The sequence below is a fragment of the Halomonas sp. SS10-MC5 genome, assembly GCF_015992245.1.
Taxonomy (GTDB): domain Bacteria; phylum Pseudomonadota; class Gammaproteobacteria; order Pseudomonadales; family Halomonadaceae; genus Halomonas; species Halomonas sulfidoxydans.
On record NZ_CP065435.1, the window covers coordinates 1,352,315 to 1,575,910 of the forward strand.

General features: G+C 65.0%; 213 protein-coding genes, 8 tRNA genes and 4 pseudogenes (1 of these 225 running past the window's edge). 121 read left to right on the forward strand and 104 right to left on the reverse strand.

Going from position 1 to position 223,596, the window contains the following annotated elements:
• From I4484_RS06355 to I4484_RS06370, 4 genes are all read left to right on the forward strand, one after another.
• Window positions 1-1,186, forward strand: the 3' portion of a protein-coding gene (locus I4484_RS06355; protein WP_197450144.1) for an acyl-CoA dehydrogenase. The gene continues 596 nt to the left of window position 1, outside the view; only the last 1,186 of its 1,782 coding nucleotides appear in the window; its start codon lies off the left edge, out of view; the stop codon is at window positions 1,184-1,186.
• An 86-nt stretch (window positions 1,187-1,272) separates the two neighbouring features.
• Entirely contained in the window at window positions 1,273-2,904 is a 1,632-nt protein-coding gene (locus I4484_RS06360) for an acyl-CoA synthetase (RefSeq protein WP_197450145.1), read from the forward strand.
• A gap of 13 nt (window positions 2,905-2,917) precedes the next feature.
• A complete protein-coding gene (locus tag I4484_RS06365) occupies window positions 2,918-3,766 on the forward strand; it encodes a 3-hydroxybutyryl-CoA dehydrogenase (RefSeq protein WP_197450146.1) in 849 nt (282 codons plus the stop codon).
• 71 nt (window positions 3,767-3,837) lie between these two features.
• Window positions 3,838-4,611, forward strand: coding sequence for an enoyl-CoA hydratase-related protein (locus I4484_RS06370; protein WP_197450147.1), 774 nt, complete (start codon window positions 3,838-3,840; stop codon window positions 4,609-4,611).
• Between the two features lie 75 nt (window positions 4,612-4,686).
• Here the strand turns inward: I4484_RS06370 and I4484_RS06375 are convergent, their stop codons facing one another.
• The 3 genes from I4484_RS06375 to I4484_RS06385 form a co-directional block, all read right to left on the reverse strand.
• Window positions 4,687-5,271, reverse strand: a complete 585-nt coding sequence (locus tag I4484_RS06375) for a hypothetical protein (protein ID WP_197450148.1) — start codon at window positions 5,269-5,271, stop codon at window positions 4,687-4,689.
• 179 nt (window positions 5,272-5,450) lie between these two features.
• The gene (locus I4484_RS06380) at window positions 5,451-6,332 is read right to left on the reverse strand and encodes a DMT family transporter (protein WP_197450149.1); all 882 of its coding nucleotides are present in this window, start codon (window positions 6,330-6,332) and stop codon (window positions 5,451-5,453) included.
• A 115-nt stretch (window positions 6,333-6,447) separates the two neighbouring features.
• Window positions 6,448-6,828, reverse strand: coding sequence for a Rieske 2Fe-2S domain-containing protein (locus I4484_RS06385; RefSeq protein WP_197450150.1), 381 nt, complete (start codon window positions 6,826-6,828; stop codon window positions 6,448-6,450).
• Window positions 6,829-6,966: 138 nt separating this feature from the next.
• On the opposite strand from I4484_RS06385, the gene I4484_RS06390 reads away from it, so the two are divergent.
• The 8 genes from I4484_RS06390 to I4484_RS06430 all read left to right on the forward strand — a co-directional run bounded on the left by I4484_RS06390 (window position 6,967) and on the right by I4484_RS06430 (window position 14,701).
• Complete coding sequence (locus tag I4484_RS06390; protein ID WP_197450151.1) at window positions 6,967-7,821, forward strand: MOSC domain-containing protein; 855 nt, start codon at window positions 6,967-6,969, stop codon at window positions 7,819-7,821.
• Window positions 7,822-7,908: 87 nt separating this feature from the next.
• Window positions 7,909-8,808, forward strand: a complete 900-nt coding sequence (locus tag I4484_RS06395) for an MBL fold metallo-hydrolase (protein ID WP_197450152.1) — start codon at window positions 7,909-7,911, stop codon at window positions 8,806-8,808.
• 33 nt (window positions 8,809-8,841) lie between these two features.
• A complete protein-coding gene (locus tag I4484_RS06400; protein WP_197450153.1) occupies window positions 8,842-9,264 on the forward strand; it encodes a TIGR01244 family sulfur transferase in 423 nt (140 codons plus the stop codon).
• Window positions 9,265-9,313: 49 nt separating this feature from the next.
• Window positions 9,314-9,772: a hypothetical protein gene (locus I4484_RS06405; protein WP_197450154.1), complete on the forward strand. Its 459-nt coding sequence runs from the start codon at window positions 9,314-9,316 to the stop codon at window positions 9,770-9,772.
• Between the two features lie 271 nt (window positions 9,773-10,043).
• The gene (locus I4484_RS06410; RefSeq protein ID WP_197450155.1) at window positions 10,044-10,397 is read left to right on the forward strand and encodes a DUF488 domain-containing protein; all 354 of its coding nucleotides are present in this window, start codon (window positions 10,044-10,046) and stop codon (window positions 10,395-10,397) included.
• Between the two features lie 94 nt (window positions 10,398-10,491).
• On the forward strand, window positions 10,492-11,994 hold the full coding sequence (gene trkI / locus I4484_RS06415) for a Trk system potassium transporter TrkI (RefSeq protein WP_197450156.1): 1,503 nt from the start codon (window positions 10,492-10,494) through the stop codon (window positions 11,992-11,994).
• Between the two features lie 15 nt (window positions 11,995-12,009).
• Window positions 12,010-13,998, forward strand: a complete 1,989-nt coding sequence (locus I4484_RS20870) for an ATP-binding protein (protein ID WP_234283538.1) — start codon at window positions 12,010-12,012, stop codon at window positions 13,996-13,998.
• Entirely contained in the window at window positions 13,988-14,701 is a 714-nt protein-coding gene (locus I4484_RS06430) for a response regulator (protein WP_197450157.1), read from the forward strand. The genes I4484_RS20870 and I4484_RS06430 overlap by 11 nt, the downstream gene beginning before the upstream one ends.
• Before the next feature lie 69 nt (window positions 14,702-14,770).
• On the opposite strand, the gene I4484_RS06435 is transcribed toward I4484_RS06430, so the two are convergent.
• The 8 genes from I4484_RS06435 to I4484_RS06470 all read right to left on the reverse strand — a co-directional run bounded on the left by I4484_RS06435 (window position 14,771) and on the right by I4484_RS06470 (window position 20,799).
• Window positions 14,771-15,214, reverse strand: coding sequence for a DUF411 domain-containing protein (locus I4484_RS06435; RefSeq protein WP_197450158.1), 444 nt, complete (start codon window positions 15,212-15,214; stop codon window positions 14,771-14,773).
• Window positions 15,211-15,363, reverse strand: coding sequence for a hypothetical protein (locus tag I4484_RS06440; RefSeq protein WP_197450159.1), 153 nt, complete (start codon window positions 15,361-15,363; stop codon window positions 15,211-15,213). The genes I4484_RS06435 and I4484_RS06440 overlap by 4 nt, the downstream gene beginning before the upstream one ends.
• A 72-nt stretch (window positions 15,364-15,435) precedes the next feature.
• On the reverse strand, window positions 15,436-15,756 hold the full coding sequence (locus I4484_RS06445; protein ID WP_197450160.1) for a hypothetical protein: 321 nt from the start codon (window positions 15,754-15,756) through the stop codon (window positions 15,436-15,438).
• 78 nt (window positions 15,757-15,834) lie between these two features.
• Window positions 15,835-16,098 (reverse strand): DUF2933 domain-containing protein, encoded by a 264-nt coding sequence (locus I4484_RS06450; protein ID WP_197450161.1) that lies wholly within the window; start codon window positions 16,096-16,098, stop codon window positions 15,835-15,837.
• Entirely contained in the window at window positions 16,095-18,596 is a 2,502-nt protein-coding gene (locus I4484_RS06455) for a heavy metal translocating P-type ATPase (protein WP_197450162.1), read from the reverse strand. The genes I4484_RS06450 and I4484_RS06455 overlap by 4 nt, the downstream gene beginning before the upstream one ends.
• A 71-nt stretch (window positions 18,597-18,667) precedes the next feature.
• The gene (locus tag I4484_RS06460; RefSeq protein WP_197450163.1) at window positions 18,668-19,264 is read right to left on the reverse strand and encodes a Spy/CpxP family protein refolding chaperone; all 597 of its coding nucleotides are present in this window, start codon (window positions 19,262-19,264) and stop codon (window positions 18,668-18,670) included.
• A gap of 110 nt (window positions 19,265-19,374) precedes the next feature.
• Entirely contained in the window at window positions 19,375-19,767 is a 393-nt protein-coding gene (locus I4484_RS06465; RefSeq protein WP_197450164.1) for a hypothetical protein, read from the reverse strand.
• Between the two features lie 195 nt (window positions 19,768-19,962).
• Entirely contained in the window at window positions 19,963-20,799 is an 837-nt protein-coding gene (locus tag I4484_RS06470; RefSeq protein ID WP_197450165.1) for a Spy/CpxP family protein refolding chaperone, read from the reverse strand.
• A 358-nt stretch (window positions 20,800-21,157) separates the two neighbouring features.
• On the opposite strand from I4484_RS06470, the gene I4484_RS06475 reads away from it, so the two are divergent.
• The 10 genes from I4484_RS06475 (at window position 21,158) to I4484_RS06520 (ending at window position 29,421) form a co-directional block, all read left to right on the forward strand.
• Window positions 21,158-22,135 (forward strand): L,D-transpeptidase family protein, encoded by a 978-nt coding sequence (locus I4484_RS06475; protein ID WP_234283553.1) that lies wholly within the window; start codon window positions 21,158-21,160, stop codon window positions 22,133-22,135.
• 79 nt (window positions 22,136-22,214) lie between these two features.
• The gene (locus I4484_RS06480) at window positions 22,215-22,709 is read left to right on the forward strand and encodes a plastocyanin/azurin family copper-binding protein (RefSeq protein ID WP_197450167.1); all 495 of its coding nucleotides are present in this window, start codon (window positions 22,215-22,217) and stop codon (window positions 22,707-22,709) included.
• A 6-nt stretch (window positions 22,710-22,715) separates the two neighbouring features.
• Entirely contained in the window at window positions 22,716-23,381 is a 666-nt protein-coding gene (locus tag I4484_RS06485; protein WP_197450168.1) for a response regulator transcription factor, read from the forward strand.
• On the forward strand, window positions 23,362-24,690 hold the full coding sequence (locus tag I4484_RS06490) for a sensor histidine kinase (protein ID WP_197450169.1): 1,329 nt from the start codon (window positions 23,362-23,364) through the stop codon (window positions 24,688-24,690). The genes I4484_RS06485 and I4484_RS06490 overlap by 20 nt, the downstream gene beginning before the upstream one ends.
• Window positions 24,691-24,758: 68 nt before the next feature.
• On the forward strand, window positions 24,759-26,666 hold the full coding sequence (locus tag I4484_RS06495; protein WP_197450170.1) for a copper resistance system multicopper oxidase: 1,908 nt from the start codon (window positions 24,759-24,761) through the stop codon (window positions 26,664-26,666).
• A gap of 9 nt (window positions 26,667-26,675) precedes the next feature.
• Window positions 26,676-27,446 (forward strand): copper resistance protein B, encoded by a 771-nt coding sequence (locus I4484_RS06500; protein WP_197450171.1) that lies wholly within the window; start codon window positions 26,676-26,678, stop codon window positions 27,444-27,446.
• Window positions 27,447-27,624: 178 nt separating this feature from the next.
• A complete protein-coding gene (locus tag I4484_RS06505; protein WP_197450172.1) occupies window positions 27,625-28,008 on the forward strand; it encodes a hypothetical protein in 384 nt (127 codons plus the stop codon).
• A 92-nt stretch (window positions 28,009-28,100) separates the two neighbouring features.
• Window positions 28,101-28,325, forward strand: coding sequence for a DUF2933 domain-containing protein (locus tag I4484_RS06510; RefSeq protein ID WP_234283536.1), 225 nt, complete (start codon window positions 28,101-28,103; stop codon window positions 28,323-28,325).
• Window positions 28,322-28,984: an isoprenylcysteine carboxylmethyltransferase family protein gene (locus I4484_RS06515; RefSeq protein WP_197450173.1), complete on the forward strand. Its 663-nt coding sequence runs from the start codon at window positions 28,322-28,324 to the stop codon at window positions 28,982-28,984. Before I4484_RS06510 ends, I4484_RS06515 begins: the two co-directional genes overlap by 4 nt.
• 68 nt (window positions 28,985-29,052) lie before the next feature.
• Window positions 29,053-29,421, forward strand: coding sequence for a cation transporter (locus I4484_RS06520; RefSeq protein ID WP_197450174.1), 369 nt, complete (start codon window positions 29,053-29,055; stop codon window positions 29,419-29,421).
• A 268-nt stretch (window positions 29,422-29,689) separates the two neighbouring features.
• Here I4484_RS06520 and I4484_RS06525 read toward each other — a convergent pair whose 3' ends face one another.
• From I4484_RS06525 to I4484_RS06545, 5 genes are all read right to left on the reverse strand, one after another.
• Window positions 29,690-30,787: an ABC transporter permease gene (locus I4484_RS06525; protein WP_197450175.1), complete on the reverse strand. Its 1,098-nt coding sequence runs from the start codon at window positions 30,785-30,787 to the stop codon at window positions 29,690-29,692.
• Window positions 30,787-31,884: an ABC transporter permease gene (locus I4484_RS06530; protein ID WP_197450176.1), complete on the reverse strand. Its 1,098-nt coding sequence runs from the start codon at window positions 31,882-31,884 to the stop codon at window positions 30,787-30,789. Before I4484_RS06530 ends, I4484_RS06525 begins: the two co-directional genes overlap by 1 nt.
• Window positions 31,881-33,611 carry an ATP-binding cassette domain-containing protein gene (locus I4484_RS06535; protein WP_197450177.1) on the reverse strand — a complete coding sequence of 577 codons (1,731 nt, stop codon included), beginning with the start codon at window positions 33,609-33,611 and terminating at the stop codon, window positions 31,881-31,883. The genes I4484_RS06530 and I4484_RS06535 overlap by 4 nt, the downstream gene beginning before the upstream one ends.
• Entirely contained in the window at window positions 33,581-34,537 is a 957-nt protein-coding gene (locus I4484_RS06540; RefSeq protein ID WP_197450178.1) for an HlyD family secretion protein, read from the reverse strand. Before I4484_RS06540 ends, I4484_RS06535 begins: the two co-directional genes overlap by 31 nt.
• 117 nt (window positions 34,538-34,654) lie before the next feature.
• Complete coding sequence (locus tag I4484_RS06545) at window positions 34,655-35,113, reverse strand: ATPase (RefSeq protein ID WP_197450179.1); 459 nt, start codon at window positions 35,111-35,113, stop codon at window positions 34,655-34,657.
• Window positions 35,114-35,675: 562 nt separating this feature from the next.
• Here I4484_RS06545 and I4484_RS06550 point away from each other — a divergent pair.
• The gene (locus tag I4484_RS06550) at window positions 35,676-36,242 is read left to right on the forward strand and encodes a DUF305 domain-containing protein (protein ID WP_234283535.1); all 567 of its coding nucleotides are present in this window, start codon (window positions 35,676-35,678) and stop codon (window positions 36,240-36,242) included.
• A gap of 21 nt (window positions 36,243-36,263) precedes the next feature.
• Here I4484_RS06550 and I4484_RS06555 read toward each other — a convergent pair whose 3' ends face one another.
• The gene (locus I4484_RS06555; RefSeq protein WP_197450180.1) at window positions 36,264-37,667 is read right to left on the reverse strand and encodes a heavy metal sensor histidine kinase; all 1,404 of its coding nucleotides are present in this window, start codon (window positions 37,665-37,667) and stop codon (window positions 36,264-36,266) included.
• Window positions 37,664-38,344, reverse strand: coding sequence for a heavy metal response regulator transcription factor (locus tag I4484_RS06560; protein WP_197450181.1), 681 nt, complete (start codon window positions 38,342-38,344; stop codon window positions 37,664-37,666). The genes I4484_RS06555 and I4484_RS06560 overlap by 4 nt, the downstream gene beginning before the upstream one ends.
• A 212-nt stretch (window positions 38,345-38,556) precedes the next feature.
• On the opposite strand from I4484_RS06560, the gene I4484_RS06565 reads away from it, so the two are divergent.
• The 5 genes from I4484_RS06565 to I4484_RS06585 all read left to right on the forward strand — a co-directional run bounded on the left by I4484_RS06565 (window position 38,557) and on the right by I4484_RS06585 (window position 45,335).
• Complete coding sequence (locus tag I4484_RS06565; protein ID WP_197450182.1) at window positions 38,557-38,967, forward strand: hypothetical protein; 411 nt, start codon at window positions 38,557-38,559, stop codon at window positions 38,965-38,967.
• A gap of 180 nt (window positions 38,968-39,147) precedes the next feature.
• Window positions 39,148-40,356 carry a TolC family protein gene (locus I4484_RS06570; RefSeq protein WP_234283552.1) on the forward strand — a complete coding sequence of 403 codons (1,209 nt, stop codon included), beginning with the start codon at window positions 39,148-39,150 and terminating at the stop codon, window positions 40,354-40,356.
• Window positions 40,353-41,813, forward strand: coding sequence for an efflux RND transporter periplasmic adaptor subunit (locus I4484_RS06575; protein ID WP_197450184.1), 1,461 nt, complete (start codon window positions 40,353-40,355; stop codon window positions 41,811-41,813). Before I4484_RS06570 ends, I4484_RS06575 begins: the two co-directional genes overlap by 4 nt.
• A gap of 11 nt (window positions 41,814-41,824) precedes the next feature.
• Window positions 41,825-44,992, forward strand: coding sequence for an efflux RND transporter permease subunit (locus tag I4484_RS06580; RefSeq protein WP_197450185.1), 3,168 nt, complete (start codon window positions 41,825-41,827; stop codon window positions 44,990-44,992).
• Window positions 44,985-45,335: a copper-binding protein gene (locus I4484_RS06585; protein WP_197450186.1), complete on the forward strand. Its 351-nt coding sequence runs from the start codon at window positions 44,985-44,987 to the stop codon at window positions 45,333-45,335. The genes I4484_RS06580 and I4484_RS06585 overlap by 8 nt, the downstream gene beginning before the upstream one ends.
• Before the next feature lie 65 nt (window positions 45,336-45,400).
• Here the strand turns inward: I4484_RS06585 and I4484_RS06590 are convergent, their stop codons facing one another.
• The 4 genes from I4484_RS06590 to I4484_RS06605 are packed head-to-tail and all read right to left on the reverse strand — an operon-like array spanning window position 45,401 to window position 48,943.
• A complete protein-coding gene (locus I4484_RS06590) occupies window positions 45,401-46,033 on the reverse strand; it encodes a response regulator transcription factor (RefSeq protein WP_197450187.1) in 633 nt (210 codons plus the stop codon).
• Window positions 46,030-47,610, reverse strand: coding sequence for an ATP-binding protein (locus tag I4484_RS06595; protein ID WP_197450188.1), 1,581 nt, complete (start codon window positions 47,608-47,610; stop codon window positions 46,030-46,032). Before I4484_RS06595 ends, I4484_RS06590 begins: the two co-directional genes overlap by 4 nt.
• On the reverse strand, window positions 47,610-48,269 hold the full coding sequence (locus I4484_RS06600) for a 2OG-Fe(II) oxygenase (protein WP_197450189.1): 660 nt from the start codon (window positions 48,267-48,269) through the stop codon (window positions 47,610-47,612). Before I4484_RS06600 ends, I4484_RS06595 begins: the two co-directional genes overlap by 1 nt.
• 29 nt (window positions 48,270-48,298) lie before the next feature.
• Complete coding sequence (locus I4484_RS06605) at window positions 48,299-48,943, reverse strand: CoA pyrophosphatase (RefSeq protein ID WP_197450190.1); 645 nt, start codon at window positions 48,941-48,943, stop codon at window positions 48,299-48,301.
• Between the two features lie 70 nt (window positions 48,944-49,013).
• On the opposite strand from I4484_RS06605, the gene I4484_RS06610 reads away from it, so the two are divergent.
• From I4484_RS06610 to I4484_RS06680, 15 genes are all read left to right on the forward strand, one after another.
• Window positions 49,014-49,571 carry an NUDIX hydrolase gene (locus I4484_RS06610; protein WP_197450191.1) on the forward strand — a complete coding sequence of 186 codons (558 nt, stop codon included), beginning with the start codon at window positions 49,014-49,016 and terminating at the stop codon, window positions 49,569-49,571.
• A 55-nt stretch (window positions 49,572-49,626) separates the two neighbouring features.
• Entirely contained in the window at window positions 49,627-50,580 is a 954-nt protein-coding gene (locus I4484_RS06615; RefSeq protein WP_197450192.1) for a sugar-binding transcriptional regulator, read from the forward strand.
• Window positions 50,581-50,745: 165 nt separating this feature from the next.
• Entirely contained in the window at window positions 50,746-52,044 is a 1,299-nt protein-coding gene (locus I4484_RS06620) for a sugar ABC transporter substrate-binding protein (RefSeq protein WP_197450193.1), read from the forward strand.
• Between the two features lie 67 nt (window positions 52,045-52,111).
• Complete coding sequence (locus tag I4484_RS06625; protein WP_197450194.1) at window positions 52,112-53,002, forward strand: carbohydrate ABC transporter permease; 891 nt, start codon at window positions 52,112-52,114, stop codon at window positions 53,000-53,002.
• Window positions 53,003-53,017: 15 nt separating this feature from the next.
• On the forward strand, window positions 53,018-53,929 hold the full coding sequence (locus tag I4484_RS06630; protein ID WP_234283534.1) for a carbohydrate ABC transporter permease: 912 nt from the start codon (window positions 53,018-53,020) through the stop codon (window positions 53,927-53,929).
• An 11-nt stretch (window positions 53,930-53,940) separates the two neighbouring features.
• Window positions 53,941-55,083, forward strand: a complete 1,143-nt coding sequence (locus tag I4484_RS06635; RefSeq protein ID WP_197450195.1) for an ABC transporter ATP-binding protein — start codon at window positions 53,941-53,943, stop codon at window positions 55,081-55,083.
• An 11-nt stretch (window positions 55,084-55,094) separates the two neighbouring features.
• Window positions 55,095-55,814, forward strand: a complete 720-nt coding sequence (locus I4484_RS06640) for an HAD family phosphatase (protein WP_197450196.1) — start codon at window positions 55,095-55,097, stop codon at window positions 55,812-55,814.
• Window positions 55,811-56,593 carry an L-iditol 2-dehydrogenase gene (locus tag I4484_RS06645; RefSeq protein ID WP_197450197.1) on the forward strand — a complete coding sequence of 261 codons (783 nt, stop codon included), beginning with the start codon at window positions 55,811-55,813 and terminating at the stop codon, window positions 56,591-56,593. The genes I4484_RS06640 and I4484_RS06645 overlap by 4 nt, the downstream gene beginning before the upstream one ends.
• Window positions 56,594-56,597: 4 nt before the next feature.
• Window positions 56,598-57,221, forward strand: a complete 624-nt coding sequence (locus tag I4484_RS06650) for a nucleoside triphosphate hydrolase (RefSeq protein WP_197450198.1) — start codon at window positions 56,598-56,600, stop codon at window positions 57,219-57,221.
• 65 nt (window positions 57,222-57,286) lie between these two features.
• Window positions 57,287-58,762 (forward strand): mannitol dehydrogenase family protein, encoded by a 1,476-nt coding sequence (locus I4484_RS06655; protein WP_197450199.1) that lies wholly within the window; start codon window positions 57,287-57,289, stop codon window positions 58,760-58,762.
• 11 nt (window positions 58,763-58,773) lie between these two features.
• Window positions 58,774-60,258 carry a xylulokinase gene (xylB, locus tag I4484_RS06660; protein ID WP_197450200.1) on the forward strand — a complete coding sequence of 495 codons (1,485 nt, stop codon included), beginning with the start codon at window positions 58,774-58,776 and terminating at the stop codon, window positions 60,256-60,258.
• Between the two features lie 33 nt (window positions 60,259-60,291).
• The gene (gene tal / locus I4484_RS06665) at window positions 60,292-61,242 is read left to right on the forward strand and encodes a transaldolase (protein ID WP_197450201.1); all 951 of its coding nucleotides are present in this window, start codon (window positions 60,292-60,294) and stop codon (window positions 61,240-61,242) included.
• A gap of 310 nt (window positions 61,243-61,552) precedes the next feature.
• Window positions 61,553-62,563, forward strand: a complete 1,011-nt coding sequence (gene dctP, locus I4484_RS06670; protein ID WP_197450202.1) for a TRAP transporter substrate-binding protein DctP — start codon at window positions 61,553-61,555, stop codon at window positions 62,561-62,563.
• Window positions 62,564-62,631: 68 nt separating this feature from the next.
• Complete coding sequence (locus I4484_RS06675) at window positions 62,632-63,159, forward strand: TRAP transporter small permease (protein WP_197450203.1); 528 nt, start codon at window positions 62,632-62,634, stop codon at window positions 63,157-63,159.
• A complete protein-coding gene (locus I4484_RS06680) occupies window positions 63,159-64,454 on the forward strand; it encodes a TRAP transporter large permease (RefSeq protein ID WP_197450204.1) in 1,296 nt (431 codons plus the stop codon). Before I4484_RS06675 ends, I4484_RS06680 begins: the two co-directional genes overlap by 1 nt.
• A 52-nt stretch (window positions 64,455-64,506) precedes the next feature.
• Here I4484_RS06680 and I4484_RS06685 read toward each other — a convergent pair whose 3' ends face one another.
• Complete coding sequence (locus I4484_RS06685; protein ID WP_197450205.1) at window positions 64,507-64,818, reverse strand: NGG1p interacting factor NIF3; 312 nt, start codon at window positions 64,816-64,818, stop codon at window positions 64,507-64,509.
• A gap of 178 nt (window positions 64,819-64,996) precedes the next feature.
• On the opposite strand from I4484_RS06685, the gene I4484_RS06690 reads away from it, so the two are divergent.
• The 6 genes from I4484_RS06690 to I4484_RS06715 all read left to right on the forward strand — a co-directional run bounded on the left by I4484_RS06690 (window position 64,997) and on the right by I4484_RS06715 (window position 72,297).
• Window positions 64,997-65,503, forward strand: coding sequence for a fasciclin domain-containing protein (locus tag I4484_RS06690; RefSeq protein ID WP_197450206.1), 507 nt, complete (start codon window positions 64,997-64,999; stop codon window positions 65,501-65,503).
• A 121-nt stretch (window positions 65,504-65,624) separates the two neighbouring features.
• Complete coding sequence (locus I4484_RS06695) at window positions 65,625-66,470, forward strand: fructosamine kinase family protein (protein ID WP_197450207.1); 846 nt, start codon at window positions 65,625-65,627, stop codon at window positions 66,468-66,470.
• A 65-nt stretch (window positions 66,471-66,535) separates the two neighbouring features.
• Window positions 66,536-66,934, forward strand: a complete 399-nt coding sequence (locus I4484_RS06700; RefSeq protein WP_197450208.1) for a hypothetical protein — start codon at window positions 66,536-66,538, stop codon at window positions 66,932-66,934.
• Window positions 66,935-67,013: 79 nt separating this feature from the next.
• Window positions 67,014-68,297 carry an efflux RND transporter periplasmic adaptor subunit gene (locus tag I4484_RS06705; RefSeq protein WP_197450209.1) on the forward strand — a complete coding sequence of 428 codons (1,284 nt, stop codon included), beginning with the start codon at window positions 67,014-67,016 and terminating at the stop codon, window positions 68,295-68,297.
• Entirely contained in the window at window positions 68,294-71,461 is a 3,168-nt protein-coding gene (locus tag I4484_RS06710; protein ID WP_197450210.1) for an efflux RND transporter permease subunit, read from the forward strand. The genes I4484_RS06705 and I4484_RS06710 overlap by 4 nt, the downstream gene beginning before the upstream one ends.
• A 143-nt stretch (window positions 71,462-71,604) precedes the next feature.
• On the forward strand, window positions 71,605-72,297 hold the full coding sequence (locus I4484_RS06715; protein WP_197450211.1) for a hypothetical protein: 693 nt from the start codon (window positions 71,605-71,607) through the stop codon (window positions 72,295-72,297).
• 8 nt (window positions 72,298-72,305) lie between these two features.
• Here the strand turns inward: I4484_RS06715 and I4484_RS06720 are convergent, their stop codons facing one another.
• Window positions 72,306-72,923 carry a TetR family transcriptional regulator gene (locus tag I4484_RS06720; RefSeq protein WP_197450212.1) on the reverse strand — a complete coding sequence of 206 codons (618 nt, stop codon included), beginning with the start codon at window positions 72,921-72,923 and terminating at the stop codon, window positions 72,306-72,308.
• 179 nt (window positions 72,924-73,102) lie between these two features.
• On the opposite strand from I4484_RS06720, the gene I4484_RS06725 reads away from it, so the two are divergent.
• Window positions 73,103-74,134 (forward strand): succinylglutamate desuccinylase/aspartoacylase family protein, encoded by a 1,032-nt coding sequence (locus tag I4484_RS06725; protein ID WP_197450213.1) that lies wholly within the window; start codon window positions 73,103-73,105, stop codon window positions 74,132-74,134.
• Here I4484_RS06725 and dusA read toward each other — a convergent pair whose 3' ends face one another.
• Window positions 74,135-75,196, reverse strand: a complete 1,062-nt coding sequence (gene dusA, locus I4484_RS06730) for a tRNA dihydrouridine(20/20a) synthase DusA (protein ID WP_197450214.1) — start codon at window positions 75,194-75,196, stop codon at window positions 74,135-74,137.
• A gap of 100 nt (window positions 75,197-75,296) precedes the next feature.
• Between dusA and I4484_RS06735 the strand changes: the two genes are divergently transcribed.
• A complete protein-coding gene (locus I4484_RS06735) occupies window positions 75,297-76,352 on the forward strand; it encodes a site-specific integrase (protein ID WP_197450215.1) in 1,056 nt (351 codons plus the stop codon).
• 1 nt (window position 76,353) lies between these two features.
• On the opposite strand, the gene I4484_RS06740 is transcribed toward I4484_RS06735, so the two are convergent.
• The 13 genes from I4484_RS06740 to I4484_RS06800 form a co-directional block, all read right to left on the reverse strand.
• Window positions 76,354-77,181: an HNH endonuclease signature motif containing protein gene (locus tag I4484_RS06740; protein WP_197450216.1), complete on the reverse strand. Its 828-nt coding sequence runs from the start codon at window positions 77,179-77,181 to the stop codon at window positions 76,354-76,356.
• Window positions 77,168-77,554, reverse strand: coding sequence for a (deoxy)nucleoside triphosphate pyrophosphohydrolase (locus tag I4484_RS06745; protein WP_197450217.1), 387 nt, complete (start codon window positions 77,552-77,554; stop codon window positions 77,168-77,170). The genes I4484_RS06740 and I4484_RS06745 overlap by 14 nt, the downstream gene beginning before the upstream one ends.
• A gap of 63 nt (window positions 77,555-77,617) precedes the next feature.
• The gene (locus I4484_RS06750) at window positions 77,618-77,875 is read right to left on the reverse strand and encodes a pyocin activator PrtN family protein (protein ID WP_197450218.1); all 258 of its coding nucleotides are present in this window, start codon (window positions 77,873-77,875) and stop codon (window positions 77,618-77,620) included.
• Window positions 77,872-78,159, reverse strand: coding sequence for a hypothetical protein (locus I4484_RS06755; protein WP_197450219.1), 288 nt, complete (start codon window positions 78,157-78,159; stop codon window positions 77,872-77,874). The genes I4484_RS06750 and I4484_RS06755 overlap by 4 nt, the downstream gene beginning before the upstream one ends.
• Window positions 78,146-78,364, reverse strand: coding sequence for a TraR/DksA C4-type zinc finger protein (locus I4484_RS06760; protein WP_197450220.1), 219 nt, complete (start codon window positions 78,362-78,364; stop codon window positions 78,146-78,148). The genes I4484_RS06755 and I4484_RS06760 overlap by 14 nt, the downstream gene beginning before the upstream one ends.
• Window positions 78,357-78,572: a hypothetical protein gene (locus I4484_RS06765; protein WP_197450221.1), complete on the reverse strand. Its 216-nt coding sequence runs from the start codon at window positions 78,570-78,572 to the stop codon at window positions 78,357-78,359. Before I4484_RS06765 ends, I4484_RS06760 begins: the two co-directional genes overlap by 8 nt.
• A 10-nt stretch (window positions 78,573-78,582) precedes the next feature.
• Entirely contained in the window at window positions 78,583-78,912 is a 330-nt protein-coding gene (locus I4484_RS06770; RefSeq protein WP_197450222.1) for a phage antirepressor KilAC domain-containing protein, read from the reverse strand.
• A gap of 20 nt (window positions 78,913-78,932) precedes the next feature.
• Complete coding sequence (locus tag I4484_RS06775; protein WP_197450223.1) at window positions 78,933-81,581, reverse strand: toprim domain-containing protein; 2,649 nt, start codon at window positions 81,579-81,581, stop codon at window positions 78,933-78,935.
• A gap of 22 nt (window positions 81,582-81,603) precedes the next feature.
• A complete protein-coding gene (locus I4484_RS06780; RefSeq protein ID WP_197450224.1) occupies window positions 81,604-81,939 on the reverse strand; it encodes a hypothetical protein in 336 nt (111 codons plus the stop codon).
• 42 nt (window positions 81,940-81,981) lie between these two features.
• On the reverse strand, window positions 81,982-82,245 hold the full coding sequence (locus I4484_RS06785; RefSeq protein WP_187774700.1) for an ogr/Delta-like zinc finger family protein: 264 nt from the start codon (window positions 82,243-82,245) through the stop codon (window positions 81,982-81,984).
• A 2-nt stretch (window positions 82,246-82,247) separates the two neighbouring features.
• Complete coding sequence (locus I4484_RS06790) at window positions 82,248-82,448, reverse strand: hypothetical protein (RefSeq protein ID WP_197450225.1); 201 nt, start codon at window positions 82,446-82,448, stop codon at window positions 82,248-82,250.
• A 42-nt stretch (window positions 82,449-82,490) separates the two neighbouring features.
• Window positions 82,491-82,688, reverse strand: coding sequence for a hypothetical protein (locus tag I4484_RS06795; protein WP_086511099.1), 198 nt, complete (start codon window positions 82,686-82,688; stop codon window positions 82,491-82,493).
• A 32-nt stretch (window positions 82,689-82,720) separates the two neighbouring features.
• A complete protein-coding gene (locus tag I4484_RS06800; protein ID WP_197450226.1) occupies window positions 82,721-82,927 on the reverse strand; it encodes a hypothetical protein in 207 nt (68 codons plus the stop codon).
• Window positions 82,928-82,988: 61 nt separating this feature from the next.
• Here I4484_RS06800 and I4484_RS06805 point away from each other — a divergent pair, with 61 nt between their 5' ends.
• From I4484_RS06805 to I4484_RS06815, 3 genes are read left to right on the forward strand one after another with little or no spacing between them, the layout of a single operon-like run.
• On the forward strand, window positions 82,989-83,693 hold the full coding sequence (locus tag I4484_RS06805; protein ID WP_197450227.1) for a S24 family peptidase: 705 nt from the start codon (window positions 82,989-82,991) through the stop codon (window positions 83,691-83,693).
• A 13-nt stretch (window positions 83,694-83,706) separates the two neighbouring features.
• A complete protein-coding gene (locus I4484_RS06810) occupies window positions 83,707-84,225 on the forward strand; it encodes a DarT ssDNA thymidine ADP-ribosyltransferase family protein (RefSeq protein ID WP_197450228.1) in 519 nt (172 codons plus the stop codon).
• Between the two features lies 1 nt (window position 84,226).
• Complete coding sequence (locus I4484_RS06815; protein WP_197450229.1) at window positions 84,227-84,913, forward strand: hypothetical protein; 687 nt, start codon at window positions 84,227-84,229, stop codon at window positions 84,911-84,913.
• Window positions 84,914-84,943: 30 nt separating this feature from the next.
• Here I4484_RS06815 and I4484_RS06820 read toward each other — a convergent pair whose 3' ends face one another.
• The 3 genes from I4484_RS06820 to I4484_RS06830 all read right to left on the reverse strand — a co-directional run bounded on the left by I4484_RS06820 (window position 84,944) and on the right by I4484_RS06830 (window position 88,108).
• The gene (locus I4484_RS06820) at window positions 84,944-85,816 is read right to left on the reverse strand and encodes a hypothetical protein (RefSeq protein ID WP_197450230.1); all 873 of its coding nucleotides are present in this window, start codon (window positions 85,814-85,816) and stop codon (window positions 84,944-84,946) included.
• A gap of 574 nt (window positions 85,817-86,390) precedes the next feature.
• Window positions 86,391-87,671: a Y-family DNA polymerase gene (locus I4484_RS06825; protein WP_234283533.1), complete on the reverse strand. Its 1,281-nt coding sequence runs from the start codon at window positions 87,669-87,671 to the stop codon at window positions 86,391-86,393.
• Window positions 87,668-88,108: a LexA family transcriptional regulator gene (locus I4484_RS06830; protein ID WP_197450231.1), complete on the reverse strand. Its 441-nt coding sequence runs from the start codon at window positions 88,106-88,108 to the stop codon at window positions 87,668-87,670. The genes I4484_RS06825 and I4484_RS06830 overlap by 4 nt, the downstream gene beginning before the upstream one ends.
• 137 nt (window positions 88,109-88,245) lie before the next feature.
• Here I4484_RS06830 and I4484_RS06835 point away from each other — a divergent pair, with 137 nt between their 5' ends.
• Window positions 88,246-88,590 (forward strand): hypothetical protein, encoded by a 345-nt coding sequence (locus I4484_RS06835; protein WP_197450232.1) that lies wholly within the window; start codon window positions 88,246-88,248, stop codon window positions 88,588-88,590.
• 38 nt (window positions 88,591-88,628) lie between these two features.
• Entirely contained in the window at window positions 88,629-89,498 is an 870-nt protein-coding gene (locus tag I4484_RS06840; protein ID WP_197450233.1) for a hypothetical protein, read from the forward strand.
• Between the two features lie 39 nt (window positions 89,499-89,537).
• On the opposite strand, the gene I4484_RS06845 is transcribed toward I4484_RS06840, so the two are convergent.
• The 7 genes from I4484_RS06845 to I4484_RS06875 all read right to left on the reverse strand — a co-directional run bounded on the left by I4484_RS06845 (window position 89,538) and on the right by I4484_RS06875 (window position 96,261).
• On the reverse strand, window positions 89,538-90,557 hold the full coding sequence (locus I4484_RS06845; protein WP_197450234.1) for a phage late control D family protein: 1,020 nt from the start codon (window positions 90,555-90,557) through the stop codon (window positions 89,538-89,540).
• 7 nt (window positions 90,558-90,564) lie between these two features.
• Entirely contained in the window at window positions 90,565-90,990 is a 426-nt protein-coding gene (locus tag I4484_RS06850) for a phage tail protein (protein ID WP_234283532.1), read from the reverse strand.
• Between the two features lie 453 nt (window positions 90,991-91,443).
• Window positions 91,444-94,041: a phage tail tape measure protein gene (locus I4484_RS06855; RefSeq protein ID WP_197450236.1), complete on the reverse strand. Its 2,598-nt coding sequence runs from the start codon at window positions 94,039-94,041 to the stop codon at window positions 91,444-91,446.
• Window positions 94,042-94,066: 25 nt separating this feature from the next.
• Window positions 94,067-94,186 (reverse strand): GpE family phage tail protein, encoded by a 120-nt coding sequence (locus tag I4484_RS06860; RefSeq protein ID WP_197450951.1) that lies wholly within the window; start codon window positions 94,184-94,186, stop codon window positions 94,067-94,069.
• A 26-nt stretch (window positions 94,187-94,212) separates the two neighbouring features.
• Window positions 94,213-94,509 (reverse strand): phage tail assembly protein, encoded by a 297-nt coding sequence (locus tag I4484_RS06865; protein WP_197450237.1) that lies wholly within the window; start codon window positions 94,507-94,509, stop codon window positions 94,213-94,215.
• Between the two features lie 38 nt (window positions 94,510-94,547).
• Window positions 94,548-95,057, reverse strand: a complete 510-nt coding sequence (locus tag I4484_RS06870; RefSeq protein WP_103970421.1) for a phage major tail tube protein — start codon at window positions 95,055-95,057, stop codon at window positions 94,548-94,550.
• A 34-nt stretch (window positions 95,058-95,091) separates the two neighbouring features.
• On the reverse strand, window positions 95,092-96,261 hold the full coding sequence (locus I4484_RS06875; protein WP_197450238.1) for a phage tail sheath protein: 1,170 nt from the start codon (window positions 96,259-96,261) through the stop codon (window positions 95,092-95,094).
• 226 nt (window positions 96,262-96,487) lie between these two features.
• Between I4484_RS06875 and I4484_RS06880 the strand changes: the two genes are divergently transcribed.
• Window positions 96,488-96,694, forward strand: coding sequence for a hypothetical protein (locus I4484_RS06880; protein ID WP_197450239.1), 207 nt, complete (start codon window positions 96,488-96,490; stop codon window positions 96,692-96,694).
• An 843-nt stretch (window positions 96,695-97,537) separates the two neighbouring features.
• Entirely contained in the window at window positions 97,538-99,430 is a 1,893-nt protein-coding gene (locus I4484_RS06885; protein WP_197450240.1) for an acyltransferase family protein, read from the forward strand.
• An 86-nt stretch (window positions 99,431-99,516) separates the two neighbouring features.
• Here I4484_RS06885 and I4484_RS06890 read toward each other — a convergent pair whose 3' ends face one another.
• The 17 genes from I4484_RS06890 to I4484_RS06970 all read right to left on the reverse strand — a co-directional run bounded on the left by I4484_RS06890 (window position 99,517) and on the right by I4484_RS06970 (window position 109,753).
• Window positions 99,517-100,182, reverse strand: coding sequence for a DUF4376 domain-containing protein (locus I4484_RS06890; RefSeq protein WP_197450241.1), 666 nt, complete (start codon window positions 100,180-100,182; stop codon window positions 99,517-99,519).
• Window positions 100,183-100,193: 11 nt separating this feature from the next.
• Window positions 100,194-101,375, reverse strand: a complete 1,182-nt coding sequence (locus I4484_RS06895) for a phage tail protein (protein ID WP_197450242.1) — start codon at window positions 101,373-101,375, stop codon at window positions 100,194-100,196.
• The gene (locus I4484_RS06900; RefSeq protein ID WP_197450243.1) at window positions 101,368-101,994 is read right to left on the reverse strand and encodes a phage tail protein I; all 627 of its coding nucleotides are present in this window, start codon (window positions 101,992-101,994) and stop codon (window positions 101,368-101,370) included. The genes I4484_RS06895 and I4484_RS06900 overlap by 8 nt, the downstream gene beginning before the upstream one ends.
• Window positions 101,987-102,904, reverse strand: coding sequence for a baseplate J/gp47 family protein (locus I4484_RS06905; protein ID WP_197450244.1), 918 nt, complete (start codon window positions 102,902-102,904; stop codon window positions 101,987-101,989). The genes I4484_RS06900 and I4484_RS06905 overlap by 8 nt, the downstream gene beginning before the upstream one ends.
• The gene (locus I4484_RS06910) at window positions 102,901-103,263 is read right to left on the reverse strand and encodes a GPW/gp25 family protein (RefSeq protein WP_197450245.1); all 363 of its coding nucleotides are present in this window, start codon (window positions 103,261-103,263) and stop codon (window positions 102,901-102,903) included. Before I4484_RS06910 ends, I4484_RS06905 begins: the two co-directional genes overlap by 4 nt.
• Window positions 103,260-103,844, reverse strand: coding sequence for a phage baseplate assembly protein V (locus tag I4484_RS06915; protein WP_197450246.1), 585 nt, complete (start codon window positions 103,842-103,844; stop codon window positions 103,260-103,262). Before I4484_RS06915 ends, I4484_RS06910 begins: the two co-directional genes overlap by 4 nt.
• Before the next feature lie 61 nt (window positions 103,845-103,905).
• Window positions 103,906-104,364, reverse strand: a complete 459-nt coding sequence (locus I4484_RS06920; protein WP_197450247.1) for a phage virion morphogenesis protein — start codon at window positions 104,362-104,364, stop codon at window positions 103,906-103,908.
• Entirely contained in the window at window positions 104,357-104,845 is a 489-nt protein-coding gene (locus tag I4484_RS06925) for a phage tail protein (RefSeq protein ID WP_197450248.1), read from the reverse strand. Before I4484_RS06925 ends, I4484_RS06920 begins: the two co-directional genes overlap by 8 nt.
• Window positions 104,846-104,950: 105 nt before the next feature.
• The gene (locus tag I4484_RS06930; RefSeq protein WP_197450249.1) at window positions 104,951-105,322 is read right to left on the reverse strand and encodes a hypothetical protein; all 372 of its coding nucleotides are present in this window, start codon (window positions 105,320-105,322) and stop codon (window positions 104,951-104,953) included.
• On the reverse strand, window positions 105,319-105,768 hold the full coding sequence (locus tag I4484_RS06935; protein WP_197450250.1) for a D-Ala-D-Ala carboxypeptidase family metallohydrolase: 450 nt from the start codon (window positions 105,766-105,768) through the stop codon (window positions 105,319-105,321). Before I4484_RS06935 ends, I4484_RS06930 begins: the two co-directional genes overlap by 4 nt.
• Window positions 105,768-106,043: a phage holin family protein gene (locus I4484_RS06940; RefSeq protein WP_160113422.1), complete on the reverse strand. Its 276-nt coding sequence runs from the start codon at window positions 106,041-106,043 to the stop codon at window positions 105,768-105,770. Before I4484_RS06940 ends, I4484_RS06935 begins: the two co-directional genes overlap by 1 nt.
• Entirely contained in the window at window positions 106,040-106,426 is a 387-nt protein-coding gene (locus tag I4484_RS06945; RefSeq protein ID WP_103970403.1) for a putative holin, read from the reverse strand. The genes I4484_RS06940 and I4484_RS06945 overlap by 4 nt, the downstream gene beginning before the upstream one ends.
• Before the next feature lie 4 nt (window positions 106,427-106,430).
• Window positions 106,431-106,643: a tail protein X gene (locus I4484_RS06950; protein ID WP_103970402.1), complete on the reverse strand. Its 213-nt coding sequence runs from the start codon at window positions 106,641-106,643 to the stop codon at window positions 106,431-106,433.
• Window positions 106,643-107,113 (reverse strand): head completion/stabilization protein, encoded by a 471-nt coding sequence (locus tag I4484_RS06955; protein ID WP_197450251.1) that lies wholly within the window; start codon window positions 107,111-107,113, stop codon window positions 106,643-106,645. The genes I4484_RS06950 and I4484_RS06955 overlap by 1 nt, the downstream gene beginning before the upstream one ends.
• Before the next feature lie 12 nt (window positions 107,114-107,125).
• On the reverse strand, window positions 107,126-107,890 hold the full coding sequence (gpM, locus tag I4484_RS06960) for a phage terminase small subunit (protein WP_197450252.1): 765 nt from the start codon (window positions 107,888-107,890) through the stop codon (window positions 107,126-107,128).
• Window positions 107,891-107,899: 9 nt separating this feature from the next.
• Window positions 107,900-108,922 (reverse strand): phage major capsid protein, P2 family, encoded by a 1,023-nt coding sequence (locus I4484_RS06965; RefSeq protein ID WP_197450253.1) that lies wholly within the window; start codon window positions 108,920-108,922, stop codon window positions 107,900-107,902.
• 15 nt (window positions 108,923-108,937) lie between these two features.
• Entirely contained in the window at window positions 108,938-109,753 is an 816-nt protein-coding gene (locus tag I4484_RS06970) for a GPO family capsid scaffolding protein (RefSeq protein WP_197450254.1), read from the reverse strand.
• Between the two features lie 154 nt (window positions 109,754-109,907).
• Between I4484_RS06970 and I4484_RS06975 the strand changes: the two are divergent.
• From I4484_RS06975 to I4484_RS20875, 6 genes and pseudogenes are all read left to right on the forward strand, one after another.
• Window positions 109,908-111,690 (forward strand): annotated as a pseudogene (locus tag I4484_RS06975) (terminase family protein).
• The gene (locus I4484_RS06980) at window positions 111,687-111,938 is read left to right on the forward strand and encodes a hypothetical protein (RefSeq protein ID WP_197450255.1); all 252 of its coding nucleotides are present in this window, start codon (window positions 111,687-111,689) and stop codon (window positions 111,936-111,938) included. Before I4484_RS06975 ends, I4484_RS06980 begins: the two are co-directional and overlap by 4 nt.
• A gap of 242 nt (window positions 111,939-112,180) precedes the next feature.
• Window positions 112,181-112,498 (forward strand): hypothetical protein, encoded by a 318-nt coding sequence (locus I4484_RS06985; RefSeq protein ID WP_197450256.1) that lies wholly within the window; start codon window positions 112,181-112,183, stop codon window positions 112,496-112,498.
• Window positions 112,499-112,565: 67 nt separating this feature from the next.
• On the forward strand, window positions 112,566-112,778 hold the full coding sequence (locus tag I4484_RS06990) for a hypothetical protein (protein ID WP_197450257.1): 213 nt from the start codon (window positions 112,566-112,568) through the stop codon (window positions 112,776-112,778).
• Window positions 112,779-113,204: 426 nt separating this feature from the next.
• A pseudogene (locus I4484_RS21050) lies at window positions 113,205-113,390 on the forward strand (DNA adenine methylase); the annotation flags it as partial.
• 70 nt (window positions 113,391-113,460) lie between these two features.
• The gene (locus tag I4484_RS20875) at window positions 113,461-113,631 is read left to right on the forward strand and encodes a hypothetical protein (RefSeq protein WP_254799127.1); all 171 of its coding nucleotides are present in this window, start codon (window positions 113,461-113,463) and stop codon (window positions 113,629-113,631) included.
• 1,086 nt (window positions 113,632-114,717) lie between these two features.
• Here I4484_RS20875 and I4484_RS20880 read toward each other — a convergent pair.
• Window positions 114,718-114,885: pseudogene (locus I4484_RS20880) on the reverse strand (YqaE/Pmp3 family membrane protein); the annotation flags it as partial.
• A gap of 2,175 nt (window positions 114,886-117,060) precedes the next feature.
• On the opposite strand from I4484_RS20880, the gene I4484_RS07005 reads away from it, so the two are divergent.
• The 3 genes from I4484_RS07005 to I4484_RS07015 all read left to right on the forward strand — a co-directional run bounded on the left by I4484_RS07005 (window position 117,061) and on the right by I4484_RS07015 (window position 118,801).
• The gene (locus I4484_RS07005; RefSeq protein ID WP_197450259.1) at window positions 117,061-117,663 is read left to right on the forward strand and encodes a hypothetical protein; all 603 of its coding nucleotides are present in this window, start codon (window positions 117,061-117,063) and stop codon (window positions 117,661-117,663) included.
• A gap of 155 nt (window positions 117,664-117,818) precedes the next feature.
• Window positions 117,819-118,151 (forward strand): TraR/DksA family transcriptional regulator, encoded by a 333-nt coding sequence (locus I4484_RS07010; RefSeq protein ID WP_197450260.1) that lies wholly within the window; start codon window positions 117,819-117,821, stop codon window positions 118,149-118,151.
• 71 nt (window positions 118,152-118,222) lie between these two features.
• Window positions 118,223-118,801 (forward strand): lipoprotein, encoded by a 579-nt coding sequence (locus tag I4484_RS07015; RefSeq protein ID WP_197450261.1) that lies wholly within the window; start codon window positions 118,223-118,225, stop codon window positions 118,799-118,801.
• Between the two features lie 12 nt (window positions 118,802-118,813).
• Here I4484_RS07015 and I4484_RS20885 read toward each other — a convergent pair whose 3' ends face one another.
• Complete coding sequence (locus I4484_RS20885) at window positions 118,814-119,410, reverse strand: helix-turn-helix domain-containing protein (RefSeq protein WP_234283525.1); 597 nt, start codon at window positions 119,408-119,410, stop codon at window positions 118,814-118,816.
• 243 nt (window positions 119,411-119,653) lie between these two features.
• Here I4484_RS20885 and gltX point away from each other — a divergent pair, with 243 nt between their 5' ends.
• The 3 genes from gltX to I4484_RS07035 all read left to right on the forward strand — a co-directional run bounded on the left by gltX (window position 119,654) and on the right by I4484_RS07035 (window position 121,438).
• On the forward strand, window positions 119,654-121,132 hold the full coding sequence (gene gltX / locus I4484_RS07025; RefSeq protein WP_197450262.1) for a glutamate--tRNA ligase: 1,479 nt from the start codon (window positions 119,654-119,656) through the stop codon (window positions 121,130-121,132).
• Window positions 121,133-121,255: 123 nt separating this feature from the next.
• Window positions 121,256-121,331: transfer RNA gene (locus I4484_RS07030), tRNA-Ala, on the forward strand.
• A 31-nt stretch (window positions 121,332-121,362) separates the two neighbouring features.
• Window positions 121,363-121,438: transfer RNA gene (locus tag I4484_RS07035), tRNA-Glu, on the forward strand.
• Between the two features lie 496 nt (window positions 121,439-121,934).
• Here the strand turns inward: I4484_RS07035 and I4484_RS07040 are convergent.
• Together I4484_RS07040 and gltA are read right to left on the reverse strand one after the other, a co-directional pair.
• Window positions 121,935-122,897, reverse strand: a pseudogene (locus I4484_RS07040) (NAD(P)-dependent oxidoreductase); the annotation flags it as partial.
• Window positions 122,898-122,963: 66 nt separating this feature from the next.
• Window positions 122,964-124,247 (reverse strand): citrate synthase, encoded by a 1,284-nt coding sequence (gene gltA / locus I4484_RS07045; RefSeq protein WP_197450264.1) that lies wholly within the window; start codon window positions 124,245-124,247, stop codon window positions 122,964-122,966.
• A 462-nt stretch (window positions 124,248-124,709) separates the two neighbouring features.
• Between gltA and sdhC the strand changes: the two genes are divergently transcribed.
• The 9 genes from sdhC to sucD all read left to right on the forward strand — a co-directional run bounded on the left by sdhC (window position 124,710) and on the right by sucD (window position 136,298).
• Window positions 124,710-125,087, forward strand: coding sequence for a succinate dehydrogenase, cytochrome b556 subunit (gene sdhC / locus I4484_RS07050; RefSeq protein WP_197450265.1), 378 nt, complete (start codon window positions 124,710-124,712; stop codon window positions 125,085-125,087).
• On the forward strand, window positions 125,081-125,428 hold the full coding sequence (gene sdhD / locus I4484_RS07055; RefSeq protein WP_197450266.1) for a succinate dehydrogenase, hydrophobic membrane anchor protein: 348 nt from the start codon (window positions 125,081-125,083) through the stop codon (window positions 125,426-125,428). Before sdhC ends, sdhD begins: the two co-directional genes overlap by 7 nt.
• 3 nt (window positions 125,429-125,431) lie before the next feature.
• A complete protein-coding gene (sdhA, locus tag I4484_RS07060; protein ID WP_197450267.1) occupies window positions 125,432-127,204 on the forward strand; it encodes a succinate dehydrogenase flavoprotein subunit in 1,773 nt (590 codons plus the stop codon).
• A gap of 14 nt (window positions 127,205-127,218) precedes the next feature.
• Window positions 127,219-127,923, forward strand: a complete 705-nt coding sequence (locus tag I4484_RS07065) for a succinate dehydrogenase iron-sulfur subunit (protein ID WP_010627754.1) — start codon at window positions 127,219-127,221, stop codon at window positions 127,921-127,923.
• A gap of 254 nt (window positions 127,924-128,177) precedes the next feature.
• The gene (locus tag I4484_RS07070) at window positions 128,178-131,006 is read left to right on the forward strand and encodes a 2-oxoglutarate dehydrogenase E1 component (RefSeq protein WP_197450268.1); all 2,829 of its coding nucleotides are present in this window, start codon (window positions 128,178-128,180) and stop codon (window positions 131,004-131,006) included.
• A gap of 42 nt (window positions 131,007-131,048) precedes the next feature.
• Window positions 131,049-132,614: a 2-oxoglutarate dehydrogenase complex dihydrolipoyllysine-residue succinyltransferase gene (gene odhB / locus I4484_RS07075; RefSeq protein ID WP_197450269.1), complete on the forward strand. Its 1,566-nt coding sequence runs from the start codon at window positions 131,049-131,051 to the stop codon at window positions 132,612-132,614.
• Window positions 132,615-132,665: 51 nt separating this feature from the next.
• Window positions 132,666-134,105 (forward strand): dihydrolipoyl dehydrogenase, encoded by a 1,440-nt coding sequence (gene lpdA / locus I4484_RS07080; RefSeq protein WP_197450270.1) that lies wholly within the window; start codon window positions 132,666-132,668, stop codon window positions 134,103-134,105.
• Between the two features lie 154 nt (window positions 134,106-134,259).
• The gene (sucC, locus tag I4484_RS07085; protein WP_197450271.1) at window positions 134,260-135,426 is read left to right on the forward strand and encodes an ADP-forming succinate--CoA ligase subunit beta; all 1,167 of its coding nucleotides are present in this window, start codon (window positions 134,260-134,262) and stop codon (window positions 135,424-135,426) included.
• Window positions 135,426-136,298, forward strand: coding sequence for a succinate--CoA ligase subunit alpha (gene sucD / locus I4484_RS07090; RefSeq protein WP_197450272.1), 873 nt, complete (start codon window positions 135,426-135,428; stop codon window positions 136,296-136,298). Before sucC ends, sucD begins: the two co-directional genes overlap by 1 nt.
• Before the next feature lie 72 nt (window positions 136,299-136,370).
• On the opposite strand, the gene I4484_RS07095 is transcribed toward sucD, so the two are convergent.
• Window positions 136,371-138,230 (reverse strand): cellulose binding domain-containing protein, encoded by a 1,860-nt coding sequence (locus I4484_RS07095; protein ID WP_197450273.1) that lies wholly within the window; start codon window positions 138,228-138,230, stop codon window positions 136,371-136,373.
• Between the two features lie 392 nt (window positions 138,231-138,622).
• Between I4484_RS07095 and I4484_RS07100 the strand changes: the two genes are divergently transcribed.
• The 3 genes from I4484_RS07100 (at window position 138,623) to I4484_RS07110 (ending at window position 142,666) form a co-directional block, all read left to right on the forward strand.
• Window positions 138,623-140,380, forward strand: a complete 1,758-nt coding sequence (locus tag I4484_RS07100) for a type I secretion system permease/ATPase (protein ID WP_197450274.1) — start codon at window positions 138,623-138,625, stop codon at window positions 140,378-140,380.
• On the forward strand, window positions 140,377-141,690 hold the full coding sequence (locus tag I4484_RS07105) for an HlyD family type I secretion periplasmic adaptor subunit (RefSeq protein ID WP_197450275.1): 1,314 nt from the start codon (window positions 140,377-140,379) through the stop codon (window positions 141,688-141,690). Before I4484_RS07100 ends, I4484_RS07105 begins: the two co-directional genes overlap by 4 nt.
• 88 nt (window positions 141,691-141,778) lie before the next feature.
• A complete protein-coding gene (locus tag I4484_RS07110) occupies window positions 141,779-142,666 on the forward strand; it encodes a DUF1989 domain-containing protein (RefSeq protein ID WP_197450276.1) in 888 nt (295 codons plus the stop codon).
• Between the two features lie 46 nt (window positions 142,667-142,712).
• Here I4484_RS07110 and I4484_RS07115 read toward each other — a convergent pair whose 3' ends face one another.
• The gene (locus I4484_RS07115; protein WP_197450953.1) at window positions 142,713-144,653 is read right to left on the reverse strand and encodes an exoribonuclease II; all 1,941 of its coding nucleotides are present in this window, start codon (window positions 144,651-144,653) and stop codon (window positions 142,713-142,715) included.
• Between the two features lie 194 nt (window positions 144,654-144,847).
• On the opposite strand from I4484_RS07115, the gene I4484_RS07120 reads away from it, so the two are divergent.
• The 7 genes from I4484_RS07120 (at window position 144,848) to I4484_RS07150 (ending at window position 152,419) form a co-directional block, all read left to right on the forward strand.
• The gene (locus I4484_RS07120) at window positions 144,848-145,645 is read left to right on the forward strand and encodes a Cof-type HAD-IIB family hydrolase (RefSeq protein ID WP_197450277.1); all 798 of its coding nucleotides are present in this window, start codon (window positions 144,848-144,850) and stop codon (window positions 145,643-145,645) included.
• A gap of 153 nt (window positions 145,646-145,798) precedes the next feature.
• Window positions 145,799-146,521, forward strand: coding sequence for a response regulator (locus I4484_RS07125; protein ID WP_197450278.1), 723 nt, complete (start codon window positions 145,799-145,801; stop codon window positions 146,519-146,521).
• 80 nt (window positions 146,522-146,601) lie between these two features.
• Window positions 146,602-148,005 (forward strand): ATP-binding protein, encoded by a 1,404-nt coding sequence (locus I4484_RS07130; protein ID WP_234283551.1) that lies wholly within the window; start codon window positions 146,602-146,604, stop codon window positions 148,003-148,005.
• Window positions 148,006-148,115: 110 nt separating this feature from the next.
• Entirely contained in the window at window positions 148,116-149,387 is a 1,272-nt protein-coding gene (locus I4484_RS07135) for an ABC transporter substrate-binding protein (RefSeq protein WP_197450280.1), read from the forward strand.
• 78 nt (window positions 149,388-149,465) lie between these two features.
• On the forward strand, window positions 149,466-150,398 hold the full coding sequence (locus I4484_RS07140) for a carbohydrate ABC transporter permease (RefSeq protein WP_197450281.1): 933 nt from the start codon (window positions 149,466-149,468) through the stop codon (window positions 150,396-150,398).
• Window positions 150,391-151,269: a carbohydrate ABC transporter permease gene (locus I4484_RS07145; protein WP_197450282.1), complete on the forward strand. Its 879-nt coding sequence runs from the start codon at window positions 150,391-150,393 to the stop codon at window positions 151,267-151,269. Before I4484_RS07140 ends, I4484_RS07145 begins: the two co-directional genes overlap by 8 nt.
• 28 nt (window positions 151,270-151,297) lie before the next feature.
• Window positions 151,298-152,419 carry an ABC transporter ATP-binding protein gene (locus tag I4484_RS07150; RefSeq protein WP_197450283.1) on the forward strand — a complete coding sequence of 374 codons (1,122 nt, stop codon included), beginning with the start codon at window positions 151,298-151,300 and terminating at the stop codon, window positions 152,417-152,419.
• A 54-nt stretch (window positions 152,420-152,473) separates the two neighbouring features.
• On the opposite strand, the gene I4484_RS07155 is transcribed toward I4484_RS07150, so the two are convergent.
• The 7 genes from I4484_RS07155 to I4484_RS07185 form a co-directional block, all read right to left on the reverse strand.
• Entirely contained in the window at window positions 152,474-152,914 is a 441-nt protein-coding gene (locus I4484_RS07155; protein WP_197450284.1) for a universal stress protein, read from the reverse strand.
• Between the two features lie 255 nt (window positions 152,915-153,169).
• Window positions 153,170-153,628 carry a universal stress protein gene (locus I4484_RS07160; RefSeq protein ID WP_197450285.1) on the reverse strand — a complete coding sequence of 153 codons (459 nt, stop codon included), beginning with the start codon at window positions 153,626-153,628 and terminating at the stop codon, window positions 153,170-153,172.
• 102 nt (window positions 153,629-153,730) lie between these two features.
• Window positions 153,731-154,777, reverse strand: a complete 1,047-nt coding sequence (locus I4484_RS07165) for a YcjF family protein (protein WP_197450286.1) — start codon at window positions 154,775-154,777, stop codon at window positions 153,731-153,733.
• Window positions 154,774-156,165 (reverse strand): YcjX family protein, encoded by a 1,392-nt coding sequence (locus I4484_RS07170; protein WP_197450287.1) that lies wholly within the window; start codon window positions 156,163-156,165, stop codon window positions 154,774-154,776. Before I4484_RS07170 ends, I4484_RS07165 begins: the two co-directional genes overlap by 4 nt.
• 26 nt (window positions 156,166-156,191) lie before the next feature.
• Window positions 156,192-157,370: an MFS transporter gene (locus I4484_RS07175; protein WP_197450288.1), complete on the reverse strand. Its 1,179-nt coding sequence runs from the start codon at window positions 157,368-157,370 to the stop codon at window positions 156,192-156,194.
• A gap of 25 nt (window positions 157,371-157,395) precedes the next feature.
• Entirely contained in the window at window positions 157,396-158,391 is a 996-nt protein-coding gene (locus I4484_RS07180; protein ID WP_197450289.1) for a GlxA family transcriptional regulator, read from the reverse strand.
• A 95-nt stretch (window positions 158,392-158,486) separates the two neighbouring features.
• Window positions 158,487-158,666: a hypothetical protein gene (locus I4484_RS07185; protein ID WP_197450290.1), complete on the reverse strand. Its 180-nt coding sequence runs from the start codon at window positions 158,664-158,666 to the stop codon at window positions 158,487-158,489.
• Window positions 158,667-158,748: 82 nt separating this feature from the next.
• On the opposite strand from I4484_RS07185, the gene I4484_RS07190 reads away from it, so the two are divergent.
• Together I4484_RS07190 and I4484_RS07195 are read left to right on the forward strand one after the other, a co-directional pair.
• Window positions 158,749-159,303 (forward strand): DUF924 family protein, encoded by a 555-nt coding sequence (locus I4484_RS07190; RefSeq protein ID WP_197450291.1) that lies wholly within the window; start codon window positions 158,749-158,751, stop codon window positions 159,301-159,303.
• An 85-nt stretch (window positions 159,304-159,388) separates the two neighbouring features.
• Complete coding sequence (locus I4484_RS07195; RefSeq protein WP_197450292.1) at window positions 159,389-159,631, forward strand: GlsB/YeaQ/YmgE family stress response membrane protein; 243 nt, start codon at window positions 159,389-159,391, stop codon at window positions 159,629-159,631.
• A 68-nt stretch (window positions 159,632-159,699) separates the two neighbouring features.
• Here I4484_RS07195 and I4484_RS07200 read toward each other — a convergent pair whose 3' ends face one another.
• Window positions 159,700-160,380 carry a hypothetical protein gene (locus tag I4484_RS07200; protein ID WP_234283523.1) on the reverse strand — a complete coding sequence of 227 codons (681 nt, stop codon included), beginning with the start codon at window positions 160,378-160,380 and terminating at the stop codon, window positions 159,700-159,702.
• Window positions 160,381-160,597: 217 nt separating this feature from the next.
• Between I4484_RS07200 and katE the strand changes: the two genes are divergently transcribed.
• Complete coding sequence (gene katE, locus I4484_RS07205; protein ID WP_197450293.1) at window positions 160,598-162,748, forward strand: catalase HPII; 2,151 nt, start codon at window positions 160,598-160,600, stop codon at window positions 162,746-162,748.
• Window positions 162,749-162,830: 82 nt separating this feature from the next.
• Here the strand turns inward: katE and gabT are convergent, their stop codons facing one another.
• Together gabT and I4484_RS07215 are read right to left on the reverse strand one after the other, a co-directional pair.
• The gene (gene gabT, locus I4484_RS07210; protein ID WP_197450294.1) at window positions 162,831-164,123 is read right to left on the reverse strand and encodes a 4-aminobutyrate--2-oxoglutarate transaminase; all 1,293 of its coding nucleotides are present in this window, start codon (window positions 164,121-164,123) and stop codon (window positions 162,831-162,833) included.
• A 33-nt stretch (window positions 164,124-164,156) separates the two neighbouring features.
• Window positions 164,157-165,602 (reverse strand): NAD-dependent succinate-semialdehyde dehydrogenase, encoded by a 1,446-nt coding sequence (locus I4484_RS07215; RefSeq protein WP_197450295.1) that lies wholly within the window; start codon window positions 165,600-165,602, stop codon window positions 164,157-164,159.
• 203 nt (window positions 165,603-165,805) lie between these two features.
• On the opposite strand from I4484_RS07215, the gene I4484_RS07220 reads away from it, so the two are divergent.
• Both I4484_RS07220 and I4484_RS07225 read left to right on the forward strand, forming a co-directional pair.
• Window positions 165,806-168,271 (forward strand): DUF1266 domain-containing protein, encoded by a 2,466-nt coding sequence (locus tag I4484_RS07220; protein ID WP_197450296.1) that lies wholly within the window; start codon window positions 165,806-165,808, stop codon window positions 168,269-168,271.
• A gap of 271 nt (window positions 168,272-168,542) precedes the next feature.
• A complete protein-coding gene (locus tag I4484_RS07225) occupies window positions 168,543-169,127 on the forward strand; it encodes a C40 family peptidase (protein WP_197450955.1) in 585 nt (194 codons plus the stop codon).
• Between the two features lie 83 nt (window positions 169,128-169,210).
• Here I4484_RS07225 and I4484_RS07230 read toward each other — a convergent pair whose 3' ends face one another.
• Window positions 169,211-170,098, reverse strand: a complete 888-nt coding sequence (locus I4484_RS07230; protein ID WP_197450297.1) for a LysR family transcriptional regulator — start codon at window positions 170,096-170,098, stop codon at window positions 169,211-169,213.
• A 109-nt stretch (window positions 170,099-170,207) separates the two neighbouring features.
• On the opposite strand from I4484_RS07230, the gene I4484_RS07235 reads away from it, so the two are divergent.
• Entirely contained in the window at window positions 170,208-171,410 is a 1,203-nt protein-coding gene (locus tag I4484_RS07235) for an MFS transporter (protein ID WP_197450298.1), read from the forward strand.
• Here the strand turns inward: I4484_RS07235 and msrA are convergent.
• The gene (gene msrA, locus I4484_RS07240; protein WP_234283522.1) at window positions 171,396-172,016 is read right to left on the reverse strand and encodes a peptide-methionine (S)-S-oxide reductase MsrA; all 621 of its coding nucleotides are present in this window, start codon (window positions 172,014-172,016) and stop codon (window positions 171,396-171,398) included. The two genes, I4484_RS07235 and msrA, sit on opposite strands and share 15 nt — an antisense overlap.
• Before the next feature lie 108 nt (window positions 172,017-172,124).
• On the opposite strand from msrA, the gene I4484_RS07245 reads away from it, so the two are divergent.
• Together I4484_RS07245 and I4484_RS07250 are read left to right on the forward strand one after the other, a co-directional pair.
• Entirely contained in the window at window positions 172,125-174,359 is a 2,235-nt protein-coding gene (locus I4484_RS07245) for an FAD-dependent oxidoreductase (RefSeq protein WP_197450299.1), read from the forward strand.
• Entirely contained in the window at window positions 174,352-174,978 is a 627-nt protein-coding gene (locus I4484_RS07250) for a CDP-alcohol phosphatidyltransferase family protein (protein ID WP_197450300.1), read from the forward strand. Before I4484_RS07245 ends, I4484_RS07250 begins: the two co-directional genes overlap by 8 nt.
• A gap of 90 nt (window positions 174,979-175,068) precedes the next feature.
• On the opposite strand, the gene I4484_RS07255 is transcribed toward I4484_RS07250, so the two are convergent.
• Window positions 175,069-175,551 (reverse strand): peptidylprolyl isomerase, encoded by a 483-nt coding sequence (locus tag I4484_RS07255; protein ID WP_197450301.1) that lies wholly within the window; start codon window positions 175,549-175,551, stop codon window positions 175,069-175,071.
• Window positions 175,552-175,760: 209 nt separating this feature from the next.
• On the opposite strand from I4484_RS07255, the gene I4484_RS07260 reads away from it, so the two are divergent.
• Complete coding sequence (locus I4484_RS07260; RefSeq protein WP_197450302.1) at window positions 175,761-176,045, forward strand: hypothetical protein; 285 nt, start codon at window positions 175,761-175,763, stop codon at window positions 176,043-176,045.
• Window positions 176,046-176,158: 113 nt separating this feature from the next.
• On the opposite strand, the gene I4484_RS07265 is transcribed toward I4484_RS07260, so the two are convergent.
• From I4484_RS07265 to mnmA, 8 genes are all read right to left on the reverse strand, one after another.
• Window positions 176,159-176,626 (reverse strand): glycine zipper 2TM domain-containing protein, encoded by a 468-nt coding sequence (locus I4484_RS07265; RefSeq protein WP_197450303.1) that lies wholly within the window; start codon window positions 176,624-176,626, stop codon window positions 176,159-176,161.
• A 279-nt stretch (window positions 176,627-176,905) separates the two neighbouring features.
• A complete protein-coding gene (locus I4484_RS07270; protein WP_197450304.1) occupies window positions 176,906-178,501 on the reverse strand; it encodes an isocitrate lyase in 1,596 nt (531 codons plus the stop codon).
• 387 nt (window positions 178,502-178,888) lie between these two features.
• A complete protein-coding gene (locus tag I4484_RS07275; RefSeq protein ID WP_197450305.1) occupies window positions 178,889-179,323 on the reverse strand; it encodes a GNAT family N-acetyltransferase in 435 nt (144 codons plus the stop codon).
• Window positions 179,324-179,326: 3 nt separating this feature from the next.
• Complete coding sequence (locus I4484_RS07280) at window positions 179,327-180,499, reverse strand: cupin domain-containing protein (protein WP_197450306.1); 1,173 nt, start codon at window positions 180,497-180,499, stop codon at window positions 179,327-179,329.
• Between the two features lie 101 nt (window positions 180,500-180,600).
• The gene (locus I4484_RS07285) at window positions 180,601-181,164 is read right to left on the reverse strand and encodes a cob(I)yrinic acid a,c-diamide adenosyltransferase (RefSeq protein WP_197450307.1); all 564 of its coding nucleotides are present in this window, start codon (window positions 181,162-181,164) and stop codon (window positions 180,601-180,603) included.
• Window positions 181,165-181,193: 29 nt separating this feature from the next.
• Complete coding sequence (gene purB / locus I4484_RS07290; protein ID WP_197450957.1) at window positions 181,194-182,558, reverse strand: adenylosuccinate lyase; 1,365 nt, start codon at window positions 182,556-182,558, stop codon at window positions 181,194-181,196.
• 59 nt (window positions 182,559-182,617) lie between these two features.
• Window positions 182,618-183,256: a high frequency lysogenization protein HflD gene (hflD, locus tag I4484_RS07295; RefSeq protein ID WP_197450308.1), complete on the reverse strand. Its 639-nt coding sequence runs from the start codon at window positions 183,254-183,256 to the stop codon at window positions 182,618-182,620.
• On the reverse strand, window positions 183,253-184,365 hold the full coding sequence (mnmA, locus tag I4484_RS07300; protein ID WP_197450309.1) for a tRNA 2-thiouridine(34) synthase MnmA: 1,113 nt from the start codon (window positions 184,363-184,365) through the stop codon (window positions 183,253-183,255). Before mnmA ends, hflD begins: the two co-directional genes overlap by 4 nt.
• Window positions 184,366-184,502: 137 nt before the next feature.
• On the opposite strand from mnmA, the gene I4484_RS07305 reads away from it, so the two are divergent.
• The 3 genes from I4484_RS07305 (at window position 184,503) to I4484_RS07315 (ending at window position 189,249) form a co-directional block, all read left to right on the forward strand.
• Window positions 184,503-185,108: a TetR/AcrR family transcriptional regulator gene (locus tag I4484_RS07305; protein WP_197450310.1), complete on the forward strand. Its 606-nt coding sequence runs from the start codon at window positions 184,503-184,505 to the stop codon at window positions 185,106-185,108.
• A 68-nt stretch (window positions 185,109-185,176) separates the two neighbouring features.
• Window positions 185,177-186,250, forward strand: a complete 1,074-nt coding sequence (locus I4484_RS07310) for an efflux RND transporter periplasmic adaptor subunit (protein WP_197450311.1) — start codon at window positions 185,177-185,179, stop codon at window positions 186,248-186,250.
• Window positions 186,247-189,249 carry an efflux RND transporter permease subunit gene (locus I4484_RS07315; RefSeq protein WP_197450312.1) on the forward strand — a complete coding sequence of 1,001 codons (3,003 nt, stop codon included), beginning with the start codon at window positions 186,247-186,249 and terminating at the stop codon, window positions 189,247-189,249. The genes I4484_RS07310 and I4484_RS07315 overlap by 4 nt, the downstream gene beginning before the upstream one ends.
• Here the strand turns inward: I4484_RS07315 and I4484_RS07320 are convergent.
• Both I4484_RS07320 and I4484_RS07325 read right to left on the reverse strand, forming a co-directional pair.
• Window positions 189,246-189,698, reverse strand: coding sequence for an NUDIX domain-containing protein (locus tag I4484_RS07320; RefSeq protein WP_197450313.1), 453 nt, complete (start codon window positions 189,696-189,698; stop codon window positions 189,246-189,248). The two genes, I4484_RS07315 and I4484_RS07320, sit on opposite strands and share 4 nt — an antisense overlap.
• Window positions 189,695-190,303 carry a pseudouridine synthase gene (locus I4484_RS07325; RefSeq protein WP_197450314.1) on the reverse strand — a complete coding sequence of 203 codons (609 nt, stop codon included), beginning with the start codon at window positions 190,301-190,303 and terminating at the stop codon, window positions 189,695-189,697. The genes I4484_RS07320 and I4484_RS07325 overlap by 4 nt, the downstream gene beginning before the upstream one ends.
• Window positions 190,304-190,422: 119 nt before the next feature.
• Here I4484_RS07325 and icd point away from each other — a divergent pair, with 119 nt between their 5' ends.
• From icd to clpA, 3 genes are all read left to right on the forward strand, one after another.
• Complete coding sequence (icd, locus tag I4484_RS07330) at window positions 190,423-191,679, forward strand: NADP-dependent isocitrate dehydrogenase (RefSeq protein WP_197450315.1); 1,257 nt, start codon at window positions 190,423-190,425, stop codon at window positions 191,677-191,679.
• 139 nt (window positions 191,680-191,818) lie between these two features.
• The gene (clpS, locus tag I4484_RS07335) at window positions 191,819-192,202 is read left to right on the forward strand and encodes an ATP-dependent Clp protease adapter ClpS (RefSeq protein ID WP_197450316.1); all 384 of its coding nucleotides are present in this window, start codon (window positions 191,819-191,821) and stop codon (window positions 192,200-192,202) included.
• Between the two features lie 140 nt (window positions 192,203-192,342).
• Window positions 192,343-194,619, forward strand: coding sequence for an ATP-dependent Clp protease ATP-binding subunit ClpA (clpA, locus tag I4484_RS07340; protein ID WP_197450317.1), 2,277 nt, complete (start codon window positions 192,343-192,345; stop codon window positions 194,617-194,619).
• A 108-nt stretch (window positions 194,620-194,727) separates the two neighbouring features.
• Here the strand turns inward: clpA and infA are convergent, their stop codons facing one another.
• The 3 genes from infA to aat all read right to left on the reverse strand — a co-directional run bounded on the left by infA (window position 194,728) and on the right by aat (window position 196,608).
• On the reverse strand, window positions 194,728-194,946 hold the full coding sequence (gene infA / locus I4484_RS07345) for a translation initiation factor IF-1 (RefSeq protein WP_010627817.1): 219 nt from the start codon (window positions 194,944-194,946) through the stop codon (window positions 194,728-194,730).
• A gap of 156 nt (window positions 194,947-195,102) precedes the next feature.
• A complete protein-coding gene (locus tag I4484_RS07350; RefSeq protein WP_197450318.1) occupies window positions 195,103-195,852 on the reverse strand; it encodes an arginyltransferase in 750 nt (249 codons plus the stop codon).
• Between the two features lie 12 nt (window positions 195,853-195,864).
• Entirely contained in the window at window positions 195,865-196,608 is a 744-nt protein-coding gene (gene aat, locus I4484_RS07355) for a leucyl/phenylalanyl-tRNA--protein transferase (RefSeq protein WP_197450319.1), read from the reverse strand.
• Window positions 196,609-196,870: 262 nt separating this feature from the next.
• Here aat and I4484_RS07360 point away from each other — a divergent pair, with 262 nt between their 5' ends.
• Together I4484_RS07360 and lolA are read left to right on the forward strand one after the other, a co-directional pair.
• Window positions 196,871-199,873 (forward strand): DNA translocase FtsK, encoded by a 3,003-nt coding sequence (locus I4484_RS07360; RefSeq protein WP_234283550.1) that lies wholly within the window; start codon window positions 196,871-196,873, stop codon window positions 199,871-199,873.
• Between the two features lie 129 nt (window positions 199,874-200,002).
• Window positions 200,003-200,626, forward strand: a complete 624-nt coding sequence (lolA, locus tag I4484_RS07365) for an outer membrane lipoprotein chaperone LolA (protein WP_197450959.1) — start codon at window positions 200,003-200,005, stop codon at window positions 200,624-200,626.
• A 49-nt stretch (window positions 200,627-200,675) separates the two neighbouring features.
• Here the strand turns inward: lolA and I4484_RS07370 are convergent, their stop codons facing one another.
• Complete coding sequence (locus I4484_RS07370; RefSeq protein ID WP_197450320.1) at window positions 200,676-202,016, reverse strand: replication-associated recombination protein A; 1,341 nt, start codon at window positions 202,014-202,016, stop codon at window positions 200,676-200,678.
• A 251-nt stretch (window positions 202,017-202,267) separates the two neighbouring features.
• Here I4484_RS07370 and I4484_RS07375 point away from each other — a divergent pair, with 251 nt between their 5' ends.
• From I4484_RS07375 to I4484_RS07395, 5 genes are all read left to right on the forward strand, one after another.
• On the forward strand, window positions 202,268-202,813 hold the full coding sequence (locus tag I4484_RS07375; RefSeq protein ID WP_197450960.1) for a hemerythrin domain-containing protein: 546 nt from the start codon (window positions 202,268-202,270) through the stop codon (window positions 202,811-202,813).
• 113 nt (window positions 202,814-202,926) lie between these two features.
• Window positions 202,927-203,703 (forward strand): glutamate racemase, encoded by a 777-nt coding sequence (gene murI / locus I4484_RS07380; RefSeq protein ID WP_197450321.1) that lies wholly within the window; start codon window positions 202,927-202,929, stop codon window positions 203,701-203,703.
• A gap of 37 nt (window positions 203,704-203,740) precedes the next feature.
• A complete protein-coding gene (trmA, locus tag I4484_RS07385; protein ID WP_197450322.1) occupies window positions 203,741-204,850 on the forward strand; it encodes a tRNA (uridine(54)-C5)-methyltransferase TrmA in 1,110 nt (369 codons plus the stop codon).
• 203 nt (window positions 204,851-205,053) lie between these two features.
• A complete protein-coding gene (locus I4484_RS07390) occupies window positions 205,054-209,892 on the forward strand; it encodes an NAD-glutamate dehydrogenase (RefSeq protein ID WP_197450323.1) in 4,839 nt (1,612 codons plus the stop codon).
• Window positions 209,893-210,009: 117 nt separating this feature from the next.
• A complete protein-coding gene (locus I4484_RS07395; RefSeq protein ID WP_197450324.1) occupies window positions 210,010-211,050 on the forward strand; it encodes a quinone-dependent dihydroorotate dehydrogenase in 1,041 nt (346 codons plus the stop codon).
• Window positions 211,051-211,136: 86 nt separating this feature from the next.
• Here I4484_RS07395 and rmf read toward each other — a convergent pair whose 3' ends face one another.
• Window positions 211,137-211,343 carry a ribosome modulation factor gene (rmf, locus tag I4484_RS07400; RefSeq protein WP_111412507.1) on the reverse strand — a complete coding sequence of 69 codons (207 nt, stop codon included), beginning with the start codon at window positions 211,341-211,343 and terminating at the stop codon, window positions 211,137-211,139.
• A 279-nt stretch (window positions 211,344-211,622) separates the two neighbouring features.
• Between rmf and rlmKL the strand changes: the two genes are divergently transcribed.
• The 3 genes from rlmKL (at window position 211,623) to I4484_RS07415 (ending at window position 217,291) form a co-directional block, all read left to right on the forward strand.
• The gene (gene rlmKL, locus I4484_RS07405) at window positions 211,623-213,824 is read left to right on the forward strand and encodes a bifunctional 23S rRNA (guanine(2069)-N(7))-methyltransferase RlmK/23S rRNA (guanine(2445)-N(2))-methyltransferase RlmL (protein WP_197450325.1); all 2,202 of its coding nucleotides are present in this window, start codon (window positions 211,623-211,625) and stop codon (window positions 213,822-213,824) included.
• On the forward strand, window positions 213,821-214,183 hold the full coding sequence (locus I4484_RS07410; RefSeq protein ID WP_197450326.1) for a glutaredoxin family protein: 363 nt from the start codon (window positions 213,821-213,823) through the stop codon (window positions 214,181-214,183). The genes rlmKL and I4484_RS07410 overlap by 4 nt, the downstream gene beginning before the upstream one ends.
• Before the next feature lie 108 nt (window positions 214,184-214,291).
• Window positions 214,292-217,291 carry an EAL domain-containing protein gene (locus tag I4484_RS07415; RefSeq protein ID WP_197450327.1) on the forward strand — a complete coding sequence of 1,000 codons (3,000 nt, stop codon included), beginning with the start codon at window positions 214,292-214,294 and terminating at the stop codon, window positions 217,289-217,291.
• A gap of 25 nt (window positions 217,292-217,316) precedes the next feature.
• Here I4484_RS07415 and I4484_RS07420 read toward each other — a convergent pair whose 3' ends face one another.
• On the reverse strand, window positions 217,317-217,598 hold the full coding sequence (locus tag I4484_RS07420; protein WP_197450328.1) for a hypothetical protein: 282 nt from the start codon (window positions 217,596-217,598) through the stop codon (window positions 217,317-217,319).
• A gap of 130 nt (window positions 217,599-217,728) precedes the next feature.
• Here I4484_RS07420 and pdxB point away from each other — a divergent pair, with 130 nt between their 5' ends.
• Window positions 217,729-218,883: a 4-phosphoerythronate dehydrogenase PdxB gene (gene pdxB / locus I4484_RS07425; protein WP_197450329.1), complete on the forward strand. Its 1,155-nt coding sequence runs from the start codon at window positions 217,729-217,731 to the stop codon at window positions 218,881-218,883.
• Window positions 218,884-218,959: 76 nt separating this feature from the next.
• Here the strand turns inward: pdxB and htpX are convergent, their stop codons facing one another.
• From htpX to msrB, 4 genes are all read right to left on the reverse strand, one after another.
• Window positions 218,960-219,859 carry a protease HtpX gene (gene htpX / locus I4484_RS07430; RefSeq protein WP_197450330.1) on the reverse strand — a complete coding sequence of 300 codons (900 nt, stop codon included), beginning with the start codon at window positions 219,857-219,859 and terminating at the stop codon, window positions 218,960-218,962.
• Between the two features lie 126 nt (window positions 219,860-219,985).
• Entirely contained in the window at window positions 219,986-221,218 is a 1,233-nt protein-coding gene (locus I4484_RS07435) for a pyridoxal phosphate-dependent aminotransferase (protein WP_197450331.1), read from the reverse strand.
• Window positions 221,219-221,283: 65 nt separating this feature from the next.
• Window positions 221,284-222,264 (reverse strand): ribosome biogenesis GTPase YlqF, encoded by a 981-nt coding sequence (ylqF, locus tag I4484_RS07440; protein ID WP_197450332.1) that lies wholly within the window; start codon window positions 222,262-222,264, stop codon window positions 221,284-221,286.
• Window positions 222,265-222,335: 71 nt separating this feature from the next.
• On the reverse strand, window positions 222,336-222,737 hold the full coding sequence (gene msrB / locus I4484_RS07445; protein WP_197450333.1) for a peptide-methionine (R)-S-oxide reductase MsrB: 402 nt from the start codon (window positions 222,735-222,737) through the stop codon (window positions 222,336-222,338).
• A 151-nt stretch (window positions 222,738-222,888) separates the two neighbouring features.
• Here msrB and I4484_RS07450 point away from each other — a divergent pair.
• The 6 genes from I4484_RS07450 to I4484_RS07475 all read left to right on the forward strand — a co-directional run bounded on the left by I4484_RS07450 (window position 222,889) and on the right by I4484_RS07475 (window position 223,550).
• Window positions 222,889-222,964, forward strand: a tRNA-Glu gene (locus I4484_RS07450).
• A gap of 47 nt (window positions 222,965-223,011) precedes the next feature.
• Window positions 223,012-223,086: transfer RNA gene (locus tag I4484_RS07455), tRNA-Gly, on the forward strand.
• Between the two features lie 40 nt (window positions 223,087-223,126).
• Window positions 223,127-223,202: transfer RNA gene (locus I4484_RS07460), tRNA-Glu, on the forward strand.
• 58 nt (window positions 223,203-223,260) lie between these two features.
• Window positions 223,261-223,335 (forward strand) — tRNA-Gly (locus I4484_RS07465).
• A gap of 20 nt (window positions 223,336-223,355) precedes the next feature.
• Window positions 223,356-223,431: transfer RNA gene (locus I4484_RS07470), tRNA-Glu, on the forward strand.
• A gap of 44 nt (window positions 223,432-223,475) precedes the next feature.
• Window positions 223,476-223,550: transfer RNA gene (locus I4484_RS07475), tRNA-Gly, on the forward strand.
• Window positions 223,551-223,596: the final 46 nt, after the last annotated feature.

Below are 223,596 nucleotides of genomic sequence, written 5' to 3' on the forward strand. Positions count from 1 at the left end.
CGAGCACGACGCCAGCGAGAACATCATCCACCTGGTACTGGCGCGCAAGCCCGACGCCCCCGAGGGCAACAAGGGCATCTCGCTGTTCCTGGTACCTAAGTTCCTGGTCAACGACGACGGTTCGCTGGGCGAACGCAACGACGTTACCTGTGCCTCCATCGAGCACAAGCTGGGCATTCACGGCTCGCCCACCTGCACCCTGAGCTTCGGTGAAAACGACGGCGCCATCGGCTACCTGGTAGGCGAGGAGGGGCGTGGCCTCAACCACATGTTCACCATGATGAACGAGGCGCGCCACAAGGTCGGCGTGCAGGGCATCGGCGTGGCCGAACGTGCCTGCCAGCACGCCTTCGCCTACGCGCTGGACCGCGTCCAGGGCAGGGCGCGCGGCACCGAGGCCACCATCAGCGAACACCTCGACGTACGCCGCATGCTGCTCTCCATGCGTGCCCGCACCGATGCTCTGCGGGCACAGGCGCTCTACTGCGCCGCCCAGCTCGACGTGGCCCGCCATGCGGCCGACGCCGCCGAGCGCGAGGCCGCCCAGGCGCGGGTCGACGTGCTGATCCCGGTGGTCAAGGCGTTCTCCACCGACCAGGCCGTGGAAATCGCTTCGCTGGGCGTGCAGGTGCATGGCGGCATGGGCTATATCGAAGAGACTGGCGCGGCCCAACTGCTGCGCGACGCCCGTATCGCCCCGATCTACGAGGGCACCAACGGCATCCAGGCCCTCGACCTGGCCGGGCGCAAGCTCTCCCGCGATGGCGGTGCGGCGCTGAGCGGGCTGATCGACGAGGTCGAGGTTACCGCCGGTGAGCTGTGTGACAGCGGCGAGCTTGCCGCATTGGGCGAAAGCCTGGAAGCCGGTGCCGCCGACCTGCGTGTCGCCATGGCCCTGGTGCTGGAGGCGAGCCGCGATCCGGATAGCGGCCCGGACGCCGTTCAGGCCTACGCCACGCCGTTCCTGACGCTGGCCGGCCACGTACTGTGTGCCTGGCAGATGGGGCGCGCGGCGCTCAAGGCCCGCGCCGCGCTGGCAGAAGGCAGCAGCGAGCCCTTCTATCGGGCCAAGCTGGCCGCCGCCGACTTTGCCCTGCGCCAGTGGCTGCCGCTCGGTCGCGCCAACCGCAGCGTGATCGAGGCCGGCATGCAGAGCCTGATCGACTTCCCGGTCACCGCCTCCTGAGGCAACGGGCAGCGATCGGTCGACTTGCCGATCGGTGCCCTCGCGTCCAGCACTGCACAATAACGACACCACACCCGGAGCCCACCATGAACGACAGCATCTTCGAACAGGACCTGCCCAAGACGCCGGCCAACTTCGTCCCGCTATCCCCGCTGACCTTCATCGAGCGTAGCGCGTCCATCTATCCCGACTACCCGGCAGTGGTGCATGGCGATATCCGCCGTAGCTGGAGCGAGACCTGGGCGCGTTGTCGCCGGCTCGCTTCGGCGCTCGAGAAGCGCGGCATCAAGCCCGGCGAGACGGTGGTCGTGATGCTGCCCAACGTACCGGCCATGTTCGAGGCGCACTTCGGCGTGCCGCTGGCCGGCTGCGTGCTCAACACGCTCAACATCCGCCTCGACGCCGAGGCCATTGCCTACATGCTCGAGCACGGCGAAGCCCAGGCGGTGCTGGTCGACCCGGAATTCGCCGGGGTGATCGAGGACGCCGTCTCGCGGCTGGCCATCAAGCCGCTGGTGGTCGATGTGGACGATGCCCTGTACGAGGGCGAGTCGCGCCATATCGGTGAGCTGGAATACGAGGCCCTGCTGGCCGAGGGCGATCCGGACTACGCCTACCAGCTCCCCGAGGACGAGTGGCAGGCGATCTCGCTCAACTACACCTCCGGCACCACCGGCAAGCCCAAGGGGGTGGTCTACCACCACCGCGGCGCCTACCTCAATGCGGTGAGCAATATCCTCGAGTGGGCCATGCCGCACCATCCGGTCTACCTCTGGACCCTGCCGATGTTCCACTGCAACGGCTGGTGCTTCCCCTGGACCATCGCCGCCAACGCCGGCACCAGCGTGTGCCTGCGCAGGGTCGACCCCAAGCGGATCATGGACCTGATCGCCGATGAAAAGGTGACCCACTTCAGCGGTGCGCCCATCGTGCTCAACGGCCTGGTCAACCTGCCGGCGGAGCAGAAGCGCGAGTTCGATCACCCGGTGAAAGTCACCACCGCCGGCGCCGCGCCACCGGCCTCGGTGATCGCCGGGGTCGAGAAACTCGGCATCGAGGTGACGCACGTCTACGGCCTCACCGAGGTCTACGGGCCGGTGACGGTGTGCGCCTGGCGCGAGGCCTGGGATGAGCTGCCGCTGGAGCAGCGTGTCCGGATCAAGGCGCGCCAGGGGGTGCGCTACCACATGCTGGAAGCGCTCTGCGTGGCCGACCCCAGCACCCTGGAACCGGTACCCAAGGATGGCGAGACCATCGGCGAGATCCTGATGCGCGGCAACAACGTGATGAAGGGCTACCTCAAGAACGAGGCCGCCACCGAGCAGGCGCTGGAGGGCGGCTGGTACCACACCGGCGACCTCGCCGTGTGGCATCCGGACGGCTACATCGAGATCAAGGACCGCTCCAAGGACATCATCATCTCCGGCGGCGAGAACATCTCCACCATCGAAGTGGAGGATGCCATCTACTCGCATCCGGCGGTGGAGGAGGCCGCGGTGGTGGCCAAGCCCGACGAGAAGTGGGGCGAAACGCCCTGCGCTTTCGTCAAGCTCAAGGTGGGCTTCGGCGAGGTCACCGAAGCCGACATCATCGAGCATTGCCGCCAGCATCTGGCGCGCTTCAAGGTACCCAAGACGGTGATCTTCACCGAGCTGCCCAAGACCTCCACCGGCAAGATCCAGAAATTCGTCCTGCGCGAAGAAGCGCGCAAGCACTGAAGGGAGAGACACGATGAGCCAACGAACCATCGGGGTGGTCGGTGCCGGCACCATGGGGCAGGGCATCGCCCAGGTGCTGGTCGCGAGCGGCTTGCCCGTGCAGCTCTACGACGTGGCCGACGAGCAGCTCGGCCGGGCCCAGGCCGCCATCGACAAGGGGCTGGGCAAGCTGGTGGCCAAGGAGAAGCTCGGCGAGGCCGAGAAGGGCGAGGCCATGGCGCGTCTCGAGCTGACCACCTCGCTCGAGGCCCTGCGTGGCTGCGAGGTGATCATCGAGGCCGCTCCCGAGCAGCCGGCGCTGAAGGAGAAGCTGTTCCGCGATCTGAGCCGCCTGAGCCACGATGCGATACTCGCCTCGAACACCTCGTCGCTGTCGCTGACCCGTCTCGCCGCGGTGTGCGAGCGCCCGGAGCGCGTGGTGGGCATGCACTTCTTCAACCCGGTGCCGGTGCTCAAGCTGGTCGAGGTGATCCGCGCCGAGCAGACCAGTGACGCCACCGTGGCGCGCATCGAGGCGCTGGCCAGGCAACTGGGCAAGACGCCTGTGGCCATCGCCGACTCGCCGGGCTTCGCCGTCAACCGCCTGCTGGTGCCGATGATCAACGAGGCGGCATTCCTGCTCCAGGAGGGGGCCGCCAGCGCTGAGGACATCGACCAGTCGATGAAGCTCGGTGCCGCTCACCCCATGGGGCCGCTGGCGCTTGCCGACCTGATCGGCCTGGACGTCTGTCTGGCGATCATGGAAGTGCTGCAGGAGGGCTTCGGCGATCCCAAGTATCGCCCCTGCCCGCTGCTCCGACGCATGGTCGCGGCCGGCTATCTGGGGCGGAAAACGGGTCGCGGCTTCCACATCTACGAATAAGGGATTGCCGACCAACCAAGCGTTCGCTAGGGTTGGTCGGTATCGTCCAGACAACAAGCAAGGAGCCCCACATGAGCGAGAAGCTGATCGAGGTGGTCGACAACGCCGGCGTCGTGCGCCTGACCATCAACCGCCCCAAGGCGCTGAACGCCCTCAACAGCGCCGTACTCACCGAGCTGGAAGCGGTGCTCACCGAACTCGGGCAGCGCAATGACCTGCGCGCGGTGCTGATCACCGGGGCGGGCGAGAAATCCTTCGTGGCCGGCGCCGACATCACCGAGATGCGCGAGAAGACCCCGGAAGAAGCGCGCGCCTTCGCCAGCCAGGCCCTGCGCACCATCAAGCGACTGGAAACCCTCCCGGTGCCGGTGGTCGCCCTGGTCAACGGGTTTTGTCTTGGCGGCGGCTGCGAACTGGCGCTGGCCTGCGACTGGGCCGTAGCCAGCGACAACGCCATCTTCGGCCAGCCCGAGGTGCTGCTCGGGGTGATTCCCGGCTTCGGTGGCACTCAGCGCCTGCCACGTCGGGTCGGGCCGGCCATGGCGATCGACCTGGTCACCACCGGGCGCAAGATCGATGCCCAGGAGGCCCTGCGCATCGGCCTGGTCAACCGCGTGATGCCCCAGGCCGAACTCGAGGCCTACGCCGAAGAGCTGACGCAGCAGCTGGCCGGCAATGGCCCCCAGGCGGTACGTGCCGCCAAGCAGGCGGTGCACGACGGCATGGACCAGGACCTCGACAGCGCCCTGGCGCTGGAGACTGCGCTGTTCGCGTTCTGCTTCGCCGGGGGGGAGCAGAAGGAGGGCATGGGCGCCTTCGTCGAGAAGCGCAAGCCGAATTTCTGAGGAATGCTCGAGCAGTTCTGACAAGGACGGCGGCGAGGTATCTCGCCGCCGTTGTTGGTTGGCAAAGCGCCTCTCTCAGGTAAGGTGATGCGTACAGCTCACTCGAGGATTGAACGACTCGAGGTGAAGGGTGCCGTCATCATTGAACCAGACATGCTGATCGTAGTGCGGCTCGAAACCGTGCGCTTCGTCGATCGTTGTGGCGGGATCGTCGGCCATGGCATCCCATGTGCGGCCGGCAAAGACGGGGGGTTCGCTGTTGCCGGCGGCATGCCAGGCCTTCTGGAACACTAGATTTTCGACACCCACAAGCTTCATTGTTCCGTCTTCCTGGGGCTCGTAGAGCAGAATGGCCGGCGCGTGGAAGTCGGTATGCAGGCCGTTGCCATCGACACGAGGATGGGTTGCCGTAATGCCGAGCAGGTCGGGGCGCAAGTAGTGCAAGCCCATGCCTCCCAGTTCGGCGTCCAATCCTTCCGTCTCAGCGCTTACGCACCTACCGGACGGGTCCGGCACGTAGCCCTCCGCCAAGGCGGTATTTATGTTCTCGAAGCGCTGCGTGGCTACGCGTATGGCGCCGACCAAGGCTGTCTCATCAAGTTCATCGACCGGCTCGGCCGCTGATACAGCTGTTGCCTGGATTAGTGCCGCAATCGCCATGACGATGCCCCCTCCAAGTACCAGGCTTGGAAGAAGGGCGCTCTTGTATCTTATTGTCATTGCCCGTGTCCTCACATGAGCGACCGCGTCAAGGGTGCGGTTCGCTATGGGAGCATAGCAAGAGCGTCGGCCCCAGAGAGGTTGATTTCAACTAATGCGAAGCGAGGCTCAGGCCGGTCTCATGCCATCTCTCGCCGCCGCCAGCGAAGCATCCCGGTGGCGATGGCGGTGCCCGCCAGGGTGATGGCCATGCCGACCATGACCTGCAGGCTGAGCCTCTCGCCCAGCAGCAGGTAGCCCCACAGCAGGGCGCTGACCGGCACCAGGAAGGTGACCGTCGAGGTAGCGGTGGCACCGGCACTCGAGATCAGCCCGAAGTAGAGCAGGAAGGCGAGCGTGGTGCTGAAGATGGCCAGCCCCAGGCCGTTGGCCCAGGCCAGGCCGCTGATCGGCTCGCTGGGCCACAGCCACAGGCCGGGGATCAGCAGGATCAGCGCCGACATGGCGGTGCTGCCGGCCGCCAGCACCCGCACCGGCAGGTGCGACAGGTAGGTCTTGGAGTAGTTGGTCGCCACGCCGTAGCAGAAGGTGGCGCCAACGGCGGCGAGGATGAACCAGCCGTCACCGCCCAGGGCGAAGTCCAGTCGGTTTGCCGAGAGCACATAGACCCCGAAGAAGGCCAGTGCCAGGCCCAGGTACTGCCGGCGCTGTATCGGGGTGGTGAAGAACAGCGCGCCGAGCAGGGCGGTGAAGATCGGCGTGGTGGCGTTGATCAGCGAGGTGAAGCCCGCCTCGAGCCGCACCGTGGCCAGTGCCAGCAGGCTGAAGGGCAGCACGTGGTTGACCAGCCCCAGCAGCAGCAGGCCGCCCTTGTTCTCCCACACCAGCGTGAGATAGCGCAGGCTGAACAGCAGCGGCAGCAGCAGCAGCGAGCCGATACCCATGCGCACCAGGATCAGCGGTACCGGGCCGAATTCCGGCACCGCCACGCGCATGAAGATGAACGACATGCCCCATAGGGTCGAGAGCAGGATCAGGCGTAGGGAATCGGCCGGCGACATGCGACGTCCTTGGCAGGTAGGTGGAGAGAATAAAGAGCCTAGACCATGTCGCTGGTCTATGAATAGCCTGTTTTTTATCAATAATATTGATGTGAAATATCAGCGATCGTGCTGGTCAGGGAGACGTGCCAACGACGATCCAGCCCTTGTCGTCGACGCTTACCGGCACCGGATCGAGCGTGCAGCCGAGGCCCAGGCCGCCGGTTCCTTCGCCGCTTCGGGCCGAGAAGGTAGCATCGTGGTTGGTGCAGCGCAGCTGTTCACCATCCTGGCTGAGCACCCGCCTGCCGCGCTGGTCGAGAGGCAGGAACTGATGGGGGCAGGCGTTGACGTAGCCGAACAGGGCATCGTCCAGACGCACCAGCAGCAGCGGAAAACTGCCACGCTCGCTCTGCAGCGTCAGGCTGGAGGTATCGCCGGGAGCGATGTCATCGAGTCGGACGAGGCGCGTGCCTGGCGCCGGTGCGCTACGATATTGCTGCCATGCCTGGGTCATGACGACTGCCTTGGTTGGGGGGTGGGCCGCCATTGTCGCCAATCAGGGCGTATCTGTCAGCGCCAAGCGGGAATGCGAACGCGGCCCTCTGGCGTGACGGCTGGGAAGGAAAATGGACGTGCTACAGAGGAACTGTACGTGAGAATTGCCGAACTCAATCTCTACCCGGTCAAGTCGCTGAGTGGGATTTCGCTCGCACGAGCCACCCTGGGCGAGCGTGGCCTGGCCTACGACCGCCACTGGATGGTGGTCGACCAGGTGGGGCGCTTCGTCACCCAGCGCCAGATGCCGGGCATGGCACGGGTCACGGTCCGGCTCGAGGACGACTGGCTGGTGCTGGAGCATCCCGAAGCGCAGCCGCTGGCCATCGCACTGGCAAGGCGCGACCAGCCTCGGCTGACGGCCTACGTCTGGGACGATACCTGCCAGGCGCTGGATGAAGGGGAGGAGGCGGGCCGTTGGCTCACCGCTGTGCTTGGCGACCTGCGCGGCAGCGCACTGCGTCTGGTGCGCTTCGACGACGACCACCGGCGCCCGGTGGAATCCCGCTACCTGCAGGGCGAAGCGGCACATACCGCCTTCGCCGATGGTTACCCCTTCCTGATCGCCTCGCAAGCCTCGCTCGATGCCCTCAATACCGCCTTGCAGGAGAAGGGATTGGTGCCACTGCCCATGAACCGCTTCCGGCCCAACATCGTCGTCGATGGTGCTGCCGCCTTCGCCGAAGATGGCTGGCGCGAAGTCGCCGCCACGGAGGGGCACTATCGCTTCGGGCTGCGCAAACCGTGCCAGCGCTGCAAGATCACTACCGTCGACCAGACCCGCGGCACCATCGACGTGCCCGGCGAGCCGCTGCAGACCCTGATGCAGATGCAGACCCAACCATTGCGGCCCGGGGCGTACTTCGGCCAGAACGCCACGCTGCTGGACGGAGCAGAACAGCGCATTGCCGTAGGGGATTGGCTCGAAGCGACGCCGGTCGCAGAGTGTTAAAACTTGTAGGGTTTATTTTTCCCAGGCTTTCTTGTCTCTCCTTTTGAACTAACGTAATAACTTTATTGCATTGGTTCAGGAGGAAGCATGCAGACACGTCGAGAATCCCCAGGAGCGCCAAGCGTGGCGGGCTTCTTCGATCCAGTCACTTTCAGTGTCCAGTACGTGGTGACCGACACGGCGACAGGCCGCTGCGCCATCATCGACCCGGTACTCGACTTCGAAGAGAAATCGGGAGCGACTGCCACAAGGAATGCCGATGCGCTGTTGGCGTACGTGGAACAACACGGCCTCGAAGTGGAATGGATCCTCGACACCCATCCACATGCCGACCACTTCTCCGCCGCCCAGTACCTGAAAGCCAGGACCGGTGCGCCCACGGCCATCGGCACTTACGTCAAGAAGGTTCAGGAGCTGTGGAGCGAGCTCTACCACTGGCCGGATTTTCCTGCCGACGGCAGGCAGTGGGACCGGCTGTTCGCCGAGGGCGACACCTTCCGCATCGGCGAAACGGAGGGGCGCGTGCTTTTCTCGCCCGGCCATACCATGGCCTCCATCACCTACGTGATCGGCGATGCCGCCTTCGTTCACGACACGCTTTTCCAGCCGGACTCAGGCACCGCCAGGGCCGACTTTCCGGGTGGTAACGCCCGTAAGCTCTGGCAGTCGGTCCAGCAGATACTCGCCTTGCCGGACGCTACTCGCCTGTTCACCGGCCACGACTACATGCCGGAAGGGCGCGAGCCGGAGTGGGAAAGCACGGTGAGTGAACAGAAGGCATCCAACACCCACGTGGCCGAGGGGCAGACCGAGGAAGCATTCGTCTCGCTGCGCAACGAGCGCGATGCCCAACTGCCCATGCCGAAGCTGATACTGCATTCCCTGCAAGTCAACATACGAGGCGGCAGCCTGCCCGAGCCTGAAACGAACGGCCGCCGTTACCTCAAGATACCGCTCGATGCGCTGCCGGGCGCCGCCTGGGAATAGGCGCACGCTACACTGGCACAGGAGGCCTGCTTTATGGACGTCAAGCCATTGGATGATCGACTCAGCGTGATGGCTCAGCCAACCGAGGAGGATCTCGAGAGGCTCGCTCAGCAAGGCTACAGAACCGTCATTTCCAATCGGCCACGTGGCGAAGAGGATGCCCAGCCGGATCCGGAGCGTCTCAAGACCAAAGCGGAAGCGCTTGGCATGTGCTGGAAGGAGATTCCCGTCAAGCCGCGCGAATATTCGCAGCAGGACATTGATGCCTTTGCCCGTGCACTTGACGATGCTCCTTCCCCAGTAGTGGGCTTCTGTCGCACCGGTATGCGAGTGACCCATTTGTGGGCTCTGTCCAAGGCACCGCATTGGCCGCTTTCCGAGTTGCAGGCATCTGCCGAAGCGGCAGGCTACGACCTTGGGCCTTTGCGCGAGGATCTGGCGCGACAGCAAGCATGACGGCAAAGAATGGAATGGAGTCGAAGCAAACGGAAAGGGAGGAAAGAGCATGTTGCCAACCACCACTTCACGCGTGGAGCAGAATACCGCCGCAGAAGCGAATGAGCGTATTCGGCTCCGTACAGAGGACAGCATCTACTATTTCGCCGAGCATCCTCACGAGATAGGCAACCGGCTACGTGAGCTGGATGCCGAGTGGGACATCGAGCGTACCCTGGAGGCCAATGCGGCGACGCTGGGGTTGGCGGGGGTTGCCATGGGTGCCTTCGTCGACAAGCGCTGGCTGCTGTTTCCAGCCGCCATCTCGGGTTTTCTGCTTCAGCATGCCCTGCAGGGGTGGTGCCCACCCATCGTGTTGTTCCGCAAGCAGGGGGTGCGCACCTCGACCGAGATAGACCGTGAACGCTATGCGCTCAAGGCGCTGCGCGGCGACTTTGCCCTGGCGGATGAAACTGAGGGGCTCAGCCACGATGAAAAGGTGCAACGTGTGCTGGCGACGCTCCACTGAACGAACCCACCGGAAAAAAGAAGCCCGCCGTGGTGGCGGGCAGAAGCAAGGGACTCACGACTGCTGTGCAAGAACCGGCGTGAGTACGTTCAAGGTAGCGCTATTCCAGCATTGAGAATGTCATCCATTTTCCTTCCGTTTTGTAGGAAATTGACTACATAACCTGTAAGCCGTGGGCGCAGGGGGGCGTCTTGTGCTGCCGCTGGCCCCAGCTGGCTGCCTCAGCGCTTTCCTCGTCGCACCGTGCGGCAACGACAAAGGGAGCGTCGCGATGAATGTCACGCTCAAGCGAGCCTACGAACCGCCTTCGTCCCAGGATGGCTATCGCGTGCTTGTCGATCGCCTCTGGCCCCGGGGCATCTCCAAGGCCGATGCCCGGATCGATGCCTGGCCCAAGGAGGTCGCACCGAGCGATGAGCTGCGTCAGTCATTCCATGACGGCAGGCTGGGTTGGGGGGAGTTTCGCCGTCGCTACATGACGGAACTCAAGGCGCGGCGCGACACACTGCGGGAACTGGCGGAACGCGCACGAGAGGGACGCGTGACGCTGGTCTTCAGCTCGAAGGACGAACGGCACAACAACGCCGTGGTACTCAAGCAGTACCTGCAAATGCTGCGACGCTAGACAGCGTGCCGAAGCGTTGTGATTTTTACGGCTTTTTTAGGCTGGGCTGTGCTTTCATACCGTGACGTTCGGTAGAGAGATAACGGATCAGCCAATGCGTATCGCCGCTCAGGGTGCGAATGGATTAGGCTTACGGCTCAGGTACCACTGGCGCAATTGGTCGCCGGTGCTGAAGGTGATCTCCGTCCTGTGGGCGGTATTGGCCATCTTCATGGCCGTTCCTTGGATCGTCCTGGTCGTCGAACGAGATCCCGATGCCCGCGCCTTCGGGCTGTCGATGCTGCTGGTGCTGGCGGCGGTTGGCCTGGTGTGGCTGTCCACGCTGCGCACCCCGATCGAACTCAAGCCGTGGCAGATGTTCGTGCTGACCACCCTGAGCTGGGTCACTGTCAGCGGCTTTGCCAGCCTGCCGCTGGTGCTGGGGGCGCCGCAGTTGTCACCGACCAACGCCGTGTTCGAGTCGGTTTCGGCGATCACCACGACCGGCTCCACCGTGCTGACGGAAATCGATACGCTCTCCGATGGTCTGAAGCTCTGGCGGGGCATCATGCAGTGGCTGGGCGGCATCGGCATCATCGTCATGGGCATCGCCATCCTGCCGTTCCTCAAGGTCGGGGGGATGCGCCTGTTCCACACCGAGTCGTCCGATTGGTCAGACAAGGTCATGCCACGCACCGGAGGCATCGCCAAAGCCACTCTCGGTATCTACTGTGGCTTCACCCTGCTCGCCATGCTGGCCTACTGGCTGGGAGGCATGACGCCGTTGGATGCCGTCGTGCACGGCATGACGTCGCTCGCCACCGGGGGCTTCGCCAACTCCGATGCCTCCTTCGGCGCGTATGCCGGCCAGCCACACCTGCTGTGGCTGGGGTCGCTGTTCATGCTGCTTGGGGCGCTGCCCTTCGTGCTCTATATCCGCGTGCTGCGTGGCTCGCGAACGGCGCTCTGGCGTGACCAGCAGGTCCAGGGTCTGCTGCTGTTGCTGGCGCTGGTCATCCTGGTGCTCTCGCTGTGGCTGGTCTGGCTCGGCACACCGCCATTCGAGGCGCTGACCCACGTCACCTTCAACGTCATTTCGGTGGTGACCACCACCGGGTATGCTTCCGACGACTACAGTCTGTGGGGATCACTGGCCTATGTGGCCTTCTTCTACCTGACCTTCGTCGGCGGCTGCAGCGGTTCCACCAGCGGGGGCATGAAGATCTTTCGCTTCCAGGTCGCGACCATCCTGTTGCGCAACCAGTTACGTTTCCTGGTCCACTCGCATGGCGTCTTCGCTTCGCGCTACAACGGCCAGCCGCTCACCGACGACATCACGCGCGGTGTGGTGGCATTCTCATTCTTCTTCTTCCTGACCATTGCCGGGCTGGCACTGGGACTCGCGCTGATGGGGCTGGATTTCACCACGGCACTCTCGGGAGCCGCCACGGCCGTGGCCAACGTGGGGCCGGGGCTGGGGGATATCATCGGGCCGGCCGGCAACTTCGCCCCGCTGCCGGACGCCGCGAAGTGGCTGCTGTGCGTGGGCATGCTGCTCGGGAGGCTGGAGATCCTCACGGTGCTGGTGCTGCTGACGCCGATGTTCTGGCGCAAATAGGCAGGAGGCGTGCCGATGCAACGAGTGACGCAGGACGCGTCCCGCCCCGCCCCGGTAGACTCGCGGCGACCGCAACTGCTGGTGGCCCTGGGCGGGAGGAGTGAGGAGGATGCCGCTCTGGCCAGGGCGGCACACCGCTACGCGCAGCGTGAAGGTATACGATGGTGGGCCGTGCACGTGGACGACGGCCGCAGCGGGCCCAGGCAGCGGCTGGCGCTGGACCAGGTCCTGGCGCTGGTGAATCGGCTGGGCGGCGAGGTACGCATTCTGCAGGGGGCGGGACGTGCACGCGAACTGCACGAGTATGCCGTGGAGCAGGGCGTTGCCACGCTGATGGTGGGACGCACGCGTCCTTCGGGTTGGCGCATCTGGCGTCGCCCGCTGGCGGAGCGGCTGCTGCGCTATGGGGGAACCTATGATCTGGTGGTCGTGGCCGAGGCCCGCCAGCGGCGTCGCTTCCGCCCCGCTCGCCGTCGCCATTCGCCCGGGTGGCGCGAAGGCTGGGTCGTGGCCGGTAGCTTTCTCGTCGCCGTGGTCGTGGCGTGGGCGCTCGAGTTCTGGCTGGAGCTGGCCAACCTGTCGCTGATCTTCCTCGCCGCGGTGCTGGCCAGTGCCACCCTGGCGGGAACCCGTGCCGCCATGATCACCGCTGCCCTCGGGTTTCTTGCGTTCAACTTCCTGTTCACCCGGCCGCGGTTCTCCCTGGCGATGGTCGAACGCGAACAGCTGCTGACCGTGATCTTCTTCCTGCTGGTAGCGGTGGTGGTGGGGCAGCTTGCGGGCAGCGGCCGCCATCGTCTGATGGCGCTGCGCAGCAGTCGCGAGCAGAGCCACAGGTTGCTGACCTTTTCCCGTGCGCTCTCGGTTGCCACCGACCGCGAGCAGGTGCGTGACGTCGGCATCACCACCCTGGAGCGCTGGCTGGGCGTGCCGGTGGTGTTTCTCGACGAGGACGGTGAAGGGACCGGCCTGGCGGTGCGCAGTGCAGTTCCGCCCAATGCCCGGCTTGGCGCGCAGGAGGAGGCCGCCGCGGTATGGAGCTGGCAGCAGCGCAAGCCGAGCGGCGCCGGCACGGCCACCCAGAGCGCGCTGCGCTGGCGCTTCATTCCGCTGGTCGAACAGGAACGCGTGCTGGGCATCGTGGGGCTCGAGCTCGCCGTGCGCGAGCGACCGCTCGGCCCCGACCAGGAGACGCTGGTCACCACCCTGACGCGCCAGCTCGGCATGGCGCTGGAGCGCACGCGCCTGGTGGCCGAGCTGGGTGCCTCGCGGCTCTCGGAAGAGAACGAGCGATTGCGTTCGGCACTGCTGTCATCGGTATCGCACGACTTGCGCACGCCACTTGCCTCGATCATCGGTTCGGCCAGTTCGCTGAGAGAGCTCGAGCCGCAGCTCAGCCGCGCCGACAGACGCGAGCTGCTCGATGGCATCCTGGCCGAGAGCGAGCGCCTCGACCGCTATATCCAAAACCTGCTCGACATGACCCGGCTGGGCCATGGCAGCCTCAAGCTCGAGCGTGACTGGGTCTCGTTCGACGACCTGGTGACCGCCGCACTGAAGCGGCTGGGCACCACGCTGGAAACGGTACGCATCGAGCGCGAGGGGGCCGACGGACTGCCGCTGCTCTATGTCCATCCGGCACTGATCGAGCAAGCGCTGGTCAACGTCATCGACAACGCCGTGCGCTTCTCCCCGACGAACGGTCGAGTGACAATCCGCGCCGGGCTCGACGAGGCCCGCGAGTGGCTGGAGGTCCGTATTACCGACGAAGGGCCGGGTATCCCCCCGGCACAGCGCGGTGCGGTGTTCGACATGTTCATCACCGGCGGTGAGGGTGACCGCGGACCGCACGGCAGCGGCCTGGGCCTGGCCATCTGCCGTGGCATGCTGGGCGCCCACGGGGGGAGCGTCGAAGCGCTGCCCGGTCCCGATGGCAGGGGCACGACCATCGTCATGCGTCTGCCGCTGGCAGCGCAGGAGGAGCGTAGCCGCGATGACGACTGAACGAGGCCGCATCCTCGTCATCGATGACGAGCCGCAGATTCGCCGCTTCCTGCGTATCAGCCTGGTGTCCCAGGACTTCGCCGTGAGCGAGGCGGCAACGGGCAGGGAGGGGCTTACGCTCGCCGTTTCCCAGGCCCCGGATCTGGTGCTGCTGGACCTGGGGCTGCCGGACATGGACGGCCAGCACGTGCTCGACGAACTGCGCCGAGCCAGCCAGGTGCCGGTGATCGTGGTATCGGTGCGTGAGCAGGAGGCGGAGAAGGTGCGCGCGCTGGATTCCGGCGCCAACGACTACGTCACCAAGCCGTTCGGTATCCAGGAGCTGCTGGCGCGGATTCGCGCGTTGCTGCGACAGCAGAGCTCGGCAGGAAGCGGCCCGGGTACGCTACGCCTGCGGCGAGCGGGGCTCGAGATCGATCTCGCGGCGCGCAGCGTGACGCTGGCGGGCGGCGCCGTGCATCTCACGCCCAAGGAGTATGCCGTGCTCGACCAACTGGCGCGCCATGCCGGCCGGGTGGTGACCCAGACCCAGCTGCTGCGGCACGTGTGGGGCCTCTCCCACACCCACGACACCCACTACCTGCGTATCGTCATCAGCAAGCTGCGTCACAAGCTGGGCGATGACCCGCAGTCTCCGCAACTGCTGCAGACCGAGGCGGGGATCGGTTACCGGCTGCTGGTCGAACCCGTCGAGAAGCACTGAGTCGCCGTGTCGGTTGTCGGCACGGCCTCAACTGCCGGGCGCCGGCCTTGGCCGGCGCCCGGCAGGGTTTCACAGCGTCATGAACGGCATGGGCTCCTGGTCGGTGAACTGATAGACGTTCCACTCATCCCGCTTTGGCCCGGGCATGCCGGGCGTACCGATGGGCATGCCGGCCAGACCGATGCCGTCCACCTTCGGTCGCTCCTCGAACAGCCGCTCCACCGCTTCGAAGGGTACGTGACCCTCGATGGCGTAGCCGCCCATCAGGATGGTGTGGCAGGACCCCAGTCCGTAGGGCAGGCCGGCCTCCTGCTTGATCTTGCCCAGGTCCTCGTCGTCGATGATGGTGACCGAGACCCCGCGTTCCTCGAGCTGGCGCGCGTACTCGTCGCAGCAGCCGCACTGCGGGTTCTTGTACAGGGTGGCCTCCTCGGGCAGGGCGGCGTGAACGGCCGAGGCGGTACCGATCAGCAGGCTGGCGGTGAGCAGCAGGGAAGTGGCGCGACGGTTCATGAGCGTGCTCCGGTAGAGGGCTTGGTCGAGGTAAAGAGATACTTGAGCAGGGCGGCAATGCCGAGGCCCAGCAGAGTGAGTACGGCCAGCGGCATCAGCCAGCCCAGCCAGCTCATGTGGCCCATCAGGGCCAGGCAGTCGGTTGTCATGGCGAGTCTCCTTGAGAACGCTTTACGTTTGGTCGTGCGCGGGCAGCGCCTGGCGGGCGCCCGTTTGCGTTCTCAGGCTCGCGGAGGCCGCCGCGGCGGCGGCATTCGGTGGTCGGCCATGGCCAAGGCCGGGGCGACGGCCGGGAAGGGGGGCTCGACGGCACTCAGGCTGCCGAGGTGGGGCACCATGGTGCAGGCCGAACAGCGCGAGTCGCCCGAGGTGTCGTCGTCGAACTGCTGCACGGACGAGGCGACGCCGCAATCGGCTTGATGGGTATCCATGGCCGCGTGAGTCGACAGGCTGTTCAGCGCCAGCAGCAGGGCAAGCAGAAGCGCCAGGAAGCGTGCTCCCGGAGTGCGTCTGCTGTGGGTCGGCCTGGCGACATCCGTCATGGATAGTCCTCGCAATGTTGCCTGCTCATTGAAACCGATCCTGTGGCCTCCTTCAATGATCCAGCGCAAGGCGCTGGATCATTCGTCCCGGTGGTGGTCGTGGCGATGCATCAGCAGGTGCATGCCCAGGCACAGCAGCATGGGCAGCAGCAGCCAGGCGCCGCCGGCGGTCTCGCCGCGCCACAGGAGCAGCAGGAAGGCGCTCCCCATCAGCACCAGGCAAAGCGGCATCATCCAGGCATGCAGCCCCCGCGAGCGGGCGCCCCGCGGCCGTTCCGCCGAGCGTGGCCCATCGTGGTCGTGATCCTCCTGCAGGGGAGGAGTGGAGCGAAGACGGTTCATGGCGTGTCTCCCTTGTGGATGCGCGCATAACGGCGCTTGAGCAGCAGCGAATTGCCGATCACCGACAGCGAGCTGGCGGTCATGGCGATCACGCCGATCATGGGGTGGAGCAGGCCGGCGGCGGCCATGGGGATGGCGGCCACGTTGTAGCCGCTGGCCCAGAGCAGGTTCTGCACGATCTTGCCGAAGGTGGCGCGGGAAAGATGCATGGCCTCCACCACGCCGCTCAGTTCGCCGCGCACCAGTGTCACGTCGGCGGCCTCGATGGCCACGTCGGCACCGGCACCGATGGCGATACCGACGTTGGCCTGCTTGAGGGCAGCGGCGTCGTTGATGCCGTCGCCCACCATGGCCACGTGATTGCCGTGCTTGCGCTGCAGCGCGCGGATGGCATCGACCTTGCCCTCCGGCAGCACGCCGGCCTGGACCTCGTCGATGCCGACCTCGTCGGCCACGGCTCGCGCGGCGCGCTCGTTGTCGCCGGTGATCATCACCACGTGCAGGCCGAGCGCATGCATGCCGCGGATAGCCTCGACCGACTCCTCCTTGAGCGTGTCGGCCACCGCCACGATGCCCGTGGCCCGGCCATCGGCGGCGACGATGACGGCGGTGCGCCCCTTGGCTTCGAGCCGGCGCATCGCCTCGTCCAGCGCCTCCAGTCCCTCGATGCCCTGCTCCTCGAGCAGCCGGCGGTTGCCGATCAGCACCTGCTTGCCATCGATTCTGCCGGAGACACCGCGGGCGCCGGTGGAACGGAACTCGGTGACTTCACCGGGCTTGATACCGCGCTCGACGGACCCGTCGACGATGGCGCGGGCGATGGGGTGCTCCGAGGCGTTCTCGACGCTTGCCGCCAGCGTCAGCAGCTCCCTCTCTTCGACCCCTGCCGCCGTGACCACCTCGGTCAGCTTCGGCTCGCCGCGAGTAATGGTCCCGGTCTTGTCGAGCACCATGACCTTGATGTCCTTGAAGGTCTGGATCGCCTCGCCGGAGCGGATCAGGATGCCGCGCTCGGCGCCGATGCCGGAGCCCACCATCAGCGCCGTCGGCGTGGCCAGCCCCAGCGCACAGGGGCAGGCGATGACCAGTACGGCGATGGCGGCGATGAGCGCCAGCACCGGTGTGCCGGCGTCCGGGTTGACCCAGGGCAGGAAGCCTGCGCCCCAGTCGAGGATCGGGCGCAGGACATCGGGGAACAGCAGCCAGGCGGCCAGGCTTGCCAGTGAGATCAGCAGCACTGCCGGCACGAAGCGCCCGGTCATGCGGTCGGCGAACTCCTGGATGGGCACCCGCGAGCCCTGCGCCTGATCGATCAGGCGCACCACCTGGGAGAGGAAGGTGTCGCCACCGACCCGGGTGGCCCTTACCCGTAGCCGCCCCTCCTTGTTGATGGTGGCGCCGATCACGCTGTCGCCGGGGCCCTTGTAGACCGGTATCGATTCGCCGGTAGCGATGGATTCGTCGAGGTGGCTCTCGCCATCGACCACGTCGCCATCGGTGGGAATCTTGTCGCCCGGGCGCACGATCATGACGTCGCCCGGTTCGAGCTCCTTCACCGGCACCTCGACCTCCTCGCCGTCGCGCTCGACCCGGGCCGTCTTGGCGCCCAGGGTGAGCAGGCGGCGAATGGCCTGGGAGGCACGGCCCTTGGCCAGTGCCTCGAGATAGCGCCCCAGCAGGTGGAAGGTCATGATGGTGGCCGCCATCTCGATGAACGAGGTCATCGGGTAGACGAAGCCGACCAGACCGATCAGGTAGGGTGGCAGGCTGCCCATGGAGATCAGCACGTCCATGTTGAAAGTACCATTCTTCAGCGAGCGCCAGCTCGAGCGATGGGTGGCCGCACCGCCATGGAGAAAGACGACCGGGAAGGCGAGCAGGGCGACGATGGCCAGGTAGCCGGGGATCGGCTGCCAGAACATGTGCGGCATCATCAGGATCATGATCAGCGTGGTAGGCACGCCGGCGATCCACAGCCGCTTGCGCGCCTGGCGCAGGTAGCCTTCCTCGATGGCGGCAACGGCCTCGCCATCTTCCTCGGCCTGCCCGCTCACCGCGGCGACGTCGTAGCCGGCACCTTCGATGGCCTGCTTCAGCCGGTTGCCATCCGGGCCGCCTGCCTCAATGGTGACGCTGACCCGGTGGCCGGCGATGTTGGTGTCGATCCTGGTGACCCCGTCGAGCCTTTTCAGCGTATCCCGGATGATCCCGGCACAGTGGTCCGAGCCCATGCCCGGCACCGTGAGGCGGAACTGTCGGGAGCTCGCGCCGTCGTTGACCGCCGCAACATCGTAGCCGGCACCCTCCACGGCCCTTTTCAGGACGTTGCCATCGGGTCCGTCCGGCTCAACGCTGACACTGACCCGGTGGCTGGCGATATTGGTCTGGACCTCCCCCACGCCGTACTGGCGCTGGAGCGTCTGGCGCACGATGCCGGCACAGTGTTCGCTGCCCATGCCGGGTACCGTCAGGGTTATCTTTCGCAAAGTCACAGTCATTCCCATGCTCTCCGGAGATGAAGCTTTCCGGGGGCCCTTACAAGCCACCCGGCTCGCAACGGCACCGCCCGTCAGTGGTGGGCTTCATGGTCATCGGGCGCGACCGTCTCGGGCGCGGCCGGCTGCCGCTGCTCCTCGGTCATGAGGTCCTGAAGACGGTGCTGCAGACGTACCCTTTCCGTCAGCATCTCGCCTTGCAGCTCCGCCATCCGGGCATGAAGCGCCTGGAGGGTTTCCAGTTCGGGGCGTTCGGCTTGCAGAGCGACGGCCATGTCGTCGCGGAGGTTCATCAGTTGCCCCAGACGCTGCAGCTGGGCAGGGCGATGCTCGTGGATCAACTCGCGTAGTTCGCTGCGCTGCGCCTGGTCGAGCATGGGCAAGGCGCCCTTGGATCCTCCGCCCATCATGGGGCAGGGCATCCTGCCGCCACCCATCATGCCGCTCATCATGCCGCCACCCATCATGCCGCTCATCATGCCGCCACCCATCATGCCGCCACCCATCATGCCGCTCATCATGCCGGAACCCATGTCGCCGCTCATCATGCCGGGGCTTGCCACGTCGACACTTGCCGTGCCGGAGTTAACCTCCTGAGCCGTGGCGGCGCTTGCCATGGCGCCCAGTGCCAGGCCGAGGCAGAAGCAGAGGGAAAGTCGGGATATCATCATGTCACTCTCCTTGAGGGCATGCGCCCAAGAGGGGCGTTGGTAGCAACCATGGGGAGATCGACAACCGACGCCATTGTGCTGGCTCATTGCTCGGCGATGCAGAGTGACGCTCAGGACCGAATGCGTCCTGTCACCAGATAGATCGGAAGCGGGGAGGGGTCGGGATGCGTTCGGGGAAAACCGAGGGCCGAGGTGCGATGGGGAAGGGCGCCCTGCCCTGGGACGAGCCCCTCGGAGCAGGCGGCGTCCTGGCTGTCGTGGCGTTCACTGCGTAGCGTGACGTCGCTTGGCTGGGCGATACGCGTGTCGTGGTGGCACTCCTCTCCATGATTGGCCGTGGTCGCCACGATGCTCGGCGTCTCGCTGCTGGCGTCGACCCCACTTGCCATGGCAGGTGGCGCCAAGAGCAGCATCGCGAGGCCCAGCGCAGCGAACAGCCAGTACCGCGCCCATGCCCAGACGGGGGCGGGCTGCGGTCGGGCGTAGGCGGGTCGTGGGGCCATGGAACCACTCTATGCGAGCCATCGGTCATTTCAGCCTAGCCGAACCGGAGCGGGCGAATCTTGACGCATATCAATCGATGCGAGACGCGTGCTGCCTCAGCCGAACGGGGGGCCGCGTTCGAGCAGGCACCATGGCGAGGCGAGACATCGGCACAAGCCGAGCTGTGCCGAAGCCTCGTCACGCGCCCTCGGGGCTCACTCCGTAGTGGAGGGAGACGCCGGCTTTCCGCGCTGCATCGGCATGCCCTGCTGCAGCTGCTGACGCTGCTCATCGGTGAGCAGATCCTGCATGGCGTTGTGCAGGCGCACCCGGTCACCCATCATCTCGCCCTGAAGCTGAGCCATGCGGCTGTGCAGTTCCTGGATGGCGTCGGGATCGGGCCTGGTCTCTTGCATCTGTGCCATTGCCGACTCGCGCAGTTCCATCATCTGGTTCATGCGCTCGGTCTGTGCGTCGCGATGCCGTTCCAACAGGGCGCTCATATCCTCGCGTTGATCGGGTTCGAGGAATTGCCACATCCCCCCTGGTCCCGCGCCCTGGCAGGGTCCGAATCCCTGGCCGCCCATCATGCCGGGCCCCATGCCCATGCCGGGGCCGAAGCCCTGGCCGCCCATCATGCCGGGGCCCATGCCCATGCCGGGGCCGAAGCCCTGGCCGCCCATCATGCCGGGGCCCATGCCCATGCCGGGGCCGAAGCCCTGGCCGCCCATCATGCCGGGGCCCATGCCCATGCCGGGGCCGAAGCCCTGGCCGCCCATCATGCCGGGGCCCATACCCATGCCGGGGCCGAAGCCCTGGCCGCCCATCATGCCGGGGCCCATGCCCATGCCGGGGCCGAAGCCCTGGCCGCCCATCATGCCGGGGCCCATGCCCATGCCGGGGTCGTAGCCCTGGCCGCTCATCATGCCGGGCCCCATGCCCATGCCGGGGCCGCCGTAGCCCGGGCCGCCCATCATGCCCTGCGCCCCAGCCGAGCCGGTAAAGATCAGCGTGGCAAGGCCGAGAGAGGCGGCGATTCCGCGAAGTTTCATGATACCTCCTGGTGACGTGCACCCATCCGCTTGGTGGAGCCGGCACGATGCCGCGCCGGCGGTGACTTTCCACAGCATAGAAAGCCGGGCGTCATCGGAAATTGACGTGCATCATTAAAGCGGCTGCCCTGCCGCGATGGCCAAGGGAATTCCGAGAAGAGATATTTGCGCCGCGGATGTAAGGAATGGGCACGGCGGCTGTCTTAACCTTTCGCGGACGAATAGACTAGGACGCCGATACCTTCATTCCTTGAGGATGGATAAACGAGTGAATACCGATATGACGCATCATGCCAAAGCCGGCCGACGCTTCGAGACGTCGTGGCGAATGAGTGGGCTGCTCCCGCTGCTGCTGGCCATGCTGTGGGCGTTGCCGCTGATGGCCGCCGAGGACGAACAGGCCGAGGGTGAGTGGCCCAAGGGGCACTACCCGCTACCCGAGCGGGGCGACGTTATCGGCGAGGATTACATCGTAGAGGCGCGTGACGAGGAGACCCTGCTCGACATCGCCCGTGAACACAACGTGGGCTACCAGGAGATTCGCCGCGCCAATCCCGACGTCAGCGTCTGGATGCCGGGCGAAGGCACCGAGGTGGTGATCCCGGGGCGCTTCATCCTACCGCCGGTGGAGCGGGAGGGGATCGTGATCAACGTCGCCGAGCTCCGGCTGTACTACTATCCGCCGACAGGCGAGGGCGAGACGCCGCGGGTGGAAACCTATCCGATCGGCATCGGGCGCGAGGGCTTCGATACCCCGCTGGGCAAGACCAAGACCACCATGAATCTCAAGGATCCGGCCTGGTACCCGCCCCAGTCGGTGCGCCAGGAGGCCGCCGAGCGTGGCGAGGAGGCGCCCGCCGTGGTGCCGCCGGGGCCCGACAACCCGCTGGGGCGCCACGCCATCCTGCTCGATATCCCCGGCTATCTGATCCACGGCACCAACAAGCCGGATGGCATCGGCATGCGCGCCAGCCGCGGCTGCATTCGCATGTTCCCCGAGGACGTCGCGTCGATCTTCGAACGCGTGCCCGTCGGCACTCAGGTTCACCTCATCAACCAGCCGATCAAGGCCGGCTGGGACGGGGACATGCCCTATGTCCAGGTCTACGAGCCGCTGGGCGAGCAGGAAGCCGGCATGGCCGCGTTCATGGAGACCCTGGCCATGCTCGAAGGCAGCGACGACGAGGCCGACACGCCGTTGAACTACGAGCTGCTGCGCGAACTGCTCGAGAACCCCAGCGGCGAGGTCGTCGCGCTGACACCGGCGCCCGCGCCCGAACCCGAGGAAAAGACCGAGGAGCAGGAGAGCCTGCTGTGGGAGGAGCTGGCGGTCTAGCCAGGCATCCTTCGTTTCAGCTTGCATTCAGAGTGATGCGTTAGCGTTGTGCTTCCCTTAGGCGAATCGAGACATAACCATGTACAAGTCGCTTTTTGCAGCCCTGGTCACCCTCTGGTCGGCCAACGCCCTGGCGGCCCCCGGTCACCAGGCCAACGGTACGCAACCGGCCGACGAGGCGAAGGTGGATCGCGTCATCCAGGTCGAGGCGGAAGAGATGATGTTCGGTCCCGAGGCATTGACTGTCTCACCGGGCGAAACGGTGAAGTTCGAGATCCATAACAGCGGGGCCCTCCCGCACGAGTTCGTCATTGGCGACCGGGCGGCTCAGGAGGAGCACCGTCGCATGATGCAGGAGATGGGTGGCCACGGTCACGGCCATGGTGATCATGGCGGCCACGACATGGCCGAGGGCGAGCATGGCGGCAACATGCCTGCCGTGACCATTGCTCCCGGCGAGACTGCCATGCTCGTCTGGACGGCGCCCGAGGGGGCAGGCCAGTTGGAGTACGCCTGCAACATCCCCGGGCACTACGAAGCCGGCATGGTGGGGCAGATCGACTTCGAGGGATGAGCGGCAATGAAGCTGTTACTTCTCGAAGATGACGACCTGCTGGCGGAAAGCTTGTCGGAAACTCTGGAAGACAACGGCTACCGTGTCGACTCGGCGGCGTCGGTTCGCGCCGCCGAGTCGTTGATGGCGACCGAGGACTACGCCCTGGCGATTCTCGACCTGGGACTGCCGGACGGCTCCGGGCTCGACCTGATCGCGCGCTGGCGTGGTGAGGGGCGCCGTCTGCCGATTCTCGCCCTCACGGCGCGGGACACCTGGGAAGACAAAGTCGATGGCCTGCGTCGCGGGGCCGATGATTACCTGACCAAGCCGTTCCATGAAGCCGAACTGTTGGCCCGATTGAATGCGCTCTTGAGGCGGCAGACCGGCCGCCTGAGCCCCATCCTCAGCGTCAACGGCATACAGCTCGACGAAGACACACGGCAGGTCAGTGTCGATGGCGACGCCTGGCAGAGCCTCACCGCTACGGAGTTCCGCCTACTGCGCTACCTGATGCACCATCCCGGCCGTGTCTTGTCCAAGGCTCAGCTGCTCGATCAGCTCTACTCCCTGGAGCAGGATGCTCCCGCTCCGAATCTGGTGGAGGTCTACATCGCCAAGCTTCGGCGTCGGTTGGGCAAGAACGCCATCCAGACTCGGCGTGGCCAGGGCTATGTCCTTGCGTCGCGTTGACCGGCGCAGCCTGCGCTTCCGCCTGCTGGCCTGGCTCGGGGGCGTGGCCTTCATCGTGGTGGGCCTGACCTGGCTGATGCACGGCATTCTGCTGCACGACCTGGCGCGGAGCTTTCTCGGCGAGCGGCTGCGCCAGGAGGCGGAACATACGCTGCTCCAGTTTCGCCAAGGGCAGCTCTCCACGCCGCTCTGGCGCGCGGAGAGTCCTGCCTTCCAGGTCTTCCATCACCTCTACGTGCTGGAGCTGGACGGCGAGATCACCACCTCGCACCCACGCTGGCTCGAAGCGCTCGTGCCTTTCCTCGAAGGCGAGGACGACACCTTGGACGTGGTGGCCTGGGGAGGGCGCCATCTGCTGGTGTACCGTGCGCGCTTCGAATTCGACGGCCGCTCGGGCGTGCTGCTGATCGGCGAGGACTTCGGCCAGGTCGAGGATGGCCTGGAAGTGCTTCACTGGTGGGTGGGTGGCATCGCCGGCCTGCTGTTGGTCCTGCTCATCGGCCTCAATATGATGGCGGTCAACCGCGCACTGCGTCCGCTCTCGCGCCTTCGTCGGCAGCTCGATGAACTACGTGCCGGGGCGCGTGACAGGCTGCATCTCGATGCGCCTTCCGAACTCGATGGCCTGGTGGAGCAGCTCAATCGTCTCATGGATGAACACGCGCGACGGCTCCAGCGTTCGCGAGAGTCCCTGGCTAATCTTTCTCATGCGCTCAAGACGCCGCTGACCGCGATCCTGCAGGTGCTGCGTGGCTCACGCCCTATCGACGCAGAGCGCAGGTTGAAGATGCAGCGTCGACTCGAGGACATGCATGCCCAACTGGAGACCGAGCTGAAGCGCTCCCGCATCGCCGGGCCCAATGCGGGGCAGCGTGCGGTGGTCCGGCGCGAAGCCGAGCAATTGATCGAGATGTTCTCGAGCCTCTATCCCGATCGGCGCTTTCGACTCGACATCGCCGCTGCGGTGCCCGCCACCGTCAGCGTCGAGCGGCAGGACTTCGCCGAAATGCTGGGTATCCTGCTGGACAATGCCGGCAAGTGGGCTTCCCGCGAGATCCATTGCCACCTGCACCAGGACGCCTCGTTGACGATTCTGGTCGAGGACGACGGTCGTGGCGTCGCGCCTGGCGACCTGAGCCGCCTGGGCCGTCGTGGCAATCGGCTCGACGAGGGCAAGCCCGGCCATGGGCTGGGCCTGTCCATTCTGCATCAGATCGTTGAACGCTATGCGGGCCGGGTCCGTTTCGAGCCTTCGCCGGTGGGAGGGCTGCGGGTCGAGATCGTGCTGCCGCTACCCGAGACGAACTGATCCATTCAGCGTGGTTTCAGTAAGCCATCGCATCATGGCGCCTGGAGTTCCCCTGACAGGAGCCATGCATGACAACCAAGAACGCCACCGGCCTTACCCTTTCCCGTCGACAGCTGCTCAAGGGCGGGGTCGCCTGCGGCTTCGGGGCTGCGGCCCTGGGGCTGGTTCCCGCCTGGGCCGATCCCTGGGGGCAGAGCAATGCCTACCCCCAGGGGGCGGTCGAGGGCAATGACATCGCCCTTGCCATTCGCCGGGAGACGCTGAGGATCAATGGGCGCAACGCGCGCCCGATCACCATCAACGGGACGAGTCCCGGCCCTCTGATCCGGCTGCGGGAGGGACAGGATGCGACGCTGCGCGTTACCAACCTGCTGGACGAGCCGACTTCCATCCACTGGCACGGCCTGATCCTGCCTCCCGCGGTCGACGGGGCACCGGGGATCAGCTTCGCCGGCATCGCCCCGGGGGAGACCTTCACTTATCGCTTCCCCGTGGTGCAGAACGGTACCTACTGGTACCACAGCCACTCCGGCCTGCAGGAACAGCTGGGCCACGCGGGACCGATCATCATCGACGCCGCCGAGCGCGAGCCGTTCCGCTTCGACCGCGAGCATGTGGTGTTGCTGACCGACTGGACCTACGAAGATCCGGCCACGGTCTTTCGCAACCTGAAGACCGCCGAGGGCTACTACAACCTGCAGGAACGGACCATCGCGGACTTCCTCACCGAGGTGCGCGAGAACGGCTTTCGCGAGACGGCCCGCACGCGCGCGATGTGGGCACGCATGCGCATGAGCTCGCGCGACATCGCCGATGTCACCGGCAGCACCTACACCTACCTGGTCAACGGCCAGGCGCCGGAGCAGAACTGGACGGCACTGTTCAAGCCGGGAGAGCGGCTGCGGCTGAGATTCATCAACGGCTCGGCGATGACCTACTTCGACGTGCGCATTCCGGGGCTGAAGATGACGGTGGTGGCTGCCGACGGCCAGCCCGTGCAGCCCGTACCGGTCGACGAGTTCCGCATTGCCGTCGCCGAGACCTACGACGTCATCGTCACCCCCGAGGCGGACACGGCGTATACGGTGTTTGCCGAATCCATGGACCGCAGCGGCTTCGCCCGCGCGACCCTGGCGCCGCGCCTGGGGATGGAGGCCGGTATCCCCGAGCGGCGCAGGATCGCCGACCGCGGCATGGAGGCGATGGGCGCGCATGGCATGGATCACGGCGACATGGCAGGCATGGACCACTCGAACATGGCGGGCATGGACCACTCCAACATGGCGGGCATGGACCACTCGAACATGACGGGCATGGACCATTCGAACATGGCGGGCATGGACCATTCGAACATGGCGGGCATGGACCACTCGAACATGGCGGGCATGGACCACTCGAACATGGCGGGCATGGACCACTCGAACATGGCGGGCATGGACCATTCCGGCATGCAGCACGGCACGTCGCCTGGCGCCTCCGAGGGCGGCATGCTGCCGGCGGGGGCCGCCCAGCCTGGCTCGCAGTATGACCAGGCAGGGATCGGCATCGACCCGGAGGAGCGGCGCATCCTGATGTATCGCGATCTCAAGGCATTCCGTCCCTGGCCGGACCGCCGTGAGCCGGAGCGCGAGATGGAGATCCACCTGACCGGCAACATGGAGCGCTACATGTGGTCGTTCGATGGCAAGACGTTCAGCCAGGTCGACGGCCCCATCCATTTCCGCAAGGACGAGCGGCTGCGCCTGATCCTGGTCAACGACACCATGATGGAGCACCCCATCCATTTGCACGGCATGTGGATGGAGCTGGAGAACGGGGCGGGTGAGCTCATTCCTCGCAAGCACACCATCAACGTCAAGCCGGGCGAGCGGGTCTCGGCACTGATCACCGCCGACGCCGAGGGCAGCTGGGCCTTCCATTGCCACCTGCTCTACCACATGGATGCCGGCATGTTCCGGGTCGTCAGGGTCTCGTAAGGAGTTCGCATGAAAACCAGAATGACACTGCCTGTCGCCGGCGCCACCCTTGCCTTGCTGGCCACTGTCGGGGCTCATGCGGAGGATGGCTACGACGCGCCGGGCGACTGGCCCTCTCCGATGGCGAAGCATCATGTCGGGACGGCGGTCTTCGATCGGCTCGAATACGTCTTTCCCGACAAGGAAGACGAAACCCTGGTGTGGGATTTCGAAGCCTGGTACGGCGGCGACATCAGCCGCTTCTATCTCAAGAGCGAAGGCGAGAATGTCCAGGGCGACGGAGCGGGCGCCGAGTTCGAGGCCCTCGACCTGCGCTACAGCCACCTGGTCGCGGATTTCTGGGAGCTCCAGGGCGGCATCGGTTACCAGGGCAACGTCGGCACGAACGACCATCCCGAGCGTTTCTATGGCGTCGTCGGCCTGCAGGGAACGGCGCCCTACCGCATCGAGACCAGCCTCGACCTCATGGTCAGCGAAGAGGGCGACGCCTGGGCCCAGTTGGAAGCCGAGCACGACGTGCGCCTCACCCAGCGTTGGTATCTGCAACCCCGTGCGGAGCTGGTCGCAGCAGGCAGCACAGTGGAGGAATTTCATATGGGAAGCGGGGTGAATACGTTGAATGCCGGCTTACGGCTTCGCTACGAAATCACCCGCAAGCTTGCCCCTTATGTCGGTGCCTATTGGGAGAAAAGCTACGGCGAGACCGCCGACATGGCACGCGCCCATGGCGAGCCTACCGAAGACACCGGTCTCGTCGCTGGCATTCGCCTGTTGTTCTGATATAGCCGGTGCAGCAGCCGGACGCTGCTGCACCGGCTTTACCGTAGTGACATGGTCTAGCCAGAACAAATCGATGCTTGATCTGCATCAACTCAGGCAACGCCCTCCATTGTCATACTAAGTTCGTCGGCGCGCCCTGCCGTCTGATCAGGACCTCTGGAATGGAAGGCACATCCCGATGAGCCTGTACGAGTTGCACGGATCATTGTTCACCCGGCTGCCGGGAATACTGCTGCTCTGGCTACTGGCTTGGACGGTGGGAATCGCCTATGCCTGTTCACCTCAGATGGAAATAGGCGAGTCGGTGAGCCAGGCGATGCTTGCCGCGGTAGATGACCTGCATGCGGAGAACTGCGACAAGCACTCTCCGAGCATTACTATGGCCAGTCTCGGCAAGGTGTCAGCAGGTGATCTGCGCAACTTGACCACAGCGAGCCTGTTTCCCGGCTTGCTCTCCTTGTTCCTCTTGCCTGTCGGAGTGGGTGGAAATCTGATGCTGCCAGGTTTCTCGCCGCACTCGCCTAGCCCCATTTATCTCGCCACGGCTCGGATGCGTATCTGAGATCGGTCGTTCGCTACGACGTCTCAAGGATTACGTACCATCCGCGAGTTCGGCCCTTGAGATGGCCGCACTCCCAGCATGCGAGGTGAACCATGGATCACGACAAGCCCCCATCCGATTCCGGTGGCCTGCAGCCCATGCGCTTCTGGCTGCCCCTGGGACTCTTTCTCGCCTTCGTGGTGTATCTGCTGTGGGCCGAGCACAGGGTTCATTTCGTGCAGTTTATGCCGTTTCTCATCCTGCTGGCCTGTCCGCTGATGCATCTGTTCATGCATGGCGGGCATGGCCGGCACGGCAAGGGAGGGGACGAGACATGAACGCTGGAGGAAGCGCCTATGGGCTGTGGATACTGGTCATCCTGAACTCAGTGGTCTTCGTCTTCTTCGCCTTCAGCTTCATCAAGCCCCGCAGCGAGGCGGACTGGCGAAGTCTGGGCGCCTTCTCGGCCTTCGTGGTAGCGCTGTTCGTGGAGATGTACGGCTTTCCCTTGACCATTTACTTCCTCGCTGGCTGGTTGGCAACGCGTTACCCCGGTATCGACCCCTTCTCCCACGACAGCGGTCATCTGCTGCAGACCTTGCTGGGAGTGGAGGGAGACCCTCATTTCAATGTCCTGCATATTGCCAGCAATGTAATGATCGTTGTGGGCTTCTTCATGCTGGCATCGGCCTGGCGTGTGCTCCATCGAGCGCAACAGAGCGGCGAAGTCGCCATGACCGGCTGGTATTCGCGCTGCCGCCACCCTCAGTATGCCGCCCTTATCCTGATCATGTTCGGGTTCCTGTTGCAATGGCCCACGCTGCTGACTGTCGTCATGTTCCCGATTCTGGTCGTGGTCTATGTGCGCCTCGCCCGTCGTGAAGAGCATATGAATCTGATGGAATTTGGTGAGGTATATCGAGATTATATGGAGCGTACTCCAAGGTTCATCCCCCGGATATTTCCCAAGTTCTCTACCCGTTTCCGAGGAGGGTAATTGCACACTGATCATCAAGACAGATCGGTCGAGTCTGAGTGAGAAGAAAACTAAGAGGTGAATTTGTCATGAGTAATAAAGAGCATCGCCTTGGTGTATCCGAGATCAATCTGGTAACTCGTCATCTGAAGCTGGAGCCTAACGATGAGGTGTCGATTCGAGCAGCTGTCGTCGACATTGATCAGCTCTATGGGCTGGACGGCGTGTCTTTTGACGAGAAAAAGTGGAGGCTGGATCTGGCCTATGACGCATCGAGAGTTTGCCTCGATTGCGTAGAGGATATTTTAAAGAAACATGCTGTCGAGATCAGCCATGACTGGTGGACGCGTTTCAAGGAAGAGCATTACCGGTTTGTCGATCAGAATGTGAAGGATAATGCTAATCATGAACCCTGGAGCTGCCATCAATCCCCACCCGGCAGTGGGAAGAAAAAATAGCAAGGCAGAGTTGGCCCCGGCGGATCCCGTAGCCGATGAGGGAGAGAATGGCGGCGACGGCAATCAGCACGAACAGAACGGAAGCGACAAGCGACAATCCGTGCAGGGCCCTTCTCTGAACGCTCTGTGTTGGTAGATGAGCCAAACCAGCGCCATCTGCAACAGCGAGAATGCCAACGGTACAGCGAGAACCGCAGCCACACCCCGACCTCGGTTTGTTGCCGCTGCGTCGTAGAGCTTGCAGCGCTTGAAGTGGCTGGTGGGGGTGTCATGGCAGGCGCCGAAAAATCAGCCAGGCAGCTAGGTACAATGGCATGCCTATCACCACGAGAGCGAGAGCATGCGGCCACAGGATCTCCATGCCCACACCCTTGAGGAAGATGCCCAGGGTGATTTCCAGATAGTGGCGCAAGGGGCTGGCCAACGACAGCCGCTGGAGCAGGTTCGGCATGCTCTCCACCGGCACCATGGTGCCGGACAGGAACATCAGCGGGAAGAGGCCGAAGAAGGCGAGCAGCAGGGCCTGCTGTAGAGTTCGCGAAACCGCCGCCACCAGGACGCCGAGGCCGATGGCGCTGAACAGAAACAGCGCGGTCAGGGCGAAGAACAGCGACAGGTTGCCTCTGACCGGCACGCCGAACCAGCCGACCAGCGCCAGGCTGGGGAGTACGGCGATCAGGCCGATCAACAGGGTGGGCACGGTCTTGGCGATGAACAGTTCGCCACGGCGAATGGGTGTGACCATGAGCTGCTCGATGGTGCCGACCTCCTTCTCGCGAACGATGGAGGCGGCGGGATGCACGACACCGATCATCAACCCCGCCAGGGCGATCATCGCCAGCACCGTGAAGTTGACGTTGGTCTGGTCCGGGTTGTACCAGGTGCGGAGCTGCGCGGTTACCGTCGCGAGCGGTCGCTCGTCGAGTGTGCCCTGGCGCATCCGGAAGGCCTCCACCGTCTGCAGCGCATAGCCACGGGCGACGGCCGCCGTATTGGCGTTGCTGCCATCGATCACGAACTGCAGTGCCTGACCGCTACCGCGGTAGAGTTCGCGCTCGAAATCGACGGGGATGACCAGTACCGCCTGTGCCTCACCGCGTTCCAGATACGGCTCGGCCGCCGCAACATCGCGCAGGTGCGCCACCAGACGGAAGTTGCCGCCTGCGACGAAGTCATCGATCAGGCGGCGGCTGATCGGGCTCTCGTCGGCATCGACCACGGCCAAGGGCAGGTCGCGCATCTCCATGCCCAGGGCGTAGACGCAGATCACCACTTCGATGGTGTAGAGCCAGAAGATCAGGAACAGCACCACGGGATCGCGGAAGAATTGGATCAGCTCCTTGTGCAACAGGCTGCGCAGTCGCATCAGGCCACCTTCTTCTTGAGCCGCCAGGCCGCCAGGGCGAAGACCAGCAGGGTGTAGACGGCGACGATGGCGATGCTCGGCCACAGGACCTCGAGTCCGACGCCCTTGAGCACCACGCCACGGGAGATGTCGACGAAATAGCGTCCCGGAAAGGCCAGGGTGTAGAGCTGCACCACATAAGGCATGGTGAAGATCGGAAACAGCATGCCCGAGAACAGGAGGGAGGGCATCAGGGTCACGATCAGCACGGCCAGCAGGGCGACCAGTTGGGTACGGGTCACGGCCGACACCAGCAGGCCGATCCCCAGGGTGCAGAGCACGTACAGCAGCGATATCGCCAACAGGAACGCGACGCTGCCCCGGAACGGCACCCCAAACCAGAGAAAACCGACACCGATCACCATCGCCATCTGCACGAAGGCGATGATCGCGTAGGGCATCAGCTTGCCGGCGAGAAACTCGACGGAGGAGAGCGGCGAGGCATAGATCTGCGCGATGGTGCCGGTTTCCTTCTCCCGCACCAGGGCGAGCGCGGTGAGCAGAGGCGGGAAGGCCATCAGGATCACCGCATAGAGGCCGGGCACCACGGTGTGCACGCTGCTGAGCGAGGGGTTGTACCAGACGCGGGTTTCCAGGTGCAGGGCCGACGATGGCGCTGCATGGCCAAAGCCGCTGGCGATGGCCAGCGCATGACCGCCGACCAGCGTCGCCGTGGCGGAATAGGTGCCGTCCACCAGCAGTTGGACCGGGCTCGGCTCGTGGCGGGCGAGGGCGCGTTCGAAACCGGGCGGGATGATCAGTGCCAAGCGGATCTCGCCGCGCTGCAAGGCGCGCTCCATCGCCTGCGGGTCACTCAATTCGCGCTCCAACCGGAAGGTCTCGCTCGCCGTGAACGCCTCGCTGAGCTGGCGGCTGGCGGGCGTACGGTCCTGATCCAGCACCCCCATCGGGATGTCGTCGACATCGAGCGTGATCGCATAGCCGAACAGCAGCAGCATGACCAGCGGCATGATCAGCGCGACGCCGACGGTGATCGGGTCGCGCAGCACCTCTTTCGCCTCCTTGGTCGCCACGGCGGCGATGCGCTTGGGGTTCATGATGCCAGCTCCCGCTGCGTGCGCTCGAGATGGCCGAGGAAGACCGCTTCCATGCCGGCGTCGGCCGGCAGCCGCAGCGCCTGGCGCAGCTGCTCGAGGGTGCCAAGGGCGACCAGGCGCCCCTGGTGCATCAACCCCAGGCGGTGGCAATAGCTCGCCTCTTCCAGATAGTGGGTGGTAACGAACACCGTCATGCCGCCGCTGGCCAGGGTCTGGATCAGCTGCCAGAAGCGCTGGCGGTTGAGCGGATCGACGCCGGAGGTGGGCTCGTCCAGAAACAGCACCGCCGGGCCGTGCAGGATGCTGCAGGCCAGCGCCAGGCGTTGGCGTACCGCCGCCGACAGCTCGCTGACGCGGCGCGTCTCCATCCCGGTCAGGGCCGTCATGCCGCTGGCCCATTCGATCGCCTGGCGTCGGCGCATGCCGCCAAGGCCGTAGGCCCCGGCGAAGAAGCGCAGGTTCTCGGCCACCGTGAGATCCGGGTAGAGCGAGAAGCGCTGTGACATGTAGCCGATGCGGCCGCGCAGGGCCTGTGCCTGGGCGGTCACCGAGAGGCCGGCGACGAAGGCCTCGCCGTCGCTGGGCATCAGCAGACCGCAGAAGACCCGGATCAGGGAGGTCTTGCCGGCGCCGTTGGGGCCCAGCCAGCCGATCACCTCGCCCGGCGACACACTGACCGAGACCCGGTCGACGGCGGTGAAGTCGCCGAACCGCACGCTGAGCCGCTCCGCTCGCACCTCGCCACCCTGCGTCTCCGTGACGGCCGGTGTCACCGGCGGCGGCGCTGCCGGCGCCTGTGCCGTGCTCAGTGCGATGAAGGCCTCCTCCAGCCCTGGCGCGGCGGAAGCCAGGGTGGCGAGCCCGCGCAGCCGCGCCAGGATGGCCGGCGGCAGGTCGGCACCGGCATGCAGCTGGATGCGCAACCTGTCCGCCAACCACTGCAGGTTCAGCACCTCGGGGACGTCGCGCAGGATGGCCTGCACGGCGGCGGCCATGGCGGTCCGCACGTCGTAGATCCGCCCCTGGACCCGGGCACGCAACTGCGCCGGGCTGTCCACCGCCAGCACCCGGCCCTGGTCGAGAAAGGCGAGTCGATCGCAGTATTCCGCTTCGTCCATGTAGGGAGTACTCACGACGACGGTACTGCCGTCCTCCCGGTAACGCCGCAGCAGTCGCCACAGATCGCGGCGCGATACCGGGTCGACGCCGAGGCTGAGTTCGTCGAGCAGCAGCAAAGGCGGGGCATGGATCAGGTTAGCGCACAGCGACAGCTTCTTGCGCATGCCACCGGAGAGCTTGCCGGCCGGCCGGTCGAGAACGTCCTGCAGCCCGGCCATGGCGAGCAGCTCCCGGCTGCGACGGCGGAAACCGTCCGGGGCGACGTCGCGGATACTGGCGGCGAACTGCAGGTTCTCGAGAACGCTGAGCCGGTCGTAGAGCGTGAACTCCTGTGACATGTAGCCGACCCGGGCATTCACCTCGGCCGCCTGGCGCACCGTGTCGAAGCCGAGTACCTCCGCTTGCCCCTCGCTGGGATCCAGGATCGCCGCCAGCAGTTGCATGAGCGTGGTCTTGCCTGCGCCGTCCGGGCCCAGCAGCCCGAAGATTTCGCCCTGCCGGACCTCCAGCTCGACCCCCGTTAGCACCTGCCGGCCGGCGAAGCGCCGCCCCAGCCCGGTGGTGCGGATCGCCGCGGTCATGGTGGCACGACCAGGGTGTCGGGCCACGGCGCCTCGTCCTGCCAGCGGATCCAGGCATCGGCCGGCATGCCAGGCTTGAGAGTGCCGTCGGGGTTGGCGAGCCGCAGGGTCACCCCGAAGACGGTGCGCGCCCGCTCGTCGGGAAGATGGACATCGCGGGGGGTGAATAGGGCACGGTCGTCGACCGCGCTGACCTCGGCCTCGAAGTAGCGGTCCGGGAAGGCGTTGACCCGTACCCGGGCCGGGGCGCCGAGGCGGATCCGTCCCAGCGCCTGTTCGGCGACGTAGAGCTTCAGCCGGGGCCGGTCCAGATCGACCAGGTTGCCCAGCGGCTGCCCGGGCGCCACTACCTCACCAACCTCTACTGCCTTGACCAGCACGGTGGCGTCGATGGGGCTGCGCAGCACGGTCCTGTCGAGCTGGAACGCGAGCTGCGCCTGTTGTTGCTCGAGCGCCTGCAGGTTGGCGGTCGCCTCCGCAAGCTGTGCTGTCAGCACCCCGACCTCACCGGCCGCTTCGCGCCGGCGATCTTCACTGCGCTCCAGTTGCTGCGCGGGAATCGTGCCGGTGCGACGCAGGGTTCGCGCGCGTTCCAGCTCGGTCTCGGCATTGCCGAGATGATGGCGCGCCGTGTCGAGCAGGCGCTCGAACCGCACCATCGCTTGTTCACCGGCGACCCGGCGCGCCTCGAGTTCGGCCTGTTGCAGACGAAGGAGGCGATCGTCCAGGCGCAACAGCACATCGTCCCTGGTGACGGCCCGGCCCTCGGCCAGATGGTTTGCCACTACGCGTCCGGGGATCTCGGCGGCCAGGCGAATCTCGGTGGCTTCGATACGGCCGCTGCCGTAGAGCAGGCCGGGCGGGAGCTCCGCCGGCCGCAATGCCAGGAAGCCTAGATAGCCCCCAACGGCCAGCAGCATGACTGCCACGATCGTCCACAGCGAGTGTCGCATTGCCGCCCCCATTGTCTCTACACCTCATCCTCCTTCATCTCGGGTGAGGTGTCGGCTGGAGAACGCTCCGGCGGCCAGTCCACAGCCGCTGCCGGAATGACAAGTTCATGGCACCTTTTAGAGATCCCTGGAGCGGTTGGTCTGGTGGAAAAGGCGCATCGCTTCATGCTGTTCCAGTTGCAGCAACTCACCGATCAGATCACGCGTCTCGGGAATCTCGGCGCGCCCCTCAAGATAGCGATAGAAATCGATGACCTGATTGTGGAGGTCGAAGATTTCCTGACAGATCTCGTCGAAGCTCATTTTTGCATAGGGCGCGCTACACGATAGGTGAGGCTTGATAGGGGCATAGGATATATAATCGTATAGCCAGGTATTCAATGCCTTGGGATCAGCTTGCTTCTCGAAACCTGCCACGACCTCTTTCAGGGCCGCCTCGTGATCCGCTAGATATGTCAGTAGCCACTTGGCTCGCTGTTCTTCCTGCTGCGTTGAGCAGTGCTTCAGGCACCGGGCCAGGTGTTCATGCAGTGCACGTGTCCACTCGATCACGTCACGAAATGTCTGAATGTTCATGGTAATCACTCGCTCTGCTTTTGTGTGACCATACTCGACATAAAATATCGAACCCAAGCATCATGCTTAATCGAGAATTAATCATGATCATGTCGTTGAAGTGGCACTGCTTCATGTAGTGCTCCAACCGTTATAGAGCTTGAAACGAATTCTTCTACTTCACGGTGCCTGGGATCCCTAGCCTCGATGCTAGAAGCCTGGGCTGGAGCTAGAGCCTCACGGAGCACCAGCGCCAGTAGCCCGGCCAACGCCCATCTTGTTACTCACCATAGCTCACTGGTATCGCATCCTGCTTGATCGACATCAAGAGATTTGCTTTCCATTGAGGTTCGGTGACACAGGAGCCTGGCTGGGCAGAGGGGCGGCTGTCGTCGCTAACCCTCGATCTTATAGCTGGATGGCATGCTTGGACGCCCACCCTTTCTTTCTCTGGAGTGCTTGTTATCCACCGGGACTTTGCCTAGCCTTACGTCAGCCTTCACGAACTTCGGTGTGAATCAGAGAGATCGAAGCGCCATTTTTTTGTGACGGAAGGATTCTTGTGACGGAAAGGAGTCGCGACATGAAACAAGGAGACGAGCATAACTCTCATATGCGTTCCATGTACCTACGCTTTGGGGCGATGATCCTGACGGCGATGGTGGTCATGTACGGTATGATGTTCGTTAGCGCTTGGGAATGGAGTCACGTTCGATGGAGCGAGAGTCGATTTTTCATGGCGCTGTCCATGGGCGGGACCATGGGGTTGGTCATGTTGGGTTGGATGCTCAACATGTACCAAAATGTCAAAATCAATGTGGCCATAATTGTAATAAGCCTGTTGTTTCTCGGAGGAGCGGTTTTTCTTGATCGAAGCCAGACGACCGTGCAGGACAACTCGTTCATGAGCGCAATGATTCCTCACCACTCCATGGCAATCCTTCGGTCAGAGCGAGCCGAAATAAGGGATTTTCGGGTGTGTGAGTTAGCGGTCGATATCAGCGAGGCGCAGCGGCGTGAGATATTGGAAATGGATTGGCTTATAGAAGATATAAAGAAAAACGGACCTGCAAGAAACGCAGAGGAAGCTGAGGCAAGGCCCGTTCCCGAGTTCGAGGTTAGCGCAGATCGCCAGTGCGGGGCCGAATGAAGGTGAGCGCCCTTATTGGAGTCAGGCCCAACGGGACAGAGCTTGAGTGCCGGCATGTGGGATGGCCAGGCTGAAGGTGGTTACGCCGTCGTTGGAGGAAACCGTGATCTCGCCACCGTGAGCCTTGAGGATAGACCGGGTAATGGCGAGGCCAAGCCCAGCTCCCTCACCATGGTGGCTGCGGATATTGTCGGCGCGATGGAAGCGTTCGAACAGTCGCGAAAGCTGATCGGAAGGGATGGTGTCGCCAATGTTTCGAACCGAAAGACGAACTGCATCGATGCAAGACTCGATCAAGACGGTGACGGTGCCCCCCGCATGGGTATGCCGAAGTGCATTGGAAAGCAGGTTAGCGATCGCTCGACGCAGCATTAGGCGGTCACCTGTAATGGTGGCGACACCGCTGGCCTGCATCTTGACCTGCTTTTCCTCGGCGAGGGCGTCATAGAACTCCAGCAAGGCGGCGACTTCCTGCTCCAGGTGAACCGACTCGGCTGGATTGGGCAGAAGCCCATGGTCGGCCTTGGCCAGGAACAGCATGTCGGCAATCATTCGGGCCAGACGCTCGAGCTCCTCCAGGTTGGAATGAAGAGTGTCTTGATATTCCTCTGAGTTGCGTGGCCGAGACAGGGCTACTTGGGTCTCGGTGAGCAGGTTCGACACCGGGGTGCGCAGCTCATGAGCAATATCCGCCGAGAACTCGCTGAGCCGTTGAAAGTCGGCTTCCAGTCTGTTCAGCATCCCATTGAATGCGTTGGCCAGCTCGAGCATTTCCGGCGGGGTGGCTTGGAGATCGAGCCGCTCACCCAGGCGCTCGGCGGAAAGCCGGCTGGCGGTAGCGGTGATCCGCTTGAGCGGAGCCAGGCCTTGACGGGCGACCAGCCAGCCGAACAAGGCCGTCAGCAGGGCGGCCATCGCAATGCCAGTCCAGAGGTATCGACGGATGTCCTCGAGAAAGTGCGCGTGATGCGTGATATCCAGCCCCAGCAGGACTTGTACGGGAGCAGGTACGGGTAGGGGGAGGTATTGCTGAACCTCACGGCCAATGAATTCATGGCTCGCCACGCTCCAGCGGGCGCTAGGTGGGCTAACGTCCCCATTTTTTACCGGTGCGAGAAACTCCGGTTGGTGGGCGTAGAGTATCCGTCCCGCTTCATCGCGAATGGACACGGAAAGGTTGGCATGACTCGTTAGCACGTCATCGAGGTACCTGGGCAGTGTATCCAGTGCGGTGGGGCTGTCGGCTCGGGCAAGCAGGTTTTCGATCATGCTCAGTTTTGCTGTCAATTCCATCTGATCGATGTCATCGAAGTGACCCCGAATCAGATGCTCGAGCGAGAGCACAAGCAGCAGCAGCAGGCCTGCTACCAGCAGCGAGAAGAGCGTGGCTAGCCGAGTCGTCAGGGAGAGCGGGCAGAGGATCATTGGCCGTACCCCGACTCCAGTACGTATCCCATGCCGCGTACGGTCCGGATCAACTTGTCGGGGTAAGGGCCGTCAACCTTGGCACGCAGCCGCCTGACGGCAACGTCGATGACGTTGGTGTCGCTGTCGAAGTTCATGTCCCACACCTGCGAGGCGATCAGTGAGCGGGGCAGGACTTCTCCCTGACGGCGAATCAAGAGCTCAAGGAGAGCGAACTCCTTCGCGGTGAGCTCGATACGCTCCCCGGCTCGGGTGACTCGTCGTCGCAGCAGGTCGAGCTCAAGATCGGCGGCGCGGAACACTTCCGCTTCGCGTGCCTTGCCGCGGCGTAGCAGCGACCGGATTCGTGCCAGTAGCTCGGAAAAGGCAAACGGCTTGACGAGATAGTCATCCGCGCCGAGCTCGAGCCCGCGTACTCGGTCATCGACATCGTCTCGAGCCGTCAGGAACAACACGGGAACATCCTGACCGGATCGGCGCACTACCTGCAGAATGCTCCAGCCGTCCAGACCCGGCAGCATCACGTCTAGAAGCAGTAGGTCATAGTCTTCGTTCTGAGCCAGGTGCAGGCCATCCAGACCATCACGGGCCAAGTCGACGACGAAACCGGCTTCTCTAAGGCCCTGCGCCAGATAGTCACCGGTTTTTGGCTCATCCTCAACGATCAATATCTTCATAGAGCCTCCGTCCTGCTCCGATCGAAAATGACATTTTTGTCATTTTCGAGTCAGTTTCCTGTCCTCTACTGCCACGTACTATGCCCACATGAACAAACAACAAGGGAGGTGAGTAGGCAGAGTCGTTACTCTATCATGCCTGCTGCTTGTATCAATAGCCCTGACGGTTTGGAAGTGGTTGTAAAAAATCTCCATTAAAAGTGAGGTGTGTCATGTTTAAGAAGATTGCTCTTACCGCTGCCGTTGTCAGCATGTTCTCCGTGCCAGCCTTTGCCAATTTCGGCAGCGGGGCGAATGAGAATATTCTCAAGGAGGGCAGTACAGCCAGCACTATCATTAACTCTGGGCAGCCTCATACTTATCAGATAAATTTGGACCAGCCTACAACAGTCAGGATTGCCAGCAGTCACTTTCCGGGAATGCATTCCATACTACCGATGAAAGCCAAGTTGATCGACGCTCAGGGTGGCACCGTGAAAGAGGTGAGCTCTTACGGTGGTGACTTTGAAATTCGAGAAGCTTTGCGGGCTGGCCAGTATCGTTTGGTAGTGTCAGGAAATTCGGCTCCCGGCGGGGATAGTTGGGATGTCCATCGTTATAGCTTGCATGTCGCCTTTCAGTAACCTGGTATCAGATATTTTAGGTTTATGGCTGGCCGGCGCGAGTCGGCCAGTTTGGTAAATAATGCCAAGTGTTTTAATTAACACTCGGCCCAAAATATGGTGGAGCGCTGTTCTGGCAGAAGCGCTCCGGTGGGCGCGGGGTAGCTCATGGGAATTCGATTACCAATGGTGCTCGCAACGATGCTGGGCACAGCGCTTTTGTTACCTCTCCCGGCGTTATCGGGGCCGATACTGTCGCTCAGTGAAGCGGAGCGACTTGCCCGAAGGGATGATCCTGCCACGCTCCGCTATCAGGAATTGGCCGAGGCACGCCGCGAGGCCTCCGTTTCCGCCAGGCAGCTCCCCGACCCGGCGCTGATCATGGAAGTCATGGATGTGGCCCGGGACGGCTTCTCGCTCGAAGACGACACCATGACCCAGCTGCGCGTCGGCGTGCGCCAGACGTTTCCCCGAGGCGACAGCCGCAGGCTGGCGGGTGACCGGGAAGGGGCCATGGCTCAGGCCGAAGCGGCGCGCGGCAGCAATGCGGAGCGCGCTGTCGTGCGCTCAGTGCGGCGTGCCTACCTATCGCTTCACGAGCAGCGCGGGATGCTCGAGGTCCTCGAACAGAGTCAATCCCTGTTCGAGGATTTGCGCCAAATCACCGAGCGTGAGTTCGCCTCCGGTTTCGCCGAGCAGCAGGACCTGCTGCGCGCCGAGCTGGAACTGGATCGGCTGAGCGATCGTCTGCTGGCCGTTCAGGCTCAGGAAGCCGCGGCGATGGCCCAACTGGCGCGCTGGGTCGGCCAGCAGGATGCGATACGGCCCTTGCCCACCCAACCTCCCGAGCTGGCCGAGCCGGCTGGGGATCTGCTGGGGCATCCGTTACTGGCAGTGGAGCAGGCCATCGTTGCCGCGGGGGAGCACGATGTCGAACTGGTGCGACAGGGCTACAGGCCCCAATGGTCGGTCGAGCTCAACTATGGCACCCCGACGGAGCGGGGCATGGGCATGCCGGATCGCCTCTCGGCGATGGTCATGGTGGATCTCCCGCTCTTTACGCGACAGCGCCAGGACCGCGATCTAGCGGCCAGCGTGCATCGGCGTGAAGCGGCGCAGCATGCCTGGGACGAGCAGGTCCGCGAGATGCAGCGTCAGCTCGATGAGACCCAGGCTCGGTGGGCACGGCTGCATGAGCGTGAGCTCCGCTATGCGCAGCGCCTCCTGCCGCAGGCCAAGGACAATGCCGAGGCCGCCGAGCATGGCTATCGCAACGGCACCACCGATTTCAATGCCTTCGTGCGTGCGCGCCTGATCGAGCTGGAAACACGCATCGAGGCAATCCGCGTCGCCACGCAGCGCCGCCTAGAGCAGGTGGATCTGCTTTACCTGTTGGGAGAGAACGTATGAAGGCCTTGGCGTTTGTCGTCCTGTTTGGTGTGGGGGCGGTGGCGGGGGGGGCTGCCGTGAGCTGGTGGCCGGATTCGTATGGGCATGTTGCCGTGGCAGCGGGCACGGCCAATGAGGAGAGAGAGATTCTTTACTACCGGCATCCGCATAACCCCTCCGTAACCTCTCCTGAGCCGCGCAAGGACGAGATGGGCATGGATTTTATTCCGATCTATGCGGGTGGCGGCGATGCGTTGCCCGGTACAGTGAGCATCAGCCCCGTAGTGCAGCAGAACCTTAACGTGCGCATCGGTTCCGTGGCTCGCGGCGATCTGGCACGCCTGGTCGAAACCGTCGGCTTTGTCGACTACGACGAATCGAGACTCAGCCACGTCCATCTGCGTACCCAGGGGTGGATCGAGGATCTCAGCGTGAGGACGACCGGAGAGCGAGTGGAGGAGGGGCAACTGCTGTTCCGCCTCTACTCGCCGGAACTGGTCAACGCCCAGGAAGAGTTGCTGCACGTGGTGCGGCGTGGTGGCAGTGCTTCTTCAGCCCGAGAGCGCCTCAGGGCGCTGGGGGTCAGTGCCACTGAGGTTGCGGAGATCGAGCGGGCCGGCCAGCCGCGCCGACTGATCTCGGTCAGGGCTGGGCAGGGAGGTGTCGTGGAGGCGCTCAATGTGCGTGAAGGGATGTATGTCACGCCGGGCACAGAGGTAATGACGATTGCCGACCTCTCGCAGGTATGGGTGATTGCCGACCTGTTCGAGCATCAGGTGGACGCTGTTGCGCGAGGCGACGCCGCCCACGTGAAATTGCCTTTCCGCCCTGGCGAGCGTCTTGAAGGCAGGGTCGATTACATCTATCCGAGCCTCAACAGCCCGACCCGAACCGTTCAGGTACGCCTTGCCTTCGACAATCCCGGTGAGCGGCTCAAGCCGGGCATGTACGCCGATGTCCAGTTGACTACCCGCCCGCTTCAGGGCGTGCTTTACCTTCCGGCCGAAGCAGTGATCCGCACCGGCCGGCAAGATCGCGTGATCCTGGCGCTGGGGGAGGGGCACTTCCAGGCTCGCGGTGTGCAGGTAGGGCGTCGTGCCAACGGCGACCTCGAGATCATCGAAGGGCTCAAGGAAGGAGAGCGTGTCGTTCTCTCCGGTCACTTCCTGCTCGACTCGGAAGCGTCGGCGAGCGCGGAGCTCGGCAGGATGAGCGAAGCGAATGAGGAAGAGGGTGATGACGAAGTTTGGGCCGAGGGACGCCTGCTTGGCATCGATTACGACGCCCGCGTACTGAATGTTGACCATGGACCTGTTCCGCTGCTCGGCTGGCCGGCGATGGTCATGGAATTTGCCGTAGCCGATGACCTCGGGCTCGATGGGCTGCACGACGATATGGCGATGCGCTTCCGTATGCGTGAGCGAGAAGAATTCGTCTACGAAATCACCGCCATTGAGCCGATGGCTCACGACCACTGAGGAGTGGATCCATGATCGAAAGGGTCATCGCGTGGTCATTGCAGAATCGTCTGCTGGTGCTTCTCATGACGGCCATCTTCGTCGCCTGGGGAATCTTCTCCGGACGGCAGATGCCTCTTGATGCAATACCCGATCTGTCCGACGTACAGGTAATCGTCAAAACCAGCTATGCCGGCCAGGCTCCCCAGGTCATCGAGGATCAGGTCACCTACCCACTATCGACGGCCATGCTGGCCGTGCCCAAGGCGAGGGACGTACGCGGTTTCTCCATGTTTGGCGACTCCTACGTCTATGTACTGTTCGAGGACGGAACCGATCCCTACTGGGCGCGCTCTCGCGTGCTGGAGTACCTGAGCCAGGTGGCACCCAGCATGCCGGAGGGGGCGCAGCCTGCCCTGGGGCCCGATGCCACGGGGGTCGGCTGGGTCTACCAGTACGCCTTGGTAGACCGCAGTGGTGAACTCGACCTTGCTGACCTGCGTTCGCTGCAGGATTGGTTCCTCAAGTATGAGCTGCAGTCCGTGGCAGGCGTCTCCGAGGTCGCCACGCTGGGAGGCATGGTCAAGCAGTACCAGGTAGTGCTGGACCCCAATCGGGCGCGAGCCTACGGCTTGACCCTGGCGGGGATCCGCTCCGCCATCTCCGGGGCGAACCGTGAAGCGGGCGGTTCCGTGATCGAGATGAGCGAGGCGGAATACATGGTGCGCTCGCGGGGGTACCTGACCGGCATCGAGGAACTCCGTCTGGTGCCCGTTGGCCTGGGCAGCGACGGTACGCCAGTGCTGCTCGAGGACGTGGCCGACATCCGTATCGGCCCCGCAGCTCGGCGCGGCATCGCCGAGCTGAATGGCGAGGGTGAAACCGTGGGTGCCTTGGTGGTCATGCGCCATGGCGAGAATGCGTTGGCCACCATAGAACGCGTCAAGGCGCGTCTCGACGAATTGCGCCCGAGCCTGCCGGAAGGCGTCGAGATCGTGGAGACCTACGATCGTTCGATTCTGATCCAGGAGTCCGTGAACAACCTGGCGGCCAAGCTCTTGCAGGAATTCCTCATCATCGCCCTGGTATGTGTCGTCTTCCTGCTTCATTTCCGCTCCGCCCTGGTGGCCATCATCGCACTGCCGATCGGCATTCTGGCGGCGCTGATGATCATGCAGGCCAAGGGGATCAACGCCAATATCATGTCGCTGGGTGGGATTGCCGTGACGATCGGCGCCATGGTGGATGCCGCCATTGTCATGGTGGAGAACCTGCACAAGCGACTGGAGAAGGCGCCACCGGGTGAGGACCGCTGGCATACCGTGGCGGAGGCGGCCAAGGAGACCGGTCGGCCGATCTTCTTTGCGCTGTTGATCATCGTGGTCAGCTTCCTGCCGCTGTTCACCCTTCAGGGGCAGGAAGGACGCATGTTCCAGCCCTTGGCCTTCACCGGTACCTACGCCATGGCGGCGGCGGCCGGGCTAGGCATCACTCTGGTGCCGGTCTTGATGGGGTACTTGGTGCGCGGACGCATACGCCCCGAGGCTTCACACCCCCTTAGCCGCATGCTGATTGCCATTTACCGCCCGGGGCTGGATGCCCTGCTTCGCTACCCCTGGGTGACCGTCGTGGCCGCGGTGCTGCTGGCTGCCAGTGTGATCTATCCGGCCGGCAAGTTGGGCAGCGAATTCATGCCTCAACTGGATGAAGGTGACCTCATGTACATGCCATCGCTGGAGCCCGGCGTCTCCATTGGCAAGGTGCGTGAGTTCGTTCAGCAGACCAATCGTCTGATCATGTCAGTGCCTGAGGTGGAGCGGGTGTTTGGCAAGGCGGGGCGTGCCGATACCGCTACCGATCCGGCGCCGATTGGCATGCTGGAAACCGTTATCAGTTTCAAGCCTCGCGACCAGTGGCGCGAGGGGATGACCAAGGACGACATCATCCGCGAGCTGGACGAAACGGTCAGCTTCCCGGGGGTAGCGAACGTTTGGGTGCCGCCGATCAAGACGCGCATCGATATGCTCTCGACCGGCATACGCTCGCCGGTAGGGATCAAGGTGGCTGGCTCCGACCTGGGAGAAATCGAGCGAATTGGCCGTGAGATCGAGCGCGTGCTCCATGATGTTCCAGGCACGGCTTCGGCGTATGCCGATCGCACCGCCGCCGGGCGCTACGTCGAAGTGGATATCGACCGGCGTGCCGCAGCGCGTCATGGCGTCAATGTCAGTGACTTGCAGGCCATCATCCAGACCGCAGTAGGGGGGATGAACGTCAGCGAAACCGTAGAGGGTCTTGAGCGCTATCCCATCAATTTGCGCTACCCCCAGGACTGGCGCGACTCGCTGGAGAGCCTGAGGGATCTGCCGGTCATCACATCGACGGGTGCCTTTCTCCCGCTCCAGTCACTGGCCCAAGTCGACATCGTCGATGGACCGGCCATGATCCGCACCGAGAATGCACGCCTCAACGGCTGGGTCGTGGTCGACATCCGCGGGCGCGATATCGGCACCTACGTGGCCGAGGCGCGCCAAAGGGTGATGGAACAGGTCACGTTGCCGGCGGGGTATTCGGTGACCTGGTCAGGGCAGTACGAGTACATGGAGCGAGCCAAGGAGCGCCTGCAGTGGGTGGTCCCGGTGACTGTCGTGCTGATCTTCCTGCTGCTCTACCTGTGCTTCCGTAATGCCGCCGAGACTTTCATGCTGATGGGATCGCTGCCTTTCGCCGCCGTCGGTGGTGTATGGCTGCTCCATTGGCTTGCCTACGACGTCTCGGTGGCCGTGGCGGCGGGCTTCATCCTGCTGATCGGCCTGGCGGCGGAGTTCGCCGTGGTGATGTTGATGTACGTACGAGGGGCAGTGGAACAGCGCCAGCCGCGTACCCGAGGGGAGCTGCGTGAAGCGATCATCGAGGGCGCCGTCATGCGGGTACGTCCCAAGGCCATGACCTCTCTGACTGTCGTCTTGGGTCTGAGCCCGTTGCTGCTGGATTCCGGCCCCGGCTCCGAGGCGATGCAGCGTATCGCCACTCCTGTGGTGGGCGGCATGATTTCCGCTCCCTTGGTATCGCTGTTGCTGATTCCTGTTCTCTACTGGCTGTGGCAGCGGCAAAGCCTTCCCGAGACCGCCTCGCACGAGGCGACGCCAAGTGACTTCAACCTCAAAGGAAACCACCGAGATGAAACGCAGCATGTTTAAGGTAGCCTTCGTGGCGGGCCTGCTCGCCGCTGGATCGGCCCTGGCCGGTAGCGATCACGGACATGGCAAGCATTCGAGTCCAGCAGTTGATGACACCCAGCAACAGCAGCTGCGCACGGCAGAGGGTATCGGCACCGTGCAGTCTATCGCCCAGGATGGCAGTAGCGTGATGCTGGCGCACGGGCCCATCGCCGAGCTTCGCTGGCCGGCGATGACCATGGAGATGACCCTGGCGGACCCTGCCTTGGCCGAACGGATCGGCATCGAGGATCGGGTGCGTTTCGTGCTGCGCCAGACAGGCGAGACCGATTACGAGATCGTCTCGCTCGAGCCTGTCGATTAAGCTGGGAGCGCTTGTTAGCGATAAGGAAGGACCAGACTTGCCGCTCTCTTTGGAGAGCGGCTTGCCTATTTCGGCAACGCTTCCACCAGCCCCAGCGCCACGCAGAGGCGCACCAGCTCGGCCAGGCTGCCGGCGCCCAGCGCCTTCATGCCCCGCAGGCGATAGACCTCCACCGTCTTGGCGCTGACCTCGAGATGCTCGGCGATCTCGCGGCTGGTCAGACCTTCGGCGACGAGCACCAGGATCTCGCGCTCCTTGGGCCGCAGGGCGTTATAACGCTCGCGCAGGGCGTCGAGCCGTTCACGCACCGCGCGCTGGCGCTGATGCTCGGCCAGGGCCTGCTGAACGGCATCGATCAGCTGCTGGTGATTGAAGGGCTTCTCGATGAAGTCGAAGGCACCGGACTTGAGCGCGGCGACGGCCATGGGCACGTCGCCGTGGCCGGTCATGAAGATCACCGGCACGGTGGTGTCGCGCTCGTTGAGTCGCTGCTGGACCTGCAGGCCGGAGAGCCCCGGCATGCGTACGTCCAGCAGCACGGCGTCGAAGGCGTTCGGATCGGCGGCGAGGAATGCCTCGCCATCGGCGAAGGCGCGGGTGGCCAGCCCCACGGAGTCGAGCAGCCAGGCCAGCGAGTCGCGCAGCGCCTCGTCGTCGTCGACCACGGCGATACAGGGGGCGGCGGTGGGCTCGGTCACGGCTGGCTCCGGGGCGGCTGTCGACGGTAAGAGGGGCTGGGCTCGGCCAGCAGTGTACCGGTAAAGGTGGCACCGTCGGAACCGTCGGCCAGGCTCAGGCTGCCGCCCATCGCTTCCATCAGCGAGCGGCTGATGGCGAGTCCCATGCCGAGCCCTTCCGGGCGGCTGGAGTGAAACGGTGTGAAGATCGCCTGTGCCTCGTCATGCGAGATGCCGGGGCCCTGGTCGCTGACGCGGAAGGTGACCTCGCGGCGCCCGCTCCGGTGTGCGTGAATTTCCACCCGTGTTGCGCCGGGGCGTTCGCGGCTCGCTTCCAGCGCGTTGAGCAGCAGGTTGACCAGTACCTGCTCCAGGGCGATGGGGTCGGCCTGGACGCGTGGAAGCGCTTCCTCCAGCTCGTGGTCGAGGGCAATGCCGGCCTGCTGGTACTGCCACTCGCACAGACGGCAGGCGGCGTCGACCACCTCGATCAGCGCGACCGGGCGCGGCCGGGTCTGGCCCTTGCGCACGAAGGTGCGGATGTGGCGCAGGCGCTCGCCCAGCCGCTGCACCTGCGCGTCGATGCGCTCGAGGGGCAGGGTCAGGTCTCTGGCCGGGCGCCCAGGGTCGGCACGCAGCTGGATCAATGCTCCGCTGACGTAGTTGGCGATGGCGCCCAGCGGCTGGTTGAGTTCGTGGGCGATATTGGAGGCCAGTTCGCCGGTGGTGGCCAGGCGGTTGGCGTGGGCGATCTGCTCCTGGTGGCGCCGGGCCTGTGCCTCGGCGGCCTTGCGCAGGCCGATGTCACGGTTGAGCAGGGAGAGGTGGTCGGGCTCGGCGCCGGGGCCGCGGTGGGCCAGCACCACGCTGAGCACCGGCACCGGCCCCCTGGGGCCCGGCATCTCCAGTTCGCCGCTCCAGGAGCCGTAGCGGGCCACGGCGGGCAGCACAATCTCGCGCAGGATGGAAAGCGATGCCGGCGTATAGGCCCGCTCGAGGCGGGCGTCGAGCCCTTCGCGCGGCAGGCCCAGCAGCCTCCTTGCCGCCTCGTTGGAGTAGAACAGCCGCTCGTCGCCGTCGCAGAACAGCACGTAGTCGGTGGTCGATTCCACCACTCGGGCCAGGCGTTCGCGGTTGGCCTCGGCGCGAATGCGCCGCCCCACGTCGCGGGAGACGCAGAGCACGTCGATCAGCTCGCCGCTGGCCGGGTCGCGGCGGGTGCGGCTGGTGGTCTCGAACCATACGTAGTGCCCATCCTTGGCGCGGAAACGGTAGGTCTGCTGGTAGAAGCCGTCGTGGTAGTAGACCCGCGGCGACTTGTTGAGCAGGTCGGCCAGGTCCGAGGGATGGAACAGGTCGTAGGCCGACACGCCGATCAGTTCCTCGGGTTCGTAGCCGAGCAGGTCGCGGGCGGCCTTCGAGGCGTAGAGGAAGGTGCCGTCGCGGGCGTGGCGCGAGATCAGGTCGGTGGTGCTCTCCGCCAGCCATTGATAGTGGCGCTTCTCCTCGTCGAGTTCGGTGACCCTCGTTTCGAGCGCGGTGCTGCGGGCCTCGAGCTCGGCCAGGCGTGCACGCAGCGCCTCGATCTCGCTCGCCATCAGCGCGCCGGGTCCACCCGACCGCCCAGCGAGGCGTTGCGCCGGAACCAGCCGGCAATGCTGGCCCGCGGCAGGCGGGTCGGCAGCACCTCGTGGGGCACGTCTTCGGAGAGAAAGCAGGCGAAGTTGCCGGCCTCGGGACGCACCCGGGCCACCTCCCGCTCGGGGTCGTCGGCGGCGAAGATCGCCATCTCGCCGCCGCCGTCCGCGGGCCAGCCGGGGTTGAGGTAGCCTACCGTGGAGACGACCCGGTTGGCGCGCCCACGAAAGCTGTCGAGATGCTTCTTGTAGAAGGCGCCCGGCGGGTAGTGGGCGAAGTGGGCCTCGTATTCGAACAGCCCCAGGTACAGCGCCTGGTTCAGCTCGCGCTGCAGCTCGCCCATGGCCTCGAGATAGCGGCGCTGGGCCAGGCTCTCGCGGTCGAGCCAGCGAATGGCATCGCCGCGGATGTCGCGGCGCAGCTGGTGCTCGTCGCCGCGACCGATGCCCGCGGCGGCCAGTGCCTCGCGCTCGGCCATCTCCGCAAGCTCCCGATGCAGGTCGTGACACAGCTCGGCGTCGAGGAACCCCTCGCCGACGAACCAGCCCTGTTCCACCAGGGCATCGATCAACTGGGGCAGGGCGCTGGCCGCGAAGGCCGGGCGAGCAAGAAGCGGCATGGGCGAGGCGGAACCTCCGGGTCAGGCAGTCAGGAAAGGCGCGTCTCGGTCTTCGAGCTGCGCAGCAGGCGTTCGGGAAAATAGCATAGCCTGCCGTGGGGCGGCTCCTCGAACAAGCTGATGGGGCGCTCGAAACCCTCCGCCAGCAGCTCCACCAGCATCATCGCCGAGAGGCCCCAGATCACCTGGCCCTGGGTATGGTAGCTGGGCACGTAGTAGGGGCGGCCGTTCACCGGGATCACGTCGGTGTGGTGGCGACGATCCTCGAGGAACAGCGCGAGCGGCACCTCGAAAATGGCGTCGAGCTCGGTCGGGTCGGGTGCCAGGGGCAGGTCCGGCGGGATCAGGCCCACGTAGGGCGTGACCAGGATGCCGTGCAGCGAGATCACGTCCGACAGGCGGCCCAGCAGCTCGACCCGCTCCGGCGGCAGGGCGATCTCCTCGTGGGATTCGCGCAGGGCGGTGGCCAGCAGGTCGCGGTCGGCCTCTTCGCGCTTGCCGCCGGGAAACGCCACCTGCCCGCTGTGGGTGTTGAGATGGCCCGCCCGGCGGGTGAACAGCAGCGTCGGTTCGGGGCGGTCGACGATCGGCATCAGGACCGCGGCCTGGGGCATGTCGAGGCGCAGGCGGTGCGGAGCGTGCGCTTGCAGGCGCTGGCGAAGTTTCTCTAACATGGAGTTTCCATCGGCTTTGGTTCCTTCTACCCGGGGGCCTTCGCCGACGTCAAGCCTGCCAGGGAGACCCATGAACTTCTGCAGCCACTGTGGCCAACCCGTGCGCTTCGCGATCCCGGCAGGGGACGACCGGCCCAGGTACCTGTGCGACGCCTGCGGCTCGATCCACTACCAGAACCCGCGTATCGTGGCCGGCACGCTGCCGGTGAGCGGTTCGCGCGTGCTGCTCTGCCGCCGAGCGATCTCGCCGCGCAAGGGCTACTGGACCCTGCCGGCGGGGTTCATGGAAAACGCCGAGACCACCCTGGAGGCCGCCGCCCGCGAGACCCGCGAGGAGGCCTGCGCCGAGGTCGACATCCATGGGCTCTACACCCTGATCAACCTGCCGCACATCAACCAGGTCTACATGATCTTCCGCGCCGACCTCGCCGGCAGTTTCTCGGCCGGGCCCGAGAGCCTCGAGGTGGCGCTGTTCGAGGAGCATGAGATCCCCTGGGACGAGCTCGCCTTTCCCACCATCGAGCGCACCCTGCGCCACTTCTACGCCGATCGTGACAGCGATCACTACCCGCTGCACATCAGCGACATCACCGCCGAGGATCGCGAACGCTACTTTGGTTCCGCGTAAGGGGTTCGCATGACTGGGGTTCGGCCTGATGGCCAAGCGAGAAGGAGCGGGTAACGTGGACAAGTTCGAGCTGAAGCTGGACCAGGCGGCGCGTGCGGCCTGGCTCTCCTACGTGGGAGGGCGTACCCAGGACGAGATCGCCAGCCAGCTCGGCGTGTCGCGCCCCGGCGTGCAGCGGCTGCTGGCCCTGGCGCGACAGGAGGGGCTGGTCAAGGTGCATATCGATCATCCGCTGGCCAACTGCATGGTGATGTCGGACGCCATCCTGCAGCGCTTCGGGCTCGAATTCTGCGACGTGGTGCCGGCCGACCCGGAAGCCCCCGAGAGCAGCGCCCACTACCTGGCGGTGGCGGGGGCGGAGCGGCTGTCCAAGCTGATCGAGCGCTCCGAGCCGCTGACCCTGTCATTGGGCACCGGGCGCTCGGTGCGCGCCACGGTGGAGGCGCTCAGCCGCATCGAGCGGCCCCAGCACCGCTTCGTCTCGCTGGTCGGCAACGTCGCCCGCGACGGTTCCGCCAACCGCTATGACGGGGTGATGGTGCTGGCCGACAAGACCGGCGGCGAGCGTTTCCTGCTGCCGGCGCCGGTGGTGGCCGGCTCGGTGGAGGAGAAGGAGGCGATGCTCGGCCAGCGCCTGTTCCAGGCCATCGTCGAGGTCGCCAAGGACGCCGAGGCGGCCTATATCGGCGTGGGGCGCATCGACCGCCAGGCGACCCTGTTCCAGGATCACTTCATCAGCGAGGCCGAACTCGACGAGCTGCTTTCGCGCCAGGCCGTGGGTGAGCTGCTCGGCTGGCCGCTCGACCGCAACGGCGCCGTCATCGAGTGCTCCATCACCCGGCGCGTGACCAGCCTGCCGCTGACGATGTTCCGCGACCAGACCCTGGTCGCACTGGCCGGGGGCCGCGACAAGGGCCCGGCCATTCTCGCCGCGCTGCGCGGCGGCTGGCTCAAGGGGCTCATCACCGACGAGAACGCCGCCCGCTATATCCTCGAACACGAGTGCTGACCCGGCACGTTCCGAACATAGCCTAAAGTCTAAGGGCTTTTCTTTGCCTTTTCTCGCGCCGTGATCGATCATTTGATCGTTGACTGAGTAAATTGATCAAAACAACGACTCCGGCGACCAACAACAAGTGCCCCATGGGGCAAGCCCAGCACACAGGAGCCCGACATGAAGCTCGCTTACGCCTTTCCTCTGGCCGGTCTGGCCGTTGCCACCGCGGCCCAGGCCGAGACCATCACCGTGGCCACGGTCAACAACAACGACATGGTGATCATGCAGAGCCTGACCGAGGCCTTCGAGGAGGCCCATCCGGACATCGAGGTCAACTGGGTGGTGCTCGAGGAGAACGTGCTGCGTCAGCGCCTGACCACCGACATCGCCACCGACGGCGGTCAGTTCGACGTCATGACCATCGGCACCTACGAGGCACCGATCTGGGCCGAGCGCGGCTGGCTGGTCGCGCTCGATGACCTGCCCGAGGCCTACCGCGAGGATGACCTGCTCAAGCCGGTGCGCGACGGCCTCTCCCACGAGGGCACCCTCTACGCGCTGCCGTTCTACGCCGAGAGTTCGATGCTCTACTACCGCACCGACCTGTTCGAGGAGGCCGGCATCGAGATGCCCGAGCAGCCGAGCTGGGAGGAGGTGCGTGAATGGGCGGCCGAGCTGCACGACCCCGACAACCAGCTGGCCGGCATCTGCCTGCGTGGCAAGCCGGGCTGGGGCGAGAACATGGCGTTTGTCTCCACCCTGGTGAATACCTTCGGCGGACGCTGGTTCGACGAGGAGTGGAATCCCGAGCTCGACTCACCGGCCTGGCAGGAGGCGATCGCTTTCTACGTCGACCTGCTCGGCAACTATGGCCCGCCGGGGGCCAGCTCCAACGGTTTCAACGAGAACCTGGCGCTGTTCTCGCGCGGCAACTGCGCCATGTGGGTCGACGCCACCTCGGCCGCGGGCAAGCTCTACAACCCGGCCGAATCGCAGGTGGCCGATCGCCTCGGCTTCGCTCCGGCGCCGGTAGCCGAGACGCCCAAGGGGGCGCACTGGCTGTGGTCGTGGGCATTGGCCATCCCCGCCTCCTCGGAGAAGCAGGAGGCCGCCCAGGCCTTCCTGACCTGGGCCACCTCCCAGGAGTACATCGAACTGGTCGGCGAGAGCGAGGGCTGGACCAGCGTGCCGCCCGGCACACGCGAGTCGACCTACGAGAATGAGCGGTACCAGGAGGAGGCACCCTTCGCCGGCTTCGTCCTCGACGCCATCAATAGCGCCGATCCCACCGATTCGACGCTGGAGCCGAGCCCCTATGTCGGCGTGCAGTTCGTCGGCATCCCCGAGTTCCAGTCGATCGGCACCCAGGTGGGCCAGACCATCGCCTCGGCGCTGACCGGCGATACCAGCGTCGAGCAGGCGCTGCAGAGCGCCCAGCGCGCCACCGAGCGCACCATGCAGCGCGCCGGTTACTGATCCGGCGCACCCGACCTCGCCGGGGCCATGCCCCGGCGGCCAACCCCCAACCTGACGTGGTGATGTCATGAGCAAGACGCGCGCCTCCGGGCGTACCGTCGGCGGCCTGCGCTCGCTGTCCCTGCAGGCCCCTGCGGTCACGCTGTTGCTGCTGTGGATGCTGGTCCCACTGGGCATGACCGTATGGTTCTCGCTGCAGCGCTACAACCTGCTGATGCCCGGCATGGAGAGCTTTGCCGGCCTGGAGAACTACGAGTACCTGTTCACCGACCCGGCGCTGTGGCGTGCCATGGGCAATACCTTGCTGCTGGTGGGCTCGGTGCTGGTGATCACCGTGGGCGGCGGCGTGCTGCTGGCCGTGCTGTTCCAGCAGGAGTTTCCCGGCCGCGGCATCGCCCGGGTGCTGGCCATCTCGCCGTTCTTCGTCATGCCCACGGTCAGCGCGCTGGTGTGGAAGAACATGATGATGCACCCCTCCAATGGGGTGCTGGCGTGGCTCGCCGGGGTGTTCGGCCTGCCGGCGGTGGACTGGTTCTCGTCGCTGCCGCTGACCTCGATCATCATCATCGTGGCCTGGCAGTGGCTGCCGTTCGCGCTGCTGATCCTGCTCACTGCCATGCAGTCGCTCGACGACGACCAGGTCGAGGCGGCGCGCATGGACGGGGCGGGGCCCATCGCGGTGTTCTTCTACATCACGCTGCCGCACCTCAAGCGCGCCATCAGCGTGGTGATCATGATCGAGATGATCTTCCTGTTGACGATCTTCGCCGAGATCTACGTCACCACCTCCGGTGGGCCGGGGCTTGCCACCACCAACCTGGCCTTCCTGATCTACATCCAGGCGCTGCTCGACTTCGACGTCGGCCTGGCCTCCGCCGGCGGGGTGGTCGCCATCATCCTGGCCAATATCGTCGCCATCTTCCTGGTCCGGCTGGTGGCCAGGAACCTGGAAAGCTGAGGCGAGGAGCCGCTCATGACCACTTACAAGACCAAGCAGGCCCTGCCGGCCGAGGGACACCTGGCCACCACGCCAGCCAGCGAGGTGCGGGCCCGGCACACGCCGCTGGTGCCCAGCGTCGGTGCACGGCGGATCTGGCTCACGCTGCTGGGCTGGGGGATCGCACTGCTCATCTTCTTCCCCATCCTGTGGATGGTGCTGACCGGCTTCAAGAGCGAAGCCGAGGCAATCGCCGACCCCAGCCTGATCTTCACCCCGACGCTTGAGAGCTACGTCGCCGTGCAGGCCCGGGCCGACTACTTCAAGTTCGCCATGAACAGCGTGGTGGTGGCCTTCGGCTCGACCCTGCTGGCGCTGCTCATCGCCATACCATCGGCCTATGCCATGGCCTTCCTGCCCACCAAGCGCACCAAGGGCACGCTGCTGTGGATGCTCTCCACCAAGATGCTGCCGCCGGTGGGCGTGCTGGTGCCGATCTACCTGCTGTTCCGCGACGTCGGGCTGCTCGACACCCGCACCGGGCTGGTCATCGTCTACACCCTGATGAACCTGCCGATCGTGGTGTGGATGCTCTACACCTTCTTCAAGGACCTGCCGCGGGACATCCTCGAGGCGGGGCGCATGGACGGCGCCAGCACGCTGCAGGAGGTGCTCTACCTGCTGCTGCCGCTGACCCTGCCGGGCATCGCCTCCACCGGGCTGCTGTCGGTGATCTTGAGCTGGAACGAGGCGTTCTGGAGTCTCAACCTGACCTCCTCCAGCGCCGCCCCGCTCACCGCCTACATCGCCTCGTTCTCGAGCCCCGAGGGGTTGTTCTGGGCCAAGCTCTCCGCCGCTTCCACGATGGCCATCGCCCCGATCCTGGTGTTCGGCTGGCTCACCCAGAAACAGATGGTACGCGGCCTCACCTTCGGCGCCGTCAAGTAACGAGGTATTCCATGGCAACGCTACAGCTTCACAACATCGTCAAGCGCTTCGACGACACCGAGGTGATCAAGGGCGTCGACCTGGAGGTCAACGATCGCGAGTTCGTGGTCTTCGTCGGCCCCTCCGGCTGCGGCAAGTCGACCCTGCTGCGCATCATCGCCGGGCTCGAGAGCGCCACCAGCGGCGACATCCTGATCGACGGCAAGCGCATCAACGAGGTCGGCCCCGCCGAGCGCGGCCTGGCGATGGTGTTCCAGAGCTACGCGCTCTACCCGCACATGACCGTCGAGGACAACATGGGCTTCAGCCTCAAGCTCGCCGGCGTACCCAAGGAGGAGCGTCGGCGCAAGGTGCGCGAGGCGGCCTCGATCCTGCAGCTCGAACCGCTGCTCGAACGCAAGCCCAAGGCGCTCTCCGGCGGCCAGCGCCAGCGCGTGGCCATCGGCCGCGCCATCGTGCGCAACCCCAGCATCTTCCTGTTCGACGAGCCGCTCTCCAACCTCGATGCCGCGCTGCGAGTGCAGATGCGCATCGAGCTGGCGCGCCTGCACGAGGAGCTCGACGCCACCATGATCTACGTCACCCACGACCAGATCGAGGCCATGACCATGGCCGACAAGATCGTCGTGCTGCAGGGCGGCGTGGTCGAGCAGGTGGGCTCGCCGATGGAGCTCTACCACCACCCGCGCAACCGCTTCGTGGCCGGCTTCATCGGTTCGCCGAAGATGAATTTCCTGCAGGTGAAGCTTGTGGAAGCCAGTCCCACAGGCGTCGAGGTTCGCTTGCCGGACGGTGCGACCTGCATAGTGCAGGTGGATGGCACTGGCCTGAACGATGAGTCACTGACGCTGGGCATACGCCCCGAGCACCTGCAGATCGATTCCGAAGGGCCGCTCTCGGGGCGCATCGAAGTGATCGAGCGTCTCGGCGGGGTCACCTCGCTCTACGTGCGCATGCAGGACACCCTGGTCACCGTGAGCGCCGACGGCAACGTCGAGAACCGGGTCGGCGATACCCTGCGCTTCGGCTTCGACCGCACCTGCGCCCATCTTTTCGATGCCGCGGACCTGGCCCTGCCCAGCCTGGCGCGCCACCCTCTGGCCGGGCTCAACCGCCAGGACAATCGCTCCCCGTCCGTGGCGGGCGGCCAATGAGCGGGGCGGGCATGGAGACACTGATCTTCGATTGCGACGGCGTACTGGTGGACAGCGAGATCGTCGCCGAGGCCACGCTGGCCCAGCAGCTCGGCGAGCTGCTGCCGGACATCCCCGAGGACGTCGCCCTGCGCCAGGCGCTGGGCATGACCACCGCGGCGATCCTCGCGCAGCTGGAGCGGCAGAGCGTGCATCGGCTGCCGGCGGATGCGCTGGAGCGCATCGATGGCGCCATCGAGGCGCGTCTGGCCGAGGAGCTGCGTGCCGTCGAGGGGGTGGCGGAAACGCTGGCGCGGATCGAGCTGCCGCTGGCCATCGTCTCCAACAGCCGTCGCCGGCGGGTGCTGGCCTCGCTGGCCGTGACCGGACTCGACGCCCGGCTGGGCGAGGTGCCGCTGTTCACCGCCGACGAGGTCGAACGACCCAAGCCGGCCCCCGACCTCTACCTGCTGGCGGCGCGCCGGATGGGCCGGGCGCCGGGCGACTGCCTGGTGGTCGAGGACAGCGTTTCCGGCGTGACGGCGGCCCATGCCGCCGGCATGACGGTGATCGGCTTCACCGGCGCCAGCCATATCGAGGCGGGGCACGCCGAGCGGTTGCATCAGGCCGGGGCGTGGCGGGTCCTGCCGGCCATGCACGGTCTGGAGGCATTGATCCAGCAGTGGCGCGAGCAACGCCGCACCGGCGCGAAGGTGGCCACCAGCGAAACCAACGAGGAAAACCCGAGATGAAACTGCAGGACAAGGTGGCGGTAATCACCGGCGGCGCGCGCGGCATCGGCCTGGCCATCGCCGAGCGCTATCTCGCCGAGGGCGCACGGGTCGCCGTGGCCGATATCGACGTGGCGGCGGTGGAGGAAGCGGTGGCCGGCCTGAGTCCGCTGGGCGCCGAGCGCGTGATGGGCGTGCGCCTGGACGTCTGCGACGTCGACTCCATCCAGGCGATGGTCCAGGCGGTCACCCAGCACCTCGGTGCCATCGACATCCTGGTCAACAACGCCGCGGTATTCGACATGGCGCCGGTGCTCGAGGTCAGTGAAGCCAGCTTCGACCGCCAGTTCGCCGTCAACACCAAGGGCCTGTTCTTCACCCTTCAGGCGGTGGCCCGGCACATGGTGGCTCGCGGCGAGGGCGGGGCGATCATCAACATGGCCTCCCAGGCGGGGCGCCGCGGCGAGGCGCTGGTGAGCACTTACTGTGCCACCAAGGCCGCGGTGATCAGCCTGACTCAGTCGTGCGCACTCGACCTGATTCGCTACGGCATCCGGGTCAACGGCATCGCCCCGGGGGTGGTCGACACGCCGATGTGGGACGAGGTCGATGCGCTGTTCGCCCGCTACGAAAACCGACCGCTGGGCGAGAAGAAGCGCCTGGTCGGCGAGGCGGTGCCCTACGGCCGCATGGGGAAACCGGAGGATCACGCCGGGGCGGCGGTGTTCCTCGCCTCGGACGATAGTCACTATGTCATTGCTCAAACATTAAACGTGGACGGCGGTAACTGGATGAGCTGAAAAAATGAACCCCAATATCCATGACATGGCGGTGCGTTTATTGGAGGCCGCCGAGAACCGGCAACGCTTCATCGTCGCCCTGGCCGGGCCGCCGGGGGCGGGCAAGTCGTTCCTCTCCGAGTGGCTGTGCCGCGAACTCAACGAGCGGCAGGCGGGCATCGCCGCGGTGGTGCCGATGGACGGCTATCACCTCGACAACGCTATTCTCGAGCCGCTGGGGCAGCTGCCGATCAAGGGCGCCCCGGAGACCTTCGACCCCGACGGCCTCAGGCATGACCTGGAGCGCATTCGCCGCGCCGACAGGAGCGTAGCGGTGCCGGTGTTCGACCGCCCGCTGGACCTGGCCCGGGCCGGCGGACGCCTGATCACCCTCGAGCATCGCATCGTCATCGTCGAGGGCAACTACCTGCTGCTCGACCGCGACCCCTGGCGCGAACTCCACCCGCTGTTCGACATGACCCTGCTGCTCGAAGTGGCCGACGAAGTGCTCGAGGCGCGCCTGATCCAGCGCTGGTTGGGCATGGGCCAGGAGCAACAGGGCGCCGTCGACAAGGCGCGAAACAAGGACATGCTCAATGCCCGGCTGATCAAGCGCGAGTCCATCGCGCCGGACCTCTACTGGCGCTGACCCGCGACTCGCTCGGGCCGCCACCCATTTTTCGTTAATTGCCGCCTGCGGCAAGGAGTGCCCCTATGCCTGCTCTCAGCAACGCCACGCTTCAACGACTCGATCCGCGCATCGCCGTGCCGCGTTATGACCGTCGTGAGGTGACGCCGGGCATCGTCCATATCGGCGTCGGCGGTTTTCATCGCGCCCACCAAGCCATGTACCTCGACGAGCTGATGAATCGCGGCGAGGCGCTTGACTGGGGCATCGTCGGCGTCGGCGTGCTGCCGGGCGATCGCCGCATGCACGAGGTCCTGGCCGCTCAGGATCACCTCTACACCCTGGTAGTGAAGCACTCCGGCGGCGAGCGCGAGCCGCGGGTGATCGGCGCCATGCTCGACTACCTGTTCGCCCCCGACGACCCCGAAGCCGTCATCGAGCGCATGGCCGACCCCGCCATTCGCATCGTCTCGCTGACCGTGACCGAGGGGGGCTACAACTTCCATCCCGTCAGCGGCGAGTTCGACATCGACAACCGCGACGTCCAGCACGACCTGGACAACCCCGAGGCCTCGCGTACCGTATTTGGCCTGGTGGTCGAGGCCCTGGTGCGGCGGCGCGCGCGTGGCCTGGCGCCGTTCACGATCATGTCCTGCGACAACATCCAGGGCAACGGCGAGGTGGCCAGGCGCATGTTCGCCGCCTTCGCCCGGGCCCGTGACCCGGCGCTGGGCGAGTGGCTAGAGACCGAGGTGGCTTTCCCCAATGCCATGGTCGATCGCATTACGCCGGTCACCCAGGCGGACGACATCGCCGAGCTGGCCGGCGAGTTCGGCGTCGAGGATGCCTGGCCGGTGGTGTGCGAGCCCTTTACCCAATGGGTACTGGAGGATCATTTCGCCTGCGGCCGGCCAGCCCTCGAGCAGGTCGGCGTGCAACTGGTCGAGGACGTGGTGCCCTATGAGCTGATGAAGCTGCGCCTGCTCAATGCCAGTCACCAGGCGCTGTGTTACTTCGGCACCCTGGCGGGCTATCGCTATGCTCACGAGGTGTGCCGCGATCCGCTGTTCGTCGACTTCCTGCTCGGTTACATGCGTCACGAGGGCAGCCCGACGCTGGCGCCGGTGCCGGGGGTGGATCTCGAACAGTACCGCCAGACCCTGATCGAGCGCTTCGCCAACCCCGAGATCAAGGACACCCTGGCGCGACTGTGCGCCGAAAGCTCCGATCGGATTCCCAAGTGGCTGGTGCCGGTGATTCGCGAGCAGCTCGAGGCAGGCGGCGAGATCCGCCGCAGCGCCGCGGTGGTGGCGAGCTGGGCGCGCTACGCCGAGGGCGTCGATGAGCAGGGCGAACCGATTGCGGTGGTCGACCGCCTCAAGGAGGAACTGATGGCCCTGGCCGCCGAGAATCGCACGCGGCCCACCGCCTTCATCGGCAACCGCGAGCTGTTCGGCGACCTGGTCGAGCACGAGCGCTTCCGCGACGCCTACCTGGCGGCGCTCGAGAGCCTGCACGAACGCGGCGCGCGCGCTACCCTTGAAACCCTGGTCGGGGAGTGAGGAGCGGCGGCATGTACATCGGGGTGGATTGCGGTACCCAGAGCACCAAGGTCGTGGTGGTCGACGTCGAGGGCGAGACGATCCTCGCCGAGGCGAGTCGTCCCCATCGCCTGGTGGAGGGGGCGAACGGGCGTCGCGAGCAGGCGCCGGAGGAGTGGCTCGAGGCCTTCCGCGGCGCCTTCGAGGAGGCCATGGGCCGGGCCGGCATCGCTCGCGGGGCGATCCGTGCCATCGGCGTCTCCGGCCAACAGCACGGCATGGTGGCACTGGATGCCGAAGGCCTGCCGGTGCATCCCGCCAAGCTGTGGTGCGACACCGAGACGGCGGCGCACAACGCCGCGCTGGTCGAGCGCCTGGGCGGGGCGGCGGGCTGTCTCGAGAAGCTCGGCCTGGTGCTGCAGACCGGCTACACCGCCTCCAAGCTCGCCTGGCTGCGCGATACCAACCCGGCTGCCTATCGACGTATCGACGCCATCCTGCTGCCCCACGACTACCTCAACTACTGGCTCACCGGCGAGAAGGTGGCGGAGGCGGGCGACGCTTCCGGCACCGGCTACTTCGATACCCGTTCGCGGCGCTGGCGCCGTGACGTCTTCGCCGCGATCGCCCCGGAGCTCGATCCCTCGCGTGTGCTGCCGCGCCTGATCGACTCCCGCGAGCCTGCCGGCACGCTGCGCCCGGAGGTCGCCCGCGAACTGGGGCTGGGCGAGGGCGTGCTGGTCGCGAGCGGAGGGGGCGACAACATGCTCGGTGCCATCGGCACCGGCAACATTGCCCCCGGCATCGTCACCCTGAGCCTTGGCACCTCGGGCACGGTGTGTGCCTATTCGCCCGAGCCGGTGCTTGCCGCGAGCGACATGGTGGCCAACTTCTGCGCCAGCCATGGCGGCTGGTTGCCGCTGATCTGCACCATGAACGTGACCTCCGCCAGTACCCTGGTGCGCGAACTCTTCGACCTCGACCTGGTCGCCTTCGGCGAGCGCCTGGCCGCCGCCCCGATCGGTGCCGAGGGCGTGACGGTGCTGCCGTTCTTCAACGGCGAGCGGGTCCCGGCGCTGCCGCACGCCTCGGCCAGCTTCCTGGGACTCGACAGCCGCAACCTGACCCAGGCCAACCTGTGCCGGGCGGTGGTGGAGAGCGCCACCTTCGGCCTGCGCTATGGCCTCGAACTGCTCGGACCGCTGGCCGCCGGGGCGAGCCAGATCCGCCTGATCGGCGGCGGCGCCAAGAGCCCGCTATGGCGCCAGATGGTGGCCGACGTGACGGCGACCCAGGTGGTCTGCCCGCAGGTGACCGATGCCGCCGCGCTCGGGGCGGCGCTCCAGGCGGCCTGGTGTGAGCGTCCGGACGCCACGCTGCCCGCGCTGTGCGAGCGTCTGGTGCATCTCGACGAGGCCTCGCTGGCCGAGCCGAAGGCGACCAGCGTAAGCGCCTACGAGACGGTCTACGCCCGCTATCGCGAGGCGCTGGCCGCCCAGCACGGCATTCCGGCCTGATCCCTTCCTTCCTCAGCCTACGGAGCATTGTCCATGACGACTCGACTCGACGCCCTCAAGCAACATTCGCTGGTCGTCGCCGACACCGGCGACCTCGAGGCCATTCGTCGCTACCAGCCGCAGGATGCCACTACCAATCCCTCGCTGCTGCTCAAGGCCTTCGACCTGCCGGGCTACCAGGCGCTGATCGAGGAGGAGCTCGCCGCGGTCAAGGGCGAGACCCGCGACCCGCGGGCCCGGATCGAGCGAGCCGTGGACCGCCTGGCCGTGGCCAAAGGGGCGGAAATTGCCAAGTGGGTGCCGGGGCGGGTGTCCACCGAAGTGGCCGCCAAGCTCTCCTTCGACACCGCGGCCAGCGTGCGCAAGGCCCATGAGCTGATCGAGCTGTACGAGCGCCGAGGCGTCGGCCGCGAGCGGGTGCTGATCAAGCTGGCTTCCACCTGGGAGGGCATTCGCGCCGCCGAACGACTCGAGCGGGAGGGCATCAACTGCAACCTCACGCTGCTGTTCAGCGACGCCCAGGCCCAGGCCTGCTTCGATGCCGGCGTGTTCCTGATCTCGCCGTTCGTCGGCCGGGTCACCGACTGGTACAAGAAGGAGACTGGCAAGGAGTACGCGCCGGATGAGGATCCCGGGGTGAAGTTCGTGCGCAGCGTGTGCGAGCGCGCCGGTCGTGGCGGCTATGACACCGTGGTGATGGGAGCGAGCTTTCGCACCAGCGGCCAGGTACTGGCGCTGGCCGGTTGTCATCGCCTGACGATCTCCCCGGCGCTGCTCGAAGAGCTGGCCTCGCAGCAGGGTGACGTCGTCAAGCGGGTGACGTTCCCATCTCCCGGCGAGCGCCCCGCGCCGCTCACCGAGCCCGCGTTCCGCTGGCAGCACAACCAGGACGCCATGGCCAACGACAAGCTGGCCGAAGGCATTCGCCGCTTCGCCGAGGATCAGGAGCAGCTCGAACGGCGCATTGCCGAGCGGCTGGGCTGACCACAACGCATTCCCTTGTCCATGATCCAGATCAGGGTTTCGGCTTTCGGGCCGCAACCCTATCCGTTTGCGACACTGTTCTTGGTCCCGGCGACGGCCCGGATTGCTCTGTCGAAGGCGACTTAGGGGCTTTGCGAGGAGCTAAATGGAAAGAAGTCAGAATTTTCAATATTTATTTGGTCTTAAATTCCAAGAATTTGTCTTATTACAGGATAATAATGCTTTTTTTTGGCTTGCGAAGGCGCATTGACCGCTTTTTTTCGGCTCGGTACATATTGGCCTGCCAACCACAACAACCGAGAGAGCCAAGATGTTCGCGACCCGCAAGATCCTGCCACGCCTGAGCGCTCTGACTCTGGGGGTCTGCCTGATAGGCAGCACCCTGGCCGCCGAAGCCGCTACTCTGCGCCTGGCCACCGACTCCGGCACCCAGGGCTCGCCGGCTGGTGATACCCTCGACGAGTGGAGCCGACTGATCGAGGAGAAGTCGGGCGGTGAACTCGAGGTCGAGGTCTACTATCAGAACGAGCTGGGCGGCCAGCAGGAGGTCTTCGACTTGCTGGTGGCCGGCGGTATCGACATGATGCTCAGCTGGCCGATGACTGCCTACGACAAGCGCATCGGGATCATTTATACCCCCTACATGACGCTCTCCTGGGACGAGGCCATTGAGGCCTACAGCCCGGGTGGCTGGGTCAACGAGCTGCTCGGCGACGTCTTCGCCGACATCGGCCTGAAGTTCTTCGGCCCCTGGCCCGAGGGCTTCAACGGCGTGGCCTCGCGCGGTCAGTACGCGCTGGACATGGAGAGTGCCGACGGCCTGACCGTGCGCACCATGACCGTCTTCCCGGCCCCGCAGACCATGCAGGCGCTGGGCTACCAGACCGCCGCCATCGATTGGGGCGAGGTCTATACCGCCTTGCAGACCGGCGTGGTGGACGGCGAAGCGGGCAACGTCATCTACTGGCCCTACGAGTACTTCCGCGACACCTTGGACTACTACGTCCACACCAAGCACTTCTTCATGACTGGCATCCTGACCATGAACATGGGCTCCTACGAGCGCCTGAGCGAGGCGCACCAGCAGGTGGTCAGCGAGGCGGCCCGCGAGGTCATGGAGCAGCAGTTCGTCGACGCCCGCGAGCGCGACGAGCACTACATCGCCAAGGCGCAGGAAGAGGGCATGGAGTATTTCGCCTTGCCCGAGGAGACCCTCGAAGATTTTGCCCGCCGCGCCCGTGAGCAGGTCTGGCCGCTCATGGAGGAGGAGCTGGGTACCGAGATCATGGACACCGTCCGCGCCAACGCCACCCCGCTGTGACGTTCTCCTCCTGAACCCTGGCGCCGGCCCGTCTTCCGGGTCGGCGTCCCCGTTGTGAGGGCCCTCGCATGCAATCCTTCCTCAAGGCCTTGGACGAGAAGGTCGGCTGGCTGCTCAACGCCGTCGCCTTCGTGACGAGTCTGCTCGTCGTCGGGCTGATGCTATTCCTGATACTGGCACGCTATGTCTTCGGTTGGTCACTGGTCGGCACCCTGGAGCTGGTCATGCTCTTTGGCATGTGGCTCTACATGACCGGTGCGATGATCGCCAGCCGGCGCCGCGAACACCTGGTGGTGGACTTCCTCGAACTGCAACTGCGCGATGCGCGCCTCAAGGCGCTGCACAAGACCCTGGTAGCGGTGATCGTGGCCATCATCAGCGCCTGCTTCGTCTACTGGGCTCAGCGCATGCTGGCTTGGGGCATCGAGCGGCCTCAGCACACCCCGGAGCTGTCGATCCCGCTGTGGGTCTCCCAGGCGGCCATCATGCTCGCCAGCGTCGGCTGCTTCTGCTATGCCCTGCGCGATGTGTGGCAGGGCATCGCGGCACTCCGCGGTGCCCGTTCCGGCTATGCGATGGCCGGGGAGGAGTCGTGATGGAAGGCCTGTTCGCGATCCTGCTGCTGCTGCTCCTGATGGGACTGGGCGTGCCCGTCGCCTGGTCTTTCGCCGGGGTGTTGGCCTACCTGGCCATGGCCTACGACGCCAACCTCGATACCCTGATGATGCAGGGCTTCCGCTCGGTGGATTCGGTGATCCTGATCGCGCTGCCGCTGTTCGTGCTGACCGGTTACCTGATGCAGAGTGGTGGCATCGCCAGCCGCCTGGTCACCTTCATCGAGACCTTGGTGGGCCGGCGTCGCGGGGGAATGGGGGCGTCCATGGTGCTGGCCTCCGGGGTGTTCGGCGCCATCGCCGGCACCGCCACCGCGGCGGTGGCCTCCATCGGCACCATCATGATCGGCCCGCTGGAGCAGCGTGGCTACCCCCGCGGCTACTCCTCGGCGCTGCTCGGCATCTCCTCGCTGCTCGGCATTCTGATCCCGCCCTCCATCACCATGATCCTCTTCGCGGTGGTGACGCGACAGTCGGTAGCGGCGTTGTTCGCGGCCACGGTGGGCCCGGCGTTGCTGCTGATCGCGGGATTGATCCTTGCCAACCGCTTCGCCGCGGGCCGGCTGTTCCAGGAGATCGCCAGCGAGGGCCTGGCCAGCGGCCAGGCGCCCTCCAAAGTGCGGGCCACCTGGCGGGCACTGCCGGCGTTGAGCCTGCCGTTCATCATCCTCGGCGGCATCTACGGTGGTGTCTTCACACCTACCGAGGCGGCGGCCGTGGCGGCCTTTGCGGCCATCGTCATCGGCTTCCTGGTCTACCGTGACCAGTCGTTCAAGCACTTTTCGCGCAGCGTGATCGCCGCCTCGGAGACCACCGGCTCGATCATCCTGATCTTGTTGTTCTCCTTCATGATCGGCCGAATCCTGGCCTTCGAGCGCGTGCCGCAGGACCTCACCGAGCTGATCACCACCCTGATCGATAATCCCTTGCTGATCCTGATCGCGGTGAATATCTTCCTGATCGTGGCCGGCGCCATCCTCGACGACGTTTCGGTAACGGTGGTAGTGGCCCCGCTGTTCCTGCCGCTGATGGTGGACACCGGCATTCATCCGGTGCATTTCGGTGCGATCGTCGCTTGCTCGGTGGTGATCGGCGCCAACAGCCCGCCGGTGGCGCCGATCCTCTACATGGCCTGCCGCATCGGCCGGGTGTCGATTCACAAGACCTTCGCGCCGGCGCTGCAACTGATCGCCTTCGTGGGTATACCAATAATGCTGGTGACCACCTTCGTGCCCGAGCTCTCGCTGTTCCTTCCGCGTCTGCTGGGCTTTCTCTAAGGCACAAACCGAAGCACGTCGCCACGGGTTTTCTGAACCCGTGGCCATTCCGTTAGAGTTCCGCCAGCTTCCACACGTCGTAGGCCGGCTCCTCGTAGGGGTGCGCGCGGCGCAGGGCGTCGACGGCAGCGCGGATGAGGTGATCCTCGCAGACCAGTTCCACCTTCACTTCCTCCACCTTCGCCAGGTCGCCGACCCGGCCGATGTGCGGGTCGGCGCCGGCGAGCGGGCGAAACTGACCGGTGCCGCGGGTCTCGAAGCAGCACGCTTCGTAGTCGCCGATGCGCCCGGCGCCGCTGGCGAACACGGCTTCCTTGACCGTTTCGGCATCCTCGAGCGGAACGTAGAAGGCAAGCTTGTACATCGTCTCTTCTCCTTGCAGTGCATGGCCCTCTCCATGATACGTCGTCGCGTGAAGAAGACTACGTGCTGCCGGGCGCGGAAAAAATACTTGTCCAAACTTTATACAAGATATAAGTTGTGTATAGGGTTTGGTCGGCTCGACGCGAACCCTCATCGTTCACCCCATGAGGTACGTAAAGATGACGACGTTGCAACGAGTGGCCATCGGTTGGGTGGGAGCAGGCATGCTGGGTGTCGCCTTGGCGGGCACCGTCCAGGCCGATCATCATGGCGACAAGCAGGATATCGTCGATACCGCGGTCGCAGCCGGGCAGTTCGAGACGCTGGCGGCGGCCCTGGAGGCGGCCGGCCTGGTGGAGACGCTCAAGGGCGAGGGCCCCTTCACCGTGTTCGCCCCCACCGACGAGGCCTTTGGCAAGCTGCCCGAAGGTACCGTGGAGAGCCTGCTCGAACCCGAGAACCGTGAGCAGCTCCAGGCCGTGCTGACCTATCACGTGGTGCCGGGGAAGGTCATGGCCGCTGATGCCATGAACCTCGACAGCGCGACGACGGTACAAGGCCAGGACCTCACCATTACCACCATGAACGGCAGCGTGATGATCGACGACGCCAATGTGATCCAGGCCGACATCGAGGCCAGCAACGGCGTGATCCATGTGATCGACAGCGTGCTGATGCCCGAGTGACGGCCATCTTCTCCGTGTCCGCCTTGCCACCCTTCGGGGTGGCTTTTTGCTGAGCTTGGGCAGCACCGCCGGGCATGGCATGGTGGCGTGGTGCCACCGTACCGATCGGCAAGGAGACATCATGGAACGAACGCTGGCTGACCTGCTGGACGCCCTGGGGCTCTCTTCCCGGGGGGAACTGCAAACGCTTGGGGGCGGCGACATCGCTGCCGTCTACCGACTGGAAACGTCGCAGGGGGCGGTAGTGGTCAAGCGCGACGACCCCAGGCGCGTGGCAGGCGAGGCGGATGGCCTGCTCGCCTTGCGCAAGGCGCAAAGCGCTCTGATCGTGCCCGAGGTGCTGGGCGTCGACGGCGGCTGGCTGATTCTTGAGGCGCTCGAAGCGGGGGCGCGTACGCCGCGCGCTGCCGCGGCGCTGGGCGAGGGGCTTCGCCAACTGCACGCTCACACCGCCGGCGAGCATGGCTGGCCGAGGGACAATGCCTGCGGACGCACGCCGCAACCCAATGCGCCACTCGCCGACGGGCGTGAGTTCCAGCGCGAGCGGCGCCTGCTGCCGCTGGCCCGGGCCTGCCACGAGCGCGGCCTGATGGAGAGCCGGCTACTCGGGCGCATCGAAGCCGTGGCGCAGGCACTGGAGACCTGGCTGCCCGATGCGCCGGCCTGCCTGCTGCACGGTGATCTGTGGTCGGGCAACGTGCTCTACACGCCGCGGGGGCCGGCGATCATCGACCCGGCGGTGTATCGCCATTACCCCGAGGTGGACCTGGCCATGCTGACGCTGTTCGGCTCGCCCGGCGAGGCGTTCTTCGAGGCCTACTGGGAGGGCCGAGAGCCGACCGACTGGCCGCGACGCGAGTCGCTGTTCCAGCTCTATCCGCTGCTCAATCACCTGCTGCTGTTCGGCGGCGGTTATCGCGGCGGTGTCGAACGGGCGGTGGCTGCTCTCGAACATGTCGATCGATAGCCGGCCTATACTGGGAAACCTGGCCGAGCATGCTTGCCATGGCCATCGGCGGGGAGAAAAAGGCGATGAACGACCTGTTGCGGTTGCAGCGAACCAGCCGGTTGGCACCGATACTGGCGGCTTGGCTCGCCGTGTGGGGGACCGCCATGGCCTCCGGGCCTGGTGAACGACTCCATGTGTCCGGATTCCAACCGGTGGTCTCGCCGATGGCCTGGCATCGTGAGCACTGGCGCCGGCACCGTCGGGACCCCGGCTTTACCGTTGAGCTGCCCTGGGCGCTGTTCGATCCCTACTTCTCCTGGGGGCAGGCCCCCCGACCTGTCGAGCCGCCACGCCCCGCGCCGCTGGCCCCGCGCCAGCGTGGCGAGATGTGGCGCGACGACGTGGTAGGCAGTGGCCGTGGCGGCCGCTTCGAGGAGCATCCCGAAGGGCGCATTCTGCGCAGCCGGCCACGTGGCGACTGAGCCTTCTCGATTTACATCCATACAGGCATGAATGTAAAATTTGTCGAACCTTGACGACTCCACGGGAACGACGCACATCATGAAAAGAACCTCTCGACTTGGCCGGGCCACGCTGATGGTGCTGGCCGCCAGTCTGTTGCTGGCCGCCTGTGGCCAGGAAGAGAACCCCGAGGCGCAGCAGCAGGCGGCCGCGCAGCGCCAGCCGCATCCCGTCGAGGTCGTGGCGATCGAGCGTCAGGACATCGCACTGGAAAAGTCCTACCCGTCGCTGTTGCGCAGCGACGACGAGGTTACCCTCGTGGCGCGCATCACGGGCAATCTCGAGGAGCGCCATTTCGAGCCCGGCGAGCAGGTCGAGAGAGGCCAGCGGCTCTTCTCCATCGAGCCCGACGTCTACCAGGCGGCGGTGAACCAGCACGAGGCCAACCTGCAGAGCGCCCAGGCCGAACTGTCCCGTGCCCAGCGCGACGCCGAGCGCTTCGAGCGCCTGCTGAGCCAGAACTCGGTGAGCCAGCAGCAGGTCGACCAGGCGCGCGCGGAGCTGGGCGTCACGCGCGCTGCCGTGGCCCAGGCCGAGGCGGCGCTGGCCAGCGCCCGCATCGACTTGGCCTACGCCGAGGTCGCTGCGCCGGTGTCGGGCGTGATCGGCCTGGCGCAGATCAATGTCGGCAACCTGGTGAGCCCCGGTACCGTCCTGGCTACCATCACTCCGCTGGATCCGCTGGAGGTGCGCTTCCAGTTGCCCCAGCGCGACGCTCTCGAGCTGCGCCAGCAGCTGAACGGCCGCGGCGGCGAGTCGATACGTGCCACGTTGAACGTTCCCGGCGGTAGCGGCGCGGCCGCCCAGCAACTCGAAGGCCAGCTCGATTTCCTCGGCTCGCGCGTGGACGAACGCACCAGCACGGTCCAGGCGAGCGCCTCCTTCGCCAATCCCGACACCCGAGTGCTGCCCGGCCAGTTCGCCCGCGTCAGCCTCGAGGGGCTCAAGCGCTTCGACGTGCTGGCGGTACCCGAGATCGCCGTGACCCAGGGCCTGATGGGGCCCCAGGTGTTCGTGCTCGACGAGGACGACGTGGCCCGTTCGCGCACCGTGGAGCTCGGTGAAGTGGCGGGCCCGTGGCAGATCGTCCGCGGCGGCCTGGAGCCCGGCGAGCGGGTGGTGGTGGGCGACCCGGCCGGCATCGAACCCGGCACGCCCATCGACCCCCGGCCCTTCGAAGGCGATGCCGAGACCCTGGTCGAAGAGGTCGAGCAGGCCGAAGCCGAGGCGGAGCGACAGGCCGCCGAGGCCATGCAGGAGCAGGAAGCCGCCGAGGCCATGCCTGGGGAGGATGCCGCCGAGGGCGGTGAGGACGACGCATGAATTTCTCCAACTTCTTCATCAAGCGCCCGATCTTCGCCACGGTGCTGGCGATCATCCTCACCGTGATGGGGGTGGTGAGCATGCGGGTGCTGCCCATCGAGCAGTATCCCAGCGTGGTGCCGCCCACGGTGTCGGTGCGGGCCCAGTTCCCGGGGGCCGATGCCGAGACGGTGGCGCAGACGGTGGCTGCACCGCTGGCCGAAGCGATCAACGGCGTCGAGGACATGCTCTACATGACCTCGACCAGCGGCGACAACGGCTCCATGAGCCTCGACGTGGCCTTCGACATCGGCACCGACGGCGACATCAACACGATCAACGTCAACAATCGGGTGCAGGGCGCACTGTCGCGCCTGCCCGAGGCGGTGCAGGCCCAGGGCGTGACGGTGGAGCTGCGTTCCAGTTCGATCCTGATGCTGGTGTCGCTGATCTCGCCGCAGGGCGACTACGACAACGTCTTCATGCAGAACTACGCCACGCTCAACATCCTCGACGAGCTGCGCCAGGTGCCCGGCGTGGGCGAGGCCGAAGTGCTCGGCGGCGGCGAGTTCGCCATGCGCGTGTGGATGGACCCCGACAAGCTGGCCCAGTACGACCTGACCCCCACCGAAGTGGCCAGGGCCATTCGCGCCCAGAACACCGAGGTGCCGGCGGGCAACCTGGCGGCCACGCCGCAGCGCGATCCCCGTGCGTTCACCTATACCATCACCGCCGGCGGGCGCCTCAGCGATGTCGAGGACTTCCGCGATATCTTCCTGCGCTCCAATCCCGACGGCTCTGCGCTGCGCCTGGACGACGTGGCGCGCATCGAGCTGGGGGCCTCCTACTACGGCGTTCAGGCCCGCCTGAACGGCGCCACCATGACGCCGATCATCATCAACCAGCAGCCGGGTGCCAACGCGCTGGAAACGGCCCAGGCGGTGCAGGACACCATGGCCGAGCTGGAGTCGCGCTTCCCTCCCGGGCTCGAATACGTAGTGCCCTACGACACCACGCTGTTCATCGGCGCCTCGGTGGACACGGTGACCAAGGTGTTCATCGAGGCGTTCCTGATCGTCGGCGTGATCCTGTTCATCTTCCTGCAGAACTGGCGCTTCACGGTGATCGCCATGTCGGTGGTGCCGGTGTCGGTGCTGGCCACCTTTGCCGGCTTCTACCTGTTCGGCTTCTCGATCAACCTGCTGACGCTGTTCGCGCTGGTGCTCTCGATCGGCATCGTGGTCGACGACGCCATCCTGGTGGTGGAGAACGTCGAGCGCGTGCTCAGCGAGGACGACGAGATCACGGTGACCCAGGCGACCATCCGCGCCATGAAGGAAGTGGGCGGCCCGGTCATCGCCACCTCGCTGATCATGGCGGCGGTATTCGTGCCGGTGGCCTTCCTCGGCGGCTTCACCGGCCAGATCTACCAGCAGTTCGCGATCACCGTGGCGGTCTCGGTGGCCTTCTCGGCGCTGATGGCGTTGACCTTCACCCCGGCGCTCTCGGCGCTGTTCATCAAGCACAAGCCGAAGGGGGTGGGGGAGTCCCGGCTGAAGCGGGCACTCAATACCCCGCTACGGCTGTTCGACCGACTGTTCGCCGGCGTGACCGCCGTCTACATGTGGCTGGTCAAGGTGCTGGTGCGCTTCTGGGGGCTGGCGCTGTTGCTGACGGCGCTGGTCATCGGCGCTTCCTGGTGGCTCTACCAGATCACGCCCTCGACCCTGGTGCCCGAGACCGACCAGGGCATCGTGCTGGCCAGCGTCCAGCTGCCCGACTCCGCCTCCCTGGCGCGCACCCAGAGTTACATGGACGAGCTCAGCTCGCGCATCGAGGAGGTTCCCGGGGTGCGGTACTCCACCGCCGTGGCCGGTTACGACATTCTCTCGAGCTCGGTCAACACCGCGCGGGGGATCATGTTCATCAACATGGAGCCCTGGGACGAGCGTGAGCTGACCGCGACCCAACTGGTGGGGCGGATCATGCAGCTGGGCGCGGAGATCCCGGGCGGTTCGGCCATGGCATTCAACGTACCGCCGATCATGGGGCTCTCCACCACCGGTGGCTTCACCGGCTACCTGCAGTCGTTCGAGGGGGCCTCGCCGCAGGAGCTGTTCCAGGCCTCGGTGCAGGTGATGCAGGCGGCCAACCAGCATCCCGCCCTGCAGCAGGTGTTCACTACCTTCAACGTCAACGTGCCGGGCTATCGCGCCGTGATCGACCAGCAGAAGGCGCTGAGCTACGGCGTGGCGTTGGAAGATCTGAACGCGACCCTGTCGAACACCTTCGGCAACGGCTTCGTCAACTTCTTCAGCTACCAGAACCGCAACTTTCAGGTCTACCTGCAGAACGAGGACAACTTCCGCAAGACCCCGGACGATGTCAGCAGCGTCTACGTGCGCGGCGGCAACGGCGAGCGCATCCCGCTCTCGGAGTTCGTCACGCTCGAGCGCCAGGCCAAGCCGGCGGTGGTATCGCGCTTCGGCGTCTATCTGGGGGCGCAGTTCCAGGGCGGCCCCGCGCCGGGCTACAGCTCGGGCCAGGCGATCGCCGCCATGGACGAGATCGTCGAGGAGACCCTCGGCGGCGGCTGGGGCATGGGCTGGACCGGCACCGCCTACCAGGAGAGCCAGCTCGGCAATACCGCCACGCTGGCCATCGTGTTCGGCATCCTGATGGTATTCCTGATCCTGGCGGCGCAGTACGAGAGCTGGTCGCTGCCGCTGGCGGTGCTCACGGCGACGCCCTTCGCCTTCCTCGGCGGCATCGGCGGCATTGTCCTGCGCGGGCTCGACACCAGCGTCTACGTGGAGATCGGCATGCTGGTGGTGGTGGGCCTGGCGGCCAAGAACGCTATCCTGATCGTCGAATTCGCCGAGCTGCAGCGCAGGGAGCAGGGCAAGTCGATCCGCGAGGCGGCCATCACCGCGGCCGAGCTGCGCTTCCGGCCGATCGTGATGACCTCGCTGGCATTCATCTTCGGTACCCTGCCGCTGGCGTTGGCGAGCGGGGCGAGCGACGTCAGCAGCCACCACATCGGCACCACCGTGGCGGTGGGTATGGCCTCGGTGGCGGTGCTCGGCAGCCTCTTCGTACCGAGCTTCTACGCCGTGATCGCCCGCATCTCCGACTGGCTCCGCCATCGGCTGTGGGGCCGGCGCGAGATGACAGCCGAGCACTGAGCGGCCATCATGCCGCCGGCAGCTGACGGGGCGCCATCCTGCGGGATGGCGCCCCGTTTCATTGCGTGAGCGGCAGCATGTCCGACGCGGGGCCCCATGGGCTAGGCTGATGGTGAGCCGAGCGAGAACGTAAGGAGGCCGTCATGGAAGCGCTGCGTCAGATCGCCCTGAGTTTTCCTGTCGTCGTCTTCAGCGCCCTGCTGCCATTGGTGCTGCTCTACTGGCTGCTGGTGCTGCTGCGCCTGGCGCCGCTGGAACTGTTCGCCCGCGACAGCCTGAAGGGGGATCATCTGGCAAGCACCATGGTGGCGCTGGGCTTCGCCGGCGTACCGGTGACCTTTGCCCTTAGCGTGCTGTTGGCACTGGCGGGGGGGATCACGCTGACGATCGAGCTGGCCGTGCTGCGCTGGTTGCCGCTGGGGCTATTCCGCATTCCGGTGGGTGTGGCGGCGCTGTGGGCGGCCTTCGTGCTTGCTTCGCCCGTGGCGGCGGGCCTGTGCCATGCGCTGCATCGCCGCTTGCATCGGCTGGCGCAGGCGCAGCCGCGCTGCCTGCTGGGCGAAGTCGTGCAGGTACGCTCCGCGCCCGATGCGCAGGGCTGGGCCACGGCCACCCTGGACGACGACCCGGCGTGCGAGGTTCGCCTGCACGCCAAGCCCGACGACCTGCCCCTTCCGGGCGAGCGGCGGGTACTGGTCAAGTACGTGGCCGGTGAGGGCGCCTACCGCAGCGTGGCGCAGCGCCGCTACTGCGAGGCGCGCGAGCACCTGCGGCGGATGCGCCTGGCCCGCGGCGGCACCGGGGCGGGACATGGCGGCGCTCAGGCGCCCTTGTAACCTCGTTCCTACGAGGAAGAGCGCAGCAGCCGCAGCTGCGTTTCGATGAGCTGTGCGCCTCGCTCCTGCAGGCTGAAGGTCTCGTAGTTGCGCAGCCAATCGTGGAACAGGCCGCCGAGGATGGCCTGCAGCAACCTGGCTGCCACTTCGGGTGAGAGGTCCTGGCGCAGATGGCCCATGCGGGCGGCACTGGTGAAATAGCCGAGCAGGGCGCCGCAGGCCTCCTCGGCCATCTCGTTCTGCATCGCCAGCGGGTCGATCTCGGCGAAGGTTTCGCAATGGTGGATCAGGATCGCGTGCACGCGGCGATAGCGCGGCTGCTCGAGGCGCGCGAAACCGCTCAAGCAGGCCTGACGGATGGCTTCCAGTGGTTTGTTGGCGAGTTCCGGGTCGCCGATCTCCTCGACCAGTTCCTCGAACGGCATGCGTACCCGCTGCAGCATGGCGCGGAACAGGTCGGCCTTGTTCTTGAAGTGCCAGTACACGGCGCCACGGGTCATACCGGCCTCGCGGGCGATCTGCTCCAGCGAGGTGCGGGCCACGCCACGTTCGAGGAAGACAGCCTCGGCGGCATCGAGCAGGGCTTCGCGTGTGGCGGCGGCTTCTGCCTTGGTACGTCGGGCCATGGTGGGGCGGTTCTCCTCGGCACTGCAATGTTTTTGTCATTCTAACCCAAGCATGAGTCGCTTACATTCGTATATGTATGTCATGCTTTCCGGTGTGACGCCATCGCCCCCTGTCCCTCGTATTCCACGCAGTGGCAAGGTATAACGGGTCGAACACTGTTCTGCTTCTGGAAGGGCCCATGCCCCGCGCATCTTTTGAGCTCAACGGCATCAGGATCAATCCCGGCAGCCGCCTTCAAGTCGACGTGCCGGTAGCGCGACTCTACACTCATGCTCCGCTGCACATCCCCGTCGAGGTGGTGCATGGTCGCCGCCAGGGACCGGTCATGCTGGTCTGCGGTGGTATTCATGGCGACGAGATCAACAGCGTCGAGATCGTGCGCCGGCTGATGCGCTCGCGCCAGATTCAGGGGCTCAACGGCACGCTGATCGCCGTGCCTATCGTCAACGTGTTCGGCTTCATGCAGCACAGCCGCTACCTGCCCGACCGGCGCGACCTCAACCGCTGCTTCCCCGGCAGCGAAACGGGCTCGCTGGGGGCACGGGTGGCGGCGCTGTTCCGAGAGCAGATCGTCGATCACGCCACGCACATCATCGATCTGCACACCGGGGCCATCCATCGCACCAACCTGCCGCAGATTCGCGCCCAGTTGAGCCCGGGAAGCGAGACCGAGCGCATGGCCAACGCCTTCGGCGCGCCGGTGATTCTCAATGCGGAACTGCGCGAGGGCAGCCTGCGCCACTACGCCCAGACGCGGGGTATCCCGGTGTTGACCTACGAGGCCGGCGAGGCGCTGCGTTTTGACGAGTGGGCGATTACCCCGGGGGTGCGTGGCGTGCTGCGGGTCATGCGGCGGCTGGGCATGTTGGCGGGTGAGCATCGCCGCCGGCCGCCCCCGGCGGCCGAACTGGCCAACGGTTCGAGCTGGGCGCGAGCGCCCATCGACGGCATCCTGCGTCCCAAGGTGCGCCTCGGCGCGCGGGTGAGCAAGGGTGACGTGCTGGGGAAGGTGGCGGACCCCTTCGGCAACGCCGAGGCCAGTGTGAAGGCCATGGCCGACGGCATCGTGATCGGCATGAGCCGGCTGCCGCTGGCCAACGAGGGTGAGGCGCTGTTCCACATCGCCCGCTTCGATGCCATCGAGGAGGCCGAGAGCGCCATCGAGACCTTCCACTCCAGCCTCGAGCCGCCACCCGACCCGCTCTACTGATCACGCCTCGGCAAGGCAGGGCCTGGCGGCGCTCTCGTCTCTCTCCGGCACCAGGCTCAGCGCATCGTCGAAGACCCGCAGGCAGGCGCCGTCGAGATGGCCGTTTTCGGAGAGGTGGCGGCGGAAGCGGCGTCCGCCCGGCTGGCCCTGGAACAGGCCCAGCAGGTGGCGGGTGACGTGGTTGAGCTTGGCGCCCTCCTCGAGCCGGCGGGCAATGTAGGGGCGGAAGGCGCGGGCGGCGGCATGCCGGCTCGCGGCCGGGCCGGGCACGCCGTACAGCGCCTCATCCACCTCGGCCAGCAGCCACGGGTTCTGGTAGGCCTCGCGGCCGACCATCACGCTGTCCACGTGAGCCAGCTGCTCGCGACACTCGTCGAGGGTCTTGATGCCGCCGTTGATGCCGACGTGCAGCGCCGGCCGGCTGGCCTTGAGGCGGTGCACCCGCGGGTAATTCAGCGGCGGTATGTCGCGGTTCTCCTTGGGCGAGAGCCCCTGCAGCCACGCCTTGCGCGCGTGCACGATGAACGTCTCGCAGCCGGCGTCCGCCACCGTGGCGATGAAGCGCTCCAGATCGGCGTCCTCGTCCTGATCGTCGATACCGATGCGACACTTCACCGTGACCGGAATGCTCACCGCCTCGCGCATCGCGCGTACCGCCGCGGCCACCTTCTCGGGGTGGCCCATCAGGCAGGCGCCGATCAGGTTGTTCTGCACCCGGTCGCTGGGGCAGCCGACGTTGAGGTTCACCTCGTCATAGCCCCATTCCTCGGCGATCGCCGCGCACTCGGCCAGCTCGCCCGGGTCGCTGCCGCCCAGCTGCAGCGCGATGGGGTGCTCCACCTCGCCGTAGCCGAGGAATCGCTCCCGCGGGCTGCCGTGCAGAATCGCCCCGGTGGTCACCATCTCGGTATACAGCAGCGCCTGACGGGTCAGGGTGCGGGCGAAGGCACGGTAGTCGCGGGTGGTCCAGTCCATCATCGGCGCTACGGAGAACGTCCTATCCAGCTTAGGGCGCGTCGTGCCAGTATTCATGCGGGTTGTGGCGGTTGCCTTCTCATTCATAACTGTTCATATTTACAGTGTTCATGCCTCGTTTTGCGCTATTGCTTGGTACATTTTTGGCACACGAGGCACTGGCGATTTGGTACATCGGAGGATGCGCGTGGCGACGATCAGGAAGCGTCGGAAAAAGGACGGCAGTTTCTCATACATGGCCCAGATACGCATCGCTCGGCGTGGACAACAAGACCACTCCGAATCGCGGACGTTCCCCAGAAAGGCCATGGCCGAGGAGTGGGCCAAGCGTCGTGAGCTCGAGCTAATGCAGCCTGGCGGCATCCTGACGGCCAAATGGCGTGGCGTGACATTGAACGACGCCATAGAGCGCTACCTGCACGAGTTCGCCCAAGATGCCGGCCGCAGCAAGCTCGCCACGATCAAGCAACTGCAGCGATTCCCGATTTCGCGGGTGATGATAAACGAGCTTGGCAGCGAACAGATCATCGAGCATGCGGTGATGCGCAAGAATAGCGGCATCAAGCCCGCCACCGTAAACCAGGACATTGTCTGGATCGGGATCATCCTCAAGACGGCCGCGGCCGCCTGGAAGATGCCGGTGAACCTGAACGACTTCGAAGCGGCCAAGCTGCTGCTGCGTAGCAAAGGGCTGATCGGCAACCCCACCGCTCGAAGCCGGCGGCCAACGGATGCTGAGCTTGAGCGGATCCGCGGCTATTTTCGTCGGTCACAGCGCATCCGGCCTACCGCCCTTATCCCGATGGAAGACATTATGGACTTTGCTATTGCTTCCTCGAGGCGCCGTGAGGAGATCACCCGGATCCAGTGGTCCGACTTGGATGAAGAGGCCATGACCTGCTGGGTGCGCGATGCGAAGCATCCCCGGCAGAAGTGGGGCAACCATAAGCGCTTCAAGCTGACACATGAGGCGATGGCCATCATCAAGCGGCAGCCCAGGGCGGCGGGGGAAGACAGGATCTTCCCCTACAACCCTAAATCGATCGGTACACGATGGCAGGCGACCACGGCTGCTTGCGGCATCGAGGATTTACGCTTCCACGATCTGCGCCATGAGGCGACGTCGCGGCTGTTCGAAGCGGGGTATGAAATCGTGGAAGTGCAGCAGTTCACGCTGCACGAGAGCTGGGACGTACTGAAGCGGTATACGCACCTACGCCCCGAAAAGCTGAAGTTGAGGTGACTTATCTGCTCTTAGCTATTGATTGGAGATGCTTGATGTCTGCTGGCAGGTTGAGGGCATGCATTTTGCGATGACAATTTGGACAAAGGGCTACAGTATTTTCAATAGTGTCCTCTCCACCAGCAGCTAGCCATTCTATGTGGTGGCACTCCAAGTAAGGTCTTCCATTCCTGGTATGAAAGGGCGCATGCTCTTTGCATAGATCACAAATCCCCCGGGCACGTCGCTTGGCGTACTCAGCCACGTAGGGTGATCTCCCGTACTGCGTCGCAATGGTTGGGCGACTGCCTGTCTGCGCTGGAGCGTTTATGGCACGCTGGCGAAGCTCCTCGTCAGAAAGCTTTGTGGCTTCCCTTTCCTTTTTCTCGAATGCTTGCTTGGCCGCTTCCTGATCCATAACCGGTAAGCGGGATGACCTGAGCTGAAGCGGGAACAGCCAGGCTTTCCGCTCGTTACCATTCGCGTCGGGTTGAGTCGCCTGGTAGGGGGGCGAGATGCGGACGACCTCGCCTACATAGGTGTATTCCTTGCGCTTGAATACTTCAAAGAGATGCACCGCTACACCATTGCCGGGGCTCTCATTCAGGGTCTTGTTCTGAGCAAAATTGAGTTCCATTTCACCGGTCTGACCCATGCCGGTGTAGTGGATAACATCGCCTTCCCAGCGATCTTCATAGATCGACTCGATGTGGTTCGTGACGATGACGAGGGTATTGGTCTTCTTGGCTCGCCGCATTCCGCCTTGGGGGCTGCAGCCGAAGATATCGCACAGTTGGTCATTCGAGATAACGTCACCAGGGGTAAGCGCTTTTATGTTATCCGTAGACATTGATTACTTCCTTGGCGATGGGAATATCGGCAGGGGCGAGCTCGTAGCTCAGCATATCGGCTATAGGGACCCACGCGATGCGATCATGGACCGTCAGCCCTGGTTCTTCGAGGCTAATGTCTACTAGGACGCCGATGAGTTTGATGGCACCAGCTTCGTACTGATAGACACTCTCGGTGAAAACCTGTCTTGCCCTACAAGATAGCGAGAGCTCCTCTCGGATCTCTCGCTCGATGCATTGCTGAATGGTCTCGCTGGGCTCTTGCTTGCCGCCTGGGAATTCCCATAAGCCTGCGAGGCTTTGCCCCGGTGCCCTGCGAGCCAGCAGGATATGACCATCTCTGATAGCGAGTGCGGCGGCGACATGCTTCAAAGCAGGCTCTCCCAGGCGTAACGAAACGTAAGCCTAACTCAGCCTACCTTGGCACTTCTACCATCACGTATTAACACGCTGCCACAGTTGACGTGCCTCGTCCCTCTTCTCATCGAGGTACTTGGCAAGATCCACGGCACTGACCAGCCAGGGCGATTTCTGCGAGTCGCCGGCGCGGTAGACAGGTACTGGCAGGGCCTGGGCGCCGGCGCGCATGCTGGCGGTGCGGGCGTTGATGCCGAAGTAGCGGGGTGCGACTTCCTCGAGGGGGATCTCGGCGCGACCGTCGAACTCGGCGAGCAGTCCGAAGTAGGTGTTCATGCTTGGCTCCTCTGCGTAGCACGCCAGCTGCCGTAGCGGGCGCGTATGCCCTCGAAGGTGGCGGCGGCGTAGGGGTTGTGATCGAGCTCGGCTCGGCTTTCGATGTGGCAGGCCTGGCAGAGCCAGTCCCGCGCGTCCTGTTCGTTGTGGGTACCGTCGGGCAGCTGGCTGGGCGTGAGGCCGAACTTGTGCCGCTTGCGCCGATCCAGGTAGAGCCGAAACAGCTCGTCCTGGCAGAGCATGGCGGCGGTTCTGGCCAGCCGGCCGCCCTTAACGGGCGGCATGCTTGCCCCTCCTTTCCCGAATGCTCTGGCAATTGATGCAGGTGGTTGCCCAGGGCGCGGCGAGGCGGCGAGCTTGGGGGATCTCCACGCCGCACTCCTCGCACCAGGGATCGGTGGCCACGGTGTTGGGCAGTTGGGCGCGGGCCAGCGCGCTGGCCAGTGAGGTTTCGATGATCTCGCCGGCGAGATCCGCGGTATCAGCCATGGGTTTGCTCCTGGTGTTGAAGGGTGAATTGCCGGACTCGGTAGCCCTTGGTTTCCTGTTCGTGCCAGAAGTCGGGGTGACGCTCCGGCTCGACGTTGCGGCAGGCGCAGAAGCGGTACTTCGCGCCGTGCGCTGTGTGGTAGAGCGAGCCGACGATCGGCTCGCCGGCGGGCGTCACGACGCCCCAGAGCGGGATGGCAATTGGCATGGGCCTTCTCCTAGTGGGCGCCGCGGCCGGCGCGTGGTTGGGTGGTACGGGGTGGCTGCCGGGTGGCGTGCAGCACCGGCAGGTGGGCGATCTCGATGCCGAGCTTTTGGGCGATGTGGTCCAGGCCAGCATCGGTGACTTCGGTACGGCCGTAGTGGGTCCAGCCGGCGACCGGGTGCCGAAAGGTGCCGGTCTTCACGCGCAGCAGGCGGCCACCGCGGTAGGCGCCGGCGGGCAGGTTGTCGGGGCCGAGCATGCCGGCCTGGCGTAGCCGGCGGGTTAGGGTGTTGCGCCCCAGGTTGAGCAGGGCGGCGGCCTGGTCGAGGGTGTAGGTGCGCATCGCTAGTCTCCCTTTTCCTGTCAGCCACGCTCGAACAGCCAGCACTTGACGGTGCCGCCGTTCGACCGGGTCTTCGAATAAACGGGGTGGTTGGACGCCACGAACTTGCGCGCCTTGCTGCCCTTGAGCTGGCGTTTCAGCTCGCGCATGTCGAAGCGGAAGTGATGGTCGGCGGCGAGCTTCTCGAACTCCTTCAGGTTGATGGCGAGGTAGCCTTGACCAGCGTTGTGGTCGAGCACGTTCTCCACGCGGGTGCGCTCCAGGTACTCGACGGTTTCCCAGAACTCCTCGACCAGCGGGTGATCGGCATTGATAGCCTGTTGCCGCTCGATGGCCATTGCGGCTACCAGGTGGTGTGCCTGGGCGATCGCTTCAGCGGTGAACAGGCCGAGGCCTTTCGGCCCCAGGCAATCCACCAGGGCCGCGATCTGGGCGTGGTTCTGGGCGATGCGCAGCGAGCGCACCTCGGGCATGCCGTGGATCTGCTCGAAGTAGTGGGGCATGTGCTTGGCGTAGAGGCCGAGCAGCTCGCTCTCGCGTGAGGTGGCCTCGAGGATGAAGCGCGACACGTGGTCGATCTTCATGCCCTCGAGGGCCTTGGCCGCGGCGAAGGTTTCGCGGGTCTGGCCTTCCTTGGTGAAGAACAGGTGCACGATGCGCTGCATGATGGCGTCGGAGCCGGCCACGGCGGCGTTCTGGCTGATCACAATGGCGCCACGGAAGGGCGGCTCGTAGGTGTCGCTGCCCATGTTCTTCACGCCGGTGGCGCGCACGCTGCGGCCGTTGTAGGCCGTCTTGAGCTCGTCCCAGTCGAACTGCTTGGCCTTGTTGCCTCCCTCGGCATCGCGATCGGACTCGATCAGCACCACCGGCAGGTTGGCGACCTGGACGAAGCGCCGCGCGCGGCCGGCGGCGGACGACTTGGCCGGGTCGAAGCCTTCCTCGTCGTTGCGGCCGAGCAGCTTCCACATGAACTCGATCAGCGTCGACTTGCCGGCGCCGGCCTCGCCGACGATCTCGAGGAAGGGGAAGCTCTTATCGCGAGAGCGGATCTGCTCGGCGAACAGGGTGCCCAGCCAGAAGGCCAGCGCGACGACGCCCTTGCTGCCGAAGGCGTGCTGGATCAGCCCGGCCCAGTCGGTGCGGTAGTCGTTCGGGTCGTTGTTGATGTGCAGTTGGGTGGACTGTGAGAGGGTCTTGAGCGCGGTGCGGCCCAGCTCGAAAAAGTCCTCGTCGTTGCGCTGGTAGATCTTGCCACCCTTCACCGCGAAGTCGCCCAGCACGTAGGCCTCGTACTCGCGGGCGTAGCCGACGAAGTTGATCGTCTCCACGGTGCGGATGGGCAAGTGCTGCGCCAGGGTGGCATCGAGCTGCTCGGTAGAGCCCGTCCACTGTGCGCCGGGGGCGATCGACAGCAGGCGCTTCTTGAACTCGGTGGCCGAGGCCAGGGCGCTGCCGGTTACGGTGTTCTTCACCGTGTAGCGCTCGCCCGGGTACTCGATGCGGTAGTAGTACCAGCTCTCATCGGTGAGGGCGTTGCGCTGGAAATAGAGCGGGCGCGGATGGCAGTTGGCGATGCGTTTGATCGCGCCGGACTGCTCCAGGGCCTTGTCGCGGGCCTGGCGCTCGCTCATGGGGCGATCGCCGTCGATCAGGTCGCTGTAGATCTTCTGGTACTTGTCCAGGTCGAGCTTGAACCAGTAGGTCTGGCTGCGGTGCACGAAGGGGAACTCACGGCGCTCGGTCTTCTCGTAGATCAGCAGCGCCTTGTCGTTCGCACTGGGGGCGATCAGCAGCGCGCCGTTGTAGCGGTACTCATCAAGGTGCTTCTCGGTGAGTTCGCCGCGCTGATGCAGGTCGTTCCAGTCGCGCCCTTCGCTGGGCTGGGCGGCTTCGCACTCCCAACCGGCGGCACGCGCCCGGCGGATCTGCTTGAGCGTCCACTCCTGGCCGGCCTTGCCGGTATCCAGTGCCCACACCAGGGTAGGGCGAGTGCGGCCGGCTTGCCGGCAGGCCTGATCCAGCGCTTCGAGGGCCTTCTCGGGGTAGTTGTTGCAGCTCATCGCCGATACGGCGGCGATGCCGTGATGGGTAAGCGCGATGGCATCGAAGATGCCCTCGACGATCCACAGCTCATCGACCTCGGCCAATTCCACCGCCGGCGGGCACCACCACTGGCCGCGGTAGCTGCCGCGGAAGTTGGCCTTCTGCTTGCCGAAGCGGGCGGGCTTGTCGATCAGCCGCTCCCACCACACGCCATCGCCCAGGGTGAAGCGCACAGTGGCAGAGGCGGCATCGATCTTGGGATCGAAGAAGCTCTCTTGCGTGTACCAACCCTGGATGCGCTCGAGCTCGAAGCCACGGCCCATGCTCAGGTAGGCATCGGCCACCGGCGTGCTGCTTTGCGGCTTGCCCGGGGCGGGTGGTAGGTTGGCGAAGCGCTCGCTCCAGGAATCGAACAGCTCGGGGAACAGCTCTTTCACGTGGACCTGGCTGCCGCACTTGTTCTCGCGGCCGCACTTCACCATCCAGGGCGCGTCAGACTTGATGAAGGCTTCGCGCTTGCCGCATTCGGGGCAGCGCACCTTCTGCAGGTACGTGCCGCGCTCTTCGGCTTCGAAGTCGCGGATCAGTCGCGTCACGATGTCGTCGCGCAGCCGGTTATCCATGAACGGTGCCTTCTCTACGGGTTCAGTGCTGGGAGGTGGCCGGGGGCAGCGATGTGCTGCGTTCCTGGGCGTGCAGGCGCAGCAGATCGGCCACGGAGAAGGCCAGGGCGGTGCGGCCCGGGCGGCGCACGATCACCACATGGGCGGTGGAGGCCACGGCGTCGATGTAGGCGGCCTGGTTCAGCGTCTCGAGCTCAGCCAGCGCCTGCAGGGCGGCCAGCCCGGCGCGCTCCAGGGTGATGCCGTGAGCCTCGACCAGGTGAGAGGTGCAGCGCTCCAGCGCGACGGTGCGCTGATAGGGCCGGGGCATTTTCAACAGGTACGCGCAAGCCGCGTCATTGATGGTCAATGCGTGCATGGGTCTCGCTCCGATTGTGGGTGTTGCTGGGGTGGGTGGCGGCTACCCGGTAGCCGCCTTAGCCATGGCCAGTTCGCGCAGGCGTGGCACCAGCGGCAGGGCGACCGTGGGATTGGGCATGTCGCTGGGCGTGATGGTGTGTGTGATCTCGATGGAGATCTTGCCGCGCCAACCGCACTCGGGGTTACGGCACTCGATGACCGCCTCGCGGTACACCGGGGTGAGCCCCTGGCTCTTGCGGATGCCCGCCGTTTCGCCGCAGTGGGGGCAAGGGATACGCGGCTTGTTTCGGAACTGAGTGGTCAAGGTCAGTTTCTCCCTGCGATATAGAGGGCGCGCCCGCGCCCGGTGAGCCCTTGAGCGCCCTTGCGCAGCCTTCTGCGCAGCAGCCACTCGGCGGCTTCTTCGTTCGTTCTGAGGTTCTGCTGTACGCGAACCTGGTCGAGTACGGCTTCGAGCTCGTCATCCAGCGGGAGCTGCAGGTCGCCGCGGCGGGACTCGTCAGCCATAAATCCAGTGCTCCTTGAGGTCCTCAAAAGGGCCTGCCATTCCTACGCCCGGCGGGGCACATTGAGTTCGAGATCAGCGATGCCCAGGGTTTCCAGGGCTTCCTTCATCACCAGCTGACGCAGCAGCACGGCCTTGTCGATGCCGGTGTAGTCGACCAGCGCATCGATCAGGCGCCGTTCGTACTCGTCGAGGTTGATGGCGCCGTAACGAGAGCGCACACGCTTTGGGTCCTGATACATGGGCGATTTCCTTATGCAGCAGGCGGTTAGGTTCAATCGGCGGCGAGAGTATCGTCTTCGTACTGCTGGATGCCGCGTAGGATCAGCATCCGCGCCGTGGCAGAGAGCGAGCGGACTTCGAGCTGAGCGATTGCCTCGATCTTTTCGCGCTCCGCCTTGGTGAGCTGCGTCATCACCGGCGTGTTGCAACCGTTCGGTGCACGAGCCGGCACTGAGCGCATGGTTTCAACGGGGCTCATGGGGTAGGCTTCCTCAAGGTTGTCTAAGACTGTAAATCTAGATTGGTGGAATATATACACCATGTCAAGCGTATTGGTGGAAGAAATCCCCTCTCGCCTGAGAGAGGAGCTGAAGCGACAGGGCTACAGCATCGCTGCAGCAGCTAGGGAGGCGGGGGAATCAAGCAGCCAACGCTTGAAAGACGTGCTTTCTGGCCGACAGAAGTGTCCGGTGGAATTGCTCGCCCGCCTAGAGGTGCTTGGGGTGGATATTTCCTACGTCCTGACGGGGCGTGGACGTTCACAGGCCGCTACCGCTGAGAAGATCGGAAGCGAAGGGGCCTTCTCTACTTCTACTACCCCAGGGCCTGGCCTCGCCGAAGTGAAACTCTATGACGTGGAAGGCGCCGCGGGCGCGGGCCGCTCGCTGGAAGAGGAGCGGATCGAGGGGATGCTTTATTTCCCTGAGGCACAGCTCGCCGCATTGGGCATCCAGCCCGGGCAGGTCGCCGGCATCAAGGTGCGCGGGGATTCGATGGAAACCACGTTGGCCGACGGCGACTGGGTGCTGGTCGACCTGGCCAATCGCGATCCGCGGCAGGAAGGGGTGTTTTTGCTAACGGTGAGTGGCGAGCGGCGCATCAAGCGCTTGCAGCGCCTCGCCGGCGGCGCGCTGTACCTGATCAGCGATAACGAACACTACCAGCCCGAGATGATCACACCGCAGCAGATGGGGGAGGTGGAGATCCTGGGGCGGTGTGAGATACGGATAGGTAAAATAAATTAGAACGGTATTTTTTATGACAGGGAACGAATTAATTGCACGTTTCAATATCCAAAAATTATATCATTTTACTGATACTCGGAACCTTCCTTCTATTCGTGAGCAAGGAGGGCTGCTTCGGTTGGCTGAGATGAAAAGGCGCTCTGTTAATGGCGCTGTGTTTGGTGGCAATCAATGGAGTCATGATGCTGATGTTGCGCGTGGGTTAGATGGTTACGTGCACCTATGCTTTCTGAGTGAGCATCCTATGGAGTGGTGTGCGAAGAATGATGGCAGGATACTAGATTCGGTTTTTTTACAAATATGCCCGTCTGTTTTAAATTTTAGTGGCGTTAGAGTTGCAAATGATGTATCTAACAAAAGTGGGGTTTCACTGCTTACTCTTGAGGAAGCAGCTCAGCAGCTTGATTGGGAAGTTCTTTACGGTTGGACAGATTGGTCTGATGAGGCTATAAAAGCAAGACGCAAGTCTGCAAAAAAATACGAAGTATTAGTGCCGTATGACATTCCTTTAAACCTCATTGGTGGAATATAAGATGGCAAAGCGACCAGTTTTTATTCCTTGTTACAATAAGAATAATGCTATAGATGAATTGTTTTTAGAATTTAAATGGCATCCTGGGTTCGCTGAAGTGCAAAAGAAGAAGAATGTGGCTGGATTGCACGAGGCGGCAAAAGGCGTGGGGTTAAAGAATGTTTTAGAAGTTTCTACTAAATCAGAAAATAAATTAGGCTATAGACTTAGCGCTTTCAATCTTAAGGTTGAACTGTCGTCAGGAAGCAAGATCAGCTTAGAGTCCGCTTATCAGGGAAGTAAGATATTTTCAAATGGCGGTCCCTATAGAGATTTATATTTTAAGACGGCCCGAGAAGCCAAAAAAGATCCGAGACTCAAAAACTCTGGGACGATTGTTGGGTTCGAGTTCGATGGATTTCATTTTGATTCTGAGCCAAAAAATGCTTTTTACGATTGGCTTTATTTGTATGCGTTGAAAGATCATGCTGATTTTTTAGCAAGATTGCTTAAGTTTGATGCATTTAGTGATATAGAGTTTAATCCTGAAAAATCACTTAACTCACAAGCCAGGTCTTGTGCACTATTGGCTTTTTTGATTTATAAAGGAGAGTTTCCAAGAATTGTTTATCATGTGGATGACTTTTATAAGTTTATTAAAGAGAACATGAGTCAGGCGGCTCTCATCGACCAGCCAAAGCTGATGTGATTAAAGCTAGGGCAAGCCCTAGCTTTATTTTTAATCTTTTCTTTTTCCGCTTGCTACAAAAATTGTATTAGAAAGGGAGGATTTGTAGATATCTTCATCCAAGAATCTCAAGAGGCGCTTTAGTGATTTTTTGTCTTCAGGAAATGAAATCTTATCTTCATTGTTCTCGTCTTTAATAATGTCGATTGAGACATTGAGCTCTTCGGCTTTTATTTTTACGCTGGTCGCTGTTAATTGGCCTATCCTATCCTCGCTTAAAATATAAGCAATCTTTTTTCTGCACCATGTGTCGATCAGGCCTTTGGGATCTTCAGGGTCATAGCCAAGAAATATTTCACTTTCAAAAAAATCATCCACGTCTTGCTTGGTGGCTTCACGAAAATACATATCCATGTCAAAAAGACGTCTCACGTTGTGCAAGCTTTTAAAGTACAAAGCCAACCCATTTTCTTCTTCTGACACAACTGCTGTAAGCTTGTTGTCAAGAGATAGAGAAAGACCTTTTATATGTGTGAAAGATTCTCTTGACCATGTTAATGTAAATTTATTGCTTATAACCTGTCTTTTGTCAAATATTTGCAGTCCTACCTTATATTTGTTATTTTCCTCTATGCCAAAGAAGAAGCCTGAAATTTCTATATCTTCTTCGTTTGGTTTCCATGGCGGAACACCAGCAGGCTCTTTTATGGCATCTATAACCCCATCAATGTCTTCAAAGTCATTAATAACGAATGATTCATGTGGATCTGGCTTGTATTGTGCACTAAGCTCGTAGCACTCTTCGAATGACATAAAATTATCTATTTGAGTTTTGCCAGTCTCTTCTAATTCGACTTGTGCCTCTCGCTGGAGTATTACCTTTCGTATTCTCGGTGCCTCTTTAGAAAGAACAAATAATTCCATTGTTAATTTCCTTGCGTCTTAGTTTCAACTACTGTGTGTGGTGTTGCATATGATACTTTTGTTACTTCCTTACAGTTTAGTATGCTCCTTTTGGTTATTAATAAGAGTGTGTTGCCAGTGCTAAGATTTATTTCGTAAAATTTGTACCCAAAGACAGAAAGCAAAGGGTTGGTGTAAAAGGATTTTGAAGCCCAAATGAAAATAAAGAAAAGAAAGCCAAAAAATATTGCTGTGGAGAGAGTAAAGAACTCGGAAGTGGCTCCCATTAATGGAATTAGGTAGGATACAAAATACCCGGAGACTTCTTTGTCAGCAGGCCTAAAGCTTGTAATTTTTATACTTTCTCTATAGGACCTCTCTTGTACGATTTTTAATGTCGCGGCGCATGCCGCTGCAAGCATAAGTGCTGTTAAAATTAGTGAAGCAGACAGAATGTATTGATTTTTTTGATAAGCTATATATGAGTAAGTGAATAGTATGGGCGCGACGCAAGTGGATGTTAGTGCTAATTTCGGAACGGGTCCAAGCGTATCCATCTCTATCCCTTTTGATTAATATTTCAGTAAAAGTTAGATTAAATTATTTTGGGGATTTCATTCCAGCATGTAGTCCATCTTGGCGATCGCCTTGCACATCGTAAATGCCATGCCGCCTCAGGGCTAGGGGTACCCAACTTTACCGTGCCACGGCCCATTCGGGCGTTCAGGTCGTCCATCACATTCATCAGCTTCTGGCTGCGCTGCCGCTCGGCGTCGCTTTGGGGCGTATCGAGCAGCGAGAGCTGCTGCCGATCGGCGTCGATCATGTCCAGCAACATCACGCCCCCCTTCTGGTACAGGTAGCCTTTGCGGTAGATCCGCTCCAGGGCCTGGCCGGCGGTGTGCAGTATCTCGCGGCTGTCAGCCGTGGGGCGGGGCAGTTCGAGCACCAGGCTCGGCGAGTACTGGTGCAAGTCCTGCCGGAATGGGTTGGTCTTCAGGAACACCAGCACGGCCTTGGCTAGGCCGTGCTGCCGGCGCAGCTTTTCGGCGCCGCGCTGCCCGTGCTGCCGGATCGCCTCGCGGATCTCGCTGATGTCGTCGGTGAGCTTGCCGAAGCTGCGGCTGGTCATAATGCGCTGGCGGGCTTCATCGAAGTCGTTCATTTCGATACAGGGCACGCCGCGTAGCTCCAGCGCGGTGCGCTCTAAGGTGACCGAGAAGCGACGCCGGATCTCCTTTGGGTTGGCCTGGGCGAGGTCCCAGGCGCTTTTAATGCCCATCACGGCCAGGCGCTCGACGAGCCGGCGCCCCACGCCCCAGACGTCGCCCAGCTCGATCTTCTTCAGCAGCATCTGGGTTTCCCTGCTGTCGGGCTGTAGCACGCATACGCCTTGGTAGGCCGGGTTTTTCTTGGCCGCACGGTTCGCCAGTTTGGCGAGGGTGCGCGTCGGCGCGACGCCCACACAGACGGGAATGCCGGTGTACTGGCGCACGTTGTCGTGCAGCTGCCGGGCATGCTCGAGCAATTGAGCATGGGTGAAGCCGTCGAGTCGGACGAACATTTCGTCAATGGAATAGCGCTCGACTACTGGAGCAAACTCCTCGAGCACGGACTGCACCCGCTGGCTCATGTCGCCGTAGAGCTCGTAGTTGCTAGAGAGCAGATGGATGCGCCCCTGGCGCACCAAGTGCTGGAGCTCGAACGCGGGCGTTCCCATTTTGATGCCGAGAGCCTTCAGCTCAGTGGAGAGCGCAATGACACAGCCATCGTTATTCGACATCACGCCCACCGGCAGGCCGCGCAGCCGCGGCTGGAACACGCGCTCGCAGCTGACGTAGAAGCTGTTGCAATCGACCAAGCCGATCATGGTCATACCTGGTACTCGTGAATGACCGAGCGAACGACTCCCCAGACTTGGCACTCGATTTCGACGAGGGGAATGGGGGCGTAGCGTGGATTGCCCGAGCAGAGGCACGGCACGTTGCCCCTCAGCTCGTAGCGCTTGACGGTGATCTCGCCGTCGACTATGGCGACAATGATGTGACCAGTGCGAGGCTCAAGGGAGCGATCGACCAGGAGCAGATCGCCCTCGTGAATGCCAAGGCGCTCCATGCTGTCACCGGTTACGCTCATGAAGAACGTCGCCGAGGGGCGCTTGACCAGCCTTTCATTGAGATCGAGCGTGCGGCCTTCGTAGTCCTGCGAGGGGCTGGGGAAGCCGCTGAGCCCGGCACGGCCGAGGGCGAGTGGATAGGGAAGCGCGAGCGGTGGCGGCTCGCGATGAGCCGGAATGAGGTTGGTCAGTGTCATTGTGAGTCCCTTTGCACAACTGTCGTTTTATACAGTATTCTCGACATCGTCGCTTTCAGGCAACAGGCAAAAGCTAATGGAAGTTAGCCAGGGAGCGTCCCATTGAGAAAAAAGTGAGACGAGGCAGGGGAATGCGCGTGAATTACCTAGGCCCGCTGCGTGCGGGCGTGCATCCGGCAATGGAGGGGCTCAACCTCAAGCAGTTCAAGGCCAGCTGCTTCTTGGTCGAGGTGAGCGCGGAGGCGGGCGTGGATGGCCCGCTCATGGAGGGGGACTTGCTGGTCGTAGACGAGGCACGGCCAGTGGGGCATGCCGACCTTGTGGTGGCCGAGTTGGATGGCGAGCAACGGCTGTTCCGCACGCACCGGATCGGCGGTGCCTACCGACTGATGCCAACGGTAGGGCCACGGCATTCAGTCATTGCGCGGGCGAGCGATCTGCGCGGGGTGGTGGTGAGCCAGGCGCGGCGGTATGCGGTGTAGTGCTAAGCTGATCGAGAAAATAGAAAAATAGGTGTGATATGGGTGTTAAGTCTGTTTCTGTGTATGATTACTGGTGTTCACTAGATGGTTTTGAGTCTAAAGCCGGTGAAGTGATCGAGGCTCAGCTTGAAGGTTGGGAATCGGTTTATAAGGAGCTCTTTGAAGCAGGCCTATTTGCAATTAATCTGGCAAATAGTCAGCATGTTCCAGAAAAAAATAGGTTGCCGCTCGCATTTATGAAAACTGCACTTGTGCAGTTTAGAAGTGTTTGGAATTTGGTTGGAAAGGGGTACTCCTCAAGCGCGGCTTGTGTTGCCGCCTCTATTTTCGAAACATGTAAGGTGGTGAGAGTCGTTTCGAGTAACCAGGAGGATCTTGAGCTTCTTTTTTCGCGTGAAGCAATGGACGTTCCATGGACAGCAAAAACCCTGTGTCAGAAAGTTGCGAGACTAGATGCTACGGGAGATGATGGAGTCCTCGATGAAAGATTTTTTGAAGAGTGCTGGCAAGTTTCATATCTTAACTATAAGTGGTTGTGTCAAATAAAGCATCCTACCTCACAATACATGATTCATGATTTAAGTAGTGCAATGTCTGAAGAAGGCTATCATCTTTCACCAGTGCCCAATGTTTCTGCATCCGACGTTGGCGAAAAATTTAAGGTTCTGGCCGCGGTTGCCTCTGATGTATGGTCTATGTGCAAAACCGTATGTGAAGAGTATAAGGTTTTTGATAGTGGCGATGAGCTGGCGGGGAATATTGATGAGCGACTTCTTCGAACGCACGGTGCGATAGTGGATTTAATGAAAAAACTCAATGCAAAGGGAGGGCGTAGTGCCGTTCGAGTATTCAAGCGAGATTTCTTAACAACCGATTTCTCAATGATGAAAAAGCGCTTTGGGGATTGATGTAACTAATGGGTCAGATCTCTCATGCTGAATACGATATTATATTACGAGGTTTGCACCATTCACTTCACACTTTGCCCGCGTCCCAAACCCGTTGTCGTCGAGGGTGTGTTCCACCTCGGTGACCAACCAGGGCGTGGCGTCGATCTCAGGCTTGAAGCCACTGACCTGCAGCGGTGATTCCGGCAGCATGTCGGCGCGGCCGTGAGCGAGCGTCAGCTCGAACTCGGCCAGACCACGCTGAATGCGGCGCCACTCGGCACGCGCGGCATCCAGGGCATCGGCCTCGCTGGCGTATGTGGGCCGGAGCTGCTTGGCGTTTTCACCATCGCCGACGAGAACGATGCGCCGACGAGCGCCGCTGGTGTCGTTCCAGTAGGCCTTCACACCGCTGTAGGCATCGCGATCGGTGATGCTGTAGCGGTGCTGATCGCCGTCGCGCCGGGTTAGGGGAATGGTGGGCATGGCCCGGCCGCTGGCAGTAAGCGCCTCGCCGGCCTGGGTGAAGAGCAGGCGGCCGGCCTTCACTGCAGCAATGGCGTCGTAGCGCTGGCCGAGTCGGGTCAGGAAGTTGAGGTCCGATTCCTCGGTCTGGTCGATATGGCCGACGCGGATGCCGCCCAGGGTGTGGCCGATGACCGGCTCGAGCTCGTGTCGGCGGGCGATGGTCTCGACGATCTCACTCAGGGCGAGGTTGTGCCAGCCATGGGTGCGTTTACCGGGCAGCTCGCCGCGCATATCGGCGGAGCGCGCACGGATGATGAGCTGATCCGGCGTGCCGGTGTGCTGGATCTCGTCAACTGTGAAGGTGCCTTTCTCGACCAGGCCTTCGTGCTGCCAGCCGAAGGCGAGGGTGAGTTCGGCGCCGCGGCGAGGAAGGGCCAGGGCGCCGTCGTTGTCGGCCAGGGTGATGTCGAGCTGATCGGCCTCGAGGCCGCGCTGTTCGCGCAGGGTGAGGCTGACCAGACGACCGTTGAGGCGTGGCGTGATGTCGGTACCGGCCAGGGTGAGGCGGTAGCTGGGCCGGCGGTAGCGGTAGGGCGTGGTGTTGGCGTTCATGGCGGGCTCACACGTAGGCGCCGGCCAGGCGGGCGACGGTGTAGGTGGTCAGGCTGCCGAGCAGGTCGGTGCGCGTGTCGTCGACGTGCTCGAGCGTGAGCGTGAACTCGATTTTCTGGGGCATGCCGTCGCGGAAGAAGTGGCTGGCGGTTTCCTCGACCTGTGTAACGACCCACAAGCCGTACTGCCGGCCGGTGCCTTCCACCAGTGGCCAGGCCTGTCCCTGGTCGGCCATATCGCGGATCTCGTCGAGATTGAGGCGGCCGCCGGTAAATTCTGGGAGCAATGTGCCGATAAGGGTGATTCGGTCCTCACCAGGGCCGACGTACTGGTACGCGGGCCGATCACCGACACGCGACTGATTGGCATGCCGCCATTGAGTGACACGTTTGAGCTCCTGATAGGGCACGGTGCGGGTCTGAAAGACGAACATTCCAAGAGCCATTAGCATAGGAAAATCCTGTGATTAAAAAAGTCATAGAAGAACGTTTTTCCCAACGAGGGATCTTTGTATTGATCTCTATTTCTTCGGCTGCGCTATCCCTTTCTTTCTGTATTTGGCTAGGAGAGCCCCGGCTTCGAGAAGCCATAGCAAGCTTAAGAGAGATGGACCTCAGTGGTTTTTTGATTTTCGTTTCAATAACAAGTGCGCTTTTAGTAAGACGTCAACAGAGTAGGGTATGGTGCGGTGCAGTTTTCCTTTTTGGGTTTGTTTGCGCCCTTAGTCAAATGACTGCATCAGTACTGCCTCTTCCTGTCAGAGCAGATCTTAATTATCTTCAGTCGTACTTATTTGCGCTTTTTGTGTACGGTATTTGTGGTGTTTTTTTCTCTGGAGTCGCAGTGTTTCAGTCTTACATTAATGAAAACTTACCTGAACATGAGGCTACTCAAGATCCCACAGCGCAGACCTACGTCGTGCAGCTTTATGAGCCTCCCTCCGGTCCAACTCGAGACTAATAGCTCTAGCAATTTCACGCGCGTCGCCGCCCGGGGCGCCGTAAACGTTGATCGTGATGGTGTCGCCTGCCGCCGGCGCGACAGGTGCCGGGGCGCTGAGGGCCGGCCGCCGGTCGATGGGGATATCCGCCACGGCGGGCAGGCCGGCGGTACCGATGGCGATGCCGGCGCCGGCGGTGGCCACGCGGCGTGCGATGTCGCGTACGCGTTTGGCGGGCTCGTCGCGCTGACGGTCTAGCCCGACGTTGAAGCCGTCTACCGTGTAGCCGCCGTACTCGGCGAATACACGGCTGGGGGAGTTGATGCCCAGGGCTTCGCGGAACCAGCCGGTAACGCCATCGGTGAGGCTGCCGACCTTGTCCTTCAGCGCCTGCCACTTGGCATCGATGCCGGCCATCAGACCGTCGACCATGGCGTTGCCCAGGGTGGTGAAGCGCTCCGGAATCTCCACGCCCATGCTCTGCAGGCCTTCGGTGATGCCGCGCCAGAGAATGCCCATGGGCGACCAGTCGAGCAGCAGCCGTGAGACGCCGGCGATGCCGCCTGCGAAGGCTTCTTGGATGGCTTGCCAGGCGTTGCCGAACAGCTCCGTGACGCCGTTCCACAGGTTGCGGAAGAAACCGCTGATCGGTTCCCAGTATTTGATGATTAGGAACACGGCGGCGGCGATCGCCGCGACAGCTAGGCCGATGGGGTTGGTGGCGAGGAACACGGCCATGCCTTTCACCGCGGCCAGTACGGCTGGAATGGCGGCACCGGCCAGCCGGAGGAGTGTGCCGATCAGCCCGCCGCCGTTGATGGCGAGCAGGGCGAAGCCGTAGCGCAGCAAGGCGATTGGGCCGAGTACCGAAGCCAGCATCATGGTCAGTGCGCCACCAGCCGCTACGACAACAGCGAGTACCGCCGCAACCGTTGTCAGCGTACCGGTCAGCCGAGGGTTCTCCTTCATCCAGCTGCCTACCGCTCTTGTGACTCCGGTGAGGTTCTGAATCAACTGGCGCAGAGGGCCTTCGTTGGTGTCCGTAACGGTGATGCCTACCTCTTGCCAGGCGCTGTTCAGCCCCTGCAGGTCGCCCTGGATGTTATCGGCCATGGTTTTGGCCACGCGGGCGTTCTCACCGGCTGCGCTCTCTAGGATCTCGACAAACTTCTCGACGCCTGCAGCACCTTGCTGGGCGATGAGTTCGGCCATGCCGGCTCCGGGTTCCTCACCGAAGATATCCTTGAGGTAGGCGGCGCGATCGGCGGTACCCAACCGCTCGGTGGCCTGGGCAACGTCCGCCAGAATCTGCGGTACGTTGCGCAAGTTGCCCTCGGCATCCTTGGCATTGACGCCCAGCTCCTGGAGGGCTCCGGCGGCTGCACCAGTCGGTGCTGACAGTCGCGTGATCATTGCTCGCAGGGTGGTGCCGGCTTGGCTGCCTTGGATACCCACGTTCCCCAACAAGCCGGCCATGGCAGCCGCTTCCTCGATCGAGACGCCCATGGCCCGCGCCTGGGGCGCGACATACTTCATCGACTCACCCAGCTTCTCGAGATCGACGTTCGCACGGGTGGTGGTCGCGGTGAGCACGTCGCCGACGTGACCCATCTGCGAGGGGTCGAGCCCGAAGCCTGAGAGAATGTTCGATGAGATATCGGCGGTGCGGCCCAGGTCGGTACCGTTGGCCTTGGCGAGATCCAGCATGTCAGGCATCGCCGCTATGATCGCTTCGGGATCGAAGCCGGCCATGGCCAGGAAGCCCTGGGCGTCAGCCGCCTGGGTGGCACTGAACGAAGTGTTCGCCCCGAGCTGCCGCGCCTGATCGCGTAGGGCTTGCATCAACGGATCGTCGCCATTCAGTCGAGTCAAAGCCTGGACGCGCGACATGGCAGCGCCGTAGTCGACGCCAGGGGCGAGCATGCGGGAGCCGCCGTACAAGGCGGCGCCACCGGAGGCGACACCGGACGCGCCGATGCCTGCCATGCTGTTGATGCGGCTCATCGAGCGCCCGTAAGCCTGGCTCGCTTGGGTGGCGCGGCGCTGTTGTTCAGCCACCCGGCGAAGTCGTGCCTGGTGCTGTTCGAGCTGCTGGTTGGCGCTGCGCACGCGCTGGGCCAGCTCGCGCTGCTGATTGCCCAGGGAGCCGGTGACTCCGCTGACATTACGGATGCTGCCGCGCAGTCGCTGCAGTTCGCGCTGTTCGCCCTGATACTGCTGCCTGAGTTCGCGTGCCTTGCGGATGGCAGCATCGCGTTGGCGGGTCAACTGCCGGGTGGGGCCGTCGGCTTGCCGGATCTGCTGGGTGAGTTCGCGTACCTGGCGCTGCTGCGCCTGCAGGGCGGTGGCGGTCTGCTCGCTGGATCGCTTGAGGGCGGTGAAGCCGCGCATGTCGCGCTGGGCGCGCTCCAGGGTGCGCAGCTCGTCGCGGCTGGCTCGCAATGCGCGAGCGGTCTGGTCGCTGCCCTGGGTGATCCGGCGTAACGGGCCGGTGGCTTTGTCGATCGCCCCCAGAAGCACTTCGAGTTTGAGCGGTTTGGCCACCGGTGGCTCCTTCAGTCATCGCTTTTCAATCAGCGTCAGGCTGTGTACGGCGACGGGCGCGCTCGCGCCATTGCATGAGTTCGGCGAGGGAGAAGCCGGCGCAGTCGGCCGGCGTCCAGTGGAAGGTAACGGCGAGATCCGCCATGGCTTCTTCGACGTGTTCCGGCAAGCTCAAACGCTCTCGCCCTTGGCCCGCTTCGTCAGCAAAAAACCGGCGATGGCGCCTCCGATCTGCACCAGGTCGGCGGGGTCGAGGTTGCGCATCTCGGGTTCGGTCAACGCCGGGCTCGAGAGGCGCGGGGTGAGCTTGACCAGGGCGTCGACCTGCATCTGCAGCACGTCGGAGAGGGCCAGGCCGCGCAGCTCGCCGGCGTTGGGTTTGCGCAGGAAGAGCTTCTCGATATTCTGCTCGCCGCGCTGGATGGGGGTGTCGAGTACGATCTCTTCGGTGGTGGCGTTCTTGGGCATGCTTGGCGTTCCTGTGTCGCGGTGGAAAGGAGAGGGGGTTACAGGCCCAGCGCGCGGCGGCGCTCGGCGTAGCGATCCTGGCCGTTGACCTTGAACACCAGGCCGGGCACGTCGATCTCGATGACGGTGGTGCCGTCGATCACGAGTTTGTAGTAGCTGCAGGTGGTGGTGACCTGGTGGGCGGTGTTCTCGCCGGCCTTGGCTTCGCCCATGGCGATGCGCTGGTGGCGGCCGCGCACGACGACGGTGACGGCGGAGGTCTGGCCTACGTCGTCACGCTCATAGAAACCTTCGAAGCGCAGCAGGTCGGCATCCAGGCGGTTGGTGCCGAAGTTGTCGAAGATGGCCGGGACCAGGCCGCCGACGGTCCACTCGAAGGTGAGCTTCTCGCCGCCCAGGTCAATATCGACCGGAGCATCCATGCCGCCGCCGCGCCACTCTTCCATCTTGCGGGCGAGCTCGGGCAGGGTGAGGGTGTCGACCAGGCCCTGCCAGTTGTCGCCATTGCCAAACAGGTTCAGGTCCTTGAGTTTCTTGGGCAGTGCCATCGATCAGGCTCCTTGTGGTTCTCGGTGCCGACCGTCAGGCGGCGATGCGCGCGGCGAAATCCACCAGGTACTGATCGGTGATTCGCTGCTGGAACATGAGGTTTTCCAAGGGCGGCACGGGCGTGTAGTCGTAGTCGATGTACAACTTGCCGTCCTTGAGGGTGGTTTCGGAGTTGACCTGTTCGTTGAACCAGGCATTGCCGTCGATGATGTAGCCCAGCGCCTTCCACTCGCGAAACTTGGCATTGATGCCCTCGATGATGTCGCGCGCGAGGGAGGGGTGCATGGGCTTGTCCACGGCCCAGAGGTGCGCTTCGGCCACGGTGTCCGCCACGACTTGCGCGGTCCTGGTGTAGTTCTCGAACGGGAACAAGCCGTCGGTATCGCAGGTGCGTGAGCCCCAGAAGCGGTAGCCGCCCTGGTTGATCAGCGTGGTGACGTCCGCGGCGTTGAGCACGCCGGCATCGGTCGCGGGGTCCTGCAAATCCCAGAACACGTCGCGGGAGATACCGGTGACGCCCTGCACGGGGACGTTGGAGAGCGTCTTGTGCCAGCCGACGGTTTCATCCAGGTAGGCACGTAGGCCGAGCGCCCGGGCCACGGCGGAGAGAGTGGCGGTTTCGCCGGCGTCGGTATCGAAACCGGTGAACTCCGGCCACAGCACCATGACTTCGCGCTGGCCAAAGTTCTCGCGATACATCATCGCTTCTTCAACAGTTTCGCAGCCGTGTGCCGATACATAGGCGAAGGCGCGCAGTTGCCGTGCAACGGAGATCAGCTCTGCGGCTACGTCGACATCGTCGAGTTCTGGCACGCCGAGGATCCTGGGTTTGATGCCGAAGCGCTGGTGGGCGGCAAGCAGCGCCTTGATGCCGGTCTTCTGGCCACCAGCGGTGACGGTGCCGATGACCTTGGCCTTGGTCTCGGCAGCGTCGGCTCCTTCGGCCACGCGCACCACGACGATCAGGGGTTTGGCCTGGTCGGCGATGGCATCGAGTGAGCGCTTCAGCGTGCCGCTGGAACCGGCCTTGCCGATGGCGGCATAGACGTCGGTGATCAGCACCGGCGTATCGAGAGGGAAGGTGGCGGCGTCGGCATCCTCGGCGGTGGCCACCAGGCCGATCACCGCAGTGCTGACGGTGCGGATCGGTCGGGTGCCCTCATTGATTTCGATGACGCGCACGCCGTGGTGGTAATCGGCCATTCGGGGCTCCTGCTTGGGCTGAGAAGGTCAGCGGGTGTACGCAGGTATCGTGCGGGGGCGGGCGAGGTAGGCGAAGCGGCGGCGGGTGTGGGTGGAGGGGGGTACACCGATGCGCAGGGTCAGCAGGTGAATATACGAATCTATTGAAGAGACAAAAGTAGCATGGCGATTTTTTTTGGCACATGCTCTCTTGGGAATACGTAAATTAGAAAGGGGTGGGGTAACGATGAACGATCACGACTATGTCAATTTTTCCCAAGACCATGAGCTTAATTACATATTGAAAAAATTTGGCAAGCGGCAAACAGAAGCCAATCGCGCTGCTCTCTTTGATATGGGTCAATTTTTAAAGGGCTTCACGGGAAAGGCGAGATTGCAACATGGTGAGTTCCACAAGCATGTAGAGCAGAATCTCGTCCGTTTGGAAAGTTGATATTCTACTACTTGGCCAGTAGCAGTGGGGCTCTGCTCCGCTGCCTACTCTACTAACGCCGCTGCAGCCCGGCGTATCCTGCGATCGAAAGATACGGCATCGGTCCAGCCGCACGCCCGGCACGCTACGACGCGAAGACTTCCCCGATCCGAGGCTTGGAAGGTCGACCATTGCTGATCGCGAGAGATTTCTGCGTTGCCACAGCTGCAGCTCAGTGTGTGGGAGCCAAGCGTCGAAAACCGATAATGGATGGATTGGATAGCCACATCCTTGGCTCCTCTAGTCAACTCGCTGTGGATAATGCCCATTTCGGGCGGAGGCCGCGCGACTCGAGCAGTTCCTTCGTCAGGCGCCGCACTGCCCAGGTGCGGGCTTCGTTCCAGGCCTGTTGCTCTGTCAGGCTGGGATCGCAAGGGGGCATCGTGTGGGTCGTCAGCTCGTTTTCGGTGTTCCTCCACCGAGCCATGACAAGCCAGTAATGGCTCCTGCTGTCCCGTACAAGCGTAAGCTCGACGGTGACGCCATCTACCTCGAAGGTCTCCTGTCGCATCGTCGCGTCCCTGTGGATCTCTGCGATACAAAAGTTTACTCGTGAGGAGTCCGGATGGCTGTAAGCGAGAGGAGTCGCGTTATGTAAGCCGATGCTTACATTGCTGACTGCGTTCAACAGAGGAAATAAAGCCCGCAGGGGGGATGGTCGGGCGTGTCGTTGCCGTGCTGCGCCAGAGCGGAAGCCATAGACGCGACCAGGGCAGGAGGAGCGGGGCAAAGAAGCACGTCAGGCTTAGCGGCTCATGCTGTGTTGTGGCACAATACTGCGGCAAAACGCATGGGGAACAACTAATGCAGAAGTCTGAGTACAAACCGGATATAGATGGCCTGAGAGCAATCGCCGTACTAGCTGTCGTGCTTTACCACCTTGATATTGAGTTTATTCAGGGGGGGTTCGTTGGCGTAGATGTGTTTTTTGTCATAAGTGGGTATTTAATTACTTCTATAATTAAGGGCAGGCTTGAGGAAGGGGTCTTTTCTTTAAAAGACTTTTTTGCTCGCAGGATAAGAAGGCTTTTTCCTGCATTGTTTTTTACTATTGCTATTTCGTTTGTCGTGGGTGTTTTCTTACTTCCCCCGCCTGCGATGGAGCGCTTTTCTGGATCTATAATTTCTTCCCTCTTTTCTTTTTCCAATATATTTTTTTGGAGTGGTAGTGGATATTTTGATACGGAGGCAATTAGCAAGCCTCTGCTTCATACGTGGTCTTTAAGTGTTGAGGAACAGTTTTATCTTGTCTGGCCGATGTTATTGATTATCCTGTGTAAATATTTGCCTAGACATGCGGTATTAATATTAGTCGTGCTAGGGGGTGTTTCCCTTGTCGCAGCCCAGTGGATGGTTACAAAGAGTCAGCCCACCGCCTTTTTTTGGATGCCGTTCAGGATGTATGAATTTTGCATTGGTGGAATGCTTGCTTGGTTGAAAATTCGGCAAAATAATAACGGCATGCGCTCCGAGGCCACTCTAGCACTTGGTTTAAGCTTAATTTTGTACTCTTTCTTTGCGTTTGATGAAGAGACCGTTTTTCCTGGTGTTAGTGCGCTTCTTCCCTGCTTGGGAACTGCTTTGGTTATTAGCGCCGGGGGGAGCCAGCATCTTGGCCGAGTCCTGCGGAATAAAGTGCTTGTGGGTTTGGGGTTGATATCCTACTCAACTTACTTGGTTCACTGGCCTATAATAGTATTATATAAATATTATAGTGTTGCAGCATTTTCAATGTTTGAAGTGGTTGTCTTGCTTGCATTTTCGTTCGTTGTTGGATATTTGATGTATCGCTTCGTCGAAACCCCATTTCGTTTCGGTACGCATCACACTACTCAGGGTAAGCAAGGCGCCATGGTTGCTGTAGCAGCTATTTGCCTGACAGTAATCCCGGCTGCTACAGCTTGGTCAAATGGCGGATGGACCTGGCGAGTTGATGGTGAAATACAGAAGGCATTAGAGAATGCTGCAACATGGCGGTCCAGTAGGCACGATTATTTTAGAAATAAAAACTGCTTTGTGTCAGGTAATAATGATGAGTTCATGACTGCCTTTGATTTTGATAAGTGTGAAAGTGGAGGAGAGGGGGTAGGTGCATTACTCCTGGGGGATAGCATGGCAGCCTATTCTTGGTGGGGAATTAGCCAAAACAACCCCGGTATAAATTTATTGATGAATACCGCTACTGGATGCAGGCCTTTGGTTGGATATGGTAGTGCCAGCTGTAAAATAAGGAATGATAGAATTTTCTTGGATGGGATTATTCCTGATGTGGAGATTGTAATCCTCCAGTCACATTGGAAAGAAAACCAACTTGAATCAATAGAAGAAACCATCAGTTTTTTCAAAGAGCTCGGCTATGAGGTTGTTCTTGTTGGGCCGACCTTGCGTTTTCCTGATGAGTTGCCGAATCTGGTGTCAGGGTTCAGTATGAGAAGTTCTTCACTTAGTGCTGTAAGTTCATTGGTCGAGGAGTCTCGAGTATTTTATCTCGATGATGAGTTGCGCCAAGTGGCTGAACGTTCTGGTGCGGACTATTTCTCGATCCTTGACGTATTATGCGAAGAGCGGTCGCCAGAAAATTGCCAAATTATGCTGGAAGGTGGGCACTTGATTACAAACGATAGGTGGCACTTTTCTAATATTTCTTCTACATATGTGTTCAGAAGCTTTGATATAAGTGGTTTGCTGCTGGATTGATTTTGACTGCTGGCTTTGCTCAGGGCGCGACGCAATGAGGTGATTGTTTGCCATCGCGCCTTGGGCAGTTTTACTCGTTTCCTTTGCTACCATTTAATGGTGTGAAGAGTCTCTCGGTCTTGTGTTTCCAGAGCCCTGGAAATAGCATCCTTACATTCCCATGAGCGCTGATAAATCGACTCGATATGGTTCAGGGCCGTCATGGTCAGGGTATTCATCTGCTCGGGAGTGAGCATCCGGGTTTCGTTCGACTGGCCGCGGAACCGCATGACCGGGGCGGCTTCGCCATCAGCGATCAAGCGTTGTGCCTTTGCGCTCAGGCCAAGCAGGTTGATCTGGTCCTGCGGCCGGGTCTGGACCACGTCGATATGGCCATCGAAGTCATAGGGCAGACCAGCGGCGAATGCTTGGTCGCGTGCCTGATCGATTGCGCGGCGCTTCCGAGCGGCGAGGAGATCGAGAGATTCGGGTGGCATTTCGTTCAAGGCGTCGCTTGGTGGCTTAACACCTAGCTCTGTGATCTCGTGGTGCTTGCCGTCCTCGGTCCAGTACTCATTGCCCCGCCAGTCGGCCACGACCTCCCATGCCTCTCCGGCCCAGCGGGCGGTCTCATGTTCGCCGACTTCGGGCGGCTCGATGCTGGTGGCCCCAGCGGGAATGCGAGGCTCGTGCCGCATTGGGTCGACGGGTGCTTCGCGGCCGGCGGGGTCAATAACGGTGCTGTCGATTGGGTGTATGTCCCAAATGCGCATCGGGCGTCTCCTCAGATCTTGGTCAGGTAGATAACCGCGTTGTTACGGGGGAACGTGCTATCGCCTGTCCGGCTTCCCGGGGAACCCGCTGAATCGAAGTTAGCCCGTCCGTATCGATTCGCCCCTGTCGCCAAACTGGATGCCAGCCCTGCGCCGGGACTGCCCACTGAAAATGCACCGCTGCCATCGCTGAACAGGTGGTGTACACCACTGGCTGTCACCGCCAGCAGCGTCCCGGTAATGCGCTGCATCTGATCGAGCTGACCGCTGCCAATCGTACGACCAGGGTCTACACCACGGCCTCGGTCTAGGCCGCGTTTGAACTCGCCACGATCATCGGGCATGACGAACGTTGTCGAGCCATCTCCTACGCCGTAGGTAGTGCCAAATGCGGCAAAAATCCGGCGGTAGTCACTGCGGTTGAGCTCTCCCCCATCGTTCTCGACATAACCCTCGGGCAGCGACTCCGATCGCCATTCAATGGTGGTGCCAGGACGCACGCCGTCCCATTGCATCCAGATGTGGGGACGGTTGGCGATATTCGTGGGGTCGATGCCCTGCGTGGTGCCAGACAGGTCACGGTCGTAGAACTCGTAAAACAGGCCATCGCTACCGCGAACGATCTCGCCAGTGGTGTAAACGCGTTCTGCATCGTAACTGGCGAACTGATAACCGGCTGCGGCCATACCCTGTTCGATGTGGGCTTTCACCGCTGCATCCCCGTCATCGACGTACTTGCGCGTGGCCAATACCACACTGGGGTCGATCTTCAGCTGCACATTTGCCGTGTTGCTGACGATGAGGTGCATGCGCACCACCTGATTGCGCCCGCTACCCTGGGTGAGCAGGGGCTTGTAGCTGGGTGGGCAGTTGGCCACCGCGACGAAGTCGCCGTCTTCATCCTCGAGGCCGAGCTCGCGGATCCACCAGCCGCCGACGTTCGGTGGGAGTACGAGTTCGGCGATCAGTATCGCCGGGTTGGCCGGGTCGACGAAGAGCTGGTTGATAGCGGCGCGGTACACCTGGTTGATCAGCTGGGTCTGGCCGGGCTGCGGTACCGGATCGGTGCCGTTGGCGTCGCCCAGCAGCATATGGGTGAGCTTCCAGGGCTGGCCGAGGGCATTGGCATTGGCCTGCTTGGCCTCGCCGATGTCGGTGAGGAAGCCGCCGAAGGTGGAGTTCTGGTCAATCATGCAGGTGGATATCCATCGTGTCGTGGGAGGTGGTGGCCAGGGCCTGCCGCGTGCGGCATATCACGTCGATGTCGGGCGACTCCCAGGGCAGCACGTCGAGCTCGTCGCCGTCGTTGATGGCAACGCCGACGTAGGCGGTGAGAGAGGTGCTCAGGGTGATGTCGAGGCCGGTGATGTGGCGCGTAAGCGGCTTGGCCTCGGCGATGAGCCGCTCGAGCTCGATGAACATCTCTTCGGTGATGCCTTGGTCGAGCACGCCGATGCTCAAGGAGAAGGTCCCGCGCGGGCCGGGCGGCTGGGTTTGCCACCACTCCGTGACTTCCAGCAGGTATCCGAGCGGCTCGACGACGCGGTGCAGTGCCGAGATCGTGCCCTTCTTGCGGTGGACGAAGTAGGAGCTGCGGATGACCGAGCGCTTGGCGGCTTCGGACCAAGCGGGATCCCAGCGATCGACCGAGAACGCCCAGGCCAGGTAGGGCAACAGGGCGACCGGGCAACGATCCGGGTCCCAGAGGTCGCGCAGCGGCACCGGAACGTGCTCGATCTCCGCCAGCGCCTGGGCGGCAGACCGCTCCAGGAAGGTGGCGTTTGGCGGCAGCAACGACAGCGAGCTAGCCATTGGCGCCCCCCAGCGAGATGTCGATACCGGTGCAGTAGGCGGCTTGGGTGAGGTTGCGCAGGATGTGGCCGGTTGGCGAGACCAGCTCGACGTGCTTCACGCCTTCGACGTGTAGTGCCGCCTCGATAGCATCGGTGTAGACGCTGAAGCCCAGCTTGCGAAGGGCGGCGGCATAATCGCTGGCCCGGCGCTGAGCCGCAGCCAGGATCAACTCTTGCTCGGGGCCATAGCCGGCGTGCAGGTGGAGTACCGCCTGGATGGCGAACTCGGCGATGTCAGCTGACTGCGCTGTGACGCGATCGCCTACCGGGCGAATGTCCTCTGGCGTGAGGGCGGCTTCGACGATATCGAGCAGGTCCTGCGGCGCCTCGCCATTGCCCAGGCGGGAAAGCACGGTGACGAGCGCTTCGCAGGGAGCGGGGGAAATGGCTCTCGCGTCGGCCACGCGGCCGTCGGCGGATCTGGCGTAGAACTCATAGGCGCGGGTGGGGCCGGCGACGCTCAGCCCCTCGAAGGCTTCGGGGCCGCGCAGGCGTAGGTCCTCGTCCGGCTCCAGGGTGGGCGGTACCGGTGGCATGGCCGTCGGGTCACCGGGATCAACGGTCAGCCGCTTGACGTTGAAGTTGGCGACCAGGTTGTCGAGATCGCCGTTGCGCGCGTGAGCGATCATCACCGCCTTGGCGGCTTCATTCACCCGTTGCCGCCAATGCAGCTCGCGATAAGCATTCTCCTGGCAGAGCTTGGCCAATGGCTCGGATTCGAGCTCGAGGAGGGCGGCGATGCCCTGGCGCTCCTCGCTGGGGTAGAGCGCGATCAGGGCGGCCTTGCGCTGGGCCAGGATCTCCTCGAAGTCGAGCGGCTCGACGACGTTCGGCGCCGGCAGGCGTGAGAGGTCGATGGGGCTGCTCATGCAAGACTCCCCGAGCCTTGGCGCAAGGGCACGCGGAGGTCGATGGATTCACCGGTGTCGGTGCGTTGGGCGGTCATGTCGAGAATTAGTGAGCCGGGCTGGTCGGCCGGGGCCAGGCGGGTTATCTCGCGCACGCGGATGCGCGGTTCCCACTTCATCAGAGCAACTACCGTGGCGGAGTAGGCGCGCAGGGCGGTGGCGCCGTTGAGGGGTTGGTCGATGAGCTCGGGCAGCAGGGAGCCGTAATCACGCCGCATCACGCGGCTGCCGATCGGCGTGGTGAGGATGTCGCGCACGGACTGCTGGATGTGTTCGATGTCGTCCAGGCGCCGGCCGGTCTGGGCGTTCATGCCAGTCATCCGCTGGGAACTCCCGTGAGGCTGCCACCACTGACAACACCGCCATGCTTATGGGTGGCGCCGATATTGGTGCCGTTATGGGTGACGCTATCGCCGACAATGGACAATCTGCCGTTGATCGTCGTGTCGGCATTGATCGTTGCGCCTTCGGCTGCCGTAGCAGTGAGCTTGGCTGTGGTCGTTACCTTAATCTCGCCCTGGGCGTTGAGGGTGGCGCTGCCCGGTAGCGTTGCCGCCAAGTGATGTACTTCATGGTCGTATTCAAGAACGGCGCCGTCGGGCATGACTTGCCTGCAGAGCGTGCTTGAATCCGCCGGCGCTGGGTGGGTGTCGCTGTAGATCCCGGTGAGCACTGCGCCGGCAGCGGGGTCGCCACCTGGCGAGAGCACCAGGACCTGCTCGCCGACCGTGGGCGGGCTCCAGTCGCGTGTGGTGCCTGCGCGAGGTGAGAGCCAGGGCAGCCAGTCGGTGACGAGTTCGCCGGAGACGACGCGCACGCGGGCACGAGCGTGATCCACTTCGTGGACGGTGCCGAGGCGGATCAGGTTGTGAAGCAGGCGTAGGAGTTCGATGGGGTTCATGCCGCTATCGTGCGGCGGTGCGCTGGGCGGGCGAAGCGGTGGCGGGTGTGGCTCGGTGCAGCTACACCGGGTCGAGGTGATCGATCAGTAGGTCGCGTATGCGGGTTCGATCCTGGGTGGTGAAGCCGAGCAGTTCGCGCTGCGGGTACTCGACGGTGGGGCCGCCGCGGCTGACGCGATCGCGCAGGCCGAGCTGGTGGGTGCGGGCGATGCGCGCGACGCTGCCGAAGAAGCCCAGCACGGCGGTGTCGCCTTGGGTGGTGGCCTTGAGCCACTTGGCGGTGGAGAGCTTGGCGAACATGGCGCGCCGGCGGATGGCACCTTGCCGGCCGCGCAGCCGTTGCGGCTGGCGGGGCGTGTAGGGCGTGCCGTCAGGGTTGCGCTGGGCGCGGATACGTTCGCGTTGGCTGCGGCGCAGGTCTTGGGCGATGGTGCGCGCTAGGGCGCGGCGCTTCCTTGCTTCGAGCTTGGCCAGTAGCGGCGCAGCCCAGTCGGCGAGCTGCTGCAGGTCGTCAGCCATGGGGCGCATCCCATTCTGCCGCCACGCTCCACGCCTGGTCGGTGGCTTCGCGGGTAGCCAACTGCCAGCGCGTGGCCATGCAGGCGTGGCTGGGGAAGTGGGGCAGGGAGTGCTCAGCCAGGATACGGCCGGTGTCACAGTCGACGCGGGCGATAACACGCTCCGTGAGAGGAACGCGCAGGGCAAGATCCACGGCGCGGTTGGCCAGTATCTCGGCCTCGAAGGTGAGCGCCTCGCCGGGATCGAGATCCGGCTGGTATTCGGCGAGCCACTGCAGCAGCGGCAGCATGACGGTATCCAGGTCGCCGGTGAAGTCGGTCAGGACAAGTTGAGCGACGAAGCGGTATTCGTGGGTGAGGTCGCGGCCGCGGCGAAACTCGATGCTGCCTTCCTCGACGAAGGTGAGCAGGCGGTCTGGATCCCGGTCGAGCCCGGGCACGGCCGCCACCAGGTGTTCCCGGAGCCGGTGCAGTTTCTTCATTGGCGGGCCTCGAGCAGCTCGACGAGTCCGTTATGCCGCGTGGCGCAGCCGTGATACTGGCTGGCCCAGCTTGCCATGGTGAGGGCGACGTCTTGCCCGGTACCGTCAGTCAGGGACGGGAGCGTGACGGGACAAGGGCGCAGCAGGGACTGCTGGATCGGGTCGGCGCCCGGCGGCGGCGTCGTTGAGCAGGCGGATAGCGTCAACGCCAAGACAAACGCGCTGGTAAATCGGTTTCTGCACTTCACGAATGATCCCTCGATCGATGATGCGTTCGTTCGCCTCGAGCTCGGCCAGGCGCGCCTCGACGGCTTGGGCGATGCGCGACTCTCGGGAGAGCGCGGCGTCGATGGCCTGTTGAGTGGCCCGCTCGGCGGTGAGGCGGCGGCTGTCCTCGTGCCAGCCCCGGGCCTGCCAGCCGGCGAGCAGAGCGCCGGCCAGCAGCAGGGCAGCGATGGGCAGCTTGAAGCGGCTCATGCCCTGGCCCTGTCGAGCCCGAGACGGGTGCCGCGGTTGTCGATGGTGAGCAATTGGCGACGATCGCCTGCCTGACGGAGACCCAGATGAATCCAACGGTCGTACTCGTTGATGAGCTGGTCGAAGCAGAGCCCGGGCGCATTGGCGATGGCCTGGCAGGAGGCCAGCACGCTTCCAAAGCGAGGCACGGTGAAGTCGGCGGCGAGTCCCAGGCGGTGGGCGCTGTTGGGTACGCCGCCTACGGCACGGTTGACCTGTTCGTTACGAAAGCCCGAGGTGATGATGATCGGGTGCCCGCCCAGATGGGCGCGCACCTGCTCGAGGCATTCGGCCAGGCGCTTGAGGTTGGCCAGCTCCTGGGCGTTGGGTTGGTTGGCGTCGCCGAGGCGCTGGGCGGTGCTCGAGCGGGTGAACTCGGAAAGCTGGAAGTGGGGTGTGAGCTGCATCAGGGTCTCCGGATCGGTAGGAGGTGGGCGACGTTGCCGCGTGCGCGCAGCAGCAGTGCGGCGACGATGACCAGGGCGAGGGCCAGGACGATGGCGGCCGGCTCGGGAATTGCCAGGGCCGGGAGCTTGAAGATCAGCACCACGTGGGCGCAGGCCAGCAGCCAGGCGAGGAACGAGACGCCTCGGCGGAAGCGGCTGCCTCGACGCTGGAAGGTGAGGATGCGCAGCAGGCTGACGATGGCGGCGAGAATCGCGATCTCGATGAATACGTTCACTGTTTCCCTCCAGGACCTAGCCAGGCTTTCAGGTCGAAGTGCTTGACCGCGTCGATGATCCGGAGCCCGGCGGTAACGGAAATGGCGGCGGCAATGAAGGCCGAGACGGCGGTGTGCTCGAAGAGGTGGCTCAGCTGTGATGGGCCGCCGAGATAGCCGATCAGAAACGAGATGACCAGATAGATAAGCCGCTCGAGCAGGGTGAGCCCTTTGGCGCTGACAACGAACAGCGCTGCACCGCAAAGGGCGCCGACGATGGCGTTGGCGTCGACGCCGGGAATCAGCCCGAAGAGGGTGGCGCCGAGTGTGACGATGCCGGTGAAGGTGGCGGTGCTGGGTTCGGCCATGAGGTCCTCGGCGTTTTGGCGCGGGTGGCGCGTCATGTGTTCAGTCCCACAGCTGCACGGCAGGCGGGCGCTGGGGAGTCGGTGTGAGGTCGGGTAGGCGCACCGCGGTGCCTTGGGGTAGCACGGGGCCGAGCGTGGCCAAGCCGGGGTTGAGCTCGAGCACTTGCTCCGTGATGCCCTGGGTGCGGCCGAAGTGGCGGTAGCAGAGGGCATCGACCGTGTCGTGCTGGTGGGCGTGGACGGTGCGCGGCATCAGATCAACTCGACGGTGCTGTGCGGCCGGCCTTCGATCTCGGCGATGGCCCAGACGGCGTCTCGGCGATAGCTCTCGGCAGGGTCCACCAGACGCTCGGCGCGATCCCGGCCGCTGTTGGTGGCATCGAAGTCGGCGTAGCGCTCGATCAGGCTGGCGTGGGCCATCGAGTAGACGGCGCGCTGGTAGAGGCCGAGATAGACGCCCGGTGCTTGCCAGATCGGTACCGGAACATTGGCCACCGTGGTGTAGCCGGCCTCGGCTTGGCGGGCCTGCCAGTCGCGAAGGGTGCGGTTGACCGAGGCGATGGCGGCGAGCAGGGCGCCTTCGAGTCGCTCGGCGGTGACGGTGCCGTCCAGGCGATGCCTGGCGCGAAAGTCCGCCGGCACGATATCGGGCCAGAAGCCGTTGTTGGCGATGGCCTCGGGATCCTGACTGCTGGCGGTACCGGTGGAAACGAAGCTGTTCATCGGCTCTCCTGGTTAAGAAGGGGGTGGGCGGCTTGCACCTCGAGGAGGAACCTTCGGTGCCGGCCGCGCCCCCTTGGCGTCGGCGGTCGACTCGGTCAGCCGCTGGGCTGTTCGGTGGTGGTGGTTTTCTTGATCTCTCGGGCGATCTGCTCGAGGTCGCGCTTCACGCCCACGCGCTCGTTCAGTTCGATCGCCCGCGTGAGGTGCTGCTGGGCCAGCTCGAGCTGGCCTGCGGTGCGCGCGGCGTACCCCAGCGACTTGTGGAGCTTGGCGGATCTGGTCGTGCATGTCCGCGCCGGCGGAGAGGGTTTCCACTTCGCTGAGCAGGTCGAGAAGCGCGGCGGCATCGCTGTCATCGGCCTCGAGCTGCTTGATTGCCTGGTCGGCGACTTCCTCGGCGATGACGGCCGCCGTGCCACGCTCGAACTGGTCGGGCGGGTTGAGGCCATGGGTGAGGGCGTAGCGGGCGATCTCGACGGCGCCGGCCAGGTCGCCGGCGTCGATGCGCCATAGCATGACGCGCATCAGCACGTCGTCCTGGGCGCCCTGACCCCGCTCGAGTACGCCGGCAACGTAGTCGGCGTACTGGGGCAGGATCTCGCGCTTGATCTCGGCCTTGCGTTCCATGGACTGAGTCGCCTTGAGGCGGCGGTAGTCCTCGAACAGGGCAGCCTGCATCAGCTCGTAGGCGTCGCCATGCATGGGCTGTTCGCCGGCGTCAGCCGCGGCGAGGGCCGCGGTGACGCGTTGAAAGTGACGGCGGGCTGGGCTGGTCATAGCGTTGCCTTACTCCCCGCTGGTGAAGTCGCCGAGCTCGATGTTTTCCACCAAGCAGCCGGCGCCGAAGTCCTCGACCACGTAGGCGTCGTTCGAGCTCTCGTAGTTCTCGATGCGATTGCGCTTGGGGTTCTCGCTGACGTGCCGGCGGCGGGCGCCGTTCTGCCAGTAGATCGAGAGGTTATCGAGCGTGGTGACCATGAGGGCGTTGTCGGGGAAGAAGGGCACGTCCAGGCCCTGCTGGCCCCCGATGCGCTTCTGGCTGATGACCACGTCGGCGGCCATCTGCTCGCTGGGCGGCTGCTCTGTGTTGATCAGCGGGAAGTACTTGTCGGACATGAGGTTACGGCCCACCAGGACGACCAGGCCCGGCACGCGGCGATACCAAGGCTCGATCAGGCTGTGCACCGCGTCGTAAACCAGGGCGTCGAGGTTGAGATAGTCGCCGCCCTTGCCCACACGCACCTTGCCGGCGACGTTGCCCGCCTTCATGACGCGGGCCTCGGCGTGCAGGCGGTACTGCTGCAGCCAGCCGATGTTCACGTCCTGGAGCATGGGGTTGGTGGCACGGTTGGTCTGGGCCGCGGCGGTGGTGCCGTTGAAGCCGATCGCCATGCGGTCCAGTGCCTGCTGACGCACGATGGCGTCGCGGATCAAGGCCTGGAAGTTGGGGAACTTGGCCCAGGCGTCGATCTTGTTGTAGCCGAGATGGGTGTCGAACTCGGTGAAGCGGCACTCGTAGCCGTGCGGGTCGAGGGTAGTCAGATCGCGAGTCTCACGATCCTTCTGGCTGACGTCGGTACGCCCGGCGATCGGGCCGGAGATGCCGAGGCCGAGCTTCTCGCCCTTCAGCTCGTCGACGCCGATCACGTTGATCCGCGAGAGGAAGTCGCTCGACTCCTGGATGCGCTTCTCCAAGCGCTGCTGGATGGTCGGATCCACGGCGAACTTCTGTGTGGCGTCCGGCACGCCGTTGAGCTTGGCCACCTGGGCGGTGAATTGGTTGAACAGTACGCGAGTATCGTTGCGCATGAGCGGGTCGGTTCCTTAGCAGTCGGTGACCATGCCGCCGTCGGTGCCGGTGGCGCGGAGCGGTGGTGCTGGGGGGGGTTCGTTGTCGAGTCGGTTGAACAGCTCGTCGAAGCGCTGTTTCAGCTCGTCGTGAGCAGCCTGCAGGGTGCTGAAGGCATCATCGGTGGGACGCTTGGCCAGTTCGCCTTCGAGCGCGGTGTGCTTCTCGACGAAGAGCGCGAGGGTCTGCTGCAGATCGGCCTGGAAGGCCGCGAGCTCATGCTTGTGCTTGCCGCTGTGCTTGCTGAACAGCGCCTTCACGGTGTCGAGCAGGCTGGCACCGGTCTCTTCCGGCTGCTCTTCGGTGAAGTCGAGCGTGGTCTCGATGGCGGCGGAGAACAGGTTGTCGGGGCGCTGCTTGCGAGCGGCAAGCGGGGAGTCCTGGCCCTGCTCGGCGCTGAACTTGAGCATCGAGGTGCCGAGCGAGGCGGGAGTATCGGTGACGGCCAGGCCTACCAGGTAGGCTTCGCCGCTGTCGGCGAAGTCGGGGTCGATCTCCATCGACGTGTAAACCTTCTGGCGCTTCTGAACCATGGCCTTGAGTTCGTCGGTGGGGTCGATCTCGGCGAACAGGGCCAACTTGCCGTCGTCGCCCTTTTCCGCTTTCAGCGCGGTGACATCGCCGTAGGCCTTGAAGGGGCTGTCGGGCAACACGCCCTTGATGTGTTCCAGATTGATCCGGCAGCCGTATTTCGCCGGATTGAAGTTGTTTGCCATCTGCGTGAGCCACTCGGCGCTGATGGTGCGGCCATCCGTGGTGGCGCCTTCGGTTGCGATGCGATGCCAGGGCATGAGGGGTCCTCGGCGGGAGTTGTCTGGGTGCGGTGCGCTAGTGCCGTCAGGTTCCGCGCCCGGGGGGCGAGGCTCAACGCGCGGCGGGTGTGAGAGGCGGGACTTACACCAGGCCCGCCGCTATGGGCTTCGCGCGCGCGGGTACGCTGGGCGCATGACGACAGCCGCCCCCGACCTGGACAATCTCGACGCTTCGCGCCTCTCCGCCCGCCACCTCTACTGGATGGGCTGGCGGATCGCGCGTATCGCCGAGCACCTGGACATTCCCCGGGCCACCATCGACAGCTGGAAGAAGCGCGATGGCTGGGACGAGGCCTCGCTAGCCAGCGGGTGGAAGGCGCGCTCGAGGCGCGCATGGTCCAGCTGATCTGGAAGGAGCGGAAGGAAGGGAAGGACTTCAAGGAGCTGGATTTGCTAGGTCGTCAGATCGAGCCTGGCCCGGGTCCACAAGTACGAGCGCACCGGCAAGGAGACCGATCTCAACCCCAACATCGAGCGGCGCAATGCCTGCGAGAAGCGCAAGCCGGCGCGCAACGATGTGGGCGACGAGGGAGTGATCCAGATCGTCGAGGCCTTCGAGGCCTCGCTGTTCGACTACCAGCGCGCCTGGTACCGGGCCGGCCAGCATGAACGGATCCGCAACCTGCTCAAGAGCCGCCAGATCGGGGCCACTTGGTACTTCGCCAGGGAAGCGATTGCCGACGCAATGGGAGACCGGCAAGAACAAGATTTTCATGAGCGCCTCAAAGGCCCAGGCGCATATCTTCAGGCACTACATCGTGCAGTTCGTGAAGGAGATCACCGGCGTCGAGCTGAAGGGTGATCCGATCATCTTGGCCAACGGTGCAGAGCTCCACTTCCTCGGCACGAACGCCAAGACGGCGCAGGGCTATCACGGCGACACGTTCTTGGACGAGTACTTCTGGATTCACGGTTTCGAGCAGTTCCGGAAGGTGACCAGCGGCATGGCCATGCACAACGCTGGAAGCAAACCTACTTCTCGACGCCCTCGAGCGTGGCCCACGAGGCCTATCCGTTCTGGACCGGTGACCGCTTCAACAAGCGGCGCAAGAAGTCCGAGCGGGTGACGATCGACGTCAGCCACGCCGCGCTGAAGGGCGGGGCGCGCGGCCCGGATGGCCAGTGGCGCCAGATCGTGACGATCGAGGATGCGATCGCTGGCGGCTGCGACCTGTTCGATATCGACCAGCTGCGGCTGGAGTATTCCGACGACGAGTTCGCGAACCTCTTGATGTGCGAGTTCGTGGATGACACCCAGAGCGCCTTCCCGCTGGCCATGATGCAGAAGTGCATGGTCGACAGCTGGGATGTATGGCGGGACATCAAGCCGTTCGCGCCGAGGCCCTATGGGGAATTTCCAGTCTGGGTCGGCTATGACCCGGCCGGCGATGGCGAGGACGGCGATGGGGCGGGGCTCGTCCTCGTCGCTCCGCCACGCACGGCCGAGGGCAAGCATCGCGTTCTCGAACGGCCACCGCATCAAGGGACGCGACTACGAGGCACAGGCGGAGTTCATCCGCGGCGTGACGCGCCGCTACAACGTCACCTTCATCGGCATCGACACCTCGGGGCTGGGCGAGGCCGTGGCCCAGCTGGTCGCCAAGTTCTCCCCACCGTCACGCGGTACCGCTACACGCCCGAGGTCAAGGCGCGCCTGGTGATGCAGGCGCAGCAGATCATCAACAAGGGGCGACTGGAGTTCGATGCCGGCTGGGCGGATCTCGCTCAATCCTTCATGGCGATCCGGCGCGAGCTCACCGCCTCGGGCCGCCACCTGACCTACACCGCAGGACGCAACAGCCAAAACGGGGCACGCCGATCTGGCGTGGGCCACGATGCACGCCCTGCACAACGAACCGCTGGACGGGCCGGTTTCCCTCGGTACCGGGCGATCAATGATGGAGATGTACGGATGAGCGAAACGCTTGTCGAGAAGCCCCGGGTACGCGTGCCGGCCTATCGGGTCGAGGAGCCGGCTGCAGCGGCACCGGCCCGAGTGGAGGCCTTCAGTTTCGGCGATCCGGTACCGGTCATCGATGGCTACGATTTCTTCTACACCGGTTGCTGGATGATGGGACCGAGTGGTACGAGCCTCCGGTGGACTTCCCTGCACTGGCGCAGACCTATCGCGCCACGGCGCATCATGGATCGGCGATCCAGGTGAAGCGCAACATCCTGGTGCGCTCGTTCATTCCGCATCGGCTTCTGAGCCGGCAGGCCTCAGCGCGCTGGTGACCGACTACCTGGTCTTCGGCAATTGCTACCTCGAACGGATCTGGGGTCGCCTGGGCAAGCTGCTCGAGCTGCGTCCGGCCCGGGCCAAGTACGTGCGTCGTGGCGCTGACCTGGAGCGTTACTTCTGGGTGCCCAACTGGTCGGATCGCAGCGACGTTCGCCGCCGGCAGTGTGATCCACCTGCTCGAGCCGGATCTCAACCAGGAGGTCTACGGCGTGCCGGACTACCTGGGCGCGCTGCAGTCGATCTACCTCAACGAGAACGCCACGCTGTTCCGCCGCAAGTACTACCTCAACGGCTCTCACGCCGGCTTCATCATGTACGTCTCCGACGCGGCGCAGAACCAGGAAGACATCGATGCCATGCGCACCGCTCTGAAGGAGAGCAAGGGCGTCGGCAACTTCCGCAACCTGTTCCTCTACTCGCCGAACGGCAAGAAGGACGGCATCCAGATCATTCCCATCTCGGAAGTCGCCCGCCAAGGATGAATTCGCCGCGATCAAGAACCTGACCCGCGATGATCAGCTTGCTGGCCACCGCACACCGCCGCAGCTCATGGGCATCATTCCCAACAATACCGGTGGCTTCGGCGATGTGGAGAAGGCAGCGCGGGTGTTCGTGACCAACGAGCTCGAGCCGGTGCAGGCCATCTTCACCGAGATCAACGATCGCCTGGGGGAGGAGGTGGTGCGGTTCCGACCGTACTCGCTCGACCGGCCTGAAAAGAAAGCGCTCGCAGCCGAAGCTGCAAGCGCCTGTCGCTCATGAATCGTCCCTGATCCTGTGGAGCTTCCTACTCCCTGACCGACAACGAGAGGAATAACAAAAACTGGATAAATGAACAGGTATCAAGGATGCAATCGAAACCGATTCTCCCATGGATGGGAGGCAAGCGACGCCTGGCCAAGCAGATCATTCCGCTGTTCCAGGAGCACACGGCCTACGTCCGAGCCCTTCTGCGGTGGCGCCGCGGTGTTTCTTCATGAAGTCCCCTAGCCAGGTCGAAGTGATCAACGACGTGCACGGTGAACTGGTCAACCCTGTACCGCGTGGTCAAGCATCACCCCGACGAGCTCGTGCGGCAGTTCCGCTGGGGGCTGGTGAGCCGCGAGGAGTACCTCACCCCAACGTCAGATCGATCCTCGCCACCTGACCGACATCCAACGCGCGGCCCGGTTCTTCTACCTGCAGAAGCTGGCTTTCGGTGGCAAGGTGGCAGGACAGACCTTCGGCACTTCCGCCACCAGCCCACCGCGGCTGAACCTGATGCGGATCGAGGAAGATCTCAGCACGGCGCACCTGCGCCTGGCCCGCACCGTGGTGGAGCACCTGGACTGGGCCGAGTGCATGCGGCGCTACGACCGGCCGGGCACGCTCTTCTACCTCGATCCGCCCTACTGGGGCACCGCTGGGTACGGCAACGACTTCGGGCTCGAGCAGTTACCACCTCATGGCCAGTCTCGCACGCGAGGCCAAGGGGCAAGTCGTCATCAGCGTCAACGACGTGCCCGAGATGTGCGAGGCCTTCGAGGGCCTGACGATCCACACCACCAGCATCCGCTACACCGTCGGCCGGGAAGCAACTGACCAGCGGGGGGAGCTGATCATCACCAACTGCTGACCAGCGCCTACCTCTCCCCAACAGCCGCCCAACCGGGCGGCTTTCTCTTGCCAATCCGATCAGCCAGAAGGTCGGGCCCGCCCCCTGGCGCGCCGTCGACTCCCCGCCCCGCCTGCGCGCTAAACCTGTCGCTTTTTGGGCACCCATGCAGCGGAGCGGAAGCCGCACGGATTCTGGGCGCTCTGGCGGTTGCAGCTGGTCCTGAAGGTCTTGCGGAATCATGCGAAATTGAACGACCTGCCAGGACTTCGAAAGCACGAAGAGATGAGAGTGGCTCTCAGGAAGGTGGGGGGTGTTCGGAAAAAGGTAATAACGGTTAGGTCGGTGAAAGTCGTCTGTAAGCCATGTTTTTAAAAAGAGGCTGTCATTACCTCTCAGGGGTTAGAAAAGGTAATGAAAAAGGTAATGGATTTCTAAGTGACTGAAAAATAGTGGTTTCTTCATAGCCAAAATCACCCAAGGCAGGGGTAATGGCATTACCTCATCATTACCTTTTTATTACCTTTTTTGAAATTCCATATTTTCTTTATAATTCAATTGCTTACGACGTGTTTGTAGAGTTCATTACCTTTCTTACCCTTTTCCGGACCCCCCACCAATTTTGGCGATAGGCCAACCACGCGCCCATGCATGCGCGCGTCATACATGCGCGTCATTCATTCATCGTGCTCTATCAGTTGCTGAGCTCGTGCCGGCGGGAATCTAGGGGTGGATTGCTAGGATGTGTTGGTACTTTTTTGGCACTATAGGGCTGAAAGCCGCGTGATATCTAAGGTGAACTCCGATCCATCATGGGTGCCACCGCAAACCGGCGCGCCCGGGCCAGCGGGTCGTTTCCAGTCGTGTCGCTCATCGATGGCCTCCAGAAGTCCTGCCGTTGGATCCGGCTCATCTCGCCATTCGCCTCGCAAGTACCGATACGTCGCCGGACGCCGCATGACGCGCAGCGTGACGAGAGGCAGGGAGCGGGAATGAGATGGCCGATCATTGTACGTAAGAAGCAGCGGCGAGCCTAGAGCCGATCCAGGTACGGGCCCCGCCGCACCGTGTCCGGCGGCAGAGGCCCTTGTCTCGAATGGCTAGTGCTTTCAGGATCACGTAGAACGCGTGGAGGATGCCCGGGATGAAACCCAGGAAGGTCAGCAGGATGTTCAGCCAGAAGTGGCCCTTCAGGCCGACCTCCAGAAACACGCCGACCGGCGGCAGCAGGAGGGCGAAGATCATCTTGATGGGGTCTGTTGCGGTAAGTGCCATATCAGCTTCCGTTGAACGTGGCGTGCCTGTTCCTACCTCCAGCCTAGCGTATTCTCAGGCGCTGTCTGCGTGCGTTGACCTTCGACGCGGGGCCATCGGCAAGGCATCGGGGCGCATATCCTCGTTTTCAAGCGCTGTGTAAGAGATATCCTACAAACACGAAGCCAATTTCGTACGCCCTTCGATATCCTTGGTTAAACCACTTTTCTCCGAAAGCAACTATCGTGGGAACAACGGGCGAGGGAGAGCCCTACAGGGAAGGCCGAGCGACGGAGCGCTCAGTACCAAGGACGCTTGGGCAGGAAGCCCGAGGTTGGTCGATAGGGAAGCGTTGATTGAAAGCCCGGCCCCAGCGGTCGGGCTTTTTTTTCGCTGTGCAGGCCGCCCTGGCGAGTGGCGCTGCACGCTTTGCCCTTGCGAGAGACGCCATGGTTTCGCGTTCCTCAGGTTCGCCAAAATATCGCGTCTCGTCGCGCCTGCCCCTGGCTACCGGCCGGGGCCTTTTCTTGCGCATCGACGAGGCTCTCTTCAGCGGACTCTTGTGCATTGGCTTATCCCAGGTTAAGGAACCTTTCCGCAATGAGCTGTCAGAGTAACTGCATCGGGACAGGGAAAGCCCGTCATGGAAGGCTGAGTCAGGGACGGCTCACGTACCAAGGAGGCTCGAGCAGGAAGCTTGAGGAAGAAGTAGGGAAACGAAGATATAGCCCGGCCGCCAGGCCGGGCTCTTTTTTAGGTCCATGGGGAGACTATCTGACGGCCGGGCTCATCTTTTCGCTCTGTTACACAAGGGAACGTTTCTTTTCCTTAATAGCCTTGAGTTGGGGTAAAGGCAAACTATTCTGAGGATGCAAACGAGGCATGGAAGCCTTTCAAGGCAGACAGCCTTGCGGGTCAGGAAGCCTGCGGATGGAACAGGGAAGGCCGAGTGAGGACAGGATGCCATGATGGCCAGGGAGTTCCAGAAGCGGTTATCCGCATGGTGCAGCTCATCAGCCCCCTCACTAAGTGAGGGGGCTGCTATTATTTTGGCTATTATTTTTAATAGGAAATTGAATTATATCGCTTTTTTCGATTTCTGGCGATGGCTGATGACACACTTGCTCCCCTTGGTCAACCCTCTGGTAGGTGTCAAAGGTGGGGGGCTTGGTCGGCTGGGTGGGAGATAAATAGTCACTGTATTACATCCCCTGTCGGCAATGGCTTACAGAACAAAGGGACGAAATCAGCATTATTTCCTCGGCCGATCTGGCAAGCTGTGTCTGGTCGAGCCAGGGAGGCTCTCCAGGGAAGAAGCGCCAGGATGGTGTGTACAGGGAGTTGGGTAAGGATGCCGTTGTGGTGTGGAAGGAATCGACACAAGCCCGGCTGTATGGCTGGGCTTTCCTTGTGCTTCACTCAGCAGGCAACGCTTGCCTGAAGGGGGCACACCGGTGGATTGTCATAAGCTTTCGATACGTCACTGGCGATGAAGTATGGTCATTAGCCAGCGCCAAATTTCGTCGTTATTCTGTTAGGTATCTCGCAAGGAGGCGGGGAAACAGGGAAGACAGAGCAGTGGAGGCTCATTGATTGCCAAGATTACAAGGATGCATGACAGGATCGTCATGGTGAGCTGGAAAGGAACCAAGAATTGAAGCCCGGCCTTGTGCCGGGCTTCCTTTTTCCCTCGCCTTTTTCATCAAGACTGCCCTACTCGCGCTGTGCTATGGTCTAAGCTGCGCTACGGTGTGCGCTACGGTGTGCGCTACGGTGTGCGCTACGGTGTGCGCTACGGTGTGCGCTACGGTGAGTGCCCCTGCCGCAATAAGACGAGAAGTGTTTCAGTAACGAAACGAAAAATCCTGCATTAAAAATTAACCCAAGTTAATTCATTCGCTTCCTGACGGTGGCACTGTAGGTTCCGCCATTGGGACTGGTGTATGGACTGTCATCGCATGAGCCACGAGGCTGTCAGCCAGGGAGCGGTGCCGTCCAGCGGCTCGCAACTCATGCCTCCCACGAAGCCTATCCAAGCATTGATCGGCCTTCCCCTCGGCAGGGAGGGCGTGCTCCGAAGCGTGTGCCGCAAGCCTGGCCAGTCCCTCTGTCATCGAATGAGAACCTTGCACGGAAGGAGTTTCAATCAGGCTGAACGACAGCCTCTCTCGGGACTACTGACGCAGGAGAAGAAGAATGATCGAGTTAATGTGGAAGGCAGGATCAAAGTTTCTTGACGACATGGGTCCTGGTGTCGCTATCGCACTGTTCGCCATCTTCATGTCTTGGGTGCTGTCCTGGCCTCATGGGCAAGGGCTCGCCATGGACACTGCCGACGTGGAGCCAGAGGCCATGAGGTACGAGTCGGCCCATACCACCGACTCCCGCGGCGCGGCTGAGCTGATGCACCTCGAAGGTGATGACTTGGCTCGCTATCCCAGCACCTTGGACATGCAAAGATATTATTGCTTGCTGATAGAGCGTTTGAGTTCAGGGCAGCGAGAGCAAACTGCCCCAGTATCCGTGTCGCGCTATGCGACCTTGTGCGACATCTTCACCGATGCGGCGAGGAGGGTCGACGTCTATGCCGATCGTCTCGACGGCCAGGGAGGATTCCATCCTGAGCCACATGGGTTCATGTTGCACAGGCAAGGAACGGTGCAGGCAGTCGGCCCCTTCCATGCGCAAGGTGAGTGCAGCGAGATAGCCGCGAGACTGGCCCTGATCGGTGAACAACCTTCACGCTGCAAGCCTTATGCCGAGATTCGGCAGGCCTCGCTGCTACGTGAACGGGGCTGAGGCCAAGCCGAAGTCACTGAGGCCACGACTGCCGGCAGGGCGGACGTGGCCTTTTTCGTCATCGCCCTTCGGGGGCGCGCTTGCTGTGACGCAGTGAGTGGAGGCTTGTTCCATATGCTATGTAGAAGGAAGGCAACCTTCTCGGGAGATAGGAGATGGAACAGCGTCAAGAGTGGCTCGAAGCGCTGCGCGATGAACTGATAGAGCGGGTGGATCGCTACAAGGTTCACAAGATGCGTCTGGAAAATCCCTTGGATCGGGACATGGAGGAGCAGGCGATCGAGCTCGAGAACGAAGACGTGATCGACGCCCTCGAGGACGAGGCCGAAGAGGAGCTGGGGCAGGTACTGCATGCGCTCGAGCGGATCGAGGAGGGGGAGGGCGAGCTGTGCGAGCGATGCGGCGAGCCGATCGATCCTCGAAGGATCGAGGCGATTCCCTATGCGACGCTCTGTCTCGACTGCGCCGAGCAGGAAGGAGAGCCCTGAGTGTCCTGAACGGGACGTGCCAACCGCCGCGATGCTAGTCTAGGGCATCGATTCTCGGTCAGGAGAAGGGCATGAAGGCATGGCGTCGATCCTGCGCAGGGCTGTTGGCCGTGCTGTGGCTGTCAGGCTGTGGTAACGAGGGCAGCGGCGAGGCAACGGAGGAACAGCAGCAGGAACCGCCGGCCGAGGTCATCAGCGAGCCGCCCGAGGCACCAGCCGACGTAGCTCCGCTGACGGTCGAGATCGCGGTGTCGGCTGCCCTTCGTGACGATCGTCGGCTCATGATCGAAGGGGAGACCAACCTGCCCGATGACGCGCGGCTACAGGTAGTGGTGGAGCGCGAGCTGAGCGGCGTACGCTGGCAATCGCGCACTTCGGTATCGCAGGAACGCTTCACCGCGGGGCCGTTCGGGCCGGGTAGCGGCTTGCCCGACGGTGGTTACACCCTGACCGTCCACCTGGTGGAAGCCAGCGTTCAGCCAGCGACCGTGCGCGAGCGAATCGGCGACAAGGGGGAGCATCTCGCGGGACCGCTGGTCCGGAGTGCTCGCCATGGCCTGGGGCAGGTGGCCAGCTACTCGCGCCGCTACCTGATCGGCAGTGAGCCGCGTCGGGCCACCGATCAGGTAGAGGTGCTGGAGGTCGAATGACGCCAGGGGCCTTCAGGCATTTTCCTTGCGCCAGCGAGCCAGCAGCCTTCCCACGACGCGTTCGCTCGTATCCAGCGGAGCGGGTGCCGCCGTGGCGTCTTTTCCGGCGCGGAACAGGAGTTCGCCGCTCTCTCCATGTTCGAGTTGGCCGATATAGAGCCCCCCGGCTCCCTCGATCAGGTAGCGCCCAGGCTGGTCGCAGTTCTCCGTAGGGCCGAAGGCGGCGAGATCCCCGTTGTCGAGGTAGTCGAACCGTTCCCCCGGCGCGGGCGTGACGAGATAGCACTCACCCTGCCAATCGATACCTGCCAATATCTCGTTGGATATCGTGAACTGGTTGGCGTTGGGATCCAGCCACGGCACGGGCGGCTGGCCGCGAAGGTAAAGAGGGGTTGGTGTCAGCCGGGCCTCGTCTTCGAGCAGTTGGGCCAGCGAGCAGCCGAGGGCATCCGCCAGCGCCACCAGTCTCTCATGGCCGATCTGCTTGATGGCGCCCGATTCCCAATACGAGATCGTGACGTCGGAGACCCCGACCTTTCTTGCCAGCGCGGCCTTGTTCAGGCTCGCTTGAAGGCGCAAGTGCTTGATTCTTTCACCCAATGAATCCATTTCGATCAACCCGGCGACTGTTAATTCCCAAAGTATGACGATAGTCAATGATCTGTGTTAACTGTGCAAATTTAACGCGTCAACGATAAATGTACTTTTTAAGTGCTTTCGTTGCCAATAAGAATCATTCTATATGCGCCGGGTCATGCCGACCATCGCACGCTGGGTGATGGCGCGGCTGTCTGCCTCGATCCAGGTGCGTATAATGCCGCCATACGCATTTCCGACTGGATATAGGACGACATGACTGTACGTACTCGCATTGCGCCGTCACCCACCGGCGATCCTCACGTGGGAACCGCCTACATTGCGCTGTTCAATCTCTGCTTTGCGAGGCAGCGTGGCGGGCAATTCATCCTGCGCATCGAGGATACCGACCGTGTGCGCTCCACTGCCGAATCCGAGCAGATGATTCTCGACTCGCTGCGCTGGCTCGGCCTCGAATGGGACGAGGGTCCCGATGTCGGCGGTCCGCATGGCCCCTACCGCCAGAGCGAGCGTGGCGATCTCTACGCCGAGTACGCTCGCCAACTGATCGAGGCGGGGCATGCCTTCAAGTGCTACCGCACCAGTGAAGAGCTGGACGAACTGAGGGAGGCGCGCAAGGCGAGCGGCATGCATCTCGCGCTCAAACCCGCCGACCTGGCGCTGCCCGAGGAGGAGGCCACCCGCCGCGAGCGCGAGGGCTGGCCCTACGTGGTACGCATGAAGGTGCCCTCAGGCGGTACCTGCGTGATCGACGACATGCTGCGTGGCCCCATCGAAGTCGACTGGGCGCAGGTCGATGCCCAGGTGCTGCTCAAGTCCGATGGCATGCCGACCTATCATCTGGCCAACGTGGTGGACGACCATTTGATGGGCATTACCCATGTGCTGCGTGGCGAGGAGTGGATCAACTCGGCGCCCAAGCATCAGTTGCTCTACGAATACTTCGGCTGGAGCATGCCGGCGCTGTGCCATATGCCGCTGTTGCGCAACCCCGACAAGTCGAAGCTCTCCAAGCGCAAGAATCCCACTTCCATCAACTATTACCGGCGCATGGGATTCTTGCCCCAGGCGGTGATCAACTACCTGGGCCGCATGGGCTGGTCGATGCCCGACGAGCGCGAGAAGTTCAGCCTCGACGAGATGATGGCACACTTCGACATCCAGCGGGTCTCGCTGGGCGGGCCTGTCTTCGACCTGGAGAAGCTCACCTGGCTCAATGGGCTCTATATCCGTGAGGATCTGGATGACAGGGCATTCCTCGAGGCGCTGATGGAGTGGGCGTTCAACGAGGAGTATGTCGGCCAGATCCTGCCGCAGGTGCGGACCCGAGTGGAGACGCTATCCCAGGTCGCGCCGCTGGCCGGCCATTTCTTCTCGGGCCTGCCGGCGATCGGTGAAGCCGACTTCGACAGCGCCAAGCTGGAGCGCGAGGAGCTGCTCAAGCTGCTTCAGTTCCTGGTGTGGCGCTTCGAGGCGGTGCCGGCCTGGCACAAGGAGGCGCTGCTCGCCGAGGTCAAGGCGCTGGCCGGCCACTTCGAGCTCAAGATGAAGGAGTTCCTGGCGCCCGTTTTCATCGCCGTCACCGGCTCCACCGCCAGCACCTCGGTCATGGACGCCATGGCGATCCTCGGCTCCGACGTGACCCGGGCGCGGCTGCGTCATGCCATCGAGGTGCTCGGCGGGGTGTCCAAGAAGCAGGCCAAGCGCTTCGAGAAGGAGTACAAGGAGCTGTAAGATGCGGCTGCGCCGCTTGAAAGAAGGAAGAGCGGCGCTTCGCCCTTGAAGAGGTGGGAAGGAAACGGTTGACGAAGATGGGGTGAATCAGTAACATACGCCCCGTCTTCACGGCACGCATATGGGGCCTTAGCTCAGCTGGGAGAGCGCGACACTGGCAGTGTCGAGGTCAGCGGTTCGATCCCGCTAGGCTCCACCAATCTTGCGTGCCGAATCGTGAATGACGCTGCGTCCCATTCGTCTAGTGGTCCAGGACACCGCCCTTTCACGGCGGGAACAGGGGTTCGAACCCCCTATGGGACGCCACTTCTTTCTCATTTTTCGTTCCCCTCTTGTCCTGCCGACTCATACCGCGGCCGGTTGTTGCGCACGTTGTGTATGGTTGCGTTACTGTGCGTTTCCTTGCGTGAAAAACTCATTGAAGCGCCTATTTTCACGGCGTTTAGGGCTTGACTTGTCCACTTGTGCAATGTCCTGCCCGTCCTCCTGTGCGTAATCCCTTGAATCAGGCACTTTCCCGTGTGCAGTCGCAAAAAATCAAAATTATCAATGAGTTACGATTGGTCAAAAAGTGATCAATTTAACGGCAGGCCCCTTCTCATGCCGATTTGATGGAGTTTTCTTGCGGTTGTGAACAGGGTTATCCACAGAATGTGTGGAAAACGTCCCGGCCCTCCGGAAGCCTTGATTCGCTCCGTGTAATTTAGCGATTGTCAAGCGTTGGCTAGTACTTTTCTGGTACTTCCCGCTGAGGAGCGTCGCGGGTAGCCGACGCTCCTCGGCGGGCGGCTCGCGGCCCGGCTCAGCCGCGCCCGAGGCTGCGCAGGCGGCGCAGCAGGGAGGAGGTATCCCAGCGTCCTCCGCCGATGGCCTGCACGTCGCCATAGAACTGGTCGACGAGGGCGGTGACCGGCAGGCGAGCCTGAAGGCGGCGCGCCTGCTCGAGACAAATCCCCAGGTCCTTGCGCATCCAGTCGACGGCGAAGCCGTGCTCGTACTCGTCGGCGATCATGGTCTTGTGGCGATTCTCCATCTGCCAGGAGCCGGCGGCGCCCTTGGAGATCACGTCGATGACGCGCTGCTGGTCGAGTCCGGCCTGTTCGGCGAAATGCAGGCCCTCGGCCAGGCCCTGCACCAGGCCGGCAATGCAGATCTGGTTGACCATCTTGGTTAGCTGTCCGCTACCGGCGGGCCCCATCAGGGTCACGGCCTTGGCGTAGTGGCCGAGGGTTGCCTCGGCGCGGGCAAAATCCGCTTCCGTGCCACCGCACATGACCGTCAGCGCGCCGTTCTCTGCGCCTTGCTGGCCGCCCGAAACCGGCGCGTCGATGAAGCCGATGCCTTTCGCGCGGCAGGCGCCATCGAGCTCCTCGGCGAGATCGGCCGAGGCGGTGGTGTGGTCGACCAGCAGGCTGCCCGCCGCCATGCCGGACAGCGCGCCCTGTTCGCCCACGGTGACCTGGCGAACGTCGTCGTCGTTGCCCACACAGACCAGCACCAGGTCGGCGCCCTGGGCGGCTTCCGCGGGGGTGGCGTGGAAACTGCCGCCATATTCGGTGGTCCAGGCCCTTGCCTTGGCGTCGGTGCGGTTGTAGGCGCGCACGCTGAGCCCTGCTCGGGCCAGGTGACCGGCCATGGGATAGCCCATGACGCCCAGACCGATGAAGGCGACGGTGGAGATCTGCTGTTGCATCGAGTGTTCCCCCTCTTGTGGATGGCAGCGCCGGGAGTCCGTCATGGCTCGCCTGGCCCGCATGGTAGGTCGAGACGCAGAAAGCCGCCCGAAGGCGGCTTTCCGTTGAGCATATGCGGCCGAGCCGCTTCCTCCGGCCTACTTGGCAGGATAGTCGCGCTGCGGATGGCCGGTGTAGAGCTGGCGCGGACGGCCGATCTTGTAATCGCTGGAGAGCATCTCGTGCCAGTGGGAGATCCAGCCGATGGTGCGCGACACGGCGAAGATCACCGTGAACATGTTGGTCGGGATGCCCATCGCCTTGAGAATGATGCCGGAATAGAAGTCGACGTTGGGGTAGAGCTTGCGCTCGACGAAGTATTCGTCCTCCAGGGCGATCTGCTCCAGGCGCTTGGCGATCTTGAGCTGCGGGTCGTCGATGCCGAGCTCGGCCAACACCTCGTCGCAGGTCTCCTTCATCACCTTGGCGCGCGGGTCGAAGTTGCGATAGACGCGGTGGCCGAAGCCCATCAGCTTGAACGGGTCGTCCTTGTCCTTGGCTTTGTCGATGAAGCGCTGAATGTTCTCCTCGGAATCGTCGCCGATCTCGTCGAGCATCTTCAGCACCGCCTCGTTGGCGCCGCCGTGAGCCGGGCCCCATAGCGCGGCAATCCCGGCGCTGATGCAGGCGAAGGGGTTGGCGCCGGTGGAGCCGGCCAGGCGCACCGTGGAGGTGGAGGCATTCTGTTCGTGGTCGGCGTGGAGCATGAAGATGCGATCCATGGCCTTGGCGTAGACCGGGTTGACCTTGTACTCCTCGCACGGGTTGCTGAACATCATGTAGAGGAAGTTCTCTGCATAGCTCAGATCGTTGCGCGGGTAGTTGAACGGCTGGCCGACGTTGTACTTGTAGGACATCGCCGCGATGGTCGGCATCTTGGCGATCAGGCGGATCGCGCTGATGACGCGGTCTTCCTCGATGGTGATGTCCAGATGATCATGATAGAAAGCCGCCAGACCGCCGACCACGCCGCACAGGATCGACATCGGGTGGGCGTCGCGACGGAAGCCCTTGAAGAAGTTGTTGATCTGGTCGTGGACCATGGTGTGATTGCGGACCCGCGACTCGAAGTCGGCATACTGCGCGTCGGTGGGCAGCTCGCCGAACAGCAGGGTGTAGCACAGCTCGACGAAGTTGGATTCCTTGGCCAGCTGATCGATGGGATAACCGCGGTGCAGCAGCACGCCCTTGGCGCCATCGATATAAGTGATGGCCGACTGGCACGAGGAGGTTGCCATGAAGCCGGGGTCGTAGGTGAACAGGCCATCGGCGCCGAGGCCGCGAACATCGACCACGTCAGGGCCCAGGGTGCCTGAGTAGACCGGCAGTTCGATCGTCTTGTCCAGGCCGTCTACCGTCAGTGTCGCTTTCCTGTCAGCCATTCTGGCCTCCTCTCGAAGTCGAATAGAACGTTAACTCATTCTTTCGCAAACCCTGTTGAACCGCTGGCCCGCGAAAAAGGTCCGCCCACTATAGAAGCGTTCCCGGGATTGTCAATTGGGCCAAAGAGACCCTCTCCTTATGCAATGCGCATCGCCTTGTATAATATTTGGGTAATAAATGGTGCTTTGCACCACTGGAGGGCGTCGCGGGCCGTCGGTTGGTCGAGAAGGCCCCCGTGAGGCCCATGCCATGAGCGTGCCGGTGGGCTTGTACCATGGTCGAGTCAGGGCGGCGCGCATTTGTCACTGGGGGTTCATGTCCCTATAATCCACACCGCGCGACTGGCAGGTACTCGTTGTCATGCCCGTCCCGGCAGCGGCGAGCCCCCTACCTCAAACCACCGCCCGCTCGAGCCTGGTCCCATCGGATGTAGAGCGAGCCAAGAGAGTGTGTATAGAGCCGTGAATAGCAAACGACCCGTCAACCTAGATCTCACCACGATACATTTCCCGCTTCCCGCCTTGACGTCGATCGCCCACCGTATCACCGGCGTTATCCTGTTCGTTGGCCTCATCTTCGCCTTCTGGGCCCTCGACAAGTCGCTGTCTTCTCCCGAGGGCTTTGCGGCCGTCAAGGACGCGTTGGCCAACAATATCCTGGCGAAGCTGATTGCCTGGGGCCTGCTGTCGGCTCTGGCGTTCCATTTCGTGGCCGGCATCAAGCACCTGCTGATGGACGCCGGCTATGGCGTGACCCTGGAGGGTGGCGTCAAGAAGGCACAGGCCACTGTGGTCCTGAGTGCCGTCCTGATCATTCTGGCGGGAGTCTGGGTATGGTAACCAATATCACCAATCTGGGTCGCAGTGGCCTCTCCGACTGGCTGATCCAGCGGGTCTCGGCCATCATCCTGGCGCTCTATACGGTTTTCATCGTCGCGTACCTGCTGTTCAATCCCGGGCTCGACTACGTCACCTGGAGCAACCTGTTTGCCCAGACCTGGATGCGCATCTTCTCCCTGCTGGCCTTCATCTCGCTTGCCGGGCACGCCTGGATCGGCCTGTGGACCGTGACCACCGACTATCTCAAGTCGGCCAGCCTGCGCATCGGCGCCCAGATCGTCATCATTCTGGCCATCTTCGTGTTCCTGGTCTGGGGCATTCAAGTTCTGTGGGGAGCCTGATTCATGTCTAACATGCGTACCTTGTCCTACGACGCCATCATCATCGGCGGTGGCGGTTCCGGCCTGCGCGCCGCGCTCGAGCTGGCCAAGTCCGGCAAGAAGACCGCCGTGCTGTCCAAGGTCTTCCCGACCCGCTCGCATACCGTCTCCGCCCAGGGCGGCATCACCTGTGCCATCGCGTCGGCCGATCCCAACGACGACTGGCGCTGGCACATGTACGACACCGTCAAGGGCGGCGACTACATCACCGACCAGGACGCCGCGGAGTACATGTGCTCCGAGGGCCCCAAGGCGGTCTTCGAACTCGAGCACATGGGCCTGCCGTTCTCGCGCTTCGACAACGGCCGCATCTACCAGCGTCCGTTCGGCGGCCAGTCCAAGAACTTCGGTGAAGGCGGCCAGGCAGCACGCACCTGCGCCGCGGCCGACCGTACCGGCCATGCCCTGCTGCACACGCTGTACCAGAACAACCTGAAGAACAACACCACCTTCCTCAACGAGTGGTTCGCGGTCGACCTGGTCAAGAACGCCAACGGCGACGTGGTGGGCTGTATCGCCATGTGCATCGAGACCGGCGAAGTGGTGCACGTTCAGTCCAAGGCCACCGTCATGGCCACCGGTGGCGCGGGCCGCATCTACGCCTCCACCACCAACGCGCTGATCAACACCGGTGACGGCATCGGCATGGCGCTGCGCGCCGGCTTCCCGATGCAGGACATGGAGATGTGGCAGTTCCACCCCACCGGCATCTACGGTGCCGGCGTGCTGGTCACCGAGGGCTGCCGCGGCGAGGGTGGCTACCTGGTCAACAAGGATGGCGAGCGTTTCATGGAGCGCTACGCGCCCAATGCCAAGGACCTCGCCGGCCGCGACGTGGTGGCGCGCTCCATGGTCATGGAGATCCTCGAGGGCCGCGGCTGCGGCGAGAAGGGCGACCATGTCTTCCTCAAGCTCGACCACCTGGGCGAGGAGGTGCTCAACAAGCGCCTGCCGGGCATCAGCGAACTGTCCAAGATCTTCGCCCACGTCGATCCGGTCAATGCGCCGATTCCGGTGGTGCCGACCTGCCACTACATGATGGGCGGAATTCCGACCAACGTGCATGGCCAGGCGATCATGCAGGACGCCGACGGCAACGATCGCGTCGTCAACGGCCTGTTCGCCTGCGGCGAGGCGGCCTGCGTTTCGGTCCACGGCGCCAACCGCCTGGGCGGCAACTCGCTGCTCGACCTGGTGGTGTTCGGTCGTGCGGCGGGCATGTTCATCGAGGGCGCGCTCAACGAGGGCATCGACTACCTCGGCGCCACCGACTCCGACATCGACGCGGCGATGAAGCGCATCACGCGCTGGAACGAGTCCACCGGCGGCGAGTCCGTGGCGGCACTGAAGACCGAGCTGCAGGGCATCATGCAGAACTCTTTCGGCGTGTTCCGCCAGGAGGAGCACATGCAGGAGGGCGTCAAGCAGCTCGCCGACCTGCGCGGCCGCATCGCCGAGGCGCACCTGGCCGACAAGTCCGGCGCCTTCAATACCGCTCGCGTCGAGGCGCTCGAGCTCGACAACCTGATGGAAGTGGCCGAGGCCACCGCCATCGCGGCGCTGGAGCGCAAGGAGAGCCGCGGCGCCCATTCGCGCTACGACTACCCGGACCGTGACGACACCAACTGGCTGAAGCACTCCATGTACTTCCCGGCCGAGAAGCGGGTCGGCAAGCGCGACGTCAACTTCAAGCCGAAGACCGTCGACACCTTCGAGCCGAAAATCCGTACCTATTAAGGGGGAGTCACGAGATGCTTCAGGTATCCATCTACCGCTACAACCCGGAAACCGACTCCGCGCCCTACATGCAGGAGTACCAGCTCGACACCCAGGGCCGCGACCTGATGGTGCTCAACGTGCTGGAGATGCTCAAGGCCGAAGACACCACCCTGGCCTTCCGCCGCAGCTGCCGCGAGGGCGTGTGCGGCTCCGACGGCATGAACATGAACGGCAAGAACGGCCTGGCCTGCATCACCTCGCTGTCCGACGTGGTCAAGGACAACAAGCTGGTGCTGCGTCCGCTGCCGGGCCTGCCGGTGGTGCGCGACCTGGTGGTCGACATGGGGCTGTTCTACAAGCAGTACGAGCGTATCCAGCCGTACCTGCAGAACGACACCCCGGCGCCGGCCATCGAGCGCCTGCAGTCGCCGGAGGACCGCGATAAGCTCGACGGCCTCTACGAGTGCATCCTGTGCGCCTGCTGCTCGACCTCCTGCCCGTCGTTCTGGTGGAACCCGGACAAGTTCGTCGGCCCGGCCGGCCTGCTGCAGTCCTACCGCTTCCTGGCGGACTCGCGGGATACCGCCACCCGCGAGCGCCTGTCCGAGCTGGAGGACCCGTTCAGCGTGTTCCGCTGCCGCGGCATCATGAACTGTGTCGCGGTGTGCCCGAAAGGGCTCAACCCCACGCGGGCGATCGGCAAGATCCGCGACATGCTGCTGGCGAATGCCACTTAAATCGTGGCGCGTAGCTTGCTATCATACTGGCCGCAGTTCGACCGCGACGTCATGTCGCGGTCGACTCGCCGACGACAAGCAAGAGAGCCGGTGCCCGAGGTGCCGGCTCTTGAGCATGAATTGCAAGGATTCCGGCCTCGCGGCCGGAGCCGCCGGGAAAGAGAAGATGCCCCTCCGGCAGGGCACCAGCCAAGCCGTCGCGGCTGGCCCGCAACGGCGCCGACAACACCCCATCAGTGTAGGGTGACCGAGAGATGCAACAAGGCATAATGGAGTTGATGTGGAACAGCTCCCACGTGAGCGGCAGCAACGTTCACTATGTGGAAGCGCTCTACGAGCAATACCTCGCCGACCCAGGTTCCGTGCCCGACGAATGGCGGACCTACTTCGATCAGCTGCCGAAAGTCGAAGGCAGTGCCACCCATGATGTTCCCCTCAGTCCCGTGCGCGATCAGTTCCAGCAATTGGCACGCGCGCGCCGGGTCGCGACGGCCGCCGCCGACAGCGGCGAGAGCAAGAAGCAGGTCAAGGTGTTGCAGCTGATCAATGCCTATCGCTTCCGGGGCCACCAGAAGGCCGATATCGACCCGCTCAAGCTGCGCAGCCAGGCCCCCGTTCCCGACCTCGATCTCTCCTTCCACCAGCTTTCTCCGGCCGATCTGGATACCGACTTCCAGACCGGCTCTTTCTTTCTGGGGATGGACAAGGCGCCGCTGCGCGAGATCGTCGAGGCACTGGAGCAGACCTACTGCCGCTCGATCGGCTGCGAGATCATGCACATCGTCGATACCGAAGAGAAGCGCTGGCTGCAGCAGCGTTTCGAATCGGTTCGCTCGGCACCCAAGTACAGCGACGAGGTGCGCAAGCACCTGCTGGAGCGCCTGACCGCGGCAGAGGGCCTGGAGAACTACCTGGCCTCCAAGTACCCCGGTACCAAGCGCTTCGGCCTCGAGGGCGGCGAGGCGTTCATTCCCATGATGGACGAGTTGATCCAGCGCAGCGGTGGCTACGGGGTCAAGGAGGTCGTCATCGGCATGGCCCACCGCGGCCGCCTCAACCTGCTGGTCAACATCCTCGGCAAGAACCCCTCGGAGCTGATCGACGAGTTCGACGGCAAGAAGTTGATCGAGCGCGGCTCGGGTGACGTCAAGTACCACCAGGGCTTCAGCTCCAACGTCATGACCCCGGGCGGCGAGGTACACCTGGCGCTGGCCTTCAACCCCTCCCACCTGGAGATCGTCTCGCCGGTGGTGGAGGGCTCGGTGCGCGCCCGCCAGGACCGCCGCGACGACTTCGAAGGCACCAAGGTGCTGCCGATCAACGTGCACGGGGATGCCGCCTTCGCCGGGCAGGGCGTGGTCATGGAGACCTTCCAGATGTCTCAGACCCGTGCCTACAAGACCGGTGGCACGCTGCACATCGTCATCAACAACCAGGTCGGCTTCACCACCTCGCATCCGCAGGACACGCGCTCCACCGAGTACTGCACGGACATCGCGAAGATGGTCCAGGCGCCGATCTTCCACGTCAACGGCGACGACCCCGATGCGGTGCTGCATGCCACTCAGGTGGCGCTGGATTACCGCCAGCAGTTCCGCAAGGACGTGGTCATCGATCTGGTCTGCTACCGCCGCCGCGGCCACAACGAGGCCGACGAGCCGTCCGGCACCCAGCCAATGATGTACCAGAAGATCAAGGAGCATCCTTCAGCACGGACCCTTTATGCGCAGCGCCTGGTGGAGCAGGGGGTGCTGTCCGAAGACGAAGCCCAGGCGATGATCGAGACCTATCGCGAGGATCTCATGGCCGGCAACCACGTGGCTAACGCGCTGGTGCAGGAGCCCAATACCTCGTTGTTCGTCGACTGGAAGCCCTACCTCGGTCACGAGTGGAGCGGCTACGCCGAGACCGGGGTCGAGATGAAGCGCCTTCAGCGGCTCGCCGCGCGCATGTGCGAGATCCCCGACGGTGTCGAAGTGCAACGGCAGGTCGCCAAGATCTACGAGGACCGCCGCAAGATGCAGGCCGGCGGTCTGGGCCTGAACTGGGGCTTTGCCGAAACCTTGGCCTATGCCACGCTGCTCGACGAGGGCCATCCGGTGCGTATCACCGGTCAGGACGTGGGCCGTGGCACCTTCTCCCACCGCCACGCCGTGGTGCACAACCAGAAGGATGGCACCACCTACGTGCCGCTGCAGCACATGTCCGACGGTCAACCGCGTTTCACCATTCACGACTCCTTCCTCTCCGAGGAGGCGGTGCTGGCGTTCGAGTACGGCTACGCGACTACGGCACCCAACGACCTGGTGATCTGGGAGGCGCAGTTCGGCGACTTCTTCAACGGCGCCCAGGTGGTGGTCGACCAGTTCATCTCCTCCGGCGAGACCAAATGGGGGCGGCTGTGCGGGCTGACCATGCTGCTGCCCCACGGCTACGAGGGGCAGGGGCCCGAGCACTCCTCCGCACGCCTCGAACGCTTCCTGCAGATGTGCGCCGAGCACAACATGCAGGTCTGCGTGCCGACGACCCCGGCGCAGATCTTCCACCTGCTGCGTCGCCAGGTGATCCGCCCGCTGCGCAAGCCGCTGGTGGTGATGTCGCCGAAGAGCCTGCTACGCCACAAGGAGGCGACGTCCAGTCTCGACGACCTGGCCAACGGCCATTTCCACATGGTGCTGCCGGATCAGGGTAACCTCGAGGCCCAGCGCGTCAAGCGCGTCGTCATGTGCGCCGGCAAGGTCTACTACGACCTGGCGGCCTGGCGTGCCGAGAACGAGCGCGACGACACAGCCATCGTGCGCATCGAGCAGCTCTATCCCTTCCCCAAGGAGGAGCTCTTCGAGGCGCTCAAGGACTACGTCAACCTCGAAAGCATGGTGTGGTGCCAGGAGGAGCCGCTCAACCAGGGCGCCTGGTACTCGAGCCAGCACCACATGCGGGCCGTGGCCGATACGCTCAAGAACGGCCTGGGAGGCGAACTCAAGTTCGCCGGTCGACCGGCATCGGCGGCACCCGCGGCGGGCTACATGTCCGTGCATACCGAACAGCAGCGCCAGCTGGTGGAAGACGCCTTCAACGTCTGAGCAACTCCACCGGGACGAGAGAGAACATACAAGGGAAACGACATGGCTACCGAGATCAAAGCGCCCACCTTTCCGGAATCCGTTGCCGAAGGCAGCGTGGCGGCCTGGCACAAGAAGCCGGGGGACAGCGTCGAGCGCGATGAGCTGATCGTCGAGATCGAAACGGACAAGGTGGTGCTCGAGGTGGTGGCGCCGGAAGCCGGCACCCTCTCTGAGGTGCTGGTCGAGGAGGGCGATACCGTGCAGTCCGAGCAGGTGCTGGGCAAGATCGGAGCAGGCGCCGCCAAGGGCGGCGAGCAGAAGAGCGAGAAAGGCAACGAGAAGGCCGACGCCAAGGCCGAGCCGAAGAGTGAAACCAAGGCGGCACCGGCCGCCGGCGGCCAGATCCACGAGGTGAAGGCACCGACCTTCCCCGAGTCGATCCAGGAAGGCACCGTGGCCACCTGGCACAAGAAGGTGGGCGAGGCGGTCAAGCGCGACGACGTGCTGGCCGACATCGAGACCGACAAGGTGGTGCTCGAGGTGGTGGCACCGGCCGATGGCGCCATCGCCGAGATCAAGGCCGAAGAGGGCAGCCAGGTCGAATCCGAGGCGGTACTGGCGATCTTCACCGAAGGTGCCAGTGGTACTGGCGGCCCCGACACGGCAGCCGACAAGACGCCGAAGGCTTCTGCCGACGACGGCGCCGGCGACGAGAAGATCGGCGACAAGATCCTGGCGCCGGCCGCGCGCAAGCTGGTCGCCGAGCACGACCTGGATGTCGGCAAGATCGACGGCACCGGCAAGGGCGGTCGTATCCTCAAGGAGGACGTGCAGCGCGCCGTGAAGGCCGGCACGGCCAAGAAGAGCGCGGCGCCGGCCGCCGCACCCAAGCAGGCCACCGCGACAGCGCCGGTGGTCGAGGGCGAGCGCCCCGAGAAGCGCGTGCCGATGAGCCGCCTGCGCCAGACCATCGCCAAGCGCCTGGTCCAGGCCCAGCAGACCGCCGCCATGCTCACCACCTACAACGAGGTGGACATGGGCGCGGTGATGGAGCTGCGTGCCCAGTACAAGGACACTTTCCTGAAGGCCCACGACGTCAAGCTCGGCTTCATGGGCTTCTTCGTCAAGGCGGCCTCCGAGGCGCTCAAGCGGTTCCCCGACGTCAACGCCTCCATCGACGGCACCGACATCGTCTATCACGGCTACCAGGACATCGGCGTGGCGGTTTCCACCGACCGCGGCCTGGTGGTGCCGGTGCTGCGCGATACCGACAGCATGAAGATCGCCGACGTCGAGAAGGGCATCGTCGACTTCGGCAAGCGCGCGCGTGACGGCAAGCTCGGCATCGACGAGATGCAGGGCGGCACTTTCACCATCACCAACGGCGGCATCTTCGGCTCGCTGATGTCGACGCCGATCCTCAATCCGCCGCAGACCGCCATCCTGGGCATGCACAAGATCCAGGAGCGTCCCATGGCCGTCAACGGCAAGGTCGAGATCCGGCCGATGATGTACCTGGCCCTGTCATACGACCACCGTATGATCGACGGCAAGGATGCGGTGCAGTTCCTGGTTACCATCAAGGAGCTGCTCGAGGATCCGGCGCGCCTGCTGCTGGATATCTGACGGCGCCCGTTTCAACGGAATCAAACGCGAACCGATCAACAGGAAAACCACATGGCCGACAAATTTGATGTGATCGTCATCGGTGCGGGCCCCGGGGGCTACGTGGCCGCCATCCGTGCCGCCCAACTGGGGCTGAAGACCGCCTGCGTCGAGAAGTGGGTCAACAAGGAAGGCAAGACCGTGCATGGCGGCACCTGCCTGAACGTGGGCTGCATCCCTTCCAAGGCACTGCTCGAGACGTCCCACAAGTTCGTCGAGGCGCGCGATCACTTCGCCGAGATCGGCATCGACCTGGAACCGCCCAAGGCCAACGTGGCCAAGATGCTGGAGTTCAAGAACTCCGTCATCGCCAAGAACGTCGGCGGCATCAGCGCGCTGTTCAAGGCCAACGGGGTCACGGCGATCGACGGTACCGGCAAGGTGACCGGCGCCAAGCAGGTCGAAGTCACCGACCACGACGGTGGCAAGACCACCTATGACGCCGACAACATCGTGATCGCCGCGGGCTCGGTGCCGGTGGAGATTCCGCCGACCCCGCTGCACGAGGACATCGTCGTCACCTCCACCGGTGCGCTGGAGTTCACCGAGGTACCGAAGCGCCTGGGCGTGATCGGCGCCGGTGTCATCGGCCTGGAGCTGGGCAGCGTGTGGAGCCGCCTGGGCGCCGAGGTCACCGTGCTCGAGGCCATGGACACCTTCCTGCCGATGGTCGACAGCGCCATCGCCAAGGAGACCCAGAAGCTGCTCAAGAAGCAGGGCCTGGACATCAAGCTCGGCGCGCGTGTCACCGGCTCCGAGGTCAAGGGCGGCGAGGTCGTGGTCAAGTACAGCGACGGTAGCGGCGACCAGGAGCAGACCTTCGACAAGCTGATCGTCTGCGTCGGCCGTCGCCCCTATACCCAGGGCGTGGTCGCCGAGGGCGTCGGCGTGGGCCTCGACGAGCGCGGCTTCATCCACGTCGACGACCAGTGCCGCACCAGCGTGCCGGGCATCTATGCCATCGGCGACTGCGTGCGTGGCCCGATGCTGGCGCACAAGGCCTCCGAGGAGGGCGTGATGGTGGCCGACATCATCGCCGGCCACAAGGCCGAGATGAACTACGAGGCCATTCCCAGCGTGATCTACACCTCGCCCGAGGTGGCCTGGGTCGGCATGAACGAGCAGGAGGCCAAGGCCAAGGGCATCGAGGTCAAGACCGGCAGCTTCCCGTTCTCGGCCAACGGCCGGGCGCTGGCCAACAACGCGCCCGAAGGCATGGCCAAGATCATCGCCGACGCCGAGACCGATCGCATCCTGGGCGTGCACATCGTCAGCCAGCACGCGGGCGAGCTGATCGCCCAGGGCGTGATCGCCATGGAGTTCGGCTCCAGCGCCGAGGACCTGGCGTTGACCTGCTACGCCCACCCGAGCACTTCCGAGGCGATCCACGAGGCGGCCCTGGCGGTGGACGGCCATGCCATCCACATGGCCAACCGCAAGAAGCGCAAGTAAGCCAGCCCATGCAGTACAACAAGCGCCATCCAGCGGGATGGCGCGTCGTGCCCGGCCATGTACCGGGGGCGGACGGGGGTGACCCGACAACGACCGTCGCAGGCGGTGTTTCGCGGTTACCATTCGAGTCACATGCAACCAATGGCATGAATCGATGAACCTTCACGAGTATCAAGGCAAGCAGCTGTTTGCTGATTATGGTCTGCCGGTTTCCAAGGGCTTCGCGGTCGATACCCCCGAGGAAGCGGCGGAAGCCTGCAGGAAGATCGGCGGCGACATGTGGGTCGTCAAGGCCCAGGTTCACGCCGGCGGCCGCGGCAAGGCCGGCGGCGTCAAGCTGATCAAGAGCCCGGAGGAGGCCAAGGCCTTCGCCGAGCAGTGGCTGGGCAAGAACCTGGTGACCTACCAGACCGATGCCAACGGTCAGCCGGTTGCCAAGATCTTGGTCGAGAACTGCACCGACATCGCCAGCGAGCTCTACCTGGGGGCGGTGGTCGACCGTGCCACGCGCCGGGTGGTGTTCATGGCCTCCACCGAGGGTGGCGTCGAGATCGAGAAGGTCGCCGAGGAAACCCCCGAGAAGATCCTCAAGGCCGAGATCGACCCGCTGGTCGGCGCCCAGCCGTACCAGGCGCGTGAGCTGGCCTTCGCCCTGGGCCTGAAGGGCGACCAGGTCAAGCAGTTCACCAAGATCTTCCTGGGCCTGTCGCGTCTGTTCCACGAGAAGGACCTGGCGCTGCTCGAGATCAACCCGCTGGTGATCACCGACGAAGGCAACCTGCACTGCCTCGACGCCAAGATCAACCTGGACAGCAACGCCCTGTATCGCCACCCCGACCTGCAGGCGATGCGCGACCCCTCCCAGGAGGACGAGCGCGAGGCCGAGGCGGCGGCATGGGAGCTGAACTACGTGGCGCTGGAAGGCAACATCGGCTGCATGGTCAACGGCGCCGGCCTGGCCATGGGCACCATGGATATCATCAAGCTCAACGGCGGCCAGCCGGCCAACTTCCTCGACGTGGGCGGCGGTGCGACCAAGGAGCGCGTGGCGGAAGCCTTCAAGCTGATCCTCTCGGACGACTCGGTCAAGGCGGTGCTGGTCAACATCTTCGGCGGCATCGTGCGTTGCGACATGATCGCCGAGGGCATCATCGGGGCGGTCGAGCAGGTTGGCGTCAACGTGCCGGTGGTGGTGCGTCTCGAGGGTAACAACGCCGAGCTGGGTGCCGAGAAGCTGGCCTCCAGCGGACTGAACATCATCGCTGCCACGAGCCTCACCGATGCGGCTCAGCAGGTCGTCAAGGCAGCGGAGGGCAAGTAATGAGCATCCTGATCGACAAGAACACCAAGGTCATCTGCCAGGGCTTCACCGGCGGGCAGGGGACCTTCCACTCCGAGCAGGCGATCGCCTACGGCACCAAGATGGTCGGCGGCGTGACCCCGGGCAAGGGCGGCCAGGAGCACCTGGGCCTGCCGGTGTTCAATACCGTCAAGGAAGCGGTCGAGAAGACCGGCGCCGAGGCCAGCGTGATCTACGTGCCGGCCCCGTTCTGCAAGGACTCGATCCTCGAGGCGGCCAATGCCGGCATCAAGCTGATCGTGTGCATCACCGAGGGCATTCCCACGCTGGACATGCTCGACGTCAAGGTCAAGTGCGACGAGCTGGGCGTACGCCTGATCGGTCCGAACTGCCCCGGCGTCATCACCCCAGGCGAGTGCAAGATCGGCATCATGCCGGGTCACATCCACAAGCCGGGCCGCGTCGGCATCGTGTCGCGCTCCGGCACCCTGACCTACGAAGCCGTCAAGCAGACCACCGACCACGGTTTCGGCCAGTCCACCTGCGTGGGCATCGGCGGCGACCCGATCCCGGGTTCCAACTTCATCGACATCCTCGAGATGTTCGAGAAGGATCCGGCGACCGAGGCGATCGTCATGATCGGCGAGATCGGCGGTACCGCCGAGGAAGAGGCGGCGGCCTTCATCAAGGCCAACGTGACCAAGCCGGTGGTCTCCTACATCGCCGGTGTCACCGCGCCTCCGGGTAAGCGCATGGGCCATGCCGGTGCGATCATCTCCGGTGGCAAGGGCACCGCTGACGAGAAGTTCGCCGCGCTGGAGGATGCCGGCGTGCGGACCGTTCGCTCCCTGGCCGAGATCGGCGATGCACTGAAGGACGTCACCGGCTGGTAAGAGCAGCGACGACCACCGATAGGCGAAGAGGGCGCTCCTTGCGGGCGCCCTTTTTCTGGCCTGTGCGTCGCTTCAGCCGAGCAGGCCGAGGTCGCTGCCGTCGTGCATGCCGAGCAGGGCGACATCCAGGCCATCCGCGCCGGTAACGGCGTCGGGCGTGGGAGCGTCGCCCTGGGCGCGATAGGCGAAGCGCCACGCCTCGCCGGGGGCGAGCTCGCCGGCGTCGTCGTCGCGGATGAGGTAGGCATCACCGTCGCGGCTCAGCTCGCCGTTCCACAGGGTGTCGATCGTATCGTCGGTGGTCAGCCGCAGCTCGGGTGCCGCAAGCGCTTCGTCGGTCACGTTCTCGACGAAGATCTCGGCGACGTAGCCGTCGTCCCAGCGCCGGGTCGTGCTGCCCGCTACCAGCAGCTCGGCGCCGTCGTCCAGCAGCCCGTCGGGAATGGCATTGCCGCCGAGAATGGCATCGGCGTCAGGAACGTCGAGTGCCGCGGCCTGGTAGATGCCGCGGGAAGCCGTGTGCAGCACGGTGCCGTCGGCGAAGCTGACCAGCTCGATTTCCTCGAGCGTGTCGGTGGCGCCCATGTCGCTGTGGATGTTGACCCGGTCGCCGTCGAAATCGATCTGGTAGGCATCGATCGGGCGGGCGTAGCGCACCGTGTCCATGCCATCGCCGCCGACCAGGCGGTCGTCGCCGTCGTACCAGTCGTCGCCGGGCCCCCCCTCCAGCAGGTCGTGGCCGGCGCCGCCGGTCAGCGTGTCGTGGCCCAGCCCGCCGTTGAGGTAGACGCCGTCGTCGCTGCCCTGCAGCACGTCGCTGCGACGCGAGCCCAGCACGTAGTCGAAGCGGACCTGGTTGGCGTCGGCATCGGTGATGGCGCCGAAGCTCTCGCCGCCGGCATTGACCCACAGCGTAGGGGAGAGCTCGTCGGAATCGGCGTTGCGGATGGCCTGCGCCACCCTGACCTCGTTGTCATGGTCGCGTCCGCCGTGAAAGTTGATGTCGCGGTCGGTGAAATCGACCTCGATCTCGTTGCCGACGGAGGAGCGCCAGGAGGCGAACAGCACCCCATGGCGCATGCCGCTGTCCTCGAGGTGGCTGAAGCTGCCGTCATAGCTCTCCTTCAGCTCGAAACCGTAGCCGTTGCCGCCGCTGCCCTTGTTGAAGGCGCCCTCGGCGCGCAGGGAGTCGGCCTCGAGATCCAGTGAGCGGGCGATATGGAAGGCCGTGGAGGGACCGTTCACGACCGCGACATCCTCCAGCCGGGCATCGCCGGTGCCATCCAGGCGAATGGCCTGGTAGCCGGTCAGATGGCTGCGGGCATTCGAGAACGCCGCGGCGTCCGGGGTACCCAGCTCATAGTCGACGCTGAATCCCTCGAGAGAGACGTTGTCGGCAGGCACGATCTGCTCGAGCTGAGCCTGCCCCTGGGAAAAGTCGAAGTGCGCGCCGCGGTCGAGCGTAATGGTGTCGCCGTTCACGGCCTCGACTCTGGCCATGCTGGTGCGTAGCTCGGCATATTCCTGCTTGCGCCAGGTGGTGTCGCCGATCGCGTCGAGGAAGGCCGTGTCGTTGTCCTGCCAGATCCTGACCGTATCGCCCTGCGCCAGGCCATGCCCGACACCGAGTCGCACGCTGCGCTCGCCTTCCGCCAGGTCGGCCGCGAGCGTGCCGAGCGTCACGCCCTGCACGTCGCCTTCGATGCCGATGCCGAAGCCAGCGCTGTCGTCCAGGGCGGTATCGGTGAATGTCAGGGTGGTGGCATCGGTGCCCGCCCCCTTGAGCGTGATGTCGGAGCGGTTGATGCGCAGGGCCTGGTCGAGTCGGTAGTCACCGGACTCGAATAGCAGGGTCGATCCACCTGGGGCGGTGTCGATCGTCTCCTGAAGCGCTCGTGCCGATGTGCCGCGGGCGACATCGATGGTCGGCATGTTGGTTCCTCCTGATGAGTCATTCTCGGCCCCGTGGCATCGCTGCCAGGAGGCCATGCGATCTGCAGCGGCATCTGTTATCTTCCGCTTCGCTGCGCATGCTAGCGAGCCTGGCGCCGGAGGCAAGAGCGCTCGGGCGACGCACGTATGTAAGTGCGGGGGGTTTTTACATTTAATCGAGAGATCGGGCTGCTCGATTTCGATATTTAATTGAAACGCTGGGTGTTTTTTTGTCAAAGTCAAGTTCGGTACTTTTCCGCCTTACTTTTCATCTCATTAATACACAAAAAAATTAATAAGTTAGCCGAGTGCCCGGGGGCGGTTTGCTAGTGTGCCGTTCTGCAAGCCTCGGTAAGGCCCCGCATCGTTTTCCCATCGATTCCGTGAGCGCCATGTCTTCAAGAACGCAAAACGACTTACAGCATGCATTGCGCCGTTGCCGGCCTGCGCTGCTATGGGTGGGCGGCTTCAGCCTGTTCATCAACCTGCTGATGCTGACGCCAGCACTCTATATGCTGCAGGTCTACGACCGGGTCATCGCCAGTGGCAGCAAGGAGACCCTGCTCATGCTGACCCTGGTGACACTCTTTCTGCTGGCCGTCATGGTGGGATTGGAGTGGGTGCGTTCCCGACTGCTGGTGCGGGTGGGCAACCACCTCGATGCCCAGGTGAGCGGGCACCTGTATCGCGCCATGTTCCGCCGTGGCTTGTCGTCGCCGGGAGAGGGCAGCGGGCAGCCCCTCGACGATCTCCGCACGGTGCGCCAGTTCCTTTCGGGCCAGGGCCTGTTCGCCTTCTTCGATGCGCCCTGGGTGCCCATCTATCTGGCCATCCTGTTCCTGTTCAACGTGTGGTTCGGGGTCTTCGCGACCGGTGCGGGGCTGCTGCTGCTGGGGCTGGCGATCATCAACGAGAAGGTGTCCAAGCGTCTGCTGGCCGAAGCCGGGCATGCGCACATCCAGGCCCAGGCGCAAGTCGGCAGCAACCTGCGCAATGCCGAGGTGGTGCAGGCCATGGGCATGCTGCCGGCGATCATGCGGCGCTGGGAGGCGCGTCATGTGCAGTCGCTGATCAAGCAGTCCCAGGCCAGCGATCGCAGCGGCGGGCTGAGCAATCTGTCCAAGGGGCTGCGCATCCTGGCACAGTCACTGATACTCGGGTTGGGTGCACTGCTGGTGCTGGAAGCGAGCATCACGCCGGGCATGATGATCGCCGCCTCGATCATCATGGGGCGGGCCCTGGCGCCCATCGACCAGATGATCGGCAGTTGGAAGGGCTTCGTCGGCTGCCGGGACGCCTACCGGCGGCTCGACGCGCTGTTGCGTGACGTGCCGGCGCAGACGCGCCGCTTGTCGCTGCCCGAGCCCCGCGGGGAGGTGGCGGTCGAGGCCTTGACCCTTACGCCGCCGGGAGCGGCCAAGCCGGTGCTTCGCGAGCTCGACTTTCACATTGCGCGAGGTGAGCACGTCGGCATCATCGGGCCGAGTGCCGCCGGCAAGACCACGCTGGCGCGTGCCCTGCTGGGTGTCTGGCTGCCCGAAACGGGGGCGGTTCGGCTCGACGGTGCCGACCTGGGGCACTGGAACCGTGACGAGCTGGGTCCGCACCTCGGCTACCTGCCTCAGGACATCGAGCTGTTCGATGGCACGGTCAGCCAGAACATCGCGCGCTTCGGCGAGGTCGATGACGCGCAGGTGGTTGCAGCGGCAAAGAAGGCGGGGGTGCACGACATGATCCTGCGCCTGCCCGAGGGTTACGAGACGCCCATCGGGGCCGGCAACGGCTCGCTCTCGCCCGGGCAGCGTCAGCGTATCGGCCTGGCGCGGGCGCTGTATGGCAAGCCTGCGCTCGTCGTGCTCGACGAACCCAACGCCAATCTCGACGATGCCGGAGAGCGGGCGCTGGCCGAGGCGCTGCGCCAGCTCAAGGCGGAAGGGACGACGCTGTTCGTCATCAGCCATCGGCGCAGCGTGCTGGCCGAGGTCGACAAGCTGCTGGTACTGAACGAGGGGCGCCTGCGCCTGCTGGGCGCTCGCGACGAGGTGCTGGCGCGTCTCGCCGCGCCGGGAGCCCGTCGGGCGAAACCGGGCAGGCCGTCCCTGTCACGAGAATCGCGTGCCGAGCTGACGGCAGCAGAGGAGGGGCCATGAACCGCGAACACCTCACGCCAGCGGCGCTGCCCATCGACGGTCGTCGCTATCGTCACCTGGGGTTGCTCATCCTGCTGATCGCCTTCGGCGGGTTCGGTGGCTGGGCGCTGGCCGCCAACCTGGCGGTCGCCGTCGTGGCCCCGGGCAAGGTCTCGGTCGCCTCGTTCAAGAAGACGGTGCAGCACTACGAGGGCGGCATCGTCAGCGAGATCCGCGTGGCCGACGGCGATCATGTCGAGGCCGGCGAGGTGCTGGTGGTGCTCGACAACACCCGCGCCGCGTCGCAGCTGCAACTGGCGAGAACCCAGTACCTGATCAACCGGGCCAGTGAAGTGCGCTTGACCGCCGAGCTCGCCGAGGCGGCGACCCTGGCGTTTCCCGAGGAGCTGCTGGCGAGCGATTCCCAGCGTGTCAGCGAGGTGCTGGCGGTGCAGCACGGCCTGTTCTTCTCACGGCGACAGTCGCTGCAAGGTACCCTGGAGACCCTCGATCAGCAGACCCGTCAGTACGAGGAGCAGCGCGAGGGCCTGGAATCGCTGGTGGAGTACAACCGCCGACAGATCGCTTCGCTGCGCGAGGAGGCGGACGACCTGCGCAGCCTGTTCGAACGCGGCCACGGCGATCGGCAACGACTGCGTGAGCTGGAGCGGGACATTCTCGAACTCGAGGGAGAAACCGCTCAGCAGCAATCCGTCATTGCCCGCATCGCGGCGCAGATCAGCGAGAACGAGCTGCAGAAGCAGATCCACCGCCAGGAGTTCCAGGCGGAGTCCGGCGAGCAGCTGCGCGAGGTCCAGGAGCACATCACCGACGCCGAGGAGCGGATCACGGCGCTGGCCGACGAAGTGCGTCGGACCACGGTGACCGCGCCGGTGGCGGGAACCGTGGTCGGCATGCAGCTGCATACGCTCGGGGCGGTGATCGGGGCGGGCGACCCGATCCTGGAACTCGTGCCCAGCGACGAGGGCTTCGTGGTCGAGGCGCGCGTCCCGGCCAGCGACGTCGACAGCCTGTATGTCGGCCAGGCGGCCGAGATCCGTTTCAGCGCCTTCAACCAGGGGCTCACCCATGCCGTCGACGGCGAGGTGATCCATGTCTCGGCTGACAGCTTCGAGGACGAGCGCACCGGGCGTGACGTCTATCGGGTGCGGATACGGGTCACCGAGGCGGGGCGCGAGGAGATGACCTCCGACATGCGGCTGCTCGCCGGTATGCCCGCCGAAGTCATGATCCATACCGGCGAGCGCACCTTCGCCAGCTACCTGGTCAAGCCGATCGGCGACGTGCTGGCGCGGGCCATGCGCGACTAGCCGGGCCGCATCGAGCGTTGAGGTGCGTGATGGGTGGGCGCGGCGTCATGGGTTACGCTGGGGGAAACGCTTCGCAGGAGATTGTCCCATGGCGCAGGTTCCCGCCGCCTACCAGGCGACCCGAGGCTCGGTCCTCGATGTCGATCGTGATTTCTACGCGCGCCTGACCGAGCCGGACGCCCGGGAGCGGGTCGATTCGCTGGTCGTGCCGATCCGTGACGGTCGAGCGTGGAAAGTGCCCGCGGGCCATGTGCTGCGACTCTCGACCCAGGAGGGGCCCCAGGTCGGTGACTTCAACCTGTGGCACCTGCACAACCCGCGTGAGCGCTTCTGGGCCTCGCGCACCCGCCAGCTGCAGCGTGCCCATGTTTCCACCTTCGACCGCCTGTGGTCGACGCTACCCTACCTGCGCCCCATGGCGACCATCATCGCCGACACCCTGGCGAACTATGGCGTCGATGGCAGCGGCATGGACGAACAGGGTGGCCGCATACACGACCTGCTGGGTACCCGCTGCGACCCCTACGTCAACCGCCTGCTCACCGGCGAGGACTTCGATCACCACTGCCACTCCAACCTGGTGCGCGCGGTATTGCCGCATGGCCTCACCGAGTTCGATGTGCACGACGTGCTCAACGTCTTTCAGTGCACCGGGCTCAACGACGACGACCAGTACTTCATGAAAGCCTGCCCGGCACGGGAGGGCGACTATCTCGAATTGTTCGCCGAGATCGACCTGCTCTGTGCGCTGTCGTGCTGTCCGGGGGGCGACCTGTCGGTGGATCTTTGGGGCCCCAGTGCCGGCGACCCGCTGCTGACCTGCCACCCCATCGGGGTCGAGGTGTTCCGCCTGGACGGGTCGCTGCTGGAGGGCTGGCAGCCACCCGCGCCGTCACCCTACGCCGGCGGCCACGGCCTCACGGGGCCTGCCATTGACTGGGCGGGGGAGAAGCGAAGGCGGTCAGGTCAGGGATAAACGGGCGACAGCGCCCGGCCCGAAGGCCGGACGCTGTCGGCGAGCTTCACGCGCTGGGGCGTGCCACCAGCGAACGGGTCTCCTCGCGCGCCTCGACCAGCTCGACGCGAATGCGGTCGCCGAGCTTGTAGCGCTCCTCGCCCTCGATCAGGATGCGGCCCTCCTTGTCGTCGATGGCGATCTTGTCACGGTCGCTGTGCAGCATCGGCGCCGGCACGAAGGCGGTGGCGCCGTTGGCGACGAGGCGCACGCGCATGCCGCCGCGGCTGATGCCGAAGATCTCCGCGTCGAAGGCCTGCTGCGCTTCGGCCGCCGGCGTCAGATAGCGCACGTAGAGCCAGTCCTTGACGTCGCGCTCGGCCATGCGGTTGAGCCGGCGCCGCTCGGTGAGCTGCTCGGTCAGGGCCTGGGTCGCCTCCGCCGGGGCCTGCTCGCCCTTGAGCACGCGCTTGATCAGGCGGTGGTTGACCATGTCGCCGTACTTGCGGATCGGCGAGGTCCAGGTGGCGTAGGCGGCCAGGCCCAGGCCGAAGTGCGGGCCGGGCCGGGCGGACATGCTGGTAAAACCCTGGAATCGGCGCAGGCGGGCGTCGAGCCAGGCGTCGTCGCGGCTCTCCAGCGCGCGCTTGAGCTCCTTGTAGCGCGGCAGCTCCGAAAGCGCCTCGAGTTCGACCTCGATCTGCTGGGCGGTGAGGAACTCGTGGGCGGCCTGGGCCTTTTCGGGATCGAAGGCGCGGTGCACGTTGAAGATGCCGTGGCCGACGTGCTCGGCGAGCAGGTGGGCGCAGCAGGCGTTGGCCGCGATCATCGACTCCTCGATCATGCGGTTGGCGATGCGCCGCTCCTCGATGCGGATATCCAGCACGTTGCCCGCCGGGTCGAGGTCGAAGACGTAGTCGGGGCGGTCCTTGAACACCAGCGCATGCTCGGCGCGCCAGGCAGCGCGAGCCTCGGTCATGTCTCGCAGCGCGCGTAGCTGACCGGCGATCTCCTCGGCCGGGGTCCATTCGCCCTGGCCCTCGAGCCAGTCGGAGACGCGGTCGTAGACCAGCTTGGCCCGGGAGCGCAGGGTGGCCGCGAAAAAGCGGTAGTCGCCCAGGCTGCCGTCGGCTTCGACGTCCAGGGTACAGGCCAGCACCGGACGCTCCTCGCCCTCGCGCAGCGAGCACAGGTCGTCGGCAAGCTGCTCGGGCAGCATGGTGACGTTCTGTCCCGGCAGGTAGACGGTGAAAGCGCGGGTGCGCGCCTCCAGATCGGCGGCATGGCCCTCCTCGACGTAGGCGGTGGGGTCGGCGATGGCGACCGTCAGGCGCCAGCCGCCGCCCTCGCGTGGCTCGATGCGCAGGGCATCGTCCATGTCGCGGGTCTTCTCGCTGTCGATGGTGAAGAACGGTTCCGCGGTGAGGTCCTGGCGTTCGAGCCCTTCGTCGCGCAGCGGCCAGTCGTCGCCGGCGTCGGGGCACTCCTGTTCCAGGGCGTGGCGGGCCAGCGTCACGCGCCACGGCACGGCGGGGTCGTCGGCCTTGGCCACCAGCTCGTCGATTTGAGTGAAGAAGGCACGGTCGTCGGGCTTCAGCGGGTGACGCACCAGGCGTGCCACGACCCAGTCGCCATCGCCGATGCTCGCCTCGTCGAGACTGTTCTTGATGCGCGCCTTGAGTGCGTTCTTGATCGAGGGGTGGTCGGGCACCACCGCCAGGCGCCCCTCGCGTTTCTGCACCCGGGCGATGAAGCGGCTGAGGCCTGCCTCGATCAGCGTATCGGGTTCGACGGAGGTCTTGTCACCGTTCTCGTGGATCACGGCCTGGACACGATCGCCATGCAGCACCTGTTTCATGGCCGGGGGCGGCACGAAGTAGGACTGACCGTCGTCGGTTTCGAGAAACCCGAAACCCTTTTCCGTGGCCTTGATTACCCCCTCGGCGCGGGGCGTGGTCTCACGAATCTGTTGCTTGAGCTGGGCGAGCAGCGGGTTGTTCTGCAGCATGATCACGAACGTGTGGCGGGGTGGGAGGGCCACTATACGGATTCCTGTGGCCGGCGCCAAACGCCGGCGTAGCCGCTGACGGTAAATCATAGGCTTGGATTGAGTGATTCGCGATGAGCGCGCCGTGCTCTTTGGCTGGGCAAGCCCTGCGGGCTGCGTTAGCCTCTATCGGGTACACGACGCAATGGACGCCCATGACACCGCACCTGATCGTCTCCGACCTCGACGGCACGCTGTTGGATGCCAACCACGACCTGCACCCCGAGACCATCGAGACTCTGCGCCAGTTGGCCGAGCAGGGCCACCATCTGGCCTTTGCCTCGGGGCGGCATTACCGCGACATGCTGGCCTTTCGCGAACGGCTGGGCGTGCCGATTCACGTCATCAGCACCAACGGTGCCTACCTGCACGGCCCCGACGGCGAGCTGCTGGCCTCGCGCCATCTCGAGGCCGAGCTGGCGCGCGAGCTGATCGCGCTCGAGCGTCACGACAGCGTGCGCCTCAACCTCTATCTCGAGGAGGAGTGGCTGATCGATGCCCCCGAGCCGCGCCTGCTGGCCTACCATGCCCATACCGGCTTCGGCTATCGTGTGGTCGAGCCGACGAGTCTCGACGGGGAGGGGGTCGGCAAGGTGCTCTACATCGGCGAGCCCGAGCGGCTGGCGGGGCTTGAGGCAACAGTCCGCGCGAGCCACGGTGAACGCCTTCACGTCACCTATTCCACGATCAACTCGCTCGAGATCATGGCCGGCGGCGTCAACAAGGGCACAGCGCTGGAGGCATTGCTCGCCGCCCTCGGGATCGACAGCGAGCGCTGCCTGGCCTTCGGCGACAACCTCAACGACACCGAGATGCTCAGCCTCGCCGGCGAGGCGCATGTGATGGCCAATGCCCACCCCGAGCTGGCCCAGCGGGTGCCCGTGGCGCGGCGCATCGGCCACCACGCCGAGACGGCCGTGGCCCGGCACCTGCGGGAGCGGTTTGCGCTCTAGGTTCATGCTGTAAGCGTGCGTCTGCCTGTAGTGGCACGCTGCGACGTTGGTCTATGTCCTCTTGCCGTGCCGACCCGGCTTGCCCATCATCGGGGCGCATAACGACAACGATTCACGGCGCTGCCAAGGCTGCGCCCCTGCCATCGGACGACGATGACGACAACGCCCGCCACCCTGATCGTGGTCGACGACGACCCCGAGATCCGCGAACTGCTGGTCGACTACCTCGGGCGCCACGGCTACCGTGCCTTGGCCGCCGAGGATGCCGAGGCGCTGCATCGCCTGCTCGCAAGCGAAGCCCCCGACCTGCTCATCGTCGACATCATGCTGCCCGGCGACGACGGCTTTACCATCTGCCGCGACATCCGCCGCGGCAGCGACGTGCCGATCATCATGCTCACCGCCAGTGCCGACGAGACCGACCGTATCCTCGGGCTGGAGCTCGGCGCCGATGACTACCTGGGCAAGCCGTTCAATCCGCGCGAGCTGCTCGCGCGCATCAAGGCGGTGCTGCGCCGGGCGCGGGGCGGCGGCGCCGGCGATCCGGCCCGGGCGCGCCTGGTGGCCTTCGGGCCCTGGCGGCTCGACCGCATGACCCGCGAGCTGATCGACGAGCATGAGGCGCGCACGCCGCTCTCGGGTGCCGATTTCCAACTGCTGCAGGTCTTCCTCGAGCACCCCGAGCAGGTGCTGTCGCGCGAGGCGTTGTATGAGCTGACCCGCGGCCGGCCGGCCCCGCCGCTGGACCGCTCCATCGACGTGCACGTCTGCCGGCTGCGCCAGCGCCTGGGCGAGGACACCCACTACCATCAGCTGATCCGCACCGTGCGCGGGGCCGGCTATGTGTTCACCGCGCGGGTCGAAGCGCTGACGTGAAGGCGGAGCGTCTCAGGCGCTGGCGCCGACGCCTGGTGCCCCTGCTGCCGCGCACGCTGCGCGGTCGCTTCGTGCTGATCATGATCGTCGGCGTGCTCACCGCCCAGCTGGCCAGCTACACCGTGTGGACCTCCCAGGTGCGCTCGAGCCAGCTCGAGCAGCTCGACGAGCTGTCGCGCAACATCGCCTACAGCGTGGCCTCGACCATGCGTTTCTTCCGCTCGCTGCCCTACGAGTATCGCCATATCGTGCTCGACCAGCTGCGCAACATGGGCGGCACGCGCTTCTTCGTCAGCGTCAACGAACGCCGCATTCCGGTGCAGGACATCGGCTCGGGGCCGGAAAAGACGCTGGTGGTGGACAACTTCCGCGAGATCCTGACCCGCGAGCTCAACATCGACGACGTGCTGGTGGAGTTCTCCCGCCCCGAGACCCTGCGCGTCTACAACAATGAGGTGCTGCTGCACGACCTGCCGCCGCGCTGGGGCCAGCACAGCCTGCTGATGGAGCCGCTGTCACCGCCGATCCTGGTGGTGCAGATGGAGCTCGGCCCGGAGACCTGGCTCTACGTCGCCACGCTGCTGCCGGTGCCCGACCTGTTCAACGAGTACCGCTGGCTCTCCGGCGAGCGGCTGTTGGCGAGCCTGATGGTACTGCTGACGGTGATCGGCCTGTCGCTGCTCGGCATTCGCAGCGTGACGCGCCCACTGGCGCGGCTGTCGCGGGCGGCGCGCCAGCTCGGCGACGACCTCGATGCGCCGCCGCTGCGCGAGACCGGCCCGCGTGAGGTCGCCGCCACCGCGGTGGCCTTCAACCGCATGCAGGAGCGCATTCGCGACCAGGTCGACGAGCGCGAGCGGCTGTTCTCGGCCATTTCCCACGACCTCAAGACGCCCATCACACGGCTGCGCCTGCGCGCCGAGATGCTCGACGACCCGCTGCAGCGCGAACGCTTCTGCGCCTCGCTCGACGAGCTCGACCTGCTGGTGAAGGGCGCCCTGGCATCGGTCAAGGGCTTCGACCTGCACGAAGCGGTGGAGCCGGTCGATCCCCGGGTGGTGCTGCAGGAGCTGGCCGACGAGCTGGCGCTGCAGGGCGGGACGGTGTGCGTCTCGGGGCACGCCGAGCCGCTGGCGGTGAAGCCGCTGGCGTTCAAGCGTTGCCTGGCGAACCTGGTGGAGAACGCGGTGTTCTACGGTCGGCGCGTCGAGGTGACGCTGAAGGATTCTCCCGAGCGACTGGCGGTCGTCATTCGCGACCACGGCCCGGGCATTCCTGAAACGCAGCACGAACGGGTCTTCGCTCCCTTCGTGCGGCTCGAGCCTTCACGCAGCCGCAACACCGGCGGCAGCGGGCTCGGGCTTGGCATCGCCCGCCATATCGCCCGCGCCATGGGCGGCGAGATCGCGCTCGCCAACCATCCCGAGGGAGGCCTCGAGGTCACGCTCCACCTGCCGCGACCGAGCAATGTTACGGCCTTGTAATATTGCCCCAATACTTTGAAGGACTAGGTAACCCCAAAGAAGGCAGCTCTCGGTTAGCGTTACTGACACGCCGGTATAACCGGGTTCAATAACAACAGCAGGAGCATGCCATGCCTTCGTTCGCGCGATCGTTCAACAAGACCACACTCGCCCTGGCCACCGCCGCGGCGGCTTCGTTGGCGTTGCCCAGCGCCAATGCCGCCGAGGTGGAGGTGCTGCACTGGTGGACCTCGGGCGGCGAGGCCCGCGCGGCCAACGTGCTCAAGGAATTGATGGAAGCGGAAGGCTACGGCTGGGAGGATTTCGCCGTGGCCGGCGGTGGCGGTGAAACCGCCATGACCGTGCTCAAGTCCCGGGCGATGTCCGGCAACCCGCCGTCGGCGGCCCAGATCAAGGGGCCGGAGATCCAGGAGTGGGGCGAGCTCGGCCTGCTCGGCGAACTCGACGAAGTGGCCGAAGCCGAGGGCTGGGACGAGCTGCTCCCCCCCACCGTTGCCGAGGTGATGCGCCACGACGGCAGCTACGTCGCGGTGCCGGTCAACGTGCACCGGGTCAACTGGCTGTGGGCCAACCCCGAGGTGCTCGAGGCGGCCGGGGTCGAGATGCCGACCACGCTGGACGAGCTGTTCAGCGCCGGCGAGGCGATCCGCGAGGCGGGCTATATCCCGCTGGCCCACGGCGGCCAGGCGTGGCAGGACGCCACCGTGTTCGAGACCGTGCTGCTGGCCACCGGCGGCACCGAGTTCTACCAGCAGGCGCTGGTCGAGCTCGACGAGGAAGCCCTGGGCGGCGAGCAGATGGTCGAGGCGCTGGAGACCTTCAAGCGCCTGCGCGAGCTGATGGACGACGACATGTCGGGCCGCGACTGGAACATCGCCACCTCCATGGTGATCGAAGGCACCGCCGGCATGCAACTGATGGGCGACTGGGCCAAGGGCGAGTTCACCGCCGCCGGCCTTACCGCCGGCGAGGATTATCTGTGCGCCGCCGCGCCGGGCACCCAGGACGCCTTCACCTTCAACATCGACAGCCTGGCCATGTTCCGCGTCGAGGGCGAGGAGCGCGAGGCCCAGCAGGCCCTGGCACGGCTGGTGCTGGAGCCAACCTTCCAAGAAGCCTTCAACCTGGCCAAGGGCTCGATTCCCGCCCGCCCTGACCTCGACATGGGCGAATTCGACTCGTGCGCGCAGCAGTCCATGCAGGACTTCCAGCGCACCGCCGAGGAGGACGGCCTGGTACCCAGCATGGCCCATGGCATGGCCGTGCGCGCCGACGTCCAGGGCGCCATCTTCGACGTGGTGACCAACTACTTCAACTCGCGTGACATGGCCGCCGAAGAGGCTGCCCGGCGGATGGTGAACGCCGCCCAGGCCGCGCTCTAACCCGCCGCAAGCGGGGCCGGGCCTGGAATCCCCAGGCCCAGCCCCGGTGGCACGCCGTTCACGCCCGAGGTTTCCGCTATGTCCCTGTCCAGTTACGCGGCGCAGCCGGCCACCGGTCCCGGTTCCCGGCGCAGCCGCTCAGGCCCGCTCCAGGCCTGGCTGCCCAAGCTGGTGCTGGCCCCGTCGGTCGCCATCTCGCTGTGCTTCGTCTACGGCTTCATGCTGTGGACCTTCATTCTCTCGTTGACCAACTCGCGCATGCTGCCCAGCTACGACTTCGTCGGCTTCGCTCAGTATGCCCGCTTGATGGCCAACGACCGCTGGTGGGTGGCGTCCACCAACCTGGTGCTGTTCGGTGGCCTGTTCGTGGCCATCTGCCTGGCGCTGGGGCTGCTGCTGGCCATCCTGCTCGACCAGCGCATCCGCCAGGAGGGGGCGCTGCGCACCCTCTATCTCTACCCCATGGCGCTGTCGTTCATCGTCACCGGCGTGGTGTGGAAGTGGCTGCTCAATCCCGGCCTCGGCATCCAGGCCATGGTGCGCGGCTGGGGCTTCGAGAACTTCCGCTTCGACTGGCTGGTCGACCCCGACATGGCCGTCTACACCCTGGTGATCGCCGCGGTGTGGCAGGCCTCGGGCTTCGTCATGGCGCTGTTCCTCGCCGGGCTGCGCGGCGTCGACGACAGCATCCTCAAGGCCGCCCAGCTCGACGGCGCCAGCCTGCCGCGCATCTACTGGCGGGTAGTGATTCCCTGCCTGCGCCCGGTGGTGTTCAGCGCGGTGATGATCCTCTCGCACATCGCCATCAAGAGCTTCGACCTGGTGGTGGCGCTGACCGGTGGGGGCCCCGGCTATGCCTCCGACCTGCCGGCCACCTTCATGTATGCCCATGCCTTCACTCGGGCGCAGATCGGCCTGGGCTCGGCCAGCGCCATGCTGATGCTGGGTGGCGTGCTGGCGATCCTGATTCCCTATCTCTACTCCGAGCTGAGGAACCGCCGCCATGGATAACGTCATTCGACGCCGCACCGTCGGCGCGCGGCTGGCCCGTGCCGCGCTCTATGCGGTGCTCCTGCTGGCCGCACTGTTCTATCTGCTGCCGCTCGCGGTGATGCTGATCACCTCGCTCAAGCCGCTGGCCGAGATCACCCCCGGCACGCTGCTCTCGCTGCCCCGGGAGCCGACCCTGGCGCCTTGGGCCAAGGCCTGGGGCGAGGCCTGCACCGGCATGCGCTGCGAAGGCGTGGGCGTCTACTTCTTCAATTCCATCGCCATCGTCGTGCCGGCCGTACTGATCTCCACGATCATCGGCGCGCTCAACGGCTACGCCCTGACCAAGTGGCGCTTCAAGGGCTCGGAGCTGGTCTTCGCGCTGATGCTGTTCGGCTGCTTCATCCCGTTCCAGGTGGTGCTGCTGCCCATGGCGCAGACGCTGGGCTGGCTGGGACTGTCGAGTTCGCGGGCGGGGCTGATCCTGGTCCACGTGGTGTTCGGCATCGCCTTCACCACGCTGTTCTTCCGCAACTTCTACGTGGCGGTACCCACCGAGCTGGTGTCGGCGGCCAAGCTCGATGGCGCCGGCTTCTTCCGCATCTTCTGGCGCATCCTGCTGCCGGTGTCGGCACCGATCATCGTGGTCTCGGTGATCTGGCAGTTCACCCAGATCTGGAATGACTTTCTGTTCGGCGTGGCGTTCTCGGCCCATGACACCCAGCCGGTCACGGTGGCACTCAACAACCTGGTCAACACCTCCACCGGCGTGCGCGAGTACAACGTCGACATGGCGGCGGCGATGATCGCTGCACTGCCCACGCTGATTGTCTACGTGCTGGCCGGCAAGTATTTCGTCCGTGGGCTCACGGCCGGCTCGGTCAAGGGCTGAGCCACCGAACAACAAAGAGGTTACCGAAATGGCAGCGCTGGAAATCAATAACGTTTGCAAGGACTTCGGCAGCGAGCAGGTGCTCAAGGACGTGAGCCTGGCGATCGATTCGGGCGAGTTCCTGATCCTGGTGGGGCCCTCGGGCTGCGGCAAGTCGACGCTGATGAACGCCATCGCCGGGCTCGAGCCGGTCACCTCCGGCGAGATCCGCATCGCCGGCGAGGACGTCACCTGGCAGACCCCGGCCGAGCGCGACATCGCCATGGTGTTTCAGTCCTACGCGCTCTACCCGAGCATGACGGTACGTCAGAACATCAGCTTCGGCCTGGAGATGCGCAAGGTGCCCAGGGCCGAACGTGAGGCCGCCGTGGAGCGGGTGGCCGACCTGCTGCAGATCACCCACCTGCTCGATCGCAAGCCTTCGCAGCTCTCCGGCGGCCAGCGCCAGCGCGTCGCGATGGGCCGGGCGCTGGCCCGCGAACCCAAGGTCTACCTGTTCGACGAGCCGCTCTCCAACCTCGACGCCAAGCTGCGCGTCGACATGCGCACCGAGATCAAGAAGCTGCATCAGCGTCTCGGCACCACCATTGTCTACGTCACCCACGACCAGATCGAGGCGATGACGCTGGCCGACTGCATCGCGGTGATGCGCGACGGTCGAATTCTCCAGCTCGGTTCGCCCGACGAGGTCTACAACGATCCGGTCGACCTGTTCGTGGCCGGCTTCATGGGCTCGCCGTCGATGAACTTCATCGCCGCTACCCTGGAGGGCGAGAGTGGCGCGTACCGGCTGCGGGTGGCAACGCCGGGAGAGGAGGCGCTGGAGCTGCCCTGGCCGCAGGAGCGCGAGGCGCCGACCATGGCCGGTCAGGTGGGGCATGAGGTGCTCCTGGGGCTGCGCCCCGAGCACTTCGCCGAGGACGATGCGCGGCTCGGCGAGTTCAGCGAAGGCGTGCCGTTCACGCCGCGCATCAGCGTGGTAGAGCCCACCGGGGCGGATATCCTGCTGCAGCTCAAGCTCGGCGAGGGCGAGGCCACGGCGCGGGTGGGGCCCAAGTGCAAGGTCAAGGCGGGCGAGCGGCTGACGCTGCGCATCGACATGGGGCGCGCGGTGCTGTTCGATCCCGCCACCGAGAAGCGCCTGGCCTGAGCCGGTGCCGCGAAAGGCCGCCGGCACCGGGCCGTCGGCCTGCCGGCCGACGGCTCAGCGAACGGTGATCACGGTGCACTCGGCGACGTGGCTGACCTTGTGCGAGACGCTGCCGACCACCAGCCCGCGCAGGTCGCTCAGGCCGCGGCTGCCCATGACGATGGCTTCGACACCGCGTCGGCGTGCCTCGCTGACGATGGTGCGGGCCGGGTCGCCCTGGCCGACCACCGTCTCGATGTGCTGGATGCCCTTGGCCCGTGCCGCCTCGGCCGCCTTGTCGACGACCTGCCTGCCGATCTCCTCGCGTTCCTGGCGAGACGCCTCGATGGCGATGGCGCCGATGCCCCACACCAGCGTCGTCTCGTGGGAAAGCTCCTCGGGGATGTGGAGGATGTGCAGGGTAGTATCGGCCTGACTGGCCAATTGGCAGGCGACGTCAAGGGCCTTCTTCGCGCCTTCGGAGCCGTCGACGGGAACCAGGATGGATTGGTACATGTCACTTTCCTTATCCGCTGTGGGGAATGGATACCCCGAGCCTAGCCCCTTGTACGCGAGACGTCATGACCGGCGTCAAGCCCTCGACTGATCGCCTGCCATTCACTTGGAATCTTCCAGCTTTCGAAGCTGCTGCCAGAGTTCGCTGCGCAGGTCGGCCATGCGCGGCGCCTCGCCCTTGGCGAACAAGAGCGGTGGGGTTCAGGTGCTGAGTGGCAGGCCGAGGCGCGCCGAGAGGCGCCCGGCTAGGGAAGATCAGCGTACGGTGATCACCGTGCACTCGGCGACATGGCTGACCTTATGCGAGACGCTGCCGACCACCAGCCCGCGCAGGTCGCTCAGGCCGCGGCTGCCCATGACGATGGCCTCGACGCCGCGACGGCGTGCCTCGCTGACGATGGTGCGGGCCGGGTCACCCTGGCCGATTATCGTCTCGATTCGGCTCGCGCCATTGGCGCGTGCCGCTTTTTTGGCGCTGTCGATGATCTGCTGGCCGATGTCCTGGCGAGCCCGAGGTTCCTGCCTCTCCTGGCGTGACGCCTCGATGGCGATGGCGCCGATGCCCCATACCAGCGTCGTCTCGTGAGTGAATTCCTCGGGGATGTGGAGGATGTGCAGGGTGGTATCGGCCTGGCTGGCCAGCTGACAGGCGACCTCAAGGGCTTTCTTGGCGCCTTCGGAACCGTCGACGGGAACCAGGATGGATTGGAACATGGCGCTTTCCTTATCCGTGGTAGTGGATGGATACCCCGAGCCTAGCCCCTTGCACGCGAGACGTCATGACCGGTATCAAGTCCTCGCCCGATCGCCTGCCATTCACTTGGTATCTTCCAGCTTTCGAAGCTGCTGCCAGAGTTCGCTGCGCAGGTCGGCCATGCGCGGCGCCTCGCCTTCGGCGAACACCAGCGGGCGGGTCAGGCGCAGGGTACGCAGGCCGAGGCGGGCGCTCAGCAGGCCCACCCCCATGCCCTGGCCGGCACGCGCCGAGAGGCGGCCGGCCAGATTCAGCGAGAGCAGCTCCATGCCGGCATCGCCGGCCATCTCGGTGGCGCCGGCGAAGGCCATGTTGTAGAGCACGTTGCGCAGCAGGCGCAGGCGGCTGGCGTAGCCGAGCTCAAGCCCGTAGAGACGGCAGATGCGGTCGATCATGGCCAGGCTGCGCCACGCCACCAGGAACATGTCGACCAGCGTCAGCGGGCTGACCGCCACCATCACCGCCGTCTCGCCGGCCATGCGCGAGATCAGCCGCCGGGCCTGGCGATCGCGCGGGGCCAGCAGGTGATGCGCCAGCAGCTGCTGCACCTCCGCCCCGGCGTGGTGCGGCTCGCGGGCGGCGAGGAAGGCCTGCCAGTGGGGATGGTCGTCGTCGAGCCCGAGCTGGCGCTTGAGCACCCGGGCCAGCTCGAGCGCTTCCCGGGCATCGGCCCGAGGCAGCGTCGCCAGCCGGCTGCGCAGGGCGTCGTGCCGTTTCAGGCGGCGCAGCCGCCAAGCCTCGCGCGCCAGCGCGCCGGCCCCCAGGGCGATGGCGCCGAGCCCCAGCAAGTGCCAGCCGCCGCTGAGCCAGTCGCCGCCGAGCAGTGCCTCGGGCAGGCGCATGGCCATTTCGGCCGTGCCCAGCGCGATGCCGCCGCCGAGCAAGGCCAGTAGCCCCCAGCGGCGCTTGCGCGGTCGGCCGAGGCTGGCCTCGAGGTCGCGCTCGGCGCGGCTCGCCGGGGGCTCCGCCACGGGGCGGGTGGGCAGCTGGCTGTCGAAATCGAGGCGTGGCCGCGGCGGCTCGATGCCCGGCGAGGTCGGCTCGTCGAGGGTGAAGCGGCGGGCCGGTCGCGGGTCGTCGCCCTGCGGCTCGTGGCGGCGGTCGTTCATTGCAGCTTGTCTCCGATCAGCCAGTCGAGGGCGGCATCGAGCCGGATGTGGGGCAGCGCGCCGCCCTCCCGCGGGGCAGGGCGGAAGGCGCGAAAGTCGAACCCTTGGCGAGCCCAGAAGTCGGTCTCTGGCAGTTTGGCGGGCACCTCGCCGGGAAACACCAGAACCTCCTCGCCCTCCAGGGTGGTGCCGCGCAGGGCCGGGCTGCGCTCGTTCCTGTGGTTCACCTCGTGGGCCTCGGTGGCACGGATCGCCGCCAGCGACAGCGCCTTGACCGGCACGTTGGCGTAGCGCAGGTCCTGCAGCGGCTCGGCGAGCAGGGCCTCGAGCAGCGCGGTCAGGTTGGCGTGCTGTTCCGGGGTGACGTGGTCGGCCTTGGTCGCGGCGATCGCCAGCTTGTCGATGCGTGGCGCGAACAGTCGCGAGAGCAGGCTGCGCTTGCCGTAGTCGAAGCTCTGCATCAGCGTGGCCAGCGCCTGGGAGAGGTCCTCGAAGCGCTCGGGACCGGCATTGAGCGCGCCGAGCACGTCGACCAGCACGATCTGGCGGTCGAAGCGGCGGAAATGATCGCGATAGAAGGGCCGCACGATATGGTGCTGATAGTGACGAAAGCGGGCCGCCAGGGTGGCATAGACACTCTCCGGAGGCAGCTTGGCCAATGCCCCTTCGTCGGCCTCCGCCAGCGCCGGCAGCGGGAAGAACTGCAGCACCGGGGCGCCCTCCAGGTCGCCGGGCAGCAGGAAACGACCCGGCTGGAGGTTGGCGAAGCCCGCCTCGCGGGCGGCTTGCAGGCTTCTGGCATAGAGCGCGGCGATGTCGGCGAGCTCGGCCTCGTTGGCTTCGGCGGCGGGGTCGAGCCTGGCCGCGGCACGCTCCCATTCGGCCAGCAGGGCGCGGCGCTGCTCGCCGGCGCCGGCGAGCATGGCGCGGCTCCAGCCCGGGTAGTCATGGCCCAGCAGCGGCAGGTCGAGCAACCATTCGCCGGGGTAATCGAACAGGTCGAGGCTGAGCTCGGCGGTCTCGCCGCGCAGCAATGCGCGCCTGGCCGGGCGGTAGCGGATCGACAGGCGCAGCTCGCTGATGCCGCGGGTGGGCTCCGGCCAACGTGGCGGCTCGCTGTCGAGCGACGCCATCGCCTGGTCGTAGGGAAAGCGCGGTACGCCCAGATCGGGCTGGCTGACCCGGCGGGCGCCCAGCAGGCGGCCCTGCCGGGCCGCCGGCATCAGGTCGAGCCGGGCCTCGAGGCCGGCATGGCGCAGCTGGTTGACCAGCGAAGTGAGAAAGGCGGTCTTGCCCGAACGAGAGAGTCCGGTGACCGCCAGGCGCAGTTGGCGGTCGCGGCCGCGTTCGATCAGATTGGTCAGCTCCCGGGTGAGCGACTGGCGCATCGGCGAGGAATCCCTTCACAGCAGTGTCAGCCGCTAATGTGAGGGTCTTGGCGGCGTCTGGCAAGGCGCTGCCAAGCCAATAGCGCAATGGGTACCAGCGACAGCGGCACCAGCAGCGCGTTGAGCAGCGTCCAGCCGAGCAGGTTGACCAAGGGGCCCGCCAGCAGCGCGGTGACGGCCACGGTGGAGAAGACCAGGAACTCGTTGGCAGCCTGGGTGCGGGCTTTCTCCACCGGCCGGTAGGCCTCGGTCAGCAGGCCGGTGGCGGGCAGGAAGGTGAAGTTCCAGCCCAGCCCGAGCAGGATCAGGGCGAAATGAAAGCCCGCCACGCCCGCCTCGACCTGGGCGGCCAGGCCGCTCGCCGCCAGTAGTACGCAGCCCGTGGCGATCATGCACGGTGCACCGAAGCGCGCCGTCAGGTGGCCGGTGGCGAACGAGGGCAGGAACATCGCCAGCACGTGCCACTGGATCGTGGTGGCGACATGATCGAAGTGATGGCCGGCGCCGGACATCGCCAGCGGGGTGGCAGTCATCGCCAGGTTCATCACGCCATAGCCGATCAGCGCCGAGAGCACCGCCACCAGGAACACCGGCTGGCGCACGATCTCACCGAGCGGCCGCGGCCTGCCGTCGCCGTGGGTCGTCTCGGGCGGCGGCAGGCGGGTCGCCAGCAGCACCAGCAGCGCCACCAGGTAGAGCGCGCCCAGGCCGAGGAAGCTGCCGAGAAAAGGGGTGGTGGCCGCCTCGCGGCTGATGCGCGCCAGCCACGGGCCGAAGAAGGCGGCCAGCACGCCGCCGCCCATGACCAGACCGATGGCGCGGTCGCGCAGCGCCAGGGGCGCGGCTTCCACCGCGGCGAAGCGGTACAGCTGGCCGAAGCCGATGCCGATGCCGATCAGCCAGGTGCCCAGCATGAACGGGAAGAAGGCCTCGGCCACCAGGGCCTGGGCGGCCACCGCCACGCCGATGAGCCCCAGCAGGTTGCCCAGCAGGAAGCCGCGCTTGCGCCCCAGCCGCGCCATGATCAGCGAAGCGGGAATGGTGGCGCACATCAGTCCCAGCCACTGGGTGGCGACCGGCGCCGTGGACCAGGCCGGGTCGGGCGCGAGGCGCGCGCCGATCAGCGGCGAGACCGCGATCAGCAGGATGTTGCCGCTTACCAGCAGCGCCTGGCACAGCGAGAGCAAGGTGACATTGAAGGGCATGGCAGCCTCCCGGGCAGAGCATTCCTCAGCGGAAAGTGGGCAAAGCTCGGCCGCCGGGGCCGAAGCGTTGATAGTACAGAGTGGGGGAAACGCCGTAGTGGCGCTGGAACAATCGTCGCAGTTGCTCTGCGCCACCCAACCGCCACTGGCGGGCCAGGCGCTCCAGCGGCGGCGCTTGCTCGCTGGCGACCAACGCCTGGCGGGCCTGCTCCAGCCGCAGGCGGGTCAGGTAGGCGCCTGGCGTGGTGGCGAGCTGCTGGCGAAATAGGCGCGACAAGTGTCGCGGTGTGACCCCGATAGACTCTGCCAGCGTCTCCAGCCTGTACGGCGCGGCGGGGTCGGCGTGGATGCGGTCGAGCAGGCGACGCAGCGAGCCCCTCGTGCGGTGCTGGCTGGCCAGCACCTCGCTGAACTGGGATTGGCCGCCGGGTCGGCGCAGGAACAGTACCAGCTCGCGAGCGACCCGCCCGGCCAGGTCGCTACCGTGGTCGGCCTCGAGCAGCGACAGGGCCAGATCGATGCCGGCGGTGACCCCGGCACTGGTGAAGCGTCCCGCCGACTCGACGTAGAGCGCGTCGGGCACAACTTGGATCGTGGGATACTCGCTGGCCAGCTGGGCGCAGTGTCGCCAGTGGGTCGTGGCCTGGCGTCCCTCCAGCAGGCCGGCCGCGGCGAGCAGGAAGGCGCCGGTGCAGATCGACCCCAGCCGGCGTACTCGCCGTGACTGTTCGCCCAGGGCATCGAGCAGCCCCGTATGCTGCTGCTGCGCCAGTACGCCACGCCCCCCTGCCACCAGCAGCGTGTCCACGGGTCCGACAGCGGAGAGCTCGCGCCAGGCGATGTCGGCCTGCAGCGGCAGGCCACCGTTGGTCGCCACGCTGCCCGGCGCATCGGCGGCGAGGTGCAGACGGTAGAGCGGCCGTCCGCTCACGTCGTTGGCCGAGGCGAAGACCTGCCAGGGGCCGCTGATATCCAGCAGCTGGCAGTCAGGGTAGGCGAGAAGGACGACGGTGCGCGACATGACGATCCCCACGACGAGTCAGGCTCAGTCTCGACCGAGCGGGGCAGGTCTGCAACGACGAATATCCCACCGATAAGGACATGATCGGTGGCGGGTCATGCTGCCATCAGCCACTGGGCCCAGATCGGTATCGTGGCAATGAAGAAGCCCAGCCCGGCCAGGACATAGCCCGGCCAGCGTTTCTCCAAGCGCTGGGCGAGCGTCAGACCGACGAGGCAGATCACCAGGCCGACGAGATTGAAGACGAAGGTGAACATGCCGAGCATGGGCGTCATGGCAGCTCCCGTGGCGCGTGAAAGGTGAAAAACGCGAAGTGCAGGGGCATGATATCAGCAGCCCACGCGACGAGGACACGACATGGACGCGAGACTGCCCGACCGCGATGCGGTCATCGCCTTCTGGTTCGAGGAGCTCGAGCCGGCCCAGTGGTTTCGCAAGGATGCCGGGCTCGACGGGACGATCCGCGATCGCTTCGCCGCCCTGCACGATGCGGCGGCGGCCGGCGAGCTGTGGCAATGGCGCGATACACCCCGCGGACGGCTGGCCGAGATCCTGGTGCTCGACCAGTTCTCGCGCAACCTCTTCCGCGACGATTCACGCGCCTTCGCCCAGGATGCCATGGCGCTGGTGCTGGCCCAGGAGGCCGTGGCCCAGGGCTGCGACCGCGAGCTGGAGGTCGGCTGGCGTCGCTTTTTCTACATGCCCTACATGCACAGCGAGTCGCTGGCGATCCACGGCGAAGCGCTGCGGCTGTTCGACCAGCCCGGGCTCGAGGACAACCTGCGCTACGAGCACCTGCACCGCGACATTCTGCTGCGCTTCGGCCGCTATCCGCACCGCAACGCCATCCTGGGGCGGGAGTCGAGCGAGGAGGAGCTGGCGTTCCTGGAGCAGCCCGGTTCGTCGTTCTGAGCTACGCTTTGCAGGAAAGTCGCGCTCAGGCACTATCGAGGTGCTCAATCGAGACCGCATCGATCAAAAGGAGAGGAGAGACGACATGGGACTTATCGCCTGGCTGATCATCGGTGGGCTGGCCGGCTGGATCGCCGGCAACATCATGCGCGGCGGCGGCTTCGGCATTCTGCCCAATATCGGCGTGGGCATCGTCGGGGCGGTGATCGGCGGTTTCCTGTTCCGCCTGCTGGGGCTCCAGGCCGGCGGCTTCATCGGCTCGCTGGTCACGGCCACGGTGGGGGCGGTAGTGCTGCTATGGATCATTTCCAAGATCCGACAATCCTAGTTTCGGTGGCATGAGACGAATCGGCCCGGGCAGTTGCCCGGGCCGATTCGTTCGTGATGAGTGTGGCATCAGAAGGTGTAGCTCACCCCCACGACCGCCACCGGGTAGATCGGCCACTCGTTGGCTTCGTCCTCGAGACGCTGCTCCTCCTGGCGGATCTCTTGACGCAGCTGGGCCGACAGCGGATTGTCCATGTCTTCGAATCCCTCCGAGGTTCTCAGCGACACGTCCGGATCGGTGGGGATCACGCCGATCTCGGCGAAGACGCCGAAGCCGCTGCGATGCGCCTGACGCCAGCCGAGGCCGGCGTAGGGCTGTACGCCGTCGACGAGGGTCGCCTTGCCATGCAGGGTACCCAAGAGTTCGGCATCGTAGGTGCGGCCATTGAAAGCATAGGACCCATTGCGTGGCCGGCCCACCACGTCGGCATCGATATCGGGCAGCATGAGGCCGGCGCTGAGGAAGAAACCGCTGGCGAAGGGGTAATAGTCCAGCGTCAGCTTGCTGGCCGCCAGGTTGACGTCACCGTCATAGTCGACGTCGTCGGTGCGGTAGTCGGTGTTCCAGTCCAGCCCGCCGGTATAGCGGGCAGAGACGCCCAGGCGTTCGCTGAAGCGCCACGCCAGGTCGGCGCCCGCGCCGGTGGTGCCGGCAACGGCACCCAGCGTCATGCGGCCATCCTGCGCATGCGCCTGGCTCGTGCCCAGCAGGCACAGGGCGATCAGGCCGGTGGTCGTCATCCTTTTCATCGACTCGCTCCTCGGTTTGCCATGGCTCGTGGCGGCGCGCCGCCTCGTTCGGCTAACCAGTATCGACCGCCACCGGACGGGGCATAACCCGATTAATGTTTTCTTTTGTTGCTATAGCCTGAGGCGATTGGCGACCCACGAGGGCGGGGCTACCTTTCAGGCGGAGCGCCACGTACACGAGGGAGGAAGGATCCACACTGGCTGAAGGAGCACGAGCATGGCGAACAATCCCTACACCACGCCCAACAGCGGCAAACCCAACGACACCGGCTTCAAGACCGACGCGAAGAGCAAGTCGGACAGCCTGGAGCAGTATCGCAGCGATGCCACCGGCCACGACCTGCGCACCAACCACGGCACCCGCATTGCCGACAACCACAACTCGTTGAAGGCGGGCGAGCGGGGGCCGACGCTGCTCGAGGACTTCATCTTCCGCGAGAAGCTCAACCACTTCGACAACGAGCGCATCCCCGAACGCATCGTGCACGCCCGCGGCGCGGCGGCGCACGGCTATTTCCAGCCCTACGACAACGCCGCTCAGTATTCCAAGGCGAGCCTGTTCCAAGACCCCGCGAAGAAGACGCCGGTGTTCGTGCGCTTCTCCACCGTCCAGGGCTCGCGCGGCTCCAACGACACCGTGCGCGACGTGCGCGGCTTCGCCACCAAGTTCTATACCGACGAGGGCAACTGGGACCTGGTGGGCAACGACATGCCGGTATTCTTCATCCAGGATGCGATCAAGTTCCCCGACTTCGTCCATGCGGTGAAGCCTGAGCCGCACAACGAGATCCCCCAGGGACAATCGGCCCACGACACCTTCTGGGACTTTGTCTCGCTGATGCCGGAATCGACCCACATGGTGCTGTGGACCATGTCCGACCGCGCCTTCCCGCGCCACTACCGCAACATGGAGGGCTTCGGCGTTCACACCTTCCGCCTGATCGACCGGCAGGGCAAGGCGCGCTTCGTCAAATTCCACTGGAAGCCGCTGGCCGGCACCTGTTCGCTGATCTGGGACGAGGCGCAGAAGCTATGGGGGCGCGACCCCGATTTCAACCGCCGCATGATGTGGGAGGACATCGAGAACGGCGACTTCCTGGAGTACGAACTCGGCATCCAGGTGGTCGAGGAGGAGGACGAGCACAGCTTCGACTTCGACCTCCTCGATCCGACCAAGATCATTCCCGAAGAGCAGGTGCCGGTCACGCCGATCGGCAAGATGGTGCTCAACCGCAACCCCGACAACTATTTTGCCGAGACCGAGCAGGTCGCCTTCAACCCGGCCCACGTGGTGCCGGGCATCGATTTCAGCAACGACCCGCTGCTGCAGGGCCGGTTGTTCTCCTACCTCGATACGCAGATGCTGCGCCTGGGCGGGCCCAACTTCCACGAGATCCCGATCAACCAGCCGGTGTGCCCGTTCCACAACAACCAGCGCGACGCGATGCACCGCCAGACCATCAACAAGGGCCAGGCCTCCTACGAGCCCAACTCCATCGACGGCGGCTGGCCCAGCGAGACCCCGGCGGCGCCCGAAAACGGCGGCTTCGAGTCCTATCAGGAGCGCGTCGATGGCCGCAAGATTCGCGCCCGCAGCCCGTCGTTCGGCGATCACTACTCCCAGGCCACGCTGTTCTGGAACAGCCAGACCGAGGTGGAGAAGGAGCACATCATCGCCGCCTACACCTTCGAGCTCTCCAAGGTGCAGCGCCCCTGGATCCGCGAGCGCGTGATCAGGGAGATCCTGCCCAATATCGATCTCGAGCTGGCCCGCCGGGTCGGTGAGAACCACGGTATCGAGGCGCCGAGCACCAAGCCGGCGCCGCCCGAGGAACTGGGCAAGAGCTCGCAGCTGGAGTCGCCCGCACTGAGCCTGATGGCGCGCCTGCCCGGCAATATCAGGTACCGCAAGGTGGCGATCCTGGTGGCTAACGGAGTCAATGGCGATCAGGTCGAAGCGCTCAAGAAAGCGCTCGAGGCCGAAGGCGCCCAAGGTATGGTGATCGCGCCGAGCATGGCGCCGGTAACGGCGGCTGGCGGTAATAGCGTGACGCCCGATGCCATGCTCAACGGCATGCCCTCGGTGGCGGTGGATGCGGTGGTCGTGCCCGGCGGCAGCGACAGCGTGGATGCGCTGGCTCGGTCGGGGCAGGGGCGCTACTACGTGCAGGAGGCCTACAAGCACCTCAAGGCGATCGCCGCCGTGGGCGAGGGCAAGCTGCTGCTGGATGCGGCGGACGTGCCCACCGGCGAGGAGGGCGTGCTGACCGCTGCCACGGTGGACGATGTCTTCGCGCCACTGCGCGACGCCATGGGGCAGCATCGGGTATGGGCACGTGACGCAAAAGCGAATGATATTCCAGCCTGATAGCCTATAGCGCTCGACGACACTCGTGAAAACGCCCGCCGGCATCGACTGCCGGCGGGCGTATTTTTTACTGCACGCAAGATCAGGCGGTGGCCTTGCTGCCGACCAGCTCCTTGAGCGCGGCTTCGACGATGTCCAGGCCTTCCTCGAGGATCTCGTCCTCGATGGTGACCGGCATCAGGAAGCGGATGGTATTGCCGTAGAGACCGCAGGAGAGCAGGATCAGCCCCTTCTCGCGGGCCTTCTTGCACAGCGCGGCGGCCAGGTCGGCATCAGGCGTGTGTTGGCTCTTGTCCGATACCAGGTCGATGGCCGCCATGGCGCCCATGTGGCGGGCGTTGTCGACGCAGTCGAAGTCGCTCTGCCACTGGCTGAAACGCTTGGCCAGCTTGTCGCCCAGGGCCATGCTCTTCTCGAGAATGTTCTCTTCCTCGAACACGTCGAGCACCGCCAGGGTGGCCGCGCAGGAGAGCGGGTTGCCGGTATAGGTGCCGCCCAGCGAGTTGGGGCCGGAGGCGTCCATCACCCGGTCGGTACCCACCACGGCGGAGATCGGCATGCCGTCGGCCATGCTCTTGGCCATGGTGATGATGTCCGGCTCGACGCCGCTGTGCTCGATGGCGAACAGCTTGCCGGTACGGCCGAAGCCCGACTGCACCTCGTCGACGATCATCAGCATGCCGTGCTCGTCGCAGATTTCGCGGATCGCCTTGAGGAAGCTGGCCGGGGCCGGGTAGAAACCGCCTTCGCCGAGCACCGGCTCGAGCACGATGGCGGCGGTGTCGCGGGGATTGGCGTCGGTCTTGATCGCCATCTTCAGGCCGCGGATCGCCTCGTCCTCGCTGACGCCGTGGTAGGGCACCGGATAGGGGGCGCGGAAGACGTTGCCCGGCATGCTGCCGAAGTCGCTGGCGTAGGGCGCGACCTTGCCGTTCATGGCCATGGTCATGAAGGTGCGGCCGTGGTAGCCGCCGTCGAAGCAGATCACGTTGTTCTTGCCGGTGGCGGCGCGGGCGATCTTGACCGCGTTCTCCAGCGCCTCGGCGCCGGAGTTGGCCAGCATCACCTTGGCGTGTCCACGCACGGGCGTGACCTGGCTCAGGCGCTCGGCCACCTTGACGTAGCCCTCGTAGGGCATCACGGTCTGGCAGGTGTGCATCACGCGGTCGAGCTGGGCCTTGACCGCTTCCACCACCTTGGGATGGCGGTGGCCGATGTTGAGCACGCCGATGCCGCCGGCGAAGTCGATGATACGATTGCCATCGGCGTCCCAGATCAGCGCGTTCTCGGCGCGGTCGGCGAACTGGGTGGCGGGGCTGGCGGCGCCGTTGGCCACGTAGCGCTGCTTGAGTTCGTTGAGCTGTGCGTTGTTCATCTTGCCTCCCTTCTGCTTGGACGTTGCGGGCGATCAAAGGCCGCCGACACAGACGTATTTTAGTTCAGTGAATTCATCCAGGCCGTGATGCGAGCCCTCGCGTCCCAGGCCCGACTCCTTGACGCCGCCGAAGGGCGCCAGCTCGGTGGAGAGAATGCCCTCGTTGACCGCCACCATGCCATATTCCAGCCCCTCCATGACATGCCAGATACGGCGGTAGTCGCGGGCGTAGAAATAGGCCGCCAGGCCGAATTCGGTGGCATTGGCCATGGCAATGGCCTGGTCGTCGCTGTCGAAGCGGAATACCGGCGCCAGTGGGCCGAATGTCTCCTCGCGGGCCACGCGCATCGCGTCGGTGACGTCGGCGATCACCGTGGGCTGGAAGAAGGTGCCGCCGAGTGCATGGGGCTCGCCGCCGCACACCAGCCGGCCGCCCTTCTCCAGGGCGTCGGCGATGTGGGACTGGACCTTGTCCACCGCGGCCGGGTTGATCAGCGGCCCCTGCACCACGCCGTCGTCGAGGCCATTGCCGACCTTGAGTTGAGCGACGCGGGCGGCAAGCTTGTCGACGAAGGCGTCATACACGCCGGACTGGACGAGCAGGCGGTTGGTGCACACGCAGGTCTGGCCGGAGTTGCGGTACTTAGATGCCACCGCCCCCTCGACCGCGGCGTCCAGGTCGGCATCGTCGAAGACGATGAAGGGCGCGTTGCCGCCGAGTTCCATGGAGGCCTTCTTGACCGTGCCGGCGCACTGCGCGAGCAGCCTCTTGCCCACCGGCGTGGAGCCGGTGAAGGAGACCTTGCGCACCCGCGGATCGGTGGTCAGCACCTCGCCGATCTCGGCGGGGCGGCTCGCCGTGACCACGTTGAGTACGCCGGCGGGGAAGCCGACGTCCTCGGCCAGCCTGGCCAGCGCCAGAGCGGTCAGCGGCGTGGCCTCGGCGGGCTTGATCACCACCGGGCAGCCGGCGGCGAGTGCCGGGGCGCACTTGCGCGTGATCATCGCCAGCGGGAAGTTCCACGGGGTGATGGCCGCGACCACGCCGATCGGCTCGCGAAAGACCAGGATACGCTTGTCGGCACCGTGGCTCGGCAGGGTCTCGCCCGCCATGCGCTTGGCCTCCTCGGCATAGAACTCGACGAACGACGCGCCGTAGGCCACCTCGCCGCGGGACTCGGCCAGCGGCTTGCCCTGCTCGAGCGTCATCAGCCGCGCCAGCGGTTCCTGATGGGCCATGATAGCGTCGAACCAGGCGCGCAGCAGGGAGGCGCGCTGCTTGGCCGGCAGGCGGCGCCAGGCCGGCCAGGCCGCTTCGGCCGCGGCCACGGCAGTGCGGGCATCGTCCGCGGTGAGGTCGGGCACGCGGGCCAGCGTCTCGCCGGTAGCGGGGTTGGTCACGCTGAAGCGGCGCTCGGCGTCGCACCACTGGCCGTCGATATAGGCCTTGTCGATGAAGATCTCGGCAGGAAGTGACATGGAGGCTCCGGGGTGTTGATTATCTTGTTTGGCGAGTGTGCATTATTTAAAACGTTTCGCCAAGCATCCGCTCGCCGGCCCGCAATGCTTTTTTTGCCGCCTAGAGCCATCGGCGTGCGCCGCGCTTTCCGCTACACTAGGCGCCGATTTCCCCGGTGCGGCAGTGCTGCATCATTCTCTGTGGTTGAACGTCGAGGTGAGACTTGGTCGATCCCCTTTACGCCTGGTGGGCTCAACAGCTGGTCCTGTGCGACTGGGCCTTCGAGCCCGAACCCGACACGATCGAGGTCCAGGCGGCCAGCGCCAGGTTGCAGGCGCTGGGCGTCAACGATCGCGGTGAGCTGGGCTGGCGTCTGGTCGAGGCCTTTGGCACCGGCACTGCCGACCCGGCACGCTTGTTGGCGGCGCTCGAGCTGCTCGCCCTGGCAGGATCGGCCGGCTGGCTCAGCGAATCGCGTCTGCGCAACTGGCTGGTGCGCTTGACCGACGAGATCACTCGCCAATACCCCAACCTGGAGAGCTGGCTCGGGGCGCTGCGACACGCCAAGAGTGCCGAGGGCTGGGTGCGCGGAGACGATGGCTTCTGGGAGGCCTGCGAGGCGTTGGCCGTGCTCGAACGTGACGGAGAGGGCGTGACCTGGGACACCCTGACCGAGTGGGTAGCCCTGCAGCGCCAGGACAAATCCCTCTCGCTCTGGCCCGATGCGCCCCACGCCCATGGCTGGCGCCTGCGGGCGGCCTTTGCCCCGGTGGTGGAAGTGCCGCCTGGCGAGGTGGATTGGCCCGACGCCAAGGAGTGGCTGTGGCGCTACTGGCAGATCGACGACCGCGCGGGGCTGGTGCAGAGCCTGCTGTGGCTGGCGGGCTATGGCCATCGCCAAGGCTGGGATCTCGATGCCACGCGCCTGCTGGCGGCCTCGGGCGACGAACGCCAGGCCTGGCTCGACGGGCTCGCCAGCGCCGAGCGCGACTACGGCCGGGTGCTGCTGGCCTTCATCGAGCGCGGTGAGCCGCTGGAATGGGCTGCCTGGGACTGGCTGCGGCTGGTCGACCTGGCCTGGGCCGGTGCCTGTGCGGGCTGGCTCGACGTGACCGAGGCCCGCGATTTCGCCAGCCATGGCGCCGACCTGGTGCTGCGCCGTTACAGCGACTGGTCGGCGCTGGCGCGGGCCTATCAGCGCGGCTGCAGCCTGTTCGAGGGGCAGGATCGATTGCCCGACATGCAGCGGGACTGGAATCTTCTGCTCAACTCGCCCGTCAGCCCCTGGCGGGCACCGCTGCAACAGCTGCTGAGCGAGGAGGAGCGGGAGTCATCGCGGCGTTCGATCCTGGCCTGGCGGCGCCCGCCGCGGCACTGGGTGCTGGCGCTGGCCTCGGTGCGCGAGCCCGAGTTCGGCATGCGCCAGGGGCCTCCCGTGGCGGTTGCCGTCGAGCGGCGTGGCGAGGCCCTGCGCTACCTCGACGAGACTCTCGGGCTCCACCCCGACGAGGGCGTGGAGGCGCTGGCTCGCTACTGGCTGCCGGCCCAGGCGCACCATCTCAACCAGCTGGCGGCCGACGCCGCCCACGGCGCTCTGCCCGCCGCCACCACCCCGTTTGGGCGGCCCGAAGCTGAAGATCGGGAAAGCCTCGTGGCGCTGAAGCAGGGCAGCCGCCATGCGGCGACCATCCACATGGCCGAGAAGTACGCCTTCTATCTCCAGATGGCCATGGACAGCGAGGCATTCGATGGCGAGGCGCTGGAGGCCCTGGCCGAGGCGCTGCGCGGCACGCTGTGTCGCTTCTACCCCGATGCCCGTCGTCTGCTTGAGGCCTGGTCGCAGTGGGAGCGCCTGTTGCCGGAAGGCGAGCATCCGCCGCTGATCAACGAGATCCGCTGGCACCTGGACGATCCGGGGAGTCCGTTTCATTGGCTCGACTGGCATTCGTCCCAGTGGCGCGAGCCCGGCCCGCGCCCGACACTGTCGCGCTTCACCGCCATGGCGCTGGTGGGCCCGCTCAACAGTGCCGCCTGGAGCGAGCCGCACGTCGAGAGCGAGCGGGAAGCGGTCTCGATTCGCGAGTGGATCGATGGCCACTACGGCCTGCACGGCGAAGCCGAACTGCACGAGTTCCTCGATTTCCTGCTCGAGGCGGGCGACCGCCAGGAGTACCAGATCAATTACGCTCCCTATACGCTCAATACCCAGCGGCTGGCCTCGGAGATCGCCATGCTGGAGAGCGGCGACTGCAGCGAGGAGGATCGCACCCACCTGCTGCGCCTGCAGCGGGTGCGCGACAACACCGATGGCTGCAACGAACTGGACATGACCGCCTGGGACGTGGCCCAGGCGGTGGACCTGGCGATTGCCGGGCGCCAGCTCGGCTGGCTGGATGGCACCGCTTTCAGCCGTGTGCTGGAGCGCGCCCATGCGCTGGCGGCAGAACACTACGGCAGTTGGGAGGCGTACGCCCGCGGCCTCTACGCCGGGTTCTCCTTCTTCATGGGCGAGACCTCCGAGCGCAAGAGCTTCCTCGACGGCTTTCGCCAGGCCTTGGTCGCGTGGCTCTCGGGAGCACCGCCGCTGGCCGGCCCCTGGGCGAGCCTGGATTTCCCCGGTGCCAGGCCGCGCCACTGGGCGCCGATGCATATCGACACGCTACCGGGCGACGTCAAGACGCTACATTAGGCTCGCCCTGATCAGGAAGTGTGGTTTATAGTCAGCGGGTTTGATGAGATGGCTTCCTGAGGGAAGCCTTCACGTGAATAATCGTCGCGAGCCGGCGCAAGGCCGCTCTGGCAGTGGTACGGGCAGCGAAATGGCCAGGCACCACTGCCACAGCGATCCTCCCCGAGTAGCAGGTAGGGCTTGTCGCCCGACCCGGGAGTGCGTGCGGCTCAGGGATAGAGGACCTTGCAAGATGTTGGCCACGGGATCGAGTCGTATCGCTGTGCTCGGTATGTCGCTGGCGTTGCTGTCCGGTTGTGCAGGGCCATCGACATCGTCGCTGGAAGCGCCGGACGACTACTTTGCACGACAGCTACCCGGCATGTCGTCTTCCTCCAACCCGATGATGTCCCCGGTGGACAACCCCATCCTGCGCGTGAGCAGTCTGCACAATCCGCCGCCCGAGCTGGTGCGCGAGGCGCTGCTGGCGCAGCACGAGCGCTGGGCCGGCACGCCCTACCGGATTGGCGGCACCGGCCGCAACGGGATCGACTGCTCCGCGCTGGTCCAGGCCATCTTCAGCGAAACCTTCCGCCTGCAGCTGCCGCGCTCCACCGGCGAGCAGGTGCGAGAGGGCACGCAAATTTCCCGCGATGAGCTGCAGATTGGCGATCTGGTCTTCTTCCGCCCGCCGGGGCGCTACGACCACGTTGGCATCTACGTCGGCGACGGCTATTTTCTGCACGCCTCCACCTCACAGGGGGTGATGCTCTCCGAGCTCGACAACAGCTACTGGCAGCGCTACTACTGGCAGGCGCGCCGGACCCTGGAGCCCACCACCCTGGCGCAGCGCGTCATCGAGCCCGACGAAGGCTGAGAAGCGCCTGCGCTCGGCGCTCTGCCCAGTTCCCATCCATCGCTCGCTAGCGTTAAAGACGCGTCAGCGCTGGCGCTTCGCTCTCACAAGACTTCGCGATGGGCGATGACGTACTCCACGAAGGCGCTTTCCGCCCGCGACAGGTAGGCGTCCCGCGCCCAGGCCAGCGACAGGTCGAGCCAGGCCGGGGTGTCGAAGGAGACCGCGGCCAGCTCCGGCTCGTCGACCACCCGGCGCAGGAAGGTGGTGATGCCGAAGCCCTGGCGCACGATCGCCTTGGTCAGGGGGATCAGGTTCGACTGGAAGGCGATGTTGGCGGCAAGGCCGGTCTGGCGTGAGAGCGCGTCGACGAACTCACGATGAAAGTAACCGTCCTGGAACAGCACCAGCGGCTCCTGGAAGAACTCGGAGGCATTCACGCGGCTGCGCCGCGCAAAGGGGTGCGAGCGCGGCACGCAGACCACCATCTCCTCCCGCGTCAGGTGGCGCCGTTCCAGATGGCGGCTCTGGTCGTCGTCGATGACCACGCCGAGGTCCAGCTCGCCGCCGGCAATCATGCTCTGCAAGCGCCGCGCGCCGGCCTCCACCACGGTCAGACGAATGCCCGGATGGCGCGCCTTGAATCCCATCAGCAGTGGCGGGAAGTAGTAGGAGCCGAGCATCGAGGGTATGCCGATGCGAACTTCGCCCTTGACCAGCCCATGCAGCTCGCGCATGGCCAGTTGGGCGGTCTCGGCGCGCGTCAGCAGCTCTCGGGCGTGGGCATACAGAGCCGTGCCCTCGGGCGTCAGCGCGATGCGTCGCTCGTGGCGGTGGAACAGCGTCAGCTCCAGCTGGCGCTCGAGGTTGGCGATGGTCTGGCTGACCGCCGACTGGGCCACGTGGAGCTCGCGAGCCGCGGCGCTGAAGCCGGCTCGGTCGGCGACGGTGACGAAGACCCGCAGGGCACGCAGGTCGAAGGGGAGGGACATGGTGCTCCTCGATAAGCTGAGCAGATGGTAGCCATCGTATAATTCTGTTTGGCTTATCATAAGCCATGCCCGATCATGTCCGACAGCTCCATTCCGCTCAGGTGGCCGCATGATCGTCGCTCGCTCCCGCGCCTGGTGGCGCGCCACCCTGGCGCTCTGCCTCGGCTCCATCCTGGTCTTCGTCAACCTCTACGCGCCGCAGCCGCTGCTGCCGGAGCTGCGTCAGCTGTATGGCGTGTCGACCCTGGGGGTCAGCCTGGTCATGTCGGTCGCCACGCTGTCGCTCGCCGGCGCGCTGCTGGTCTTCGGCCCGCTGTCCGACGCCATCGGCCGCGGCGGGATCATGCGCGTGACGCTGCTGCTCGCCGGGCTGTGCTCGCTGGCACTGGCCTTCGCCCCCACTTTCGAGACGCTGCTGGCGGTGCGCCTGGTGCAGGGCTTCGTGCTCGGTGGGTTGCCGGCGGTGGCCATTGCCTGGATGGGCGACGAGTTCGACCGCCCGGCGCTGATGGCGGCCGTAGGCCTCTACATCGGGGCCAATACTCTGGGCGGCATCGGCGGGCGGCTGATCGGCGGTGGCGTCGGCGAGATCGGCGGGGCCGGCGCCGGCTTCCTGACGGTGGGCCTGGTGACCCTGGCCGGGGTGGCGCTGTTCTGGAAGCTGCTGCCGGCGCCGCGTCAGTTCACGCCGCGCCGCTTCGAGCTGCGCGGTGCCCTGGCGGACCTGGGCGGGCACCTGCGCCACCCGCTGCTGTTGGCCGCCTACCTGCTGGGTGGCATCAACTTCCTGATCTTCATCAACCAGTACAGCTACATCACCTTCCGCCTGGCCGATGCTCCGTTCGGGCTGGGCGCCCGTTGGCTGGGCATGATCTTCCTCACCTACCTGGGCGGTACCCTGAGCTCGGCACTCTCGGGCCGCCTGACGCGGCACCTCAGCCAGCCGGCCTGCATGGCGCTGGGGGTGCTGATCCTGATGGGCGGCACCCTGATCACCCTGGCGGATTCTCTGGCCTGGATCGTCGCCGGGCTGACCATCAACGCGGTAGGCTTCTTCCTGGCCCACTCCATGGCCTCGAGCTGGGTCGGCCGCCAGGCGCAGCGGGCGCGGGGCAGCGCCTCGGCGCTCTACCTGGTCTTCTACTATCTGGGGGCGAGTCTCGGCGGTTTCTGGCTCGAGCCGTTCTGGCAGCGCGGGGGCTGGTTCGGCGTGGCCATCGGCTCCTGGCTGCTGCTCGGCGTCACGCTCGCCATCGCGCTGTGGCTATGGCGCAGCGAACGCTGTCCGGGGCGGGTGTCAATGGCCCGCTAGGCCGCCTGCCTCGTCGCCCCAGATCTCCTTCAGGCGCTCCTCGCGGCCGCAGGCCGACTTGTAGAAGTTGTAGCGCACGGGATTCTTGCGGTAGTAGTCCTGATGGGACTCCTCGGCGGGATAGAACGCCTCGAAATCGCTGATCTCGGTGACGATCTCCCTGTCGAAGCGCTCGGCGAGTTCGGCGCGCGTGGCCTCGGCCAGTTCGCGCTCCTCCGCGCTGGCGGTATAGATCACGCTGCGGTAGCTCTCGCCCTTGTCGCAGAACTGGCGATCGACGGCAAAGGGATCGACGTTGCGCCAGAACACGTGCAGCAGTTCGGCGTAGTCGACCTCGGCGGGGTCGTACTCCACCCGAACCACTTCGGCGTGTCCCGTGTCGCCGTCGACCACCTGGCGGTAGCTGGGGTTCTCGAGGTGGCCGCCGCTGAACCCGGACGTGGTCGAGACCACGCCCTCGACCTTGTCGAAGGCCTCCTCCACGCACCAGAAGCAGCCACCGCCGAACACGGCGCTGGCCGTCGCTTCGTCCGCGAGGCCCTTGCCGACGGGCATCACCAGTAGAAACGGTATCCACGGCAAGATGTTGCGTTTCCCGATCATCATGACCCACCTCGTTGCTGGCGTTGCAGAGTGTAAGGTTGGAAGCTGTCCGACGACACAGGTTCCGTATAACCTCTGTTTAAAGTGTACCTCCAATCCCGGGAGTCGCCCGTGAGGCATCGTCGTCTACTGCTCGTACTGGTACTGGTCGCCATCGTAGCCGCCTACTTTCTCAGCGGTGCCAACGAGGCGCTGACGCTGGCCAACCTGCAGGCCGAGCAGGTGCGCTTCCAGGCCTGGCTGGCCGATGATCCGCTCACGGTGGTGGGCGGTTTCATTCTCTTCTACGTGATCATGGCGGCGCTGTCGCTGCCCGGTGCCACGCTGTTGACCCTGCTCGGCGGCGCGCTGTTCGGGCTCGGCTGGGGGCTTCTGATCATCTCCTTTGCCAGCACCCTGGGCGCCACCCTGGCCGCCCTGATCGCCCGAACCCTGGCCCGGGGGCCGTTGGAGAGGCGCTTTGCCGTGCAACTCGAGCGCATCAATGCCGGGATCCGCCGCGAAGGCGCCTTTTACCTCTTCACCTTACGCCTGATCCCGCTGTTTCCCTTCTTCGTCATCAACCTGGTAGTGGGGCTGACGCGCATGCGCCTGTGGACCTTCTATTGGGTCAGCCAGCTGGGCATGCTGCCGGGCACGGCGGTCTACGTGAATGCCGGGCGCGAACTCGGCAACCTGCAATCGCTCTCCGGCGTCCTCTCGCCGGGACTGATCGGCTCGTTCGTGCTGATCGGCCTGTTTCCATGGCTGGCTCGCGGCCTGGTGGCCATTGCCAAGCGTCGGCGCCTGGCGCGCCGCTACCGCCGCCCGGCGCGCTTTGACTACGACATCGTGGTGATCGGCGGCGGCTCGGCGGGGCTGGTGGCAAGCTACATAGCGGCGGCAGTGAAAGCGCGAGTGGTGCTGGTGGAGCGTGACCGGCTGGGCGGCGACTGCCTGAACACCGGCTGCGTACCGTCGAAGGCGCTGATCCGCGCCTCACGGGTAGCCGAAGACATTCGCGGAGCCGGTCGCTATGGTATCCATGCCGGCGAGCCGCAGGTCGATTTCGGCGCGGTGATGGCGCACGTGCAGCGTGCCATACGCCAGGTGGAACCCCACGACAGCCGTGAGCGCTACGAGGGGCTCGGCGTCGAGGTACTGGCCGGCGAGGCCCGTCTCCTGGATCCGTGGCGGGTATGCGTGAACGGCGATACGGGCGAGCGAGTGCTCACCACGCGGCACGTGATCATCGCCAGTGGGGCGCGGCCGAAGGTGCCGCCCTTGCCCGGGCTCGAGGCCATTGAGATCCTGACGTCAGACAATCTGTGGCAGCTCGAGGCCCTGCCAGAGCGGCTGGTGGTGCTGGGCGGCGGCCCCATCGGCTGCGAGCTGGGCCAGAGCTTCGCCCGCCTGGGCAGCCGGGTGAGTCTGGTCGAGATGGGGCCCCAGCTGCTGCCCCGCGAGGACCACGATGCTGCCGATACGCTGCGGTTGCGGCTCGAGCAGGATGGGCTGGAGCTATGGCTCGACACCCGCGCCGTGCGCGTGGTACCGAACGCGGATGCCGATGGTGGCCATGCGCTGGAGGTGGAGCGTCGCCTGGCCTCGGGCGAAGCCGAAGTGCATCGGCTGCCCTTCGATCGCTTGCTGGTCGCGGTGGGGCGCCAGGCCAATGTGGCCGGCATGGGGCTCGAGGCGTTGGGCGTCGAAACGCGTGCGGACGGCACCCTGGCCGTTGACGAGAGCCTGCAGAGCGTGCTGCCCAACGTCTGGGCCTGCGGCGACGTGGCCGGCCCCTTCCAGTTGACCCACGCCAGCGGCCACCAGGCCTGGCATGCCGCGGTGAATGCGCTGTTCGGCGAGCTCAAGCGCTTCCGCGTCAGCTACCGGGCGCTGCCGGCAGTGACCTACACCGAGCCGGAGGTGGCGCGGGTGGGGCTCAGCGAGGGCGAGGCGCGCGCCCGCGGCATCGACTTCGAGGTGACCCGCTATGAACTGGCAGAGTTGGACCGCGCCATCGCCGAGGGCCGGGCCGAGGGTTTCGTCAAGGTACTGACGGTGCCGGGAAAGGATCGCATCCTCGGGGCGAGCGTGGTGGGGCAGGGCGCCGGCGAGCTGCTGGCCGAGTTCACCCTGGCGATGACCCACGGCCTCGGCCTGAACAAGCTGCTGGGGACGGTGCACCCCTATCCCACCTGGTCGGAGGCGGCCAAGGCCACGGCAGGAGTATGGAAGAACGCCCACAAGCCCGAGCGTCTGCTGGGCTGGCTCGAGAAATACTTCGCCTGGCGCCGGGGAGCCGTGGCGGCGGGGGCCGAGACACCACGGGAGACCAAGGGGGAGACGAGGAGGCAGGATGCTTGACCGCTGGGCCATGCCGCTGACGCAGGCGCCGCTGGCGCTCATCGCCCGGCGACTCATGCGCTGGGGAACCCGGCCCGACCAGGTCACCCTGGTGGCCTTCGGCATCGGCATGCTCAGCCTGCCGCTGTTGGCCCTGGAGTGGTACCTGGCGGCGCTGGTGGCGATCCTTCTCAATCGCCTGGGTGACGGGGTGGACGGCGCCCTGGCCCGGCTCGCGGGCCGTGCCAGCGATGCCGGCGGCTTTCTCGACATCGGCCTCGACTTCGTCTTCTATGCGGCCGTGGTGCTCGGCTTCGCGCTGGCCGACCCGGATGCCAATGCGCTGGCAGCGGCCTTCCTACTGTTCGCCTTCATCGGCACCGGCACCTCGTTCCTGGCCTTCGCCATCATGGCGACCCGCCACGGACTCGAGCGCCCGCGCTTCCAGCAGAAGGCCTTCTACTATCTGCACGGCCTGACCGAGGGTACCGAGACCATCCTGGCCTTCGTGCTCTTCTGCCTGCTGCCGAGTCACTTCGCCTGGCTGGCCACGCTCTTCGCCGTCGCCTGCCTGATCACCACCTTCACCCGGCTATGGGGAGGCTATCGCACCCTGCGCGGCCTCGAGGTGAAGGGTTAGGCGCCGCCGAGCCCATAGGCCAGGACCCGAACGACAGAAGGGGCAGCCTTGGCTGCCCCTTCGGAACCGCTCGCACGAGGACTCGACGACTCAGTGCTCGACGCCGCCTTCACCGTGCACGTGGCCGTGCTCGATCTCTTCCTGGCTGGCTTCGCGCACGTTGGAGATCTCGACGTCGAAGTTGAGCTTCTGCCCGGCCAGCGGATGGTTACCGTCGACCGTCACGGTATCGCCTTCCACCTTGGTCACGGTGACCATCAGCGGGCCGCCCTGGGTCTGGGCCTGGAACTGCATGCCCGGTTCCACGGACTCGACGCCCTGGAAGGCGTCACGCGGCACTTCCTGGACGAGCTGGGGTTGAACCTCGCCGTAGCCCTCTTCGGGAGAGACGGTCACGTTAAGCTTCTCGCCGGCCTCACGGCCTTCGAGCTGTTTCTCGAGCCCGGGAATGATGTTGCCGGCGCCGTGGAGATAGGTCAGCGGCTGACGGCCTTCCGAACTGTCCAGCACCTCACCTGCATCGTTGGTCAGGGTATAGTGGAACGCGACAACGGAATTCTGCGCAATCTGCATTGATGAACCTTTCGGTGAGAGCATGTAGACACTATGGTAACGCGCGACATCCGCACTGTCAGGGGGGATGCGTTTTTTTCAGCTTGCCGAGCCTTGCCCTGAGCGTCATTCACGCCTTTTGGCGTGGTTGCGCCCTCATGGCCCCACGGCTACCCTAGCGGGATTCCTTTCCTGTCCGATCCTAGCCAACCTCTGCCTGGAGCGAATCCATGACCGAAATCGTGATCTGGTTGATTGCCTTTGTCCTCATCCTGTTCTTCAGCATCAAGATGTGGGAGACGTCCGTCAGCGCTGGTTTGAACAAGGTGATCCCGCGCGTCATCAAGAGCGACGACGACAACCGCTGGGTCTGGTCCGTGGCGCTCGCCGTGCTGGGTGCCACGACGCTGGTGCGCCCCATCGACATGCTGCTCACCGCGATCGTCATTGCCGTGTTGGCGTTGATCGTCAAGAAGGTGGCCGGCTGGGCCATGGGCAAGGCCAACTTCCACTGAGAAGCGGCTGGCCGCCTGGATTGGCGGCCGACATGTAGAGAGGGCCCGCAGCAGGCTGCGGGCCCTCTCGTATTTTCGCGACGGGGGCTGTAGCGGCCCTCGTGCAGCCGGACTCAGTAAGGCGCCACGCTGACGTTGGCGCCGCTGCCGATCATGCGCACGCGCTGGCCGACCTGATAGGGGCGATCGGCTTTCTGCACGATCACGACGTTCTGGCCGTCGTCACGTCGAATCTCCATTTCCCAGGCGCGCACGCGGTTGGCCGACTCCTCTGCGGCGCTACCCGCCACGGCGCCGCCGATGACGCCCGCGGCGGTGGCCAGCTGGCGGCCCGAACCGCCGCCCACCTGGTTGCCGAGCAGCCCGCCGATCACGGCCCCGCCGCCGGTGCCGATGATGCCGCCCATGCGGCTGTCGGCCTGGATCTGCACCTGGCGCAGCGCGGTGATGGTGCCGAAGGTCACGGTCTGGGCGGTTCCGGCCTGGTTGCCGCGGTAGACGTCACCGCCCATGGTCGAGGTGTTGGCACAGCCGGCCAGGGTCAACATGCCAATGGCCAGCACGGGAACAAGACGCTTCATGTACACCTCCTGAGGCAAGGCATGCCCGTCCTGTGGCATCGCCGTTACCGGGTTATGGAAACAGTGTTTGCTAACTAGCTTAACCAGCCATGCCACATTTGACCAGCACTGGATGACGGGGTGCCGTGCTTCGCTGCGTCAAAGTCGGCAAAAAACAAGGAAGATGTGACGCCCCCGTTTCCGGCCGGGTGGCGAGCAGAATATAGAGCAGGGCCATGACGAAAAAAGGGAGGCGCGAGGCCTCCCAAGGGTTCCAGTCGTTCTACCGTGTCGCCATGCTCAGCCGAACTGGTTCATGGTGTTGTCCTTGCCGCCGGCCTTGAGTGCCGCTTCGCCGTGGAAGAACTCCTTGTGGTCGTCGCCGATGTTGGAGCCGGCCATGTCCTGGTGCTTGACGGTGGCGATGCCTTCGCGGATCTCGCGGCGCTGTACGCCCGCCACGTAGGCCAGCATGCCCTCGTCGCCGAAGTAGCCCTTGGCCAGGTTGTCGGTGGACAGGGCGGCGGTGTGGTAGGTCGGCAGCGTGATCAGGTGGTGGAAGATGCCGGCTTCGCGCGAGGCGTCGCGCTGGAAGTTCTGCGTCCATTCGTCGGCCAGCTTGCCAAGCTCGGTGTCGTCGTACTCGGCGCTCATCAGCTTGGCGCGATCGTAGGCGGAGACGTCCTTGCCTTCCTTCTCCCAGGCGTCGAACACCTGCTGGCGGAAGTTCAGGGTCCAGTTGAACGAGGGCGAGTTGTTGTAGACCAGCTTGGCGTCCGGCACCACTTCGCGGATGCGGTTGACCATACTGGCGATCTGGCCGACGTGGGGCTTCTCGGTCTCGATCCACAGCAGGTCGGCGCCGTTCTGCAGGCTGGTGATGCAGTCCAGCACCACGCGGTCCTCGCCGGTACCCGGCTTGAACTGGTAGAGGCCGGAGGCCAGGCGCTTGACCTTGACCAGCTTGCCGTTCTGCTTGATCACCACGTCGCCGTTGTCGATGTCGGAGGCGGAGGTGATCTCGTCGCCATCGAGGAAGCTGTTGTACTGGTCGCCCAGGTCGCCCGGCTCCTTGGTCACGGCGATCTTCTGGGTCAGTCCGGCGCCCAGGGAGTCGGTGCGGGCGACTATCACGCCGTCTTCCACGCCCAGCTCGAGGAAGGCGTAGCGCACGGCATTGATCTTGGCCAGGAAGTCCTCGTGAGGCACGGTGACCTTGCCGTCCTGGTGGCCGCACTGCTTCTCGTCGGAAACCTGGTTCTCGAGCTGGATGCAGCAGGCGCCCGCTTCGATCATCTTCTTGGCCAGCAGATAGGTGGCCTCGGCGTTGCCGAAACCGGCATCGATATCGGCGATGATCGGCACCACGTGGGTCTCGTGGTTGTCGATCTTGGCGATCAGCTCGTCGGCCTTGGCCTTGTCACCCGCCTTCTGGGCGGCTTCCAGGTCACGGAACAGGTGGTTGAGCTCCCAGGCATCGGCCTGACGCAGGAAGGTGTAGAGCTCCTCGATCAGGCTCGGCACGCTGGTCTTCTCATGCATGGACTGGTCGGGCAGCGGGCCGAACTCGGAGCGCAGGGCGGCGACCATCCAGCCGGAGAGGTAGAGGTAGCGGCGCTTGGTGGTGCCGAAGTGCTTCTTGATCGAGATCAGCTTCTGCTGGCCGATGAAGCCGTGCCAGCAGCCCAGCGACTGGGTGTACTGGGCGCTGTCGGCGTCGTAGGCGGCCATGTCCTCACGCATGATCTTGGCGGTGTAGCGGGCGATGTCGAGACCGGTCTTGAAGCGGTTCTGGGCGCGCATGCGGGCGGCATTCTCGGGGCTGATGCTCGCCCACTTGCCCTGCTGGGCCTCGCGCAGTTGAGCCAGTGCCTTGATGTCGTCTTTGTATGACATGGTGCCATCCTTCCGATCTGAGGTGGGGTCGTCGGCTTCGATTGCCATGCGGCGGCGCTCGCTGCCTCGTCGGTCGCTTGAAGCTGCATCGGGCCGGCCGGGCCGGGTTATGCTGCAGCTGCGAAGTGTTACCAGATTCAACCAGCTGACAGGGATTGTCTCTACGGCCTTGGTCGAATCCGAGTCGGCGTTAAAACGGATCGGGTCGGGAGTTTTTTCGCTTGCTACCGAACAGGTGTTTTAACGCTGTCATGACACCACTATGCCCGTGCCTCCTGGTCTGGACAATCATCACTTGGGGGAAAGAAGGGTTGTAGTTCGACTACAGGAGCAAACGTTCGGCACCTTTTCCTGTAGTCGAATTTCGCCGGAAGGAAGCTTGGGCCACTAACGATCTTTCAGGGTAAGGCGCATGTTGCGGTGCGGAATTCCGGCGTCGAGGAAGACCTCGCCGAACGCCACGAAGCCCAGGTTCTCGTAGAAGGCGAGGGCATGGGTCTGGGCGGCCAGTTCGACCCGGTCATGACCCAGGCGGTGCGCCGCCTCGATGGCGGCCCGCATCAGCGCCGCGCCGACGCCCAGGCCGCGCGCTTCGCGCAGCACGGCCACACGGCCGATATGCCCGTCGGGCAGCAGCCGGGCGGTGCCGAGGGGCGCCTCGCCGCGCAGGGCGAGGAAGTGGCGGCACGCGTCGTCGCGACCGTCCCACTCCTCTTCCAGGGGCACCTGCTGCTCCTCGATGAAGACCACGCGGCGGATCTCGCCGGCCTGGTCACCGAGCTCGGCCCAACTGCCTTCGTGTATCTCGATGGGGTCGTCCACGCGTTACTCCTCCTCGTCGGGCCAGGTCAGGCTGCCGGCATCGAGCAATGTGGCAAACAGCTCGGCGGCTCCCTCGTGCGCCAGTAGTTCAGCATCGAGAGGAGTCTCCGAGGCCACGGCCCGAGCCAAGGGCAGGGTGCATTCGACTCCGTCGCCGTCGGCGAAGAGGGTGGCGCGATGCTCGCCCAGGGCACGCCAGGCGAAGCGCGAGCCGGGGCTGCGCAGGAGTTCCTCCCCCTCCTGTAGTAAGGCGACAAGCTCATCGACGTCCGTCGGGGCCTCGCTGGGCACCAACTGGTCGACGTACTTGGGCTGGGTCATCACCCGGCCGAACCACTGGGCGAGCTGGACCGGGTCGTCGAGGGTGGCCAGGATCAGGTGGCGCATGCGCTCGAGCGCGGCATCGTCGAGCTCCGTCGGGTCGGCGGGCGGCGCCATGCCGGCATCGGCGTAGCGCAGCGAGGGGGGCAACTGCTCGCCGAGGTAGTCGGCGAAGGAAGTGATCGCTTCGTCCGCCGAAGGCGCGCGGAAACCCACCGAGTAGGTCATGCAGTCGTCGGACTGGCTGATGCCGTGATGCGCCCAGCCCGGTGGCAGGTAGAGCATGTCACCCGGCTCCAGCACCCAGTCGTCGCCGGGTTCGACCTCGAAGCGCTCGAGGATGCGCAGATCGATGCCGGGAATGATCGGGGCGTCGTCGGACACCTTGCCGCCGAGCTGCCAGCGACGCCTGCCGAGGCCCTGGATCAGGAACACGTCGTACTGGTCGACGTGGGGGCCGACGCTGCCACCCGGCGGGGCGTAGCTGATCATGACGTCGTCGAGCCGCCAGCGCGGCAGGAAATCGAAATGGTCGAGCAGTTCGGCCACCTCGGGCACGTAGTGGTCCACGGCCTGCACCAGCAGGGTCCAGTCGCGCTCGGGCAGCTCGCCGAACACGGCCTCGTCGAAGGGGCCATGGCTGACCTGCCACGGGCCGTCGGGTCCTGCCTCTTCCACCAGGCGTGCCTCGACGCCCTCCTCGCAGGCGAGCCCGGCCAGTTCGTCGGGGTCGAGAGGGCTCTCGAAGTCGTCAAGGGCACCGCGGATCAGCAGCGGCTGGCGCTGCCAGTAGTCACGCAGGAACTCGGCAGGCGTGAGGCCACCGAGCAGGCTGAGAGGGGCGTTGCTTGGCATGGTGTCTCGCTATTCGGCAGAAGGCACGAAGAGCCGCAGGGGCGCCGTTGGCGGCCCTGCGGGGGAAAGGGATAATGGTAGCGTATCGCGGCGTGCGGGGCTCAGCGGTTGGCGCCGGGCACCCAAAGCACGTCGCGCTCGCCGTTGCCGTTGGCCCGCCGCGCGAGCACGAACAGCAGGTCGGAGAGCCGGTTGAGGTAGCGCAGCACCTCGGGGTTGACCGTCTGCCCGGTCATCAGTGCCGTGACCTCGCGTTCGGCGCGTCGGACCACGGTGCGCGCCAGGTGCAGGTGAGCGGCCAGCGGCGTACCGCCCGGCAGGATGAAGGAGCGCAGGGTGGCGAGCTCGGCGTTGCAGGCGTCGATTCTGCCCTCGAGATACTCCACCTGGGCCGTCGTGACCCGCAGCGGCGGGTACGCCGGCGCCTCCTGCTCCGGCGTGCACAGGTCGGCGCCGACGTCGAACAGGTCGTTCTGTACTCGGGCCAGCAGGTCGTGCAGCTCGCCCTCGGCGTGAAGCTGAGCCAGGCCGATGACGGCGTTGCTCTCGTCCACGCTGCCGAAGGCCTCGACGCGCGGGTCGTGCTTGGCCACGCGCGTGCCGTCGCCGAGGCCGGTGTCGCCCCTGTCGCCGGTGCGGGTGTAGATCTTGGTCAGCTTGACCATGGCGGCACCCTCCTCAGTGGCCGTTGGGATCAGAGCCGGCGGGCCTGGGCCTCGGCGTTGCCGACGTAGGTGGCCGGCGTCAGCGCCTTGAGCTCGTCCTTCACCTCGGCCGGCAGTTCGAGCGTGTCGATGAAGGCGGCAAAGCCGGCCTGGTCGATGCGCTTGCCGCGGGTCAGCTCCTTGAGCTTCTCGTAGGGCTTCTCGATGCCGTAGCGGCGCATCACCGTCTGGATCGGCTCGGCGAGCACCTCCCAGCTGGCGTCGAGGTCCTCGGCCAGGCGCGCCGGGTTGGCCTCGAGCTTGCCGATGCCCTTGAGCGCCGCGTGATAGGCGATCAGGCCATAGGCCAGGCCGACGCCGAGGTTGCGCAGTACGGTGGAGTCGGTGAGGTCGCGCTGCCAGCGTGAGATTGGCAGCTTCTGCGCCAGATGACCGAGAACGGCGTTGGCCAGGCCCAGGTTGCCCTCGGAGTTCTCGAAGTCGATGGGGTTGACCTTGTGCGGCATGGTCGAGGAGCCGATCTCGCCGGCCACGGTCTTCTGCTTGAAGTAGCCCAGCGAGATGTAGCCCCACACGTCGCGGTCGAAGTCGATCAGCACGGTGTTGAAGCGGCAGATGGCGTCGAACAGCTCGGCGATGTAGTCGTGAGGCTCGATCTGGGTGGTGTAGGGGTTGAAGGCCAGCCCCAGGCCCTCGACGAAGGTACGCGCGTTGGCCTCCCAGTCCACGTCGGGGTAGGTCGCCAGGTGAGCGTTGTAGTTGCCCACCGCCCCGTTGATCTTGCCCAGGATCTCGACGCTCTCGATCTGCTTCAGCTGGCGGCGCAGGCGGTAGGCGACGTTGGCCATCTCCTTGCCCAGCGTCGTCGGAGTTGCCGTCTGGCCGTGGGTGCGCGAGAGCATCGGCAGGCCGGCATGCTCCTGGGCCAGACGCGCGACCTCGTCGGCTACCTGGTGCATCACCGGCAGCAGGGTCTTGAGGCCGTCGGCGAGCATCACGCCGTGGGAGAGGTTGTTGATGTCTTCGCTGGTGCAGGCGAAGTGCACGAACTCGGTGATCGCGTGCAGCTCGGGTTGTGCGGCGATCTTCTCCTTGATGAAGTACTCCACTGCCTTGACGTCGTGGTTGGTGGTGCGTTCGATCTCCTTGATGCGCTCGGCGTCGGCCAGCGAGAAGTCGCGAATCATGGCCTCGAGAAAGGCGGTGGCCTCGGCGGAGAGCGGCGGCACCTCGACGATGCCGCCCTGCTCGGCGAGACGCTGCAGCCAACGGATCTCGACCGTGACGCGGGCGCGGATCAGGCCGAACTCGCTGAAGTGCTCGCGCAGCGCTTCGGCCTTGCCGGCGTAGCGGCCGTCGACGGGGGAAAGGGCGGTAAGAGCGGTGAGGGGCAGGGAAGCGGCTTGCATGATCGTTGTCCGGTGCGTGTAGGAGTGAAAGGGAAAAGCAGGCATCAGCCCAGCTGGTCCAGGGCCTTCCTGAGGGCGCTGCGCTGGAACACCAGCTTCCAGCGCCGGCCGCCCTGCTGGTGCCAGAGCAGGGCGAAACGGATGCCGCCGAGCAGGATGGCACGCACCCGTTCGGGCATCATGCGGCTCTGCAGCATCGAGGGGTCGCCCTGCACCACGATGCGCGTCTTCAGGGTCGAGAGCGTCTCCTGGTAGGCCTCGCCGAGGCTGGCAATGACGTTCTCGTGGGTGGCGCCGAAATGCTCGGCCTGGCCCTGGATGCGACTCAAGTGGCGACCGAGCGTGCTCATCATGTCACTGTCGCTACGCAGCTTGTTCATCAGCAGCAGCAGCGAGAAACCGTAGCGCAGCACCACCGGGTTGGCCTGCGTGCGCCCCACCACGGCCTCGAGCACCTCGAGGCCGCGGCGCAGGTTGTTGGGGTGGCCGCCGTAGATCGCCTCGAAGCTTTCGGGATCGGTATCCAGGGTGGCGCGAATCAGGGTCTCCCAGGGGCGGGTGTCGACCTGGCCGGTGCGGGCCAGTTCGTCGACCAGGCTGGCGGCCTGGAACACGCCGGCCAACGCCAGGGCCTGACGCGCCGTGGCGGAGTCGGGGGCGCGATGGATGGGGGTGGTGTTCATGCGCCGGCCTCCGTGGCGTTCCAGGTCTCGCGGATCACGCCGCCGCCGAGGCAGATCTCGCCGTCATAGAGCACCAGCGACTGGCCGGGCGTGACGGCGCGCTGAGGGTCAATGAAGCGAACCTCGACGCCGCCATCCGCGCGCGTGCGCATATGACAGGGCACGTCGCCCTGGCGGTAGCGGGTCTTGGCGGTATAGCGGCCCTCGGCGGCGGGCGGCTCGCCGGCCACCCAGTCCATCGCCTCGGTGGCCAGCGAGTCGGTGTAGAGCAGCGGGTGATGCTTGCCCTGCACGGCGATCAGCACGTTGCGCTCGAGGTCCTTGCCCGCCACGTACCACGGCGCCTCGGGATGGTTGGCCAACCCGCCGATGCCGAGCCCCTGGCGCTGCCCCAGGGTGTAGTACATCAGCCCCATGTGCTCGCCGATGGCCTCACCTTCGGGCGTTTCGATCACCCCCGGCTGGGCCGGCAGGTACTGCTGCAGGAAGTCGCGGAAGCGTCGCTCGCCGATGAAGCAGATGCCGGTGGAATCTTTCTTGCGTGCGGTGGCCAGGCCGTGACGCTCGGCGATGGCGCGCACCTCGGGCTTCGCCAGTTCGCCCACCGGGAACAGCGTGCGGGCGATGGCGGCCTCCGGCACGGCGTGCAGGAAGTAGCTCTGGTCCTTGTTGGCGTCGAGCCCCTTGAGCAGGCGCGGGCGGCCGTCGCGCACGCCGCCGCGCACGTAGTGGCCGGTGGCGATCTTCTCGGCACCGAGCATCTCGGCGTACTCGAGGAACACCTTGAACTTGATCTCGCGGTTGCACAGGATGTCGGGGTTCGGCGTGCGTCCGGCCTGGTACTCGGCCAGGAAGTGCTCGAACACGTTGTCCCAGTACTCGGCGGCGAAGTTGGCGCTGTGCAGCTTGATGCCGAGCTTCTCGCACACGGCCTGGGCATCCGCCAGGTCGGCCTTGGCGGTGCAGTACTCGGTGCCGTCGTCCTCGTCCCAGTTCTTCATGAACAGGCCTTCGACCCGATAGCCCTGCTCGAGCAGCAGCAGGGCGGAAACGGAGGAGTCGACGCCGCCGGACATGCCGACGATCACCTTGCCTGAGGTGGCGGTCATGGACGCTCTCGGGATTGAGTGGTTCGCAAATGGGCGGGGATTATACCTCATGTTGTCGCATGGCTCATCTGCCGAGAGGCTGCGCAAAGAGGGATTCTGTAATTGACCGGCCGGCCAATCAAGACTATCGTTGCGAGATGAACCAGAGAGCCCAGACCCGAGACCCGGAACTGACCCGCGCGCGCATCCTCGACGCGGCCGAAGCCCTGTTCGTCGAACAGGGCTTCTCCGCCGTCAAGCTTAGTGCGCTGGCGCGTTCGGCCGAGGTCACCAAGAGCCTGATCCATCATCACTTCGGCAACAAGGAGCAGCTGTGGGAGGCGGTCAAGAACCGTGCCTTCGAACGCTACTTCACCGCCCAGATGGCGATGCTCGAGGAGGCCGGCGAGCCGGATGCCGAGCTGCTGCGCAGCTCGGTGGAAGCCTACTTCCATTTCCTGCGCGAAAACCCCGGCGTGGTGCGGCTGTTCGCCTGGACCCACCTGGAGGGGGACAGCCACTGCGGCGAGCTCGACAACCAGCTCGTCGGGGCGGGGGCAGAATGGGTGCGCCAGGCCCAGCGGCGCGGGCTGCTGCGCCAGGACCTCAATCCTACCCATGTCATCGCCGTGTTCGTGATGACCTGCACCCAGTGGTTCGAGGCCAAGTGCCATCACGAGCACTGGCCGGGCATGGGCAGCGACGAAGCGTTCCTGGAAGATTTCCTGAAGATCTTCATGGAGGGGGTGCTACCCCGGGGCTGAGCGTTTTTTTGGGCTCATAACTGACCGGCCGACCAGTTCATGGGGCCGGTGTGTGGAGGAGCATGATGATGCGGAGGGTGAAAGGGGGAGTGGCGGCCTCGCTGGCGCTGGCCGCGGCACTGCTGGCGGGCTGCGATGCGGCGCCGGCCCAGATCGAGCGGGACGAGGTGCCGCTACCCGGCGTGCGCGTCGAAGCGGTGCGCCTGTCCCAGGACGAGGTGAGACATCGCTTTCCCGGGACGGTACGGGCCAGCGCTCGCGCGGCACCCGCCTTCCTGCACGGCGGCGTGCTGCAGGAGAGGCTCGTGACACGAGGGCAGCGAGTCGAGAAGGGCGAGCCGCTGGCCACCCTGCACAACCCGGCCATGGCGCCGGCGCTGGCGGCCGCCGAGGCGCGGGTGCGTGAACTCGATGCCAGCCTGAGCCGCCTGGGGCGCGACGTGGAGCGCGCACGCACGCTGCGCGAGCGTAACCTGAGCACCGAGGAGGAGCTGGACCGCCTGCGTGCGGAGCGCGAGGCCACCGCCCAGGCGCGCGAGCGGGCCGTGGCGCAACGCGATGAGGCCCGGGCGCAGCTCGACGAGCTGACCCTGCGCGCGCCCTTCGCGGCCGAGGTGACCGATCTCGAGGTCGAGCCCGGTGACTTCGTCGCGGCCGGGCAGCCCGTGCTGAAGCTGGCCGGGCTCGACGGGCGAGAGGTCGAGCTTCGCGTGCCGGGTCGCCTGGCCGCGCGCCTGGAGACGGGGCAGGAAGCAGCGCTGACCTCGCGGTCCGGGGCGCAGCGCCTGGCGGGGCGGGTCGCCCACGTCGGCCGCGCGGATGACAGCATGGCACCGATCATCGTCACCATCGAATCCGAGCCGACCCCGGCGCTGGGGGAATCGCTGCACGTACAGCTGGTGCTCGCCGCCGACCCGCTCATGCAGGTGCCGCTGGCGGCGGTGGTCGATCCGGGCGGCCATGCGCCGCACGTCCTGATGCTGGACGCAGACGAGTCGGTGCGTCATGTCGCCGTGACGCCGGGACGTCTGGCCGACGGCTGGGTGTCGGTGAGCGCCGAGGGGCTGGCACCGGGCGACAGGGTGGTGACGGCCGGTCAGGGGCGCCTGGAAGAGTCCGCGCAGGTCAGGGTGCTGCCATGAGCTGGCTGCTCGCCTCGCTGCGCTACAAGCGGCTCATTCTCAGCATCACGCTGCTGCTGGCCCTGCTCGGCCTGGCGGCCTGGGTGGCGATGGATCGCCAGGAGGACCCCTTCTTTCCCTATCGCTTCGGCCAGGTACTGGTGCCCTATCCCGGGGCGGAGCCGGAGCAGGTCGAGCGGCTGGTGCTCAACCCGCTGGAGGAGGAGCTGGCGCAGATCGAGGAGGTCAACGACATCATCGGGACCTCCCGCCTCGGCGTGGCCCACGTCACCATCGAGATGCACGAGCACGTCTACGATACCGACGCCGCCTGGGAGCGAGTGCGTATCGCCGTCGACCGGGCCAGCCGTGAGTTTCCCGACGGCGTGGGCGAGGCCGAGATCAGCGACCGCGACTCCGATGCCCATGGCATCGTGCTCGCAGTGACCGGCTCCGACGATCTCCTCGAACTGCGCGAGGCGGCCAAGCGGCTGCGCCGCGACCTGTTCCGGCTCAAGGAGATTGCCCGTATCGACGTGCTGGCCGACCCGGGCCAGCAGGTGGTGATCGGCTGGGACGATACCCTGGCCGAGCTGACCGGGCTCGACGCCCGTGCCCTGGGCGACCAGCTCGCCGCGCGCAACCTGACCTCACCCGGTGGCAGCCTGTCGCTCGGTGGGCGGGCGCTGGTGCTCGATCCGCGCACCGAGTTCGGTTCGCTGGAGGAGCTGGCCGATACGCCGATACGCACCCGGCGCGGCGACCAGGTGCCGCTCGGCGAGCTGGCCGACGTCCATCTCGCTCCCCAGGAGCCCGCCACCGAGCGGCTGTGGCACGATGGCCGCCCGGCGGTGGCGCTGGGGCTGGTACTCGCCAACGAGCGGGTCAACGCCGCGCGCTTCGGCGAGCGGCTGCGCGCGCTGGTGGAGGAGCTGCGCCCGGCCTACGCGCCCCTGGCGATCGAGGAGACCTTCTACCAGCCGCGCTGGGTCGAGCGACGGCTGGCGGAGCTCGGCGTCTCGCTGCTGCTGGGCATCGGCATTCTCGGCGTGCTGCTGTTCCTGGCCATGGGGCTGCGCCTGGGGCTGGCCGTGATGGTGGTCGTGCCGCTGGTGACCTTCTCCTCGCTGGCGCTCTACGCCATGGGCGGCGGTGTGCTGCACCAGATTGCCGTGGCCGGCATGGTGATCGCGCTGGGCATGCTGGTGGACAACGCCATCGTCATGGTCGAGAACATCCAGTGGCACCGCGACCAGGGCCGCTCGGCGGCCCAGGCCGTGACCCGCTCGGTACGCGAACTGACCACGCCGCTGCTGGCGGCCACGGGGACCACCCTGGCCGCCTTCGTCCCGCTGTTGCTCTCCAGCGGCAATACCGCCGACTTCACCCGCGCCATTCCGATCATGGTGATGCTGACCCTGGCGGTGAGCTACGTGTATGCCGTGTTCGTCACCCCGGTGTTCGCCGCGGGCATCCTCAAGCCGCGGCTGGGCGCGCGGCGCGAGCGGCTGCAGGCAGCGGGGGGGCGCCTGGGGCGGATCGCCGTGCGCTGGCCGGCCTGGGTATTGGCGGGGGCCGGGGGGCTGCTGGTCGGCGCGCTGGCGATGATGCCGCTGCTCGACCAGGACTTCTTCCCCGATACCGATCGCAACCAGTTGGTCGTCGACCTCAACTTCCCCGAGGGCACCCACCTCGACACCACCGCGCACCAGGCCGAGGTGCTGGCCACGGCCTTGGCCGAGCGACCGGCGGTGCAGGCGGTGCATCGCTTCGTCGGCTTCAGCGGCCCGCGCTTCTACTACAACCTGGTCGAGCAGCCGCGCCAGCCGCACCTGGCGCGGCTGGTGGTGGAGGCCGACGATGCCGACGATCTGGCCGGGCTGATGGCCTGGGTGCGGGCCGTGGCGCCGGAGCGGCTGCCGGAAGCCGAGGTGGTGGCGCGGCGCCTGGGCCAGGGGCCGCCCTTGGAAGCCCCGGTGGAGATTCGCGTGTTCGGCGAGGATCGAGCGGCCCTGGCCGAAGCCGCCGCGCGCATCCTCAGCGTGGTGCGCGAGGCCGAGGGCGCGCGCGATGCGCGTCACCGCCTGGGTGAAGGGCTGGCCACGCTGCGGGTCGAGACCGACGATGCCCGCGCCGCCGAGTACGGGCTCTCGCGGCGTGACGTGGCCACCGCCCTGGCCGGTGCCAGCCGCGGGGTCGAGGTCAGCATCTGGCGCGCCGGGCGTGACCCTGCGCCGCTGCTGGTGCGCTCGCCCGAGGGGGAGCGTTTCTCCACCGACGGGCTGGAGGGGCTGCGCCTCGCCGCCGCCGATGGAAGCCCGGTGCCGCTCGGCGAGATCGCCTCCCTGGCGCTGACCTGGCGCCCGGCGGTGATCCAGCATCGCGGGCTGCGTCGCATGACGGTGGTGTTGGCCGAGGTGGCCGATGGCTGGACCTACGATGGTGTCCTCGGCGAGGTCCTGCCGCGCCTGGAGGCGCTCGAACTGCCCGCCGGCGTCAGCTATGCCGTGGGCGGGGCGGCCGAGTCGGCCGGTGACGCCAACACGGCGCTGTTCCAGACCCTGCCGTTCGGCGGGCTGTTGCTGGTGATCTTCCTGCTGGCGCAGTTCAACTCCTTCCGTCAGCTGGCGATCGTGTTGACCACCGTGCCGCTGTCGATTATCGGCGTGGTGCCGGGGCTATGGTTGACCGGCCAGCCGTTCGGTTTCACCGCGATCCTGGGCGTGGTGGCGCTGGTCGGCATCGTGGTCAATAACGCCATCGTGTTGATCGACCTGATGAACGCCAACCGCAAGCAGGGGCTCGACGTGAAGGAAGCGGTGGTCTCGGCGGTGGCCCGGCGCACGCGACCGGTGCTGCTGACCACCGCCACCACCGTGGCCGGCCTGGTGCCGCTGACCCTGACCCAGTCGACGCTGTGGCCGCCGATGGCCTGGGCGATCATCTCCGGCCTGGTCGCCTCCACGCTGTTGACGCTGCTGGTGATCCCCGCGCTCTACCGCCTGCTGATACGGGATTAGCGCTCGTGCAGCACATCCATGGGATAGAACCGGCTGGCCAAGGCATCGCGCACGCGGCGAAGCACCAGCGGGCTGCGCAGTCGCCCTTCGCGCTCCAATTCCTCGACCTCCTCGAGGGTCAGCCAGTGCACGGCGAGGATGGCGGGGTCGAGCGGGTTGCCCAGGTGGGCCAGGGCCATGCCGAAGAACCCGTGGCTATGGAAGGTCTCGCCGTTGGGCGTCCGATAGACGTAAAGGCCCAGGTAGTCGGTGATGCCGACCTGCCAGGCGGTCTCCTCGCGCAGCTCGCGCAGCGCCGCCTCCTGGATCCGCTCGCCGGGCTCCAGGTGGCCGGCGGGCTGGTTGAAGAGGGTGGTCTGGCTGCCGCGTGGGGCCTCTTCCACCATCAGGAAGCGGCCGGCGCGCTCTACGACGGTGGCCACGGTAACGTGCGGGTGCCAGCGGCTCATCGAGGACCTCCTTGACGGCGCGGCGAGCGCCTTGGCGTGTTGCGCGGGGCATGCAGGGTCTCCCTGCGCCACTCTCCCGGGGCCAGCCCGTCCAGGCGCCAGGGGCCGATGGCCACGCGTACCAGGCGCAGGGTGGGGTGGCCGACATGGGCCGTCATGCGCCGGACCTGACGATTGCGACCCTCGCTGATGGTCAGTTCCAGCCAGGTCGTGACTGGGTGCCGCTTGGGGTCCACCGGCGGCGTGCGCTGCGGCAGTCCGCTAGCTTCCAGGCGCCGCACCTTGGCCGGCCGGGTCATGCCATCCCTCAGCTCGACGCCCTGGCGCAGGGCGGCCAGCGCCGTCTCATCGGGGTCACCCTCCACCTGCACGCGATAGGTCTTGGGCTGCTTGTGGCGAGGGTCGCTGATGCGCTGGATCAGCGCGCCGTCGTCGGTCAACAGCAGCAGTCCTTCTGAATCATAGTCCAGCCGTCCGGCCGCGTAGATGCCGGGCACGTCGATGACGTCCGCCAGTGTGGCGCGCGGCGTTTCGTCCGCGTCGCGCCGGTCGGTGAACTGGGAGAGCATGCGATAGGGCTTGTGCAATAGATAGATGGCGCTCATTCGACGAAGGTCTTGCTACCATAGATTGTCGACAAATTAAGGAGGCAAGCCTACTCCGAGAGACAGGGGCAATGCTATACTCCGCGCTCCACTGAACAGACCAGACAGGGGAGTTCTCAATGGGGTTCCAGAAAATTGTCGTCCCAGAAGGCGGCGAGAAGATTACCGTCAACGCCGACAACACCCTGAACGTGCCGAACAATCCGATCATCCCGTTCATCGAGGGTGACGGTATCGGCGTCGACGTGACGCCGGCCATGAAGATCGCCATCGATGCCGCCGTGCAGAAGGCCTACAACGGCGAGCGCAAGATCCACTGGATGGAAGTCTACGCCGGCGAGAAGGCCACCCAGGTCTACGACCCCGACACCTGGCTGCCCGAAGAGACCCTTGAGGCCGTCAAGGACTACGTGGTCTCCATCAAGGGCCCGCTGACGACCCCCGTGGGCGGTGGCATTCGCTCCCTGAACGTGGCCCTGCGCCAAAAGCTCGACCTCTACACCTGCCTGCGCCCGGTGCGCTGGTTCGAGGGCGTGCCGAGCCCGGTGAAGAAGCCCGCCGACGTCGACATGGTGATCTTCCGCGAGAACTCCGAGGACATCTACGCCGGCATCGAGTGGAAGGCCGGTACTGCCGAAGCCGACAAGGTGATCAAGTTCCTGCGCGAGGAGATGGGTGTCACCAACATCCGCTTCCCCGAGAACTGCGGCATCGGCGTCAAGCCGGTCTCCGTCGAGGGCACCAAGCGCCTGGTGCGCCAGGCCCTGCAGTACGCCGTGGACAACGACCGCGAGTCGGTGACCCTGGTGCACAAGGGCAACATCATGAAGTTCACCGAGGGTTCCTTCAAGGACTGGGGCTACGAGCTCGCCAAGGAGGAGTTCGGTGCCGAGCTGCTCGACGGCGGCCCGTGGATGCAGTTCAAGAACCCCAAGAGCGGCAAGACCATCGTGGTCAAGGACGTCATCGCCGACGCCATGCTGCAGCAGATCCTGCTGCGCCCGGCCGAGTACGACGTCATCGCCACGCTGAACCTCAACGGTGACTACCTCTCCGACGCCCTGGCGGCCGAAGTGGGCGGCATCGGCATCGCGCCGGGCGCCAACCTGGCCGACGCCGTGGCCATGTTCGAGGCCACCCACGGCACCGCGCCGAAGTATGCCGGCCAGGACAAGGTCAACCCCGGCTCGCTGATCCTCTCTGCCGAGATGATGCTGCGCCACATGGGCTGGGTCGAGGCAGCCGACCTGGTGCTCAAGGGCATGGAGAAGGCTATTTCCAAGGGCGAGGTCACCTATGACTTCCATCGCCTGATGGACGATGCCAAGCTGCTCAAGTGCTCCGAGTTCGGCCAGGCCGTCGCCGACAACATGTAAGCGGCCCGCCGGACCCATCGGGGCCCCCGTCCGCCAGGCGGACGGGGGCCTTTTGCGTATCAACCTGAACCCTGTCGGCCTCTCGTCGTCTAACCTGAGACTCGAGATGGCCGGCTTGCCGAGATGGTGTGTGGCTTTTATGTTCAAGACAGAAGACCTGAACGTATGGGCATCGGTCGGTGTCGCGGCAGGCATGACGCGGCCTGTGCGCCCCGAACAGGAAGACGAAGGCGACCTGGCGGTCCAGCCGGCCGATCCCGAGGTGGCCCGCCCACCGATGTACAAGGTGATCCTGCACAACGACGACTACACCCCCATGGAGTTCGTGGTGGAGGTGCTGCAGAGCTTCTTCCACATGGACAGCGAGACTGCCGTGCAGGTGATGCTCACGGTGCACACCCAGGGCAAGGCCACCTGCGGGATCTTTACCCGCGACATCGCGGAAACCAAAAGCCACCAGGTCAATCAATATGCAAGAGAGTGTCAGCATCCGCTGCTTAGCGACATCGAGGCGGCGGACTGACTCCCGGTCTGCTCGAGACGGGGTGGGAATGGCAGTCGTTGAGTGAAGAGACTTGCAACGGCGGCGTTTGTGCCCGATGTTGAAGGTGCCGGACCACGAAAGATCCGATGCAAGCCCTAAGCGGCGAGAAGGGGACTGCCATGCTGAGCAAAGAACTTGAACTGACCCTGAACACGGCGTTTACCGTGGCTCGCTCCAAGCGCCACGAGTTCATGACCGTGGAGCACCTGCTGCTGGCACTGCTCGACAACGCATCAGCGGCAGACGTGCTGAGAGCCTGTGGGGCCAACCTCGACAAGTTGCGGTCCGATCTGCAGGATTTCATCAATTCCACCACCCCTCTGATCCCCGAGGACCAGAGCGACCGTGAGACCCAGCCGACGCTGGGCTTCCAACGCGTGCTGCAGCGTGCCGTGTTCCACGTGCAGTCCTCCGGCAAGAGCGAGGTCACCGGAGCCAACGTGCTGGTCGCCATCTTCTCCGAGCAGGAGAGCCAGGCGGTCTACTTCCTGAAGCAGCAGAACGTGGCCCGGGTCGATGCGGTGAACTACATCGCCCATGGCATTTCCAAGGTGGCCGGCCACGGTCAGAACCCTTCGTCGTCGCCCAGCGACGCCGAGGAGGCCGAGGAGGGGGGTGGCGAGACCAGCGCCAACCCGCTGACCGGTTATGCCACCAACCTCAACGAACAGGCACGGATGGGCAAGATCGATCCGCTGATCGGCCGCGAGCACGAGCTCGAGCGGGTGATCCAGATCCTCGCCCGGCGGCGCAAGAACAACCCGCTGCTGGTCGGTGAGGCCGGCGTGGGCAAGACCGCCATCGCCGAGGGTCTGGCCAAGCGCATCGTCGAGGAGGACGTCCCCGAGGTGATCGGCGACGCCGTGGTCTACTCCCTCGACATGGGTGCGCTGCTGGCCGGCACCAAGTACCGTGGCGACTTCGAGAAGCGCCTGAAGAGTCTGCTGGCGGAGCTCAAGAAGCAGCCCAATGCGATCCTGTTCATCGACGAGATCCATACGGTGATTGGCGCCGGGGCGGCCTCGGGCGGCGTAATGGATGCCTCCAACCTGCTCAAGCCGCTGCTCTCCTCGGGTGAGCTGCGCTGCATCGGCTCCACTACCTTCCAGGAGTTCCGCGGGATCTTCGAGAAGGATCGGGCACTGGCGCGCCGCTTCCAGAAGGTCGACGTCATGGCACCCTCGGTGGACGACACCATCCGTATCCTCAAGGGGCTGCGCTCGCGCTTCGAGGAGCACCATCGGCTCAAGTATACCGATGCGGCGCTGGAGAGCGCGGCACGCCTGGCGGACCGCTACATCAACGATCGCCACCTGCCCGACAAGGCCATCGACGTGATCGACGAGGCCGGCGCCCACCAGCGGCTGCTGCCGCCGGAGGTGCGGGTCGACACCATCGACGTCGACCAGGTCGAGGCGGTGGTGGCCTCCATCGCGCGGATTCCGCCGAAGAGCGTCTCCAGCTCCGACCGCAAGCTGCTCGAGAACCTCGATCGCGACCTCAAGATGCTGGTGTTCGGCCAGGACGAGGCGATCGACAGCCTCTCCGCCGCCATCAAGCTGTCGCGTGCCGGGCTCAAGTCTCCCGACAAGCCGGTGGGCAGCTTCCTCTTCGCCGGCCCCACCGGGGTGGGCAAGACCGAGGTGGCGCGCCAGTTGGCGCGGATCATGGGCATCGAGCTGGTGCGCTTCGACATGTCGGAGTACATGGAGCGCCACACCGTGTCGCGGCTGATCGGTGCACCGCCGGGCTACGTCGGCTACGACCAGGGCGGGCTGCTGACCGAGGCGATCACCAAGCAGCCGCACTGCGTGCTGCTGCTGGACGAGATCGAGAAGGCGCATCCCGAGGTCTTCAACCTGCTGCTGCAGGTGATGGACCATGGCCGCCTGACCGACAACAACGGCCGCGAGGCGGACTTCCGTCACGTGATCGTGATCATGACCTCGAATGCCGGTGCCGAGCAGCAGGCGCGTCGCTCCATCGGCTTCCAGCACCAGGACCACTCGACCGATGCCATGGAGGTCATTCGCAAGACCTTCTCACCGGAGTTCCGCAACCGCCTGGACGGCATCATCCAGTTCCACTCCCTGCCGACCTCGGTGGTGCGCAGCGTGGTCGACAAGTTCCTGGTGGAGCTGCAGGCGCAGCTCGACGAGAAGCGGGTTCAGCTGGACGTGGACATGGCGGCGCGCGACTTGCTGGCCGAGAAGGGCTACGACCCCAGCATGGGCGCAAGGCCCATGGCGAGGTTGATCCAAGAGAAGCTCAAGAAGCCCCTGGCGGAGCTGATCCTGTTCGGCGAGCTGTCCGAACACGGTGGGGTGGTGCACGTCACGGTGGAGGATGGCGAGTTGCACCTGTCCACGGAGTCGGAATTGGCCGACGCTCCTTGACCTCGCCGGTCGTTGCCGTTGCGCGACCTTCGCACAGCGCCCTGTCTTCGGACGGGGCGTTGTCGTGTCGTGCGGGACAGGCGGGTCGCCGTGAACCCTGCCGTGCAATCAGCGCGAGCGGTAGACGATGCGGCCCTTGGTCAGGTCGTAAGGGGTCAGTTCGACCTTGACCTTGTCGCCGGTGAGAATGCGGATGTAGTTCTTGCGCATCTTGCCCGAGATGTGGGCAGTCACGACGTGGCCGTTCTCCAGCTCGACGCGAAAGGTGGTGTTGGGAAGGGTGTCGACGACGACGCCTTCCATCTCGATATGGTCTTCACGTGCCATATAGGCAGTTCCTCGCTGATGACGTTGGTGTGCCGTGCCTGATCGAAGCATCGGCTTGTGTGCAGCACGACAGCGGACGCGCTTTAACGTCGCATCCGTGCCAAGGATAGCGCGATATTGTGCCGCAAGCCGGGCGTCAAGGCAAAGCGGGCCGAATCACGTCGATGCCGCGGTAGGCAGCAGGCGCCGCCAGTGGCGCCCCTCCAGCACTTCCAGGGGGCGGTAGGTCTCCTTGTAGGCCATCTTGCGGCATTCACGAATCCAGTACCCCAGGTAGACGTGGGGTAGCCCCTCGCGGTAGGCCTCGTTGACCAGGCTCAGCACAGCGAAGGTACCCAGCGAGCGGCGCTCCCATTCGGCTGCCGGATCGAAGAACGTATAGATGGCGGAGAGGCCGTGTTCCAGGCGGTCGAAGGCGGAGATGGCGAGCAGTCGCTCCCCGAGGCGGAACTCGAGCAGCCGCGAATAGGGCTCGTCCAGGGTCAGGAAGGTGCGGTACTGCTCGCGGCTCGGCGGGTACATGTCGCCGTCCCAGTGGCGCGTCTCGATGTAGCGCTCGTAGAGCGCATAGTGCTCGGGGTCGAACAGCGCCGGCCGTTCGATCAGGCGCAGGTCGGCGTTGCGCCTGGCCACCCGTCGCTGGCTGCGGCTGGGCTGGAAGTCGTCGACCGGTATGCGCACCGATACGCAGGCGTTGCAGCCTTCGCAGTGGGGCCGATAGAGGTGGTGGCCGCTGCGCCGAAACCCCAGCAGGGCAAGCGAATCGTAGATGCCCAGACCGTGGGACTCCTGGGGATCGAGAAACAGGGTCGTGGCTTCGTGCCCCTCGAGGTAGCTGCAGGCGTGGGGTACCGTCAGGAAGAAGCGAAGGTCCCTGATCGGATGGCGAGGCGTATTGCTGCTCACGTGATTCGCCTCCTAAGTGAGAGCGGTCAAGGTCTCGACGCAGGGTGGGTCATCGGGCAGTGCCCAGCAGGGCAGTGGATGCTGGCCGTCCGTGGCTCCCGGCGTCGCCAGGCATGATTCAAGATAGTTGATGAACTCGGTGCGGGCGATGTCCCGCGCGCCCAGGCGGGCCAGGTGATGGGTGCGCATCTGGCAGTCGATCAATCGCCCACCACCGGCGCGCATGGCGCGCACCAGGTGAACCATGGCCACCTTCGAGGCATCGCTCGCGCGCGAGAACATCGATTCGCCGAAGAACACCGGACCCATGGCCACGCCATAGAGCCCGCCGACCAGTTCGCTCTGCTGCCACGCTTCCACCGAGCGCGCATAGCCGAGCCGGTGCAGCGTCACGTAGGCGGCATGCATCTCCGCGGTGATCCAGGTGCCGGGCTGGCCCTGGCGCGGAGCCGCACAGGCCTCGACCACGCGGCTGAACTCCCGGTTGAAGGTCACCGTGAAGCGGCCGTTGCGCAGGCGCTTGGCCAGGCTGCGGGACACGTGCAGTTCGTCGGGAAAGAGCACCATGCGCGGGTTCGGGCACCACCAGAGGATCGGCTGGTCGTCGCTGTACCAGGGAAAGATGCCGCGTCGATAGGCCGCCAGCAACCACTCCGGGGTCAGCTCGCCACCCGCTGCCAGCAGCCCCTCCGGGTCGCGCAGGGCGCGCGAGACGGGAGGAAAACGCACAGGGCGCTCGGGAAGCCAGGACAGCATGCGGTGGCGCTCCTCGTCGGCATTGGTTTCCCTAGTCTGCCGCCGGAGCCGATTTGGCTCAAGCAGCGGTCATGGCCACTGTGCCGGGGGCGGGAGTCCCGGTATGATGGCGGCTGAATTCATTCTGCTTCATGTGAGTTGGAAAGGCACCGTCCCGCTACGGTGCGAGGGGGTTGGCGAGTTGAGTGTAAAGGAAAAGGGCGTGCCGCGGCACGCAGCGGAGGAGGACTCCCAGCAGCCGACCACGCGCCTGTCGCTCCACCTGCACGGCGTGGCCCGGGAAGGGGCGACCATCATCCTGCTGGCGGCCTGCGTGTTCCTGCTGCTGGCGCTGTTCAGCTACCAGCCGGCGGATCCCGGCTGGTCCCGCCGTGGGCCGGAAACCGTCGTCGCCAACTGGATGGGGCCCTTCGGCGCCTGGCTGGCCGACGTGCTCTATTCGCTGTTCGGGGCCAGCGCCCTGTGGTGGCCCGGTATGCTGGGCTTCGCCGGCTGGCGGCTGATCCGTACGCGCAGGGTGCAGCTCGAATGGGACGCGACCGCCGTGGCCGTGCGTCTGGGCGGCCTGGTGCTGCTGCTGCTGGGGACGACGACGCTGGGGGCACTGCACTTCTACAGCCCTGACAGCGTGCTGCCCTATGCTTCGGGGGGCATCCTCGGCGAGGGGCTGGTCGGGGCGCTGGTGCCGCTGGTCGACTCGGGCGGTACCGGCCTGCTGGCAGTGGCGGCGATGCTGTGCGGTTTCCCTCTCTTCAGCGGCGTCTCCTGGCTGACGGTGATGGATGAGCTTGGCCACCGCTTCTTGCGCCTGTGGCGCTGGGCGTCCACGCCCTTCGGTCTCTCCCGTGACCGGCACGAGCCGGACTGGGACGAGGATGACAGCCAGGCGGAGGAGGAGCCCGAGCCGGAAGCGCGGCCCGAGTCGCCTCGCCGCCGCTGGCGCTTCTGGCGTCGCCGCGAGCCGCTGACGCCCACGGGGCAGGCAGGGCAGCGCGAACCGGGCCTGGCGTCCTCCTTCGGCGACGACGGCGATACCGACATCCCCTGGGACGTGCCCGAGCGCACACCTTCGGCCAAGCGCCCGGAAGCCGCCTATAGCGCGCGGCAGGGCGAGGCGGCTACGGCGGCGCGGTCGGCCGCTGCCGCGGAGGCTCCGCCGGTGCCGGGCTTCGGTGGCGCACGCGCCGCGGAGGCGCCGATGACCACTACGGTGCTCAAGGCCAGCCGCGACGAAGAGCCCCTCCCGGCCGCTGCCATGCCGCTGCGCGCCACGAAGAGTGACGAGACTGCCTCTGCCGAGCCGACAGACGGCGCCCGCCGGGAGGATGCCGACGCGTCGGCGACACCCCAGGCGGATGACAGGGCCAAGGCGGGTGAGCGGCACGACTCGCCACGGCGCGAACCGGCGCTGGGCGACCTGCAGCCGGAGGAGCCGGTCGATGCGCACGAACCGCGCCTGAGCTGGAACGACATCGGCCTCGCGGACGATGAGCGGGACGACGCCGATGACGAACGCGCCTCGCCGGCGGCGCGGTACGACGAGCAGGAGGAGACGCCGAGTCGCTACGCCGATCAGGCCGAGGGGCTGCGGACGTGGCGTGAATCGGCACCGCACGCCCAGGAGGAGGCGCATGAGGGCCGCGTGGCGACGGCGGAACAGGCGCGTGAGGCGGCCGAGGAGCCCGACGGCCCAACGCTGTGGACGGTGGAGCACCTGCAGAGCCAGCGTCCCGTGCTCGACGACATGCCGGAGCCGGACGGCGAGCTGCCGAGCCTGCGCCTGCTGACGCCGGCTGAGCCGCACCACCAGAACTACACCGAGCAGCAGCTGGCCGACATGGCCGAGTTGCTCGAGACCCGCCTGCGCGAGTACGGCGTCAAGGCCGAGGTGGTGCACACCTGGCCGGGGCCGGTGATCACGCGCTTCGAGATCAAGCCCGCCGCCGGCGTGAAGGTGTCGAAGATCAGCAACCTGGCCAAGGACCTGGCCCGTTCGCTGATGGTCAAGAGCGTGCGCGTGGTGGAGGTGATCCCCGGGCGGCCGACGGTGGGCATCGAGATACCCAACCCGCACCGGGCGATGATTCGCCTGCGCGAGGTGATCGACTCCGACCGCTACCAGCAGGAGGCCTCGGCGCTGACCCTGGCGCTGGGTCAGGACATCGGCGGCGGCCCGGTGGTGGCCAACCTGGGCAAGATGCCTCACCTGCTGGTGGCCGGCACCACCGGCTCGGGCAAGTCGGTGGGGGTCAACGCGATGCTGATCTCGATGCTGCTCAAGGCCACGCCCGAGGAGCTGCGCCTGATCATGGTCGACCCCAAGATGCTGGAGCTGTCGGTCTACGACGGCATCCCGCACCTGCTGGCGCCGGTGGTCACCGACATGAAGGAGGCGGCCAACGCGCTGCGCTGGTGCGTGGCCGAGATGGAGCGGCGCTACAAGCTGATGGCCGCGATGGGCGTGCGCAACATCGCCGGCTTCAACGGCAAGCTCGACGAGGCCGAGCGCGCCGGCGCCCAGGTGGCCGACCCGCTGTGGGAGCCGCAGCCGTGGGAGATGCACGAATCGCCCCCGGTGCTCGAGAAGCTGCCCTACATCGTGGTGGTGATCGACGAATTCGCCGACATGTTCATGATCGTCGGCAAGAAGGTCGAGGAGCTCATCGCGCGCCTGGCGCAGAAGGCGCGGGCGGCCGGTATCCACCTGATCCTGGCGACCCAGCGTCCCTCGGTGGATGTGGTGACCGGCCTGATCAAGGCCAACATCCCTACCCGCATGGCATTCCAGGTGTCGTCGAAGGTCGATTCGCGGACCATCCTCGACCAGGGTGGCGCCGAGAACCTGCTGGGCCATGGCGACATGCTCTACCTGCCGGCCGGCGCCGGGCTGCCGACCCGCGTGCACGGCGCCTTCGTCGACGACGACGAGGTGCACCGGGTGGTCGAGGACTGGAAGCGTCGCGGCGAGCCGGAGTACATCGAGGAAATCCTCTCCGGCGGCGTCTCGGCCGAGGCGTTGGCAGGGCTCGAGGCCGAGGGCGGCGAGGGCGGCGGCGACGCCGAACAGGACGCCCTCTACGACGAGGCGGTGCAGTTCGTCACCGAGAGCCGGCGCGCCTCCATCTCGGCGGTACAGCGCCGCTTCAAGATCGGCTACAACCGCGCCGCGCGCCTGGTCGAGGCCATGGAGGCGGCCGGCGTGGTCTCCTCGATGGGCTCCAACGGCGGGCGCGAGGTGCTGGCGCCACCGCCGGTAGGCAACTGATTCCGGCGCCAGGTGGCAACCCAACCTTGCATCAATCATGAAAGCGTCGGCGGGCATGCAACCCGCCGGCGCGCAGCGGGTCCGAGAGACAGGATCCACGTGGACCTGCCCAGGGAGAGAGAATCGATGATGAAGAAGACCCTAGCTGCACTGGCCCTGACCCTTGCCGCCCCGGCAGTCGTCCTGGCCAGTGAAGGTGCCGAACGCCTGACCCGCATGCTGGAGCCGCTGCAGACCTATGAGGCGAGTTTCGAGCAGCTGATTCTCGACGGCAGCGGCGAGCGGCTGCAGCAGGCCAACGGCCACATGTGGCTGTCGCGTCCCGGCAAGTTCCGCTGGGAGGTCGACGCGCCCTACCAGCAGGAAGTGGTCTCGGATGGCAGCGAGGTCTATCTCTACGACCCCGACCTGGAGCAGGTCACCGTGCAGGCGCTGGACCAGCGGGTCACCCATACCCCGGCGCTGCTGCTCTCCGGCAGCGCCCGCGAGCTGACCGAGAGCTATGAGGTGTCGCGTCAGCAGCAGGGCGGCAGCGAGACCTTCCGTCTGGTGCCGAAATCGGCCGACACCCTGTTCGAGGAGCTGCAGATGACCTTCAATGACGAGCGACTGGCCGCGCTGCAGATGATCGACAGCACCGGCCAGGAGACCGTTATCGAGTTCAGCGACGTGCGGACCAACCAGGACATCGACGACGGCCGCTTCGCGTTCGAGATCCCCGACGGCGCCGACGTGATCCGCGACACGCACTGAGTCCCGCCGTCAGCCCGCCAGCGCCGCCCTCGAGGCGGCGCTGGCGTTTCTACTCGTCCCCGCTGCGGTCGGCCCGGGCGTCCAGCTCGGCGCGCCAGGCCATCAGCTGGGCGTAGCGCTTCTCCTGGCCGTGCTCGCTGGGCTGGTAGAACGCCTCGTGGGACAGGCCTTCCGGCCAGCAGTCGTGGGCGCTGCCCGCCGGGTAGCCCTCCGGCTCGTTGTGGGCGTAGCGATAGCCGTGGCCGTGGCCGAGGGATTCCATCAGTCTGGTCGGGGCGTTGCGCAGGTAGATGGGCACCTCCAGACGCGGTTGGGCGGCAACGAACGCCTTGGCGCGCTTCCAGGCCTGGTCGATGGCGTTGCTCTTGGGCGCGATGGCGAGGTGGATGGCGGCGTGGACGATGGCGCGCTGGCCCTCGTAGTCGCCCAGGCGCAGGTAGGCGTCCCACGCCGCCATGACCAGCGGCAGCGCACGCGGGTCGGCGTTGCCGACGTCCTCCGAGGCGATCGCCGCCAGTCGTCGAATCACGTCGAGCGGGTCGCCGCCGCCCTGGATGAAGCGGGCGATGTAGAGCAGGGCGGCATCCTGGCGCGATGAGCGCACCGACTTGTGGATCGCCGAGAGCAGGTCGTAGTAATGGTCGCCCTGCTTGTCGAAAGCGCTGGCCTGGTGGCCGAGCGCGGCGTCCAGCGCTTCGCGCGGCAGTCGTTCGCCTTCGCCCTCGGGCACGGTGAAATCGCAGGCGGTCTCGAGCATGCCCAGCGCACGGCGTGCGTCGCCGGCGGCGGCACGGGCCAGGATGGCCAGCACTTCGTCATCGACCGCGATGCGGCGCCGGCCCAGCCCGCGCTCCTCGTCGCGCAGGGCGCGCCGCATCACCTCGACGAGCTCGCTCTCGTCGAGCGAGGTGAGCACATGGACGCGAGCGCGCGAGAGCAGCGCCGAGTTGACCTCGAAAGAGGGGTTCTCGGTGGTGGCGCCGATCAGCGTCAAGAGGCCCGACTCAACGTGGGGCAGCAGGGCATCCTGCTGGCTCTTGTTGAGGCGGTGGATCTCGTCGAGGAACAGCAGGGAGGGGCGGCCCTGGGCCTGCATGACCCTGGCCCGTTCCACGGCGGCGCGAATCTCCTTGACGCCGGCCATCACCGCGGAGAGCCGCTCCAGGTGCGCGCCGGAGTGCTCGGCGAGGAGTTCGGCCAGGGTGGTCTTGCCGGTGCCGGGTGGCCCCCACAGGATCATCGAGCGCACGCTGCCGCTCTCGGCCATGCGCCGCAGCGGCCTGCCCGGCCCGACCAGCGCCTGCTGGCCCACGTAGTCGTCGAAGCGCCGGGGCCGCATGCGAAAGGCCAGCGGTGCGGAATCGTCGGTCGCCTGGCCGAAAAGATCCATGGTGTTTCTCCTCCTGCTGCCGTGCGAGGTCGGTCAGACGGCTAGCACTAACTCAGTGGGTTGCAATACGACCTTGGGCGATGTGCGAGATCCAGCCAAAGGGACTAGGGTTGAGACTGCATCCTGCCATTTCGTGCCGTGTCTTGATTGCGACGAGGCCGTAGCCCGATAGCGACAAGACTGAACCTGCTTGCTTCCCGTGAATCCAATTCCTATACCCGCTCATCGTTAGAGGAGGCCTCGACATGCCCATGCTGACCCAGTTGCGTCAGGATCATGCCAATATGGCGCGCATGTTGCACGTTCTTCAGCTCAAGCAAAAGGCCTTGGTGGCCGGTGAACGCCCCAACTTTCAGCTGGTTCGTGAGGTTGTCGACTACATTCTCGACTACATGGAAGGGTTCACCATCCCCCTCGAGCGCATCTGCTCGGAGCGGCTGCGGACCCTGGTGCCGGAGTGCCGGGAACTCACCGAGCGGCTGTCGCGCGACTATCAGGCGCTCAAGCCCCGCCTGATGCGGCTGTCCAACGACATCGACATGATCCTGATGGACGCCGTGGTCCCGATGGACCGCTTCGCCGAGGACCTCAAGGCCTACTTGGATGCGCATCGCGCCTACCTACGCGACGAGCGTGAGCTTCTCTTCCCCCTGATCCGCGATCACTTCGACGATCAGGACCTGGAACTGCTGGCCCAGGCGCTGCCGGAGGATGCGGCGGCCAAGCTGGAGCGGCTTCAGGAAGCCTATCCGGAGCTCTACGCCGAGCTGTGTGAAACCGAGGAGCCGGCCGCCTGACGGGGCCGGAGCGCGATGAACCGGCGATCGGAGGCTTCTGCTCGCTCGGCATGCTGCTAGAATAGGCCCTCTTCTGGTAGCAGCCGAGCGACTTCCATGAGTTCCGTTTCGCCATGTCCGGCCCGATACTGATTTTCGATTCCGGCGTCGGCGGCCTGTCGGTCGTCCCTTCGCTGCGGCATCGGCTGCCCGATGCTGCCTTGGTGTATGCCTGCGACAATGCCATGCTGCCCTACGGTACGCGCCCCGACGACTGGCTGGTGGCGCGCATTCTGGCGGTGTGCGAGGCGGCTGTTGCCGCAAGTGGCTGCTGCGTGCTGGTGGTGGCGTGCAATACCGCCAGCACCCTGGCGCTGGATGCCCTGCGTGCCCATCTCATGGTGCCCGTGGTGGGAACGGTACCGGCGATCAAGCCTGCCGCCGCCATGAGTGCCAGTCGCCACATCGGCCTGCTGGCGACCAGCGCCACCGTGGCGCGCCCCTATACCGACCGGCTGATCGAGGCCTTTGCCAGCGACTGTCGGGTCACGCGGGTGGCGGCCGACCCCCTGGTGCGCGAGGCCGAGCGCCTGCTGGCCGGCGACGAGCCGGATCAGGCCATCATCGACGCCGTCACGGCGCCGCTGTGGGAGTCCGCCGATCTCGATACGGTGGTGCTCGGCTGCACCCACTTCCCACTGCTTGGCGAGAGGTTGATCGCGGCGTCGCTACGTCCGGTGCGCCTGGTCGACTCCGGCGAGGCCATTGCGCGGCGCACCGCCGAGGTGGCCGGCGACCCCGCCCCCGTGACCGGCCGCGACCGGAGCCTGGCCACGGCGCCCGATGCGCGACTCGCCCGGGCACTGGCCCACTTCGATTTTGACGAACCGCGCCTGCTGATCGCCGGCTGACTGCCTTCCCTACGCTCTGCACACGACAGGAGATGCCGTGCCCATTCCCGTTGTCGATCCCGCCCGCTACGAGGCGCAGCTCGAGGCCAAGCGCGAGCGCATCGAACGCCAGTTCGCGCGCTTCGCCCCGCCTGCGCTGGAGGTGTTTCCCTCACCGCCGAGCCATTATCGTCAGCGCTGCGAGTTTCGCCTGTGGCACGAAGGCGACGACCTCTACTACGCCATGTTCGAGGTCGATCGCGACGACCCCAAGCAGAAGCGGGTGATCCGGCTGGACGACTACCCGGTCGCCAGCCGCCGCATCAACGAATTGATGCCGCGGCTGCGCGAGGCGCTGCTGGAAAGCGACGTGCTGCGCCGCCGGCTGTTCCAGGTCGAGTTCCTGACCACCCTCTCCGGCGAGGCCCTGGTCACGCTGATCTATCACCGCCCGCTGGATGCGGCCTGGGAAGAGGAGGCGAAGCGGTTGCAGCGGCGGCTCGACATCCAGGTCATCGGCCGCTCGCGCAAGCAGCGCCTGGTACTCGCGCGCGACCACGTCTGGGAGCGGCTGGAGGTGGAGGGGCGCACCCTGCACTACCAGCAGGTGGAGAACAGCTTTACCCAGCCCAATGCCGAGATCAGCCGCGCCATGCTGGCCTGGGCGCGCGACGTGACCCGGGGCAGCCAGGCGAGCGACCTCGTCGAGCTCTACTGCGGTAATGGCAACTTCACCGTGGCGCTGGCCGAGAACTTCCGCCGCGTGCTGGCCACCGAGATCTCGCGCACCTCGGTGGCCAGTGCCCAGCAGAACCTGGCGGCCAACGGCATCGACAATGCCGTGGTGGGGCGCATGTCAGCGGAAGAGTTCAGCGCCGCGCTCAAGGGCGAGAAGGGCGGCCGGCGGGTCTCGGAAATGGCGCTGGCGGAATACGACTTCTCCACCGTGCTGGTGGACCCACCGCGCGCCGGCCTCGACGAGGCCAGCTGCCGCCAACTGAGCGAATATTCGCGAATCGTCTATATTTCATGCAATCCGGATACGTTGGAGCGCAACCTGGAGGCGCTGAGCCGCACCCATCGAATGACCCGTTTCGCGCTGTTCGATCAGTTTCCCTGGACCCACCACTGTGAATGCGGGGTGCTGCTGGAGAAAATCTCCGCCTGATCGTCGGCTGGCCTGCTCAGGAATGGCCGCTGTTGTCAAGTAGCGAAACGTACCGCCTCGATGCACAAGCGACATGCTCCATGAGAAGGCTGGCAAGTCGATAGGGTGCAGCGCAGGGCTGCAGTAAGCTTCCCGTCACGTGGCCGCGAGTCACGCCGATTCTTTCCCAGGGCCGCTACGGCCCCAGGCAGCCGAGGTGAGGGATGCAATACGAGACGATCGAAGTTGGCCGGCAGGAAATACTCAAGCAGCTGCGCGAACGCCTGGACAGCCGACTCGAGAAAGCGCGGGCCGAAGAGGTGGAGGCCTTCGCCCGCCATTTCTATGCCACGGTGCCGCTGGAGGACCTGGCCGACCGCCGGCTGGACGACCTCTATGGTGCCACCCTGTCGGTATGGCACTTCATCCAGCACTTCGATCACGCCTCGCCCAAGGTGCGCGTCTTCAATCCCGACTTCGAGGAGCATGGCTGGCAGTCCTCGCATACGTTCGTCGCGGTGCTGCACGAGGACATGCCGTTCCTGGTCGACTCGGTACGCATCGAGCTGAACCGGCGCGGCCTGACCGTGCATGCGATCCACAATGCCGTGCTGGCGGTGGAGCGCAACCGCGGACACGACCTGCTGCAGGTCGGTTCGCCGCGCGACGTCAACGCGCCCGCCAATCGCGAGTCGCTGATCGCCATCGAGATCGACCGCCACTCCAATCCCGAGGTGCTGGCAGACATCGAGCAGTCGCTGCAGGAAGTATTGCGCGACGTGCGTATCGCCGTGGGCGACTACGAGGCGATGAGCGAGCGCGCCCGCGAGGCCGTCGCCGAACTCAAGGCCGGCCGCCCCGAGCAGATCGAGCCGGGCGACCACGAGGAGGCGATCGCTTTCCTCGAGTGGCTGGTGCGCGACAACTTCACCTTCCTCGGCTACGACGCCTACACCATCGAGACCGATGCCGAGGGCGACCGCCTGGTCAAGGCCGAAGGGAGCGAGCTCGGTGTGTTCCGCCTGGACCTGCCGCGCTACCAGGAGCGCATCCGTACCGAGCTGGGCATCGAGGGCAACCGCTTCGTGCTGGTGCCCCAGCTGCTCTCGTTCGCCAAGAGTTCGCATCATGCCCGGGTCCACCGGCCCACCTACCCGGACTACATCTCGATCGATCGCTACGACGAGCAGGGGCGGGTCATCGGCGAGCACCGCTTCCTCGGCCTGTTCACCTCCAGTGTGTACAACGAGTCGCCGCGCAACATTCCGCTGCTGCGCCACAAGCTCAAGGCGGTGATGGAGATCGCCGGCTTCAATCCCAAGGGGCACAACGGCAAGCAACTGCTGCAGATCCTCGAGGTCTACCCGCGCGACGACCTGTTCCAGATCGATACCCAGGAACTGGCGCGCACGGCGCTGGGGATCCTCGACATCCGCGAGCGCCGGCGGGTGCGGCTGTTCATCCGCACCGACCGTTCCGGGCGCTTCCACTCCTGCCTGGTGTTCGTGCCGCGTGACGTGTTCTCCACCGACCTGCGCGTGCGCATCCAGAACCTGCTGTGCGAGGAGCTCGACGCCACCTTCGGCGACTTCAACACCTACCTCTCCGAATCGATCCTCGCCCGTATCCAGTTCATCCTGCGCTTCCGCGGCGACACCCCCCGCGAGGTCAATCTCAAGCGCCTGGAGGCCAAGGTCGCCCAACTGGCCCGCAGCTGGCGCGACGAGCTGCACGAGGCACTGGTGGAAGGCTTCGGCGAGGAGCAGGCCAACCGCCTGATGGATCGCTTCCGCGACGCCTTCCCGGCCAGCTACCGTGACGACTTCGGCTCGCGCACCGCCGTCTTCGACCTGCAGCACCTGGCCGACCTCGACGCCGGCGAGCCGCTGGCGCTGACCCTCTATCGCCTGGTGGAGGAGGAGGGCAGCGGCGTCAACCTCAAGCTGTTCCAGCGCAATCGCCCGATCCCGCTCTCCGACGTGCTGCCGGTGATGGAGAACCTGGGGTTACGGGTAATCGGCGAGCGCCCCTATGAGTTCGTCACCCCCGACATGCGCTACTGGCTGCACGACTTCGACCTCGAGCACCACACCGCCACCGAGGTCAGCCTGCAGCAGATGCGCGAGCCGTTCATCGAGGCGTTCAAGCGCATCTGGGCCGGCGAGGCCGAGAACGATGCCTTCAACCGCCTGGTGATCGCCGCCAACCTGGACTGGCGCGAGGTGGCCATGCTGCGTGGCTACGCCCGTTATCTGAAGCAGATCCGCTTCGGCATGTCGCAGGACTACATCGCCACCACGCTGACCAGCTATCCGGAGATCACCCATGAGCTGGTGACCCTGTTCAAGCTGCGCTTCGACCCCGAGCGGCGCCCCGAGGAGGGCGAGGTACAGGCTTGCATCGAACGCCTCAATCGTCACCTCGACGGCGTCGCCAGCCTCAACGACGACCAGCTGCTGCGTCGCTTCATGGAGCTGATCCGCGCCACCCTGCGTACCAACTACTACCAGCGCACCGCCGACGGCAGGTTCAAGGACTACATCGCCTACAAGCTCGATCCCAAGCGGGTCACCGGCATGCCCAAGCCGCGACCGGCATACGAGATCTTCGTCTGCTCGCCGCGGGTCGAGGGCGTTCACCTGCGCGGCGGCAAGGTCGCCCGAGGGGGGCTGCGCTGGTCGGACCGCCAGGAGGACTTCCGTACCGAGGTGCTGGGTCTGGTCAAGGCGCAGCAGGTCAAGAACGCCGTGATCGTGCCGGTGGGTGCCAAGGGCGGCTTCGTCTGCAAGCGCCTGCCCGAGGGCGGCGACCGCGATGCCATCCAGCAGGAGGGCATCGCCTGCTACAAGACCTTCATTCGCGCGCTGCTCGACGTGACCGACAACCTGGTCGGCGGCGAGGTGGTGCCGCCCCGGGACGTGGTGCGTCACGACGACGACGACGCCTACCTGGTGGTGGCGGCCGACAAGGGCACCGCAACCTTCTCCGACATCGCCAACGAGATCTCTGCCGAGTACGGCCACTGGCTGGGTGACGCCTTCGCCTCCGGCGGTGCCAACGGCTACGACCACAAGAAGATGGGCATCACCGCGCGCGGGGCCTGGGAGTCGGTGAAGCGCCACTTCCGCAACCTCGGCCTGAACACCCAGCAGGAAGAGTTCACCGTGCTCGGCATCGGCGACATGGCCGGCGACGTGTTCGGCAACGGCATGCTGCTCTCCGACAAGATCCGCCTGCTGGGCGCCTTCAACCACTTGCATATCTTCGTCGACCCGCATCCCGACGCCGCCGCCACCTTCGTCGAGCGCCAGCGGCTGTTCCAGCTGCCGCGCTCGAGCTGGGAGGACTTCGACGCCGCGCTGATCTCCGAGGGCGGCGGGGTGTTCAAGCGCAGCGCCAAGTCGATCCCGATCTCACCGCAGATGCAGGAGGTGTTCGGCATCGAGGAGGAGCGCCTGTCGCCCAACGACCTGATTCGCGCCATGCTCAAGTCCCGCTTCGACCTGCTGTGGAACGGCGGCATCGGTACCTACGTCAAGGGCAGCCTGGAAACCGACGCCATGGTCGGTGACAAGGCCAACGATTCGCTGCGCATCAACGGCAGCGAACTCAACTGCCGGGTGGTCGGCGAGGGCGGCAACCTGGGCCTGACCCAGCGCGGCCGCATGGAGGCCGCCGCCAAGGGCGTGCTGGTCAACACCGACTTCATCGACAATGCCGGCGGGGTCAACTGCTCCGACCACGAGGTCAACATCAAGATCCTCATCGACGAGGTGGTCAAGCGTGGCGACATGACCGAGAAGCAGCGCAACCAGCTGCTGGCCGACATGACCGAGGAGGTGGCCGAACTGGTCATTCTCGACAATTACCGCCAGACCCAGGCGCTGGACCTCTCTCAGATCCTGTCGCGCTACGGCATCGGACCCTACCGGCGCTTCATCGGCGAACTGGAGGCCGCCGGCCAGCTCGACCGTGAACTCGAGTTCCTGCCCTCCGACGAGGAGATGCAGGAGCGGGTCAATGCCGACCAGGGCATGACCCACCCGGAACTCTCGGTGCTGATCTCCTACGCCAAGAGCGTACTCAAGGGAGACGTGCTGGCCTCCGACGTGCCCGACGATCCCTATATCCAGCAGTACGTGGAGCGTATCTTCCCGCGCGTGCTGGTCGAGCGCTTCCGGGACGAGATGTACGCTCACCGCCTCAAGCGCGAGATCGTCACCACGCAGGTGGCCAATGACCTGGTCGATCACATGGGTATCGTCTTCGTGCGCCGCCTGATCGATTCCACCGGGGCCAGTCCCGCCGATATCGCCCGCGCCTACATCATCGCCCGCGACAGCTTCCAGCTCTCCGACCTGTGGGAGCGGATCGAGGCGCTGGACAACCAGGTGCCGAGCCAGGTGCAGTACGCCATGATGCTCGACCTGATGCGGCTGATCCGGCGCACCACCCGCTGGTTCCTGCGCCAACGCCTGGGGCTCTCGACCCGCGACGCCATCGAGTACTTCGCGCCGCGGGTCGCCCAGCTGCAGGAGGGCATCGGCGAGCTGCTGCGCGGCGAGGAGCGCCGCCGCTGGGAGCAGAAGCGCGGCGAGCTGCTCGATGCCGGCGTGCCCGAGGAGCTGGCCGCCACGGTGGCGGCCTCGGGCAGCCTCTACGGCGCGCTCGGCATCATCCAGGCCGCTCGCCAGACCGACGAGAAGCCGCAGCGTGTCGCCGAGGTCTTCTTCGAGATCGGCGACCGACTCGAGCTGCCGTGGATGATCCAGCAGGTCAGCAACCTCGATGTCCGCGACAGCTGGCAGGCCCAGGCCCGCGAGACCTTCCGCGACGACATCGATCGCCAGCAGCTGGCCCTCACCGCCAGCGTGCTCAAGTCCGAGGACGGCCGCGAGCCCGACGAGCGCGTCGATCACTGGCTGGCATTGCACGCTTCGCTGCACGAGCGCTGGTGCCGCCTGATTGCCGAAGTGCGCAGCGGCAGCCAGGCGAGCTTCCCGCTGTTCGCGGTGGCAGTGCGTGAGCTGGTCGACCTGGCCGAGAGCAACGGCGAGGCCTGAAGGCGCGAAACAGCCTGAGCGATAGACGAACCCCGCCGATGGCGGGGTTCGTCGTCTTGGGCCTGCGGCGCTGCTATAATCCGCCCGCCACGCCACTGCCAACTGCCAGGAGCTGCCATGTACGCGCTTGCCCGTTCGATCCTGTTTCGCCTCGATGCCGAAACCGCCCACGGCCATGCGCTCTCGGCTCTCGACCTGGCTCATCGCCTCAGGCTGGCAGGTGTGCTGAGTGGGGCTCGCGTCGACGACCCGGTGGAGCTGATGGGGCTGCGCTTTCCCAATCGGGTTGGGCTGGCGGCGGGGCTCGACAAGAACGCCGATCACCTCGATGCGCTGGGAGCGCTCGGCTTCGGTTTCGTCGAGGTCGGCACGGTGACGCCCAGGCCGCAGGAGGGCAATCCCCGGCCACGCCTGTTTCGCCTGCCCGAGGCGGGCGCCATCATCAACCGCATGGGCTTCAACAACGCCGGGGTCGACCATTTGATCGAGCGAGTGAAGGCGGCGCACTTCGACGGCGTGATCGGCATCAACATCGGCAAGAACCTCACCACACCGGTGGAGCGAGCCGTGGACGACTACCTGACCTGCCTGGAGAAGGTCCACGCCCACGCCGACTACGTGACGGTCAACATCTCCTCGCCTAACACCCCGGGGCTGCGCAACCTGCAGTTCGGCGAGCACCTCGATGCCCTGTTGGGTGCCCTGCGCGAAGCGGCCGACCGCCTGGACCAGGCCGCCGGCCGCCGGGTGCCGCTGGCGGTCAAGATCGCTCCGGACATGAGCGCCGAAGAGGTGGGCCTGGTGGCGGCGAGCATCGCCGGCAGCGGCATCGACGCGGTGATTGCGACCAATACCACGGTGTCGCGTGAGGCGGTGACCGGACTTGCCCATGCCGACGAGCAGGGCGGGCTCTCGGGGCGGCCGGTGTTCGAGCCCTCCAACCGGGTGATCCGCGAACTGCGCCGCCACCTGCCCGAGTTACCGATCATCGGCGTGGGCGGCATCGACAGCGGCGAGGCGGCGGTGGCCAAGCTCGACGCCGGTGCCGACCTGGTCCAGCTCTATTCGGGCTTCATCTATCGCGGGCCGGCACTCGTCGGCGAGTGTGCTCGGGCGCTCAGGGCATATGGCAAGGGGGCGGCAGGCGAAAGCCGGTAACAAGAAAGCCCGCGCAAGGCACGGGCTTAGCTCTTTCCTCGCCACCCTGGCGGTGACAAGGGGACGATCGGTTGGTGAGAAACTCGTTACATTACCATCGGGTTCTTGTGAATCCCGGAGACGCCGGTCATGCCGGCCCACTGGTCTCCTCGGCCTTCACGCCAACCACTCATCCAATATTCACGTATGTTGACATCCTGACTGGGACAGTCGTCGCGGGAGCGCCCGGAAATGCCGGCCTTGTAGCCATGAAGATAGGCGCGTTGGAAGCGATCACGTTTCTGTCTTTTCATCGGATGACCTCTTGTCAAGGTACCAATTTGGAGCGCGCGACATGCACGCTCCGGCGTTCCACCGTTCGCCTCGCCGTTATTCATTCCCTTGACGACGGCAGAGCGAGGTCATGCGAGCCCAAAACGGGTTCGCCAAGTGAACGCATGCGTCTTTACAGTAGCTACCATGACTACTCTTAGCCCATCATGGGGGCCATTGTCGACCTATGTTTCGTCATAAGATCGAGACAAATTTGTAACGAAAGGAATATGCCCGGCCGAAGGGGGCGGGAACGCTTCATGAGTGAGTCATCGCAACGCGCAACACGGCCTTTCCTGGCCACCTGCCCCAGGGGGCTGGAAGAGCTGCTCGCCGACGAACTGCGCGCGCTGGGGGCCGAGCCGCACAAGACCACGGTGGCCGGGGTCCACTTTCGCGCCGACCTCGAGGTCGCCTATCGCGCCTGCCTGTGGTCGCGGCTGGCCAACCGCATCGTGCTGAGCCTGTTGCGCGAGGAGAACATCGAGCGCCCCGAGGCGCTGCATCGGGTGGTGGCCGGCGTCGACTGGTCGCAGCACCTGCCCCCCGGCGCTACCCTGGCGGTGGATTTCCACGGCCGCAGCGAGCAGATCCGCCATACCCGCTTCGGCGCCCAGACCGTCAAGGACGGCGTGGTGGACGCGCTGCAGGCGCAGGGTCGGCCGCGCCCCGGTATCGACCTGCAGCGTCCCGACCTGCGCCTCTACGCCCACCTGCACCGGGGCCGGCTGACGCTGGGCGTGGACCTTTCCGGCGACAGCCTGCATCGGCGCGGCTATCGGCGCGACGTGGGCCACGCGCCGCTCAAGGAGAACCTCGCCGCAGCCCTGCTCATCCGCGCCGGCTGGCCGCAGCGTCTGCGCGACGGCGAGGCGCTGGTCGATCCGCTGTGCGGCGCGGGGACGCTGTTGATCGAGGCAGCGCTGATGGCTGCCGACATGGCGCCCAACCTCGGCCGCGTACGCTTCGGCTTCCATGGCTGGGCGCAGCACGACGAGGCGTTGTGGGCCGAACTCAAGCGCGAGGCCGAAGCGCGTGCCAGCATCGGCCGCAAGCGTTGCCGCAACCGGCTCTACGGCTTCGACCAGAGCCCGCCGGCGCTGGCGGCGGCCAAGTCCAACGCCATGCGCGCCGGCATTCCTGCGCTGATCGCGTTCTCCGGCGCCTCGCTCGGCCAGCTGCGGCGGCCGGCCGAACTGGATGAGGAGGCGCGGGGCCTGGTCATCACCAACCCGCCCTACGGTGAGCGCCTGGGTGAGCTGCCCGAGCTGGTCACGCTCTATGGCGAGCTGGGCGAGGGTGTGCGCCGTGCCTTCCCCGGTTGGCGCCTGGCGGTGTTCACTGCCAACCCGGACCTGGGTCATCGCATCGGGCTGCGGGCCGACAAGCAGTATTCGCTGAAGAACGGCCCGCTGGAGGCCAAGCTGCTGTTGATGGACGTACGGGCCGGCGCAGGCGAGGAGAGCAAGACGGCGGCAGGGTCGGCAACGGCTCCACGCAGCGAGGGCGCGCAGATGTTCGCCAACCGGCTTGAGAAGAACCGCAAGCGGCTCAGGAAATGGCTCAAGCAGAGCGGCGAGGCCTGCTACCGCCTCTACGATGCCGACATGCCGGAGTATGCCTTGGCGGTGGACGTCTACGACGGCCGGGTCCATGTGCAAGAGTACGCGCCGCCGCGCTCGGTGAACGCCGACCAGGCGCAGAAGCGCCTGTTCGATGCGCTTCAGGTCATCCCCGAGGTGCTCGACGTCGACCCCGGCCAGGTGGTGATCAAGCGCCGCGAGAAGCAGAGTGGCAAGGCGCAATACCTCAAGCAGGCCGCTACCGGCGAGCGCTTCCAGGTGCGCGAGGGGCGCGCACGGCTATGGATCAATCTGCGCGACTACCTCGACACCGGGCTGTTCCTCGATCACCGCCCGGTGCGGCGCATGCTCGCCGAAATGGCGCCGGGCAGACGCTTCCTCAACCTGTTCTGCTACACCGCCGCGGCCACCGTGCAGGCGGCGCTCGGCAGCGAGGAGGCGGGCGGCGCCGTGGACAGCGTCAGCGTCGACCTTTCCAACACCTACCTGGAGTGGGCGCGCGACAACTTCGCCCTCAACGGCCTCGACCCCGCCCGCCACCGCGTGGTGCGCGACGACTGCCTGCGCTGGCTGGAAACCGCCAGGGCCGAGTTCGACCTGATTTTCCTCGACCCGCCGACCTTCTCCAACTCCAAGAAGATGGAGGGCACCCTGGACGTGCAGCGCGATCATGTACGCCTGGTGACGCTGGCCATGGCGCGGCTGGCCCCGGGCGGCACCCTGGTGTTCTCCAACAACCAGCGTCGCTTCCAGCTCGATGAGCAGCTGACGGAGCGCTTCGCGGTGGAGGACATCTCGGCGCGCACCTTCGACCCCGACTTCACGCGCCGCCCCGACATCCACCACGTATTCCTGATTCGTCATAGGGAGGTCGCATGACCCGGCTGACCCTTTACACCACCCTGGGCTGCCATCTGTGCGAGCGCCTCGAGACCCTGCTGGCCGTGCTGCATCGCGGTGAGTATCGCCTGGAGCGGGTCGAGATCAGCGACGACACGGCGTTGATGGCGCGCTACGCGGTGCGCATTCCGGTGCTGGCGGATGCCGCGGGCGATGAACTCGACATGGGCTTCGAGCCGCCCAGGCTGGCGGCCTGGCTGGAGGCGCGGGGCCGGCTCGACAGCAGCGCCTGGCGGCGGCTGCAGGCGGGCGGGCTCGAGCTCGAGCCGGAGCCGTCACCGGCGCGGGAGCGTGAGCCCTTGGCCCGGCGCCCCGCGGGACGGCGCTATCTCGGCTAGCGTCTACGTTGACCCAACGTAGGCCAGGAGAGGCCGTCGCCGTGGTGGGGGCTCGCCGTTTTAACAACAATCATCAGGCATGGATCGTGAACGCACAGGGGGTGGAAAATGAGGGCACCGCAACGAAGGCGGTGGCAGTACACCGCCCTGGGCTGTACGCTGCTGCTGGCGATTGCGGACACGGTGTCGGGGGCGGCGGAGCCGGTCGGGATACAGCTGAGCGACGAAGAGCGCCGCTTCCTGGAAGCGAACGAGCCGATCGTCTTCGTTAGCCAGAGCCGCTACCCTCCCTTCGAATTCCTCGACGACAACGGCGAGCGACACGGCATGATGGTCGAGCTGGCCCAATGGATCGCCACCGAGGCCGGCTTTCACGCGCAACTGACCGATACCGTCTTTCAGCAGGCCCAGGAACGAGTGCTGAGCGGAGAAGCCGACGTCCTGACGAGTTTCTTCTACAGCGAGGCGCGCGACCGTCGGTTCGATTTCACCCAGACCGTCTTCGAGGTGCCCGCCGCCATCTTCGTCGCCGTCGAGCGGCCCGACATCGCTCGGATAGAGGATCTCGACGGCAAGCGTGTCGCCACGCAGCGCGGCGACTATGCCATGGAGTACCTGGCCTCGCGGGACATCGAGGTCGAGCTGATCCAGACCGATGATTTTGCCGGTGCCGCGCGAGCCGTGATGGAAGGCGCTGCCGATGCCATGGTGGGCGACGAGCAAATCGTTCGCTACTACCTCTACAGCAGCGGGTTGCACGAAGCCATGAAGCGGGTCGGCGAGCCGCTCTACGTCGGGCTCAACGCCATGGCGGTGGCCGAAGGCAACGTGCTGCTTCAATCGATTCTGGACAAGGGCATCGACCATGCCCGCACCAGCGGGACGCTCGACCGGCTGCACGAGAAGTGGGTCGGCGCCGAGCTGCCCGGCAGACGCGTCGAATGGCGCGACTACTGGCTCTACGGGGCAGGGCTGGCGCTGGTGGTCGCCCTGGTCGTGGCCTGGAATGTCAGGCTGCGCCAGCTGGTCCGGCGCAAGACCGCGGATCTCGAGCTGGCAGCCAGCGTGTTCCGACATGCTCGGGAAGGCATCGTCATTACCGATGCCAAGGGCGACATCCTCGAGGTCAACGAGGCCTTTACCCGTATCACCGGTTACCGCCGGGACGAGGTGCTGGGCAGGAATCCTCGCATGCTCCAATCGGGCCTGCAGGAGGAGGGGTTCTATCGGGCGCTATGGCAGGAGCTGCTGGAGAAGGGAGCCTGGGAGGGCGAGCTGTGGAACCGGCGCAAGAGTGGCGAGACCTACCCCGAGCTGCTCACCATCTCGAAGGTCTGCGACCGCCAGGGCCAGGTGTCGCATTTTCTCGCCGTGTTCACCGACATCAGCCGTCAGAAGGAGTACGAGCGCCAGCTACAGAACATGGCCTTCTTCGACAGCCTGACCGAACTGCCCAACCGGATCCTGCTGGCCGACAGGCTGCGTCAGGCGATGCTGGCGGCCCGGCGCAGCGGCTGCAAGGTGTCGTTGGCCTACCTCGACCTGGATGGCTTCAAGGAGATCAACGACCGCCTGGGCCATGGCGTTGGCGACCGGGTGCTGGTGACGATAGCCGAGCGCCTGACCTCGGCCCTGCGAGAAGCCGATACTGTCGCCCGCCTGGGCGGCGACGAGTTCATCATCGTGCTGCCCGAGCAGAGCGATGTGAGCAACGTGAGCAGCCTCATCGTACGCCTGCTGCGCCGAATCGCGGAGCCGATCGAGATCGAGGGAACCTGCCTCTACGTCTCTGGCAGCATCGGCGTGGTGCATTTCTCCCCCGAGGACGAGATCGAGCCCGAGCAGCTCATCCGCCAGGCGGACCAGGCCATGTACCAGGCCAAGCAGGCGGGAAAGAATCGCTTTTACGTATTCGATGCCGAGCACGACCGCGCGGTGCGCGGGCACCATGAGAGCGTCGAGCGCATGCGCGACGCCCTGGCCAATGGCGAGTTCGTGCTCTACTACCAACCCAAGGTCAACATGTCCACCGGCGAGGTCGTCGGCGTCGAGGCGCTGGTCCGCTGGCAACATCCCGAGCGAGGCCTCCTGGCGCCTGCCGCCTTCCTGCCGACGATCCAACAGCATCCGCTGGCCATCGACCTGGGCGAGTGGGTGCTGGCCCAGGCGTTGAGCCAGTTCGAGGCCTGGGCCAACGCCGGCATCCGGCTGCCGGTCAGCGTCAACATCGACGCCATTCACCTGCAGCAGGCCGACTTCGTCGAGCGCCTGCGCGCCGAGATCGAGCGCCACCCGAGCGTGGCGCCGGGCGATCTTGAGCTGGAGGTGCTCGAAACGAATGCGCTTGAGGATATCGCCCATGTGGCGAGCGTGATGAAGGCATGCCGGGCGTTTGGCGTCGAGTTCGCGCTGGACGATTTCGGCACCGGGTACTCCTCGCTGACGTACCTGCGCCATTTCCCTGCCACCATGCTCAAGATCGACCGCAGCTTCGTGCGCGACATGCTCGATGACCCCGAGGATCTGACGATTCTCGAAGGGGTGCTCGGGCTCGCCGTCGCGTTTCGTCGCGACATCATTGCCGAAGGCGTGGAGACGCTGCTGCATGGGCGCATGCTGCTGGCGATGGGCTATCAACTGGGGCAAGGCTACGCCATCGCCCGGCCCATGCCGGCGAAGGCGGTGCCGGCCTGGCTCGAATCATGGCGCCCCGACCCGACCTGGCGCCATCGCCAGCGCGCCCAGCCGGAAGAGCTGCAGGCGATTTATGCCATGGTCGACCACCGTGCCTGCGCTGCCGGCCTGCTGCACTACCTGAAAGGCGAGCGCGCGGAGCCGCCGGCGGCGAGCTGTCGCAAGAGCCGGCTGGAGCAATGGCTGTCGGCCCTCGACGAATTGTCGGTCAAGGGGGGGGAGCACACGGCGCGAATCGCCGCGCTCTGTGCCGTCTACGACCGCCTGGCCGAGGAGGCGCTGACGCTGAAGGGCCATAGGGACGACGAGGAAGTCAAGCGGCACGCACGCCAGATGGAGGGGGTGAGCGAGGAGCTGCTGGGCCTGTTGCAGTACTGGATCGACGCCAGCGAAGCCGTGCGCGACGATCTGTAGCGTGCCAAGCCCCGGCGCGTGCCGCCTACAGCGCGTCCAGCAGCGAGAGCTGGCGCACCGCGGCCTGGCCCTCGGCGCTCTCGGCGTCCACTTCGAGCACCTTGCGCAGGCCGCGGGACGACTGGATGGTGGCCTCGTCACCGAGCCACATCAGCGCCTGGTCATGGTCGTCGGCCAGCATGTGCTTCAGCCCACCGAACTGAGTGCCGATCTGGCCCCAGGCGCGGCTGAAGATCCAATCGCCGAACATGTCCTGGTGAATGTGCACCAGCACGTAGTCGTGTTCACTTTCCCAGCGGACGATCACGAAGGCTCCACAAGCATCGGGGCGCGGCCGGGAGGCAGCGCCAAGGGTTCGTGCGGTATTGTAAGGCTTCACGCTGGCGGCACAAGTCGTGCCGGAAGCCCAAGCCACCATTTCATCAAGGAGCAAAAGCGTGAGGATTCTCGTCGATGCCAACGTACCCGGTGCCGAGGCCTGTTTCGGCCCGCTGGGCGAACTGGTCAGGATGCCGGGGCGAGAGATCGACGCCGCGGCCCTGTGCGATATCGACGCGCTGGTGATCCGCTCCATCACCCGGCTCGATGCGGCGACCCTCGACACGGCCGGGGCGCAGGGCATGCGACTCCGTTTCGTCGGCACCTGCACCATCGGCACCGACCACGTCGACCGGGCGGCGCTGGCGCGTCACGGCATCGCCTTCGCCAGCGCGCCGGGCTGCAACGCCGAGGCGGTGGTCGACTATGTGCTGGGCAGCCTGCTGACCCTGGCGGAGCGCCAGGGATGGCGGCTCAGCGAGCGCCGCGTGGGGATCGTCGGCGTAGGCAACGTGGGCGGGCGGCTGCTGGCGCGACTCTCCGCCATGGGCATCGCTTGCCTGGCCTGTGACCCGCCCAGAGCGGAAGTGGAGGGGCTTGAAGGTTTCGAAACGCTGGAGACGCTGATCGGTGAGTGCGACGTGCTCTGCCTGCATACCCCGCTGGTGCGCGAGGGGCCCCACGCCACCCATCACCTGCTCGACGCCCGGCGCATCGCCGAGCTGGCGCCCGGCACGCTGCTGCTCAATGCCGGGCGCGGCGACTGCATCGATGGCCAGGCATTGCGCCAACGCCTGGCGGGGCAGGGCGACATCAGTGCCGTGCTGGACGTCTGGGAAGGGGAGCCGGCCATCGACCCGGCGCTGCGCGACCTGGCGCAGATCGCCACGCCGCACATCGCCGGCTACAGCCTCGATGGCAAGCTGAGGGGGACCTACCAGATCTATGCAGCACTGTATCAGCATCTGGGCTTGCCGAGGCGACTCGGCCTCGCCGACCTGTTGCCGCCACCGCCGCTGACCCGGCTCCGGCTCCAGGGCGGTCTCGATCCCGACGAGGCCCTGCGGTGCTGCCTGCGCGCGGTATATGACGTGCGCCGCGACCATGACAGCCTGCGGCGCGAGAGCCGCCGGCGCGGCATGGCCCAGGGCTTCGATGCCTGCCGCGCGAACTACCCGCTGCGCCGGGAACTCTCGACCCTGACGGTGGAACTGGGGGACGGAGCCCAGGCGCTGGCGCCGTGGCTGCTAGGGGCGGGCCTGAACCTGGCCTGACGGTTCCTCGGTCGCAAGCCCGACAACGCAAAGGGCCCGCCATGAGGCGAGCCCTTCGGCTTCGAGAGGCGTTCCCTCAGCGGTAGGCGGCTTCTTTCAATGCCCGGATACGATCGTCCAGCGGCGGGTGGCTGGCGAACAGGCGTTCCATGATCTTGCGGGTCTGGCCGGCGTTGATGCCGAAGGCGGTCAGGGTCTCGGGCATTTCATTGGGCATTTCGCTCTCGGCCTTGAGCCGGGCGAGCGCGTTGATCATCGCTCCGGTACCGGCGAGCTGGGCCCCCGCGGCGTCGGCGCGATATTCGCGGAAGCGCGAGAACCAGGCAACGATGGCCGAGGCGATCAGGCCGAACACGATCTCGGCGACGATCACCACCGCGAAGTAGCCCATGAAGCCGAGCCCTGCGCCTTCGTTGCGCGAACGCAGGAAGTTGTCCACCAGATGCGCCACCACCCGGGCGAAGAACATCACGAAGGTATTCACCACGCCCTGGATCAGCGCCAGGGTGACCATGTCGCCATTGGCCACGTGGCCGATCTCGTGGGCCAGCACCGCGCGCACCTCCTCGGGGCGCATGCGGTTGAGCAGCCCGGCGGAGACGGCCACCAGGGCATCGTCCTTGTTCCATCCGGTGGCGAAGGCGTTGGACTGCTGCGCGGGGAAGATGCCGACCTCGGGCATCTTGATGCCGGCCTGCTGGGAGAGCTCGGCCACGGTATCGAGCAGCCACTTCTCGGTGGCGTTGCCCGGCTGGGTGATCACCACCGTGCCGGTACCGCGCTTGGCCATCCACTTCGACAGGAACAGCGAGATCATCGAGCCGGCCATGCCGACGACGAAACAGAAGATCAGCAGGGCGTTGAAGTTCATGCCCTGCTCGGTCAGGTAGCTCTCCACCCCGAGCAGGCGCAGCGTGATGCTGGCGACGACGATCACCGCCAGGTTGGTGCCCAGGAAGAGCAGTATTCTCATCATCGTCAGGAGTCTCCGGTGGCAAAGGGTGGGCCGTCACTATGGCCCAGACGAAATCTGCTGAATTAGATACGGCCCGTTAATGGAGGTTTCAAGTGCGCGGTGTAAAAAACCGCTCTGCTCCGACGGTTACTGGCGATAGCGCGACAGGAAGCGGGCGAAGCGATCCAGGGCGTCGCCGAGCTGGTCGGCCCAGGGCAGGGTGACGATGCGCACGTGGTCCGGTTCCGGCCAGTTGAAGGCGGTGCCCTGCACCAGCAGGATCTTCTCCTGCAGCAGCAGGTCGAGCACCAGCTTCTGGTCGTCGTGAATGGGGTAGACCTTGGGGTCGAGCCGCGGGAAGGCATAGAGCGCGCCCTTGGCCTTGGTGCAGCTCACCCCGGGAATCGCATTGAGCTTGTCATAGGTGATGTCGCGCTGTGCCAGCAGGCGGCCGCCGGGCAGGATCAGGTCGTTGATCGACTGGTAGCCGCCCAGGGCGGTCTGGATGGCGTGCTGGGCCGGCACGTTGGCGCACAGACGCATCGAGGCAAGCATGTTGATGCCCTGGATGTAGTCGCGCGAGCGCTGCATCGCCACGCCGCCCGAGAGGATCATCCAGCCGGAGCGGAAGCCGGCGCAGCGGTAGCTCTTGGATAGCCCGTTCAGGGTCACCACCAGCTGGTCCTCGTCGGCCAGCGCCCCGGTGGAGACGTGCTCGGTATCGTCGTAGAGGATCTTGTCGTAGATCTCGTCGGAGAACACCACCAGGTCGTGCTCGCGGGCGATGGCCAGCAGCTCGCGCACCACTTCGGGGGGGTAGACCGCGCCGGTGGGGTTGTTGGGGTTGATGATCACGAGGGCGCGGGTGTGCCCGGTCACCTTGGCGCGCACGTCGGCGATGTCCGGTGCCCAGTCGGCCTGTTCGTCACAGCGATAGTGCACGGCGTGGCCGCCGGCAAGATTGGCGGCGGCGGTCCACAGCGGGTAGTCGGGGGCCGGGATCAACACCTCGTCGCCATCGTTGAGCAGCGCCTGAAGTGCCATCACGATCAGCTCGGAGACGCCGTTGCCGATGAAGATGTCCTCGATGCCGACACCGGGAATCTCCTTGCGCTGGCACTCCTGCATGATCGCCTTGCGCGCCGAGTAGAGTCCCTTGGAATCGCAGTAGCCCTGGGCGGTGGGCAGGTTGCGCATCACGTCCTGGAGAATCTCCTCCGGCGCCTCGAAGCCGAACGGCGCGGGATTGCCGATATTGAGCTTGAGGATGCGCTGGCCTTCGTCCTCCAGCCGCTTGGCGTGCTCGAGCACGGGGCCGCGGATGTCATAGCAGACGTTGTCGAGCTTGTGCGATTTCCTGAACAGGGTGGGCGTGTCCATTGAGGTGTCCGAGATTGCTGTGGTGTCCGGTGGCTCCGGTCAGCCGTACTGCCGGAACTCAGTGATTATGCGGAGTTATGAGCGCCGCCGCCATCGTTGTTCGCTGCTTCGGCGGCGGTATCTTCCTCCTCCGCGGGAGCGGGGATATCGGCCGGGGTTTCCAGCGTCAGGGGGCCCAGCTTGCCGTCGCGCAGCTCGTGCAGCAGCACCTCGGCGCCGCGGTGCAGGTCGACTTCGCCGCCCGGGCGCAGGCCGCCGCGGCGGCTGGCGATCTCGGTGAGGATCGCATGTCCGTCGAAGCCGGCCACGGCCAGCAGGTCGATGCGCTGGGGGCCGTCGGCCTCGACCTGCTCTGCCTGGGGGTTGGGGGCGTAGGGTGGCAGTTCGCTCAGCTTGTAGCGGGCCCTGAGCGCCTCGGGGTAGCGCCGGGCCAGCTCGGCGGCGGTAACCACGGCGACGTCGACATAGTCGATGGCGGTGTCGCGGATGGCGCCGGTGGCCGCCAGACGGTAGGCGCTGGCCTGATCCTCGATCTTCGGCCACAGCACCCCAGGGGTGTCGATCAGCGCGACCCGCCCGGCGATGCGCACCTTCTGCTGGCGCTTGGTCACCGCCGGTTCGTTGCCGGTCTTGGCGATGGCCTTGCCGGCCAGGCCGTTGATCAGGGTCGACTTGCCGACGTTGGGAATGCCCATGACCATCACCCGCACGTCGCGGTCGGCGCGCACCTGGCCGGCCAGCTCGTGGCACAGCTTGGGGATGCGCTTGAGCTCACGGGCGTTGGTGGTGGTCACGGCAAGGGCCCGGGTATCGGGCAGCGAGTCGAAGTGAGCGACCCATTCACGAGTACGCTGCGGGTCGGCCAGGTCGGCTCGCGAGAGGATCTTGAGCACCGGCTTGTGGCGAGTCAGGCCGGCCAGCATGGGGTTGGCGCTGGAGTAGGGCAGGCGGGCGTCGAGTACCTCGATCGCCACGTCGATTTCCGGCAGCGCCTCCTGGATCTGGCGGCGCGCCTTGTTCATGTGTCCCGGATACCAGCCGAGCATGTGCCACTCCTGCAAACGTACGAGGCCGCCCATCATAGCAGAAGGGCAGCCTCGGCAGAGCAGCGGGCGGGCTATTCGCCGGGATGGAAGGCAATGGCCACCGAGTTGATGCAGTAGCGCAGCCCGGTGGTTTCAGGCGGGCCGTCGGGGAAGACATGTCCCAGGTGGGCGTCGCAGTGGGCGCACACCACCTCGGTACGGCGCATGCCATGGGACTCGTCGAAGCGCTCCTCGACGGCCGCCTGGCCGAGCGGGCGGTCGAAGCTCGGCCAGCCGCAGTGGGATTCGAACTTGTGCTCGTTCTCGAACAAGGGAGCGTTGCAGCACACGCAGTGGTAGATGCCGTGCTCGTCGGTCACTCGGTAATCGCCGCTGAAGGGACGTTCGGTGCCCTGCTGGCGCGTCACCCGGTACTGCTCCGGCGTGAGTTGGGCTTGCCACTCGGCATCGCTCTTCTCGATCTTCTTGCGCATGGCCTCTCTCCTGCTGGTGCGTCCTCACATCAGACATCCATAGCTTGGCTGTTTTCCCTGGCTTCGGCCAACCCAGGCCGACAGTTGACAGCTTCGGGGGGCTTGAGTAACATTCGCGCCACCTCGTTGAGGCAGAGAGCGAGACGGCTGCGTCCCATTCGTCTAGTGGTCCAGGACACCGCCCTTTCACGGCGGGAACAGGGGTTCGAACCCCCTATGGGACGCCACTCGTTTCACGCTCGTTTCGACAGGTACCGGAGTGCAGGACCGAAGTGCGGGAATAGCTCAGTGGTAGAGCATCGCCTTGCCAAGGCGAGGGTCGGGAGTTCGAATCTCCTTTCCCGCTCCAAATTCTGTTTCGGCAGAATGCGCAGGTTCGCTCCAGCTGCGTCCCATTCGTCTAGTGGTCCAGGACACCGCCCTTTCACGGCGGGAACAGGGGTTCGAACCCCCTATGGGACGCCACTTTCCGGTTGCACCCGCGATAGCGGTTGCATTGCTGATAGCTTAGACTGTCGTGCATGCGGGAATAGCTCAGTGGTAGAGCATCGCCTTGCCAAGGCGAGGGTCGGGAGTTCGAATCTCCTTTCCCGCTCCAGCGCACTGTCTGGCTGCTGCGTCCCATTCGTCTAGTGGCCTAGGACACCGCCCTTTCACGGCGGGAACAGGGGTTCGAACCCCCTATGGGACGCCACCTTTCGGTTATACTTGTCGAGCAGGATGACCGATACCGATCAAGCGGGAATAGCTCAGTGGTAGAGCATCGCCTTGCCAAGGCGAGGGTCGGGAGTTCGAATCTCCTTTCCCGCTCCAGTTTTCTTCTCAGCCTTGAAGATGCCAAGGCTCGGCCCCCCACATT

Excerpts from the sequence above, each read along its gene's own strand:
- I4484_RS06935 (WP_197450250.1), bottom strand. The coding sequence starts at position 105,768 with ATGCAGCTCACACCCCACTTCCAGCTTTCCGAGTTCACCCGCTCGAGC.
- I4484_RS07395 (WP_197450324.1), top strand. The coding sequence starts at position 210,010 with ATGTACGCGCTTGCCCGTTCGATCCTGTTTCGCCTCGATGCCGAAACC.
- I4484_RS06915 (WP_197450246.1), bottom strand. The coding sequence starts at position 103,844 with ATGAACCCCATCGAACTCCTACGCCTGCTTCACAACCTGATCCGCCTC.
- I4484_RS07280 (WP_197450306.1), bottom strand. The coding sequence starts at position 180,499 with ATGCCAAGCAACGCCCCTCTCAGCCTGCTCGGTGGCCTCACGCCTGCC.
- I4484_RS06405 (WP_197450154.1), top strand. The coding sequence starts at position 9,314 with ATGTTGCCAACCACCACTTCACGCGTGGAGCAGAATACCGCCGCAGAA.
- I4484_RS06680 (WP_197450204.1), top strand. The coding sequence starts at position 63,159 with ATGGAAGGCCTGTTCGCGATCCTGCTGCTGCTGCTCCTGATGGGACTG.
- msrB (WP_197450333.1), bottom strand. The coding sequence starts at position 222,737 with ATGCGCAAGAAGATCGAGAAGAGCGATGCCGAGTGGCAAGCCCAACTC.
- I4484_RS07190 (WP_197450291.1), top strand. The coding sequence starts at position 158,749 with ATGGACGCGAGACTGCCCGACCGCGATGCGGTCATCGCCTTCTGGTTC.
- I4484_RS06825 (WP_234283533.1), bottom strand. The coding sequence starts at position 87,671 with ATGACCATGATCGGCTTGGTCGATTGCAACAGCTTCTACGTCAGCTGC.
- I4484_RS06375 (WP_197450148.1), bottom strand. The coding sequence starts at position 5,271 with ATGGCGATTGCGGCACTAATCCAGGCAACAGCTGTATCAGCGGCCGAG.
- lpdA (WP_197450270.1), top strand. The coding sequence starts at position 132,666 with ATGGCCGACAAATTTGATGTGATCGTCATCGGTGCGGGCCCCGGGGGC.
- I4484_RS07195 (WP_197450292.1), top strand. The coding sequence starts at position 159,389 with ATGGGACTTATCGCCTGGCTGATCATCGGTGGGCTGGCCGGCTGGATC.
- I4484_RS06595 (WP_197450188.1), bottom strand. The coding sequence starts at position 47,610 with ATGGCGAGCGAGATCGAGGCGCTGCGTGCACGCCTGGCCGAGCTCGAG.
- I4484_RS06770 (WP_197450222.1), bottom strand. The coding sequence starts at position 78,912 with ATGCGCACCTACACCCTCGACCAGGCCGCCGCCCTGCTCAACCTGGGG.
- I4484_RS06725 (WP_197450213.1), top strand. The coding sequence starts at position 73,103 with ATGCCCCGCGCATCTTTTGAGCTCAACGGCATCAGGATCAATCCCGGC.
- I4484_RS06645 (WP_197450197.1), top strand. The coding sequence starts at position 55,811 with ATGAAACTGCAGGACAAGGTGGCGGTAATCACCGGCGGCGCGCGCGGC.
- I4484_RS06490 (WP_197450169.1), top strand. The coding sequence starts at position 23,362 with ATGTCCTTGCGTCGCGTTGACCGGCGCAGCCTGCGCTTCCGCCTGCTG.
- clpA (WP_197450317.1), top strand. The coding sequence starts at position 192,343 with ATGCTGAGCAAAGAACTTGAACTGACCCTGAACACGGCGTTTACCGTG.
- I4484_RS06400 (WP_197450153.1), top strand. The coding sequence starts at position 8,842 with ATGGACGTCAAGCCATTGGATGATCGACTCAGCGTGATGGCTCAGCCA.
- I4484_RS06560 (WP_197450181.1), bottom strand. The coding sequence starts at position 38,344 with ATGAAGATATTGATCGTTGAGGATGAGCCAAAAACCGGTGACTATCTG.
- dusA (WP_197450214.1), bottom strand. The coding sequence starts at position 75,196 with ATGAATGAGAAGGCAACCGCCACAACCCGCATGAATACTGGCACGACG.
- I4484_RS06865 (WP_197450237.1), bottom strand. The coding sequence starts at position 94,509 with ATGCCCAAGAACGCCACCACCGAAGAGATCGTACTCGACACCCCCATC.
- rmf (WP_111412507.1), bottom strand. The coding sequence starts at position 211,343 with ATGAAAAGACAGAAACGTGATCGCTTCCAACGCGCCTATCTTCATGGC.
- lolA (WP_197450959.1), top strand. The coding sequence starts at position 200,003 with ATGAAGAAGACCCTAGCTGCACTGGCCCTGACCCTTGCCGCCCCGGCA.
- I4484_RS06520 (WP_197450174.1), top strand. The coding sequence starts at position 29,053 with ATGAGTAATAAAGAGCATCGCCTTGGTGTATCCGAGATCAATCTGGTA.
- I4484_RS20870 (WP_234283538.1), top strand. The coding sequence starts at position 12,010 with ATGCAACGAGTGACGCAGGACGCGTCCCGCCCCGCCCCGGTAGACTCG.
- I4484_RS06820 (WP_197450230.1), bottom strand. The coding sequence starts at position 85,816 with ATGGAATTATTTGTTCTTTCTAAAGAGGCACCGAGAATACGAAAGGTA.
- I4484_RS07170 (WP_197450287.1), bottom strand. The coding sequence starts at position 156,165 with ATGCGCCAGTCGCTCACCCGGGAGCTGACCAATCTGATCGAACGCGGC.
- xylB (WP_197450200.1), top strand. The coding sequence starts at position 58,774 with ATGTACATCGGGGTGGATTGCGGTACCCAGAGCACCAAGGTCGTGGTG.
- I4484_RS06650 (WP_197450198.1), top strand. The coding sequence starts at position 56,598 with ATGAACCCCAATATCCATGACATGGCGGTGCGTTTATTGGAGGCCGCC.
- gabT (WP_197450294.1), bottom strand. The coding sequence starts at position 164,123 with ATGAACAACGCACAGCTCAACGAACTCAAGCAGCGCTACGTGGCCAAC.
- I4484_RS06980 (WP_197450255.1), top strand. The coding sequence starts at position 111,687 with ATGAGCGAAACGCTTGTCGAGAAGCCCCGGGTACGCGTGCCGGCCTAT.
- I4484_RS06955 (WP_197450251.1), bottom strand. The coding sequence starts at position 107,113 with ATGAACAGCTTCGTTTCCACCGGTACCGCCAGCAGTCAGGATCCCGAG.
- I4484_RS06575 (WP_197450184.1), top strand. The coding sequence starts at position 40,353 with ATGAAGGCCTTGGCGTTTGTCGTCCTGTTTGGTGTGGGGGCGGTGGCG.
- I4484_RS07215 (WP_197450295.1), bottom strand. The coding sequence starts at position 165,602 with ATGTCACTTCCTGCCGAGATCTTCATCGACAAGGCCTATATCGACGGC.
- I4484_RS06905 (WP_197450244.1), bottom strand. The coding sequence starts at position 102,904 with ATGAGCAGCCCCATCGACCTCTCACGCCTGCCGGCGCCGAACGTCGTC.
- I4484_RS07410 (WP_197450326.1), top strand. The coding sequence starts at position 213,821 with ATGACCCGGCTGACCCTTTACACCACCCTGGGCTGCCATCTGTGCGAG.
- I4484_RS06465 (WP_197450164.1), bottom strand. The coding sequence starts at position 19,767 with ATGGCCCCACGACCCGCCTACGCCCGACCGCAGCCCGCCCCCGTCTGG.
- I4484_RS20875 (WP_254799127.1), top strand. The coding sequence starts at position 113,461 with ATGGCCAGTCTCGCACGCGAGGCCAAGGGGCAAGTCGTCATCAGCGTC.
- I4484_RS06950 (WP_103970402.1), bottom strand. The coding sequence starts at position 106,643 with ATGCCGCGCACCGTCCACGCCCACCAGCACGACACGGTCGATGCCCTC.
- I4484_RS07155 (WP_197450284.1), bottom strand. The coding sequence starts at position 152,914 with ATGTACCAATCCATCCTGGTTCCCGTCGACGGCTCCGAAGGCGCGAAG.
- I4484_RS06435 (WP_197450158.1), bottom strand. The coding sequence starts at position 15,214 with ATGAACCGTCGCGCCACTTCCCTGCTGCTCACCGCCAGCCTGCTGATC.
- I4484_RS06625 (WP_197450194.1), top strand. The coding sequence starts at position 52,112 with ATGAGCAAGACGCGCGCCTCCGGGCGTACCGTCGGCGGCCTGCGCTCG.
- I4484_RS07095 (WP_197450273.1), bottom strand. The coding sequence starts at position 138,230 with ATGCCGACCATCGATGTCGCCCGCGGCACATCGGCACGAGCGCTTCAG.
- mnmA (WP_197450309.1), bottom strand. The coding sequence starts at position 184,365 with ATGACCGCCACCTCAGGCAAGGTGATCGTCGGCATGTCCGGCGGCGTC.
- I4484_RS07110 (WP_197450276.1), top strand. The coding sequence starts at position 141,779 with ATGGCGCAGGTTCCCGCCGCCTACCAGGCGACCCGAGGCTCGGTCCTC.
- I4484_RS06720 (WP_197450212.1), bottom strand. The coding sequence starts at position 72,923 with ATGGCCCGACGTACCAAGGCAGAAGCCGCCGCCACACGCGAAGCCCTG.
- I4484_RS06685 (WP_197450205.1), bottom strand. The coding sequence starts at position 64,818 with ATGTACAAGCTTGCCTTCTACGTTCCGCTCGAGGATGCCGAAACGGTC.
- I4484_RS07320 (WP_197450313.1), bottom strand. The coding sequence starts at position 189,698 with ATGAGCCGCTGGCACCCGCACGTTACCGTGGCCACCGTCGTAGAGCGC.
- I4484_RS06555 (WP_197450180.1), bottom strand. The coding sequence starts at position 37,667 with ATGATCCTCTGCCCGCTCTCCCTGACGACTCGGCTAGCCACGCTCTTC.
- I4484_RS06830 (WP_197450231.1), bottom strand. The coding sequence starts at position 88,108 with ATGACACTGACCAACCTCATTCCGGCTCATCGCGAGCCGCCACCGCTC.
- I4484_RS07120 (WP_197450277.1), top strand. The coding sequence starts at position 144,848 with ATGACACCGCACCTGATCGTCTCCGACCTCGACGGCACGCTGTTGGAT.
- I4484_RS06925 (WP_197450248.1), bottom strand. The coding sequence starts at position 104,845 with ATGAAGAAACTGCACCGGCTCCGGGAACACCTGGTGGCGGCCGTGCCC.
- gpM (WP_197450252.1), bottom strand. The coding sequence starts at position 107,890 with ATGACCAGCCCAGCCCGCCGTCACTTTCAACGCGTCACCGCGGCCCTC.
- I4484_RS06365 (WP_197450146.1), top strand. The coding sequence starts at position 2,918 with ATGAGCCAACGAACCATCGGGGTGGTCGGTGCCGGCACCATGGGGCAG.
- I4484_RS07270 (WP_197450304.1), bottom strand. The coding sequence starts at position 178,501 with ATGTCATACAAAGACGACATCAAGGCACTGGCTCAACTGCGCGAGGCC.
- I4484_RS07115 (WP_197450953.1), bottom strand. The coding sequence starts at position 144,653 with ATGCTGCAGAACAACCCGCTGCTCGCCCAGCTCAAGCAACAGATTCGT.
- I4484_RS07235 (WP_197450298.1), top strand. The coding sequence starts at position 170,208 with ATGATCGTCGCTCGCTCCCGCGCCTGGTGGCGCGCCACCCTGGCGCTC.
- I4484_RS06455 (WP_197450162.1), bottom strand. The coding sequence starts at position 18,596 with ATGACTGTGACTTTGCGAAAGATAACCCTGACGGTACCCGGCATGGGC.
- rlmKL (WP_197450325.1), top strand. The coding sequence starts at position 211,623 with ATGAGTGAGTCATCGCAACGCGCAACACGGCCTTTCCTGGCCACCTGC.
- I4484_RS06760 (WP_197450220.1), bottom strand. The coding sequence starts at position 78,364 with ATGGCTGATACCGCGGATCTCGCCGGCGAGATCATCGAAACCTCACTG.
- I4484_RS07255 (WP_197450301.1), bottom strand. The coding sequence starts at position 175,551 with ATGCAGATTGCGCAGAATTCCGTTGTCGCGTTCCACTATACCCTGACC.
- I4484_RS06740 (WP_197450216.1), bottom strand. The coding sequence starts at position 77,181 with ATGTCTACGGATAACATAAAAGCGCTTACCCCTGGTGACGTTATCTCG.
- clpS (WP_197450316.1), top strand. The coding sequence starts at position 191,819 with ATGTTCAAGACAGAAGACCTGAACGTATGGGCATCGGTCGGTGTCGCG.
- I4484_RS07070 (WP_197450268.1), top strand. The coding sequence starts at position 128,178 with ATGCAACAAGGCATAATGGAGTTGATGTGGAACAGCTCCCACGTGAGC.
- I4484_RS07260 (WP_197450302.1), top strand. The coding sequence starts at position 175,761 with ATGACCGAAATCGTGATCTGGTTGATTGCCTTTGTCCTCATCCTGTTC.
- I4484_RS06585 (WP_197450186.1), top strand. The coding sequence starts at position 44,985 with ATGTTTAAGGTAGCCTTCGTGGCGGGCCTGCTCGCCGCTGGATCGGCC.
- I4484_RS06895 (WP_197450242.1), bottom strand. The coding sequence starts at position 101,375 with ATGATTGACCAGAACTCCACCTTCGGCGGCTTCCTCACCGACATCGGC.
- I4484_RS07435 (WP_197450331.1), bottom strand. The coding sequence starts at position 221,218 with ATGGACACGCCCACCCTGTTCAGGAAATCGCACAAGCTCGACAACGTC.
- I4484_RS06930 (WP_197450249.1), bottom strand. The coding sequence starts at position 105,322 with ATGAGCCGCTTCAAGCTGCCCATCGCTGCCCTGCTGCTGGCCGGCGCT.
- I4484_RS06545 (WP_197450179.1), bottom strand. The coding sequence starts at position 35,113 with ATGAACATTCAGACATTTCGTGACGTGATCGAGTGGACACGTGCACTG.
- I4484_RS06495 (WP_197450170.1), top strand. The coding sequence starts at position 24,759 with ATGACAACCAAGAACGCCACCGGCCTTACCCTTTCCCGTCGACAGCTG.
- I4484_RS07250 (WP_197450300.1), top strand. The coding sequence starts at position 174,352 with ATGCTTGACCGCTGGGCCATGCCGCTGACGCAGGCGCCGCTGGCGCTC.
- I4484_RS07225 (WP_197450955.1), top strand. The coding sequence starts at position 168,543 with ATGTCGCTGGCGTTGCTGTCCGGTTGTGCAGGGCCATCGACATCGTCG.
- I4484_RS06605 (WP_197450190.1), bottom strand. The coding sequence starts at position 48,943 with ATGTTAGAGAAACTTCGCCAGCGCCTGCAAGCGCACGCTCCGCACCGC.
- I4484_RS06410 (WP_197450155.1), top strand. The coding sequence starts at position 10,044 with ATGAATGTCACGCTCAAGCGAGCCTACGAACCGCCTTCGTCCCAGGAT.
- I4484_RS06755 (WP_197450219.1), bottom strand. The coding sequence starts at position 78,159 with ATGCCGCCCGTTAAGGGCGGCCGGCTGGCCAGAACCGCCGCCATGCTC.
- I4484_RS07185 (WP_197450290.1), bottom strand. The coding sequence starts at position 158,666 with ATGACGCCCATGCTCGGCATGTTCACCTTCGTCTTCAATCTCGTCGGC.
- infA (WP_010627817.1), bottom strand. The coding sequence starts at position 194,946 with ATGGCACGTGAAGACCATATCGAGATGGAAGGCGTCGTCGTCGACACC.
- I4484_RS20885 (WP_234283525.1), bottom strand. The coding sequence starts at position 119,410 with ATGGATTCATTGGGTGAAAGAATCAAGCACTTGCGCCTTCAAGCGAGC.
- I4484_RS06580 (WP_197450185.1), top strand. The coding sequence starts at position 41,825 with ATGATCGAAAGGGTCATCGCGTGGTCATTGCAGAATCGTCTGCTGGTG.
- I4484_RS06715 (WP_197450211.1), top strand. The coding sequence starts at position 71,605 with ATGGAAGCGCTGCGTCAGATCGCCCTGAGTTTTCCTGTCGTCGTCTTC.
- dctP (WP_197450202.1), top strand. The coding sequence starts at position 61,553 with ATGTTCGCGACCCGCAAGATCCTGCCACGCCTGAGCGCTCTGACTCTG.
- I4484_RS06965 (WP_197450253.1), bottom strand. The coding sequence starts at position 108,922 with ATGCGCAACGATACTCGCGTACTGTTCAACCAATTCACCGCCCAGGTG.
- aat (WP_197450319.1), bottom strand. The coding sequence starts at position 196,608 with ATGCTGTCCTGGCTTCCCGAGCGCCCTGTGCGTTTTCCTCCCGTCTCG.
- I4484_RS06470 (WP_197450165.1), bottom strand. The coding sequence starts at position 20,799 with ATGAAACTTCGCGGAATCGCCGCCTCTCTCGGCCTTGCCACGCTGATC.
- ylqF (WP_197450332.1), bottom strand. The coding sequence starts at position 222,264 with ATGCTCGGCTGGTATCCGGGACACATGAACAAGGCGCGCCGCCAGATC.
- I4484_RS06655 (WP_197450199.1), top strand. The coding sequence starts at position 57,287 with ATGCCTGCTCTCAGCAACGCCACGCTTCAACGACTCGATCCGCGCATC.
- tal (WP_197450201.1), top strand. The coding sequence starts at position 60,292 with ATGACGACTCGACTCGACGCCCTCAAGCAACATTCGCTGGTCGTCGCC.
- I4484_RS07140 (WP_197450281.1), top strand. The coding sequence starts at position 149,466 with ATGTCCCTGTCCAGTTACGCGGCGCAGCCGGCCACCGGTCCCGGTTCC.
- I4484_RS06890 (WP_197450241.1), bottom strand. The coding sequence starts at position 100,182 with ATGCGCATTTGGGACATACACCCAATCGACAGCACCGTTATTGACCCC.
- I4484_RS06430 (WP_197450157.1), top strand. The coding sequence starts at position 13,988 with ATGACGACTGAACGAGGCCGCATCCTCGTCATCGATGACGAGCCGCAG.
- I4484_RS07315 (WP_197450312.1), top strand. The coding sequence starts at position 186,247 with ATGAGCTGGCTGCTCGCCTCGCTGCGCTACAAGCGGCTCATTCTCAGC.
- murI (WP_197450321.1), top strand. The coding sequence starts at position 202,927 with ATGTCCGGCCCGATACTGATTTTCGATTCCGGCGTCGGCGGCCTGTCG.
- I4484_RS06530 (WP_197450176.1), bottom strand. The coding sequence starts at position 31,884 with ATGAACCCCAAGCGCATCGCCGCCGTGGCGACCAAGGAGGCGAAAGAG.
- I4484_RS06550 (WP_234283535.1), top strand. The coding sequence starts at position 35,676 with ATGAAACAAGGAGACGAGCATAACTCTCATATGCGTTCCATGTACCTA.
- I4484_RS06500 (WP_197450171.1), top strand. The coding sequence starts at position 26,676 with ATGAAAACCAGAATGACACTGCCTGTCGCCGGCGCCACCCTTGCCTTG.
- I4484_RS06480 (WP_197450167.1), top strand. The coding sequence starts at position 22,215 with ATGTACAAGTCGCTTTTTGCAGCCCTGGTCACCCTCTGGTCGGCCAAC.
- sucC (WP_197450271.1), top strand. The coding sequence starts at position 134,260 with ATGAACCTTCACGAGTATCAAGGCAAGCAGCTGTTTGCTGATTATGGT.
- I4484_RS06765 (WP_197450221.1), bottom strand. The coding sequence starts at position 78,572 with ATGCCAATTGCCATCCCGCTCTGGGGCGTCGTGACGCCCGCCGGCGAG.
- I4484_RS06540 (WP_197450178.1), bottom strand. The coding sequence starts at position 34,537 with ATGCGACACTCGCTGTGGACGATCGTGGCAGTCATGCTGCTGGCCGTT.
- trkI (WP_197450156.1), top strand. The coding sequence starts at position 10,492 with ATGCGTATCGCCGCTCAGGGTGCGAATGGATTAGGCTTACGGCTCAGG.
- I4484_RS06610 (WP_197450191.1), top strand. The coding sequence starts at position 49,014 with ATGAACTTCTGCAGCCACTGTGGCCAACCCGTGCGCTTCGCGATCCCG.
- gltA (WP_197450264.1), bottom strand. The coding sequence starts at position 124,247 with ATGGCTGACAGGAAAGCGACACTGACGGTAGACGGCCTGGACAAGACG.
- I4484_RS06570 (WP_234283552.1), top strand. The coding sequence starts at position 39,148 with ATGCTGGGCACAGCGCTTTTGTTACCTCTCCCGGCGTTATCGGGGCCG.
- I4484_RS06640 (WP_197450196.1), top strand. The coding sequence starts at position 55,095 with ATGGAGACACTGATCTTCGATTGCGACGGCGTACTGGTGGACAGCGAG.
- I4484_RS06450 (WP_197450161.1), bottom strand. The coding sequence starts at position 16,098 with ATGAACCGTCTTCGCTCCACTCCTCCCCTGCAGGAGGATCACGACCAC.
- I4484_RS07370 (WP_197450320.1), bottom strand. The coding sequence starts at position 202,016 with ATGGATCTTTTCGGCCAGGCGACCGACGATTCCGCACCGCTGGCCTTT.
- I4484_RS07375 (WP_197450960.1), top strand. The coding sequence starts at position 202,268 with ATGCTGACCCAGTTGCGTCAGGATCATGCCAATATGGCGCGCATGTTG.
- I4484_RS06675 (WP_197450203.1), top strand. The coding sequence starts at position 62,632 with ATGCAATCCTTCCTCAAGGCCTTGGACGAGAAGGTCGGCTGGCTGCTC.
- I4484_RS07415 (WP_197450327.1), top strand. The coding sequence starts at position 214,292 with ATGAGGGCACCGCAACGAAGGCGGTGGCAGTACACCGCCCTGGGCTGT.
- I4484_RS06710 (WP_197450210.1), top strand. The coding sequence starts at position 68,294 with ATGAATTTCTCCAACTTCTTCATCAAGCGCCCGATCTTCGCCACGGTG.
- I4484_RS07015 (WP_197450261.1), top strand. The coding sequence starts at position 118,223 with ATGAAGGCATGGCGTCGATCCTGCGCAGGGCTGTTGGCCGTGCTGTGG.
- I4484_RS06460 (WP_197450163.1), bottom strand. The coding sequence starts at position 19,264 with ATGATGATATCCCGACTTTCCCTCTGCTTCTGCCTCGGCCTGGCACTG.
- I4484_RS06395 (WP_197450152.1), top strand. The coding sequence starts at position 7,909 with ATGCAGACACGTCGAGAATCCCCAGGAGCGCCAAGCGTGGCGGGCTTC.
- sdhD (WP_197450266.1), top strand. The coding sequence starts at position 125,081 with ATGGTAACCAATATCACCAATCTGGGTCGCAGTGGCCTCTCCGACTGG.
- I4484_RS07100 (WP_197450274.1), top strand. The coding sequence starts at position 138,623 with ATGTCTTCAAGAACGCAAAACGACTTACAGCATGCATTGCGCCGTTGC.
- I4484_RS07175 (WP_197450288.1), bottom strand. The coding sequence starts at position 157,370 with ATGCCCTTCAATGTCACCTTGCTCTCGCTGTGCCAGGCGCTGCTGGTA.
- I4484_RS06800 (WP_197450226.1), bottom strand. The coding sequence starts at position 82,927 with ATGAGCCCCGTTGAAACCATGCGCTCAGTGCCGGCTCGTGCACCGAAC.
- I4484_RS06565 (WP_197450182.1), top strand. The coding sequence starts at position 38,557 with ATGTTTAAGAAGATTGCTCTTACCGCTGCCGTTGTCAGCATGTTCTCC.
- I4484_RS06385 (WP_197450150.1), bottom strand. The coding sequence starts at position 6,828 with ATGACCCAGGCATGGCAGCAATATCGTAGCGCACCGGCGCCAGGCACG.
- I4484_RS06630 (WP_234283534.1), top strand. The coding sequence starts at position 53,018 with ATGACCACTTACAAGACCAAGCAGGCCCTGCCGGCCGAGGGACACCTG.
- I4484_RS06885 (WP_197450240.1), top strand. The coding sequence starts at position 97,538 with ATGCAGAAGTCTGAGTACAAACCGGATATAGATGGCCTGAGAGCAATC.
- I4484_RS06880 (WP_197450239.1), top strand. The coding sequence starts at position 96,488 with ATGAACGATCACGACTATGTCAATTTTTCCCAAGACCATGAGCTTAAT.
- I4484_RS06970 (WP_197450254.1), bottom strand. The coding sequence starts at position 109,753 with ATGCCCTGGCATCGCATCGCAACCGAAGGCGCCACCACGGATGGCCGC.
- I4484_RS06775 (WP_197450223.1), bottom strand. The coding sequence starts at position 81,581 with ATGGATAACCGGCTGCGCGACGACATCGTGACGCGACTGATCCGCGAC.
- hflD (WP_197450308.1), bottom strand. The coding sequence starts at position 183,256 with ATGAACACCACCCCCATCCATCGCGCCCCCGACTCCGCCACGGCGCGT.
- I4484_RS07305 (WP_197450310.1), top strand. The coding sequence starts at position 184,503 with ATGAACCAGAGAGCCCAGACCCGAGACCCGGAACTGACCCGCGCGCGC.
- I4484_RS07325 (WP_197450314.1), bottom strand. The coding sequence starts at position 190,303 with ATGAGCGCCATCTATCTATTGCACAAGCCCTATCGCATGCTCTCCCAG.
- I4484_RS06705 (WP_197450209.1), top strand. The coding sequence starts at position 67,014 with ATGAAAAGAACCTCTCGACTTGGCCGGGCCACGCTGATGGTGCTGGCC.
- I4484_RS06870 (WP_103970421.1), bottom strand. The coding sequence starts at position 95,057 with ATGGCACTGCCCAAGAAACTCAAGGACCTGAACCTGTTTGGCAATGGC.
- I4484_RS07145 (WP_197450282.1), top strand. The coding sequence starts at position 150,391 with ATGGATAACGTCATTCGACGCCGCACCGTCGGCGCGCGGCTGGCCCGT.
- I4484_RS06380 (WP_197450149.1), bottom strand. The coding sequence starts at position 6,332 with ATGTCGCCGGCCGATTCCCTACGCCTGATCCTGCTCTCGACCCTATGG.
- I4484_RS06780 (WP_197450224.1), bottom strand. The coding sequence starts at position 81,939 with ATGCACGCATTGACCATCAATGACGCGGCTTGCGCGTACCTGTTGAAA.
- I4484_RS06690 (WP_197450206.1), top strand. The coding sequence starts at position 64,997 with ATGACGACGTTGCAACGAGTGGCCATCGGTTGGGTGGGAGCAGGCATG.
- I4484_RS06790 (WP_197450225.1), bottom strand. The coding sequence starts at position 82,448 with ATGGCTGACGAGTCCCGCCGCGGCGACCTGCAGCTCCCGCTGGATGAC.
- I4484_RS06845 (WP_197450234.1), bottom strand. The coding sequence starts at position 90,557 with ATGAACGCCAACACCACGCCCTACCGCTACCGCCGGCCCAGCTACCGC.
- I4484_RS06695 (WP_197450207.1), top strand. The coding sequence starts at position 65,625 with ATGGAACGAACGCTGGCTGACCTGCTGGACGCCCTGGGGCTCTCTTCC.
- I4484_RS06620 (WP_197450193.1), top strand. The coding sequence starts at position 50,746 with ATGAAGCTCGCTTACGCCTTTCCTCTGGCCGGTCTGGCCGTTGCCACC.
- I4484_RS07150 (WP_197450283.1), top strand. The coding sequence starts at position 151,298 with ATGGCAGCGCTGGAAATCAATAACGTTTGCAAGGACTTCGGCAGCGAG.
- I4484_RS07230 (WP_197450297.1), bottom strand. The coding sequence starts at position 170,098 with ATGTCCCTCCCCTTCGACCTGCGTGCCCTGCGGGTCTTCGTCACCGTC.
- I4484_RS06910 (WP_197450245.1), bottom strand. The coding sequence starts at position 103,263 with ATGACTGGCATGAACGCCCAGACCGGCCGGCGCCTGGACGACATCGAA.
- I4484_RS06795 (WP_086511099.1), bottom strand. The coding sequence starts at position 82,688 with ATGTATCAGGACCCAAAGCGTGTGCGCTCTCGTTACGGCGCCATCAAC.
- I4484_RS06700 (WP_197450208.1), top strand. The coding sequence starts at position 66,536 with ATGAACGACCTGTTGCGGTTGCAGCGAACCAGCCGGTTGGCACCGATA.
- I4484_RS07125 (WP_197450278.1), top strand. The coding sequence starts at position 145,799 with ATGACGACAACGCCCGCCACCCTGATCGTGGTCGACGACGACCCCGAG.
- I4484_RS07065 (WP_010627754.1), top strand. The coding sequence starts at position 127,219 with ATGCTTCAGGTATCCATCTACCGCTACAACCCGGAAACCGACTCCGCG.
- I4484_RS06445 (WP_197450160.1), bottom strand. The coding sequence starts at position 15,756 with ATGACGGATGTCGCCAGGCCGACCCACAGCAGACGCACTCCGGGAGCA.
- sdhA (WP_197450267.1), top strand. The coding sequence starts at position 125,432 with ATGTCTAACATGCGTACCTTGTCCTACGACGCCATCATCATCGGCGGT.
- msrA (WP_234283522.1), bottom strand. The coding sequence starts at position 172,016 with ATGATGATCGGGAAACGCAACATCTTGCCGTGGATACCGTTTCTACTG.
- I4484_RS06440 (WP_197450159.1), bottom strand. The coding sequence starts at position 15,363 with ATGACAACCGACTGCCTGGCCCTGATGGGCCACATGAGCTGGCTGGGC.
- I4484_RS07135 (WP_197450280.1), top strand. The coding sequence starts at position 148,116 with ATGCCTTCGTTCGCGCGATCGTTCAACAAGACCACACTCGCCCTGGCC.
- katE (WP_197450293.1), top strand. The coding sequence starts at position 160,598 with ATGGCGAACAATCCCTACACCACGCCCAACAGCGGCAAACCCAACGAC.
- gltX (WP_197450262.1), top strand. The coding sequence starts at position 119,654 with ATGACTGTACGTACTCGCATTGCGCCGTCACCCACCGGCGATCCTCAC.
- I4484_RS06360 (WP_197450145.1), top strand. The coding sequence starts at position 1,273 with ATGAACGACAGCATCTTCGAACAGGACCTGCCCAAGACGCCGGCCAAC.
- odhB (WP_197450269.1), top strand. The coding sequence starts at position 131,049 with ATGGCTACCGAGATCAAAGCGCCCACCTTTCCGGAATCCGTTGCCGAA.
- I4484_RS06875 (WP_197450238.1), bottom strand. The coding sequence starts at position 96,261 with ATGGCCGATTACCACCACGGCGTGCGCGTCATCGAAATCAATGAGGGC.
- I4484_RS06750 (WP_197450218.1), bottom strand. The coding sequence starts at position 77,875 with ATGAACACCTACTTCGGACTGCTCGCCGAGTTCGACGGTCGCGCCGAG.
- I4484_RS07310 (WP_197450311.1), top strand. The coding sequence starts at position 185,177 with ATGCGGAGGGTGAAAGGGGGAGTGGCGGCCTCGCTGGCGCTGGCCGCG.
- I4484_RS07005 (WP_197450259.1), top strand. The coding sequence starts at position 117,061 with ATGATCGAGTTAATGTGGAAGGCAGGATCAAAGTTTCTTGACGACATG.
- I4484_RS06475 (WP_234283553.1), top strand. The coding sequence starts at position 21,158 with ATGCTGTGGGCGTTGCCGCTGATGGCCGCCGAGGACGAACAGGCCGAG.
- I4484_RS07105 (WP_197450275.1), top strand. The coding sequence starts at position 140,377 with ATGAACCGCGAACACCTCACGCCAGCGGCGCTGCCCATCGACGGTCGT.
- I4484_RS07200 (WP_234283523.1), bottom strand. The coding sequence starts at position 160,380 with ATGAAAAGGATGACGACCACCGGCCTGATCGCCCTGTGCCTGCTGGGC.
- I4484_RS06635 (WP_197450195.1), top strand. The coding sequence starts at position 53,941 with ATGGCAACGCTACAGCTTCACAACATCGTCAAGCGCTTCGACGACACC.
- I4484_RS07390 (WP_197450323.1), top strand. The coding sequence starts at position 205,054 with ATGCAATACGAGACGATCGAAGTTGGCCGGCAGGAAATACTCAAGCAG.
- I4484_RS07265 (WP_197450303.1), bottom strand. The coding sequence starts at position 176,626 with ATGAAGCGTCTTGTTCCCGTGCTGGCCATTGGCATGTTGACCCTGGCC.
- htpX (WP_197450330.1), bottom strand. The coding sequence starts at position 219,859 with ATGATGAGAATACTGCTCTTCCTGGGCACCAACCTGGCGGTGATCGTC.
- I4484_RS06600 (WP_197450189.1), bottom strand. The coding sequence starts at position 48,269 with ATGCCGCTTCTTGCTCGCCCGGCCTTCGCGGCCAGCGCCCTGCCCCAG.
- I4484_RS07180 (WP_197450289.1), bottom strand. The coding sequence starts at position 158,391 with ATGTCGCGCACCGTCGTCCTTCTCGCCTACCCTGACTGCCAGCTGCTG.
- I4484_RS06945 (WP_103970403.1), bottom strand. The coding sequence starts at position 106,426 with ATGACGCGCCACCCGCGCCAAAACGCCGAGGACCTCATGGCCGAACCC.
- I4484_RS06505 (WP_197450172.1), top strand. The coding sequence starts at position 27,625 with ATGAGCCTGTACGAGTTGCACGGATCATTGTTCACCCGGCTGCCGGGA.
- I4484_RS06900 (WP_197450243.1), bottom strand. The coding sequence starts at position 101,994 with ATGGCTAGCTCGCTGTCGTTGCTGCCGCCAAACGCCACCTTCCTGGAG.
- I4484_RS06525 (WP_197450175.1), bottom strand. The coding sequence starts at position 30,787 with ATGCGACTGCGCAGCCTGTTGCACAAGGAGCTGATCCAATTCTTCCGC.
- icd (WP_197450315.1), top strand. The coding sequence starts at position 190,423 with ATGGGGTTCCAGAAAATTGTCGTCCCAGAAGGCGGCGAGAAGATTACC.
- I4484_RS07285 (WP_197450307.1), bottom strand. The coding sequence starts at position 181,164 with ATGGTCAAGCTGACCAAGATCTACACCCGCACCGGCGACAGGGGCGAC.
- I4484_RS06810 (WP_197450228.1), top strand. The coding sequence starts at position 83,707 with ATGACAGGGAACGAATTAATTGCACGTTTCAATATCCAAAAATTATAT.
- I4484_RS06805 (WP_197450227.1), top strand. The coding sequence starts at position 82,989 with ATGTCAAGCGTATTGGTGGAAGAAATCCCCTCTCGCCTGAGAGAGGAG.
- I4484_RS06990 (WP_197450257.1), top strand. The coding sequence starts at position 112,566 with ATGGGCATCATTCCCAACAATACCGGTGGCTTCGGCGATGTGGAGAAG.
- I4484_RS07160 (WP_197450285.1), bottom strand. The coding sequence starts at position 153,628 with ATGTTCCAATCCATCCTGGTTCCCGTCGACGGTTCCGAAGGCGCCAAG.
- I4484_RS06840 (WP_197450233.1), top strand. The coding sequence starts at position 88,629 with ATGGGTGTTAAGTCTGTTTCTGTGTATGATTACTGGTGTTCACTAGAT.
- I4484_RS06515 (WP_197450173.1), top strand. The coding sequence starts at position 28,322 with ATGAACGCTGGAGGAAGCGCCTATGGGCTGTGGATACTGGTCATCCTG.
- I4484_RS06920 (WP_197450247.1), bottom strand. The coding sequence starts at position 104,364 with ATGGCTGACGACCTGCAGCAGCTCGCCGACTGGGCTGCGCCGCTACTG.
- I4484_RS07130 (WP_234283551.1), top strand. The coding sequence starts at position 146,602 with ATGATCGTCGGCGTGCTCACCGCCCAGCTGGCCAGCTACACCGTGTGG.
- I4484_RS07010 (WP_197450260.1), top strand. The coding sequence starts at position 117,819 with ATGGAACAGCGTCAAGAGTGGCTCGAAGCGCTGCGCGATGAACTGATA.
- I4484_RS06370 (WP_197450147.1), top strand. The coding sequence starts at position 3,838 with ATGAGCGAGAAGCTGATCGAGGTGGTCGACAACGCCGGCGTCGTGCGC.
- I4484_RS07165 (WP_197450286.1), bottom strand. The coding sequence starts at position 154,777 with ATGAACGACCGCCGCCACGAGCCGCAGGGCGACGACCCGCGACCGGCC.
- I4484_RS06860 (WP_197450951.1), bottom strand. The coding sequence starts at position 94,186 with ATGGCGGATCTCGCCGTTACCTTCCACTGGACGCCGGCCGACTGCGCC.
- I4484_RS06510 (WP_234283536.1), top strand. The coding sequence starts at position 28,101 with ATGGATCACGACAAGCCCCCATCCGATTCCGGTGGCCTGCAGCCCATG.
- I4484_RS06815 (WP_197450229.1), top strand. The coding sequence starts at position 84,227 with ATGGCAAAGCGACCAGTTTTTATTCCTTGTTACAATAAGAATAATGCT.
- I4484_RS06485 (WP_197450168.1), top strand. The coding sequence starts at position 22,716 with ATGAAGCTGTTACTTCTCGAAGATGACGACCTGCTGGCGGAAAGCTTG.
- I4484_RS06850 (WP_234283532.1), bottom strand. The coding sequence starts at position 90,990 with ATGTTCGTCTTTCAGACCCGCACCGTGCCCTATCAGGAGCTCAAACGT.
- sucD (WP_197450272.1), top strand. The coding sequence starts at position 135,426 with ATGAGCATCCTGATCGACAAGAACACCAAGGTCATCTGCCAGGGCTTC.